The organism is Marinifilum sp. JC120 (genome assembly GCA_004923195.1).
GTDB lineage: Bacteria > Desulfobacterota > Desulfovibrionia > Desulfovibrionales > Desulfovibrionaceae > Maridesulfovibrio.
In genome coordinates, this window is the sequence record RDSB01000007.1 from 1 (window position 1) to 223,367 (window position 223,367).

At 47.5% G+C, this 223,367-nt stretch carries 180 protein-coding genes, 2 tRNA genes and 1 pseudogene; 102 read left to right on the plus strand and 81 right to left on the minus strand.

Going from position 1 to position 223,367, the window contains the following annotated elements:
- Positions 1 to 294 precede the first annotated feature (294 nt).
- From D0S45_08445 to D0S45_08460, 4 genes are all read left to right on the plus strand, one after another.
- A complete protein-coding gene (locus D0S45_08445) occupies positions 295 to 2,172 on the plus strand; it encodes a methyl-accepting chemotaxis protein (protein TIH16436.1) in 1,878 nt (625 codons plus the stop codon).
- Positions 2,173 to 2,606: 434 nt separating this feature from the next.
- Positions 2,607 to 3,380: an ABC transporter gene (locus D0S45_08450; protein ID TIH16437.1), complete on the plus strand. Its 774-nt coding sequence runs from the start codon at positions 2,607 to 2,609 to the stop codon at positions 3,378 to 3,380.
- A complete protein-coding gene (locus D0S45_08455) occupies positions 3,370 to 3,993 on the plus strand; it encodes a hypothetical protein (GenBank protein ID TIH16438.1) in 624 nt (207 codons plus the stop codon). Before D0S45_08450 ends, D0S45_08455 begins: the two co-directional genes overlap by 11 nt.
- 156 nt (positions 3,994 to 4,149) lie before the next feature.
- A complete protein-coding gene (locus D0S45_08460) occupies positions 4,150 to 5,301 on the plus strand; it encodes a GGDEF domain-containing protein (protein ID TIH16439.1) in 1,152 nt (383 codons plus the stop codon).
- Between the two features lie 43 nt (positions 5,302 to 5,344).
- Here D0S45_08460 and ettA read toward each other — a convergent pair whose 3' ends face one another.
- A complete protein-coding gene (gene ettA / locus D0S45_08465; protein ID TIH16440.1) occupies positions 5,345 to 7,027 on the minus strand; it encodes an energy-dependent translational throttle protein EttA in 1,683 nt (560 codons plus the stop codon).
- A 240-nt stretch (positions 7,028 to 7,267) separates the two neighbouring features.
- Between ettA and D0S45_08470 the strand changes: the two genes are divergently transcribed.
- The 6 genes from D0S45_08470 to D0S45_08495 all read left to right on the plus strand — a co-directional run bounded on the left by D0S45_08470 (position 7,268) and on the right by D0S45_08495 (position 14,325).
- The gene (locus tag D0S45_08470) at positions 7,268 to 9,589 is read left to right on the plus strand and encodes a PAS domain-containing protein (protein TIH16441.1); all 2,322 of its coding nucleotides are present in this window, start codon (positions 7,268 to 7,270) and stop codon (positions 9,587 to 9,589) included.
- A gap of 120 nt (positions 9,590 to 9,709) precedes the next feature.
- Complete coding sequence (locus tag D0S45_08475) at positions 9,710 to 10,057, plus strand: TraR/DksA family transcriptional regulator (protein ID TIH16442.1); 348 nt, start codon at positions 9,710 to 9,712, stop codon at positions 10,055 to 10,057.
- Positions 10,058 to 10,059: 2 nt separating this feature from the next.
- Positions 10,060 to 12,042 carry a portal protein gene (locus D0S45_08480; protein ID TIH16443.1) on the plus strand — a complete coding sequence of 661 codons (1,983 nt, stop codon included), beginning with the start codon at positions 10,060 to 10,062 and terminating at the stop codon, positions 12,040 to 12,042.
- Between the two features lie 2 nt (positions 12,043 to 12,044).
- The gene (locus D0S45_08485; GenBank protein ID TIH16444.1) at positions 12,045 to 12,848 is read left to right on the plus strand and encodes a hypothetical protein; all 804 of its coding nucleotides are present in this window, start codon (positions 12,045 to 12,047) and stop codon (positions 12,846 to 12,848) included.
- 9 nt (positions 12,849 to 12,857) lie between these two features.
- On the plus strand, positions 12,858 to 13,694 hold the full coding sequence (gene zupT / locus D0S45_08490; GenBank protein TIH16445.1) for a zinc transporter ZupT: 837 nt from the start codon (positions 12,858 to 12,860) through the stop codon (positions 13,692 to 13,694).
- A 70-nt stretch (positions 13,695 to 13,764) separates the two neighbouring features.
- Entirely contained in the window at positions 13,765 to 14,325 is a 561-nt protein-coding gene (locus tag D0S45_08495) for a flavin reductase family protein (protein TIH16446.1), read from the plus strand.
- 35 nt (positions 14,326 to 14,360) lie between these two features.
- Here the strand turns inward: D0S45_08495 and D0S45_08500 are convergent, their stop codons facing one another.
- On the minus strand, positions 14,361 to 16,175 hold the full coding sequence (locus D0S45_08500; GenBank protein ID TIH16447.1) for a hypothetical protein: 1,815 nt from the start codon (positions 16,173 to 16,175) through the stop codon (positions 14,361 to 14,363).
- 371 nt (positions 16,176 to 16,546) lie between these two features.
- Between D0S45_08500 and D0S45_08505 the strand changes: the two genes are divergently transcribed.
- The 9 genes from D0S45_08505 (at position 16,547) to D0S45_08545 (ending at position 28,997) form a co-directional block, all read left to right on the plus strand.
- Positions 16,547 to 19,651 carry a DNA helicase UvrD gene (locus D0S45_08505; GenBank protein ID TIH16448.1) on the plus strand — a complete coding sequence of 1,035 codons (3,105 nt, stop codon included), beginning with the start codon at positions 16,547 to 16,549 and terminating at the stop codon, positions 19,649 to 19,651.
- Positions 19,652 to 19,988: 337 nt separating this feature from the next.
- Positions 19,989 to 20,750 carry a hypothetical protein gene (locus D0S45_08510; protein ID TIH16449.1) on the plus strand — a complete coding sequence of 254 codons (762 nt, stop codon included), beginning with the start codon at positions 19,989 to 19,991 and terminating at the stop codon, positions 20,748 to 20,750.
- Positions 20,751 to 21,001: 251 nt separating this feature from the next.
- A complete protein-coding gene (locus D0S45_08515) occupies positions 21,002 to 21,508 on the plus strand; it encodes a cobalamin biosynthesis protein (GenBank protein TIH16450.1) in 507 nt (168 codons plus the stop codon).
- A gap of 2 nt (positions 21,509 to 21,510) precedes the next feature.
- A complete protein-coding gene (locus D0S45_08520) occupies positions 21,511 to 22,503 on the plus strand; it encodes a phosphoesterase (GenBank protein TIH16451.1) in 993 nt (330 codons plus the stop codon).
- Between the two features lie 49 nt (positions 22,504 to 22,552).
- Complete coding sequence (gene polA, locus D0S45_08525) at positions 22,553 to 25,207, plus strand: DNA polymerase I (protein ID TIH16452.1); 2,655 nt, start codon at positions 22,553 to 22,555, stop codon at positions 25,205 to 25,207.
- A gap of 68 nt (positions 25,208 to 25,275) precedes the next feature.
- Positions 25,276 to 25,578 carry a DUF1844 domain-containing protein gene (locus D0S45_08530; protein ID TIH16453.1) on the plus strand — a complete coding sequence of 101 codons (303 nt, stop codon included), beginning with the start codon at positions 25,276 to 25,278 and terminating at the stop codon, positions 25,576 to 25,578.
- A 120-nt stretch (positions 25,579 to 25,698) separates the two neighbouring features.
- Positions 25,699 to 26,751 (plus strand): N-acetyl-gamma-glutamyl-phosphate reductase, encoded by a 1,053-nt coding sequence (locus D0S45_08535; GenBank protein TIH16454.1) that lies wholly within the window; start codon positions 25,699 to 25,701, stop codon positions 26,749 to 26,751.
- Between the two features lie 106 nt (positions 26,752 to 26,857).
- The gene (locus tag D0S45_08540; protein TIH16455.1) at positions 26,858 to 28,114 is read left to right on the plus strand and encodes an HDOD domain-containing protein; all 1,257 of its coding nucleotides are present in this window, start codon (positions 26,858 to 26,860) and stop codon (positions 28,112 to 28,114) included.
- 94 nt (positions 28,115 to 28,208) lie between these two features.
- A complete protein-coding gene (locus tag D0S45_08545; protein ID TIH16608.1) occupies positions 28,209 to 28,997 on the plus strand; it encodes a protein-glutamate O-methyltransferase CheR in 789 nt (262 codons plus the stop codon).
- Positions 28,998 to 29,050: 53 nt separating this feature from the next.
- On the opposite strand, the gene D0S45_08550 is transcribed toward D0S45_08545, so the two are convergent.
- The 3 genes from D0S45_08550 to D0S45_08560 all read right to left on the minus strand — a co-directional run bounded on the left by D0S45_08550 (position 29,051) and on the right by D0S45_08560 (position 32,307).
- Positions 29,051 to 29,428 (minus strand): response regulator, encoded by a 378-nt coding sequence (locus tag D0S45_08550; protein TIH16456.1) that lies wholly within the window; start codon positions 29,426 to 29,428, stop codon positions 29,051 to 29,053.
- A gap of 199 nt (positions 29,429 to 29,627) precedes the next feature.
- Positions 29,628 to 31,679: a ribonucleoside triphosphate reductase gene (locus tag D0S45_08555; protein TIH16457.1), complete on the minus strand. Its 2,052-nt coding sequence runs from the start codon at positions 31,677 to 31,679 to the stop codon at positions 29,628 to 29,630.
- Positions 31,627 to 32,307, minus strand: a complete 681-nt coding sequence (locus tag D0S45_08560) for an anaerobic ribonucleoside-triphosphate reductase activating protein (protein ID TIH16458.1) — start codon at positions 32,305 to 32,307, stop codon at positions 31,627 to 31,629. Before D0S45_08560 ends, D0S45_08555 begins: the two co-directional genes overlap by 53 nt.
- Before the next feature lie 590 nt (positions 32,308 to 32,897).
- Here D0S45_08560 and D0S45_08565 point away from each other — a divergent pair.
- Positions 32,898 to 33,350, plus strand: a complete 453-nt coding sequence (locus D0S45_08565; protein TIH16459.1) for a hypothetical protein — start codon at positions 32,898 to 32,900, stop codon at positions 33,348 to 33,350.
- Here the strand turns inward: D0S45_08565 and D0S45_08570 are convergent.
- The gene (locus tag D0S45_08570; protein ID TIH16460.1) at positions 33,316 to 33,618 is read right to left on the minus strand and encodes a zinc-ribbon domain-containing protein; all 303 of its coding nucleotides are present in this window, start codon (positions 33,616 to 33,618) and stop codon (positions 33,316 to 33,318) included. The two genes, D0S45_08565 and D0S45_08570, sit on opposite strands and share 35 nt — an antisense overlap.
- 289 nt (positions 33,619 to 33,907) lie before the next feature.
- Here D0S45_08570 and D0S45_08575 point away from each other — a divergent pair, with 289 nt between their 5' ends.
- Positions 33,908 to 35,491 (plus strand): hypothetical protein, encoded by a 1,584-nt coding sequence (locus D0S45_08575; protein ID TIH16461.1) that lies wholly within the window; start codon positions 33,908 to 33,910, stop codon positions 35,489 to 35,491.
- Positions 35,492 to 35,632: 141 nt separating this feature from the next.
- On the opposite strand, the gene purU is transcribed toward D0S45_08575, so the two are convergent.
- Positions 35,633 to 36,502: a formyltetrahydrofolate deformylase gene (gene purU / locus D0S45_08580; protein ID TIH16462.1), complete on the minus strand. Its 870-nt coding sequence runs from the start codon at positions 36,500 to 36,502 to the stop codon at positions 35,633 to 35,635.
- Positions 36,503 to 36,763: 261 nt separating this feature from the next.
- Here purU and D0S45_08585 point away from each other — a divergent pair, with 261 nt between their 5' ends.
- Both D0S45_08585 and D0S45_08590 read left to right on the plus strand, forming a co-directional pair.
- Positions 36,764 to 37,459, plus strand: coding sequence for a trimeric intracellular cation channel family protein (locus tag D0S45_08585; protein TIH16463.1), 696 nt, complete (start codon positions 36,764 to 36,766; stop codon positions 37,457 to 37,459).
- Positions 37,434 to 37,901 (plus strand): pyridoxamine 5'-phosphate oxidase family protein, encoded by a 468-nt coding sequence (locus D0S45_08590; GenBank protein TIH16464.1) that lies wholly within the window; start codon positions 37,434 to 37,436, stop codon positions 37,899 to 37,901. The genes D0S45_08585 and D0S45_08590 overlap by 26 nt, the downstream gene beginning before the upstream one ends.
- A 184-nt stretch (positions 37,902 to 38,085) precedes the next feature.
- Here D0S45_08590 and D0S45_08595 read toward each other — a convergent pair whose 3' ends face one another.
- The 8 genes from D0S45_08595 to D0S45_08630 form a co-directional block, all read right to left on the minus strand.
- Entirely contained in the window at positions 38,086 to 38,820 is a 735-nt protein-coding gene (locus D0S45_08595; protein ID TIH16465.1) for an ABC transporter ATP-binding protein, read from the minus strand.
- Positions 38,820 to 39,587 carry an ABC transporter ATP-binding protein gene (locus D0S45_08600; protein TIH16466.1) on the minus strand — a complete coding sequence of 256 codons (768 nt, stop codon included), beginning with the start codon at positions 39,585 to 39,587 and terminating at the stop codon, positions 38,820 to 38,822. The genes D0S45_08595 and D0S45_08600 overlap by 1 nt, the downstream gene beginning before the upstream one ends.
- A gap of 26 nt (positions 39,588 to 39,613) precedes the next feature.
- On the minus strand, positions 39,614 to 40,690 hold the full coding sequence (locus tag D0S45_08605; protein ID TIH16467.1) for a branched-chain amino acid ABC transporter permease: 1,077 nt from the start codon (positions 40,688 to 40,690) through the stop codon (positions 39,614 to 39,616).
- A 15-nt stretch (positions 40,691 to 40,705) separates the two neighbouring features.
- Positions 40,706 to 41,614 carry a branched-chain amino acid ABC transporter permease gene (locus tag D0S45_08610; protein TIH16468.1) on the minus strand — a complete coding sequence of 303 codons (909 nt, stop codon included), beginning with the start codon at positions 41,612 to 41,614 and terminating at the stop codon, positions 40,706 to 40,708.
- 51 nt (positions 41,615 to 41,665) lie between these two features.
- Complete coding sequence (locus D0S45_08615) at positions 41,666 to 42,847, minus strand: ABC transporter substrate-binding protein (GenBank protein TIH16469.1); 1,182 nt, start codon at positions 42,845 to 42,847, stop codon at positions 41,666 to 41,668.
- A gap of 189 nt (positions 42,848 to 43,036) precedes the next feature.
- Positions 43,037 to 45,103, minus strand: coding sequence for a HAMP domain-containing protein (locus D0S45_08620; protein ID TIH16470.1), 2,067 nt, complete (start codon positions 45,101 to 45,103; stop codon positions 43,037 to 43,039).
- Positions 45,104 to 45,240: 137 nt separating this feature from the next.
- Positions 45,241 to 45,558: a hypothetical protein gene (locus D0S45_08625; GenBank protein TIH16471.1), complete on the minus strand. Its 318-nt coding sequence runs from the start codon at positions 45,556 to 45,558 to the stop codon at positions 45,241 to 45,243.
- A 16-nt stretch (positions 45,559 to 45,574) separates the two neighbouring features.
- Positions 45,575 to 47,191 (minus strand): aminotransferase class I/II-fold pyridoxal phosphate-dependent enzyme, encoded by a 1,617-nt coding sequence (locus tag D0S45_08630; GenBank protein TIH16472.1) that lies wholly within the window; start codon positions 47,189 to 47,191, stop codon positions 45,575 to 45,577.
- Between the two features lie 318 nt (positions 47,192 to 47,509).
- Between D0S45_08630 and D0S45_08635 the strand changes: the two genes are divergently transcribed.
- Positions 47,510 to 47,983, plus strand: coding sequence for a rubrerythrin (locus D0S45_08635; protein TIH16473.1), 474 nt, complete (start codon positions 47,510 to 47,512; stop codon positions 47,981 to 47,983).
- Between the two features lie 79 nt (positions 47,984 to 48,062).
- On the opposite strand, the gene D0S45_08640 is transcribed toward D0S45_08635, so the two are convergent.
- The 4 genes from D0S45_08640 to hslV form a co-directional block, all read right to left on the minus strand.
- Positions 48,063 to 49,649, minus strand: coding sequence for a flagellar hook-basal body complex protein (locus D0S45_08640; GenBank protein TIH16474.1), 1,587 nt, complete (start codon positions 49,647 to 49,649; stop codon positions 48,063 to 48,065).
- A gap of 258 nt (positions 49,650 to 49,907) precedes the next feature.
- Positions 49,908 to 50,654 (minus strand): tetratricopeptide repeat protein, encoded by a 747-nt coding sequence (locus D0S45_08645; GenBank protein TIH16475.1) that lies wholly within the window; start codon positions 50,652 to 50,654, stop codon positions 49,908 to 49,910.
- A gap of 183 nt (positions 50,655 to 50,837) precedes the next feature.
- Positions 50,838 to 52,214: an ATP-dependent protease ATPase subunit HslU gene (gene hslU / locus D0S45_08650; protein TIH16476.1), complete on the minus strand. Its 1,377-nt coding sequence runs from the start codon at positions 52,212 to 52,214 to the stop codon at positions 50,838 to 50,840.
- Positions 52,215 to 52,234: 20 nt separating this feature from the next.
- Complete coding sequence (hslV, locus tag D0S45_08655) at positions 52,235 to 52,774, minus strand: ATP-dependent protease subunit HslV (GenBank protein ID TIH16477.1); 540 nt, start codon at positions 52,772 to 52,774, stop codon at positions 52,235 to 52,237.
- Between the two features lie 262 nt (positions 52,775 to 53,036).
- Here hslV and D0S45_08660 point away from each other — a divergent pair, with 262 nt between their 5' ends.
- Positions 53,037 to 53,822 carry a hypothetical protein gene (locus D0S45_08660; GenBank protein ID TIH16478.1) on the plus strand — a complete coding sequence of 262 codons (786 nt, stop codon included), beginning with the start codon at positions 53,037 to 53,039 and terminating at the stop codon, positions 53,820 to 53,822.
- A 174-nt stretch (positions 53,823 to 53,996) separates the two neighbouring features.
- Positions 53,997 to 54,305, plus strand: coding sequence for a hypothetical protein (locus D0S45_08665; GenBank protein ID TIH16479.1), 309 nt, complete (start codon positions 53,997 to 53,999; stop codon positions 54,303 to 54,305).
- Between the two features lie 326 nt (positions 54,306 to 54,631).
- Here the strand turns inward: D0S45_08665 and D0S45_08670 are convergent, their stop codons facing one another.
- The 11 genes from D0S45_08670 to D0S45_08720 all read right to left on the minus strand — a co-directional run bounded on the left by D0S45_08670 (position 54,632) and on the right by D0S45_08720 (position 66,330).
- Entirely contained in the window at positions 54,632 to 56,449 is a 1,818-nt protein-coding gene (locus tag D0S45_08670) for a chloride channel protein (protein ID TIH16480.1), read from the minus strand.
- Entirely contained in the window at positions 56,449 to 57,432 is a 984-nt protein-coding gene (locus D0S45_08675; protein TIH16481.1) for a bifunctional riboflavin kinase/FAD synthetase, read from the minus strand. The genes D0S45_08670 and D0S45_08675 overlap by 1 nt, the downstream gene beginning before the upstream one ends.
- A 66-nt stretch (positions 57,433 to 57,498) precedes the next feature.
- Positions 57,499 to 58,893: a peptidase M48 Ste24p gene (locus tag D0S45_08680; GenBank protein ID TIH16609.1), complete on the minus strand. Its 1,395-nt coding sequence runs from the start codon at positions 58,891 to 58,893 to the stop codon at positions 57,499 to 57,501.
- Between the two features lie 222 nt (positions 58,894 to 59,115).
- Entirely contained in the window at positions 59,116 to 60,390 is a 1,275-nt protein-coding gene (locus D0S45_08685) for a transcription termination factor Rho (GenBank protein ID TIH16482.1), read from the minus strand.
- Between the two features lie 335 nt (positions 60,391 to 60,725).
- Positions 60,726 to 61,241 carry a CarD family transcriptional regulator gene (locus tag D0S45_08690; GenBank protein ID TIH16483.1) on the minus strand — a complete coding sequence of 172 codons (516 nt, stop codon included), beginning with the start codon at positions 61,239 to 61,241 and terminating at the stop codon, positions 60,726 to 60,728.
- 216 nt (positions 61,242 to 61,457) lie between these two features.
- The gene (locus D0S45_08695; protein ID TIH16484.1) at positions 61,458 to 62,075 is read right to left on the minus strand and encodes an aminoacyl-tRNA hydrolase; all 618 of its coding nucleotides are present in this window, start codon (positions 62,073 to 62,075) and stop codon (positions 61,458 to 61,460) included.
- Positions 62,076 to 62,150: 75 nt separating this feature from the next.
- Positions 62,151 to 62,756, minus strand: a complete 606-nt coding sequence (locus D0S45_08700; protein ID TIH16485.1) for a 50S ribosomal protein L25 — start codon at positions 62,754 to 62,756, stop codon at positions 62,151 to 62,153.
- Positions 62,757 to 62,822: 66 nt separating this feature from the next.
- On the minus strand, positions 62,823 to 63,767 hold the full coding sequence (locus D0S45_08705) for a ribose-phosphate pyrophosphokinase (GenBank protein TIH16486.1): 945 nt from the start codon (positions 63,765 to 63,767) through the stop codon (positions 62,823 to 62,825).
- Between the two features lie 40 nt (positions 63,768 to 63,807).
- Positions 63,808 to 63,883, minus strand: a tRNA-Gln gene (locus D0S45_08710).
- 35 nt (positions 63,884 to 63,918) lie between these two features.
- Positions 63,919 to 64,791, minus strand: a complete 873-nt coding sequence (locus tag D0S45_08715; protein ID TIH16487.1) for a 4-(cytidine 5'-diphospho)-2-C-methyl-D-erythritol kinase — start codon at positions 64,789 to 64,791, stop codon at positions 63,919 to 63,921.
- Between the two features lie 96 nt (positions 64,792 to 64,887).
- Positions 64,888 to 66,330 carry a DegQ family serine endoprotease gene (locus D0S45_08720; protein TIH16488.1) on the minus strand — a complete coding sequence of 481 codons (1,443 nt, stop codon included), beginning with the start codon at positions 66,328 to 66,330 and terminating at the stop codon, positions 64,888 to 64,890.
- A gap of 213 nt (positions 66,331 to 66,543) precedes the next feature.
- On the opposite strand from D0S45_08720, the gene D0S45_08725 reads away from it, so the two are divergent.
- Positions 66,544 to 68,535: a DUF3365 domain-containing protein gene (locus D0S45_08725; protein ID TIH16489.1), complete on the plus strand. Its 1,992-nt coding sequence runs from the start codon at positions 66,544 to 66,546 to the stop codon at positions 68,533 to 68,535.
- Positions 68,536 to 68,539: 4 nt separating this feature from the next.
- Here D0S45_08725 and D0S45_08730 read toward each other — a convergent pair whose 3' ends face one another.
- From D0S45_08730 to D0S45_08740, 3 genes are all read right to left on the minus strand, one after another.
- Positions 68,540 to 69,184, minus strand: coding sequence for a class I SAM-dependent methyltransferase (locus D0S45_08730; GenBank protein TIH16490.1), 645 nt, complete (start codon positions 69,182 to 69,184; stop codon positions 68,540 to 68,542).
- 121 nt (positions 69,185 to 69,305) lie between these two features.
- Complete coding sequence (nagA, locus tag D0S45_08735; protein ID TIH16491.1) at positions 69,306 to 70,445, minus strand: N-acetylglucosamine-6-phosphate deacetylase; 1,140 nt, start codon at positions 70,443 to 70,445, stop codon at positions 69,306 to 69,308.
- An 8-nt stretch (positions 70,446 to 70,453) separates the two neighbouring features.
- Complete coding sequence (locus tag D0S45_08740; protein ID TIH16492.1) at positions 70,454 to 71,251, minus strand: glucosamine-6-phosphate deaminase; 798 nt, start codon at positions 71,249 to 71,251, stop codon at positions 70,454 to 70,456.
- A gap of 231 nt (positions 71,252 to 71,482) precedes the next feature.
- On the opposite strand from D0S45_08740, the gene D0S45_08745 reads away from it, so the two are divergent.
- From D0S45_08745 to ptsP, 3 genes are all read left to right on the plus strand, one after another.
- On the plus strand, positions 71,483 to 73,342 hold the full coding sequence (locus D0S45_08745) for a PTS glucose transporter subunit IIA (GenBank protein TIH16493.1): 1,860 nt from the start codon (positions 71,483 to 71,485) through the stop codon (positions 73,340 to 73,342).
- A gap of 65 nt (positions 73,343 to 73,407) precedes the next feature.
- Positions 73,408 to 73,665 carry an HPr family phosphocarrier protein gene (locus tag D0S45_08750; GenBank protein TIH16494.1) on the plus strand — a complete coding sequence of 86 codons (258 nt, stop codon included), beginning with the start codon at positions 73,408 to 73,410 and terminating at the stop codon, positions 73,663 to 73,665.
- Between the two features lie 36 nt (positions 73,666 to 73,701).
- Positions 73,702 to 75,414 carry a phosphoenolpyruvate--protein phosphotransferase gene (gene ptsP, locus D0S45_08755; protein TIH16495.1) on the plus strand — a complete coding sequence of 571 codons (1,713 nt, stop codon included), beginning with the start codon at positions 73,702 to 73,704 and terminating at the stop codon, positions 75,412 to 75,414.
- A gap of 8 nt (positions 75,415 to 75,422) precedes the next feature.
- On the opposite strand, the gene D0S45_08760 is transcribed toward ptsP, so the two are convergent.
- Positions 75,423 to 76,640, minus strand: coding sequence for an ROK family transcriptional regulator (locus tag D0S45_08760; GenBank protein TIH16496.1), 1,218 nt, complete (start codon positions 76,638 to 76,640; stop codon positions 75,423 to 75,425).
- A gap of 139 nt (positions 76,641 to 76,779) precedes the next feature.
- On the opposite strand from D0S45_08760, the gene D0S45_08765 reads away from it, so the two are divergent.
- A complete protein-coding gene (locus tag D0S45_08765) occupies positions 76,780 to 77,154 on the plus strand; it encodes a hypothetical protein (GenBank protein ID TIH16497.1) in 375 nt (124 codons plus the stop codon).
- A gap of 90 nt (positions 77,155 to 77,244) precedes the next feature.
- Here D0S45_08765 and D0S45_08770 read toward each other — a convergent pair whose 3' ends face one another.
- Positions 77,245 to 77,958, minus strand: coding sequence for a GntR family transcriptional regulator (locus tag D0S45_08770; protein TIH16498.1), 714 nt, complete (start codon positions 77,956 to 77,958; stop codon positions 77,245 to 77,247).
- Between the two features lie 298 nt (positions 77,959 to 78,256).
- Between D0S45_08770 and D0S45_08775 the strand changes: the two genes are divergently transcribed.
- The 5 genes from D0S45_08775 (at position 78,257) to D0S45_08795 (ending at position 83,694) form a co-directional block, all read left to right on the plus strand.
- Complete coding sequence (locus D0S45_08775; protein ID TIH16499.1) at positions 78,257 to 79,267, plus strand: amino acid ABC transporter substrate-binding protein; 1,011 nt, start codon at positions 78,257 to 78,259, stop codon at positions 79,265 to 79,267.
- A 175-nt stretch (positions 79,268 to 79,442) separates the two neighbouring features.
- Positions 79,443 to 80,822 (plus strand): ABC transporter permease subunit, encoded by a 1,380-nt coding sequence (locus D0S45_08780; GenBank protein ID TIH16500.1) that lies wholly within the window; start codon positions 79,443 to 79,445, stop codon positions 80,820 to 80,822.
- 3 nt (positions 80,823 to 80,825) lie between these two features.
- Entirely contained in the window at positions 80,826 to 81,929 is a 1,104-nt protein-coding gene (locus D0S45_08785; GenBank protein TIH16501.1) for an amino acid ABC transporter permease, read from the plus strand.
- A 14-nt stretch (positions 81,930 to 81,943) separates the two neighbouring features.
- Positions 81,944 to 82,723, plus strand: a complete 780-nt coding sequence (locus D0S45_08790; GenBank protein TIH16502.1) for an amino acid ABC transporter ATP-binding protein — start codon at positions 81,944 to 81,946, stop codon at positions 82,721 to 82,723.
- Positions 82,724 to 82,866: 143 nt separating this feature from the next.
- Entirely contained in the window at positions 82,867 to 83,694 is an 828-nt protein-coding gene (locus D0S45_08795; GenBank protein TIH16503.1) for a glycerophosphodiester phosphodiesterase, read from the plus strand.
- Between the two features lie 79 nt (positions 83,695 to 83,773).
- Here D0S45_08795 and D0S45_08800 read toward each other — a convergent pair whose 3' ends face one another.
- Positions 83,774 to 85,060, minus strand: coding sequence for a dicarboxylate/amino acid:cation symporter (locus D0S45_08800; protein TIH16504.1), 1,287 nt, complete (start codon positions 85,058 to 85,060; stop codon positions 83,774 to 83,776).
- A 353-nt stretch (positions 85,061 to 85,413) separates the two neighbouring features.
- Between D0S45_08800 and D0S45_08805 the strand changes: the two genes are divergently transcribed.
- The 3 genes from D0S45_08805 to D0S45_08815 all read left to right on the plus strand — a co-directional run bounded on the left by D0S45_08805 (position 85,414) and on the right by D0S45_08815 (position 88,594).
- Positions 85,414 to 86,595 carry a mechanosensitive ion channel family protein gene (locus D0S45_08805; protein TIH16505.1) on the plus strand — a complete coding sequence of 394 codons (1,182 nt, stop codon included), beginning with the start codon at positions 85,414 to 85,416 and terminating at the stop codon, positions 86,593 to 86,595.
- 9 nt (positions 86,596 to 86,604) lie between these two features.
- Positions 86,605 to 87,405, plus strand: coding sequence for a DUF3108 domain-containing protein (locus tag D0S45_08810; protein ID TIH16506.1), 801 nt, complete (start codon positions 86,605 to 86,607; stop codon positions 87,403 to 87,405).
- A 61-nt stretch (positions 87,406 to 87,466) separates the two neighbouring features.
- The gene (locus D0S45_08815; GenBank protein TIH16507.1) at positions 87,467 to 88,594 is read left to right on the plus strand and encodes a hypothetical protein; all 1,128 of its coding nucleotides are present in this window, start codon (positions 87,467 to 87,469) and stop codon (positions 88,592 to 88,594) included.
- Between the two features lie 108 nt (positions 88,595 to 88,702).
- Here the strand turns inward: D0S45_08815 and D0S45_08820 are convergent, their stop codons facing one another.
- From D0S45_08820 to D0S45_08830, 3 genes are all read right to left on the minus strand, one after another.
- On the minus strand, positions 88,703 to 89,668 hold the full coding sequence (locus tag D0S45_08820; GenBank protein ID TIH16508.1) for a DUF2860 domain-containing protein: 966 nt from the start codon (positions 89,666 to 89,668) through the stop codon (positions 88,703 to 88,705).
- Between the two features lie 32 nt (positions 89,669 to 89,700).
- The gene (locus D0S45_08825) at positions 89,701 to 90,342 is read right to left on the minus strand and encodes a TetR/AcrR family transcriptional regulator (protein TIH16509.1); all 642 of its coding nucleotides are present in this window, start codon (positions 90,340 to 90,342) and stop codon (positions 89,701 to 89,703) included.
- Between the two features lie 568 nt (positions 90,343 to 90,910).
- Positions 90,911 to 94,546 carry a hypothetical protein gene (locus D0S45_08830; GenBank protein ID TIH16510.1) on the minus strand — a complete coding sequence of 1,212 codons (3,636 nt, stop codon included), beginning with the start codon at positions 94,544 to 94,546 and terminating at the stop codon, positions 90,911 to 90,913.
- A gap of 162 nt (positions 94,547 to 94,708) precedes the next feature.
- On the opposite strand from D0S45_08830, the gene D0S45_08835 reads away from it, so the two are divergent.
- Positions 94,709 to 96,382: a hypothetical protein gene (locus tag D0S45_08835; GenBank protein TIH16511.1), complete on the plus strand. Its 1,674-nt coding sequence runs from the start codon at positions 94,709 to 94,711 to the stop codon at positions 96,380 to 96,382.
- Between the two features lie 5 nt (positions 96,383 to 96,387).
- Here D0S45_08835 and D0S45_08840 read toward each other — a convergent pair whose 3' ends face one another.
- The 3 genes from D0S45_08840 to D0S45_08850 are packed head-to-tail and all read right to left on the minus strand — an operon-like array spanning position 96,388 to position 100,856.
- A complete protein-coding gene (locus tag D0S45_08840) occupies positions 96,388 to 97,119 on the minus strand; it encodes a serine/threonine-protein phosphatase (protein ID TIH16512.1) in 732 nt (243 codons plus the stop codon).
- A 25-nt stretch (positions 97,120 to 97,144) separates the two neighbouring features.
- Positions 97,145 to 97,738, minus strand: a complete 594-nt coding sequence (locus tag D0S45_08845; protein TIH16513.1) for a hypothetical protein — start codon at positions 97,736 to 97,738, stop codon at positions 97,145 to 97,147.
- A gap of 1 nt (position 97,739) precedes the next feature.
- Complete coding sequence (locus D0S45_08850; protein TIH16514.1) at positions 97,740 to 100,856, minus strand: hypothetical protein; 3,117 nt, start codon at positions 100,854 to 100,856, stop codon at positions 97,740 to 97,742.
- Between the two features lie 152 nt (positions 100,857 to 101,008).
- Here D0S45_08850 and D0S45_08855 point away from each other — a divergent pair.
- Positions 101,009 to 101,204, plus strand: a pseudogene (locus tag D0S45_08855) (IS481 family transposase).
- 225 nt (positions 101,205 to 101,429) lie between these two features.
- Here the strand turns inward: D0S45_08855 and D0S45_08860 are convergent.
- The 5 genes from D0S45_08860 to D0S45_08880 form a co-directional block, all read right to left on the minus strand.
- Positions 101,430 to 101,873: a hypothetical protein gene (locus D0S45_08860; protein ID TIH16515.1), complete on the minus strand. Its 444-nt coding sequence runs from the start codon at positions 101,871 to 101,873 to the stop codon at positions 101,430 to 101,432.
- Positions 101,848 to 103,098, minus strand: coding sequence for an HD-GYP domain-containing protein (locus D0S45_08865; protein ID TIH16516.1), 1,251 nt, complete (start codon positions 103,096 to 103,098; stop codon positions 101,848 to 101,850). Before D0S45_08865 ends, D0S45_08860 begins: the two co-directional genes overlap by 26 nt.
- Positions 103,079 to 104,302: a hypothetical protein gene (locus D0S45_08870; protein ID TIH16517.1), complete on the minus strand. Its 1,224-nt coding sequence runs from the start codon at positions 104,300 to 104,302 to the stop codon at positions 103,079 to 103,081. Before D0S45_08870 ends, D0S45_08865 begins: the two co-directional genes overlap by 20 nt.
- A gap of 279 nt (positions 104,303 to 104,581) precedes the next feature.
- A complete protein-coding gene (locus D0S45_08875) occupies positions 104,582 to 104,776 on the minus strand; it encodes a hypothetical protein (GenBank protein TIH16518.1) in 195 nt (64 codons plus the stop codon).
- A 109-nt stretch (positions 104,777 to 104,885) separates the two neighbouring features.
- Positions 104,886 to 104,960: transfer RNA gene (locus D0S45_08880), tRNA-Val, on the minus strand.
- A gap of 249 nt (positions 104,961 to 105,209) precedes the next feature.
- Between D0S45_08880 and D0S45_08885 the strand changes: the two genes are divergently transcribed.
- Positions 105,210 to 105,614: a MerR family transcriptional regulator gene (locus D0S45_08885; protein TIH16519.1), complete on the plus strand. Its 405-nt coding sequence runs from the start codon at positions 105,210 to 105,212 to the stop codon at positions 105,612 to 105,614.
- 79 nt (positions 105,615 to 105,693) lie between these two features.
- On the opposite strand, the gene D0S45_08890 is transcribed toward D0S45_08885, so the two are convergent.
- Complete coding sequence (locus D0S45_08890; GenBank protein TIH16610.1) at positions 105,694 to 106,482, minus strand: hypothetical protein; 789 nt, start codon at positions 106,480 to 106,482, stop codon at positions 105,694 to 105,696.
- Positions 106,483 to 106,714: 232 nt separating this feature from the next.
- Between D0S45_08890 and D0S45_08895 the strand changes: the two genes are divergently transcribed.
- Both D0S45_08895 and D0S45_08900 read left to right on the plus strand, forming a co-directional pair.
- Positions 106,715 to 108,898: an AsmA family protein gene (locus D0S45_08895; GenBank protein TIH16520.1), complete on the plus strand. Its 2,184-nt coding sequence runs from the start codon at positions 106,715 to 106,717 to the stop codon at positions 108,896 to 108,898.
- A 141-nt stretch (positions 108,899 to 109,039) separates the two neighbouring features.
- Positions 109,040 to 109,309 (plus strand): hypothetical protein, encoded by a 270-nt coding sequence (locus tag D0S45_08900; protein TIH16521.1) that lies wholly within the window; start codon positions 109,040 to 109,042, stop codon positions 109,307 to 109,309.
- A gap of 80 nt (positions 109,310 to 109,389) precedes the next feature.
- On the opposite strand, the gene D0S45_08905 is transcribed toward D0S45_08900, so the two are convergent.
- Complete coding sequence (locus tag D0S45_08905) at positions 109,390 to 110,418, minus strand: L-threonine 3-dehydrogenase (GenBank protein TIH16611.1); 1,029 nt, start codon at positions 110,416 to 110,418, stop codon at positions 109,390 to 109,392.
- A 24-nt stretch (positions 110,419 to 110,442) separates the two neighbouring features.
- Positions 110,443 to 111,633: a glycine C-acetyltransferase gene (locus D0S45_08910; protein ID TIH16522.1), complete on the minus strand. Its 1,191-nt coding sequence runs from the start codon at positions 111,631 to 111,633 to the stop codon at positions 110,443 to 110,445.
- 231 nt (positions 111,634 to 111,864) lie between these two features.
- Here D0S45_08910 and D0S45_08915 point away from each other — a divergent pair, with 231 nt between their 5' ends.
- Positions 111,865 to 112,326, plus strand: a complete 462-nt coding sequence (locus D0S45_08915) for an Lrp/AsnC family transcriptional regulator (protein TIH16523.1) — start codon at positions 111,865 to 111,867, stop codon at positions 112,324 to 112,326.
- Positions 112,327 to 112,342: 16 nt separating this feature from the next.
- On the opposite strand, the gene D0S45_08920 is transcribed toward D0S45_08915, so the two are convergent.
- Positions 112,343 to 113,425 carry a hypothetical protein gene (locus D0S45_08920; GenBank protein TIH16524.1) on the minus strand — a complete coding sequence of 361 codons (1,083 nt, stop codon included), beginning with the start codon at positions 113,423 to 113,425 and terminating at the stop codon, positions 112,343 to 112,345.
- A 167-nt stretch (positions 113,426 to 113,592) separates the two neighbouring features.
- Here D0S45_08920 and D0S45_08925 point away from each other — a divergent pair, with 167 nt between their 5' ends.
- The 3 genes from D0S45_08925 (at position 113,593) to D0S45_08935 (ending at position 119,217) form a co-directional block, all read left to right on the plus strand.
- Positions 113,593 to 115,875, plus strand: coding sequence for a PAS domain S-box protein (locus D0S45_08925; GenBank protein TIH16525.1), 2,283 nt, complete (start codon positions 113,593 to 113,595; stop codon positions 115,873 to 115,875).
- A 191-nt stretch (positions 115,876 to 116,066) separates the two neighbouring features.
- The gene (locus D0S45_08930) at positions 116,067 to 118,157 is read left to right on the plus strand and encodes a methyl-accepting chemotaxis protein (GenBank protein TIH16526.1); all 2,091 of its coding nucleotides are present in this window, start codon (positions 116,067 to 116,069) and stop codon (positions 118,155 to 118,157) included.
- Between the two features lie 430 nt (positions 118,158 to 118,587).
- The gene (locus tag D0S45_08935; GenBank protein TIH16527.1) at positions 118,588 to 119,217 is read left to right on the plus strand and encodes a GntR family transcriptional regulator; all 630 of its coding nucleotides are present in this window, start codon (positions 118,588 to 118,590) and stop codon (positions 119,215 to 119,217) included.
- 23 nt (positions 119,218 to 119,240) lie between these two features.
- Here the strand turns inward: D0S45_08935 and D0S45_08940 are convergent, their stop codons facing one another.
- Both D0S45_08940 and D0S45_08945 read right to left on the minus strand, forming a co-directional pair.
- Entirely contained in the window at positions 119,241 to 119,804 is a 564-nt protein-coding gene (locus tag D0S45_08940; protein TIH16612.1) for a BON domain-containing protein, read from the minus strand.
- 169 nt (positions 119,805 to 119,973) lie between these two features.
- Positions 119,974 to 121,455 (minus strand): hypothetical protein, encoded by a 1,482-nt coding sequence (locus D0S45_08945; protein TIH16528.1) that lies wholly within the window; start codon positions 121,453 to 121,455, stop codon positions 119,974 to 119,976.
- 109 nt (positions 121,456 to 121,564) lie between these two features.
- Here D0S45_08945 and D0S45_08950 point away from each other — a divergent pair, with 109 nt between their 5' ends.
- The 6 genes from D0S45_08950 to D0S45_08975 all read left to right on the plus strand — a co-directional run bounded on the left by D0S45_08950 (position 121,565) and on the right by D0S45_08975 (position 126,785).
- Entirely contained in the window at positions 121,565 to 122,170 is a 606-nt protein-coding gene (locus D0S45_08950) for an RlmE family RNA methyltransferase (GenBank protein TIH16529.1), read from the plus strand.
- A gap of 219 nt (positions 122,171 to 122,389) precedes the next feature.
- Positions 122,390 to 123,136, plus strand: a complete 747-nt coding sequence (locus D0S45_08955; protein TIH16530.1) for a YebC/PmpR family DNA-binding transcriptional regulator — start codon at positions 122,390 to 122,392, stop codon at positions 123,134 to 123,136.
- The gene (gene ruvC / locus D0S45_08960; GenBank protein TIH16531.1) at positions 123,137 to 123,643 is read left to right on the plus strand and encodes a crossover junction endodeoxyribonuclease RuvC; all 507 of its coding nucleotides are present in this window, start codon (positions 123,137 to 123,139) and stop codon (positions 123,641 to 123,643) included.
- Entirely contained in the window at positions 123,640 to 124,251 is a 612-nt protein-coding gene (gene ruvA, locus D0S45_08965) for a Holliday junction branch migration protein RuvA (GenBank protein TIH16532.1), read from the plus strand. The genes ruvC and ruvA overlap by 4 nt, the downstream gene beginning before the upstream one ends.
- 27 nt (positions 124,252 to 124,278) lie before the next feature.
- Complete coding sequence (gene ruvB / locus D0S45_08970) at positions 124,279 to 125,262, plus strand: Holliday junction branch migration DNA helicase RuvB (GenBank protein TIH16533.1); 984 nt, start codon at positions 124,279 to 124,281, stop codon at positions 125,260 to 125,262.
- Positions 125,263 to 125,333: 71 nt separating this feature from the next.
- The gene (locus tag D0S45_08975; protein TIH16534.1) at positions 125,334 to 126,785 is read left to right on the plus strand and encodes a GGDEF domain-containing protein; all 1,452 of its coding nucleotides are present in this window, start codon (positions 125,334 to 125,336) and stop codon (positions 126,783 to 126,785) included.
- A 74-nt stretch (positions 126,786 to 126,859) separates the two neighbouring features.
- Here the strand turns inward: D0S45_08975 and D0S45_08980 are convergent, their stop codons facing one another.
- The 5 genes from D0S45_08980 to fdhD form a co-directional block, all read right to left on the minus strand.
- Positions 126,860 to 127,267: a hypothetical protein gene (locus D0S45_08980; GenBank protein TIH16535.1), complete on the minus strand. Its 408-nt coding sequence runs from the start codon at positions 127,265 to 127,267 to the stop codon at positions 126,860 to 126,862.
- Between the two features lie 112 nt (positions 127,268 to 127,379).
- Complete coding sequence (locus tag D0S45_08985) at positions 127,380 to 128,264, minus strand: transposase (protein TIH16613.1); 885 nt, start codon at positions 128,262 to 128,264, stop codon at positions 127,380 to 127,382.
- Between the two features lie 11 nt (positions 128,265 to 128,275).
- On the minus strand, positions 128,276 to 129,268 hold the full coding sequence (gene moaA / locus D0S45_08990; protein ID TIH16536.1) for a GTP 3',8-cyclase MoaA: 993 nt from the start codon (positions 129,266 to 129,268) through the stop codon (positions 128,276 to 128,278).
- Between the two features lies 1 nt (position 129,269).
- Positions 129,270 to 130,211, minus strand: a complete 942-nt coding sequence (gene fdhE / locus D0S45_08995) for a formate dehydrogenase accessory protein FdhE (protein ID TIH16537.1) — start codon at positions 130,209 to 130,211, stop codon at positions 129,270 to 129,272.
- A gap of 194 nt (positions 130,212 to 130,405) precedes the next feature.
- Positions 130,406 to 131,194: a formate dehydrogenase accessory sulfurtransferase FdhD gene (gene fdhD / locus D0S45_09000; GenBank protein TIH16538.1), complete on the minus strand. Its 789-nt coding sequence runs from the start codon at positions 131,192 to 131,194 to the stop codon at positions 130,406 to 130,408.
- Positions 131,195 to 131,443: 249 nt separating this feature from the next.
- Here fdhD and D0S45_09005 point away from each other — a divergent pair, with 249 nt between their 5' ends.
- From D0S45_09005 to D0S45_09015, 3 genes are all read left to right on the plus strand, one after another.
- Complete coding sequence (locus D0S45_09005; GenBank protein ID TIH16539.1) at positions 131,444 to 132,268, plus strand: tungsten ABC transporter substrate-binding protein; 825 nt, start codon at positions 131,444 to 131,446, stop codon at positions 132,266 to 132,268.
- A gap of 140 nt (positions 132,269 to 132,408) precedes the next feature.
- Positions 132,409 to 133,104: an ABC transporter permease subunit gene (locus D0S45_09010; GenBank protein TIH16540.1), complete on the plus strand. Its 696-nt coding sequence runs from the start codon at positions 132,409 to 132,411 to the stop codon at positions 133,102 to 133,104.
- Positions 133,104 to 133,751 (plus strand): ABC transporter ATP-binding protein, encoded by a 648-nt coding sequence (locus tag D0S45_09015; GenBank protein TIH16541.1) that lies wholly within the window; start codon positions 133,104 to 133,106, stop codon positions 133,749 to 133,751. Before D0S45_09010 ends, D0S45_09015 begins: the two co-directional genes overlap by 1 nt.
- Here D0S45_09015 and D0S45_09020 read toward each other — a convergent pair.
- Complete coding sequence (locus tag D0S45_09020; protein TIH16542.1) at positions 133,736 to 135,328, minus strand: DUF4301 family protein; 1,593 nt, start codon at positions 135,326 to 135,328, stop codon at positions 133,736 to 133,738. The two genes, D0S45_09015 and D0S45_09020, sit on opposite strands and share 16 nt — an antisense overlap.
- A 214-nt stretch (positions 135,329 to 135,542) precedes the next feature.
- Between D0S45_09020 and D0S45_09025 the strand changes: the two genes are divergently transcribed.
- On the plus strand, positions 135,543 to 138,008 hold the full coding sequence (locus D0S45_09025; protein TIH16543.1) for a glycogen/starch/alpha-glucan phosphorylase: 2,466 nt from the start codon (positions 135,543 to 135,545) through the stop codon (positions 138,006 to 138,008).
- Between the two features lie 62 nt (positions 138,009 to 138,070).
- Here the strand turns inward: D0S45_09025 and D0S45_09030 are convergent, their stop codons facing one another.
- A complete protein-coding gene (locus D0S45_09030) occupies positions 138,071 to 138,421 on the minus strand; it encodes a hypothetical protein (protein ID TIH16544.1) in 351 nt (116 codons plus the stop codon).
- A 104-nt stretch (positions 138,422 to 138,525) separates the two neighbouring features.
- On the minus strand, positions 138,526 to 141,297 hold the full coding sequence (locus D0S45_09035) for a sensor histidine kinase (protein TIH16545.1): 2,772 nt from the start codon (positions 141,295 to 141,297) through the stop codon (positions 138,526 to 138,528).
- A gap of 201 nt (positions 141,298 to 141,498) precedes the next feature.
- Between D0S45_09035 and D0S45_09040 the strand changes: the two genes are divergently transcribed.
- The gene (locus tag D0S45_09040) at positions 141,499 to 143,148 is read left to right on the plus strand and encodes an NAD+ synthase (protein ID TIH16546.1); all 1,650 of its coding nucleotides are present in this window, start codon (positions 141,499 to 141,501) and stop codon (positions 143,146 to 143,148) included.
- 79 nt (positions 143,149 to 143,227) lie between these two features.
- Here the strand turns inward: D0S45_09040 and D0S45_09045 are convergent, their stop codons facing one another.
- From D0S45_09045 to D0S45_09060, 4 genes are all read right to left on the minus strand, one after another.
- Complete coding sequence (locus D0S45_09045) at positions 143,228 to 144,448, minus strand: HDOD domain-containing protein (GenBank protein ID TIH16547.1); 1,221 nt, start codon at positions 144,446 to 144,448, stop codon at positions 143,228 to 143,230.
- A 151-nt stretch (positions 144,449 to 144,599) separates the two neighbouring features.
- Positions 144,600 to 146,237, minus strand: a complete 1,638-nt coding sequence (locus D0S45_09050; GenBank protein TIH16548.1) for a glycosyl transferase — start codon at positions 146,235 to 146,237, stop codon at positions 144,600 to 144,602.
- A gap of 3 nt (positions 146,238 to 146,240) precedes the next feature.
- Entirely contained in the window at positions 146,241 to 146,867 is a 627-nt protein-coding gene (locus tag D0S45_09055; protein TIH16549.1) for a phosphatase PAP2 family protein, read from the minus strand.
- A gap of 4 nt (positions 146,868 to 146,871) precedes the next feature.
- Positions 146,872 to 147,111, minus strand: a complete 240-nt coding sequence (locus D0S45_09060) for a hypothetical protein (GenBank protein ID TIH16550.1) — start codon at positions 147,109 to 147,111, stop codon at positions 146,872 to 146,874.
- A 182-nt stretch (positions 147,112 to 147,293) separates the two neighbouring features.
- Here D0S45_09060 and D0S45_09065 point away from each other — a divergent pair, with 182 nt between their 5' ends.
- On the plus strand, positions 147,294 to 148,589 hold the full coding sequence (locus D0S45_09065) for a hypothetical protein (protein TIH16551.1): 1,296 nt from the start codon (positions 147,294 to 147,296) through the stop codon (positions 148,587 to 148,589).
- A gap of 108 nt (positions 148,590 to 148,697) precedes the next feature.
- On the opposite strand, the gene D0S45_09070 is transcribed toward D0S45_09065, so the two are convergent.
- The gene (locus D0S45_09070; GenBank protein ID TIH16552.1) at positions 148,698 to 150,461 is read right to left on the minus strand and encodes a DUF115 domain-containing protein; all 1,764 of its coding nucleotides are present in this window, start codon (positions 150,459 to 150,461) and stop codon (positions 148,698 to 148,700) included.
- Between the two features lie 183 nt (positions 150,462 to 150,644).
- Here D0S45_09070 and D0S45_09075 point away from each other — a divergent pair, with 183 nt between their 5' ends.
- Both D0S45_09075 and D0S45_09080 read left to right on the plus strand, forming a co-directional pair.
- Entirely contained in the window at positions 150,645 to 152,942 is a 2,298-nt protein-coding gene (locus D0S45_09075; GenBank protein ID TIH16553.1) for a cysteine synthase, read from the plus strand.
- Between the two features lie 333 nt (positions 152,943 to 153,275).
- Entirely contained in the window at positions 153,276 to 156,164 is a 2,889-nt protein-coding gene (locus D0S45_09080; GenBank protein TIH16554.1) for an ATP-binding protein, read from the plus strand.
- A 15-nt stretch (positions 156,165 to 156,179) separates the two neighbouring features.
- Here the strand turns inward: D0S45_09080 and D0S45_09085 are convergent, their stop codons facing one another.
- Complete coding sequence (locus D0S45_09085) at positions 156,180 to 158,537, minus strand: adenylate/guanylate cyclase domain-containing protein (protein ID TIH16555.1); 2,358 nt, start codon at positions 158,535 to 158,537, stop codon at positions 156,180 to 156,182.
- 222 nt (positions 158,538 to 158,759) lie between these two features.
- On the opposite strand from D0S45_09085, the gene D0S45_09090 reads away from it, so the two are divergent.
- The 5 genes from D0S45_09090 to D0S45_09110 all read left to right on the plus strand — a co-directional run bounded on the left by D0S45_09090 (position 158,760) and on the right by D0S45_09110 (position 165,691).
- A complete protein-coding gene (locus D0S45_09090) occupies positions 158,760 to 160,058 on the plus strand; it encodes a TolC family protein (GenBank protein TIH16556.1) in 1,299 nt (432 codons plus the stop codon).
- 111 nt (positions 160,059 to 160,169) lie between these two features.
- Positions 160,170 to 161,870, plus strand: coding sequence for an ATP-binding cassette domain-containing protein (locus D0S45_09095; GenBank protein ID TIH16557.1), 1,701 nt, complete (start codon positions 160,170 to 160,172; stop codon positions 161,868 to 161,870).
- Positions 161,867 to 163,159: an HlyD family type I secretion periplasmic adaptor subunit gene (locus D0S45_09100; protein ID TIH16558.1), complete on the plus strand. Its 1,293-nt coding sequence runs from the start codon at positions 161,867 to 161,869 to the stop codon at positions 163,157 to 163,159. The genes D0S45_09095 and D0S45_09100 overlap by 4 nt, the downstream gene beginning before the upstream one ends.
- Positions 163,156 to 164,565, plus strand: coding sequence for a glycosyltransferase family 41 protein (locus D0S45_09105; GenBank protein ID TIH16559.1), 1,410 nt, complete (start codon positions 163,156 to 163,158; stop codon positions 164,563 to 164,565). Before D0S45_09100 ends, D0S45_09105 begins: the two co-directional genes overlap by 4 nt.
- Positions 164,566 to 164,686: 121 nt before the next feature.
- Positions 164,687 to 165,691, plus strand: a complete 1,005-nt coding sequence (locus D0S45_09110; protein TIH16560.1) for a chemotaxis signal transduction protein CheV — start codon at positions 164,687 to 164,689, stop codon at positions 165,689 to 165,691.
- On the opposite strand, the gene D0S45_09115 is transcribed toward D0S45_09110, so the two are convergent.
- Entirely contained in the window at positions 165,688 to 166,368 is a 681-nt protein-coding gene (locus tag D0S45_09115; GenBank protein TIH16561.1) for a Crp/Fnr family transcriptional regulator, read from the minus strand. The genes D0S45_09110 and D0S45_09115 overlap by 4 nt on opposite strands.
- Before the next feature lie 110 nt (positions 166,369 to 166,478).
- On the opposite strand from D0S45_09115, the gene D0S45_09120 reads away from it, so the two are divergent.
- The 5 genes from D0S45_09120 (at position 166,479) to D0S45_09140 (ending at position 171,824) form a co-directional block, all read left to right on the plus strand.
- Positions 166,479 to 167,099 carry a 4Fe-4S dicluster domain-containing protein gene (locus tag D0S45_09120; protein TIH16562.1) on the plus strand — a complete coding sequence of 207 codons (621 nt, stop codon included), beginning with the start codon at positions 166,479 to 166,481 and terminating at the stop codon, positions 167,097 to 167,099.
- A gap of 17 nt (positions 167,100 to 167,116) precedes the next feature.
- The gene (locus D0S45_09125; protein TIH16563.1) at positions 167,117 to 168,424 is read left to right on the plus strand and encodes a 4Fe-4S binding protein; all 1,308 of its coding nucleotides are present in this window, start codon (positions 167,117 to 167,119) and stop codon (positions 168,422 to 168,424) included.
- Positions 168,425 to 168,586: 162 nt separating this feature from the next.
- Positions 168,587 to 168,778, plus strand: coding sequence for a ferredoxin (locus tag D0S45_09130; protein ID TIH16564.1), 192 nt, complete (start codon positions 168,587 to 168,589; stop codon positions 168,776 to 168,778).
- Between the two features lie 256 nt (positions 168,779 to 169,034).
- Positions 169,035 to 170,636 carry a hydroxylamine reductase gene (locus D0S45_09135; protein ID TIH16614.1) on the plus strand — a complete coding sequence of 534 codons (1,602 nt, stop codon included), beginning with the start codon at positions 169,035 to 169,037 and terminating at the stop codon, positions 170,634 to 170,636.
- A gap of 378 nt (positions 170,637 to 171,014) precedes the next feature.
- Entirely contained in the window at positions 171,015 to 171,824 is an 810-nt protein-coding gene (locus tag D0S45_09140) for a 4Fe-4S ferredoxin (GenBank protein ID TIH16565.1), read from the plus strand.
- Between the two features lie 227 nt (positions 171,825 to 172,051).
- On the opposite strand, the gene D0S45_09145 is transcribed toward D0S45_09140, so the two are convergent.
- Positions 172,052 to 172,732, minus strand: coding sequence for a hypothetical protein (locus D0S45_09145; GenBank protein ID TIH16566.1), 681 nt, complete (start codon positions 172,730 to 172,732; stop codon positions 172,052 to 172,054).
- A gap of 183 nt (positions 172,733 to 172,915) precedes the next feature.
- Complete coding sequence (locus tag D0S45_09150) at positions 172,916 to 173,743, minus strand: purine-nucleoside phosphorylase (protein TIH16567.1); 828 nt, start codon at positions 173,741 to 173,743, stop codon at positions 172,916 to 172,918.
- Between the two features lie 109 nt (positions 173,744 to 173,852).
- Between D0S45_09150 and D0S45_09155 the strand changes: the two genes are divergently transcribed.
- The 9 genes from D0S45_09155 to D0S45_09195 all read left to right on the plus strand — a co-directional run bounded on the left by D0S45_09155 (position 173,853) and on the right by D0S45_09195 (position 181,883).
- The gene (locus D0S45_09155; GenBank protein ID TIH16568.1) at positions 173,853 to 174,605 is read left to right on the plus strand and encodes a motility protein A; all 753 of its coding nucleotides are present in this window, start codon (positions 173,853 to 173,855) and stop codon (positions 174,603 to 174,605) included.
- Positions 174,606 to 174,608: 3 nt separating this feature from the next.
- Positions 174,609 to 175,358, plus strand: a complete 750-nt coding sequence (locus tag D0S45_09160; protein ID TIH16569.1) for a flagellar motor protein MotB — start codon at positions 174,609 to 174,611, stop codon at positions 175,356 to 175,358.
- 134 nt (positions 175,359 to 175,492) lie between these two features.
- Entirely contained in the window at positions 175,493 to 175,858 is a 366-nt protein-coding gene (locus tag D0S45_09165; protein TIH16570.1) for a PilZ domain-containing protein, read from the plus strand.
- A gap of 18 nt (positions 175,859 to 175,876) precedes the next feature.
- Positions 175,877 to 177,295 carry an acetyl-CoA carboxylase biotin carboxylase subunit gene (locus tag D0S45_09170; protein ID TIH16571.1) on the plus strand — a complete coding sequence of 473 codons (1,419 nt, stop codon included), beginning with the start codon at positions 175,877 to 175,879 and terminating at the stop codon, positions 177,293 to 177,295.
- A gap of 30 nt (positions 177,296 to 177,325) precedes the next feature.
- The gene (locus D0S45_09175) at positions 177,326 to 179,578 is read left to right on the plus strand and encodes an acetyl-CoA carboxylase carboxyl transferase subunit alpha/beta (protein TIH16572.1); all 2,253 of its coding nucleotides are present in this window, start codon (positions 177,326 to 177,328) and stop codon (positions 179,576 to 179,578) included.
- A 302-nt stretch (positions 179,579 to 179,880) separates the two neighbouring features.
- On the plus strand, positions 179,881 to 180,531 hold the full coding sequence (locus tag D0S45_09180) for a biotin attachment protein (GenBank protein ID TIH16573.1): 651 nt from the start codon (positions 179,881 to 179,883) through the stop codon (positions 180,529 to 180,531).
- Positions 180,532 to 180,603: 72 nt separating this feature from the next.
- Positions 180,604 to 180,957, plus strand: coding sequence for a hypothetical protein (locus D0S45_09185; GenBank protein TIH16574.1), 354 nt, complete (start codon positions 180,604 to 180,606; stop codon positions 180,955 to 180,957).
- A gap of 12 nt (positions 180,958 to 180,969) precedes the next feature.
- The gene (locus D0S45_09190; protein ID TIH16575.1) at positions 180,970 to 181,548 is read left to right on the plus strand and encodes a single-stranded DNA-binding protein; all 579 of its coding nucleotides are present in this window, start codon (positions 180,970 to 180,972) and stop codon (positions 181,546 to 181,548) included.
- A gap of 152 nt (positions 181,549 to 181,700) precedes the next feature.
- Positions 181,701 to 181,883 (plus strand): DUF3304 domain-containing protein, encoded by a 183-nt coding sequence (locus D0S45_09195; GenBank protein TIH16576.1) that lies wholly within the window; start codon positions 181,701 to 181,703, stop codon positions 181,881 to 181,883.
- Between the two features lie 364 nt (positions 181,884 to 182,247).
- Here the strand turns inward: D0S45_09195 and D0S45_09200 are convergent, their stop codons facing one another.
- The 3 genes from D0S45_09200 to D0S45_09210 all read right to left on the minus strand — a co-directional run bounded on the left by D0S45_09200 (position 182,248) and on the right by D0S45_09210 (position 186,745).
- Positions 182,248 to 182,892 (minus strand): PilZ domain-containing protein, encoded by a 645-nt coding sequence (locus tag D0S45_09200; protein ID TIH16577.1) that lies wholly within the window; start codon positions 182,890 to 182,892, stop codon positions 182,248 to 182,250.
- 163 nt (positions 182,893 to 183,055) lie between these two features.
- Positions 183,056 to 183,358, minus strand: coding sequence for a hypothetical protein (locus D0S45_09205; protein TIH16578.1), 303 nt, complete (start codon positions 183,356 to 183,358; stop codon positions 183,056 to 183,058).
- Positions 183,359 to 183,535: 177 nt separating this feature from the next.
- On the minus strand, positions 183,536 to 186,745 hold the full coding sequence (locus D0S45_09210; protein TIH16579.1) for an ATP-dependent helicase: 3,210 nt from the start codon (positions 186,743 to 186,745) through the stop codon (positions 183,536 to 183,538).
- A gap of 243 nt (positions 186,746 to 186,988) precedes the next feature.
- Between D0S45_09210 and D0S45_09215 the strand changes: the two genes are divergently transcribed.
- Together D0S45_09215 and D0S45_09220 are read left to right on the plus strand one after the other, a co-directional pair.
- The gene (locus D0S45_09215) at positions 186,989 to 188,653 is read left to right on the plus strand and encodes a peptide-binding protein (protein ID TIH16580.1); all 1,665 of its coding nucleotides are present in this window, start codon (positions 186,989 to 186,991) and stop codon (positions 188,651 to 188,653) included.
- 2 nt (positions 188,654 to 188,655) lie between these two features.
- Entirely contained in the window at positions 188,656 to 190,824 is a 2,169-nt protein-coding gene (locus D0S45_09220; protein TIH16581.1) for a bifunctional (p)ppGpp synthetase/guanosine-3',5'-bis(diphosphate) 3'-pyrophosphohydrolase, read from the plus strand.
- Between the two features lie 61 nt (positions 190,825 to 190,885).
- Here the strand turns inward: D0S45_09220 and D0S45_09225 are convergent, their stop codons facing one another.
- Positions 190,886 to 191,416, minus strand: a complete 531-nt coding sequence (locus tag D0S45_09225; protein TIH16582.1) for a cysteine hydrolase — start codon at positions 191,414 to 191,416, stop codon at positions 190,886 to 190,888.
- A 229-nt stretch (positions 191,417 to 191,645) separates the two neighbouring features.
- Here D0S45_09225 and D0S45_09230 point away from each other — a divergent pair, with 229 nt between their 5' ends.
- From D0S45_09230 to D0S45_09240, 3 genes are read left to right on the plus strand one after another with little or no spacing between them, the layout of a single operon-like run.
- A complete protein-coding gene (locus D0S45_09230) occupies positions 191,646 to 192,320 on the plus strand; it encodes a DUF1956 domain-containing protein (protein TIH16583.1) in 675 nt (224 codons plus the stop codon).
- A gap of 2 nt (positions 192,321 to 192,322) precedes the next feature.
- A complete protein-coding gene (locus D0S45_09235) occupies positions 192,323 to 193,402 on the plus strand; it encodes an efflux RND transporter periplasmic adaptor subunit (GenBank protein ID TIH16584.1) in 1,080 nt (359 codons plus the stop codon).
- The gene (locus tag D0S45_09240) at positions 193,399 to 196,482 is read left to right on the plus strand and encodes an efflux RND transporter permease subunit (protein ID TIH16585.1); all 3,084 of its coding nucleotides are present in this window, start codon (positions 193,399 to 193,401) and stop codon (positions 196,480 to 196,482) included. Before D0S45_09235 ends, D0S45_09240 begins: the two co-directional genes overlap by 4 nt.
- Before the next feature lie 78 nt (positions 196,483 to 196,560).
- Here D0S45_09240 and ispH read toward each other — a convergent pair whose 3' ends face one another.
- The gene (gene ispH / locus D0S45_09245) at positions 196,561 to 197,409 is read right to left on the minus strand and encodes a 4-hydroxy-3-methylbut-2-enyl diphosphate reductase (GenBank protein ID TIH16586.1); all 849 of its coding nucleotides are present in this window, start codon (positions 197,407 to 197,409) and stop codon (positions 196,561 to 196,563) included.
- A gap of 207 nt (positions 197,410 to 197,616) precedes the next feature.
- Here ispH and D0S45_09250 point away from each other — a divergent pair, with 207 nt between their 5' ends.
- From D0S45_09250 to hpnH, 5 genes are all read left to right on the plus strand, one after another.
- Positions 197,617 to 198,999 carry an aspartate aminotransferase family protein gene (locus D0S45_09250; protein ID TIH16587.1) on the plus strand — a complete coding sequence of 461 codons (1,383 nt, stop codon included), beginning with the start codon at positions 197,617 to 197,619 and terminating at the stop codon, positions 198,997 to 198,999.
- A gap of 145 nt (positions 199,000 to 199,144) precedes the next feature.
- Positions 199,145 to 201,829 carry an RND transporter gene (locus D0S45_09255; protein ID TIH16588.1) on the plus strand — a complete coding sequence of 895 codons (2,685 nt, stop codon included), beginning with the start codon at positions 199,145 to 199,147 and terminating at the stop codon, positions 201,827 to 201,829.
- Between the two features lie 3 nt (positions 201,830 to 201,832).
- Entirely contained in the window at positions 201,833 to 202,612 is a 780-nt protein-coding gene (locus D0S45_09260; protein TIH16589.1) for a hypothetical protein, read from the plus strand.
- Complete coding sequence (locus D0S45_09265; protein TIH16590.1) at positions 202,612 to 203,331, plus strand: hypothetical protein; 720 nt, start codon at positions 202,612 to 202,614, stop codon at positions 203,329 to 203,331. Before D0S45_09260 ends, D0S45_09265 begins: the two co-directional genes overlap by 1 nt.
- A gap of 39 nt (positions 203,332 to 203,370) precedes the next feature.
- Complete coding sequence (gene hpnH / locus D0S45_09270; protein ID TIH16591.1) at positions 203,371 to 204,387, plus strand: adenosyl-hopene transferase HpnH; 1,017 nt, start codon at positions 203,371 to 203,373, stop codon at positions 204,385 to 204,387.
- A 73-nt stretch (positions 204,388 to 204,460) separates the two neighbouring features.
- Here hpnH and D0S45_09275 read toward each other — a convergent pair whose 3' ends face one another.
- Complete coding sequence (locus D0S45_09275) at positions 204,461 to 205,117, minus strand: hypothetical protein (GenBank protein TIH16592.1); 657 nt, start codon at positions 205,115 to 205,117, stop codon at positions 204,461 to 204,463.
- Positions 205,118 to 205,241: 124 nt separating this feature from the next.
- On the minus strand, positions 205,242 to 205,961 hold the full coding sequence (locus tag D0S45_09280; GenBank protein ID TIH16593.1) for a phosphorylase: 720 nt from the start codon (positions 205,959 to 205,961) through the stop codon (positions 205,242 to 205,244).
- Positions 205,962 to 206,210: 249 nt separating this feature from the next.
- On the opposite strand from D0S45_09280, the gene D0S45_09285 reads away from it, so the two are divergent.
- From D0S45_09285 to D0S45_09295, 3 genes are all read left to right on the plus strand, one after another.
- Positions 206,211 to 208,352: a methyl-accepting chemotaxis protein gene (locus tag D0S45_09285; protein ID TIH16615.1), complete on the plus strand. Its 2,142-nt coding sequence runs from the start codon at positions 206,211 to 206,213 to the stop codon at positions 208,350 to 208,352.
- A gap of 159 nt (positions 208,353 to 208,511) precedes the next feature.
- On the plus strand, positions 208,512 to 209,618 hold the full coding sequence (locus D0S45_09290; GenBank protein TIH16594.1) for a hypothetical protein: 1,107 nt from the start codon (positions 208,512 to 208,514) through the stop codon (positions 209,616 to 209,618).
- A gap of 184 nt (positions 209,619 to 209,802) precedes the next feature.
- Positions 209,803 to 211,968, plus strand: coding sequence for a methyl-accepting chemotaxis protein (locus tag D0S45_09295; protein TIH16595.1), 2,166 nt, complete (start codon positions 209,803 to 209,805; stop codon positions 211,966 to 211,968).
- A 105-nt stretch (positions 211,969 to 212,073) separates the two neighbouring features.
- Here D0S45_09295 and D0S45_09300 read toward each other — a convergent pair whose 3' ends face one another.
- From D0S45_09300 to D0S45_09310, 3 genes are read right to left on the minus strand one after another with little or no spacing between them, the layout of a single operon-like run.
- Entirely contained in the window at positions 212,074 to 214,569 is a 2,496-nt protein-coding gene (locus D0S45_09300; GenBank protein TIH16596.1) for an ATP-dependent protease, read from the minus strand.
- Between the two features lie 14 nt (positions 214,570 to 214,583).
- Entirely contained in the window at positions 214,584 to 215,006 is a 423-nt protein-coding gene (locus tag D0S45_09305; GenBank protein ID TIH16597.1) for an Hsp20/alpha crystallin family protein, read from the minus strand.
- A gap of 47 nt (positions 215,007 to 215,053) precedes the next feature.
- Positions 215,054 to 215,242, minus strand: a complete 189-nt coding sequence (locus D0S45_09310; GenBank protein TIH16598.1) for a hypothetical protein — start codon at positions 215,240 to 215,242, stop codon at positions 215,054 to 215,056.
- 116 nt (positions 215,243 to 215,358) lie between these two features.
- On the opposite strand from D0S45_09310, the gene D0S45_09315 reads away from it, so the two are divergent.
- From D0S45_09315 to D0S45_09350, 8 genes are all read left to right on the plus strand, one after another.
- Positions 215,359 to 216,150 carry an amino acid ABC transporter substrate-binding protein gene (locus D0S45_09315; GenBank protein TIH16599.1) on the plus strand — a complete coding sequence of 264 codons (792 nt, stop codon included), beginning with the start codon at positions 215,359 to 215,361 and terminating at the stop codon, positions 216,148 to 216,150.
- Positions 216,151 to 216,153: 3 nt separating this feature from the next.
- On the plus strand, positions 216,154 to 217,188 hold the full coding sequence (locus D0S45_09320) for an ABC transporter permease subunit (protein TIH16600.1): 1,035 nt from the start codon (positions 216,154 to 216,156) through the stop codon (positions 217,186 to 217,188).
- Positions 217,189 to 217,953, plus strand: coding sequence for an amino acid ABC transporter ATP-binding protein (locus D0S45_09325; protein ID TIH16601.1), 765 nt, complete (start codon positions 217,189 to 217,191; stop codon positions 217,951 to 217,953).
- Between the two features lie 126 nt (positions 217,954 to 218,079).
- Positions 218,080 to 218,601 (plus strand): type 1 glutamine amidotransferase, encoded by a 522-nt coding sequence (locus tag D0S45_09330; protein ID TIH16602.1) that lies wholly within the window; start codon positions 218,080 to 218,082, stop codon positions 218,599 to 218,601.
- Positions 218,602 to 218,803: 202 nt separating this feature from the next.
- Positions 218,804 to 219,910, plus strand: a complete 1,107-nt coding sequence (locus tag D0S45_09335) for a hypothetical protein (GenBank protein ID TIH16603.1) — start codon at positions 218,804 to 218,806, stop codon at positions 219,908 to 219,910.
- Positions 219,858 to 220,991, plus strand: coding sequence for a hypothetical protein (locus D0S45_09340; protein TIH16604.1), 1,134 nt, complete (start codon positions 219,858 to 219,860; stop codon positions 220,989 to 220,991). Before D0S45_09335 ends, D0S45_09340 begins: the two co-directional genes overlap by 53 nt.
- 62 nt (positions 220,992 to 221,053) lie before the next feature.
- Positions 221,054 to 222,166, plus strand: a complete 1,113-nt coding sequence (locus D0S45_09345) for an AI-2E family transporter (GenBank protein ID TIH16605.1) — start codon at positions 221,054 to 221,056, stop codon at positions 222,164 to 222,166.
- Complete coding sequence (locus tag D0S45_09350) at positions 222,166 to 222,789, plus strand: hypothetical protein (protein TIH16606.1); 624 nt, start codon at positions 222,166 to 222,168, stop codon at positions 222,787 to 222,789. The genes D0S45_09345 and D0S45_09350 overlap by 1 nt, the downstream gene beginning before the upstream one ends.
- Before the next feature lie 110 nt (positions 222,790 to 222,899).
- On the opposite strand, the gene D0S45_09355 is transcribed toward D0S45_09350, so the two are convergent.
- The gene (locus D0S45_09355) at positions 222,900 to 223,148 is read right to left on the minus strand and encodes a hypothetical protein (protein TIH16607.1); all 249 of its coding nucleotides are present in this window, start codon (positions 223,146 to 223,148) and stop codon (positions 222,900 to 222,902) included.
- Positions 223,149 to 223,367: the final 219 nt, after the last annotated feature.

A 223,367-nucleotide genomic window follows, 5' to 3' on the forward strand; every position in this document is an offset into this window, starting at 1 on the left:
TCCTACGAAAAAACGTTGCCCGAGAAATGCTTCCACAAACCTGCCAACTGATGATATTGTCATTTTAGCCATGTCAGCCTCCTGCTAGTTTCACTTTTACTGGTATACTACCAGATTAAACAGGGGAGTGCTGACATGGTATTTTTTGACATTGATTAGTGGGGAAAAGATAATAGATACAGGGCTTTTTTGTGTTGGACGAGAGTGGGCAGTTAAGTTAGAGTCGACGTTAATTATTTTGTAACTCAGTGTGAGTAGTCATTTCTTTTTTGTAATTTAAAAGGGGGCATTAACATGAGTTGGGTATCGAGAAGTTTATTGAGGGTAATCCTGGTACCAATTATCATACCAATTTTGGCTGGAATAGGGGGGCTTGTCTTTTATGTCCAGAATTCATCCTATGAAATGGTACTTGATAATTCAATGGAGTCTGCCGTCAGTCAGGCTTCCATTATAGCTGCTTCCCTTGATCTTTTTGTTACCGATACAGTGGCGGTGGTGAAAAGTATTTCCGGTCAGGAGGCTGTACGGAATATTTTTAAAGATGACAATTCTTCCGCCGAAAAATTATTCAAAGAAGCCATGAGCGATAATGCAGTCATTTGGGCTGTGCTGATTTTTGACCGAAATGGAAAGGTTTTGGCTGGGCGGAATAGTCAGGGTGGGGTTCTGGATGGTCTGGATATCAGTTCCCGTGATTACGTGAAAGCTATTCTAAAAGGCAAAGATACTTATATTACCGAGTCTGTGTTCAGGTCCAAAACTGATGACAGCCTGCTTTTTGGAGCCAGTGCCCCGGTGAAGGATGCGCGGGGTCAGTTGCTTGGCGGTATCGCGGTTTTTGGTGATTGGATGAAATTTTCCAACCGTTTTGTGAAGCCTGTTGTGGTCGGTACGGAAGGGTATGGAGTCGTAACAGATAAATCCGGTAAGGTTCTTTATCATCCTTCTGACAAATTGATTTTAAAAGACCTAAGTAAGTATGGTTTCATGCAACGAGCTCTTGCCGCTGGTAGTGGAGAAGAGTTTTATGACTGGCAGGGCCGCAGCAAGGCTATGATTTTCAAGACCGATCCTAAAACCGGTTGGCTGATAATGCTTACCGCTTATGAGAGTGATTTGGCATCGGCTGCGGTTATGCAGCGCAATGTGCTGACAATTGTAGGTGCTCTTATTGTTTTGGTGGTTTGCGGTATTGTATATTTTTCCGTGCGTAGGTTGGTCATTGTCCCTGTCAGCGAAGGAATGCAGGTGGCCGGAAAAATGGCTTCCGGCGATCTTACTAAGTCTGTTACCAGTGACTCTCCCAATGAAATCGGGAGCCTCATGCGCTCACTGGGAAGTATGATCTCATCTTTGCGCGGGGTTGTTGTCGGCGTTAAGTCTGCTGCTGAGCAGGTGGCTGCCGGTAGTGAAGAGGTTTCCGCATCTGCCCAGCACCTTTCCGCGGGGGCAACTGAGCAGGCCGCTTCAGTGGAAGAAGTCTCCGCTTCCATCACTCAGATGACCGGAAATATATCCAAGAATACTGAGCTTGCTGAAGAAACTCGTGAGATAGCGGTAAAGACTGCCCGTGAAGCTGAGAATGGTGGAGATGCCGTTTCTCAGACTGTGGACGCCATGCAAGATATTGCTGAGAAAACCTCCATTATTGAAGAAATTGCACGTCAGACCAACCTGTTGGCCTTGAATGCCGCAATTGAGGCTGCAAGGGCCGGGGAGCACGGCAAGGGATTTGCTGTGGTTGCTTCCGAAGTACGCAAGCTAGCTGAAAGGAGCGGGGTTGCCGCCGGAGAAATCAGGGAATTGACGGGGTCAAGCCTTCAGGTTGCTGAAAGGGCTAAACAGGTTCTTGGTGCGATGATTAAAGATATTAATCGTAACGAGGAGCTTGTTGCCGAAGTAGCTGCGGCCAGCCGTGAACAATTCGAAGGCGGCCAGCAGATTTCAAAGGCTGTCACTCAGCTTGACGAGGTTATCCAGCGTAATGCGGCTTTTGCAGAAGAGCTATCTTCCACTTCGGAGGAATTATCTGCTCAGGCTGTTAAGTTGCAGGAAACAATGCAGTTTTTTACTGTTCCTAATGATGGGCCGCAATTTTCAGCTGTCATACACAGGAAAAAAAATGCTGTCCCGGCATTGGAACCGGGGGATGATTTTGAGCGTCTGTGAGGCTGACAAAACAAGAAAAAGACTTATCTTATAATAAAGGCATCATTTTTGATGAGTTAACCGGGAGGAGAAATCAGGGCATGTCTTGACATGCCCGTGTGGCTGCAATCCTGTTTTCCGATTTGACGGAAAAGCTGTTGTCATGACCGATATAGGTCGGCAAAAGCAATTATCAGGTTGTCCAATCTGTCTGTAGTACTTGGAGCGCAGGAGTTGCTGTTGGTAAGCCGGTAGATAATCCGGGGTTAACAGTGAACTGTAGCAGAAGTTCTTTCGTGAGGTGGAAAGTAGCTGGAAATCTCCTCCTGTTCATATAAATCTCCGGTTGTGGTTAGAGTGAAGTGCGGTACATAGTGCCGCACTTCTTCTTTTTTGATCTTGCTTAGCTAGCTGAAAAGGTACATATTTATGCAAATTAAAGTTGGAGTTCATCAATGCTTGTCAGGTACTTCAAAATTTACACCACTATAACATTGCTTTTACTTGGGCTGGGTGTTGGATGTGCCAATGCCGATAATGTTGTCTATCTCAGTTCCCTTGAGTGGCCTCCTTATGTGGGGCAGCAGCTTCCTGAAAAAGGAACCAGTGCCCAAATTATAGGCAGGGCCTTTGCGGCCATGGGCTATGAATTGAAGATTCTTTTTATGCCTTGGAAAAGATCAATGCGTATGATGGAAACTGACTCTCAGGTTATTGGTTACTTTCCGGAATATTATTCCAGCGAAAGGGATGAAAAGTATATTTTTTCAAAGAGTTACGGATGTAGCCCGGTAAGTCTTCTGGAACGCAGGAAGAGTCCTGTCAACTGGAGCACCGTTGATGACCTTGCCGGACTCCGTTTGGGCTTTGTGGCCGGATATGTGAACACTTCGGAGTTGGATGCAGCTGTTGCCAACGGCACCATCAAGGCTGACTTTGCTCCCTCTGACAAAAGCAATATTATGAAAGTGATCAAGGGCAGGATTGATGGTGCAGTGGTGGACCCGATGGTTTACAGTTATCTTGCCGTTACTGATCCTGAAGTTGAAAAGCATAGTGAGACCGTTCAAATTAAGGCTAGGGCTTTTGGCGTGAATGAGCTGTTTGTCGCATTCCGCAAAGATGAACAGGGCCGTTTTTTTGCCCGGATATTGAATGAGGGATTAATAAAAATAGGTATTATAGGTTCTTGTAAACAACACGATGAGAGAGGCTCGGATGTCCGCTGATGAAATTCCTACCTATTGTTTTGAAAAACCATCGCTTTATCTCTTAGCTTTACTGCTCGGGCCGCAGAATGAAACTTCGAGCATGGTTGTTCCGTCCGATTTTGGTCCGCTTACCTTTAAAAGTATGGATCTTTTGCAGCAGCGGGGGCAGATCCCCAAGCTGGAGCTTTCTTATGAGCTTGAAAGGGGGACTTTCCGGGCTGTTTATTTCGGACATGTGTCACCGTTTAAGCTTGGAGCGGTAGAACTGCTCCGGGAAGGGGAGGCAGAAATAAATCTCGTTTTTTCTGAGGCCGGAAAAGTCCACATTCCCATGCATGCAGCTTCTCAGGTTGCGGACCTTCCTCCGGGGTTTGATTGGAAAATATTGGCCGGAAGCCTTTGCTTGTGGCGGGCCTGTACTGGACTTCCAAACGGCTGTGATCCTTCACTTGGTAAATATTTTAATAAAATGAAGTCTGTATCTCGTTATCAGTGGAACAATGTCAGCTATGAGATTCAAGGAAATGATATTCTTGAAGAATGGTCTTCGTCTTTTTCTGATGCAGAAAATGGTGAAATGAAGATTTCTTTTTTTGTGAAGAATGGATTGCTTGCCAGTTTAAAGTATTAAATGTTCATTTTTTTTGAATAGTATATGATGTCGATATTTTGCGATATTGTTTTTAGCTTGCTTGAAGCATGCTTTTACTTCCATAAGCAGGCCCGGACTTGACTTAAAAAAAACCCACAGTTACACCTTGCCCTCGTTTTTAGCTCGGGGGGGGCTGTGGATAAATTAAATTTTATGGGTGGATTTAAAGATCCTACCCTTGAAGAGTCGTTTCAAAAAGAGAAATGGCCTTCAGTCAGGTTTAGACTTCTTTTTCTTTATTTCGTCACTGTAGTTACATATTTTGCAGGTGGATACAGCGATTACATTGATCTTGGTCTTGGCTCTGAATTCCATACCATTTTACTGGGAAGAATTGGCGCGTGCCTGCTCGGCAGCGCGGCTTTTTGTTTGCTTCTGGTCGATAAAAACAGGCTCAGGATGCAGTATGCGTTCATGTCTTTGTGTATGTTTTCTGTTTTGGGGGCGGAATCGCTGGAGTTGGTCATAAAGTCTTCAGATATCGGTTCTCTCAGTGTGCCCACCGCAGTTTTTATTGTTCTCGCCTACTATGTGCTTTTGTCACCACGTATTCTTCCGCCTTTTATCGCTGCTGTTTCCGGGTCAATTCTTTATCTTTTTACTTTGTCGACAATTGTTCCTGTTCATTCTGGAACATTTATGAATTCATTGAGTTACTTTTTTCTTGCCAATATGTTCGGAATCTTTTTCCTCTATACTTTCGGCAGGTCGTTGCGCCGGGAGTATGCGGCCATGGAAGACCTGAAAAAACTGGTGGAATTTGATGAACTCACCGGGGTGTGCAGCCGGCGCAAGGTTCTTGAAGCCGGGAATTGTCTTTTTAGGTCTGCACGCCGTTTTGAGAGTAAGTTGGCTGTATTAATGGTGGATATTGATCATTTTAAGAAGGTCAACGATGATTATGGTCATTGTGTCGGTGATGAGGTTCTCAAGGAAGCAGCCAGAAGGTGCGGCAATGCTCTGCGGGAAGTAGATCATTTCGGGCGTTTGGGTGGCGAGGAATTTTTGATAATCCTGCCCCATTCAAGTTTGCATGACGGGATCAATATTGCTGAGCGGCTGAGAGTAAGGGTCAGAGAGAAAATGTTTAATGTTGATGAAGCCTATCTGCCTATTTCTGTCAGCATAGGCGTTGCTGAATTGAAGGATCATGATGATTTCAAGTCCCTGATTCAGGATGCAGACGAGCAACTCTACCGGGCTAAGAAGTGTGGTCGAAATCAAGTCTGTCCGGCAATGTTCGGGGTTGTTAAGCAGATTCAACCGACCGAAGCTTATGTAGAATAAGAAAGATGGGGAAGAAGTTTTAAAACTTCTTCCCCATTTTATTTTATCTGGTGAGTTTTCTGTATTTGATGCGGTGAGGCTGGTCAGCGTCTTTGCCCAGTCTCTTTTTGCGGTCTTCTTCGTACTCAGAATATGAACCTTCGTACCAATAAGCTGAAGAGTCGCCTTCAAAGGCAAGGATGTGGGTGGCAATGCGGTCGAGGAACCAGCGGTCATGCGAAATAACCAGTACGCAGCCGCCGAAGTTGTTGAGGCCTTCCTCCAGCGCACGCATGGTGTTTACGTCAAGATCGTTGGTCGGTTCATCAAGAAGCAGCACGTTGCCGCCTTCCTGAAGCATGAGTGCGAGATGTACTCTGTTGCGCTCACCACCGGAAAGAACCTTGCATTTTTTCTGTTGTTCAGAACCGGTCAGATTGAACTTGCCTACGTAAGCACGCGCATTGATTTCGCGGTCGCCCAGTTTGACGAATTCATTGCCGCCGGAAATGACTTCATACACGGATTTTTCAGGATCAAGAGCGTCGCGGTGCTGGTCAACATGGGTTACCTGAACGGTTTCACCCACAATGACTTCACCTTCGTCGGGATTTTCCTGTCCGCTGATCATTTTGAACATGGTGGTTTTACCTGCACCGTTGGGGCCGATAATACCGACGATGGCTCCGGCGGGGATTATGAAGCTGGTATCTTCAAGAAGCAGCTTGTCCCCGGCCTGTTTGCGCACACCTTTCAGTTCAATAACCTGTTTACCGAGGCGTGGTCCCGGCGGAATGTAGAGCTCCAACTCGCGTGAGTATTCATCGCTCTGCTGGTTGGCAAGGGATTCGTACGCGCTGATACGGGCTTTGCTTTTGGAGCGTCTGCCCTTGGGGGACATACGGATCCATTCCAGTTCGCGGGCAAGGGTCTTGCGCCTTTTATCATCGGATTTGGCTTCGTTGGCCAGACGTTTTTCTTTCTGTTCTAGCCAGGAAGAATAGTTGCCTTTCCAGGGGATGCCCCGGCCGCGGTCCAGTTCCAGAATCCATCCGGCTACGTTGTCGAGGAAGTAGCGGTCATGGGTTACGGCGATAATGGTTCCGGCGTAGTTCTGGAGATGTCTTTCCAGCCATGATACGGATTCCGCGTCAAGGTGGTTGGTGGGTTCATCAAGAAGCAGGATGTCCGGTTCCTGAAGCAGCAGGCGGCAAAGGGCCACGCGGCGTTTTTCACCACCGGATATGACGGAAACAGGAGTGTCTCCGGGAGGGCAGCGCAGGGCGTCCATGGCCATTTCAAGTCGGGAATCGAGATCCCATGCCCCGCAATTGTCCATTTCTTCCTGAACTTTGGCCTGACGTTCAAGCAGCGCGTCCATTTCTTCCGGTTCCATAGGCTCGGCAAACTGGGCGTTGATCTCGTTGAATTCATTAACGAGAGCAACTACGTTTGCTGCACCTTCTTCAACCACTTCACGGACAGTGCGGGTTTCATCAACCAGCGGCTCCTGCTCAAGGTAGCCGATGGTGTAGCCGGGGGAAATGTGGGTTTCACCTTCAAAGCTATCATCCACACCGGCCAGAACTTTCAGAAGCGAACTTTTACCGGAGCCGTTCAGGCCCAGCACGCCGATTTTTGCTCCATAGAAATATGAAAGGGAGATATCTTTAAGAATGGGTTTCTTGTCGTAAAACTTACTTACCCGGACCATGGAATATATGATCTTATCAGGTTCGTTGCTCATATTTATTACCTCGTTAGTTACTATTTGCTATTGCGTTTTCCCCTTGTGGCAGAAAAAACGTTATCAGGCAATGTTGGAATTTGGAGAGTAAACTATCCCGGTCTTTGTCCGATAAATTAACTGTATCAATTTTCTAATTTATTGCCGATTGTCTTATTCGCTGTCTTTATGCTATGAATAGTATGGGTTAGTAAGTGCTGGTGGTCGGTTTAATAACTATTAAAAATGGGAAGACTGCGTATGAGGGTTAAAAGTATAAATTCAGTTGTTGCTGTGATTGTTTTTGTCCTTATTGCCTTGACTATCTCTATCGGGGTTTGGTGGGTCGCTGATAGCACCTACAAAGCTGTGTTTAAGGAGCAGAAGAATGCCATGCAAAGCATGGTGGATCAGTCTGAAAAAGCCCTGGAACTTTATATGGGGCAGACTTCCGATGTAGTACGGATCATGGCCAAAGGTGATCCCGCTCGTGAAGCTCTTGAACTTGGCAACGTTGGCCCCATCGATGGTTTGCTTAAATCGCTGATAAATTCTTCTGATGATTATTGGGCTGCTTTTCTTTTTAATAAAGACGGTAAGGCTATTGCCGGTTACAACGCCAAAGGCAGTAGTATGGCCGGGGCGGACCGTTCTTCCCGTGGCTATGTGAAAAAAATTCTCTCCGGCACCGAGTTTTATATTCAGGACAACATCCTTATTTCTAAAAGCGGCGGCGGAATTATGATTTTCGCCATTGCCCATGCTGTGCGTGATAGTAGTGGTAATATTATCGGCGGCATCGGTGTTTTTCCCAAGTGGGAAAGATATACCAAGAGCTTCATTGATCCTTTCCGGATAGGTAAGGACGGCTACAGCTTTATGTTTGATAACAAGGGGCGTATTATCGCTCATGCTATGGATAAAAGTTTATATCTTAAGGATCTTTCCAAGTTTGGTTTTACCCAGACCATTCTTTCTGAGAAGAATGGCGGCACTACCTATGAATGGAAGGGTAGAAAAAAATATATGGTGTTTAAAACCATGCCCGGAACAGGTTGGGCGATTGGAGTCAGTGCTTATGAGGATGACCTGACTGCGGCGGCAACCCACCAGCGAAATGTTCTGCTTTCTGGCGGGGCGATAATCGTTCTGCTTTTTAGCGGGGTGATGGTATTTATTCTTAGAAAGTTGGTTCTGCATCCGGTTGAGAATATTCTTGAATTTTCAACTGAAATTGCCAATGGAAATCTCAAGGCCGAGTTAAAGGGAACTTATAAATATGAGTTTGAAAATCTTGCTGAAAAGATTAACACCATGGTTGGTGAACTTAAAAACAAGCTCGGTTTTTCCGAAGGCGTGCTTAACGGACTGACCGTTCCCTGCGCCATTGTTGATCCTGATAACAATATTCTATGGGTCAATCAGGAAATGTGTGACTTGACTGAAAATAGCCGAGCTCCGGCTGAGTCTAGTGGTGTTCATGCCGGTGAGTATTTCTTTAACGATCCCAGAAGAGATACAATGTCTCATGCGGCTATTGAACAAAACAGCAAATTTGAAAAAGAAATTATTTATACTTCCCACAAAGGAAATGAGAAACATTTATTTGTTTCAGCGACCCCGTTTCACGACATGGATGGGAATATGCTCGGGGCGTTGACTGTAATTGTTGATATGACCGAGATCAGGCAGCAGGGGATTGAAATCGAGAAGCAGAATGAGCGCATTACCCATGCAGCAGCTGATGCTGAGCAGATTTCGCAGTCACTTTCCAGTGCAGCTGAAGAGCTTTCCGCTCAGATTGAGCAGTCTAACCGGGGTGCGCAGGAACAGCGGGATCGAGTAGCTGAAACTTCCACTGCCATGGAAGAAATGAATGCCACCGTCCTTGAAGTGGCCCAGAATGCCGGGCTTGCAGCTGAAGACGCTGACTCTGCCCGTGACAAGGCCGAAAACGGCTCTAAGTTGGTGCAGCAGATGATTGAATCAGCTGACGGTGTGCGTTCTCAGGCAGATGCCTTGAAAGAATCCATGGAACAGCTTGGAGTGGAAGCAAAAGAAATCGGCAATGTGCTTGGTGTCATTAACGATATTGCTGATCAGACCAACCTGCTGGCCCTTAATGCCGCTATTGAAGCTGCAAGAGCCGGGGAGGCCGGGCGCGGGTTTGCGGTTGTTGCTGATGAAGTTCGCAAGTTGGCTGAAAATACCATGTCTGCCACCGGGGAAGTCGGTAATGCCATCTCCAAGATTCAGAATATGACCAAGCAAAACATCTCCGCCACTGAAGATGCTGCTGATTCTGCGCAGCGCAGTAGTGACCTGGCCAATGAATCCGGCCAGACTTTAAGTGAGATTGTTAAGCTGGTCATTAATGCTTCGGATCAGGTCCGGGCCATTGCCACTGCGGCAGAGCAGCAGTCCGCCACCAGTGAGGAAATTAACAGGGCCACTGAGGATATCAGCAGGATTTCCCTTGAGACTTCACAGGTCATGGGCGAGTCCGCCAACGCGATTCAGGAGGTTGCCGGAATGGCTTCAAGCCTGAATACTGTTATTGAGGATATTCAGCCCGATAAATAAGACGTAGCAAGAATAGCTAGAAGCCCCCTTTGTGGTATGCAGAGGGGGCTACTTTTTTGGGGATTCATCTTGCAAGCTGAACTGGGCGGGGGTAAGCTTGTGAGCTTAAGGGAGATAAGCATGAATGATAAACAAAAAGAAGAACTTAAGAATAAGATAAAAACTGAAATTGAAAATCTAACCAAACAGGTAAAGAATCTGGAAGGAACCGTGGATCCGGTCAAGCCGGATGCGGCCATCGGCAGGTTGTCCCGGCTTGATACCATGCTCAATCAGGGCATTAACAAGTCTTCCATTTCTCTGTCCCGTCAACGGATTTTGAATCTTGAAGATGCACTTAACCGTTTGGAAAACGATCCGTTTTTCGGGGAATGCGAGGAGTGCGGCGATGATATTCTCCATGCACGGCTGCTGGCTATTCCAGAAAGCCGGTTCTGTGTGCACTGTGCAGAACAACATAAGGAGTAGTTTTGGGAATCGCTTCTGATCTTGTTATCCTTATCGTTGCAGGTATGCTGGGCGGTTTTGTGGCCCGTATGTTTCGTCAGCCGCTTTTGCTGGGCTACATTGTCGCCGGGGTGCTGGTCGGTCCTTATACCGGGGGTATCACTATTTCCAGCGTGCATGATGTTGAATTGCTTGCGGAAATAGGGGTAGCACTACTTTTATTCACCCTTGGTATTGAGTTTTCCATCAAGGAACTTAAACCGGTGCGCCATGTGGCCTTGATCGGGACACCGCTGCAAATCATCCTGACTATGGCTTTCGGTTGGGGAACCGGACAGATCATGGGCTGGGATTCACATCTTTCCATATGGTTCGGGGCCTTTATTTCCCTCTCCAGTACCATGGTAGTCCTGAAGACTTTGGAGAGTCACGGGCTGGTGGGCACTTTGTCCAGCCGGGTCATGCTCGGTATGCTGGTGGTGCAGGATATCGTCATCGTACCCATGCTGATTATTATGCCCCAGCTTGGTTCTGATTCCTTTGGGTTACAGCAGTTGGGCATGGCCGGGATCAAGACTGTGCTCTTCCTGGCTTCCATGTTTGTGCTCGGGTCACGCATCATTCCACGTTTCATGAAGATTGTTGCCGGTTGGAATTCGCGGGAAATGTTTATGCTTTCCTGTAGTGCCATCGGGCTGGGAATCGGCTACCTTACACATTCCCTTGGTTTGTCATTTGCTTTCGGGGCATTTGTGGCCGGGATGGTGCTCAGTGAATCTCGCTATGCCTATCAGGCCTTAAGTGACATCCTGCCCTTACGCGATATTTTCAGTCTTATTTTCTTTGCTTCTGTGGGTATGCTCATTAATCCGTTTTACGTTTGGGAGCATATCGGAACCATTCTGGCTCTGGCTTTTGCCATCCTTGTGGGCAAAGGGTTCATTTTTGGTTCCATGGCCTGTATTTTTCGTTACCGCAACGTTATTCCCTTAGCCTTGGGGCTGGGGATGTTTCAAGTGGGTGAGCTTTCCTTTCTGCTGTTGCAGCAGGGGGCTGAATCCGGTTCTTTTCCCAAGGAATATTTCCCGCTTTTTATGGGCGTGGGAATAGTAACCATGCTCATCACTCCAATCATGGCGTCCTGCACCGGACCGCTTTATTCCATGCTGCAAAGTCGCCGCAAGACCAATCCCTTGCAGACCATGAACCTGCCGGAAAGTGAGCTTGACGGACATGTGGTTATCCTTGGTTACGGGCGTTTCGGAGCATATGTTGCCGATTCTCTGCATGATATCGATATCCCGCACGTTATTGTGGATCTTGACGCCAATAAGGTTGAGCTGGCATCTGATGCCGGACGAGCGGTTATTTACGGTGATGCCGGGCAGGAAATCGTGCTTGAGGCGGCCCGTGTATCCCATGCACGCATGGTGCTTATGACTATTCCGTCTGTACGCGGATCTAATTCTGTACTGGAGAAAGTTAACCTTCTTGCACCGCAATGTCAGGTGGTGGCTCTTTCCCGTAACCCGGAACATCTGGAGATGCTTAATGAATTGGGCGTGCATCATATCATTATGCCTGAGTTCGAGACCGGTTTGGAAATGATCCGTCAGACTTTGTTCAATTTCTGTCTTCCTGCCGTAGAGATTCAAAATGTAATGGATTCCATGCGCCGGGAGAGGTATACCTCTGATGTAGAACGCAATTACCCCAAGGCCGCCCAGTTTTTCCGGCTAAGCAAGGCTGCGGAGTCTATCAATTTGAATTGGGTTGAGGTGAATGATGAAGCCGAGATAGTCGGTAGGTCCCTTGCCGGGAGTAAGATCCGCACGGTGACCGGTGTTTCCGTAGTCGGTGTGCTTCGGAGTGATCATTTTATCCAGAATCCGGACGGATCTTTTCAGTTTGCTGATGGAGATATTGTAGGCGTGCTTGGCGGGCGCAAAAATATTGAACGGTTCAGGCGTCTTGCCTCACAACCGGAAGAGGAAAAAGAGGTTTAAAAATGTTCAGTAATAGAGTTCATACATTGTTCTTCGTACTGCTTCTTTCGCTGATGGCCGGGTGTGCCAAGACCAGTATCCCTGATCCAAGGGGGCTTGGACCCGCTCCCTTGAAGTGCTCAAATCCAGTGGATGTACTCGGTTATTTCGAGGGCACTCCCTACCGGGGTGATGCGGCTGTTAACCGTTTTGGCGAGTTCACTTTATTTGCAGAGCCGGACGTTTATCTGAAGGAACCGGGGTTAAATTGCAGTGGTTTTACCGTGGCCGCTTCGCGCTATTATTTTGCTCGCAACTTCAACCTTGCCGACACCACTCTTGATCGTCTTGCCGATAGCGGACCCGACTCTCCCTACGGCGAGGATTGGGATTTTGGTTACGACCTTATTCTCAACGTTACCGAGGGGCTTAAGCGAAAACCCGTACTCCCTTTTGGCCAGACCGCAGTAATTGAAGATAATAACGGCATGAGCCTGCGTGGTTTCGAACTCAGTGACCGGGCGGCATGGGCGGATGTCATCAAGCAGGTGACACCGGGGCATGTGTATCTATTTTCCATGAGTAAGCCCATTAAATTCAAGAATTACAAACTCCTTCATTACCATGTGGGTTTGATAGTTCCAGATGACGAAGGACATATCTGGCTTTGTCATGCCACAAGGAACAGCGGGGTGAACAAGGTTGATATTTCCAATCCGGCTAATCTTGAACCGATCATAAAAGCCAACCCGGATTCCAAGCTTGGACCGCGTAAAATTCTGATAATTGAAGCTCCTTTGCTCTGCCGTCTGAACCTAAAAAAATAAGGAGGGCTTATGTTTGCAGATAATGTGCTCTTCGCTTTTGGTTTGACCGCTTTTGCCGGGCTTTCCACCGGAATCGGCTCTGCATTGGCTTTTTTCGCCAAACGGACCAACCCAAAATTTTTATCAGTGTCACTGGGATTTTCCGCCGGGGTTATGATCTATGTTTCTTTCATGGAAATTATGGTCAAAGCCAAGGATGCCCTACAGGCCGATATGGGGGAAGTTGCCGGGACATGGGCTGCGGTCATGGCCTTTTTTGGCGGTATTGCTCTTATTGCACTGATTGATAAGATGGTTCCTTCTTACGAAAACCCGCACGAAATGCACCGCATTGAGGATATGAATCCTGAAAATCTTGAAGATGGTGAGGGGCTGGAAAGTGAGCAGGGTAAGCGTAAACTTTTTCGTATGGGCACCATGGCCGCGCTGGCAATTGGTATACACAACTTTCCCGAAGGGCTTGCTACATTCACCGCCGCGCTGAGTGATCCTAGTCTCGGTATAGCTATTGCCGTAGCCATCGCTATTCACAACATTCCTGAAGGTATCGCGGTTTCCGTGCCTATTTATTACGCTACCGGGGATAAGAAGAAGGCATTCAAATATTCTTTTCTGTCCGGTCTGGCTGAACCCATCGGGGCTATGGTCGGCTATCTGCTGCTAATGCCGTTTCTGTCCGAAACCGTGTTCGGCATAATCTTCGCCGGGGTGGCCGGGATTATGGTTTTTATTTCTCTCGACGAACTGTTGCCCGCAGCCGAGGAGTACGGGGAGCATCATCTTTCCATCTACGGTCTGGTCAGCGGCATGGCGGTCATGGCTTTATCGTTGCTGATGTTTTTGTAAAATACGGTGGCATTCGTTTAGTATTTATGGAATTGTTAAGCCTAGTTGATTTTTTTACACAGGAGTTCAAATGGCTAAGAAAAATATAGGAGTTCAGGGCTTTACCCTGCCAATGCCTCAGACAATTTTGGGGTCAAGATTTGAGGGCCGTGATAATTTTATGGCTTTGGCTTGGGTCTCACGGGTTAATTACAACCCGTCCCTGATGATGATTTCCGTGGGCAAGCGGCATTTTTCCAACATGGCAATCAAGGCCAGCGGTGAATTCAGCGTGAATGTCCCCTCAGTGGATATGGTTGAGGTTACCGATTTTGTGGGCCTTGTTTCCGGTTCCAAGCTTGATAAGTCCGGCCTTTTTGATGTTGAGCCGGGTGTTCTGGAGAATGCCCCGGTGATCAGCAAATGCCCGGTCGTCATTGAGTGCAAGGTCTTTGATTCCATGGAATTGCCTAACGATACTCTTTTCGTTGGCGAGGTGGTCGCTACATGGTGCGATGAGGACGTTTTGTCTGATGATGTACCGGATATCAAGAAGGTAAATCCTTTCACCTTGACCATGCCCGATAATCGCTACTGGGATGTCGGCGAGTGCGTGGGTCGTGCTTGGCACGACGGGAAGAAATTGAAGTAAAAAAGAGAGGGGGTGCTAAGCACCCCCTCTCTTTTTTAGTCTTTCATATAATGCTTGTAACAAGCAATGGCGTTCATGGCGAAGAGCGAAGTTGTTACCTCACTGCCGACGATGATTCTTGTGGGATGGCGGACCATGGTCCATTCGTAGGCTTTGTAGGGATGCCTGAAGAAACCCTCGCCTAGGTGATCGTGTAAAACTTTTATGCCCCGTTCGATGAGCCCGTCACCGCGATTGGGGTAGCGCAGCAGGCAGAGTGTTGCCACTGCCAGTGATGCATCAAATGGATTGAGGGTCGCGCCGAGCATGTCGTACTTGCAGTAATCCATGGCTGCGGTCCTGATCTGTTCAACTTTACCGTCGGGATCGATAAGTTGCCGTTCATCTTCGGGGATGGTCAGCCAAGTGTCGTAAAGACGTCCGGCATAGCTGACGTAGATTTCCGGCAGATAGAAACGCACTGCGCTGTCCTGCTTGAAGTTCCCGCTTATGAATGCATTGTGATGAAAAGTCAGGAAACGTTGCAGGGTTTCTAGATTTTCACCCTCAAGGGCCTTCCATTGTTTGCGGTTGGCGAGGATGGCTTCAAAAATATCCATGTTATGACCGGGGCAAATTTCATTGCCCAGAGTCTCGCGTACAATGCGCCCGTCTTCCTTGTCTTTTTTAAAAGGCTTATCGAACCAGAGCGGCACCGCGCCGAAGTAATCCAGCGGACGGGTCATGGTGATGGTCGGTGGGTTAGTCTTGTTGCAGGAACCGACCTGATATTCGTTGATGATTTCCACCCATGGAAAATCAAGAAAAACTTCGGCCGCTCGCAGCAGTTCTTGATTCACTTGCAGATTTTTTTCAGCCGCAAGGTCCAGCCATTTGCGGCTCATTGCCAAGGCTAGGAAGGTGGTATCCACATCAGGCACGTAGTCGTCAAAGCCTAGTTCTTTTTTGGCTTTCCAGTCGCGGGGCTTGAGGTTGCATAGCGGATGTCCATTTCCATCCTTGGGCAGGCAGGTGATTGCCGGATGCTTGATGCCGGAACTGGGAGCCACCAGCCATTCCATACTGGTCACAATCAGGAAATGGAGGATCGATTCCAGCATTTCCTTAAGTTTTTCTTGCTCGGCATGGGGCAGTTCTTCTAAAATATAAAGGTTGTAAATTTGTTCCCAGAAAATATCGTCATAAAATCCAGTTCGGTGGGTGATCCATGAAACGCGCATGGAAAGCGGTTCGGCGATGCCCTTCCACGGGCGGCGGAATATTTTCAGGGCCAGCGGATTGGCATGCAGGAAGCAGCGCATTAGTCCGAAGAGCAGGTTAATGTTCTGGAATTCGTATGAGCCAAGACCGGTCATGATGTTCATGAAATTTTCACCGTCGCAGATGGAATCTCCGGGCATGACGACCTGTGCAGATACCGGAAAATACGGGTCTTTGGGATTTTTATCCCAGACCCGGATGATGTCGGAAAGTACCGCATCCAGCACTTCGGTGACTTCTTTTTCTCTAACGCGCGGGGGCTGAGTGTCCGCTTTTTCGCGAATGCGCCACTGCGGGTCCTGAACCCGGTCCAGCAGTTTTGCAAGCGGGGCAAAGGTTGTCTCAATCCATTCTTTATCCTGCCAGTTTTCATAACTGGCCTGCATGGCCGCTTTCATCATCTCCTGATAGGAGCCGACCTTGCTCTGGAAAATGGCCGGGTGCGAGCACCAGCGCAGGACAAAATGCTTGAAAAGCGGATTGCCGAAAAGTTTTTTATACAGCTTACGCAGGTTTTCGCCCGGTACACTGGGGTTTTCACATCTAAAGATTGGTTCATCACAAATGTCATATATAGTCGCGTTTCTCACAGAGGCTCCATTGTATGCTGTTTTATCAAGGCTTTGCCGAGTAATTTATTCGAGAGTTGTTTTAGCGCGCTAAGTGCGAAGCATACTAAAAGGTTTTGAAAGGGATGGGGTCTGGGGAAGGGAAAACTTTTGCAAAAGTTTTCCCTTCCCCAGCCGCCGGAGGCATTCTTAATTTTTCAGTTAAAATTTCCCTATCAAAGGGGGGCGTGTCTTGCAATATATTGAGGCTGCATGTAGTGTCCCTTGTAAGCCTTAAAAGGGTTGTGATGATTCGATGATGATATGATAACATCCAGCTTTTACAGTTGGTTATGCTGTTTAAAATGATAAGTTGATCAATAAGTGATCACGACGGGGAAGAACGGTAGACCATGGAAAGATTTATAGCCGACCTGCATATTCATTCCAGATTTTCACGTGCCACCAGCAAAGCCTTGAACCCGCGCCTTCTGGCTGCGTGGGCGAGGGTAAAGGGGATCGATGTCATCGGCACCGGGGACTTTACTCACCCCGAATGGGTGGCCGAGATAGAAGAACAGTTAGTGGAGGACGGCTCCGGGCTTCTTTCCCTGCGCGAACCTAAAGGGCTGGAAGAATCCATCGATTGGGTGGATGGCCCCTTTGCCGGGCAGACCCGATTCATGCTTCAGACCGAAATCAGCTCCATCTACAAAAAATACGGCAAAACCCGCAAAGTTCACAACCTAGTCTACATGCCCGACCTTGAGTCGGTGAAGAAGTTCAACGCCAAGCTGGACACCATCGGCAATCTTAATTCGGACGGCAGGCCTATCCTCGGGCTGGACAGCAAAGATCTCCTCGAAATAGTCCTTGAAACCCACGATAAAGCTTTTCTTATTCCCGCCCACATCTGGACTCCGTGGTTCTCGCTCTTCGGTGCCAAGTCCGGCTTTGATACGGTTGAAGAGTGCTATGGCGATCTTGCTTCTGAAATTTTTGCCATGGAAACCGGACTTTCCTCGGACCCGGAAATGAATTGGTTTATCTCCGCCTTGGATAAATACCGCATGGTTTCCAACTCCGACGCCCACTCCGGTGAAAATCTCGGACGCGAGGCAAATATTTTCAGTGGCGATATGTCCTACGAGGGCATTTACCGCGCCTTGCGTGGCGAAGGGCTGGGGCATAAATTCATGGGCACACTCGAATTTTTCCCGGAAGAAGGCAAATACTACATGGATGGGCACCGCAAGTGCGGAATCATGCTTGATCCCCATGAATCTAAGATTCGTGGCGGGGTCTGCCCGGTTTGCGGCAAGCCTTTGACCATGGGTGTTTATTCAAGGGTCATGGAACTTGCTGACCGTGAGGAAGCGCAGCAGCCCAAGGGACAGCCCGGATTCGATTCATTGGTTCCGCTCAAGGAAATTATTTCTGAAGTTGTGGGCACCGGTCCCAAGACCAAGAAAGTGCTTGGCGTTTATGCTCCGCTTATTAAGGAATTCGGCTCAGAATTTTCTATTCTGCAACAGGTCCCGGTTGAGGACCTTAAGCGGCATAATGTCCATCTTGCCAAGGGCATCCGGCGTATGCGTGAGGGGCAGGTTATCCGTAATCCCGGTTTTGACGGTCAATATGGAACCATCTCTGTTTTTTCCGCGCAGGAACGTGATGAGATTGTTAACGGCGTGAAGCTGATCGTGGTCCGTAAACCCAAGGGCGACCTTGACGATGCCAAGCCTGAAGCTGAGGTTCGTAAAACTTCCGAACCTCAGCAGGATTCCGGGGTGGTCCGTTTTAATGAGGCCCAGAAAAACGCAGTGGAAGCCGGTCCTGAACCCGTGTTGGTCATTGCCGGACCGGGGACGGGTAAAACTCAGACCCTCATGGGCCGTATTAAGCATCTGCTGGAAAGGGGAACTCGTGCGCGGCGTATTCTTTCGTTGACTTTCACTCGCAAGGCCGCCGAGGAAATGAATGAGCGCATGAAAAGCATGCTCGGCGAGGATGAAGTTTTGCCTCGTGCTGACACCTTGCATGCCCTTGCCCTTGAATACTGGGCCAGTGCTTTTGATCAGGCCCCGATTATTCTTAATGAAGAAACCGCACGTCGTGTCTTTGCCCGCGCTAACCCGGAAATTACCGGGGCCAAGCTTAAATCCGCATGGGAATCCATCAACCTTGCCCGTGAGACCATGGCTCCTTTGAGTGAAGGGGTTGCTGAAATTTTAGCCAATTACACTCGCCAGAAAGACCATTATAATCTGGTGGATTATACCGATCTGCTGGAATTTTGGCACTCGGAACTTAAATCCGATAAATATGTGCGCACATTCACCCACGTGCTGGTGGATGAAGTGCAGGACCTTTCCCCTTTGCAACTGGCAATAGTTCAGCGTCTTGTGGGAGATGACGGAGAAGGGTTGTTTGCCATCGGCGACCCGGACCAGTCCATTTATGGATTTCGCGGTGCCTCTGGTAATGTTGCCAATAGGTTCCGTGCTTTCTGGGAAAATCTGATTCAGATAACTCTTGAGGATAATTATCGTTCGGCGCAGGGTGTGCTGGAATCTTCCGCCTCGGTGCTGGAGAATCTTCCGCAATTAAAAGCTCATAAAAATTATGAAGCAGAGATTCAACTTTTTTCCGCGCCGGACAGCAATCGTGAGGCCTCGTGGATCGGGGAGCGGGTCAAGCAGCTTATCGGAGCCACCAGCCACACTCTGGTGGATGCCGGAGAAGTCGGCTCCTTAAGTCCCGGTGATATTGCGGTGCTGGTTCGTTTCAAGGCATTGATCGGCCCTATCGAAGCAATGCTCAAACGGCAGGGCATCCCTTGCAGCGTGCCGGAAACAGAGACATTCTGGCATGATCCGCGAGTAGAAGTGCTTTTGGTTGCTGCACGCAGGATGCTTGGATTTGCCGAGGAAGCGGACGATGAAGTGCCGGAGGTGCCGGAGAAGATTATTGCTCGGGGGCCGCTGGGTCTTTCCGCTTATCTGACCGACATGCCACCCTTTGATCAGCTTTTTTGGGAAAGCAAACCTTTCCGGGATATGGTCAGGGGATATAAGGAACACGGGGGGTGGTCCGGCCTGCTTAACTGGATTCATATGCAGAATGACCTTGATCAAGTGCGCAATAAAGCTGAAAAGGTGCGCATTATGTCCATGCATGCCGCAAAAGGTCTGGAATTCGAAGCGGTATTTCTGGCAGGTCTTGATGACGGTATTGTGCCCTTTGCAGGGCCGGATATTCTAACCGGTAAGATTTCCGGGGACGGTCCGTTGGTGCAGGGGGATACCGAAGAAGAACGCAGGCTGCTTTACGTAGGTATGACCCGGGCCAAGAGACATCTTTACCTGTCCCATGCGGCCAGAAGGCCTTTGTATGGACGGACCCTGATGCTGCCTGTTTCGCGTTTTTTGAAGAACCTTCCTGAAGGTGTGAAAAAGTCGGCGATGGTTGCACGAAAGGTTCAGAAGGAAAAGAAGATCAGCCTGCTTGATGTGTAGGCGGTCCTCTTCGTTCCGTGCTGATGAACAAGGATAGAAGAAGGTTTTGTAATTACAATAGAAAAACCTTGTATACTACCTTTTCATAAACCATTGACATTCTTCTTGCTGCCAACGCGCTCAAACCTGCGCCTCTGAGTCTACAGAAGATGTGCAACGGGTTGAAGTGGTGTTGGAAAAAGTTCCTGACCCGTTTCATTTTTTTTCTCCCGACATAGTTGAATATGTTTTTATTTAAGCAATACTTATGCCGTGCATAAAAAGGACTTGCTCTTCGGTGTATTGTGAAAATGAGCGGAGCATAAATTATAGATTTAACAGATGCAGGGCGGCAAAAATGTCCAATTTTTTGAATAAGATCGATTCTCCTTTTCAATTAGCAGCCCCTTCATGGGTCATTCCCGGAACGGTAGCTGATAACTGCCGTTTTCTGGCAGGTAAGGTAGATGAAGTCGCATTGCTTTTTTTTGAAACAAAGTCTTGCCTTGCTTATACTGAGGCTGACCTGCCGCTTGATCTGGCGGATAGCGGGCTGTCCTTTCATATTCATCATCCGCTGGATCTCCCGTGGCACGAAGGCGGAAAACGGGTAGCGGAGATTGTGCTGGATCTCAATGATAAGGCTGGGCATTTAAGTCCTACTGCCCATGTTGTTCATCCGCCGCCAGCAGGTTCTGAAGCAGCAGAATTAATTCGGGATTTCGCGGCAGTTATCCACTTGAGTCCCATAGAATCAGACACGATCCTTTTTGAGAATATCAAGGAAAATTCATTATTAGGATTGACCGGAATCATAACCGATTGTGGAATGAAAATATGCCTTGATCTAGGGCACATACTGGCTTACGCACAGGATGATCTTTTGCGTGAACCAGGTCTTGAGGCGCAGATTGCCATGTTGCATCTCAATGCACCGGGTAAAGGCGGAAAGCATCTGGGGCTTGAACATCTGGATAGTAACGGATTGGAAACTTTAGGTCTTCTACTTGATTTACTTGGAGAAGACGGTGTTGTTACTGTTGAGGTCTTTGAGGAAAAATCCTTTTTTGAGTCGCTGCAATTGTTGAGTGATTATTGTAATCCAATGAAAAACATTTAAGACTTAAGTGTTTATTAAGTAAAATGCGTCAGACGACTTAGAAAGTGCCAGATGCAAGGCGCAAGAAAAAGACTGGAATGAAGCGTATTAACATACGTAAGTTTCAGTGTTTTTTGCAGCAACGCCGCAGGTGGTGCTTTATAAGTTGTCTGACCTTGTGAAATTTTTCTTGTGGTTGCAGTCTTTGCTGGAAATAGAGTACGTAAAGATAGTTTTCCCGTTCTTATGTATTCATGTACCAAGGAGAAAGCTTGATTACATTTGTGCTGGGGGGCAATAAGTCGGGAAAATCAGACTACGCCCTTGACCTGTTTGCAGAATATTCTGGCCGAAAATGTTTCATTGCCACCGGAAAAGCCCGTGACATGGCTTTCCGGCAGCAGATTATGGATCATCGGCTGGAGCGTGACCCGTCCATCCCGGTTCTTGAGGCCGGAGCGGACTTGCGTCAGGTTCTGATCAGGGCTAGAGAAGAATACGACCACCTGCTGGTGGACAGTCTGGATTTTTGGCTGTTTTCCTGTTCCGAAATTGCGGACGGAGAGCAGTCTATCGGGGAGGTTGTCCGGCTTTTATCTGAATGGAAAGGGCCGGATGTTGTTTTAGTGTCATGTGAGGTGGGGCTCGGCCCGGTGGCAATGACACGTGAAGTCCGCAGTTTTGTTCGCAGGCTCGGATCACTCAACCGTACAATGGCCGCAATTGCAGATGAAGTTTATCTTGTGGCCGCAGGGTTGCCCCTGACCCTGAAGAAGTAACTATGGCTTATTTTAAACAGCTTGAAGATCAGCTTCAGGATTTGCTCGCCCTTTGTAAAAAGGAAGAGCGTTGGCTTGTGGTGGTCAATGCCGACCCGGATTCTCTTGGTTCGGCAATGGCTTTTAAACGCATAATCGGACGCAGGGTTGCTGAAGTGGGTATTGCTCACATCAACGAAGTCAAGCGTCTTGATAACCTTGCCATGATGCATTACCTGCGTATCCCGGCCCAGAGGATGATTCCGACCCTTGTGGCCCAATATGACAGGTTTGCAATTTTGGATTCCCAGCCGCACCATCATCCCGATTTTGAGGGATTGAAATTTTCCGTGATCATCGATCATCATCCTCTGCCGGAGGAGCCATACCCCCATGCGGAGTATGTGGACATCCGTCCTAAGTATGCAGCCAACTGCACCATGATGACCGAGTATCTCTACAATTTGAATATCCGTCCGGCCAAACTGCTGGCCACCGCACTTCTGTATGGTATCAAAACCGATACCCAGAGTTTTGAGCGTCCCTTTATTGATGACGACGTCAAGGCTTTCAGATACTTGACTAAATATGCGGATATGGATCTCATCAAGCGCATCACCCGCAGTGAAATTCATCCTGATTGGTTGCGCTACTTTTCCCGTGCGTTCTACAATCTGCGCCGCATCGGTCCCGGACTTTTCTCTCATATCGGCAAAGTAGAAAACCCGGACACATTGGTCATCCTTGCTGATTTCCTCATGCGTGTTCACGGAGTTTCGTGGGATGTTGTTTCCGGCATCTACGAAGATACCCTTGTGGTGATTTTTCGTGGTGACGGCATGCGCAAAGATATGGGCAAAATGGCCGCCAAGCTTTTTAATGATATCGGTTCCGCTGGTGGGCACAAAGCTGCCGCAAGGGCAGAGATTAAGCTGAAAGCTCTTGAAGATGCCGATCCCGAGTCCTTTGTGCTTAAGAAATTGACCAAGGGCAAAAAAACCGTAAAGCGCATCTGATCTTTTTCCTATCCAAAACAATCGCAGGGTCTGACCCCGAAGGCATATAATGGCACTTAGAGATAAATTGAATTTTGACGGCGACCCCCTGTACCTGATTGACGGTTCAGCTTTTTTTTACCGTGGTTTTCATGCTTACCCGGATCTTAAACGTTCTGACGGGGTGCCCACCAATGCCTTATTCTTTGTGCTGCGGACTCTGCTTAAGGTTATAAAAGAGGAAAAGCCCAAGTATCTGGTTTTCATGCTCGATGGAAAAGGCAAAAACTTTCGTCACGAGCTTTATGACCAGTACAAGGCTCAGCGCCCGCCTATGCCGGATGATTTGCGCTTCCAGATAGAACCGCTCAAAGAAGCCCTGAATGTGCTCGGAGTGCCGCTTATTGTTTCCGAGGGTGAAGAGGCTGACGATTGCATTGCTTCCCTTGCCGCTCGTTACAAATCCGAACGTCCGGTGGTTATTCTTGGCGCGGATAAAGATCTCAAACAGTGCCTTGATGAAAATGTTTTCATGTGGGACCCGGTAGGACGTAAAGAAAAGATTACCTCGCTCGCTGATTTCCGTGAAGATACCAAGCTGGAACCGGATCAGTGGGCGGATTTTCAGGCTCTGGTTGGCGACTCCGCTGATAACATTCCCGGTGTGCCGGGCGTGGGTAAGGTTACCGCCACCAAGATCATGGCCGAATACCCCACTCTTGAGGATATTCGCGACAACTACGAGAATCTTAAACCGGCCATCCAGAAGAAGATGAAGGATGAGCTGGAAAATATTTTTGTTTATCGCCAGTTGACCCGCATGCGCATGGACAGTTGTTCCAATTACGACATCAGTCAGTGCAAGCTTCGTGATGTGGATCAGGACCGTGCCGCGCAGTTCATGACCACCTACGAATTCCGTTCTCTGGAACGCGATGTGAAAGCTTTATTTCCCGCTACCGCAGGCTCATCATCTGTGACTCCAGCCCCGGCTGCCAAGCCTAAGACATCTGCTTCCGGGCAGTTTTCCCTGTTCGGGGAAGAAACTCCGGCTCCGGCGGCACCTGAGAATCGTCTTGAACTTCAGAAAGTTTCTTCTGCTGCTGAATTACCTGATTTTGCAGACAAGGAAGTCGGTCTGGTTCGTGAAGGAAATGTTTTTTTCATTGGTCTGGGTGGTCAGGAGTGGATGTGCAAGGTTACTGCGGCTGAACTGGTCGCCGGATTGCAATCCGCTAAGACCATTGTTGTGGCTGATGTGAAATCTTTTTTGAGGGCTGATGAAGCATGGGCTGAGATTCCGCTTTCTCGCTGGTTTGATTTGAGCCTTGCCGCTTACCTGCTCAACCCTGAAGAACGCAATTACGGCTGGGAACGTATGCGGGCTATGCTTTTTGCCGGAGATGAACTGCCTGACGCAGTGGATGAAGTTCATCCCGATGCACAGGGGCTGGCCGCACTGGCACTCATGCATGTGCTTGGTCCGCGCGTAAAATCCGCAGGGCTTGATGAACTTACCGCAAATCTTGAAATACCGCTGATCCCTGTGCTTGCTGATATGGAAAAGGCCGGGATTACCATCGATCTTGCCGCATTTGCTGATTTTCTTACCGAAGTCAACGAACGTATCAATGAGCTTACTCGTACTATCCACGAACGGGCAGAGGAGCCATTCAACATCCGCTCCAGCCAGCAGATGGCGACGGTTCTGTTCGATTCTCTCGGTCTCAAACCCGGAGGTAAGACCCCCAAGGGTGCGCTTTCAACTGCAAACTCTGTGCTTGAAAAACTTTCCGGGCAGCATGAGATCATCACCGATATTCTTGAATACCGGAAGATGGAGAAGTTGCGCTCCACCTATCTTGAACCTATGCCCAAGCTGGTTAATTCCGACGGGCGGATTCATACAAATTTCAATCAGCTGGCAACCGCCACCGGGCGTCTGTCCAGTTCCGGTCCCAACTTGCAGAACATCCCCATTCGCGGGGATCAGGGCAAGCGCATGCGGGCCTGTTTTACAGCCGGGGAAGGTTTGCGCTTAGCAGCAGCGGATTATTCGCAGGTAGAGCTGCGCGTACTGGCTCATTTTTCCAGTGATCCGGCCCTTGTTTCCGCTTTTGAACAGGATGAGGATATTCACTCCCGTACAGCTGCCTTGCTTTTTGACCGTGATCCGGCGGATGTTACCTCTGATGAGAGACGCAATGCCAAGACTATTAACTTCGGTCTGATTTACGGCATGGGACCGCAGAAGCTTTCTCGCGAACTTGGCATCAAAATTAACGAGGCCAAGGAATTTATCGCCAAATATTTTGAAAAGCTGGATGTACTCAAAGACTTTTACGATTCTGTTGTGGAGCAGGGGCGTGAGAAAGGTTATGTTACTACCCTTTCCGGGCGTAGACGTCTTCTGCCTGAACTGCATTCCACCAGTCAGCAGGTTCTTTCGCAGGCCCGCAGGCAGGCCATCAACACTGTTATTCAGGGCAGTGCTGCCGACATCATCAAAATGGCTATGATCAAAGTAGCTGATAATGCAGAGATCAAGCATCTCGGCGGCAGGTTGATCCTGCAAATTCATGATGAACTTTTAGTAGAAGGCCCGGAAGAGAATATCGAAGAAATAGGTAAGCTCCTGCAACATGACATGCAGACCGTAACGACTTTAGCTGTGCCGCTCAAAGTAGATCTCGGTTTAGGGCGCAACTGGGCTCAGGCGCATTAATTTTTTAAATACTTGAATCTTGCGGATAATGTTTTTAGAATCCGGCAGATTATTTAAGGAGTTTAGTTATGTCTGACGATAAAAAATGTGGTTGCGGCAGCGAATATGCTAAGGATATGCCTATCCCAGAGGTTAATTTTTCTACTTTTGTCATGTCTATGAGTTCTTCAGCTATGGTTCATCTCGGTGAAGTGGCTGATCCTTCCAGTGGCAGAGTTGAGTTTTCCCCGATACTTGCCAAACAGTCCATCGACGTGCTCGCTGTGCTTGAAGACAAAATCAAGAACGGTATGACCGAAGATGAAGAACGACTCCTTTGCGAATTGCTTTACAATCTGCGAATGAAATACGTGCAGAAGACCCAGAAATAGCCAGTCTTTTTTTACATTTCTTTTTTATGCCTTTGATCGGGTATATCTTTTAATTCTGATTTTTCCGGGCGCGATTAGCTGCGCCCTTTTGTTAAATATTTATTGCAAGGATGGATAGTTATGAGTGCCGTGCCAGTAGGTCTTGTGGGAGTAACCGGATATACCGGAATGGAACTTACCCGTATTTTGAGCAATCATGACGGCATGAAGCTTGTCCGCGTAACCTCTCGTGCCGAGGCTGGAAAAAAGCTCGCTGATATTTATCCTTTCCTCAATGGCATGGAACTGGGTGGGCTGGAAATTACCGCACCGGACGTTGATGATCTGGCTGATGCCTGTGATCTGGTTTTTCTTGCCGTGCCCCACAAGACCGCCATGAATATTGGCGGACAGCTTTACGATAAGAATATCAAAGTGGTGGACCTCAGTGCCGATTTCAGGATTCGTGACCGCGAGACTTATGAAGAGTGGTACAAGGTGGATCACACACGCGAAGACCTTCTGCCGGAGGCTGTGTACGGGCTACCTGAATTCTATCGCGATCAGGTCAAAGGAGCCAAGCTCGTTGCTAACCCCGGTTGCTATCCTACTTCCGTAATTGTCGGTCTGACCCCGGCTTTGCGTGAAGGGCTGGTGGAGACAACCGATATTGTCATTGATTCCAAATCCGGTACCAGCGGAGCTGGGCGCAAGGCTGCTGTGGGAACCCTCTTTTGTGAAGTTGCTGATTCTTTTCGCGCCTACGGACTGACCACTCATCGCCATACCCCGGAAATCGAGCAGGAACTTGCTGTTGCTTCCGGCGAGGATATGACTGTTTCCTTTAATACTCATCTGCTGCCCATTGATCGTGGAATTCTTTCCACCATCTACACTAAGTTGAAGCCGGGCGTGACTGCTGAAGAAATCCGTGCTGTTTATGAAAAGGCTTACGGAAATGAGAAGATGATCCGTTTCCTGCCTGAAGGACAGTTGCCGGAAACTCGCTGGGTACGCGGAACCATGTTTTGTGATGTTGCTGTTGTTCCGGATAACAGGAGTGGAAGACTGATCATCGTTTCCGCCATAGACAACCTTTGCCGTGGCGCATCCGGGCAGGCTGTCGCCAATGCCAACCTCATGCTTGGTTTTGAGGAAACAAGAGGGCTGTCTCTTGCCCCGATGATGCCTTAAATCGAAGTTTTATAGTTTACGTTGATTGATATTAATATCTCGGTGGGATATGTTGTGTTCTGACTTACTGTAGACTTTATAAACCGACTTCGGGGAACGTGATCTCATGGTTGAATGTAGTGATGCTTTTCTGGATTCTTTCTTTGTTGCCAGACAGCCTGTTTTCGACGTGGAGAAAGGCGTCTGGGGTTATGAATTGCTTTTTCGTAGTTCCTCGGGAAGCAACGTTGCTGATATCGGTGATGAGGACGCAGCGACTTCTCAAGTGATTGCAGACGGGTTCGGCTTGATTCAGGAAGATATCGAAGAAGGACAGCGACTGCTAGTCAACTTCCCCCGTAATATGCTGCTGGAAGGGGCTGCTGATTTTTTGCCCCCCGAAGTCTGTGTGGTTGAAATTCTGGAGCATGTTCAGCCTGAACCTGATGTTCTCGAAGCACTTAAGGAGCTGAAAGAACGGGGTTATGTACTGGCCCTTGATGACTACATCGGACAGGAGGGCTTTGAGCCTTTTATTGAGTTGGCGGATATAGTCAAAGTCGATTGTCTTGATTTGAAACCTGATGAACTTGTCAATGTTGTCGGCAATCTCAAACAGTTAGGCGTAATGCTTCTGGCTGAAAAAGTTGAAGACAATGAGATGTTTCATCGTTGTTTGGAGCTGGGCTTTGATCTTTTTCAGGGCTTTTTCTTCAGTCGTCCGGAGATTATACCCGGAAAGAAAGTTTCTAGCAGCAATCTTAACCGCATGCAGCTCTTGAGTTCCATTAGTGGTGACGATTTTGATGTTGATGATTTGACTGAGGCCATCAACTCCGATGTGTCGATCAGCTATCGCCTGTTGAAGTTTATGAATTCACCTACCTTTGGGTTGCCCAACGAAATTAATTCCATCAAACAGGCCATTGCTTTGATCGGATACAGGAAATTGGCAGGTTGGCTGCGTATGATTCTGCTCTCGGATATGAGTTCAGGTCCGGCAGGTAACGAGCTTGCTTTTCTTTCCATAAAAAGGGCTAAGTTTTTGGAGCTGTTATGCTTGGAAATTAAGCATTGTCCGCTTTCATCTGAATCAATGTTTATGCTGGGGCTGTTTTCCCTGCTTGATGTCCTGTTGGGCAGACCTATGGCAGAGCTAATGGAAGAACTACCAGTGGAAAAAGAGCTTATACAGGCTTTGGTAGGTAAAAAAAATACAGCTTCGTTATATCTTGATTTGGTCAAATTTCTTGAGAAGGCGGAATGGGATGAATTAGGTGGTTTGATCATGGGTAATAATCTTTCTTCTCTTGCAGTGGCAAGAAGCCATCTAGCTGCCATGCAGTGGGCCAATGAGGTTATCCTGATGGGCCGGGACAATTAATCTGATCAAGATCGGGTAAGGGAATATTGTGAGCAGCGAAGATTTAAAGCTGGATAAAAATGATTTTGAGTTGTTGCGCAAGCAGATTTATCGCATGTGTGGATTGACCATCTCTGAGGGCAAGGAATATCTGATTCAGCATCGTTTCAAATCATTGTACAAAGCCCGCAACTGTCGTTCTTGGGGTGAGTTTTACAAACTTTTAGTTTCCGGTGACACTCGTTTCAAGGAAGAAGCAGTCTCAGCTATCAGTACTCACGAAACCAGTTTTTTTCGTGACAATCATCCCTTTGCTTCCATAAGAAATAAGGTTCTGCCTGAGCTTTTGAAGAGCCGCAGACCTGGGGCAAAAATTAAAATCTGGTGTGCAGCCTCATCCACCGGGCAAGAGCCGTACTCCCTTTCCATGCTTATTCATGAGTGGACCAGAGCAGCCGGTGGCGGAAAGATTTCCCCTGTGGATTTTTCAATTCTGGCTACAGACATTTCCGGAGCAGTGGTTGATCGGGCCAAAGAAGGACTTTTCAGCAATCATGAAAAATCAAGGGGATTGCCGTCCGGTTATGATAAGTATTTTGAGAAGAAGGGTGGTCGCTGGCAAGTAGATTCTTCAGTGAAGTCCCTTGTTACTTTTAAGAAGTTTAACTTGCTTGATTCATTTCGGTCTTTGGGACAATTTGATTTTGTCATGTGCCGCAACGTGTTGATATATTTTGATGACCGCACAAAAATTGATATTGTTCACCGCATTCACGATATGCTGCCTGATAAAGGCTACCTCATGCTAGGATCCACTGAAACTCTGGCCGGGCACACGGACCGCTATACCACCGAGCACATGGGGCCGGTGATCCTTTACCGCAAGATGCGTGGGATAAAATAAAACCGCCGACTTCCATAGGAAATTGGCGGTAATTTTTTTAAGGAAATAGTCCGTTAGATGTCGTACTTGGTTCCGAACAGGGTTCTGATCTTCTGAATGAACATATCCATGTCCGCAACAGGTTTAAGCAAAACGTTGTCCGAAGAAATTCCGTAAGCTCGGACATCCGGCGGAACTGCGTAGTCCACAGATCCGGTATGGATGATAAAATCCATGTCCGGGTGCAGTTCTTTCAGGTGAATGATGAGGTCGTTGCCGTGCATTACCGGAAGACGCATGTCTACGATGGCGATATCGGCATGTTCGGTTTTCATCAGGGTCAGGGCTTCTTCGGCACTTCCCACCGAGATTACATCCAGACCTTCGTCTTCAAGGTAATCAACAAGGTTCTCTCTGACCATCTGCTCATCATCTACAACCAGAATTTGCATATACTCTCCATCTCATCTGTGCTTGTTTGAGCATTAAGTCCAATAAAATCAAACTCAGACTTATCTCAGTTTCATTGTTAAGCATAATGCAATGTATTTTTCTTGGCAACGAAAATGAACGTAAAGTTAAGCTTCTTTTGAAAATAAAAAAGGAGGCCTTTTGAAAGACCTCCTCTTGGTTCTAATGTGTTGCAAAGTGTTAGCAACAGAAGGTGTTGTAAACCTGCCTGTCTTTGTATTCTGCTTTCTTGCCTTTATTCCACTGTTTGACCGGGCGATAGTAGCCTACAATGCGGGTGTAGACTTCAGCTTCAGAGCCGCATTCGGGGCAGGTATGATGTTCGCCCTGAATGTAACCGTGTTCCTTGCATATGGAAAAGGTCGGGGTGATAGAGAGATAAGGAATCTTGGTGTTACGGAAAGCTTTGATGATAAAGCTCTTCAGGGCATCAATGTCGGCTGTTGATTCGCCAAGGAATGTGTGGAAAACAGAGCCGCCAGTGTACAGGGGCTGCAATTTGTTCTGATGCGAGAGAGCGAGAACCACATCTTCAGAAACACCTACGGGCAGGGTTGTAGAGTTCGTGTAGTAGGGGGTTCCGTTGCCTGAAGTCTGGATATCCGCATAAAGGGCTTTGTCGATCTTTGCCAGACGGTAGCTGGTTCCTTCGGCCGGAGTAGCTTCAAGGTTGTAGAGGCTGCCTGTTTCTTCCTGAAATTGGGATGTCAGATCACGCAGATGGTTGAGTACCCGAGTCATGAGTCTTACGCCGGAAGGGGTTTCAATCCCCTTGCCCAGCAGGTTCAGGCAGGCTTCGTGTCCGCCCAGCAGTCCGATGGTGGAGAAGTGTCCTTTGTAACCGTTTTTTAGGTAACGGCGGGACCATGGGAACATGCCGTTATCAAGGTTGGTCTGGATCAGTTTCCGTTTGAACTCGAGTGAGTTTTTGGCCTGAATAGCGTATTCTTCAATGAGATCAAGGAAATCTTCTTCGCCCTGAGCAAGATAAGCCAACTTGGGCAGGTTGAGAGTTACCACGCCTATGGATCCGGTCAGGTCGCCTGCTCCGAACAGTCCGCCGACCTTGTTGCGCAGTTCGCGCAGATCCATTTGCAGACGGCAGCACATGGAGCGCACATCTTCGGGGTTGAGGTCTGAATTAATGAAATTCTGGAAGTAAGGTACGCCGTATTTGGCGGTCAGGTCGAGCAGGGTTTTGCCGATCTGGGAATCCCAAGGGAAATCTTCGGTTACATTGTAAGTGGGGATGGGGAATGAGAAAATGCGGTTATGCTGGTCCCCGTTGACCATTACTTCAAGGAAGGAGCGGTTGATCATCTCCATTTCTTCGGCATATTCGCCGTAGGTGGTGTCCTGAAGCTTGCCACCAATTATTACCGCTTCCTTGGCAATATGTTTGGGCGGAACAAGGTCGAATGAAAGATTAGTGAATGGACTCTGGCCGCCCCAGCGGGAAGTTGTGTTCAGGTTGAACACGAATTTCTGCATTGCCTGACGCACTTCCTCGTAGGTAAGACCGTCATGGCGGATAAATGGTGCGAGATAGGTGTCGACATTGTTGAAAGCCTGTGCACCTGCCCATTCATTTTGCAGAGTGCCGAGAAAGTTGACCATTTGACCGAGGGCAGCGTCAAAGTGTCTTGCCGGTCCGGCACAGGAGCGTCCTTCAAGGTTAAAACCTTCGAGCAACAGGTCGCGCAGGGACCATCCGGCGCAGTAGCCAGCCAGTCCGTAGGAAAGATCATGAATATGAAAATAGCCGTGTTCGTGGGCCAGTCTGATTTCTTCAGGGTATTTTTCAAGGGCGTAACGGGCCTGAATCGTTCCGGAGAGATGAAGCATGAGCCCCTGAAAGGAGTGAGTCATGTTGGCATTTTCAGCCACACGCCAGTCGCTCTTTTCAAGATATTCATCAATGGTTTCTTTGATGTCGAGATAGGCGTCTTTCTGGTTTCTTAGTCGGCGGCGGTTGTCGCGGTAGAGAATGAATTTTTTGGCCACAGAGTGCAACCGGGAATCCATAAGCGCTTCTTCGACCATATTCTGAACATGTTCCTGTTCAGGAATATCGACTCCGTCGAGCTTTTGTTCCACTTTTCTGGCCATGCGTTTGGCCATGAGCGGATCTTTAATTCCATTGGCGCCTAATGCTTTAAAAATGGCCTGTGCAATGCGCTCAGTCGACCAGGTCTCCAACCGGCCGTCTCTCTTCATTATCTGCGTGGGCATGATCTCTCCTTGGAGGAATGTAGTTCTGGATGGTCAGGTTAAAGCCATCCGGAATGTATCCTTTGGCGGTTTCGACATCTTCATCTGTAAGGATAGGCATCTTGGTCAGACGAAAATAGAAGGCTTTGGGGTTGGCTTCGGCAAGCTCAAAAATCCTCTCAAGGTTTTTCTGCGCAGCTTCAGCGGTAACGGCCTGCCCGGTCAGGGCAGGATACTTTTCATACGGTCCTTTAACGTCAACGGCGAACATGTCCGCCAATCCCTGCTGAAGAATATCTTCCAGAACTTCAGGAAGCATTCCGTTGCTGTCCATCTTGATAGGCAGCTTGGATACTTGTTTGATTTCATAGAGGATTTCTCCGAGGTTAGGTACCGTTGTAGGCTCGCCACCAGTGATTGTGACCCCGTCAAGCCATTTTGCTCGGTTCCTTAGGAAAGATTTCATGTCCTCTCTGGATAGAAGCGGCAGCCTCTCCATGTTCCACGCCATGTCGAAGTTGTGACAGGTAGGGCAGTTCAAGTTGCATCCGCCAAGGAAGAATACACAGCTGGTCCGGCCCGGCCAGTCGCAAAGGCTGAGCGGTTCAATACCGCGAAGATGATTCCATCCAGAAGAGAGTTCGTTCATAGTTTTATTTTGATGAATGTATGTTGTTTTACAGAGATCTTTTTCTTAGATTCAGTCTCATGCCCCGTAAATCAGGGGCTGAAACAGGTACGGGAAGAATACTAACTCAGGGTATGAGTTTTGTACAGGGGGGTGAGTGAAAAATTGTTGTTACATTGTCATATTTAGCGATTATTGGTGGTAATTGGGAAATGTTTGAAAAACGAAAAAGTTTTCCACAGGTTCGTAACCTTAAAAGAGGTCGAAAAAACAGGACTTTTTCTAAACAAAGTTTAGAAAAAAAGTTGTTTTCAAAGTAAGGAATTGGTTTTTGACAAGGAGTGGAAAATAGTAAGGAAGGTTGTGCGGTTGCACAAAATGATCAGTTCTTTTAGCATAGCAGTATGTGATTTGAAAAGAAATTTTCCAGTGAAATTTAAAATTATTGCGCGTGCTGAGTCCCTTCCAAGGGTAAAGCTGACCGGCTTTTCGGTCGAAAAGTTATATATCTGAAAACATAACCTTTCTTGCGAGGTTTTATGAGAAGTCTTTTGTTTATGCTCGTATTATTCGTTCTCAGTCATGTGCCTTCGCCTGCTCAGGCCAGAAGCATGGAGGAGGAGCGGGCCATGTGTCTGACCAGAAGTGCTCTTGCCCGGTCCCAGTGCAAGGACGAGCACGAGTTCAGCTATGTGGGGAAACAAAGAGGGAATATTTATATTTTCAATTCTTTCTATGCAGCTAAATATACTGATTTTTTCTGCAAGATAGAGAATGGGGATATAACCATCATATCTCGGAATAAGAAATTCCGGCGCAGTGTGAAGTTCTATATTGATGAAAATGAGTGCGGGGTTATTGAATATTTCCCGGCATCATGCACTCGACGTTCTGTTATCAAGTGTTGTTTTCCCAAGTCTAAGAAGGAATTGAAGGCCGATAAGGAGTTGGAATTTTGGCAACGCTCCGTTCCTGATCTGTTGAAAGAGGATCAGGAAAAAGCCATTAAGGAATTGCAGAACCGGACAACTAAATCTTCCGAAACCAAGCCAGAAGGGCAATAGCGGGAGTCAGTCCGTAGAGGGGCCAGTAGATTTGATTGTAGGTGAAAAAAATAACAGCACCGAGCAAAAAAAGGGCGTAAACCCAAGCCTCTCCATGTTTGGAGAAACGGCGCTCCTTTTCCATTTTCAGGCGGAACATGTCCCCTCGTTCCTGTTGGGCGATATTGGATTCCAGTCGTTTGTGACCGGATTGTAGTTTGTGTCCACACTTGGAACATATTTTTGCCGCGTTATTGTTTTTTTTGCCGCATTTGGTACACGTTATCATTAAACTTAAGTTCCTTTAATAGTTGCCTATTTATGGCTCGATAGCTTGATTGTAGGATGTCTGTTTTTTGACTTCATCAATATTTTATTTGTTTATCTGATTTTAGCAAGAAAAGTACCATTATTTTCAGATGTTTCTTTTTTATAGGCTGACTTTTGGAGACAAAGAGGGCATTCTGCCAAGTGCGCAATAGAAGCGGTTAAGGCTTATAATTCTAAACTTCTTGACTATTGTGGCTGAATTGAGACATTTTTATGCAAATAATTAAGAAATTGTGGATGGAGTGTTCATGAGTGACGTGTCCCAGGAAAGCCCGCAGGTTCCTGATAAAGATAAGCGGATTGATTTTTACCTGAAAGTCTTGGCTCGCCTTAAGGAGCGCAGTACCCTGCGCGAAGTACTTGAGCGCGAGGTGTTCCTTGAATTTATCAAGTATAATAACAATCGCATTAATGAATTTCCCCTGCTTGAAAAACAGCAGAGTGGAATTATTGCCTTGCTATGTCACCGCTCCACCGATCTCCCCGCCCATGAGTTCATCAAGAAAATTTTAAGTGAATTTATCCTGATGATCGGCCGTTACAGCAAACTCAAAGACGGCAAGGATAAAGAGGCACTGGACAGCATCCGCTCTCGGTTAATCAATGCTGAAACCCTGCTGATCAAGACCGTTCAGGGGGTTGTTTACGCTTCCTGTCTTATTTCTGATAATTTCGAAGAAGTAACCCTGCGTCATCTTGGTGAACCTGCCCTCAAAAAGTACAATGCCCTGCTTGAGCAGTATGAGCTGGATAAGGATTTCTGGCAGGCCCTGATCAATCAGTTTATCACTCAAGATGTGGAGTCTTCACTTACCGACATCATTACCAATGAGCGCTATGTCCTAACTAGGGATAAGAATTATGTTATCCTGCGTTTTCCTTTTGATGATGTCACTGGACGTTTTTCTTCCGAAATTCCCGCCATTGATAAAACCCGTATCCAGACTGCATTTGAACAGGTCGGAGCGGATGAGGAGTCCGCAGGGACCCTGAAGATGACTTACAATTCCCTATTGGAAAGCGGGGTACTTGTTCAGGGTGATGAACCAATAAGCAATGATGTTGTCGAACGTATTGCCCGTATTGTCTGTATTGATCCTGCTACAACCAAGTTCAAACATGATTATGACAGTGCCATGGAGGCCCTGCGTGAGACGGCTTATTCTGCTGATAGTGCTGAGAAAGAAGCTGAAATGGCTCGTAAAATGCAATTTTCGCAGGATCAGATAGGGGCCTGTGCCATCGGAGTCAGTATCACTCTCGATATTGTTGTCCGTGAATTTTTGCTGGGCCTGAAAAATTTTACCCAGCGTGATGAAAAGGTACTTACCATATACCTGCGCAGGTTCGGGGTGGATGCCTTGGACAAACTTTTTATCTATCTTACCGAGGCGAAGTTTTCCTCTTTGCTTAAGAACAAGATGCAGGGCGAAGAAAGTAAGATGCAACTGCGGGTGCTTAAGCGCAGGCGTGCATCGACCAAGGACGTGCAGGCTCTGCATGAAATTGGGATGACCCGCATCCGCATGGCAAGGTTGTGGCTCAAGGATTCCTCAAACGCAAACTGGCTGATTTTCAAGCAGAACACTCCTCAAGAATTGATCAAGGAAATGCAGTTGCTGGCTCTTGAAAAAGAATTGGCGACCGCAATTTTGAGATTGTTCGAAAAAGGCGATTTCAAGATCGAATTTCTTGTCTTCATCAGTTTGCAGGCTGTAGCCAAGGCCACCAAGGATGTGCGTGGCAAACTCAATGATCTTTTTATGCGTTTCGGCATTGGTGAGCAGAGTGACGAGCAGCTTGCCAAGAAATTGTCCGCTCCGGTAAAGTAAAGAATGCTTCCAGCGGCCAAACCTTTTCGTAAGGTTTCGCCTCGTTGACGGCTATGTGTCGTGTTATTTTGAAATCCAAAAGAAAAACGCTCTCTCGGAAATTTCCGAGAGAGCGTTTTTTTGTCGTTGTTTGAAAATCTACTAGACAAATACAACAGTTTTGTTGCCGTCCACAAGTACTCTTTCAGTAAGGTGCCATTTTACGGCTCTGCTCAGGACCTGACGTTCAATATCGCGGCCCAGCACTTTGAGTTCTTCATAGTCGTGGCGGTGGGAAACGCGGATAACGTCCTGTTCGATGATGGGCCCCTGATCCAGCTCCTCGGTAACGTAGTGGGCGGTAGCTCCGATGAGCTTAACCCCGCGTTCTCCTGCCCTGCGGTAGGGATCGGCTCCCACGAATGCAGGCAGGAAGGAGTGGTGGATGTTGATGATTCTGCTCGGGTAGGCATCAATCAGTTTGGGTGTCAGAATCTGCATGTAGCGGGCGAGGATTACCAGATCGGCATTGCCTTCCAGCAGTTCAAGAATTTTATCCTCAGATTCTTCTTTTTTGTCTTTTTCCACTGAAACGTGGTGGAAAGGCACACCAAACGATTCAACCGCTTCACGCAGGTCTTCGTGGTTGCTGATGACCATGGTGATCTCGGTATGGAGTTCGTCGCGCTTGGCTCTCCAGAGCAGGTCCATAAGTGCATGGTCGAATTTTGAGACGAGAATGGCTGTCTTTTTCTTGATCCATGCCGGATTAATATTCCAATCCATTTCGAATTTAGCAGCAACTGTTTCGGCAAATTCCTGTCTGAATTCTTCAAGGCTGTCCTCAATTCCATTCATATGAAATTTCATTCTGAGGAAAAAACGTCCGCCTACCGGGTCACTTGAATGCTGGTCGGAATGGATGATGTTTGCATTCTTTGAAAAAAGGAATCCGGAAACCGCAGAAACGATACCGGGTCTGTCCTTACAGGATACAGTCAAATATGCTGTGGATGCTCTTGATGATGTCATTTTTTATCTCGATAAAATATAAATTTGTTCCAAAAAAGGGAGTACTTTTAACAACTCAATCCATGGCAGGCAAGCTAAAGCAGCAAGTCTGAATCTTTGGCTTGCGGTTGTGGTTTTAAGAATAAGTGTTATAATTTTCGAAATTATGAAAAAATGTCTTTACAATTATTAAATCTGAAATTATCTCAGGCTCGATTTTCGTTTTCATAAAAAGAAGATGTTTAGAAAATAAATGCAGGCAGTCTGCTTTCGAGGTTGAATATGAGTGTTTTGAACGGAGAAGTGGTTTACTCCGCTATCCATGGATTCATGTATTTCGGGGATATTGTCTTTGCGGTAAGTGGCGCGCTGGCTGCCGGCAGGCGCAGGATGGATATCGTCGGCTATGTCCTGATCGGGACAATTACCGGGCTTGGTGGCGGTTCGTTGCGTGATGTGCTTCTGGATCATCCGGTCTGGTGGACCCATGAGCCGGTGGAGCTTTATCTGTGCATCATGGCTACCTTGTTTACCTATTTCTGCCGTCTGGAGATCAAGGACCGCTACAAGGCGACATCATGGTTTGATGCCCTCGGGCTTAGTGCATTTGCTGTTACCGGGAGTTCCGTTGCATTTTTGCAGTCTCAGGTTCCATGGACTGTGGCTGTATTCATGGGGGTTATGACCGCTACCGGGGGAGGGGTCATCCGTGATCTTTTGACCGGTAATCGGCCTATGATTCTTTGCGGGGAGCTTTACGCTGTGGCCGCGCTGACCGGGGCATTTGTCAACGTTGGTTTAATGAAACTGCATGTGCAGCCCGAAGTTGCCATGGCTGCCGGGTTTCTCAGCACATTGACCCTGCGTGGATTTGCCGTTATTTTTGATATTCGGTTGGGCCCTCCCGGAGAGTTCGTAAGGGTGGGAGGTCGAAATCATAGGAGAAACCATCATGTTCAGAGAGATTCAGAATACTAAAAAGATTTTGCCTGAAGGTTCGGTAGAAGACATTTTGCAGGCCGGGGAAGAGGGCGTATTGGCGACAATTGGTGAGGACGGTTATCCTTATGCGACTCCGCTTAGTTACGTTTACCATAACGGAGCTATCTATTTTCATTGCGCATTGACCGGGCATAAGCTGGATAATATCGCGTTTAATCCCAAAGTATCTTTCTGTGTCTATGTTGAGACAGAACTGCTGCCTTCAAAATTCAGCATAAAATTCAAGTCGGTTATTGCTTTCGGCAAAGCCGAAAAAGTTTCCGGGGATGAGAAAAAAGAGGCTCTGCTTGCGCTGATACACAGGCTTTCACCGGATTATATTCCCGCAGGCGAGAAGTATATAAAAAATGATATGGATAAGGCCGCGGTTATCAAAATTAATATTGAACATGCCACGGCTAAAGGCCGGAAGTCGTAATTATTTCACTACATGAATAGTAAAACGGCTGGTTTGACGAAAAGTCAAAACAGCCGTTTTTAATTTTTAAAGCACACTATATTATACGAAGCGGCGAAGCCAAACTAAAAAAGTTTGGGATTCTTAAACCCTTTTCAAAGGGTTTGAGCCCCCGGAGGGACCGTCGGTAGACCCGCCGGAGGCATCACCCGCCCAAATACGCCTTCTTTACTTCAGGGTCATCCATAAGCTGTGCAGACGAACCTTGGGCCACTATTTCCCCGGTATCGAGCACATAGCCGCGATGGGCGAATTTTAGCGCAAGATTTGCGTTCTGCTCGATTAAAAGGATGGTCAACCCTTGTTCATTCAGTTCCTTGAGGGTGCGGAACATGTCGTACATGAGCAGCGGCGCCAGACCCATGGAAGGTTCATCGAGCATGATGAAATTGCACTTGGACATGAGCGCACGGCCCACGGCCAACATCTGCTGTTCGCCTCCTGATAGTGACTCGCTGCGTTGCTTGCGGCGTTCGGCCAGACGTGGGAACAGGGCAAAGACGCGGTCATAATCGCTGTGAATATCCTTGACCGAATCTTTGCGGGCATAGGTTGCCAGCTTGAGGTTTTCTTCCACGGTGAGGTTACCGAAAATATGGCGTCCTTCCGGGACAAGGGCCAAGTGCAGGTCGGAGATTACCTTGTGCGGCGGCATGTCGAGAATGGAATTGCCTTCCCAGCAGATATCACCGGAGAGGACCTTGGGTGCTTCCGGCGGGGGTAACCGGCTGATGGAGAGTAAAGTGGTGGTCTTACCTGCACCGTTGGCACCGATGAGGGTGACGATTTCACCTTCATTTACATTGAACGAGATCCCGTGCAGGGCCTCAATATTACCGTATTTGACGCGGAGATCTTTGATTTCAAGTAGAGTATTCATCAGATTGAATCATCTCCCAGATAGGCTTTGATAACAGTCTCACTGGACTGGATATCTTCAGGTGTTCCTTCGGCGATGGTGGCGCCGAAATCAATACATTTGATCCATTGGCAGAGGCTCATGACCACTTTCATCTGGTGTTCGATCATGAGAATGGTGATGTCGAACTCATCATGAATCCATTTGATGAGTTTGATTAGTCCTTCAACGTCTGAGGAGTTAAGCCCTGCTGCGGGTTCATCAAGCAGCAGCAGCTTGGGCTGGATGGACATGGCCCGGGCGATCTCAACCCGCCGCTGCAAACCGTATGGCAGGTTGGTGGGTAATTCTTCGGCATATTCCTTCAGGTCCATGAATTCGAGCAACTCGGTGGAGATGCGGTCAATTTCCTTTTCTCTTAGATAGTAATTTTTCGTACGCATGACGGCATCAAAAAAGCCGTAGCCCATGCGGTAATGCTGAGCAATGCGGATGTTGTCCATCACGGTCATGTCATGCCAGAGGCGGATGTTCTGGAATGTGCGGGCCACGCCCAGTGCGGTTACCTTATGCGGTTTAAGCCCGCGTGTGGGAGTTCCGCCGAAAGTGATGGCTCCTTCGGTGGGCTGATAGAATCCTGAAATGAGGTTGAAGATAGTGGTCTTACCCGCACCGTTTGGGCCGATCAGTCCGGTGAGGGAGCCTTCTTCAAGCTCGATATTGAAATCGGATACAGCCTGAAGGCCCCCGAATCTTTGTGTGAGTCCGTCTATACTTAAAAGTGACATTTTATCTCCTTTTCTCGCGGGGTTGCCTACTTGAATTTGTAGAATTTCTTAAGCCGCGGGAATAGGTCGGGCAGTTCCTTGTTGCCCATGATTCCTTCGGGCCTGAACTGCATGAGCAGGATCAGGGTCAGCGGGATGAGCACCCATTTCCAGACCTGACTGAGATGATAACTGTCCGGGAGCAGGTTCAGGAAATGCAGTCCGGTGTCGATTGCCGGGATAATGAAACGCAGCAGTTCGAGCATTACAGTGAAGAAGATCGCGGAGAGGATTGAACCGCCCAGCGATCCCATGCCGCCGAGGTAAACCATGACTAAGCACTCGGTGGATTTCATAATGTTGAAAGATTGCGGGTTAACGTAACCGAGAACATGGGCGAAAAGTGCGCCCGCTACCCCGGCAAGGCCGGAGGAAAGCATAAAGGCGGCCATTTTCATTTTGTTGGTATTTACACTCATGATTTCAGCTGCGACTTCATCCTGACAAATAGACATGATGCCCTTACCGTAAGTTGAAGAAACAAAGCGGCGAATCATCCAGATGCTGGCAAATGTTCCGAGGATCACCCAGATCATCATCCACGGGATATCGACCACGTCTTCCATGGCGTTGAGTACCCGTTTCATACCCATGAATCCGCGCGGACCACCGATGATATCCATGTTTTCAATGGCTGAAATGACCATATAGTTGGCGGCAATGGTAATGATTGCCAGATAGTCGCCCCTTGTCTTGAAGGAAGGGACTGCCACGATGAGTCCGGCTACAGCGGAAACAAGACCTGCAATAATTATTATGATGGGAAATCCTAGCGGTGCCAGTTCCGGGGGCAGGATGGGGGCACCGAATATCTTGTCTTGAGCAAAAAACATTACGCTCAGAACGGAAGAGACATAGGCCCCGATACACATGAAACCAGCATGTCCGCAGGAAAATTCCCCCATGTACCCGTTGACCACGTTCAGGCTGGAAGAAAGGATGATGTTGATGCCGATAAACATGATTACTGACTGGATATATAGATCCAGCGCGCCGAACTGGGAAAGGGTCACTACAATGGCGGCCATTGCCCATATTCCGATATTAAAACTGTACTTCTGCATTATGATGATCCCGCCTTAAATCTTGGTCGTTTTGGCAACGCCGAATAGTCCGGTGGGCTTAATCCACAGGATTACCAGCAGGATGGAAAAGGCGAACAGGTCCCGGAAGGTGGAGGGAAAGAGGGCTACAACTCCGACTTCGATGAATCCGAGCAGAAAGCCGCCGATAAAGGCCCCGCGAATGTCCCCGATACCGCCTACAACTGCTGCTATAAAAGCTTTCCAGCCGATGAGCGCACCCATATACGGTTCAAGAATGGGATAGGACATGGCAAAAAGCAGTCCTGCCAGTCCTGCCATGCCGGAACCGAGTACAAAGGTGAATACGATCACGTTATCGATGGGAATTCCCATGAGCGGAATTGCGAATTTGTCGTAGGAAATTCCGCGCATGGCCATGCCGATTTTGGTTTTGGTGACGATGAATTGCAGGAGCAGGAAGACGGCAATAGCAGCGAAAATAACAATGATTTTAAGGTTGGTGACGGAAACGTTACCGAAAGTGTAAATCACTTTATCGAGCAGTTCGGGAAATTTTTTACGGCTGGCACCCAGCAGCGCAAGGTTGCCGTTTTCCAGAATCAGGCCGCACATAAGGGCGGTGATGACCACGTAAAGCCTATGCGCTCCCTTTCGTCTCAAGGGGCGGTAGGCAATACGTTCCAGTGTAACCCCGACTCCGGCGGTGAGAATCATGGTTAGGGGAACGGTTAATGCCAATACCATCCACGGGGCAAAGTCTAAGAAACCGAGAAGGGCGGTGGCCACGAAAAACGCGATGTAGGCCCCGACCATAAATATATCGCCGTGGGCGAAGTTGATCAGGAGCAGTACACCGTAAACAAGGGTGTAGCCCAGCGCAATGAGCGCGTAGAAGCTACCCCATTGCAGGGCATTGAGCAGATTCTGAATGAGGATATCCACTTTTCTCTCCCAGTCGGCGGGCCTGAATCCCGCCGACTGTTTTTGATAGGACTAAGGGCAGACGGATTCGGCGAATACGAAGTTGCCGTTTTCATCGATGCGTACAACAACAGCGCATTTGATGGGGTCACCCTGACTGTCGAATTTCATGGAACCGGTGATTCCTGCGAATTCCTTGATGGAGCTTAGGGCATCACGGATGGCCTTACGTTCGGTTTTCAAGTCGGAACTGTAGGAGCCCGCATCCTGAATGGCCTGAAGTACGAGGCGGGTTGCGTCCCAAGTGAGGGCGGCTACATCGTCAGGAGTTTCGCCGTATTTTGCTTCGTAGCGGTCGATGAATTCCTTGGTTGCACCCTTGGCTCCGGCTGCGGCGTAGTGGGTGGAGAAGAACTGGCCTTTGCAGTCATCGCCGCAAAGCTTCATCAGTTCTGCGGAACCCCATGCGTCAGAACCCATGAATGGACCTTTGTAGCCGAGGTCGCGGGCCTGTTTAACGATAAGGGCAACTTGATTGTAGTTATCGGGGACAAAGATGAAATCAGGATTGGAGTTGATGATCTTGGTCAGCTGTGCGGAGAAGTCCTGATCCTTGGTTCCGTGGGATTCAAAGGCCACAATGGATTTTTTGCCGTTTTTCTTTTCAAATACTTCCTTGAAAATTTCAGCAAGGCCTTTGGAATAGTCGTTGGAAATGTCGAAGAGAACCGCAGAGGTCTTGGCTTTGAACTGCTTGGTGGCGAAGTTCACAGCTACAGGACCCTGAAAGGGGTCGAGGAATGCCGCACGGAAAACCCAGGGGCGATTTTTGGTGGTATCCGGGTTGGTTGACCATGGAGAGACCATGGGGGTGCGGTTATCGTTGCAGGTACCGCCTGCGGGAACAGCCTGCTTGGAGGAGTTAGGGCCGATGATAGCGACTACGCCGTCCTGTTCAATCAGCTTGAGAGCTACGTTAACAGCTGATTCAGCTTTTGATTCGTTGTCTTCATAAAAGAATTCAAGAGGTACTTTTTTGCCTCCTACTTCAAGGCCACCCTGCGCGTTGATATCAGCAAGGAGCATTTCTGCTGCATTTTTGGAGGCCTCCCCTACTTTAGGAATATCTCCGGTGAGCGGGATGTTGAAACCGATCTTGATTTTTTCTTCTTTTTTAGAACAGCCGCTGACAATAATCAGGGCCAGCCCAAGTACCATGAGGGCCAGAAGTGACCTGATAATCATTTTCTTCATTCTTACCTCCTGAGATGTTCATTGGGGATATGCTTGAGTCTTAGAGATAGTTGAAAATATCGTAAAATAAGGGTTTTCAAAAGGTTTTTTTTAAAAAGGAGGGTGAAGAATGATTTCGCAAAAAGAGAGGCCCTCCTGATGAAATTCGTCAGGAGGGCCTTAATATTTTGCGTATGGAGTAGTGAAGGATCAGAGCTTGAATCTGTCCATCATGTCCTTGAGGGAGCGGGCCTGCTGGTCGAGGTCCTTAACCGCTTCTTCGAGTTGGCGTGAACTTTCAAGGTTCTGTTCCCCGGCCTGTTTGATGGAACCGAGAGCCACAGCAACCTGATCAAGCCCGGCCAGCTGTTCCTGACTTGAAGCAGCGATCTGGGCGGAAGACTGGGCCGATTGGTTTATTACCGTACTCAGATTGAGGATTGCTTCCCCGGTTTGAAAGGAAAGGTTCGCGCCTGTTTCTACAGCCTTACCACCCTGTTCGGTGATCATGACTGCGGAGCTGGTTGCCTTCTGGATATCAGCAAGGATAGATTGTATCTGGGCTACTGATTGTTTGGACTGGTCTGAGAGATTTCTGATTTCTCTTGCAACCACAGTGAAGCCGCGTCCTTCTTCTCCGGCTTTTGAAGCTTCAATGGAAGCGTTCACAGCCAGAATGTTAGATTGATCAGCCAGATCATTTACTACATATATAATATCGCCGATGTGCTGGGACTGTTCAGACAGTTTTACGATGGACTGGGCAATGGTGTCCATCTGGGTGCGGATATCCTTCATTCCTGAAGAAGCATCTTCAGCAGCTCTTTTGCCCTGCTGGGACGTGGAAACCGCTTTGCGGGCCACGTCGGCTACCTGCCTTGATTTCTCATTGGAGAGGTGGGCCGTCTGCTTTACTTCTTCAACAGTTGCATTTGTTTCAGCTACTGCGCTGGCAGTTTCAGCCGCGCTGGCAGTCAGTTCCGCAGAGGCCGCTGAAATCTGGCTCAGTGAGGATGAAAGTGTACGTACTGTTTCGTGAATTTGCTGGTTGTCACCTTTTAGTGTCTCAACCATGGTCGCTAGAGCTTTGCCGATGGTGTCGTTTTCAGAGCGGGGCTTTGCTTCCACCGTGAGGTCTGAGTTTGCAACCCTTTCCATGGCTCCGGCCATATTATTGAGCGAACTAGTCATTTTGTTGAATGCCCGGGCCAGTGAACCCAGTTCGTCCTTGCGGTCAGTGCCTTTGATTTCTTTGCTCATGTCGCCTTCGGCAATGCGGTAGGCGGCTTCAACAACTTTGCGCAGGGGTAGGGTTATGTCTCGCCCGACCAGCAAAACCGCAACAACACCCAGAGCAAAGGCGATGATCCCGAAAATATAAGTGTTTAAAATGGCCCTGTCGTTACGAGCCTGCAAGGAGGGGCCCAGTTTTTCCTGATCGGAAATAATGGATGATTTGGCCTGTTCGATCAGGGTAGCCATCTTGGGACCCATTATATCCAGTTCCGTATTGAGTAACTTGTCGCGGGTTGCCGTCTGCGAAAATAGTTCACTCAGTCCCCGCGTGTAGGCTATCGTCGCCTCTTTGATTTCTTTAAGCAGAATTTGGTTCTGCCCCTTTAAAAGAGAGCTGAGCTGAAGAAGTTCGGCATTGACTTCATCCATCTCGGCAAGAGCTCTTTCTTTGTGTTTTTCTGAGCTTTTATCAATAAATTTAGTTGTATATAGCCTGCAAAGGACAAGGTGACGCACTCCTTTGGCGCAATGATAAAGGGCTGGAGCGTTTGTTGTTGATTTGCCCAGGTTGTTGATAATGTGTTCAAAATTTTGTTCCATGAGATCCCCGGCGGGAACCAGAACGGTGTTTGCCTGCATGTCTCTTTCTTTTTGCGCCTTAGCTACTTCGGCGAAGGTTGCATCGTAATCCGTAAGTAGCGTCTTGATCTCTTTTATGATCATGACTCGGTTTTCTGATGCGAGTTCATTTTCAGCTTGTATAACTAAGGGAAATATTGTTTTTACATTTTCAGAGTATTTACGGCTGTATTTATCGTCGCCTGTAATAATATAATCTTTGACGTAGGTACGCCCTTGAAGAATTCTGGCCTGAATTTTCCCGATCAGGTTTGAATCCTTGGCAAAGTCGCGATAATCAGTGAACCCGGTGGAGGATTTTTGCAGTGCCAGCATTGATTCCATGCTCACAATTCCAAAAAGGATAAAAACAACAATAAAGCTACAGAATATTTTTTGTCCGACGGTAAACCTTTTTAGCATGGCGCAAAAAATCCTTTAGTTTGGTTAATATTAATCAGAGGCAGTGCTTCTTTTAAAAGAAGCACTGCCTGTATATTTGATTAGCTATTACGCCAGAGAGTTCTGACTTGCAAGGTGCACGGAAATTTGGCCGGGCACTATTTGTAATTTGAATTACAGAATTCGTTGCATTTTCCTTCGACGTTTCTGATAAGTTGCAGGCATTCCTGTTGCTCAGGATGACGGTTCAACTTCATGCGCACATTTTCGCAGCTCATGCGGCACTCTTTGGCTGAATTGTAAGGGCTTAGCATTATTTCGGAATATTTAGCACATATGGAATCCTGAGTATCGCAAAACTCTTCCGTGGAAAGTGATCGGCAGAAGGAGGTTACATCCTGCATGCTGGTGGTGTGACCGGAACATCCTGCCAGTAAAAGAAGCAGTATGGTGCTTAAAAATATTTTTTTCAGCATTGATTTCTCCAAAGGTTTATAAAATGTTTTTCAAGGCAGCGAGAAATTTGCGATTGCGGGAGTTGTTGCCGATGGACACGGTGAGCAGATCCGTGAGACCGAAATCATTTAGTGTCCTCAGTTTAAATCCGTGATCAAGCATTTTCCCATGAAGTTCCTTTGCCGGCATCGGAGTACTGAACATGATGAAGTTGCTCTGACTGGGATAGACGGTGCAGCCCAGTTCTTCCAATCCTTTGCTGACCCGCTCCCTGCCCCTGATGATCAGGGCTATGGTGGAGTAATAGAACTCATTGTGGTTCAGGGCTGCGAGTCCCGCACCTACGTTCAGGGGACTGATGGGCGTCGGAAGTCTGGATTCTTCGAACTGTTGTGCTTTGGTGCTGTTCATGAGCGCGTATCCAAGCCGCACTCCCCTGAGTCCGAAAGACCATGAGAAACTGCGCAGGATGACAAGGTTGGGAGCCTTTTCCAGAAAATTAACCATTGAGTAGTCATCTTCCGGCCATGAAAATTCAACAGATCTTTCATCTACAATGAGCAAGGTCCGTTTCGGCAGTAAGTTGGACATGGTGGCCAGTTCTTCGGCCGGAAGTCCATAGCCGGAGGGCACATCCGGGTTGGTGATGATTACTGCGGCGGTGTTCTCATTGGCTGTTGTTACAAGCTGGTCCAGCGGCGGTGTAAAGTTTCTCCCTCTGGGCAGGCGCAGAAGTTCCACCCCGCAAAGAGCTGCAACGCTGCTGTATTCCGGCATGCCATGTTCGTAGCTGAGGACATGGTCGCTACCGGGCATGGCGGATAGACGCAAGGCCAGGTCAAGTATTTCAACTGCTCCTCCGGCTATGAGTACATTTTCTTCCGGCACATCATGACGTTTTGCAAGGCCGAATCTCAGGCTGTCTGTGGAGCCGTTTTCAAAAGCGCAACAGTTGCTAGCCATGTTGATGATGGCGTTGGATACTGCTTTTGAAACTCCCAGCGGGTTGGCGTTGCTGGCAAGGTCCATGTCTTTTTTTATTCCGTATTTTTTGCGGAATGCAGCCGGGCTGAGCCTTTTACCGGATTTTTCTGAGGCCGCGGGCTGTTCGTCTTTCTGCGGTTCCTCTTCCTGTAAAGCCTCTGTCTCGGCTACAGGAATCGGGGCAGGTTCAGGGGTTGGTTCGGGTTGCGACGCCGGTTCTGGTTCTGCAACTGGTTGTGTTGTTTTTTTTGGTTCGTTTTTTGGGGCCGCAGGTGCTGCTCCGGGTTTGGAGTACATTTCAAGGGGCAGGGTGATGATGCGTATGTCGTAGCCTTCGCTCAGGGTCGCGTTACTGACGATCTCATTGAGTTTGTCAAATGAGTCGATAATGATGTTCAGCAGATCGTTGCTGAGTTCAATCTCATTTTTAAAGACTTGATCAAGTACTTGGCCTATTTTTCCGGCAATTGTGCTGATGTTAGTCAGTTCCAGCAATGATGCACTTTCTTTCAAGGAAACCAGTATCCCGTAGACCTGCGCAACCGAAGCAGGGGAAGGGGAGGACGTTTTTTCCATTTCTATCAGCACATTTTCAATCTGGTCCAGCTTGTCCAGTGATAGTTCCACAAAATGTTGCAGTGCTACATCTTCTTGTAAATCATCGGTCATTTTTTTCCCCTTGGGCGGATGTCTTTAAATATGATTTGTTTGCAGAAAAACATTATTTACGTAAACCGTAGTTTGTCGGTTAAAGTTTATTTGTGCATTTTTTAAAGCAGAAATCCATTATCTTTTTATATTATCGAATTAAAAAAATGGCAAAGGTTGATCATTAAAAATATAACTTATTACGGTTGCGCTTTTGAAAACTCTGGTTAATATTAATAATCAATGACCATCTGTTTGCAGAGATTAGGCTGATTTGTCTAAGATAAATCATGATAAATTGATTTCCACAGGAAGTTTTTTAATTAACGAGGTGTACATATGGTTACCTTTTTCAGTGCCAATGAAGTGGCAGAACTTGCAATGCGTATTGAGCAGAAAGGGCAGGCTTTTTACCTGCTGGCTGCTGATGAGGCAAAAGACCCCGCAGCAAAGGAATTCTTTGAATTTTTTGCAGAAGAAGAATCCCGCCATGAGCTTTTTTTCAGGGATATGCGTGACCGCATCGGTTCCATCGAAATTCCTCCGGGAAGCGATTATGAAGAATATACTCAGTATGTAATGGCACTTGTGGATTCCCACGATGTGTTCAATTTTGATTACACTGCGGCATTTAAGGATGAGGATTTCAATTTTGAGCAGGCTGTACGCGCGGCCATGCGTTTTGAGAAGGACACCATCCTTCTTTTTACCGAATTGAAAAGAATGGTTCCCGATACTGAGCGTAAATTCGTTGAAGAATGTATTGACGAAGAACGCAAACATCTGCGCATGCTGGCTGAAAAACTTAGTTAGGTCGCGGGATAAAGACATGAAGAAGCCCCTTTCAGCTTGCTGGAAGGGGCTTTGTTTTTTTGCTGTTAAATTTTCTGGATTATTTCTTGATTCCAAGTGCGGTGTTGATCAGCGAATCCGTGGTGGTGATCCCTTTGGAGTTGGCCTGAAAACCGCGCTGGGTCAGGATCATATAGGCAAATTCTTCCGCCAGATCGACGTTTGATGTTTCAAGGCTGCTACTAACCACTGAACCGAGCCCTTCTTTTCGGGCAACACCTTGAATGGCGTCTCCTGAATCTTTTGTGGCGGAGAAGTAGTTGGAGCCTTCCCTGCGCAGCCCGTATTCATTTTTAAAATTGTAGAGGTTGACCTGATAAAGGTCTGTACTCATCCCGTTGGAAAACAGGGCACTCATGATGCCATCGGAATTGAAGGCCACATTCTGGAGGTAGCCCTCCCCGAATCCATCCTGAGATTGGCTGATGGTTGAGGATGAACCGTAGTAATCAGTGGTGGCAAGGGCATTGATCTTCCCGTCGTTCATACCCGGAAGAGATGTTGCGTTACTACCCACATCAGCTGCGGTCATACCTGTGGTAGTCCATGTATCTGTGCCGGAAGTGATACCCATATCAACCGAGATTGTCTGGGCGGCTGCCGCTCCACTTGCACCTGAGAGGGTTACGTTAAACGTAGGTGCTCCGTTACTGTTCAGCGAAGCCTGCTCCCAGTTGTTGAGGTCCTTGCCGTCAGTCGCACCCGCGGCGAGAGTGAAGGCACTTTGGTTGAGCAGGGTTCCGTCGCCGGAAAAAGTAAGTGTCCCGGCCATGACCAGTCCTGCGCCGGAAGTGCCGTTCAACGAACCTGCATCGCTCCCCGGAGGTACGGTTACGACATATTCCCAGTGTCTTTTGTCGGAGCTGTCGCCATCGTTCACAACCTTATCGTAGTATACTACCAGATCGTGCTTGTTACCGTTGTCGTCATAAATTTGTATGGAGCTATTGTATTCATATTTATCAGCAGTAAGCGGCGTATCACTTGTGCCGTCCCATTCGCTGAGCAGAGAGAAGAATGGGGCTTCCGCATTTTCGCTGTTATCCACAGCCCCGGAGTCAAGGTTGGTGCGCATATTCACTGTATCAGTGCCCTTGGGGTCTGACTTTACAACCATGACCTTCTTGCCTGTGGCGTCAGTCTCTTCCTTCATGGGCAGGGCTATGTTTTGCGAAGCTGTGCCTATGTTACCGTCCGCGTCTATTTTGTAACCCTGAAGAACGTTGTTATGGGTATCAACGAGTTGGCCGGTCTTATCAAAATGGAAACTGCCTGCGCGGGTGTAATGGCTGGTATTTGAGCCTGGTTCGGCCACACGGAAAAATCCCTGACCGCCGATAGCAAGATCAGTACTTGAATTAGTGCTCTCGAAAGCACCTTCCTTGAAATTTATTCTGGTGCTCGCAACCCTTGTTCCCAGCCCGATCTGTCCGGCGGTATTGCTGCCCCCGGATACGATTCCGGAATTGGCTTTGGCTGAACTATAGCTGCCAAGTGTTTCAAGAAATGTGTCGCCGCTCTTGTAGGCAGTGGTATTGACGTTGGCAAGGTTGGCACCGATCTGCTGTAGCAGCGTTCCATGTGCCTTTACGCCCGTCGCGGCTGTGTACATTGAGCTGAAACCCATGAGTAAACTCCTTAGATAGGCGCGGCATTAATATTTGTGACTCCGCCTGCACCTGTTTAACCTGTGGCCCGGAATAAAAATCCGGTCACCAGTACTTTAGCAAGGGGCGTGCCTAAAGTTTGTATTAAGCAATATCAAGGGTTTATATATTGTGAGTGGGGTCAGAAGAGGAAAAAAAGTCCTTCTTAATGTTCAATTAAGAAGGACTCTGGTTATCGATAAAGCATCATCTGCTGATTGCTTTATGGAAAAATTGGATCAGCCGGAAATTTTCTTTTTCAAATAATTTTTAAGCTTAGCGGCCGGAGTTGATTTAGGGTTGATCTCGAGACATTTTTCAGCGTTTTCCAAAGCCTCTTTGCGGTCACCTTTTTCGTATTGGCAGCGGGCTATATTAAAATAAAGGTTCTCGTCATCATCGGTTAGCCCAACTGCTCTGGAATAAAAATTAACCGCTTTGTCAAACATCTTGTTTTTACGCAGAGATATGCCGAAATCATTAAAGAGGTGTTTATGTTCACTTTCAAAGGCGGCATCCAGATCGATCAATCTGCTGAAAATGTCTGTAGCTTTATCAGCTTCGTTGCGGTCAAGGTAGCAGAGGCCGATGCCGAAGTTGGCCCGGATATTATCCTCATCAATATTCAAGGCCTTGCCGTATTCCATCTCAGCTGTGAAAGTGTTGCCCTCTTTGCGTTGGCGGTCGGCCTTGGCAAGGGATTTATTTAGCTTCTGGATGGCTGGAAATACTGTGGTCGTATAAAGTTCAACTTCCGGGGTGAATGATTCCAGCAATTCTTCTTTGCTGATAATCTGCTCCTCACCGGTAGGAACGTTGTTTTCATTGAGCACGCGTAAGCCAACTTCTCCATTGTCTTTTTCCTCCGCAAAGTACAGAAAAGACTGGATGACCTTTCGCTTGGTCGTTCCGGTCCCGATTTCCTGTATTAGCTTCGTGGAAAAAGTGCCCTTTATTTTAGGCATGGGAGTTTTGCTATTAGTCATGCTTTTCGTTTTAGTCCTGTTGCTGGTATCTGTTAGAATATATTAATTAAATTGTATTGTCTTAATGTGCATTGGACATATAGCATATATCCGTCCGGTCCTCAATTTTAAAAAATATAAAAAAGCGGGACAATGCTACAATTGCCCCGCTTTACAGTTAATTCAGTGTAAATATAGTGTGTTTTACAGAATGTAACGGGAAAGATCCCTGTCTTCTGTTACATCTTGCAGTTGTTCCTGTACATATTCCTTATCAATAACAATTGAATCACCAGAACGGTCAGGAGCTTCAAAGGAAAGGTCGGACAGAATCTTTTCCATGATGGTGTAAAGTCTTCTGGCTCCGATATTCTCTGTTTCCTCATTGAATTTCTGAGCATTGAAGGCCACTTCTTCAAGAGCTTCGCGGCTGAAATCGATGCTCAGGTTTTCTGTTTCCAGCAGGGCCTTGTACTGAACTGTCAGGGCATTCTGCGGTTCGGTAAGGATGCGGTAGAAGTCATCTTTATCAAGGGAGGTCAGTTCCACGCGCAGAGGGAAACGGCCCTGAAGTTCGGGGATCAGGTCCGATGGTTTGGCGTAGCTGAATGCACCTGCGGAGATGAACAGGATATGGTCAGTGTTAACCATGCCGTATTTAGTGTTAACTACGCAGCCTTCAACCACAGGCAGCAGGTCGCGCTGTACGCCTTCGCGGGATACATTTGCAGAGCCGCCGCCTTCCTTGTTTCCGGCAACTTTGTCAATTTCATCAAGAAAGAGGATACCGCTTTGTTCAACACGTTCACGGGCCAGTTCAGCCACGTTGTCCATATCGATTAGTTTATCGGATTCCTGCTGGATGAGGATATCGTATGCTTCGCGAATGTTGACTTTGCGCGTTTTAGTTTTGTCAGGAAACATTTTGCCGATCATGTCATTGACCTGCATACCCATGCCTTCCATGCCGGGCATGGACATGATTTCCACGCCGCCGCCCTGTACGGAAACTTCAAGCTCCACTTCACGCTCATCGAGCTTGCCTTCACGCCACATCTTACGGAATTTTTCACGGGTGGAAGACTGGTCTACAGCAGGTTGTTCCTGCTGCTGTTCTTCTGGCGCTGCGGGATTGAAGAATCCCATACCCGGCTGTTTGGGCTTGGATGAGGGCAGGAGCAGGTCGAGCAGGGCGTCTTCAGCGTGCTTTTCAGCCTTAACTTTGACCTTCTCCATTTCTTCCTTGCGCACAAGGTTGATGCCGATTTCCATCAGGTCGCGGACCATGGATTCAACATCGCGGCCCACATAACCGACCTCGGTAAATTTAGTAGCTTCGACTTTAAAGAAAGGGCATTTGGCAAGCTTAGCCAGACGGCGGGCGATTTCGGTTTTACCAACGCCGGTAGGCCCCATCATGATGATGTTCTTAGGTGCGATTTCGTCGCGCAGTTCCGGTGGAAGCTGCTGACGGCGCCAGCGGTTACGCATGGCAATGGCGACCATTCTTTTTGCATCGGACTGGCCGATGATAAATTTGTCCAGTTCAGAAACGATTTCTCTAGGTGTAAGATTGCTCATTTTATTAAGACTCGCGACTTTTATTTTTCAAGGGTTTTGAGAACAAAGTGGTCGTTGGTGTAAACGCAGATTTCACTGGCTATTTCCATGGATTTCTGCGCAATTTCAGCAGCAGGCATCTCAGTGTTGCGCATGAGCGCACGGGCTGCGGAAAGGGCGTAGGAACCGCCGGAACCGATGGCTGCGACACCGTCGTCAGGTTCGATAACATCGCCGTTACCGCTGATGATGAGGATGTGCTCGGCATCAGCAACCATGATCATGGCTTCCAGTTTGCGCAGGAATTTATCTGTACGCCAGTCAGTTGCCATTTCAACGGCGGAACGCACAAGGTTGCCGGAGTAGGTTTTGAGTTTCTTTTCAAAGCGTTCGAAAAGGGTAAATGCATCAGCTGTTGCCCCGGCGAATCCGGCGATAACCTGATCATTGTAAAGGGTACGGACTTTGACCGCGGAATGTTTCATCACCACAGCCTGTCCCATAGTGACCTGACCGTCACCGATCATGGCAGTGCCTTTATCGTCCTTAACGGCCAGAATGGTTGTTCCTCTCATTTCCATATTCATCTCCTGATTCATCTATTTCAATATGACGGATTGAGTTCAATTTGCTTATGAATTCAATAATTACGCCGTGGGATATTCATTGATAGCGGCGTGAAATTTTGCGTTACCAGAACATAATACTTGTGGGGGGGATGGCAAGGGGGGCGAAAAAAAACTTCTTCCTCCAACCTAAAGAAATGTTGGTTTATGTCGAAAATAATATTGATACGCAATTAACTTAATATTTTAAATTTCAATATTACAATCGAGGCCAGCCATGAGAATTAATGAATCTTCGGGCTTTAAATTTAATGTTTTCAATATGAAGCAGGAAGTTGTTGAAGAGGAAAACTCAACTCATCAGCAACCGGTTTCACAGGAACCGCAGGGGCATTCATCTTCCACAGGCAATATGATGTCGAGGAATTTCTTCCAGCATGGCCGGGAAGAGTCCCGTTACATCAACGGTCTGATGACTTCTTATGCCGTAGCGGATCAGTTCCGTTCCAGCATGCAGAGCGTGGTTGATATCTATCAAGCCGAAGCTAATATTGCTTCTGCAGCTTCACCGGAGAATTATGCAGCAATGATGCTCGTCGGTATGAAGGCTGAAGAAGCAGCGGAAGAGAAGGCTGAGGATTACGCTGGCGAAAAGATGGAAGATAAATTGGAGCAGGATCGCAAAGAAGAGGAAAAAGAGCAGGACCAGAAGGTCGAGGAAAAGATCGAAGAAAAGCTTATGCCCGAGGGTGCCAAGAAGGTTCTGGATGCTGACACCGATCCCGAAGAGCTTACCGAGGAAATCGCGGAAAAGTCTGAAGAGGTTACGGAAGCCAAGGGTGATAAGATATTAAAAGGTAACGAAGCGGATGAGGGACAGACTGTTGCCGGAAATGTTCAGGCTGCTGAACAGGTCGGTGCGGTTGCCGCTGCTAGTGTCACTCAGCCGGAAGCTGATAAGAAAGTCGAGCTTAACGGAGGTAGCACTCAGACAGTGGAGGACGGAAGCTCTTCCGTGGGGGCAGTTCCGCCGCCGGGTACCTATGTTGATGAAGTTGTTTAGGATTTGAAATTAAGGCTAAAAGTAAATCTCCCTCCGGCATAATGCGAGAGGGAGATTTTCTTATCTATTAAATATTTTAGTTTGAACTTAAGTAAATACAGGTTTATGCCAAATATCATATTGTTGTACTGAGAGACCTACTCTCATTTAATGCTGACTTTTAAAGGAGAAAACATGAAACGTTTATTGTTGTTGCCTGTAATGCTTATTTTCTTATTGAGTGGAACCGCCTTTGCGGAGAATACTTTTAATGCTCAGGGAAGTGTTCTTGTTCCAAATCTTCACGTTTGGTTTATGAGTTCTAATAATTGGGCGTATCCAGGGATGACATTGACCAATATATCTAGTGTCCCTGTGCAGTGCCGTGTGACTTATTATGATCATGACGGAAATGAGCTTACTTATTTAGAGGAGACCTATACTGGCGGAACTGATTTCGTTAAAGTTGCAACCGGCCGTGATTTTGAGATTCCTGCAAAATAGACCCGTTTTAATATGTTAAGGCGACCAAGCAGCCGTATGGTTGCCTATGCACATGCTGTTGTAGAGTGGAAATCTGCTGCTGATCCACTTCTTAGAAAAGCCTTGGTTGGAGGGGCAGAAATACAGCGTTTATATGGAACCTCTAATGGGCCGGCTCTTAGTCAACCTAGATTTCTAATTAATAATGGGGAACCTTTTTAGTTCTTGAAATTCCTTTAGTTAGCTCCGCTACTGGGCATTTTTGCTCATTTATTAAAATTAAAATCTCCCTCCCGCATAAGGCGAGAGGGAGATTTTTTCTGTCTTACTAATAGAGATTCCAATTCTTACTCCGCAGCTTCCCTCAACTCCTTAACTGCCTTGGCATAAGCACGGAACACATTCTCTCTGTTGATGATCCCGATGATCTTGTTGGGATCCTCCTCACTTACAACCGGAATCTGCCCGTAGTCGGTGTCTACGAACTTGAGCAGGGCGGTGTAGAGATCGTCACCAGCTTTTAGGGTGGCGGGCTTGGTGGCCAGATCCTTGGTGAGGATAAGGTCAAAGAGGTCCGGATTGAAGAGATGGTTCCTGACATTCTGGATGGTCAGGATTCCGGTGATAATTCCATCGTCATTTTTGACCGGGAAGTATAGCTCGTTGGTGTTGGCGATGATATCGGTCAATGCCTTGAGCGTGGTTCCTTCTTCAAGGGTGGTTACGCGGCCCGGTTTGTAATGGGTATCCACGTGTAAGCCTTCAAGGATATTGATGGTTTTATCTTCGATATGGGCCGGGGAATCGAATTTACTTTCCACCTGATGCTCATAGAGGGAGAAACTGCGTCCCAGCACGATGCACAGCGCGGAGGCGAGCATGAGCGGAGCCAGCAGTCCGTAACCCTGTGTCAGTTCGCAGACCATGATTAGAGGTCCGATGGGGGCTTTTGCCACCCCGGCAAAGAATGCTGCCATGCCCACCAGTACGTAACCACCGGGCTGGGTGACGATATCCGGGTAATATTTCCCGGCAATCTGGCCCACTATACCGCCGGACATGCCGCCTACGAAAAGCGCGGGCGCGAACATACCGCCGGACATCCCTGAACCGATGGTCATGGAGGTGGCAAGGGTTTTTCCGATGACGATAGCGATCATCATCATGAGCGGAATTTCACCCATGATGGCCATTTCCAGCCATCCGTATCCTCCGGTCAGTACCTGCGGGAAAAACATACCCATGAGTCCCATCATCAATCCACCGAGAGCTGTGGCCCACATGAGGCCGACCCGGTCCCTGATCTGGTTGAATACTGAGTATTTGACGAACCGGAAGGTGCGGATGTACATCCAGCCTGCAAAAGTACAGGCAAAGGCCAGCGCGATGTAGAAGATCAGTTCCCGCGGATCGTGGAAAACAAAGCGCGGAATACCGAAGATCGGCTCTGTGCCGTAGAAAAGTGTGAACAGGGAATAGGATACCACTGAAGAGATGACCGACGGCAGGATAGCCTCGGATTCAAAATCCTCGCGATAGATTACTTCGATGGCGGTCAGCGCGCCGCCCAGCGGGGCACGGAAGATCGCGCCCAGACCACCGGCAGCACCGGAAAGGAGCAGGATTCTACGTTCTTTTGTGGAAAGTTTCAGCTTTTGAGCCAGCCAAGAACCGACCCCGGCTCCCATCTGGGTGATGGGACCTTCGCGGCCAGCACTACCACCACAGGAGATGGTGAATACAGAGCTGATCCCTTTGATGATCGGGACGATGGGCCGCATGAGTCCGCTACCCTGATGGAAACATTTGATGGTCGCGTCAGTGCCGTCAGTGCCGCCGGAAATGGTTTCAGGGATATATTTGTTGACCAGCCACCCGGTAATCAGCCCGACAATAGTCAGGCAGATGGGGATGGTCCAGGTGCGCAAATGTTCGCCGGGAGGGCCGTGGAAAAGCTCTTCCCCTTCGGGGGCGGGCAGGGAAAGTCCTGCCAGTTGGTTCATGAAAAAATGTTTACCCAGTTCTACCGCGCCGAAAAAAAGCACGGCTACGATGCCGGAAAGAATACCGACCACTACACCGAGAACAAGCCAGCGGAAGTGGCTGACCTTGCGGTAGGAGCGGACGAGATCTTTCCACATATGCACATTGAGAAAAGGGCTCATTAATCTGCTCCTGATTCTGACTCGCTCAGATGCAGGCCGGGGCGAACCTGAGATTCGGGGTAGGAAAGGATTTCGCGGGCAAGGTCGATATCAATGCCGATACGTTCCTTGAGTTCATCCAGACCGTTGAATTTCTTTTCAGAACGGATACGCTGGATGAAGTGGACGCGAATGTCCTTGCCGTAAATATCTTCAGAAAAATCGAGAATGTGGGCTTCCACGGAAAGGGCTTCATTGCCGAAGGTGGGATTCTTACCGATGTTGGCAACACCGGGCAGGACCTTACCTTCGACTTCCACGCGGATGGCATAGACCCCTTTCTTGGGGAAAAGCTCATCTTCGAGCTTGATGTTGGCAGTGGGGAACCCGAGCAGCCTGCCGCCCCTGTTCATGCCGTGCACAACTTCACCACGCACCTGATAAAAACGTCCCAGCAGTGGACGTACATCCCAGACATTACCTTCGCTGACTAAGTCGCGGATACGCGAAGAACTTACCACAGCATCGTTGATGATGACCGGGTCGAGCCGTTCAATGCCGTATTCATATTTTTGGCCCAGTTCCAAGAGGGTTTCGTAGTTGCCGCTACGGCCTTTGCCCAGAGCGTAGTCGTAGCCTACAACCATCTCTTTCATACCCAGTGGAGTGATGAGATATTGTTTGATGAATTCTTCAGGAGATAGGGCAGCCATTTCCTTGTTGAAATTCAAGGCCAGAATGATGTCCGGCTTATGTAGGCTTATCAGCTCAAGTTTTTGCGAGGTCAGAGTGATGAAGGGCGGGGTTTTACTGTTTACCAGTACCCGCAGGGGGTGGGGATCAAAGGTTACAACAACGCTGGCAAGGCCGTTGGCCCGAGCCTTTTTGCAGGTGCTGCTGATAAGCTTCTGGTGGCCTTTGTGGACCCCGTCGAAGTTTCCGATAGTTACGCATGCGCCTTTTTCAGGCTTGATTATTTCATCTATTGATTTTGCGATGATCATATTCGCTTCACTTTATATTTAAGGATAGAATTTTGGAAACGAAAACCGTTACCCCAAAAGTCCGCATCATTCAAGCTTTCCCTTGCCCTCTTCCTCGGGCGGTTTCGGGTTGATTGTTTCTTGTAGTATCTTTAGTTCTGCACGTTGTTTTTTTGTTTTTGCCAATCCTTCGGCCTTTTTAAGGTGAAACTGAGCCTGTTTCATATCATGATCGTATAAGGCTGCGTATGCCAACTGGGCGTGTGCTTGAAAATAGTGTCCGGATTCCCCGAGCATTCGTCCGAGATGGTAGTGGATTTCCTGATCATAGGGGACCATTTCCGCGACCCTGCGCATGGTCAGGATGGCCTGTTTGTAATTTTTTCTTACACCCTCAATGCGGGCGATGAAGAACAGAGCCATAACATCGCGAGGATCTCGTAAGTATGCTTCGCGCAGCAGCGGTGATGCCTTATCCATCTTGCCGATAGTAAAGTAAAAGCGGCCTTGCTCTCTTAAGATCAAAGTATCGTCGGGGCAGAGGGCGCGTGCTTTGTTAAATTCCTGTTCCGCAAATTTGTATTTCTTCATGCGGGAGTAAACAATTCCCAAGCCAAGATGGTCTAAGCAGGTCCTTTTATTCTCGGGTATTGCCAGATAATGGGCAAGGGCTACGTCCGGGGAGGTCAACCTTGACCGGATCAAAGTCTGAACTTTGAAGAATGCAGCATCATCATTTTCGCGCTTAAAATAATTCGGTGGCATGCGCTTGAAGCGGTCCTCCAGATAGCCGATACGGGCATCAAGGCCGGGGTGAGTGGAAAGGTAGGTCGGGATATTGGTGTTGCTGATATGCCATTGGCGTTGTTTCATTACTTTGAAGCCATCAACCATGCTTTTGGGATTATAGCCTGCGGCAATAAGGTAGTTCATGCCTAAGTGGTCTGCTTCACGTTCATTCTCTTGAGTGTAGTTCAGGTATGCGCTTTTAGCGCCGCCCATGGAACCCATAGCAATAGCTGAGCCAAGGTTGCCCATATTGCTGCCGCCCCCGGCAATGCCGACCAGCATTCCGGCAAGTGTGCCGAGCATGCTGGCAAAGTTGACCATTTTCATTTTTTCCATGCGTCGGGCCACATGGCGCAGGGATACGTGGGCAAGTTCGTGACCGATTACCGCTGCAAGCTCTGCCTCATGCTTCATGTTCAGGATCAGTCCGGTGTAAACATATACATATCCGCCCGGAACAGCGAAGGCGTTCATGGCATTGTTGCGGATAACTGTGGCTTTGATGGGAAACGGCTGGGGCGGAATATGCTTGGCGATGCGATCCACAAGGTTTTTCACATAGCCCTCAATTTGGGGATCAAGAATAACCGGAAGCCTGCTGCGAACCATCTTATCGAATTCTCGACCGAGCCTGATTTCGTCGGAGACCGTAAAATCGCCAAAAAGCGAGTTTGCCGTGGCCTGCGGAGTCATCCAGAAACTGAAAAAAAAGATCAGTATTAATGAAGTGGCCTGAAGGATTATTTTGTTTCTGATAGGCATACTAAAATATATTTGATTTAGAGATGATGTTGATTATTTTGATTTATGAGGAAGAGAGTAAGTTTTGAATGGATGGTTGTAAAGAAAGGAAGCAAAAAGAAAACCCCGCAGAAAAAATCTGCGGGGTTAATAATTCTTTATGGGATGGACTGATTATTTGCCCATCATATCGAAGAATTCTTCGTTGTTTTTTGTGCCCTTCATCTTATCCAGCAGGAATTCCATGGAATCGATGGAGTTCATGGGTGCAAGCAGTTTACGCAGGATCCAGACCTTGTTGAGTACGCCGTCGTCAAGAAGGAGTTCTTCTTTACGTGTGCCGGAACGATTGATGTCGATAGCCGGGAATACACGTTTTTCAGAGAGCTTGCGGTCAAGGTAGAGATCCATGTTACCGGTACCTTTAAACTCTTCAAAGATGACTTCATCCATGCGGGATCCGGTATCGATGAGTGCGGTGGCAATGATGGTCAGGCTGCCGCCTTCTTCGATGTTACGGGCTGCGCCGAAGAATCTTTTGGGGCGCTGCATGGCGTTAGCGTCCAGACCACCGGAAAGAACCCTGCCGGAGGAAGGGGTTACGGCGTTGTACGCGCGTCCGAGACGGGTGATGGAGTCGAGCAGGATGACAACGTCACGTTTACGCTCAACAAGGCGTTTTGCCTTTTCAAGGACCATCTCGGTAACCTGCACATGGCGCTGCGGAGGCTCGTCAAAAGTGGAGCTGACCACTTCGGCCTTAACAGTTCTGGCCATGTCGGTAACTTCTTCGGGGCGTTCGTCGATGAGCAGCACAATGAGATCAACGTCAGGATGATTGGCGTTGATGGAGTTTGCGATGTTCTGCAACATCATGGTCTTACCTGTACGGGGCGGTGCAACGAGCAGTGCGCGCTGGCCGCGTCCGATGGGGGAAAGAATATCGATTACCCGGGAACTGAAATTTTTGGGACCGTTTTCCATTTTAAAACGGTTGTCCGGATACACGGGGGTGAGGTTGTCGAAAAGTACCAGATTTCTGGAATGTTCCGGAGCCTCAAGCCCGATTTCATTTACCCTGAGCAGGGCAAAGTAGCGTTCGCCTTCTTTAGGAGGACGGATCTGGCCGGATATGATGTCACCCTTACGCAGACCGAATCTTCTGATCTGGGAAGGTGAAACGTAAATATCGTCCGGTCCGGGCATGTAGCTGTAGGTCGGGGAACGCAGGAAACCGAAACCGTCGGGAAGGACTTCCAGAACACCTTCGCCGTAAATCTGGCCATTCTGGGAAGCGCAGCCCTGAAGCAGGGCGAAGATCAGTTCCTGCTTGCGCATGCCGCTGGGGTTTTCAACTTTGAATTTAGCTGCCAGATCCATAAGATCAGACATCTTCTTCTGTTTCAGTTCAGTCAGGTTCAGGTTTTCTATTTTTTTATCTTGGCCCATACTGTATAACCGGATTTAAAAGTTAAAAAATATTATTAAGCTAATGGAAAGCAACAGCAATGCATACTTTAGATGATCATGCACTTACCTGAATGCTTTACCTTTAACTGGATGATGAAAATTATATTGGATTTTCCTGAGTGAGGGGCTGTTCTTCTGTTCGAATACAACGATTCTAAGTCGTCTTTGATTCTTGCTCCACCCTAGTCGCAGTGTTTCTTTATAGAGATGCTACACAGGTTTCCCCTGAAGGGGAATAAAGCAACTCCAAAACGTGCAACTCATAGGGCATTAACTGAAAGAATCGTTTATGACAAGTCGTTTGAACAGGATTTTCAGGATTCATCTTCCTGTTTTTCCAGAACGTCAACAAAAAGTGCATTGATCTTTTCCTTGATTTCTTCTTGATCAACACCGAGAGCGAAAGAAAGTTCCATTGAAACCAGGCCCATAGCCTGTTCCAGAAGTCTGCGCTCACCAAAAGAGAGTTCTTTGTCCCGTCCGATCAGGAAGAGCTCCTTGAGTACATATGCTACATCATGAAGATCGCCGCTTTTAAGCTTTTCAGAATACTCACGGTAGCGTCTGTTCCAGTTCTGTCCGGTGTATCCGGTGAAATCAGATCTATCCTTGAGGCTTTCGAAAATCTCCATGCCCGCGTCTTTATCACAAACTGAGCGCAAACCTACGTTGTGCGCGTTCATGACCGGAACCATGAGCGTAACATTGTTACTTAAAATGCGGACAATATAAAACTCGGCAGTTGATCCGCCGATTTCCTGACTTTCAATACGTTCTACTTTGCCTACTCCCTGCGAAGGGTAGACTACCAACTGCTCTAGCTCAAACACTCATGGCTCCTTGGACTTACTAAAGAAATGTTTGGAAGGGTCAATGCGAATTCCGGGAATACTCCGGTATGGTGATGGCGCGATTACGTGTACTTCAGGATTAGCTGAAAACGGGTTTACAGGCCCTTCCAATTTCTTTTACCCTCTTATTGATGTCTATCTTCTATAGAGGGAATTGCTACGAAAAATTATTATAACTGAATTGTGAAAAATAGTCTATGGTTCGGTTTCAGGAACATCGGGCGTGAAACTGTTCATGAACTGAGTTGCCGTTCCTTGGCCCCGCCTGAAATGCAGGTTCAGTCCCTTGATGGCTGCTTGAGACATTTGTCCTGCGACTTCAAGTTCCTGAGAGTTAAACTCTTCAAGGACATAGTCTTTCACTTGTGAGGAAAATTCCGGGCGGCCTATGCCGACCCTGATCCTGAAGAAATTAGGTGAGCCCATTTTCTCCTGAATTGATTCCAAGCCCCGGTGTCCGTTATTACCGCCGCCTTTTTTGAACTTCATCCTTCCGCAAGGGAGATCCAGTTCATCATGGATGACGAATATATTTGATACCGGAATGGAGAACTTTCCGCATATGGCCGCAACTGCTTTGCCGCTCAGGTTCATGTAGGTGAGCGGCTTTGTAACCAGCACATTGCTCCCGGCCATGTTCACGCTGAACAGTTCGAAATCGCCGGATATACCCATTTCTTTGTAGCGCATGTTTTTGCGGGATGCGGACATTTCAGCCAAAGCATCAATAGCCATAAACCCGATATTGTGTCTGGTTTTGGCATATTCGGGGCCGGGGTTACCCAGTCCTGCGATAAGTGCTTTGTATTCCATGATTGTATCCCTGCTTAACAAACGGCAAAGGCCCCGGATAAACCGGGGCCCGAAAATGAATATATTGCTTTAGGCTTATTCGTCAGCTGCTTCTGCTGAATCTTCGCCTTCCTCTTCTTCAGAAGAACCGCGTCCTGCGGCACAACGAACGAGTGCAAAGTTGCTGTCGTGCTGTACGGTTGCGCCACCATCCAGTTCGATTTCGTTTACGAATACGGTGTCGCCAACGTTCATGGTGTCGATGTTTACAACGATTTCAGCAGGAATGGTTGCTGCGGTACAAGCTACGGTCAGCTTTTCGCGGTAGATAGCCATGCGACCACCGAGTTTAACACCGGGTGCAGTACCTTCAGTCACAACGGGAACGTCGATCTTGAGGGGACGGTCAGCGGAAACGCCGAGCAGGTCGATGTGGTTGGGACGGGGACGAACGGGGTCCATCTGGATTTTCCAGATCAGAGTGTCGTAGGTCTTACCATCAACTTCAAGGCTGAAGACACGGGTAGTGCCGATCTGGCGATACAGTTTAACGAATTCAATTTCGTTAACGGAAAGGATCAGGTTTTCGCCGTCCTGAGAATAGAAGACAACGGGAACCATACCCTGATTGCGAAGCTGACGGTTTGCGGATTTACCTGTTTTGGTACGCACATCAGCTTTGAAGGTTACTTTTTCAGACATTATGTTCTCCTTATGGTTAACCTGCTGTCGCTCGAAATGACCGACAGAGGGTGGGAATAGGCGTAATTAAACGAAGAGTACGCTTACAGAAGACTCGGTGTGCACGTTGTGGATACACTTGGCGAGGATTCCGGCAACGGATTTCACTTTGATCTTGCCGCCGCTCTTAGCGATTTTTTCTTCGGGGACAGGCAGGGTGTTGGTTACAATCACCTCGGAAAAAGGTGCTGCGGCCAGCCTGTCGATAGCCGGTCCGGAAAGAACCGGGTGGGTTGCGCAGGCGATTACGTCTTTTGCACCATGGTCTATAAGAACCTTGGCTGCCTGACACATGGTGCCTGCGGTATCGATCATGTCGTCCATGACCACGCAGACTTTATCTTTTACTTCGCCGATGACGTGCATTGCTTTGGCCTGGTTGGGAGCATCGCGACGTTTGTCCACAATTGCCAGTCCGGCATTGAGGCGTTTGGCGTATGCTCTTGCGCGTTCGGTTCCTCCTGCATCAGGGGAAACCATGACCATGTCATCGTCACGGGTGCGCAGTTCGTCCAGAAGGACGGGCGCTGCATAAATATTGTCTACCGGGAGGTTGAAAAAGCCTTGGATCTGGCCTGCGTGCAGGTCGATAGTGACCAGACGCTGCATACCGGCAACGGTCAGGCAGTCGGCACAGAGTTTTGCACTGATTGGTGCACGGGGAGAAACCTTGCGGTCCTGTCTGGCGTAACCGTAATAGGGAACAACTGCGGTTACTCGGCGGGCACTTGCTCTTTTAAGTGCGTCCAGCATGAGGCAAAGTTCCATGAAGTGAAAGTTCACCGGATCACAGGTGGACTGGACTATGAAAACATCACAGCCGCGGACATTGTCCTGAATCTCAATGCGAATTTCACCATCACTGAATTTTTCACGCAGGCAAGGAGTAAGTTTGCTGCCGAGATGGTCACAGATTGCTTCTGAAAGCGCCAGATTTGACGAGCCGCTGATAATCTTAAGTTCACCGTTCATGTCGGTCTCCAACTTGACCTCTCGGAAAGAGAAATAAATTTGGCAGGGATGGAAGGACTTGAACCCTCGAATGCGTGGACCAAAACCACGTGCCTTACCAACTTGGCGACATCCCTGCACATATTATATGGAAATATGTACTATATTAAAATTAAGAAAACGTGTGAAGAACAGATTCGACTTTCATCGATTTTAAGCCTGATGCAGCTTTTTTTGCTGCGCCTCTTTCCCTAAAGAATGAGATCACGCTGGCTCCGCTTCCGCTCATTACAGCTCCGCAGGCTCCGTTTTTCAGTAAGTATTCTTTTGTCTCCCTGATTTTGGGAAACTCTGGAAGAACAACCTCTTCAAAGTCATTGAACAAAGTTACCTTCGTTTGGGAGGCCGTTCTATTATTACCGCTGGCTGACGTTGTCAAGTCAAAGGCGTCACTTTTTTTCAAATTAGTGGATTGATCTCGGTTGGACCATGCCTTGTATGCCCACACGGTATTTACGTGCACATCCGGGCAGGCTAATAACGCGGTCAGGCCGGAAAGGTCAACCTCTACGGGGAATAAAATTTCACCAATTCCTTTCGCCCATGCCGGACCGTCCAGCAAAAAGAAGGGCACATCCGCGCCAAGCCCCGCAGCCAGTGCGTTTAGCTTGTCGTGCGCAAGACCCGGACTTTTCGGGTGGTTATTTAAGAAACGGAGCATGGAAGCCGCATCGGAGCTGCCGCCGCCAAGTCCTGCACCGGTGGGGGTGCGTTTGGTCAATTCTATATGCAGGCCAGGACGGAATCCGGTGGCTTCGCTGTATTTATCCCAAGCCTTGTAAATAAGATTATCTTCCGCAGGAAGGTCGAATTCTGCACAATGAATGGTACATCCTTCTCCGGTTTCCGTTACCTCCAAAGTGTCGGCCAGTGCCGGGAAGGGATGAAATAGGGTCTCCAGCTCATGATAACCGTCTTCCCTTTTGCCAACAATTTTTAGGTAAAGGTTGACCTTAGCCGGTGCGGTAAGAATTATTTTCGTCATGGGCAGTCTAATAACGTAAAGAGCTTGAATTAGGAAGCCCGTCCTGAGCAGTTTCAGGACGGGCTGTTTGTTGGAGAGCTAGCAACAGTCGGGAGACTATTTGTCTTTCAATTCTATGGTGCGGAATATGTTATGACCCTGACGTTTCAGGAGCAGCATTACCAGTCCGCGCTTTTTGCCTTCGGTGTTGATTATCTTCTGGAGATCTTTGATGGAATTAACCTTGTGTTGATTGGCTTCCAGAATCACATCCCCTACAGCGATAGCGGCTTCTTCGGCAGGAGTTTCCTGCATAACTTCTATGACCAGCAGCCCTTCAGGTCTTTCAAGACCGAGGGATTGGGCTTCGGCTTTACGGTTGACCCTGCGGACTACCAGCCCGAGGTCATCAAGGTTTTCTTCAGCAGCCTTGGGGGATATCTTTTCAGCTTCGGCTACAACATTCTTGCCGTTGCGTTCGCCAAGCACGATGCGCAGGTTCTTTTCGCGTCCCTTGCGCCATACTTTAATACTTACGGCTTTGCCCGGGGGCAGTGCTGCCACGGTTCGCAGCAGGTCGTTGGTGTCGTCGATTTTTTCACCACTAACCTTGAGGATGACGTCGCCGACTTTCATGCCGCCCTTATCCGCGGGATCGCCGGGGTTGACGGAGTTGACCAATGCGCCGGTTTCTTCTTTGAGACCGAGGGCTTTTGCGGTCTTTGCGTCAGCGTCCTGAATGGTTACGCCGAGCCAGCCGCGGCTGACTTTATGATCAGTCTTGAGCTGAGAGATAATATTTTCAGCCATATTACTGGGGATGGCAAAGCCGATTCCCTGACCGCTGGCGATGATGGCCGTATTGATACCGATGACACGTCCCTTGAGATCGATGAGCGGACCGCCGGAGTTTCCGGGGTTGATGCTGGCATCAGTCTGGATGAAATTGTCAAAGGGCCCTGCGCCGATGATACGGCCCTTGGCACTGATAATTCCCTTGGTCACGGTGTGTCCCAGACCGAAGGGGTTACCGATAGCCAGTACCCATTCCCCTACTTCGGCTTTTTCCGAATTGGCGAAATCAAGGAAGGGCAGGTCTTTTTTTACTTCTATTTTTAAGAGGGCAAGGTCGGTTTCTTTGTCACGGCCGATGATTTTTGCCGGGTATTCGTGCCCGTCATTCTGTAGTTTTACCGTGATTTCATCCGCAGAGGCGACCACGTGGTTGTTGGTGACTACGTAACCATCTTTGGAAATGATAAAACCTGAACCCAGCGAACCGGTTTTGCGTTTCTGCTTGGGCTGTTTGCCGTTTCCGCGATTATTGAACTGTTTGAAGAAGTCTTCAAAAGGGTTGTTTTTGCCTTTGCCGTGGAATTTGAAAAAGTCTTCCATGGGATTTCCCACTTCGACCATTTTCACGGTGTTAATGTTGACCACGGCAGGACCGCATTTCTTTGCCAGATCGACAAAGGAAGGCAGCCCATCTGCCTGAGCGTATACGGGCAGGATGAGTACAATGATGAGAGCGAGTAATCCAATGTAGCGTTTTAATTTCATGTAACCTCCTCATAATACCGCCCGGAAAACGGGATAGGCGGCACTCCTGAGTATAGTCTTGTTTTTTTAAATGTAAATAGTGTGGTGGAGATTATAAAACGGTGTTTATCTCGTTCGGTTCTGGACATTACTCAAAAAAATCGAGTAATGTTATTAATAGAAAACTTTTTCAAATGAACAGTATTCGGCTAATTAATCAGGGGTGGCTGTTTCATGAAATCATTACGAAATTTTCGATCTGCTTTATCCGACAAAAAGAAATTTTTGAAGGTCGCAGTCCTTTTTTTGCTGATTATCATGACTGTGTGGGTCGTCCTTTTTTATGTGGCGCGACAATATATCGTCACTCAGGCGGAGGACAAGATCAAGGAGATTCTGTTGGTCCACAAAGGGATGCACCATTATGTGCAGGAAATTATGCACCCGGCATTATACAAGTATAAGGATGGTAAAAAGATAACAGAAGATTTTTACGCGCCGGAGCTTTTTTCCTCTTCTTTCATAATCAGGAATCTGCACGGATTTTATAATCAGGAAAAAAGTGCTGCCGGAGATGATGAAGTCTATTACAAGATGGCGGCCAACAACCCTCGCAATAAAGTTAACAAGGCAGATCCACTTGAATGTGATTTGATTGAGATGTTCAATAAGAACCGGGATATGAATGAATACCGGGATATTGTCAGTGTCAATGGAACACAATATTTGTACGTAGCAATTCCTTTTCTTGAGAACACTAAGGGGTGCCTTGTCTGCCATGGTAAGCGCGAAGATGCCCCGGCTCAGTTGCGTGAAATATATAAGGGGGCCGGGGGGTATGACGAGGAACTAGGAATTGTCAGGGCAGTAATCTCAATCAGGGCTCCTTTGAATAAAGAACTCCTTGATATGTACATCGTCGGTGTAGCTCTGTTTTCCGGGGTGGCGGTTCTTGTGGGATCGCTTCTTTTCAGTAACAAGCTAAGGGGAGTGGTTAACAGGCGGACCGCCAAGTTAAAGCAGGAAATTGAAGTGCGTACACAGGCGGAGCAGGAAGTGGAAAAGCTGCGCAATTATCTTTCCAACATTATTGATTCAATGCCCTCGCTAATAATCGGGGTTACCCCTGACGGGATTGTTACCCAATGGAACATTAAAGCGGGCCGCGATTTCGGGGTATTAAAAGAAGAAGCTCTTGGCAAGCCGTTAGGGCTTGTCGCCCCTCGTTTAGCGGATGAAATGGACAGGGTGCGTAAGGCCGTGCAATCCCGCACTGTGCAATGTGAATCCAAGCATGTGCGTAGGGAAAACGGGGATGTTCAGTACGAGGATATTACTATTTATCCTTTGCTCGCCAACGGTGTTGAAAGTGCCGTTATCCGTATTGATAATGTGACGGAGCGAGTGAATCTGGAGCAGGTCTTGGTCCAGTCTGAGAAAATGATGTCTGTGGGCGGGCTTGCCGCGGGAATGGCTCATGAAATTAATAATCCGCTGGCTGGGATACTCGGTAGTGCATACAACATAAAGAAGCGGGTCTTTGCCGACCTAAAAGCCAACCGGAACGCGGCCGATGAGTGCGGGGTCCACCTTGAACTTGTTCAGGAATACTTGAAGATGAGAAAGGTTGACCGGATGCTTGAATCAATTCAGGAGAGCGGCAAACGTGCGGCTTCAATTGTTGAGAATATGCTCAGCTTCAGCCGTAAGACTGACAGGAAGATGGATTTGTTTGACCTCTCTACTCTTATAGATAAAACACTTGATCTGGCAGCCAATGACTATAATTTAAAAAAACTGTACGATTTTAGACATATAAAAATAGTGCGCGAATTTAAGCCGGGAATGAACCGGGTTTTGTGCGACGGTAATGAAATGCAGCAGGTCTTTTTAAATTTGTTCAAGAATGGTGCAGAAGCCATGACCGAAAAAAACTACGGTGACGACAAACCCTGTTTTCATTGCAGAGTCTTCGAGGAAGACGGGCTGGCCGTTGTGGAGGTTGAAGATAATGGTCCAGGAATAGACGAAGCTACCCGTCTACGGATTTTTGAACCGTTTTACACCACTAAGTCTGTGGGCAAGGGGACCGGACTGGGGCTTTCTGTTTCCTATTTTATCATTGCCGATCAGCACAATGGCAGTATGACCGTTGAGTCGAAACTCGGAGAAGGAACTAAGTTTATTATCAGACTTCCTTTTGATGACGAGACCGACAAAGCTTAGTTGCTTATTTTTTTCGCACAACGCAGGCCCGGTAGGTTCTTTTCTGCCTGCCGATTGATGATGCTGTAAAGTTCAAGAAGTTGAGTTGTTCAAATCCGTGACTCAGATACAGTTTGTCCAGAGCATCTTGTGAATGGCGGTGGAATTTTATTTTTGGATTTTGTTCTTTCTGGCAGCTCAAGGCATATCCGTCCGGTTCATCTGCGTTTGCATCTGCCACTACAAAGGCAAAAATCCCATCTTTAATCAGCACACGGTTTACTTCTGAGAAAAGAACCCCAAGATCACTGAAAAGATGGGTCAATCCGGTGCAAACAGCATGATTTATTGATTCCTTTTCCAGCGGATACGGAGCAATGCTGATGTCATGTTTTGCAAGGCTGCTTGCAAATGCTTTGTCTGCGCAGACCTCAAGCATTTCATTCGAAAAATCAAGGCCGTGGACTTCAAGTCCGGCTTGATGAAAAAGAATTGATGACAGACCTGTGCCGATACCAACATCAAGGATACTTTCGCCCGGAGTTACATAGCGGAAAGCAAGGCCGAATACGATGTCCGGGTCCAGCCAGTTGGCTTTTAGAGATTTCTGGTCATACTGCTGTACATGATCCCCGGTGAATGCTTTTCTTACCGTGGTTTTGCTTTTCATTTTTTACTCATATTTTGGATTCTAGGTTTAAATGAAAAGAGCTTAGTTGTGTGGTTGTGTGATTTCTACCCTGAAAGCAAATTTTTTCGCCCGAATTATGATGTATCGTGATGTGAGCTTACTACAGGTCCAGTGGTTCCCCGTTTTTGAACACCGCACGCACTTCCAGTGAATTTGTTTCCAAGGCCACCAGATCAGCCCTATATCCCTTTGCTATCCGTCCGAATTCATGATCGATACCGATAGCTTGGGCTGGATACAGGGAGGTCATGCGTAAGGTTTCATCCAGTTCAATGCCCACATGGTGAACGCAATTGTAAACCGCTTTGTCCATGGTCAGCATGGAGCCTCCGATGGTGCCGTCAGCTGCTGCGCATTTGCCATCCTTAACATAAACAGTCTGGTTGCCGAGCACGAATTCGGTCTGTTCGGAAACAATTGCGGATGTAGCGTCGGTGATACAGAAAAGTTTGTTGCCCACGATATTTTTGGCAAGCTCCACATTATCCCATGAAACATGCACTCCATCCACGATGATCCCGGTCCACGGTTTTTCAAGGTAAACGGCCCCGACAAGGCTTGGTTCGCGGCCCTGAAGCGGTTCCATACCGTTGAAAAGATGGGTGGCCATACTTATGCCGGCCCGGAACATTTCCCGTGCCCGGGGGCAGGGTGCAGCACTGTGTCCGGCGGAAACCCTGATTCCGGTATCTTCAAGCATGCTTACCTGTTCTGGTGAAACCACTTCCGGGGCCATAGTGCACATTCTGGTTACTTCCGGCCCGAGTTCCACAATGCGTAAAAGAACTTTTTCATCCGGGGATTTGATCATCTCCGGGTTGTGGATGCCTTTGCGTTTGCGGCTAAGGTATGGACCTTCCAGATGCAGTCCGAGCACTATGTCCGGTGAATTTAACCGATATTCTCGGACCACTTCCATGGCCTTGAGCATGTCTTCTTCCGGCGCGCTGACCAGTGTGGGCAGGAAGGAGGTACAGCCTGTAGAGATAATCGCGCCGGACATACGCTCCAGCGTTTCTCCTGAAATGTCGTCATTGAAAAATACGCCTCCGCAGCCGTTGAGCTGGAGGTCTATGAATCCGGGGGCAAGGATTGCCCCTTCAAGATCTATCCGTTTTGTTTTAGCTGGTATGTCTTCCGGTTCAACCACTGCGCTGATGCGCTTTCCGTTGATTAGCACTGCTGAATTATTCAGTACTTCATTGCCCGTATATATTTTGCAATTTACAAGTGCGTACATGTTGCCGCCTATTTGGGTTCTTGCAGGTTGTCTGCTTCTATCTGCTTAAAATATTTCAGCGTCTTTACTTTCAGTTCCATGGTGGCATTTTCGTCACAGACAAGGATGCCTTTGCGGTGCAGTTGCAGGGCCGAGACGGTCCAGAGGTGGTTTACACCGTGTTCTACCGCATATGATACGGCCAGAGCTTTGTTCAGGCCGGAAGCAAGGATGATAACTTCTCTTGAGTCGAGCAGGGTCCCGACCCCTACGGTGAGAGCGTATTTAGGCACGGTCTCCATGTTGTCATCGAAAAAACGGGAGTTGGCCGTACGGGTTTCAACGGTTAGAGTCTTGATACGGGTACGGGAGGAAAGTGAAGAGGCCGGTTCGTTGAAGGCTATATGTCCGTCGGTTCCCACGCCGCCGACGAAAATATTAACTCCGCCGTAATTCTTTATTTTCTGTTCATAAGCTTCACATTCCGCTTCCGGGTCGGGGGCATTGCCATCCAGCAAATTTATGTTGTTTTTTGGGATATCTACATGGTTGAAAAAGTTATCATACATGTAATAGTGATAGCTTTGGGGATGGTCTTCGGGTAGGCCGACATATTCATCCATATTAAATGTTATGACATGCTCGAAGCTGACCTTTCCGGCTCGATGCAGGTTTATCAGTTCGTTGTACATGCTTATGGGGGTCCCCCCGGTGGGCAGTCCCAGCACAAAGGGTTTTTCTTTGCTGGGGGAAAAGTTTTTGATTTTTCCTGCTACATAATGGGCGGCCCACCAGCCCGGATTGTTTATAACTGGAATGAGTCTCATGCTTTCCTCCATGTACTAAAAAACATTCCTTTGATGCTAAAAGTATTCATCGTGAGGGGAATAAATCAACTTATTATACTTTTTTTTATGATTAAAAAAAATAAATAAAGTTGAGGTGGTCGGTACGAGCTAGTATTGTCCAAATCAGTACTCAAATATTAGAGGGCTGGCGGACATGGATGAAAGGGAAACCGTGTCCGGGGTAATCAACAATTTGCCAGGAGTGATGTTATGAGGATTTTGGAAGGATTGCAGAAACTGGGTCGTTCATTAATGCTACCCATCGCTGTGCTGCCGGTGGCGGCCTTGATGCTGCGTCTGGGGGCCGGAGACCTGCTTGATATTCCATTTGTTTTTCAGGCCGGGAATGCAATTTTCTCCAATCTGCCGCTGATATTCGCCATCGGTGTGGCTGTAGGTCTTTCCAAAGATAATGCAGGTGCTTCGGCTCTGGCTGGGGGGATCGGCTACCTTGTTTTTACCGCCGCCATCGGCAGTTTGAATAAAGATATTAATATGGGGGTTCTTTCCGGGATCATCATGGGTATTTGCGCCGGACTGCTTTACAACCGCTTTTACAATATAAAACTGGTGGAGTGGCTGGCTTTCTTCGGTGGACGAAGATTTGTCCCGATTGCTACTTCCGGTTGTGCACTGGTCTTGGCATATCTTTTCAGTTTCGCCTGGCCTCCCATTCAGGGCGTGATCGACGCTGTCGCTAACTGGGTTATCGGTTCCGGTCCTGTGGGAACTTTTGTTTATGGTACCCTGAATAGGCTGCTCATCCCCACCGGATTGCATCACATTATGAACAACATTGTCTGGTTCCAGTTTGGTGATTTCACTAATGCCGCCGGGCAGGTTGTGCACGGTGACCTGCATAGATTTTTTGCCAGTGACCCCACTGCCGGTGGATTTATGTCCGGTTTTTTCCCGATTATGATGTTCGGTCTTCCCGCTGCTGCACTGGCTATTTACCGGACCGCCAAGCCTGAAAACCGGGCCATGATCGGTGGTATCCTTTTTTCCGTAGCCTTTACCGCTTTTCTTACCGGTGTGACTGAACCCATCGAATACATGTTCATGTTCATTGCTCCGGCTCTTTATGCTGTACATGCATTGTTGACCGGGGTGTCACTGGCCTTGTGTTCCATCTTTAACATTAAGCTGGGATTCGGTTTTTCAGCTGGTGCCATCGACTATGTGCTGAACTATGGACTGGCCACCAATCCCCTGATGGGACTGGCTCTGGGCGGCGTATTTTTTGTGGTTTATTATTTCCTTTTTACTTTTGCCATTAAGTTTTTTGATCTTAAGACTCCCGGTCGTGAAGAGGATGATACCCTTGTTCCGGTCGATATTTCCGATGAAGATACCCTTAATCTGGCTCAGTCCTGCATCCGTGAACTTGGTGGGCCTGCAAACCTTGTTAATATTGATTCATGTATCACCAGACTTCGTTTGGAAGTGAAGGACCCGTCTGCTGTAAACGAAGACGGCCTCAAGCGTTGCGGAGCCAAAGGTGTTGTCCGCGTCGGTGAAAAGGGTGTTCAGGTTATTCTGGGTACTCAGGCTGAACTGGTCGCCATGGCCATGGGCGGCATGCAGCGCGAAGAGAGTGAGCTTGCAGCAGAAGGCAGCATCGCTCTTTATGCTCCCATCGAAGGTGAGATCGTGTCCATCGAAGACGTGCCTGATCCGGTTTTCGCGGATAAGGTCGTGGGTGACGGCGTGGCGATTATTCCTTCCGGTGACACCATGTGTGCCCCTGCGGACGGTGTGATTGGAAAGATTTTCAAGGCTAACCATGCCTTCAGCATGGAAACTGAAGATGGAGTTGAACTTTTTGTTCATTTCGGTATTGATACCGTTGCGCTCAAAGGAGAAGGCTTCACCCGTGTGGCTGAAGAAGGTGCATCCGTTAAGAAGGGCGATCCGGTGATCCGCTACGATCTCGCTCTGCTGCGTGAAAAGGTAAGTTCTGTGGTAACTCCTGTTGTTGTAAGCAATGTTGATGATTATGCTGCAATAACCAAGATGACCGGCAAGGTCGTGATTGGAAGCCCGATCCTGACTCTCAAGAAAAAATAGCAGTTAAAATATTCCGGTCCCGTCATATGGCGGGGTCGGATTAAATAAGAAAAAAGGATGTGAATATGGCTGAAAAGAAAATTACCATCACTGCGGAAGACGGCCTGCACGTCAGGCCTGCATCTGAGTTCGTCAAACTTGCCAAGGGTTATGAAGCCGACATCAAGGTCACTGTTGGCGGCAAATCTGCCAATGCCAAAAGTCTTTTCAAGCTGCAACTGCTGGAGCTGGTCAAAGGTGCGGAGCTGCACCTTGAGGCTTCCGGTAGTGATGAACAGGAAGCAGTGGACAGTCTTGCTGAATTTTTAAGCTCGATCAAATAACCGCGAAATAATCTGAAAAGGTTTGCGGAGGATTTTATGGTTTGCGGAATTGCTGTTTCCCCCGGTGTGGCTCTTGCTACTGCTTTGGTGGTGATGAAAGATGATGTAAGTTTTGATAGGTCGCCTGTGGCTCCCAGAGCTATCGATAAGGAAGTGGAAAGGTTCAAGCTTGCTGTGGAGGAATCCGCAAAACAGTTGACCCAAATTGCGGCACAGGTGGAGAAGAAGCTTGGCGCCGATAAGGCCGCAATCTTTGAGGGACACCTGATGTTGGTGGAAGATGAGGAATTTTCCGAAGCGGTTATCGAGAAGATCCGCGAACAGCGTTTTCCCGCTCCGGCTGCGGTTGAAGACGTCGTCAGCGAACACGCCGCAGCCATGGAAGAACTGGAAGATGAATATCTGCGTGCTCGTGCCGCTGATATTCGTGATCTCGGGCACCGTTTGTTGCTGAATTGTCTGGGTATCTCCCCGCAGGGACTGGAGCTGATTGATGAGGAAGTAATCATCGTTGCTGAGGACCTGACTCCTTCTCAGACTGCCGTTCTTGATACAGCCAAGGTCAGGGGGATCATTACCGAGAAGGGCAACCGCACTTCGCATACTGCCATCATGGCCGCGTCCATGGAAATCCCGGCCATTGTAGCAGCTGAGAATGCCACCTCACTGATTAAGGATGGCGATATGGTAGGTCTCGACGCCGAACATAACCGTATTCTGGTTAATCCCACTTCATCCCAGCTTGATCAGATCAGATATCAACAGGAACAATACCAGATTGAGCGTAAGCAGCTTGAGGAACTCCGTGACCAGCCCGCAATGACCACAGATGGCGTGCAGATCAAGCTGGCAGCGAATATCGGTTCTCCTTCTGAAAGCGGACCTGCTGTTTCCAAAGGTGCTGAAGGCGTGGGGTTGTACCGGGTTGAATTTCTGTTCATGGAAAAGAGTGAATCCCCGGATGAGGAAGAGCAGTATCAGGCTTTTAAGTCCGTGGTGGATGATATGCAGGGCAGGCCTGTGGTTATCCGCACTCTTGATGTGGGCGGGGATAAGGATCTGCCTTATCTGGCCCTGCCGGAAGAGGCCAATCCTTTTCTTGGCTGCCGGGGTATACGGCTTTGTTTTGAGCGTCCCGGATTATTGGTCAAGCAGTTGCGGGCCTTATTGCGGGTCGGAGTGCATGGTGATGTGCGCATCCTGATTCCCATGATTTCAGCTCTTGATGAAGTTCGTAGATTCAAGGAATTTCTGGCTGAAGCTAAGACCTCCCTTGAACATGACGGAATTCCTCACGCGGAAACACTGCCTGTAGGAGTGATGATCGAGACTCCGGCAGCGGTATTCCTTGCTCCGCACCTGATTCGCGAAACCGATTTTTTCAGTATCGGAACTAATGATCTAACTCAGTACACCCTTGCGGTGGACCGCCAGAATGAACGTATTGCCGATTTGTTTGAGCAGCTTTCACCTGCGGTGCTTATGTCCATCAAACAGGCCACTGACGCCGCCCGTGAAGAGGGCAAATCCGTATGCGTTTGCGGGCAGATGGCCGGGGATGTGCTTTCATCGCTGCTGTTGATCGGTCTTGGGGTGGAAGAACTGAGCATGAGCCCGGTTCATATCCCACGGGTAAAGAGTGCCATTCGCAAGCACAGCCGTGCAGAACTGCGTGAGCTTGCGCGCAAGGTTCTGGGGCTGGCTACGGCAGGCGAGGTCCGGGCCAAGCTGGAAAAATATTTGAGATAATAGAATAGTTAAAAATCTTCGGGGATAGCGCAGCTCTGGTGCAGTTTTTCCAGCACCAGTGCTCCTGCCCCGCGGGCGTAATTTTCTTCCTTCCACGGGCGGATTATCAGTTCCGGTATTTGCCCGAAGACCTCGCAGGATCGGCTTTCCATTGCTTTATTCAGCGGCGCGAAAAGCATGTCTTTTGCCAGATAGCTTTTACCGGTGATGATGACTTTTTCCGGGTCCAGCACTCGGGTCAGGTCAGAAATTCGCTTTCCGAGTATGGTTCCGGCCTGATTAAATATTTCTTGTAATTTGGGATTGCCTTTTTTCGCTGCGTCAATGACGTCTTCTATTTTTATATTTTCAGGATTCGCAGGTAGCCATATTTCTTCTTTTGCCAACTGCTTTGCATCCCGCAGGATAGAGAAATTTGAGCCGACAGCTTCAAGGCATCCGGTCAGTCCACACCTGCACGGCTGTTCGTTCTGGTAGCAGCTTACATGGCCCAGTTCCCCGGCCATACCTTTCCAGCCGCGCACCAGCCTGCCGTTAACGATCAGTCCCAGTCCGATGCCGTGTTCAAGGGTGACCACAAAGAAATTTTCACAGCCGCGTGCATCTCCGAACCACTGCTCATAGATGGCGAGGGTGTTGGAGCTGTTCTCAATAAATGTCTGGAATCCTGTTTCCTGTTCCACAAGGCTGCTGAAGGGCACATCTTCCCAACCTGCTCCACGGTTGAAACCGGGATGAAAGTGGATAAGCCCTTCCCGGTGGTTGACCAGTCCGGGAATTCCCAGACCCAGCCCGACGATGTCATCGGGGATGAACCCTTTGTCTAGACGGCAGGTCTTTATGGCCTTAGCCAGCAGTTCGATTATTTCTTCCGGGGAATTGATGCCGGGGCTTAGCCGAACAAAGTGCGACCCGACAACTTTGGCTTCGAGGTTGATTATGACCACGTTGATTTTTTCAGCTGAGATGTAGGCCCCGGCTACAAAAGCACCGTCGGGGTTTAGGGCCAGCAATACCGGAGGTCTGCCTGATGCAGAGGAGACAGCCTCTTTTTCATAGACTATTCCTTCCTTGATGAATTCTGCGGTGATGCTTGTAACCGTGGCGAGGCTCAGCCCGGTCTGGGCAGCAATATCCTTTCTGGAAATGCTGACTCCCATCCTGATGGTCCTGAGAATATTGCAGCGGTTGATGGCCCGCATCATGTCCCTGTTGGCAGCTCGCATTTTTGGCTCCGGTGTTGTGTCTGTTTTATTTCAGCTACCGGATATGTATGTTTTCAGCAAGATAAGCCTGAAACTTGACGTTTGAAAGAACCGTTAATAGTTTTAGTGTTCATTCTAAAAATAAATTTCCGGAGAATAAATGGACCAGTCAGCAAAATTGAGAGCGGAGTACGAAAGTAAACTTGAAGAATATGAGAAAAGTGGTGATTCCAAAGGAAAAGCCGCAACTCTTTACGAGATGGCGAAACTTGAAATCAGTGAAGGTAATCAGGAGCAGGCATTACTCATGCTGATGGAAGCATATTCGCGATTCCAGAAGCTGGGTGAGTCTCGTGGGCATTGTTTTGCCGGGGAGCTGCTTGGGCAATTGCTTTTTGTTTCCGGTAACCGCGAGGACGGTCTTGCTGTTGTGCGTGAGGCTTTCCGGGGATTCACGGAGATGGGGATGTCCGATGAGGCTGAGAAAACAGGGCAGTTGCTTGCTGTAATGGAAGAGCATGCTGCTGGAGAGTAATTGAAATTTTAAATATTTTTTTGTTGTATTTAAACGCAAACAGGCCCGCAATTTTTTAAAAATTGCGGGCCTGTTTGCGTTTGCTGAAAATTATGTCTGATCCACGCGTAGTTCGATGGCGTCAAAACGCCAGTACTCATGTTCCACAGTCAGCACGGTGTCTTTGCCGTCTGTCTTGATTCGCCTAACGTAGATCCCCGGAGAGCCGTGCGGGATACCCAGATTTGAGGTCACGTCCCGTGGCAGCAGCAGCGGTCTGATCAGCAGATTTCGCTGTTTGAGACTTATTCCGTAATCTTCTTCTACGACTTGGGTCATGGCTCGGTCGGTAGTCTTGGGGATAATTCCTTCAAGTTTGTCCGCATTTAGATAGTTTAGCGTCCGGGCAACTTGCTGACCATCTATGAAAAAAGTGTTCTCCATGGAATAAACTTCGGTTCCGGCAGCGAACCCTTCATCTGTATATGTATCCATTTCTTCTTCAATGGTGATGATGCCGTTGTCTTCAGTACTCCATTCCGCCTTGCGCCCCTGCGACGCGGCCAGTTGGGCGAAGTTCACGTGGTCTGCCGGGTTGTAGACCATGCGGATGGGATTCACGTACCAGCCTTTTCGTTCCAGTCTGAAAATTTTTCCGTCCCGTTGCAGCTTTAGCAATGCGTGGCGGATTGTATTTCTGTTTAGAGAAAGCTCAGCGCAGAGAGTTCTTTCGGAGGGCAGTTTATCGCCCGGACTGAGTTCTCCGGATGCGAGACGTTTCAGAATTAGGTCGCGGACTATCTGGTAATAACGTATTTTTTCCATGATTCGATTGGTGTTAGATGTTTCGGCAGTTAAATTGGCACATGATTTATACAGAGTCACCACGTATTTGAAACTTTTTTTGTAAAATCTGGTTTAAACCAGTTGAGGTGTTTTTGGCAACAGTGTACTAGGGGAATATACAGTGAGTTACTAGGATGACTGACTCCGACCGCGGGAGTTGATATTTCCGTGTCTGGGGTCAGCAATATCTATGCAGCGCAAAGCCGTATTATTTGTTATACGGACTGGAATCCCCTCACAATGTTGCGTTGTGAAGTTTGAGGGTGGAGGTAGTCAAATGGCTTTTTTTCGTACTTATTTCATTTGTCTGTTGATTGTGGCAATGGCATCTATTGCTCAGGCCGGAACTTTGGAAAACGTCAAGAAAGACGGTTTTCTCAAAGCCGGGACACACATTGAAAACCCCGGTTTTTCCGCTCTGGACAGCAATGGTAAACGTATCGGCTTTGATGTTGATTTCATCCGTGCTGTTGCCGCAGCTGTTGATGTTCCTGAAGTCAAATATACCCCGCTCACTTCCAAAGAGCGTCTGCCTGCTTTGCAGTCCGGTGAAATTGATCTTCTCTCCCGCACCACTACCCACACTATGAGCCGCGACGTTAAGCTCGGCCTCGATTTTACCGTGACCACCCTTTATGATGGTCAGGGTATGATGGTTCGTAAAGAGCTCGGTATCACAGATGCTAAAGATCTGGACGGCGCAACCGTCTGTTTGCAGACCGGTTCTACCACCGAACTGAACATTTCCGACTTTTTCCGTAAAAACGGTATGAGCTTCACTCCTGTTGTTTTTGATAAGCAGCCTGATGTGCGTAAAGCTTATGACACCGGACGTTGTGACGTTCACACCACCGATGTTTCCGGTCTTGCAGCTCAGCGTTCCTTGATGGAAAAGCCTGGAGATCACGTAATTCTTTCCGAAGTTATTTCCAAGGAACCCCTCGGTCCTGTTGTTCGCCACGGTGACAACCAGTGGTCTGACATTGTCCGCTGGACTATCTGGCTGACCATGGCCGCAGAGGAAAAAGGAATTACTCAGGCTAACGTTGATAAAATGTATGCCAAGAGCAAAGACCCCGAAGTTCAGCGTATGCTGGGCAAAACCGGAACCCTCTGGACTGACCTCGGTCTTGATAAAGGTGCTCCCGTACGCATCATCAAGTCCGTCGGTAACTACGGTGAAATCTTTGACCGTAACCTCGGTCCCAAAACTCCCCTGCGCATGGAGCGTGGACTCAACCAGCAGTGGAACAAAGGTGGTCTCATCTACGCACCGCCTTTCCGCTAAGCCGTTAAAATTGTAAAATTCGCGCCGGGATTTTTCCCGGCGCGTTTTTTATTATGATGCGCTACGCGTTTTTGATGGGTGATTTCGCCTCCGGCGGGCAGAAGGGCTAAGCCCCTCTGCACTCCCTAGTTGTGGGGATTGTATCTTTCCAATTTTTAAAAGGTTTAAATTAGTTATGTCCGAACGTTTAGCACCGCAGGAGAAGGTTCCTTTCTGGCGTAGTCCGCAAGGAAGGGCCTGGACATTCCAGCTCTGCATGGTCGGGGCTTTCCTTTGGCTGGCTGTTTCTGTTTACAGTAATACGCTGGCCAATTTGAAGACTCGCGGAATCAGCTCCGGTTTCGGTTTCCTTGGTAATGAAGCCGGGTTCCGCATTGGTGAAGTGACCGGTATTCCTCTGCCGCAGGGTGGATTGCTTTGGTTTCTGGTCAGTCTTGTTGCCGGACTTGCTGTTTCTCAGCTTATTTCGCGCCATCTGAAAAGTAAGTCAGATCGGCCCATGAACAGTAAGTGGCTCTCGGTATGTCTGCTTTTCAGTATCGGTCTGCCCATGCTGACGCTTTATATTTTCCGGGACAGCGTTGAAATCGCGCACTACACCGAATCTTCGAGCTATTTCATGGCCCTGCTTACCGGGCTGGGCAATACTTTGAAGGTAACAGTTATCGGCTGTGTGGCCTCAACAATACTCGGCTTGCTGGTGGCGCTCGGACGTCTTTCTCCAAACTGGCTGCTTTCCAATCTCAGCCGCTGGTATGTGGAGATTAACCGTAACCTGCCTGTCCTGCTGCAATTGTTCTTCTGGTATTTCATCGTCTTGCAGCAATTGCCCAATGTGCGTCAGTCCATAGATGTGGGCGGCTGGCTGATCCTCAACAAGCGTGGTTTGTACCTGCCTTCACTTGTTCCCCAGCAGGGGGCATGGATTTTTTGCGCTGCGATTGTAATTTCCATTGCCGCAATCTGGGTCATCCGCAGACGGGCAAGACGAATTCTTGATGAAACAGGCGTGCCCGTTAAAATCCTTTTTCCCTCACTTGCAGTTCTGATCGGGTTGCCCGCGCTGGCGTGGCTGCTGGGCGGACAACCTTTCACTCTGGATTTTCCCGTTCTCAAGGGATTTAACTTCAAGGGTGGAACCGGGATGACCCCGGAATTTACTGCGCTGGTGCTCGGACTGACTGTATATGTTTCCGCATTCAATGCTGAGATTATCCGTTCCGGTATCGAAGCTGTTTCCAAGGGGCAGCGGGAAGCCGCACGTGCTTTGGCAATGAATGAGCGTCAGGTTATGCGCATTGTTATTTTGCCGCAGGCCATGCGGGTTATCGTGCCGCCCATGACCAGTGAGTATCTGGCTATCGCCAAGAACAGTTCTCTGGCCGTGGCCATCGGGTATCCCGAATTTGTAAGTGTCGGGGGGACCATTTTGAACCAGTCCGGTCAGGCGGTTGAGATTGTCGGTATCTGGATGGGGGTTTACCTGTGCATTTCACTGCTGATTTCTTTTGGAATGAATATATATAACAGCAAAGTCGCGCTGGTGGAGAGGTAGGTCATGGCCCAAGATATTCCAGACAAAAATATTCCTGACAGACAGCCTCCGGTATCGCAGGTAGGCGTAATCGGCTGGATGTGTAAGAATCTTCTGTGCCCGTGGTACAATGCGGTTTTGACCCTTGTCTCCTGCTGGGCCATCTGGGCTGCCGTGGCTCCCTTTTGGGAGTGGGCGGTAACCAATGCCTCTATCACCCTTGATCCGGCAGCAGCCAAGGAGCACACCGGTGCCGCTTGGGGGTTCATTCGCGATATGTGGCCTGTGTTCATGACCGGGGTTTACCCGGCTGAAGAACGCTGGAGACCATTGATTGCTCTATGTATTGTTGTGATTCTGGTCAGTCTGAGCCTTGTCTCGTCGTTCCGGCGCAGCAAATGGATCAGGGTGCTCTGGTTTGCCTCACCCATTGTTGTTTTCGCGCTGGTTTACGGTGGAGGAATCACCGGTTTGCCCGTGGTGGGAACCCATTACTGGGGCGGCTTGATGTTGACCATCATGCTTTCCATTATCGCCATGCTGGCAGCTTTTCCCATCAGTGTGCTTCTGGCATTGGGACGAACCTCGGATATGCCTATCGCCAAGCCTTTTTGTGTGGCCTATATTGAGCTTATTCGCGGAGTGCCTTTGATTACACTCCTGTTCATGGCCTCGGTTGTTCTGCCGTTGTTTCTGCCTTCAGGTATGGAACTGGATAAAGTTTTGCGTGCAATTGTGGGGATCACCATGTTCTTTTCCGCATATCTGGCGGAGAACATTCGCGGTGGTTTGCAGGGTATCAGCAAAGGTCAGTATGAGGCTGCGGATGCGCTGGGCATGGGCTATTGGAAAAAGACTCTTGTGGTCATCCTGCCGCAGGCTTTGCGTATTGTTATTCCGCCAATGGTCAACAACTTCATCGGAATCCTGAAAGATACTTCCCTCGTGGGCATCGTGGGGCTGGTGGATCTTTTGCAGATTGCATTTGCCACCACATCCAACCCCAAATGGTTCGGCAGGCTGGAGGAAGCATATGTTTTCATCGCCTTCTGGTACTGGATTCTCTGCTACGCCCTTTCCAGCTACAGCCAATACCTTGAACGAAAGATGCCTTCCGCAAGTAAATAGAGGAGATACATATAATGACATCCACACATATAAATACAGCTACCCATCTGGGAGACAGCCCGGTTGTAATCGATATACAGGGCTTGAATAAATGGTACGGACAGTTTCACGTACTTAAGGAAATTAATTTACAGATCCGCCAGCAGGAGAAAGTGGTTATCTGTGGTCCATCCGGGTCGGGTAAATCAACCCTCATCCGGACCATCAACAGACTTGAAGAGCATCAGGAAGGTGCCATCGTCGTTGACGGTGCTCCGTTGACCAATGATGTGAAGCAGATTGAAAGAGTGCGCCGCGAAGTGGGCATGGTTTTTCAGCAGTTCAATCTTTTTCCGCATATGAGTATTCTTGATAACGTGATTTCAGGTCCTATCCATGTACGCAATATGCCCCGCAAACAGGCTTTAGATCTTGCTCATTCATATCTTGAGCGTGTGGGAATTGCCGAGCAGGCCAACAAATTTCCCGGTCAGCTTTCCGGCGGACAGCAGCAGCGTGTAGCCATTGCCCGCGCATTAGCCATGCAGCCCAAGATCATGCTTTTTGACGAACCAACTTCAGCCCTTGACCCGGAAATGATCAAGGAAGTTCTTGATGTTATGCGTGAGCTGGCAGATCAGGGTATGACCATGATCTGTGTAACCCATGAGATGGGGTTTGCCCGCGAGGTCGCCGATACCATGGTCTTCATGGATAAAGGTCAGATTGTGGAATACGCCCCGGTGAAGGAATTCTTTACCGCGCCTAAAGAAGAACGCAGCCGTATGTTCTTGGAGCAGATTTTGAATCATTAGAAATATATGCCTCCGGCGGCCCTGCCGGGGGCCTTAAACCCTTTTGGAAAAAGGGTTTAAGAATCCCAAAACTTTTTAATAAGCTTCGCTGTTTTATTTTAGCAGATTGTTTTTTTATTTGTCTGTGCCGGAGGCACGTTTCAATGTCTTTATCCTTAATAAATAGTCGTCCCTTGATTTGGGCGCACCGCGGGGGACGCTCCCTTGCACCTGAAAATACACTTGCGGCTGTGCGCAAGGCCAAAGAGGCCGGGGCGGATGGTTGGGAACTGGATGTTCAGGTCACCAAGGATGGGGAAATTATCCTCCTCCATGACTTGAACTTGCTCCGCTCCACCAATGCGAGTATCCATCCTTTGTTTGTCGGTAATTCTCCTGCTCTGCCGTGGCGGTTTACTCTTGACGAGATCAAACAGCTCAGCGCGGATATCTTTCCGCGCCGTTTTTGCCCGCCCAAATATATTGGGCAGCCGTGGCGGGAATTACCGGAAAATTTGCCAGCTGAATTGCGTATCCCCACTCTGGTTGAGGCCCTGAAACTCAGCAGGGAGCTGGAAATGTGGATCAATGTTGAGATCAAGGATCTTAGTAAAGCGGTTCCCGGTTCTCTGGGCGGCGATGTTGTGGGAAAGGTTCTCGAAATAATTCAGGCTCAGGGTATGGATGATCAGGTTGTGGTTTCTTCATTCAACCACGACTATGTGCGTAAGAGTAAAGACCTTGCCCCGCATATTCTGACCGGAGTTCTGACTGAACATAAATTCTCCGCAGATCCTCTTGAAGCAGCCCGTAAAGCCGGAGCCGATGCGTGGCATCCGGGATTCCGTTTCCTTACAGAAGAGAAGGTTAAAGCTGCACGAGAAGCAGGACTGGCCGTTAATCCGTATACAGTAAACGAAGTGGAAGATATGCAGCGGCTCACCAAGTGGGGCGTGACCGGGTTGGTCACTGACTACCCGCAGAATATTTAAGTTATTGCAATTGAAATCAAAAAGAAGGCCGATTCCAGATGGAGTCGGCCTTCTTTTTTTTGATATATGTAATATTTCTTTACTGCTGTGCAGCCTTACTGGGTTCCCAGTATTCTTGATCAAGTTCATTTTCGCTGTTGGCGACTGCACATGTTACGGCAAGGTCACCGGTAACGTTGGTACAGGTGCGGCCCATGTCGAGCAGGGCGTCAATGCCGAAGATCATGGCATAGGCCAGCGCGGTGGGTGATCCGGCTGTAACTTCCAGACCTACGGAGTTGAGCACGATCATGAGCATGATTGCGCCTGCTCCGGGAATACCGGCAGTACCCAGCGACGCCAGAACAGTGGTTCCGATGACGGTTATCTGCTGGCTTGCGGTCAGGGGCTCGCCGATGGCGTAACCGATGAACAGGGCACATACACCCTGATAAATAGCGGTACCATCCATGTTGATGGTCGCGCCCAGCGGCAGGGAGAAAGAGTAGATACTTTTGTCTACGCCAAGTTCTTTATCAGCTGTTTCCATGCTGATGGGCAGTACGCCGCTGCTTGATCTGGTGACAAATGCGGCAATGGAAGCGGTCTTTACCTTTTTGAAAAAACTCATGGGCTTTACGCCGAAGAGCAGAAGTCCGCCGCCGTAAACAAAGAAAATGTGGCAGGCAAAAGCAAGGTAGGTAGCGATAACAACCACACCCAGAGGACCGAAAGCCTTGGCTCCCTGAGCTCCGAATACCACGGCGATCAGCGCGAATACACCGATGGGAACATATTGCAGTACCCAGTCGATGATGATGTACATGACTTCAGCAAGACCTTCGAAAAGGTGGAAGAGGGAATCCCCGGCATTTTTGATGCGTGCGTCTTCGCTGTGACGCAGGATGGAAATGGCAATACCGGTGATGATACAGAAAAAGATGGTGGAAAGAACATCACCGGTAGTAATGGCAGCAAAGGGGTTTTTGGGAATGATGTTGATCAGGATATCTAGGAAGGAAGTTGCCTTGGGCGCGGCTACTTTCAGGGTCGCGCCTTCAGCGGCCAGTTCAAGGCCGTTGCCGGGCTGGAGGATGTTTCCGAAAAAAAGGCCGATGGCGACTGCGAATCCGGTGGTCAGCATGTAAAAGCCCATACACTTGGCTCCGACTTTACCGAGCTGGCTGGGTTTTACACTCCCGGCACCAACAATGATGGTAGAGACGATCACGGGCATTACGATCATTTTTAAAGAGCGAACCAAGATATCTCCCAGCGGAGACAGAACCTTTGCTTCGGGGCCTAATATAAGTCCCGCAATGGCTCCTAATACCAAGCCTATAATAATTCGAACTAACAGGTTACTTTTGAAGTACCAAGAAAACATCTTCCCTCCTGATATAAATTAAGAGTGTGCTCAAAAAGAATTTTCTAATCAATGAAATTTCATTAATCGAAAAAATATATGGTGTTTTAAGCGAAATACGAAATGTTGAGTGTGTTTAGCAGCTCTTGGTGTTCTTCGCAAGTTTGGGGTGATCGGTCTTTCATTTGACTGGGGATTTTCGTTTTGATGGCGGAATGTATTGCTAATTTTATTATGCACAATGGCCTAGAATTACAGTCTTCATGGAAGTAGATAGTTTTTAAGTTGTATTGACAGTTGCTTCAGCTTTGTTAAAGTCCGAATACTTATAGTTGGGTTTTAGTCTGCACTAGTTATCAAGATAGGAGCGGTTTATGGATAATGCTACTCAAGTTGTTGAAACTGATCATGCAACCTTGTTCGACTGGTTTGATCATATCAAAGAATTGGCTCTAGGAGTCTGGCAGAATGGTATTCCGGGGATAAGTCTGATCAATATTGGGCAGGCCGTGGGTGTTTTTCTATTCTTCATAATCCTGCGCCGCTTTCTCACAAAATTCACCATGAACCGTTTGCAGAATATTTTAGAAAAACATGAGACCCAAGCCGGGGGCAGTGTCCTTAAAGCTCTTGCAGAACCTGTCCGTTTTATTCCGGTTGTGCTGGGTTTGTTTTTTGCTGATCAATGTCTGAATTTCCCGCCTCCCGTGGAAACACTCACGAATACTATCATTAAGGCATTAATTCTGTTCGTCATTTTCTGGTCAGCTTTCAATCTTGTCGGCGTAGCTACCAAGGTTTTTCGCAAACTGGAAAAGGTGCTGACCCCGTCACTTGTGGACTGGCTGATCAAGCTGGTTAAGTTTCTCGTTGTCCTGATGGGTGTGGCGAGCATTCTTGAGCTTTTCGGCATCGATATTGGTCCGATCCTTACTGGGCTTGGTCTATTCAGTGTGGCTGTAGCTCTGGGGGCCAAGGATCTTTTTCAGAATATTATTGCCGGAATTTCGATCATTGCCGAAAGCCGCTTTGATGTGGGGGATTGGGTTACTGTTGACGGCAAGGTGGATGGGACAGTTGAATTTATCGGATTCCGCTCTACGCGTATACGTCGATTCGATAAGGCTCCTGTGTATGTCCCGAACTCAACTCTTTCTGATAACTGCCTTATTAATTTTACCAAGATGACCCACAGGCGGATTCTTTGGACCATCGGCGTGGAGTACCGGACAACGACGAAGGAGTTGAAGCTTATACAAGAGCGGGTCATGGAGTATATTCTGGGTAATGATGATTTTGCTCATCCGCCGGATGTCTCAACGTTTATGCGTGTGGTTCAATTCGGAGATTCTTCTATAGATTTCCAGCTTTATGCATTTACCAAAACCACTAATTGGCTGGATTGGTTGAAGATAAGAGAGGATCTGGCTTATTATATCAAACAGGTAGTTGAAGTTGAGGCCGGAACCGGGTTCGCATTTCCCTCACAGTCTATCTACGTTGAGTCTGTTCCCGGGGGAGTTCCTGAGAATTTTGTGCCGCCTGAAGATGAGTAGATTAAAGTTATGAAAGAATATTCTTACAAATACATGCTCAAATATTTGTTTGTCACCTTGGTCTTAGGTGTCAGCTTTACTTGTCTCATTTCCGGTTTAGCATTTGCGGAATCCAAGCTTCCGTTTCGTCCCGGAGAAAAAATAGAATATAACCTTTACTGGACCGTGATTCATGCCGGATATGCAGAATTAACCACATCCAAGGGCAATGGAACATCCGGTCCGATATTCAATGCAACAGCCCGCACAAATGATTTTGTAGATATGTTTTACAAGGTGAGGAATCGTATTGATTCTATTACGACTCCAGAAATGGATTCTGCGCTTTATTATTTCAAGAAACAACGCGAAGGAGATTATCATAGGGATATAACTTTGCGTTTTGACTGGAATACTTTTTCGGTCACCAGATATGGTTCTGACGGGACGTTTCGCCAGAAGCTACCGATCTACCCCGGAGGGTTTGACCCTCTATCAATCCTATTCTCATTTCGAACCCACCCCTTGGAACAAGGCTACGAATTCTTCTGCCCGATAACAGATGGTAAAAAATCTGTTATCGGCAGGGCCATGGTCACGGGAAGAGAAATCATCAAAGTTGGAGGTAAAGAATACGATACTTTTGTGGTTGAACCAGAACTCAAAGATCTAGGCGGTGTTTTCAAGAAAAGCCCGGACGCAACACTTAAGATCTGGTTTACAACTGATGAACTATGCATCCCGGTCAAGGTCAAAAGTGAAGTTTCAGTAGGCCATTTCTCCATAGAACTTGCCAAATATACTCCCGGCGATCCAGGTGCAAAATATTAGAAATTAATACTGTACTATATGGATTAAGGACATATTTTGACCGAATCTTTTATTTTAAAAAATGAGAATAAAACAACATAAGCTTTCTTCGTTTTTATCCATTTTTAAACATTGTAGAAAAAATATTCTCCATGTTTTTTTATTATTATGTTGTGCTGTTTTGCCCGCTCAGGCTCAGCAGCCTAAAATCCAAGATACTGCAAAGGAGTCTAATTCTACTTCGGTTACAACACCTGAGTTTTCGGATGAACTTATCGAAAAGACATTAGAAGAGAATGATGCAGATTTGCTGGATACCATTCAAGTTCAATTAAGCAAACCACTTATGGCATCAGCTAAGTGGATGGATTCTTTTTTGGCAGATGATGAGTATACTGCGGAGGTTAACAACACTTTTCTCCGGCTTCGCTTGGGGCTATATACCGAATTAGAAAATTCCAAACCGAAGTCACGGTCTGATCTGTCACTTTTCCTGAATTTACCCAATACCGAAGACCGGATGCAGCTTGTCGTCACAAGTATGCTTGACTCCGATGACGATGGGCTTACCGGGGTAGACAAAGCAGTTCGTGATTTTGAAACCCAGAATAAAGCGGAAAATACGGTAGGGCTGCGTTATTTTCTGGTCCAAGGAGTTCAAAATAACCTCGGCCTTCATGCGGGGATATCCTTTCGGGATGATAACCTCGAACTCATGGGACAAATCCGCTATCGTTATAAATTTGATATTACCGATGATTGGGCAAGCAGGTTTTCAGTTCGTTATAGACAATACACTGCCAGAGGATTTGAAACCAAAGCTGCGTTGAGTTTCGAACGACAGGTAGGGCATCTTTTTTTTACTACAGACTTTGAAAATTATTACGAAGACCAAAACAGTCAATTTAACAGCAACATAAATTTGCGGTTATTTCAGCCTTTGAATGAAGATCAGGCTCTTGAGTATGCGCTAGCTAATGGATTTGAACACAACAACGATTTCAGCAGCTATGAATCCATAAAATTATCAACCAAATTTCGAAGCAGATTCCTTAAAGACTGGTTGTTTTGTGAAATTGTCCCTCAAGTATCTTGGGAAAAAGAGTATGACTGGCGTACAAATCCCGGCATCATGTTTCGCTTTGAAATGAAGTTCGGTCAGAAAGCAATGGATGAGACTTTGAATAGACTGGTTAACTCCCAAAAATGAAAAAAGGACTTAAAAATTTCTTCTTAAGTCCTTGAATTTTTTGGTAGGTACGAGCCGCAGTTGAATTCCTGTCTCTGCGATGGAGTCTTGCCGTTCTCTTGTCATGTTTTAGAAATGGTAGTTCAACATCCCCCCGAAGGTTAGGGATCTTGTGTCATAAAATTTGATATTTGACTTTCCTTTACTCATGGAAAATAAACCGCTTACCGACCAATCTTCCCAGCTGAAGGGAGCCTTGTAGTCGGTCATCAGGCTGATTCCGTAGCTGTTCATATTTCTCGTTTTGTCAAACATAGGATCTGTTTCATCATAGTCGCTATGGCTGTAGTGTATGCGCGGAATGATCGTCAGCGAGCCAGTTCTATATCTGGTTTCTAAGTCAATTTTGTATTTCATAAATGAATTGGCTTCACCATCGTAAACACCTTTACGAATACTCAAGCGCGGGCGTAATTCCAGATTTTCACTGATATAGTATGAATAGTTCATGTTGAGAGAGTATACAGAACCGTCTCTTGCCAGTTTCGGAATCAGCTGGCCTATAACATCGTTGTCGACATCGTCGTTAAGATATACAAATTGGACTCGGAGACCTGACCCCATGATTCGGTTCATCCCTATTCTGAAACCATATTTGGAGGTATCTGTTTCTTCCCGGTCAGTACCAGTCAGGTAAGGGTTTTTCCAAGCTTTCTCAAAAGGCGTAAAAAAGGCTGCAACATCAATGATTCCTGCTTCGGCGAACTGGTAGGACGCGCCTAAATTAGCAGCAAATCCTCCCGCTTCATCTATTGGCGGATCGGTTGTAAGGTAGAGTTTCATTCCTTCCTTTTCCCCTACATCCCAGGTAATCTCAGGCAAAAGCACAGGTAGGAAGGAGGCTTTGCTGTCAGCACTATCACTCAGACTATCCAGTCTTTTGCTTGATGCGTCAGGATTAAGATTGTTGGCACTGTCAATAAACATCACGCCAACTCTCACTGACCCGCTAAATGAATTTGTCGCATCCGCAGACGCTAAACTTGATACAGTGATCAAGGCTAGGGCCACCAAGTAAACAAGTCCTTTTTTCATCAAAATGCTCCCTACCGTATATTTTGTTATTTCTACTGATTGTCGAGCTTACCTCCTGTTAAGAAGGAGAATGAGCCCTCTGGTGCTTTCAGTTGGTTTTCAATCAGTTGTGGAAACGCCTGCCATCTTCTTTGAAGTTCTTCCTGTTTCCATGGGTATATTCCCATATCGGTCAAGAACTGGATGCCGGAAAGCAAGAATTCTGCGCATTCAAGCGGATAGTTTGTATCAAATAATCCTTCATCGACTCCCTGACTGAACAGTTCCGCATAAAGCGGTGCCTGTTTTGTTAAAACTTTAGCCAAGAGTCTGATGTGCATACCTGCATTGGCTGTCTTGTGCAGATCTCCGATTAGTTTTTCGTGACCATCTTCACCATGCGGAGTGGCACTGTTTGTAATCAGGTATTGCAACCGTTCAAGAGCGTTACCTTCAACATTCTTAAGTTTTTCTTTAAGACGCTGCATTTCATCTTCAGCCACGCTGTCAATGACGGCTTCCAGTAGCAGCTCCTTTGATCTGAAATAGTGGTAGATCGTCCCTTTTGCGATCTGTAGATGCTGCATTACATCCCGCATTGTCGTGCTGTCGTACCCTTTAGTTAAAAAAAGCTGACAGGCTGCGGCTATAATTTCATTTCTTCTTTCTTCCGGTTTTTTTACTACTCTGACCATACCATCTCCCAAAATTCACCAAATGACTGGAAATATAAAAAATATATTTCCCCTGTGCAGTATTTTAGGGTGAGTGGCAAGCATTGTATTGGCAAATCATTTTTACTTATGTGATTTGCAAGCTGTTTTCATGATCAGTTAATGAACATATAAGCTCCTTCTCGAAGGTGATTTCGGGTTTGCCGTTAAGGATGCATCAGTCTCTCGGATGTCCCACGGCCTGAATCAATGAAGTCAAACTAGCCTATTGACCGACGGTCGGTCAATAGGCCGAGTTAAAAAAATAAGCAAAATTTATAAATCAATGTCAAGGTGCTGAAGTTCACCTTTTCTATTAATGTCTGTAAACAGTAAGTTTGCGTGGTGTATGTCGGAAAACTTGAAAAGGAGAACATTATAACAGAAAAATTTGAATTCAGAAGAAATGACGTGAACGCATAATAATTGGGCTGGTTGTGTACGCTGAAAACAGACCGTCTGAACTGCACATCGAACATCCTGAGATGTATTAATCAAAAAAACACCCCCTCCGCGATCATTCGCAAAGGGGGCGGTTTTAGTTCTTCAATTATATTCTTTGGGCTCTCTGCCTGATCAATGTGATTAGAGGTATAAAGAGTACCAGCATCCATTCCAGACTGAAGTCCTGCGCAGGGTTGAAAGTGCACCCTGTGGAACCTGAGCCGGAGCCTGAGCCCAGTACGAGCGGATCTTCGATCACTCCGGGAGCAGGGTTCGTGTCGTAATCTCCGTTATCCTTAATACCGAAGTTTACGGTATACACGGTATTGGCATTCAGGGTCTCACCTGAAATCTTGATCCTGTTGGCCTGATCAGTGACCCAGAATACCCCGTCCGTAGGAGCGGACGGCACTGCGTTCACACGGGTATACGGTTTACTACTGCTGGTCGAAGCATACAGCTTATACAGTTCCAGAGTGTTAACCTCAACGTCGCTGACCGGAGTAACGGTAAAGTTGAAGTTATGTGTTGCATCCGCAGCAATCGGCTTTGACTTGAAGGATTTCTTGTCGCCCACAACAGTCATTTCCGGAGTATTGTATGTGCTCTTTAACGCAGCGGGAGTAACTGTGACAGAAGAAGCTTGCACAACCAGATCCGCATCCTCGCCGCTTCCGGGGCAGACGTCGGTCTCGGTTTCACCGCCCGATGCACAAATCGTTGTTCTTGCAAAAATTCCGTCCTGTCCTGCGGTGACAAGGAATTTACCTTTTACAGAGCCGGTAACCGCCTTGAGATCTTTGCCTGTTTCTACAGTGGTGGAAGTCCATGACTTTGTCTCAGTGTTATATTCATGAACCTGTCCCTTGGAATCCGCGACATATACATGGGTGCCGTAAGCCCAGATCGAATTCAATGTTGAGGCGAAAAGCTGGTTATTATAACCATGAAGGTTTGTCATGCGGCCATCATACTCTGCCACATATCCTTTATCGCCTACGATCCAGACACTATCATCTGACAGAATGAACACATCAGACTTTGGAACCAGACCTGTTGTACGACTGGTCACGTACACGTTGCTGACAGTCCAATTATCCCCGACAGGATCGCTTAACTTGAAAGCATACTCTCCGGAACCGACCGCATAAATGGTCTGCCCGCCCGCACTGACATCAAGGGCATTCAGAGCTGTAAGAGTCCCGTCTCCCCCAGCCTTACCCTGCTCCGTCGGGGTGAACGTAGTTCCGTCATAAGTAAACTTATAAAGATAAGGAGCATTGACGGATGTTGCGTAAATTGTAGTGTCGTTTATGGCACTTATGTCTGTAAGAGGGGCTCCGGCAAGACCGCTGACATCTTTGACATCCCAGTTGGTTCCATCAAATAGGGCCAGATCTTTACCATCATTTATGAGGGCAACAACCTGATCTCCAAAACCGGTCAGCCTGTTCACTGTCTTGGAACCGATAGAGCCTTCACTGATTCGGGTCCAACTAAAGGAGCCGGAATTGTAAACGCCCTTGTAGAGCAGACCGTTGTCACCGCCTACATAAACGACAGATTTGGTCGCGTTGTAAATGGTATTTATGGTGTTGCCCACGTCCGGCTGGGTTGCTGGGGCAGCGATAGTAAACTCCGGCCCGCTTGAATAAGCGATACCCCTGTTTGTAGAAGTAGTATCCGCATCAATGGCCAGCACGCCGGCTCCTTTTGAAACAATACCGCTTATATTGTTCATTACGGAAATCTCTTCACTGAGACTGCCATATTTCTCCCATCCTGCGGCGGGAGTGTAACGCCAGACATCCGTGGCAGTGGCGACAGTAAGGTCGGTAGAACTGCCGGAGACAGAAACAACCGGATCAGTGGCCGGACAATCCAGAGGCTTTGCTCCAGCAAGGGAAATCTCGGTAGCGTCACTATCGTCGATTATAAATATTGAGTCACGATCATTAACAACGACGACTTTATTATCGGAAGTCTGAAATAGTTTTGCGGCAGTTCCGACAACACCATTTAATGAATTTACTTCCGTCCAAACATTGTTAGTATCAGGGACAGTGGTCCATGTGGCAGTAGAAGCGGCCGCGGCCATAGCTTTTACAGTGTCAGCTTCAATGATATACAATCCCTTAGAGGATGCAGCCAGTCCGCTTACAGTTCCGGGAACAGTCCTTGCGGCCTGGGCGCTAGTCGCTTCTCGGCCGACTCCTGTTGTGGCTATATCAATAAACTGGACATCCTTGTTCGCAGCGGTTCCAGTAAAATAAAGGTTTGTAGTTTCTCCGTCTTTAAGCGTCGCAAGAAATTCAGCAGATGACGGCGAAGTCACTTCATCGGGAGGGGTCACCATTACGAAACCTCCACTTAGGCACCAGATCCCGACCCTGCCATAAGTAGCAGGACTTACTTGAGCAGCAAGATAGCCTTTACCTGAAGCATAACCTGTAGCACTATTCCCCGCTACAACATCCGCATCCGCAGGGCTGGAATCTCCAGTAAACCAAGAATCAGTAGGCGCAGTTGCGAAGTAAGGACGATTATCCCCACCATTAACGACACAGTAAAAAGAGGCCAGTCGACCTACTACTTTTGGGTCATCCGGGGCAGTGCGAACGGCTTTGCTCTCTCCGCTCAAAACCGGAGTCCAGAAGGTTTCCCCGCCGTAAAATGAAGTGCCGTCGTCACCGACTACGAAAGCACGCCTCAGTGTTCCTGAGGTAACCAGCGACACTCCGCGAAGACTCTCTCTTGATGCGCTCGAATGCTTGTAGGTCACGGTCTCATCAATAACATGGAAAACCTCCCCACCAGCACCGACGGCATAGCCGAAGCCATTTGTAAAGTCGTAATCAATGGCATAAAGGTTTGGATTGGTCCCGCCGGAGGGAACTATTGCGGCGGCATTCTCTGTTCCCGAGAGTGTAAGATCGAGAGTCCCTTTGACGACTTTTCCATTGTCTCCAACAACATACCATGAGGTTGGGGAAGATCCAATGCAAAGGTCATTAATACTTAGACAATTTGTGATATAAAAATATGCAGTCCCACTGCTAGTTATCCTATAGAGGCTGGCTTCTCTTTTATCTTCAGCTGCACCAAAAATCATGAAAGTTTCAGCAGATCCGGGAAGAGCTTTGACACCTCTAATATTATTCTTTTTAGCTACAGCCTCACTTTTAAAGAAAGATATAGAACTCCACTTTGCATCGGCGGCATCACTGTCATACTTAATGATGGCACCATCGGTAGTAACTATGACAACATCGTGAGGTGCACCACCATCTTCGGGGCAGGCAATACCGACAACCGCTTTGCCTTCGAACTCTGTACCGGCCCCGGCAGTATCAATGGCAGTACGGGCGTCAGCGTCATCTATAGACTGAACAGACCAACCAACACCGTCTGCACTATTGACGATAGTTCCGTTGTTTGTAACCGCCCAGAATTTTTCACCGTCATGGGCAACTCCTACGAAATTCGTAGAGGCAGGCGGAAAAACTTGAGTCCACGCAACATCAGTTGCAGTAGGGCTCTTCATTTTATCTGCAGCCATATGATAGGCCTTACCGTCATCACCTACGGCAACCAGCCCATCTGTAGCATCCTGTGCTATCGCCGTGATATTGGTCCCCAGCTTGGTTGGCACATCAGGAATCCACTCAGCGCGACTCGTCTCCACAAATGTAAATGCAAATAAACAAAAGAAAAAAGCAAAAAATGCAAGCCTATTAATCATGAAATAGTACCCCTCTTACTAAAAAATGAATCCGTGTGATATCATGGTAAATTTTTCTGCACAACAAAAACCGGACTGAGGCTTTTCGCCCCAGTTCGGTTTATAAATATGCTGCATTTACATATTTTTAAGGTATAATGGAATAGCCATAAATGAAGGGGGGTGATTGTGCTTGAATCCAGAGATATTATCTTCAAGGATTATATAAAAAAGCAGGTCCTTGGTGCCGGTGGTTACGGAACTGTTTATTTGGTTGAAAATGACAAGGGTATTCAATTTGCCCTGAAAGTTTTGCATAAGGACGTGACCCTTTTTGAACGGGAAGCTCGGGAGACCCTGGGCATTAACGATTCCAGATTGGTAAAAGTGATAGATTACGGGGAAACCGTGGAAGGTCAGCCTTGTATTCTTATGGAATATGTTCCGGAAAATCTGGAAAACGCTCTCGATTGGGAAAATATTTCTGAGGAAAAGGCTGTGGAACTGTTCCGTGAGATTCTGCACGGTCTACAGACTCTTGAGAATCATGGGCTTTTGCATCGGGATATAAAACCGGAGAATCTGTTTTTGACCGGAAATGTTGTCAAGATCGGCGATTTTGGTTCATCAAAGATCACTAGCGGGGAAAGTGTCTCCATGTCCCAGAATGCGGCCATGACTATCCATTATTCCTCGCCCGAACGGTTCGATACGCATTACGGCTTTGAGGTGGATCGCTGGGCTGCTGCGGTTGTTTTTTGCCGTATGCTTGGCGGGGATGTTCCCTTTGGTGCCCAGTCTACCGATCTTCAGTCCATAATGAAGTCCATTATTCTGGAACCGCCGGATTTGACCCGGCTGCCGGATCGCTTCAAGCTGTTTTTAGAAAAAGCCTTTGAGAAGAACCCTGAAGAAAGGCATGGCGATGTGCAGGAGATGCGTGAGCATTTTGAGGAATGCTGCCGTATGGAGTTTGAATTTTCAACTTATGATGAAGAGTTGGAAAGCTCTGCTGCACAGGTATATTCCGAAGAGGTGGAAGATAACGACGATGATATCGAAGACTCTTACGATTCTGATGACGAGAGTTATGAATACGCTCTTGAGGTGAATTGGGAGGATGAACCTGAAGAGGGAGAACTTATAGATGATCTTGATTTAGGTCAGTATATTTGGATCTGGGTGGAGCCCGGAACCGGAATTGAATTCGTATGGGTCTTTCCCGGACAATTTGATATGGGGGATGACGACGGTTACGATGATGAACAGCCTATCCATCTTGTTGAGTTGGATGGTTTTTGGATCAGCCGTTATCCTATCACCCAGAAGCAGTGGACTATTCTTATGGGGAAAAACCCTTCGTATTTCGAGGGCGACGATCACCCTGTGGAAACGGTTTCGTGGTATGATACCCAGCAGTTCATCCGTAAACTGTCTTCTGCAACGGATGGGATATATACATTTTCCCTCCCCACTGAGGCTCAGTGGGAGTATGCGGCACGAGGCTGCGGTATGTTTGACAAGTATTCCGGTTCGCAAAATGTGAACCGGGTGGCCTGGTACAGCGTCAACAGCGGAGAGCAGACTCATCCGGTCGGACTGATGAACCCGAATGGAATAGGATGTTACGACATGTCCGGTAATGTCTGGGAGTGGTGCGAGGACTGGTTCAGCCCGGATGCCTATGCCTCACATGCCCGTAAGAATCCTATTCATACCGAATACGGCGAGGAACGCAGCCTACGGGGAGGAAGCTGGGGGCATGACGAAGAGCATGCCAGAGCAGTCAACAGATTCGGCCTTGATCCCGAAAGCAAGTTCAGCGATCTGGGGTTTCGTTTGATCAGGGAACGCTGATATAATTATGTGATCTGGAGGCATATCCAGCTGACATTGTCTTCAGACCTGTCAGGAAGGACCGTCTCTTTCAGGTGTTGCAGGATATATTGATATGGATCATTCTGCTGCAACGCTTCTCTGCCCAGTTTTTCCACGTTCTTAAGTTGTAGGAATTGGTTCAATCCGTCCGAACAGAGTAGAAATATGTCCCCCTGGGCTGTTCTTCCTTCAAAGCCCAGCAGTTTCATGTTTTTTCCTATACCCACAAATGAAAGCAATCTGTTATGTCCGCCGCCGCTGAGATATTCTTCGTAAGTCTTGCGGCCCATTGAATACATTGTGAAAGCTATGTTCTGGTCTTCGGTGAGCAGTCCGGTTTTGTTGCTGTTGATGCTGAATATGCGTGTGTCTCCGGCGTGGGCTATGAAGTATCTGTCTTTTTCCAGCCACAGGGCAGAACAGGTAGCTCCCCGGCGGGACTGTTTTGATTCATTTATCCTGACGTTGGCCCTTTGCAGGACATTCTGGAGTTCTTTCAGACGGTTCGGGGAATCCATGATATCGGTATAAGCCATTTTTAGAGAGTTATTGACCTCCTGAGCAGTTTCAGCTCCGTCAGATAGTCCTCCCATGCCGTCCACGACTGCGAAAAGAGCACAGCTGGAACCGTTTTCATCCCGGTTGATGCAAAGCAACCGGTCCTGATTTTCATTTCTGGTCCCCTGATGGGTAAACTCTGTGTATCGGATTTCCATTTCACGCCCTTCCTGCCGGAAACAATTACAGCAAATAATAAATTATAGCTGCACTGAACGCCACAAAGACAATGACTTTCAGGGTTGTCCGTGCCGTTTTCGGTAGGTCCAGTTTGTAGCCTGCCGAGGGGATAATATAAAAAAACAGTATCAGGAATAATCCGGCCAGAAGGCCGAAAAGCCAGTTGTTCAGCAGACTGAAATCGCGCAGTTTAGGTGACCATACTTGATCACTCCAGACTACGCGACCCTTCTGGTCTGTTGCTTTGAGAAATATTTTTATGCGTACATGAGGCTGCTTGAAAAATCCGCTCTTGTGAATGCTGGATTTAACGTGGAGAGTGCGGGTTCCGTTTGCTGAAAAGTCGTATCTGTTGGAAGAATCGGCCATGTTTGCCAGCAGAATTGATTCCAGTTCCGGGAAAGGACCGGATACCTTTAGACGGATATCCTCATTGCCGAGCAGGAAGATACTTTCCGTATTTATGACCATAACTGCTGACTGAGCGGCCTCTTCAAGAAGTTTAGAGCTGCGGACATCGAGCTTGGATGCGGCCGAAGTGGGCAGGGCACACAGAATCATCAGGATGATGAGTATCTTAAATAATTTTTCGTTCATTTTATCTCACCGCGCTGTTGAAGGTGAACGATACGTTGCTTTCCTGAAGGGTGAGTTCTGCGCCGGGCTTTATTTCTCTGTTTCCGTCTTTGCTTATTAATTGTAAGGTTTTATCAGAGCGGAACAGTTCGAACTGGTGGTGCAGTTGCGGAATTTTTATATGTCCCGAATTGTCTGCGGAGAAAAGCAGTCGGCGGTTGACCAGAACGATGGACTTTATCTGTGATGCGGATGCAATTTGGGATGCAACATGCGGTGTAAGTACAAGGGCATTGCTGTCTGCGGCGTCAACTCTACATTTGAAGTTCAGCCCGAGTTTCAATTCATCACCTTTGTTCAGGCGCAGCCTGTCGCATTTTTCTCCGTTGACCGTTAATTCACCTTCAATTGATTCCAGTACGGGAGCATCATCAATAAAGGTCAGCTTGGCATGTTTTTCTTTGATCATCGGTGCAGTCAGTGCAATGGCATTGGGGTCTTCAGCTGCCTTGCGGTTTCCGAAATAGGATTCATCCATGAGTATCAAATATCCTCCCCTGTTGACGATATGCAGCAGCATTCTTCCCTTGATTCCTGTTTGTTCGGTGATCATATGTCGGTAGTCGGAGATGGATCCATATTTCAGGTCAAGTAGCCTCAGATTGCCGTCTGCCGGAAGGAGGCGTGCAGCCCGGTCTAGTTCGGCGGATAGTTCTGCAAGCTGTGTGTCAGACATGTTGGCCGGAGGATCGAAATTGCGGTCCACTCTGAGCATAATATCCCGACCTTCAGCGATTCTTTCTCGCATATCCATGGCTGAGAGGAGTTGAGGCTGGTCAGAGCATATGGCTGAAGCTTTTTCTATATATGCAGCTCCCTCCGGGAGACGCAATTTTTCCAGTTCCATAACAGCGAAGCGGGCCTGTTGTCCGGCTTCTTCGAGATCACGTTCCAGTCTGGATACGTGCAGCGGGTCGTTTTCGGTAAAGCTCAGATAGTCCCTTTTGAACGCATCAGCGGGCAGTTTTTGGAATTTTCTGTACAGGCTGTGGGCCCCGTGCAGTTCTTTGTTTTCCGCTTTTGTAATATATGAATCTTGTATGGATGATGCCAATAGATTGATTTCCTTTGACATATGTGGATGAGCGCCGTGCTTTTCAAATGATTCAAGTACTACATCCTGATCCAGCAGGGCAGTTATATTGTGACCGTATTCCTGCCGTAGTTCCGAAATGGTCAGGATCTTGTTGCGGATGGATCGTTCCATTTTCACCATTTCCAGCCGTTCTTCTATTATTGGTGAATCCCTGAATGATTCATTCAGCAGTGAGAGACTTTCCCGCATAGTTGAAAGATCCGCATCTGTTGCTTCAGCCAGCGGGTATGTGGTTGTATGATCAAATCCCGGTATAATTTTCCGAGCCTGATTGTTGTATAACTCTGCATCGGAGCGTGCTTGTTTCAGAAGCTGCGCTGCTTCTGAACTGAGGTTGATATCGGTAACAGCGGCTAGGGAAGATATCGCTTTGTTCAGCTGGTGGTCAGAAAGTTCTTGTTTACCTCTTTCAAAGGTTTGATTCTGGGTCTGGTATTCATTTCTTACCGAGGACAATCGTCTTGCTGAATCAGTATCATTAGGGTGCAGGGCCAGTAGTTGGAGCAGGCATTGCTGCTCGCGGTGCAGGTCCTGATCCATGCGAGCCCTTGAGGCTTCAATACGAAGCTTTTCAGTCTGTAGGTATTTGATTTTGTTTTCGGCTTTCTGTCCAACTCTGCCATCGTCAGCCTTACTGATTGTTTTCAATTCGGAAATAGTATTCGCAAGGTCCGGGGAGGACAGATCATGGTAGGGGGCATTGATGACGGTCAGCATGGCGGCCAGTTTGTTACCACGATCAGTGCGCTGTTCCGAAAGGGGGGACCCTTCATATGCATCAACTGCAATGCATAGTTCATCGAGCAACTCTTTTTCGTTCTGGATGTCCCGTGTGCTGTCCCTTAATCTTTCTATCCAGTCGTGCAGTTTTGATCTGCGTCCGGCTTCTTCCAGTGAATAAAGTGAGCAGGTCCGGTGGTCGAAGCGGCTTAGTTCCGCAAGGGTATCGTCCAGGAGCAGGGCAGTGGTTTTTGTTTTGATTTTTTTTAGGCTTGATTCAAAGCAGCTTCGAAACACGGCTTTAAGTTCAGGGTATTCAGACAGGTTGGTAAAACTTGAGGCAAAATTTGATGTCAGCACGTATTCGGTGAACCATTTAACTGCTTCACCCGGCCCTAAAGTTTCGTTTATGTGCAGGGTCTTGTTGAGCAGGTATTCCTTGGCTTTGCTCAGGAATTCCTGTTCCAGCCTGCGGGCAGCCAGCATCTCCGGGTTAAGTTTTACAAATTCAAACAGGTCACTCCTTAGAGTTTCCAGTTCTTCAAGACTTAAATATGAGGTTGCTGCGCTTAATTGTTTAACCCGCTGTTGCAGTGATTTTCCGTCAAGCAGGATTCTTTTTCTTTCATTTTCGATTTTGAGTTTAAGTAGGGCTATTTCCGATGAAAGGTTTTTGAGGCTTTCTATTTCGCTGCCGTAGGTCGTGATAATATCCTTCAGAACAGATTCTGCTTCATCGTAGTTTTCATTATTGATCAGGAACTCTATCAGTTCTTTCTTTTTCAGAATAAGATCATCCCGCCTGCTCCTGATCTCTTGATACTCCTGAAGGATTCTCTCCATTCTTTCCTTGAGATCCAAGTTTGCATCCAGATATTTCAGTTCCTGTTGCAGGCGACTCACAGCCAGCCCCGAACGTCCGGTGTTGGACAGGTCGTCCAGAATATCACTGACTTGGGCGCAAAACTGTTCTTCAAGTTTCAGTTTATCCTTATGGCCTATGTAATTCCAGACATTGCTACCGAAGATAGTACATGCTTCAGCTATGGAGCCTTGTTTCGCATCAAGAATATCTCTTACACGGTCCATGGAGTACAAAATTGCCGGAAGCTCCACTTCAGCTGCCCGGTTGGCTTTTTGGAATCTTAAGTTTAACCATTGCGGGCTTCCGACCAGTTCATTGATAGCATCGTAGTTGTCGTGACTCAGATGCTTCTTGAACTGTTCGAAAAGTTCTCTGAAGTGATCTTTTTCTGCAAACATTTTGACTTTCCTGATTTTTTTTGGGCGGTCTTCCACTTAAATCAAGTATATATCTTTATTAAGGGCGGGTAAACGGGAAAGGGAGAATGTGGGTAGTGGTGAGGTGGTGTTGTAAACTTGCGGGCTTTGGTTCTCTGGTAGTCCTCTGGAATTACGCAACCGACTTCCCTGCTCATGGACAAACTAAATAGAGCCAGTAATGAGCTAAGAAAGTTGGGTGTTTTTGTCTCGCCGTCCGGCATTAGATCCATCTGGTTACGGCACGATCTTCATAATTTCAAGCTCCGCCTGAAGGCGTTGGAAAAAATCTCAGCCGATCAAGGAATAGTCCTTACTGAAGCGCAGGTTCAGGTATTTTCCTTCGAAACTTTACTCGCCCAAAAAGGACACAACGTAGCAAGCCAGATGAATTTGACAGTCGCGTATCAGTTTTTAAAACAAATTTCGCAAAATTTACCCGTCTCGCACACCTCAATTTTTATATGGTATGTCCCGACCATTCTTAATCAATAATTTAACGATGGGTTAGGAGACTAAAACACCTTCATCCATTTAAGCCGTCTCAATCCAGCTTTATTTCCGGAAGTCGGCAACAGATTTAGGGTAATTTCGAAAATCACCATCTTTTTGAATTACGTGTTGAGCAACCCATGAAAAAACGAACTTATCGATTGCATCACTCTCAACCTCATTTTTATTATAAAGATGAACTGTGAGCTTCTCTACTGCAGCAGTAATACTCTTATGCTCGAGGACATGCTCCTTAACAAAGGGATAATTTATTTCATACATAAACTCTTCTTCTGTCTTAAAATGTATTTGGCAATACGCAAGCATCTCCCTCGCTAATGCCAAATATTTAAGCGGAGAATCACTTTTTTCTGATATACACTGATTCATCATCTCAAAAAGTTGCATATGTTGGCGATCTATTTCTTCGTTTCCGATTGAGTACTTGTCATCCCAACTAATTCTCTCCATGACATCCCCCTTATCTCTCTTGTTTTGAGTCAGCATAATACCCAAGCTTAGTCTTTGGTGATAAATATTTAAGTTGATCTGGAGTTAAATCCTTGCATGATATTATACGCTCCACTTTAGAATTTATATCAGTTCCAAGTTTAAGGATCATGGCTTTATTTTTTGGAATATGAGGATCATACACAATAACATTAGGTAAAAGAGGATGGTCGCCGGTACTGGTAACCATAGCGACCTCACCTGTATTAAGTTCACACATTGAGCCCGGAGGATAAATTCCAAGCATTCTTATAAAGTGCGACAAAATATTTTCATCCAATTTTTGCGGCTTATCCCTATACATGCTCGCAAGAGCCTCATGTGGAGTTAAAGACTTTTCGCAATCCCTCTTATTAATCAAATTGTCGTACAGATCTGCCACAGCTACAATCTTAGGCAATATATTTACAGATTTAAATTCTATACTAGAAGGATACCCTCCGCTCACATTGTAAACGTGATGATGGTATATTATCTTCATGACCTCTTTATCTACAGATCGCACCCCTGAAAGAATCTCTACTCCATATAGCGGATGCATTTGAAATAATTTCAACTCAGCCTTAGTCATTTCAGAACGTTTATGAATTATTTTTTTAGGAATTTTAGATTTCCCGATATCATGCATTAACGCCCCAAAAGCTAAGCTATACATTTCATCATCACTGATGCCTAGTTCAGCCCCAAGCATGCAAGAGAGTATAGAGACATTCAGTGGATGATAATATAAAAATTCATCATCTGAAGCTGAAAAGTTGATAAGGTTCAAGGTTATTTGAACATCATCGAGGAAAATATTTGCAAATTCATGAGCCAGTTGCATTGCTTCATCACAGAAAGCAATTCTACCATCCAGCACTCCCTGCATAATCTTATCTGCTTTCTTAGCCGAAGAATGGAATTGCTTCTCAGTTTTTAAGTAAGCATCCTTGCGCCTCTTCAACTCGGAAGCTTTAATTTTCTTTACAACAGAGCTCTCCTTTTGGAACACTACAGGCTTGACCTTTGCATCCTCTTTTAACGGATCACAATCACTTCTTTGAGGATCATAATAAACATAATCGCAGTCAAGACCCTGTATTTCGTTTATTTGAGAGCGGTCTTTAATTTTAAAATTTGATCTAAAAAACTGATGCTTAAACCAAGGAATATCTTTTAGATAGATATGCAACCCAACCCTAAGCCTTTTTACTGATACTTTTTTAAGCATTGCATTCCTCATACAGAACAATACTTTCACGAATCTTTACAGGCTCAGTTATATCAAAGATATCCTGCGCGTGTCGTTGGATATAATATGCTTTTTGTTCACTCAAAGTCTGCCCATCCTTAATGAGCACAACTTCTTTGCCATCAATAGTTACATATAAATCTTGGGCCATCACCATACCTGCCAGTAAACCCAATGGAAAAATCTCACGACAATAAGAGGTCGCTTCCTCCCCCAGAGCCATTTGAAATTTCACCAGAATATCACGGTCATACCAGCCTAAACGCATACTTAAAATATAAACAGATTCTCCAATACTCTTTCCTGTCTCCTGTAAATAATGGAAATCAAATAACAACCGCAAAACTCTTGCAGCAAAAGGCAAACGATCTCCTGCGATATTATCCTCAGGCAACCCTTCTCCATTAAATTTCTTATTAATGTAAATCATATCAGTAAGTGGAGTGGTATCGAAATGATTTAGCCGTGCTTGAGCAGAGCTTTTTACTTTTTCAATTTGATCGACAAGTAATGGTATAACCCTTTTTTCCGTATGTTCCCCCGACAATTGGTTAGTGATTAAATGTTCGTCCAAAGTAGCTATGATAGAGAGGTAGTATGCCAAAAGTTCATGAACATACTCAAAATCAAAAGAAAAATAACAACTCATTCTATGGATAGCATCACTTACTCTACTATAGCACCTATACAAAACAACATTTTTACCCTCATACGCCTCAAGAATTGGATACATAATTCTTCTGTCTATTTTGGGCTTTTGAATAGATAGATCATTTGAAGAATCACTAATGCTTTTCTTAATGCATGACTTTTCAAACATAGATTCAAATTGCATGTGTTTTTTTTTGTTGTTATTTAAAGAATTAACAATATCACTTTTACTACATGGCTTTGTAAATATAGAATCTGTTTGTATTTTTAATTTTATATCGACTCTGTCTTCTGTGCTTAAAACAGAACAAACAACTACAATATCAGCCTCATAAAAACTCTTTTTTAGCTTACCTAAAACATCCTTTACTGCACTATACTCATGAAATTCAAATATAACTTTATCTGGGGTGTTATTATTGGTCGTTGCCAAAATACTATCAAGGTCACATTTAGCTGTAAGGACACAATAATCATGCTGAAAAAGAACACTCAAAGAACGAACAGCTTTAGGATTATCTGAAACAATAAGAAGTTTTTCCAAGTGAATATCCTCATATATAGAATCAACAGCAAAGAACGGCTGGTAAATATAAAAACAGAGATCCTCCTCATTAGGAGATCCCGAAGTGAAGCTTATGCAAAACAAATATACTAAGACTAGAACCAATTAAACAACTCGACAAATACACTTACATAAGAAATGCGCTTAAAGATTGTGTATTTATTAAATTATTGAGATTATGTTAGAGTCAAAAAAAGAAAACAACAAAAGATACAATGATAAGGCCAGCTTTGACGTCTTCCCAATAAGCTGGGTCATTTATAAATAGATATTTTTAAAGAGATGTGAGGACCTATCTTGTTTAGGGCCTCGGTTCGCTACTTTTAGGAAAATAAAGAAAGCAATCCCGTCCCCCTTGATTACAAGGAAACCAGACCGCCAAACATAGCAACAAGAGCTAATATTACAATCAGAAAAGAAATCGGAGTCAGAGTCTTCGAACCATAGTGTCATAGACTTACTCCGTAATGTCAGATTCGGGTGGAGAATCGCAGATGTTTCCCGGCTGGTCACCCAAACGAAAAAAGGACTTAAGAATTACTTCTTAAGTCCTTGAATCTTCTGGTAGGAACGAGCAGCTTTGAACTGCTGACCCCTTGCATGTCAAGCAAGTGCTCTACCCCTGAGCTACGCTCCTACTTTTTTGTGCCGACTCGCTGTCGACGAAGAAGGTTCTACGTAAGAGGGGCTTCACTGTCAAGCAGGTTTTTTATGTTTTTGCGTGATTCTGTTTCTTTTTCATAATAATCAAATGGTTGGAGTCTGGTTGTTTGCTGGATCTGTGCAGTATTAAGTCAATTTTTGAATTAAAAATTTATTATTATCAGGAAGATATTTGCCTGTTTAGGCTTTTCTAAGGGTTTGCTCTCTGGTAGTAAGTTTTCTTATGAGTGTGCAGAGTGAAGAAAAAATTTACAAGATCGGGCAGGCGGCCAAGCTTGTTGGACTGAAATCGTATGTGTTGCGGTTTTGGGAAGGCGAGTTTGAACAGCTGGAGCCGATCCGTACCCCGTCCGGGCAGCGATTATACAATGAAGCGCATATTTCGTTGATCAGCCGGATCAAGAGCCTTCTGCACGATGAGGGGCTGACCATTGAAGGTGCCCGCAAGCGGCTTGATTCCCCGGATGATGAGTCTGTGGAAAATTTGCAGGAAATTGATGGCCCTGGCTCTGCTTCGGTGGCGCAATTGCCACTGTTCAGCCATGAGAATCCGCAGTCTGGACAAGACAATGAGCTTTTAAGGGAAATTCGTACGGAATTGCTGGTGATCAAGGATCTGCTGGGCTGAATATAATTTTTTCAAAATAAAAGGGGGAAGAATCAATATGTTGATTCTTCCCCCTTTTTGTTTTTAAATTTGGTGATCGCTATTGCATTGGAAATTTCCGGGTATCCCTTGAATGCAGGTAGAGGCAAAAGGCTACGAATGATGCAATGAAACCGGGCAGCATGGGTTCCCACGGTATTTTATGGAAAACCGGGATGACCATGGATGCTCCGTAAAGGGTGGCAAAGCAGGCTATGAATGAGAGGTAAAATGATCTCGAAAGTGCCCCGGCTGCGGCAATGGCGATTCCGGTCCAGAATATTTCTTCCGGCACAATGTGCGGGTTCATTGTGTACACTTTCCATGAAATGAGCATGGTTCCACCTGCGATGAGGGCTTCAAGGATGGGGGAGTATTTATTCTGGTCCAGCAGGTACATGATTGAGCGTGGCAGCAGGAAGCAGGAATAGACACATAATCCCAGCGAAAGGGGAAAAATATAAAAGAAAGCCTCGGTCATATAGGCCGGATTGGGGTTCGGATTAAGCATATTGGGCAGAAAGCCCTGATAATGAGCGTAAAAAAGAAAGGCCCCGATGAGTACGGCTATGCTTGGCCAAAGTATGGATGCGGGTACCTTGCGGTGCGGCTTGAGGTCGAATTTTTTTGCGATGACAAGCGGGATTATAGCTCCGAATATCGCCATGTGCCCAAGGCAAAAATAGAGCAGGGGGGTGTCGCTCATTTTGCGGGCAAATCTGTATCCCACCATTTTGGGCCAGTTCGAATCTATTAGGCTGTCCAGTAATCCCGGTAGCTTGACCATTGTCACTAAATATAATGCATAGGCGGCTAAACTCGCCAAAAGAAGAGACCACTTATTTTTCATGAGCATTTTTTGCCTCATTCTTAGGCTCTTGGCAAATCATAATTGAAATGCTGTTTTTGCGAGAATGGATATTGCCAGTCTAAATGGAATAGCCTTTTTATATTTTATAGTTTGATTTTATCAGGGGAGCAGCTATATTTGAGGGGTGTATTTAATGATAATTGTTTTTCCGGGTCTGAATGACTTTTTTAATAAACGCCGTCCATGGCAACGCTAAACGGAGAGTTTGATTATGAGTAAGGCAGTAAAAATTATCGTAGCGTCAGTTTCAGCTTTGGTTCTGATCGTGGGCGTAGCCATGGTGTTGGCCGTGGTTCTGATTAATCCTAATGATTACAAAGGTGAGATAGCTGATGCTGTGCGTGATAAAACCGGGCGTGAGCTTGTTTTTGACGGAAATTTAGAACTTTCTGTTTTTCCGTGGATCGGGGTTAAGACCGGAGGGCTTGCTCTTTCCAATGCGGCCGGATTTTCCGAAAAGAATATGTTTAGCCTTAAATCTGCCGATGTGAGTTTGAAACTTCTCCCGCTTATTTTTGGTAAAGTTGAGCTTAAGAATGTTGATGTTGTAGATTTGCAGCTGGTTTTGATGCGCAACAAGGATGGAGTCAGTAACTGGGATGACCTCACCGGGGACAAAAAAAGCGAAAAGAAAAAGGATGCACCTTCCTCTTCCGGCAAGTCGGAATTGAATCTTTCCGTGGGTGGGGTCAATATCCAGAATGCCCGCGTGGTCTGGGATGATCGTAAGGAAAATGTCCGGCAGGCTGTTGATGACTGCGATATCGTTGTCGAAGGTTTTGCACCGGGTGATCCTTTCAAGTTTAATGTCCATGTTGCTCTTTCCTCCACTAAGCCTGAAGTCAATGCGGATATTAACACGTCCGGAGAGGCTTCAATTTCCGCAGATTTCAAACAATTGAGCGTGAAAGGTTTGAATGTTGTGGTGGATGCCAATGGTAAGGCTGTTCCCGGTGGAAAGGGGCAGGTTAAGCTTTCCGGCGATGCCGCAGTTGATATGATTAAAGGTGCTGCCGATGTGGCCGGGTTGGTGCTGGAAGCCTACGGCATGAAGGCACAGGGTTCGCTTTCTGCTGCCGGACTCAATTCAAAAGCCATGAGTTTTTCCGGGGATATGAGCATTCCAGGATTCAACTTGAAGGATACGCTTGATAAAATGGGCATGGGTCTGAAAACCGCAGACAGCAAGGCCCTGACCTCAGTGGGAATGAATTTTAACTATGCAGGCAGCAGCAAGGGCGTCGAAATAAAAGACTTACAGGTTAATCTTGATGAAACTATCATCAAGGGATTGTTTTCATTTGCTAATCCGGAAAGTCCAAATATCGTGGCCCAACTGGGCATTGATAAAATTAATGTGGACAGCTACCTGCCTCCTGCGGAGGAAAAAAAGGCTGAAACAAAAGACGAAAAGGCTGCTGAAAAGAAACCAGCCGAGGTCAAACAGGAACTTATCCCTGTTGATATGCTGCGTAAACTGACTCTTAAGGCAGACCTGAATATAAAGCAGCTCATAGCCAAAAAAGCCAACATCACCGATGTGGTGGTTCGCGTCCGGGCCAAGGATGGAGTGCTGACTGTAAAGCCGGCATCGTTTAATCTTGCCAAGGGAGCATTTACTTCTTCGGCAGTTGTAGATGTGCGTGGCAAGACCCCGCTCATGTCCGTGACTGCGGGATTGACCGGGCTTGATGGCGAGGATCTCTCGCAGCAGATGACCGGTGAAGATAAATTCTCCGGGCAGATGAGTTTCAACACCGGACTTAAGACCCAGGGGAATGACATGAAAACCGTGTACGCCAATCTCAACGGCAAGCTCGGATTCAAGGTCCTGAACGGTTATGTGTCCGGTTTTGACCTTCTTTATCTTGCCGGGGACGCCTTTTCCGTGCTGACCGGGGGAGCTTTCGGTCATCGGGACAGTAAGCGTACTGAATTCGGTGAGGTTTCCGCTACCGCAGTCATCAAAAATGGTGTGGCTGATAACCGCGACCTGCTGATGAAATCTCCGCTGCTCAGAGCTGGCGGGGCCGGTAAGGTCGACCTGAATACCATGAAGATAGATTATGGTCTTGATACTAAGATCGTCGGGACTCTGGAAGGGCAGGGCGGCAAGGGTATGGAGGATCTTATTGGTTTAACTGTTCCGGTTACGATCACAGGTGACGTAACTGATCCTTCAATTATGGTTGATTTACCTCGTTTTGCGGCCGTTTTGGCAAAGTCTGGTTTCAAGGTAGTAGGAAGCGTGATTGAAGGTGTCGGTGATGTGCTTGAAGGAATAGGTAATACTTTCAGTGGAAAGAAAAAGGTCGGTTCCGGTGAGGAATTCAATGAGGACTCCAAGAAAAATCCGGTTCAGGAGATTGGTGGGGCGATTAAAAAGTTATTTTAAATTAGAACCATATCTAGTTTTTACGAGGCCGTCTTTGTATGAAGACGGCCTTTTTTTGCGTGCTGACAAACGCTGCCAGAAACTGTCTTTTTTATCATATAGTCTATATCTTGTTTTGAATATATATATGGAGTTTTATAGATGAGAGAAAATGTACTCTATGATGTTCTAGTCCGCGAGATGAATGATGTCAAATCCGGTATGAAATGTCCGGAAAAAGCAGCTCTTTGCGTAATGAGCGAGTTTGCGCATGAAAGCGTTTATGTCTCGACCAGATTTTTGAAGCATGCCGGGTTGGCCGTAAAGGTGGCCCAGCTTAAGGATTACGGTGTGGAAACCTGTGACATTTCCGAACGGCTGGGAATCAGCAAGCGGCATGTGCGCAGGCTTTACGCCTCAATGAAAAACTGATTGGAATAGTTCTAAAAAGGAGGGGAGTGGAGAAAAGGCGGGCGGTATTTAATACCCCCCGCCTTTAGTTTGATTAATATTTATTTGGTCCAGTCGAGGATAACCTTGCCGGACTGACCGCTGCGCATCACATCAAAACCTTTCTGGAAATCGTCGATTTTGAAGTGGTGGGTGATTGCGGGGTTCACATCAAGGCTGGACTGGAGCATGGAAGCCATTTTGTACCATGTCTCAAACATTTCACGTCCATAAATACCTTTGAGCTTCAAACCTTTGAAGACAACCTGATTCCAGTCAATGGCTGTGTTGTCGGGGAGGATACCCAGCAGGGCGATGTTGCCGCCGTGATTCATTTTATCCAGCATTTCACCGAATGCAATGGGGCTGCCTGACATTTCAAGACCCACATCAAAGCCTTCGGTCATGCCCAGTTCGGCCATGACGTCTTCCAGCTTCTCCTTGGTTACGTTTACGGTGCGTGTGGCACCCATGCGTCCTGCAATTTCAAGGCGGTAGTCGTTGAGGTCGGTGATGACCACGTGTCTTGCACCAGCGTGGCGGGCGATGGCTACGGCCATCATACCGATGGGACCTGCTCCGGTAATGAGCACGTCTTCACCAACGAGGTCAAAGGAAAGGGCTGTGTGGGCTGCATTACCAAGGGGATCGAGTATTGAAGCCACGTCGTCGGTGATTGCGTCATTCAGTTTGAACACATTGGCCGCAGGTACGCAGACGTACTCGGCAAAACAACCGGGGCGGTTAACTCCCACGCCGATGGTGTTGCGGCAGAGGTGGCGTTTACCTGCGCGACAGTTACGGCAATGTCCACAGGTCACGTGTCCTTCTGCGGAAACACGATCACCGAGAGCCAGTCCTTGAACTTCGCCGCCCATTTTTTCAATGGTGCCTACAAATTCATGACCTACGACCATGGGTACGGGGATGGTCTGCTGTGCCCAGCTGTCCCAGTTGTAAATGTGTATATCAGTGCCGCAGATGGCGGTCTTTTTGACTTTGATCAGGACATCGTTATGACCGCATTCAGGAACCGGGACTTCTTCCATCCAGATGCCTTCTTCGGCTTTGCTTTTCACGAGGGCTTTCATTGTGCTCATTATATTGCGCCTTTCCTATTTGATTATCTCAAGTTCCCGGCCGACTTTAATAAATGCGTCGACCGCTTTGTTTACCTGTTCCGGAGTATGTGCGGCGGACATTTGGGTTCTGATGCGGGCCTGTCCGCGCGGAACAACCGGGAAGCTGAATCCGATTACGTAGATACCTTCTTTAAGCAGTCCTGCGGCCACTTTCTGGGCCAGAACCGCATCGCCCAGCATAACCGGGATAATCGGGTGGTTACCGGGCACGAGGTCGAATCCGGCCTCTTCCATGCGGGTGCGGAAGATTCTGCTGTTTTCGTTGAGTCTTTCGCGCAGTTCTGGTTTTTCTGCAATCATGTCCAGAACGGCGATGGAAGTGGAAGCGATAACCGGAGCCAGAGTGTTGGAAAAAAGGTAGGGGCGAGATCTTTGGCGCAGCCATTCGATTATTTCTTTGCGTCCTGAAGTGTAGCCGCCGGAAGCACCGCCAAGGGCCTTGCCGAGAGTACCGGTGATGATGTCCACACGGTCGAGTACACCACAGTATTCAGGGGTGCCGCGACCGTTTTCGCCGATGAAGCCAACAGCATGGGAATCATCGACCATGACCAGTGCACCATAATTGTCAGCCAGATCACAGACGGATTTGAGGTCTGCAATTATGCCGTCCATGGAAAACACGCCGTCGGTGACGATCAGTTTGTGGCGGCAACCTTCTGCAGCTTTAAGCTGTTCTTCAAGGTCGGCCATGTCGTTGTTTTTGTAGCGGAAACGCTGGGCCTTGCAGAGACGCACGCCGTCAATGATGGAAGCATGGTTGAGCGCGTCACTGATGACAGCATCTTCTTTGCTGAGGATGGTTTCGAAAAGACCGCCGTTGGCGTCAAAGCAGGAGCTGTAAAGAATGGTGTCTTCGGTTTTAAGAAAATCGCTGATTTTCTCTTCCAGTTCTTTGTGGACATCCTGCGTTCCGCAAATGAAACGTACTGAAGAAAGTCCGAATCCGTATTTATCGAGAGCTTTTTTGCCTGTCTCGATGAGATCGGGGTTGTTAGCCAGTCCCAGATAGTTGTTAGCGCAGAAATTAAGCACTTCCTGACCGCCCTTTACCGAAATAAGAGCTTGTTGCTGGGATGTTATGATTCTTTCATCTTTGTAAAGGCCGTTTGCTTTCAGCTCTTCGGTCTGCTCTGAAAGCGCCTGAAGTAAATTATTTTTCATCTACGTTTCTCCCGTCCGGAAATAGTGTTGTTTCGTTTTATTTAAAAAACAACCCAATAAATTATGTCAAGCAAAATTTTAAGAATAAATTTTATGTAAAAGATAAAAAACAGCCTGTTTTGATTAAAGCTTGTCTTTGAAAACAGATATTGACGGATTTGTTATTTTCCTCCTATGTATGTTTCGTTAAAAGATAAAAAATGAATTTATTTTAAGAAAAGGAGATTCCGCGTGAAAGAGCGTCCTTTGGTTCTCGACGAGGTAGACCGTAAGATTATTGAAGAATTGCAGCGTAATGGGCGTGAGTCATACAAAAATATCGCCCGTAAACTTGGTGTTTCCGATGGAACAGTAAGGCTGCGCACAGAGCGAATGATTAAGAATGACTATTTGAGAATTACTGCTTCTGTAAATCCCCTCTATTTTGAGAACAGCCTTATCGCCATGGTCGGTATTAACCTTGAAGAGAGGGCTAATCCCGAAGTTATGGAAAAGATGGCTAATGTCCCCGGTGTTCAGTCTGTAATGAACGTGTCCGGAAGATTTGATCTCCTTGTTGAAGTTTTTGTTTCCTCCCGAAATGCTTTTCGCCAGTTTCTGGTTGATGACCTGTCCAGTGTCGGTGGTGTAAAGTCTACCGAAACTTTCATGTTTCTTGAAGCTGTCAACAAATGGGCAGAGCATAAGGAGTAGCACCGGCTGCTCCTTATTACGGTTTGAGAAATCTTATATTGCCTTTTTTGTAAGGATCAATCTTCAATTGCCCGTCCGGGCATATTCCACGAAATGCAGGATCGCTACAGTCTATCTTTTGGGATGGTCTGTAACGGCGTTGCTGTATCAACATAATTTTACGTCTGCGTTTGCGGCGGATCATCTCGTCAACATCCTGAATGTGTTCAGTCCAACGTTTGTAGGCTCTGTAGGTCTTGCTGAGTTTCTCGTAATCCACTGTTTCGTCTTTACGTTTGATCCCCAGAAGATTGAGCATTCTGCGCGCAAAAGTTTCCTTGGGTTTTATTTTTATTTTTACCTGTGCGGCTTTGAGCTTTTGTCCGTGTGTGTCGGTATCTTCCCCCTCTTTCCGCTCTTCTTTGGCCTTGATGGCAGTAATGGTCAGTTGCAGGTCTTTGATGCGGCGAGACCTTAATTCGTCAGTGCTTTTCCCATTCTTTGAGAGAGTTTGATAGTCAAGCGACAAGAAGACATCTTTTCCGGTCTGTAGAAAGACCAGATCGTAGATGGAAGCCATGTTCATTTCAGAATAGGGCTGGTGGTAAAAAAGCTCCTCTTCCACTTCCCGGATGTCGCGCCTGGTATAGTCCAGACTGCCGTTGCGATAAGCCGCAAGAACCGCTTTCAGGGCTGGAGACGGCTGGACATCCTCCGCCTTAACAGTTTTGCCGCCTGATTTGATGATGGCAAGGTCTTCGTCGCTGACCGAATAATCGAGCTTTGTTGCGGTTCTATTGGCATATGTCGGCATGGTCCCGTTTTTTACCTTTTCTATGATTTCCTTTAGTTCCGAAGACGGTTTTACTTCATCTGCTTTTTGTGGTTTTACCCCTTCCCTGTCCGGGATAGGTGTTAGCCTGGGCAGCAGGATGTTAGCGCCTGTGGGCTCCTTTTCTGCACGATTGATGTGGGCTGATTTGTTTTCGGTGCGGTATGAGGACAGTGCCGCTTCCGTGTTAAATATGTTTATCAACAGCAGTACAATAAGCAGTACCCGCATCCGCAATGTCATTCTTGCAGAATTTGAAGGTCCGGGTGCGAATTGCTGTAGGGCCATATTATAATCCTTAATGCGAGTTGCTGTTCATCCTGAGCCGAATTTAATTCTTTTATTACAAAAGAATCTTTTATCCTTTAGCAATTTATGTCAATATACGCTAAAGAGTACGGGTGTAGAAATCATTTTCATTTTTTACTTTAGGGATACTTGTTCCGGTGGAGAATATGGCCAAATTTTTCAGAATACGAAAAGGACAGGTCCTTCCATACAGACTTCTTGTATATATTTTGATTTGTAGTTCCTTTTTTACAATTCTCGGCACCAGCGTTCAGCTTTATATGGAATACCGCAGTGATGTCAGTGAGATTCAGAAAGGGTTCGGACAGATTGAAAACAGTTACGTAAATACAATTGCGGCCAGCCTTTGGGATATTAATATTGACCATGTGAAGATACAGCTTGAGGGAGCCATGAAACTGCCCGGGATGCGTTATCTTGAGGTGGTGGAAATGTCTTTCGGCTCGGTTGATCCGGTGGCTTTCATCGGTAAAGTACCCGATAGTACTAATGTAATTGAGGAAACTTTTCCGCTGATCCATGTTATTGACGGGAAAAGTGTGGAAGTAGGGCAGCTACGGGCTGTCGCTGATTTGGATAACGTTTTTAAACGTTTGCAGCTGAGGGTCTTCGTGGTTCTGCTCACGCAGGCTGTGAAGACGTTTTTGGTGGCTCTTTTTATTCTCATGATTATTCATTACATGGTCACCCGTCATTTGCAGACTATGGCCGAATACGTGCAGGAAATGGACCTGAATACCCTTGATCGGGAATTGGTTCTTAATCGGCGTAAAAAAAGCTCCAGACCGGATGAAATTGACCGGGTTGCTGAAGCTTTTAATGAAATGCGGCTTAATTTGATCAGGGATATTTCCGAGCGTAAAAAAGCCGAGGAAGCTCTGCGCCAGTCCAATATGATTGTTGAAAAAAGTCCAATGGTCCTTTTTAAATGGAAGAATGAGCCTGATTGGCCTGTAGAGCTTGTCTCCCAGAATGTAAGTCAGTTGGGATTCAGTGCGGACGATTTTATGTCCGGAAAAATTAAATATGGTCAAGTTGTTCATCCCGATGACATTGAAAGGGTCGAGGATGAAGTTAAAGAATATGTTGAGTCCGGTGTGGATCATTTTAACCATGAGTACAGAATCGTAGACCCGACAGGACGAGCTTACTGGATTGCCGACAGTACTGTGATTGTCAGGGACAGCGATGGGAAAGCCACTTCATATCTTGGAATTGCTTACGATTTTACTGAGAAAAAGGTTGCGGAAAATGAACTTGCCCGGTTGCGTAACCTGCTTAAGAATACCATTGATTCCATGCCTACCATGCTGGTCGGCGTCGACGAATCTTTGCGCATCAACCAGTGGAACAGGTCTGCTGAAGAGGAAACCGATTTGACCTATGAGCAGGTCCGGGGAACGCAGCTTATGGATGTATTTCCTCAGCTGAAGGATGAGCGGGATTTGATAATGGATTCGGTAGAAAAGCTTGAAGTCCGTGAAAAGAATAAAATTCCTTTTAATTCAGACGGGCATGTCCAGTATAAAAATATTAAAATTTATCCGCTGCTGGAAAGTGAGTCCGGGCGCGGTGCCGTTGTCCTCATTGATGATGTGACCATGAAGTCCAGGCTTGAAGACATGATGATTCAGACAGAGAAGATGATGTCTGTAGGCGGACTGGCTGCGGGAATGGCCCATGAGATTAACAATCCGCTGGGAGCAGTTCTATCAGGAGTGCAGGGAACCGAAAGACGGTTTTCTCCATCCCTGAAGAAGAATATAGAAGTCTCTTCCGAGTTGGGAGTGGATTTGGTTAAGGTCCAACAATATATGGATAGACGGGGAATTCTTGGTTATCTGCGCGGCATAAGTGACGCCGGGCGCAGAGCAGCTTCAATTGTCCGCAATATGCTTGAGTTTAGCCGCAAAAGTGAATCTTCCCGTATGCAGGTTCAAGTGAAAGTCATTCTTGAAAAAGCCCTTAGTCTTGCGGAAAATGATTATGACCTTAAGAAAAAGTATGATTTTAAGGTTATTGAAATCCGCAGGGACTATGAACAGAATCTGCCAACTGTAAGTATCACTGAAACTGAGATTGAGCAGGTCTTTTTGAATATATTTAAGAATGCGGCCCAGGCCATGGCTGATAAAGAGTTTGGTGATGAACGTCCTACTCTGACCCTCAGAACCCGCAAGGACGGTGAGTTTGTGCGGGTTGAAGTGGAAGACAATGGTCCGGGAATGGATGAAGACGTACGTAAGAGGGTTTTTGAACCTTTCTACACCACGAAGCACGTAGGACTTGGGACCGGGCTTGGACTTTCAGTTTCCTATTTTATCATTACCCGGAACCATGAAGGGGAGTTTCTTGTGGAGTCTGAAAAGGGTAAAGGATCAAAATTCATAATCAGGATACCTATAGGGGGCATGTCTGAAAGTGAATAGGAATGTAATACTTGTTTTTTAAGAACGAGTTTTTCTTTATTTGTTGAAGGGGTATTTTTTCTAAATGTATTATTTCTATATGCTTAATAATTCATTCTTTCTCGTAAATGCCTTAAGAAATTAAAATTGGGAACGATATATTATAGGTGGTGCTTACATTTATTTAGATGGAAACTATGGGAGGTTTCTAAATGAGGTTGAACATCAAGAATAAGCTTATTCTGCTTATCTTAACAGCTGTACTGCTCTGTGCAGGCGGTATGGCTTCGATTTCTTTCGTGAAAATGACTGATATGGCGGAGACTGCTTTTGAGGAGTCTTCACTTAGTGAATTGCAGCAAATAGATATGTTTATATCTGAATTCATGCATGAGGCCGAGCTTAACGCGAAGTTTCTGGCTGGCGAACCTGCTGTGATTGACTCTTTGGGATCGAACCCAAATTTTGTTCAGGATTCATCCCTTGATGCGGTCAACCGGGAGCTGATGGATGATAAGGGGAAAGCGGCTTTCGATTTGATGAAAAGGATCGTAAAAAGTCATGATGCGTATGACTTTGCTTTTTATGGAATGGAAGACGGTGGATTCAACATGTACCCCGAGGATGGAATGCCCAGTGGTTATGACCCAAGGTCAAGACCATGGTATTCTGCGGCTCTTTCTGCATCCAAGGATACTTCAGTCAGTAAAGCTTACAAGTCCACGACCGGAATGGCTGTCAGTTCCGTTACCTCGAAAATTCGGGATAATGGTAGGGTTATCGGTGTAGTCGGTTTTGATATCAACCTTTCTACTCTTACCGATGTTGTTTCAGCTATTAAGATTGGGAAGACTGGGTACATTATTCTGATGGAAGGTGACAATACCATTCTGTCTGATCCTGTGAACAAGGATTATGCTTTCAAGAAAGCTGAAGAAGTCGGTGATTCAGGAATGGATGTATTAGCAACCATGAAGAATGATTTCGCTCAGGTTAATCTCGGGGGTGAGGATAAATTTGTGCGAGTATACACTTCCCCTGCTCTTGACTGGAAGCTGGCACTGTTGCTTGATAAGTCCGAGATAATGGAAGGTGCCTACGATACTGTTAAGGATACTTTGCTCATGGGGCTTGGTATCGCATTTGTTCTCTGTCTTTTCGGCTGGTTTGTGGCCAAGTCTATTGCTACTCCTGTTCAGATGCTTGTTGGGGCAGCGCAGGCTGTTTCAAAGGGTGATTTTGATGCCATTCCTGATGAATCCCGTTTTTCCGGGGAACTGCTCACCTTGCAGCAGGCCTTGAAGGGAATGGTTGTTGATCTTGGCAAGTTGCTTAAATCTACAGAAGAGAAAGGACTTGAAGCCGAAGAGCAGACCAAGTTGGCCAAGGAAGCTCTGGCGGATGCCGAAGAAGCACGCAGTGCTGCCGAAAGTGCCAAGCGCGAAGGTATGCTGCATGCTGCCGAGCAGTTGGAGCAGATTGTAGATCAGGTTACCAGTGCTTCGCAGGAACTTTCTGCCCAGATTGAGCAGTCCAGAACCGGGGCTGAGATTCAGCGGGAACGTTCTGCTGAGGCTGCAACAGCCATGGAAGAGATGAACGCTTCTGTTTTTGAAGTTGCTCAGAATGCTTCGCAGGCTGCCGAGAGTGCCGATGATGCCCGCAAGCAGGCTGAAGGTGGTGGTGGGATCGTCGATAATGTGATCAGCAGTATCGGTGAAGTTGATAAGGCTACCGGACAGATGTCGGACGGTCTTCACACTCTTGGGGAACGTGCAGAGGGAATTGGGAAGGTTATGAACGTGATTACCGATATTGCGGATCAGACTAACCTGCTGGCACTTAACGCCGCCATCGAAGCAGCCCGTGCTGGTGATGCCGGACGAGGTTTTGCCGTTGTTGCGGATGAAGTTCGCAAACTGGCTGAAAAAACCATGGACGCCACCAAGGAAGTAGGGGATGCGGTTTCGGCTATCCAGTCAGGAACCCGCAACAGTATCAGCGATATGGAGAAGGCTTCCGGTATCGTTGAAAGAAGTACCGGCTATGCATCTGAGGCCGGAGAATCTCTGTCATCTATCGTGGGGATTGTAGAATCTACTGCGGATCAGGTAAGGGCTATTGCAACTGCTTCCGAAGAGCAGTCTGCCGCTTCCGAAGAAATCAACCGCAATACTGACGAAGTAAACCGTATTGCAGCTGAAACTTCACAAGCCATGGAGCAGTCCACTCAAGCAGTCCATGAGTTGTCTCGCCTTTCTGAAGATCTCAAAAACGTCATTGATGATTTGAAAAAAGTATAGATCATTAAATTCAGAATTGACTTAATAGCCGCTCCCTGTCCGGGGGGCGGCTTTTTTATTTGCTTATTTCAGCATTGAAGCAGGGGCTTGTGTTATATCTTGAACTCGAAATTGCTGGAAAAATATAGTGTTACATGTTTGTAATATGGCGATATGGCAGGTGTTTAAGTCTTAATGAAACTGTTGTATTAGGTGATATGTTGTATAAAGCTACGCAGTGTTATCTTGGGGGTGTCGCTTTTGTAATTAATGGGGTTGTTTTTGTTGCGATTAGTATGTTTTTGAGGTCTTAATGTTGAATAATATATTGTTAAGGTGTGTGTTTCCTCTCTTGATATTGTTTTAAAAAGTGGTTAGGTTCCGCTCTCAAAGATAGTGCATTTTTGAGGGGGAGTGCATAAATCCGGCCTTTACTTGAGGGGGAAAATCTATGGTAGCCAGTGTTGGACTGAAAAGACGAGTTTTGCGTGATGATGTTGTAGAACACATTGTTGGCAGCATTTTGAAAGGATTCCTTAAGCCCGGGGATAAGATTATTGAGACTAGGATCTCACGGGAGTTGCAGGTCAGTCAGGGGGCTGTACGTGAGGCGATCAGGGATTTGACCGCCAGAGGTTTTGTTGAGACTGAGCCATACAAGGGGTCTCGGGTAAAGGTTCTCTCTTCGGGTGAACTTTATGAGTACTATGCTGTCCGGGGTGAGCTGGAACCATTGGCTCTGGGATGGGGTTTTGAACTTAACAGGATTGATGCTGAAGCCTTGATGTCTTCTGTTGAGAGTATGGTCGCCGGAGTTGAGCTTAAGGATATGGCTGCTGTCGGGCAGGCCGATCTTGATTTTCACCGAACCATTATGGAATGTTCCGGAAACGGTTCACTCGTACGTTCATGGGAAGCTCTCGCTAATGATTATTGGATGTTTACTCTTGCCAAGCAGCATATTGAGAATGGTGTGGACCTTAGCGTGCACGCACAGGAGCACAAAGAAATTGTGGATGCTGTCAATGCCGGGGATCTTGAGCTGATGAAAGATCGGTTGAAGAACCATTTTTCACTTTAAGTTTCTGTACGTTTCTTTTGTACTCAGCGCATGGCAGCGGCTATTCTTTGCTGTTGTCTCAGATATTTGTTCTGTCGGGTGGAGCGGATGAAAGATTTTACTCCCTTCACCCCGTCTATGTTCGCGGCTATCTGCTTGGCATCGATGGCTTCGTTGATGCTGGCAACTCTGCCCATAAGTACCACATTGCATTGTACTGATTTTACGGCGACGTTGGCTCCCCATACGGAATCATCATTGAGCAGTGCGCTCTTTACAGCCATCTGGATTACGTAATCATTGGTCTTGTCACATGAATTTTCTTTTTCAGCGAAAAGGTAGGTCGTGAGTGAGTTTACCTTCCTGTTTTTTTTGACGATTCTGCGGATAAGCTGAAAATCTTCCTTTTCATCATATTCACCCACAACATATACGTGCCCGTTGTATGAATACGTGCTCAAATCCATTATATTGAGTTTTTTTTCATTGAGGATATCCGATTGGATGCTTGTTTCAAGCATCTCGTCTTCAACGATGGTCTGGAAGCCGCGTTCATCCGTGCTGATGGCATAGGCCGTGTAGATCGACCCTACTGAAGATGGAATCATCAGCGGTCCGGGCAGCGGGGGAATAAGCACTGAAGCGGAGCAACCGCTCATGCAGACTAAGGCTAATAGGACAAGGTAAATCATTAGTTTCCGCATCTCGTCATCATCCTTGATTAGAGTTTCTGAGAGCAGAAAAAGCAAAAGCTGTGCCGTTTTGTTTTAAACGAGATTAGTTTATAAAGTTCAGTATGTTGTTGAGTCTGTTTTTATACGAGTGTTGATTCATTATAAGTTCCTGCCATTTTTTTGAAAGTTCTTTTTTGAGCTGAGGATGGCTTTTAATGAAGTCTATTTTTTCCGGTAGTTCAGCAGGAACTTTGAAGGTACAATGTTCAAGTAATTCTTGTGGGAAGATAGATAAGCCCGGTGTGTAGTCGCTGAGCAGAAATCCCCCGGAAGCCCAGATATCAAAATTGCGCTGGGTGAGGCCGCAGGGCAGGAGCGGGCTGGTCATGTTCAGGCTGATTTCAGCTCCAGCGTAGATTGATGGCAGGGTGGTGAAATAATCCACTGGTGGACGCAGGTCCGCGTCAGTCAAATATTGCTTCCAGCCGTCATCGCCGAAGACCGTGAGTTTCTCCCCGGCATTTTGTAATGAAAGAATCCGCCAGAGCAGACCTGATTGTTCGGCCTTGAACCCTGTTGCTCGTACTTTCCGTCCGGGCCAGAACTTATCTAACCCATCTTTTTCTGCCCACCATTCAAAGTCCGGTTTGATGCTGTTTTCGATGGCTTGCAGGGCTGCTTTTTCGTCTTCAATGCTAAAGCTACAACCTGAGAAGAAATTGTCCTTGGCCGGGAAGCTGGAGCGACCTACAAATACCGTGCGTTCATCAAGCTGTGGATAAGGGGTGAGCTCTGTATTAAAGACTGCCGGGTCAGTGGCGAGGGGCAGGTGAGCTACTTTTTTTGCTCCGTGTTTTTCCAAGGCGGAAATGAACCAGTGATCGGTGACCAGCAGCGGTACATCCTGCCAGTAATTTGATTTAATGCCGGAAATGATATGGAAAGGATTATCCACCATCCACACGGCAACTTTAACCCCGGCCTCGCGGAGCATGAAAAAAGTTTCGCCCGCATTATCCAGTCCGCTGAAATTTATACTAAGGACCAGTTTCGGCAGTTCACTGCTCAGCAGATTAAGCAGGTCTTTGCGCATTGCGTCCGGCTCGATAACCTTGTAAGAGAAGCCCTCGGCTTTGAAGGATCGGCAGAGTTCCGGCACCAGTAATGAATTGTCGTCGCCGGGAATCCATACGCTTTTACTGCGGTTTCTGCTCCTGATTCCGGCGCGCTCCACAGTAAGTTTGGAGAGCAGCGGTTCCCAGAAAGAGGGGAATAAGCGTTTGCCGGGAGTGTAAAGAATTATTCTGAATCCTGAGAGGTCACCCGCTTCATCTGCGCTGATTTGCGTTAATCCAGCCGGGATTGTATACCCTTCGGGCAGTTGCGCCGAAAGTTCGGTACATTCGATGTAAAGTAATTTTTTTGCCTGCGGGAACAATTCAGCAGTCAACGCCGGATTCGGGCCAAGGCCGAGGAACAGGATTTCTCCCTCGCCGCCGAGGTCCTGAAAATATCTTTCGCCTTCGGGCAGGGATTGCAGCTGGCCGGATTCGTTTCTTATGCGGATTCTTTCGGGGCGTTGCATTGCTATCGATACTTGGCTTGCGGGCCGTAATAAGTTAATTTCCAGACACCTTATAACGCAGTCGGTCTTAAAAGTCTTTTGCGGATCACTGCGAAACTAAAATCAGATTATGAAACAATATCGCGATCATTATTTCAAAAGAGCCAAAAAGGAAAACTATCCTGCCCGTTCCGTATACAAGCTTCAGGAACTGGACAAGCGTTTCAAGGTTTTCGCAAAAGGCCAGAATGTTATGGATCTCGGGGCTGCTCCCGGTTCATGGACCCTTTTTGCTGCCAAGAAGGTTGGGGACGCCGGACGTGTGCTTGCAGTAGATATTCAGTCCACTGATACCGTCTTTCCTGATAACGCCACCTTTTTGCAGGCCGATGTATTTGAGGATTCCCCGGAACTTTTGGCTGCAATGGATAAGCAGTTGCCCTATGACCTGATCATCAGTGACATGGCGCCAAAGACAACCGGGGTAAAGTTTGCCGATCAGGCTAATTCTCTTGAGCTTTGCGAACGTGCGCGTGACATCGTGCCCAGCAGGCTTAAAGAGGGCGGGCATTTTATAGTTAAAATTTTCGATGGACCCGACGTTAAAGGGTATACTGATTCTCTGCGCAAGATGTTTTCTAAGGTAAAAAGATTCAAGCCGAAGAGTTGCAGAGAGGAAAGCAAAGAGTTCTTTATAGTAGGACTTGGCTTTCGCGGCATCGCAGACAGCCGATAAAGCACCATCTGCTTTGTTGCTGCGGAAAAGACTGAAACTCACGTATTACTTATACGCTTCGTTCCAGTCTTTTTCTTGCGCCTCGCATCTGGCACTTTCTCGACAGTCTGCGAGATTTTACTTTGAAGACAAACTCAGTTAGTAGTGCCTACATTATATATAAATACTGTCCCGCCAAATTTAAGAGCGACGGGACTTTGATATTCTCAGGAGGAAAAAATGGCCGGACATAGTAAATGGGCTAATATTCAGCACAGAAAAGGTAGACAGGACGCCAAGCGCGGTAAGATTTTCACCAAAATGGCAAAGGATATTATCCTTGCAGCCAAGGGCGGAGGCGATCCGGCCATGAACGCTTCTCTGCGTCTTGCCATCTCCAAGGCTAAAGCTGTGAACATGCCTAACGATAAGATCGATACTGCGGTCAAAAAAGGTACCGGCGAACTGGCCGGTGGCGATATTTCTGAAGTCATGTACGAAGGTTACGGTCCCGGCGGTGTAGCTATTCTTGTTGAAGCTGCAACCGATAACAAGAACCGTACTGTTGCTGAAGTGCGTCACGCACTTGGCAAAGCAGGCGGTTCCATGGGTGAAGCTGGTTGCGTTGCATGGATGTTCGATAAGAAAGGCGTCATGGTTTTTGATGCTGAAAAGTACACCGAAGACCAGCTGCTTGAAATCGGCCTTGAAGGCGGCGCCGAGGATGTAATCGCTGAAGATGATTCCCTCGAAGTTCACTGCATGCCCGAAGATTTCACCGAAGTTCAGAAGGCTTTTGAAGCTGCTGAGTGCGAAGCAAAAAGCTCCGACCTCGCTTTCGTGCCCAAGAACCTCGTAGAAGTTGATGTTTCCAACGCCAAGAAGCTTATGAACCTCATGGAAAAGCTGGAAGACAACGATGATGTACAGAACGTGCACGTTAACGCTGACTTCCCCGATGAGCTCATGGCTGAAATGGAAGGTTAGATGGGAGATTCCGGTATTGTAATCATCGGCATTGACCCCGGAACCCGCGTAACCGGATACGGAATTGTACGCGAACTTTCCGGGCAGGTTTCCCTTGTGGATGCCGGGACAATCCGGACCAATACCAAGAAGCCCATGTGCTCAAGGCTGGGAGAAATCTACTCCCGTATTGCCGAGCTTATAAAAGACCATTCACCGGATGAGGCGGCAATCGAAAATGCGTTTGTCGCCTCTAATCCGGCTTCGGCCCTTAAGCTGGGACAGGCCCGCGGTGCGGCTATGGCTGCCTGTGCTGTCTCAGGTCTGGTTGTTTCCGGGTATGAGCCTACCAAGGTTAAACGTAATCTTGTGGGTAGCGGACGGGCTGACAAATCACAGGTCGCCTTCATGGTGGAGCGCATCCTTGGTGTAAAAAATACCAAGTGGGCTAACGATACCACCGATGCATTGGGCATTGCGATCTGTCATCTCAATGAACGAAGATTCGCAAAGGTGGCTGGAAAATGATCGCCTATATTCACGGTAAGCTTCTCGAAGCTACAGATAAATCCTGCATTATCCTCACCTCCGGCGGGGTCGGCTACGAATTAGCCTTGACCCTTTCCGCTATTTCCACCCTGCCTGAATCAGGTTCGGAAATCGCTTTTTACGTTCATTCTGTGGTCCGCGAGGATGCCTTTGATCTTTATGGTTTCCCCTGCTTTGATGACCGCGAAGTTTTCCGCACCCTTATTTCTATTGACCGCTTAGGCCCCAAAAAGGCATTGGCGATCCTTTCCCAGTTCGGTCCCAAGGAATTGCAGGACATTGTTTTCCGCGAGGACGTGAAGACCATGTCCATTGTGCCGGGCATCGGACCCAAGTCCGCGCGTCAGATTCTGTGGTCTTTGAAGGACAAGATGGAGACTCTTAAGTCCGCCACTGTGCGTAGCGGTGCCTGTCCGGTGGAAGGTGACCGCAGTGAATTCCTTGATGCTCTTTCCGGCCTACGCAATCTCGGTTACGCTGACGATGAAGTGCGCGAAATCCTCAAGGAAATCTTCGAAGCGGAAGCTGATCTTGACGCTGGCGGAGCTATCCGCGTAGCTTTGAAAAAGATTTCCCAGAACAAGTAAATTTTCAGTAGGCAGTACCGGAATATGATGGAAAGCAACGGTTCAGACGATCACATCAGACCGCAACGGCTGGCCGATTTTATCGGACAGGATGATCTGCGCGACAACCTCGATGTCTTCATTCAAGCTGCGCGTGGGCGCGGCAATGCCATGGACCATTCCCTTTTCTACGGCAACCCCGGTTTGGGAAAAACAACTCTTGCCCGGATTATTGCTTCTGAGCTCGGGGTCAATCTCATTACCACATCCGGTCCTGTAATAGAACGCAGCGGCGATCTTGCTGCCATCCTGACCAATCTATCCCGCAACGACATACTTTTCATCGATGAAATCCACCGCGTGCCTGCCAATGTAGAGGAAGTGCTTTATCCGGCCATGGAGGATTTCAATATCGACCTCATCATCGGGCAGGGACCTGCCGCCCGTACCGTGAAGATCGACCTTGAACCGTTTACTCTAGTAGGTGCCACAACCCGTTTGGGGCTGCTGACATCACCTTTGCGTGACCGTTTCGGCTGTATTTTTCGCTTGGAATTCTATTCTCCCGAAGAGCTGGCCCGTATCGTTACCCGCGCGGCCCGTATTTTCGACCTCAAGGTAACGGACGAAGGCGCGCTGATCATCGGCAAGCGTTCGCGCGGCACTCCGCGTATTGCCAACCGCCTTCTGCGCAGAGTTCGAGATTTTGCCACTGTGCATGGTGATGGGGTCGTAACTGGTGAACTCGCCGATATGGCGTTGAACAAGCTGGATGTTGACCCGCTTGGACTCGATTACATGGACCGCAAGATTCTTTCTATTTTGATAGATCAGTTCGGTGGCGGTCCTGTAGGTGTAAAGACCATCGCCGTGGCCTGTTCCGAAGAAGTGCGCACCATTGAGGATATTTACGAACCGTATCTCATTCAGTGCGGTTTTTTGAAACGCACATCCCGCGGACGTGTTGCTACCGCTAGAGCTTACCAGCATCTTCAGAAGGTTGCTTCCGGGGGGCAGGGTAGTTTGTTTTAAGGGATAGTGGTGGATAAACTTATAGTTAATAGCAGCAAAGGCCGTTAGGCCTTTTTTTTCGCGGAGAATAAATGTCCATACGAGTTAAACTGATAATGGCAGTGACCGCTATTCTGGTTGGCGCATTTGTTCTCATCAGTCTTTTCAACTATAATGTTTCCCGTAAAAATATTCATGATGAAATAGTATATTCCGCCTTACCGCTGACCCGCGACAATATATATTCAGAAATTCAGTCCGGGCTGATGCGTCCTATCTTTGTGTCATCGCTCATGGCAAACGATACTTTCCTTCAGGATTGGACCGCTTACGGAGAGACTGATCCAAATGCCATCACGCGTTATCTGAGCGAGATTCAAGACAAGTATGGATTTTTCAGTGTTTTTTTTGTCTCAGCGAGCACCAGAAAATATTATTACCCCGGTGGGGTTTTAAAAAAGGTTTCCGAACAGGACAGGCACGATGTTTGGTATTATGATTTTGTAAAATCCGGTGAGGGATTTGATCTTGATGTTGATACCAACGAGGCGGCGAGTAATATTCTGACCATTTTTATTAATCACCGAGTTGAGGATAATGATGGAAAGTTTCTTGGAGTTGCCGGTGTTGGTCTTAAGATGGATAAAGTTTCAAAGCTTTTAGCAAGTTTTTCTGAAAAGTATTCCAAGCAAATATTTTTAGTAGATTTGTCCGGTGTGGTGCAGGCGCATAGCAATGTGAATTTAATAGGAAAGGTAAATATCAAGAATTTACCGGGCCTGACGACAGTGGCAGAACAGATGCTCAGTCCTAACAGCGATCCCGCGATATTTGAATTTTCTGCCGGCGGTGAAAAGGAATATTTAACCACTCGTTATATTCCTGAATTTGAATGGGTACTTGTGGTGCAGCAAAGTGAGAAAGGTTCTCTCGGCGCAGCGCGAGATAATTTATCAAGAACTATTTTGGTTGGTGGCGGCACAACTCTGTTAATTGTTTTTTTGAGTATTCTGGCTATTAATCATTTTCAAATACGGCTGGAGAAACAGGCCGGGACAGACGCTCTCACCGGGTTAGCCAACCGTCGTTCATTTGAGAATCGCTTTGAAGCAGCCATGAATAATTATTTCCGTAATGGAAATGATTTTTCAATAATTCTGCTGGATGTTGACGGTTTTAAGCGCGTGAATGATTTATGTGGGCACTTGCAAGGGGATATCCTAATTAAGGATATTTCATCCAAAGTATGCTCAGCAATTAGAAATGATGATTTTTGTGCCCGTTGGGGCGGCGATGAATTTATTATTCTGGTTTCCGGTAATGTGGATATAGCCATGAGCGTGGCAGAGCGCATTCGTTCATCTGCGTGTTGCAACTGTAAGTGTGATGATGAGGTTTCTGAGGGTGAAGAAGTCAGGATCACAGTCAGTTGCGGTGTAGCCGGATTTAATGCTGATGATTCCCTTGATTCCTTGGCCCAGCGTGCTGACAAGGCTATGTACGAATCGAAAGTGCTGGGGAAGGATCGGGTTGTTAAGGGTTGAGATTAGTTTTTTTTGATATTTTATGGGAAAGCCCCTTGCAGCGTTGGCTGTGAGGGGCTTTTGATGCTTTTGAACTAATTGTTATTTTCTTCGTAGCTGATGAAAGTGACTAGTACAAACAAAGCAAGTGCAGTTATTCCTGCAAAGTAAGAGGCGTTGAATATGAGCATTATTAGTCCCGATGCAACGTTTATATAACCAAGCATAATTAAGAAATATGCAATCTTGTAGTATTCACGCCGGAACGTTTTCCGGTCAAAGTCAACTTCTCTGAAAAATAAGACATATGACAGAGGTCCAAAAATACCCACAGCTATGGCAAACATGTATGTTGCAGCACTTATGTAGAAGTTATTTGTTTCAAGGGCCATGCCTGTTATGACTAAGAAAAATGTTGCTGAAAATAGAGTTAGCGAAGGCAATAGGTACTTTTCTTCTGATAAGTGTTTAACTACTTTTTGTTTTTTGGTTTCGTTGTCCATAATCAACTCCTTTTGTCTTTTATAGTTAACCCAAAAAACTCCCCCGCCTGCAAAAGCAAGCGGGGGAGTTCCATTTCCTACCAATTACAAATCGAAAAAATCAATAAAAATCCTAATCTACGTCCGGCACAATCTTACAAATATAACTAGTCAATAAATCAAACAAATCTTTCGAACGATTGTTAAACCTGAATTCCAATTCTTTCAAATACAAAGGAAAACGATGCGGGGATATTCCTTTGTAACGCTTGAAACGCTGCCGGGCGAATTGCCAGAATTCCCCGCCGGAAATTTCTATGTGCGGGGTGATATCCGGGTATTTGCGGATATAATCCAGCGGTAGGGAATCATCTCCGCAGAGGATCAGGGAATCGTACTTCTGGTAGCGGTCGGTGTGGATTAAACTGCCGTGGCGGACCAGCTTTAGGTGGAAGTTGTGGTTGAAGTGAAAGACTGACTCGGCAGTGATATTCTGCATTAAGTCGATGAACACCCAACCGTTCTTTTCCATTATTCCGAATACGGGGATGGTCCCGGTGGATTTCTTGGAAGGCACCCCGGTCAATTTTTTGTTCTTGAGATGCTTGTGCAGACCCGTTTCAGCACTCAGCAGCTGCTGGGCATCAATGGCCTGCGCCAGGATTGCGAACCTTAATGCAGTGATGGCCTTATAGGTTGCGTTGTAGGAAAGTTCTAAGTCGATGGAGATTGCATGCGCGGTGTGATCCTCTGAGAACATCTGGATCAGGCGCACCCATTCGCGGCAGGAGAGACCGCCGTTGTTGATCCAGCGTCCGCTGAAATCCTGAAAGGTATACTTGCAGGAAGAGCAGCGGTAGCGGTCACCATTGAGATTGTAGAGCTTATGCTCCCGGCAGCGCGGGCAGAAAGGTTTGCGGTCCCCCAAGGCTTTGTGCAGCAGGAAATTTCTGGCTTCCTCCTCGGAGGATATCAGACGTTCAAGCAATTCATCCCTGCTTTCGGAAACAGCCTCCAGAGCCATTTCTTCTATCCGCCTATTGCCGACATCTGTGTTTCGCATACACCTTCACATCCTGATCTTTGTTCTAAGAGATGGTATCCCAGCGGCTTGTCGCGGGTAGCAGCGGCTATAACCCGACGCAGTGTTTCATCATCGAGGTTGGGATTCCTTAAAATATTACGCAGCTTGTAGGTCCGGTCGGAAAAAAGGCAGGTGCGCAGTTTACCGTCGGAGGTAATGCGCAGCCTGTTGCAGGTGGCACAGAAGTGGGAGCTGACCGGGGAAATAAGACCCAGCCTACCCTCGCTGCCTTCTATTGAGTACATGCGCGCCGGACCGTGATTTTCCGGCCTGGCCTTTTCTCTTTTCAGCACTGCATACTGCTGAGCTTGTTCAAGGATATCATCCGCAGACCAGAATTTGCTGTCAGACTTGGTGTCGTCTCCCATGGGCATGAATTCAATGAAGCGCATGTCAATGGGATTCTCCCGTGCAAAATCAATGAAGGAACCTAGTTCCTTATCATTGATGCCTTTCATGGCTACTGCGTTGACCTTAACTCGTATTCCGGCTGAAAGGCAGGTTGAGATTGCGTCAAGTACGTCATTCAGGTGATCGCGTCCGGTGACTTCCTTGAAGGTTTCCCGATCAAGGGTATCAAGCGATATATTCAGCCTGCTGACTCCGATTTTTTTAAGCTCCGGCACCAGTGGTTCAATGAGTGTCCCGTTGGTGGTGATGCGCAGGTCCATTTCCGGGTGGCTGGTCATGACTGCTGAAATAAAATCCATGAAACCACGGCGGGCGAAGGGTTCGCCTCCGGTGAGTCTCAGCTTGGAAATATTCATGGAAGCAGCTAAATCCACCAGCCGCAGCATTTCCTCGTAACGCAGGATATCCGGGTGGGGGATGTGCTTGAAATCCTTGGTCACGCAATACATGCAGCGCAGATTACAGCGGTCAGTGACACTCAGCCGCAGGTAATTGACTGTGCGGCCTATCTTGTCGGTAAGTACCATTTTAGAACCCCCAGACAGATAGAGTGCCCCGGTTGTACCCTTCTTCCACAGCCACGAAATCAAGGGGCAGGGATTCAAGGTCATTGAGAGCTGGGACGGATGTTTTGTCAATTTCCCTGAAATCAGTGGTTTTTATGTAGGTCTTGCAGGAACCGCAGACATCGACCCGGTAGCCCGGAGCTTCTTCTACAGTGAAAAATTTGAGGTTGTCCGCGTTTGATTCATCGCAATAAGCACAAGCCATCCTGCGCACACGGTACTCGGTGTGGCAGAAGGAACAGTTGGCATAGCGAAAGCCTTGCTGGTGATGCAGGGTGTGCATGAACGGCACGGAGCCACAGATGGGACAGTGTCCGTGGTTGCGCGGTGCAGGCTGCTCCAGCTCGAAATCAAGCTCGTCATTGTCGGACCGTTCGGATATGTCAACCTTTTGATGGGGGAGTTTTTCTTCCAGTGCAGCGGCAACTGTCTTTATGGAAGGAGTCAGTGCGGACTGGATGAGGAAACTGAGGGTACGCGGAGCTTCGGGCATTTTTTCTGCCCAGCCCATGAAAAAGTCATCATTTGTTTCAAGGTATGCCTTGAAAGCCTGTTTCAGGTCTAATTCACCGGATTTGATGCTTTCGGTGATGAGTCCCGATGCTTCGGCAATGGCACCTTCTTCTTTACCCACCAGTTCGGCAAACTCATCGACAAGCTTGCATGCCTGTTCGTAATCATAAGTAAAATCTTCGCGTGCAAGCAGGGGGCGTCCTTGCAGGTTTGCATCGTCAGAAGCAAGATTTGTCGGTATGGTTGGAGAGGAGTGCTGCTGTGCTTCCAGCTGGATTGCGGCAACATTTGAAATTAAATTAACAAGCTCTTCCGGGAGGAAAGGCTTTTCCCGCAGCTCAGATACTTTTTTATCCAGCTGATCCTTGGCACTGTTGTAATCAAAATTCATTATAAAAAACACTCCTTAAGGGAACCCGGCTGTAGGGTGAGCCGAGTTTGTTTCATTCCTGTTAAAAAAAGCATATGCCTAATCTGAGGCAGCTGCATAGGAGTGTTAATTAGTCTTGTTTTGACACAAAGTCTAATCGATTATTTCAAGAAAATATTATGGTTATGTTGATATAATTTAAGTGCCCGGAAAAATTACAACCCGCTAATGCGGCCCTGATCGTTGTAAACCCAGAATCCGGTCTTGGATATATTGCCGATGAGGGTGATACCTATTTTGCGGGCCAGTTCCACTGAAAAACTGGTTGCAACGGCTGTTGAAGCCAATACAGGAACCCCGATGCGAACAGTCTTGAGCAGGATCTCAGATGCCACCCGTCCGGTGGAAACGATCATTTTCCCGTCTGTTGGCACATTTTCAAGGAAACATTGGCCCACGATCATGTCGATGGCGTTGTGGCGGCCGATATCTTCGCGGAAGTAGAGCATTTCTTCGGGGGTGCACAGAGATGAGTTATGGCAACCGCGGGTCTTGGTATAAAGAGTAGAGCGGGAATGCAGCTCATTGGCATGTTTCAGAATCTGTTCCGGGGTGACCGTCAGTTGTGAGCTGATATTCCGTTTAGAAATGGTGGAAACATTGCGCCCGAAATTGGTGCCCTTGCCGCAACCGGATGTTATGGAATATTCGAGGACTCTTCCTTTCCACGGATCATGACTGGTACTGATGTCCGCGATGATGCGGTCTTCATATTCAGTTATTTTCAGGTCGGTAACCTGATCACGGGAGGAAATATAGGCATCCGATTTCAAGAAACCTATGGCGAGGTAATCCGGGTAGCGGGCCGTGGTCAGCAGGGTCACTACTTCACGTCCATTAAGATTGATAGTCAAAGGAATTTCAAGGATGCTGCTGATCTCTTTTTCCTTGAATTCGCCACCTGAATATTCTTTTACTGTATAGCTGAAACTCTCTTTCATCATGCTCCGCCTGATATATTTAAGTCAGCATAGGGGGAACAGGCTTTGCGGGCAAGATCTTCTTTTTTGCGCCTGTTTCTGCACATTCTTGGTGCGAAAACGGGTTAAGACTAAGAGTATAATTGTGCCTGTATTGACATAGAGCACTCTTTCTGATCTAAATTTATGCTGGCTCGCCTATTATTAGTAGTGGCCTATTCTGCGGATGATCTGTAATCACGAATTTTAAACTGAGTTCTCTTTGGAGGAAAAATGAAAAAACTTAAAGTACTTCTGCTTGCTCTCGCTCTCGTTTCCCTGCTCGTTGCTCCGGGATTGGTCAAGGCTGAAACCCTGATGATGGCTACCACCACCAGTACAGACAATACCGGCCTGCTGGATGATCTGGCTCCTATGTTTAAAAAGGATACCGGTATTGAATTGAAGTGGACTGCTGTCGGAACCGGTAAAGCTCTCAAAATGGGCCAGAACTGCGATGTTGACGTGCTCATGGTACATGCTCCCGCTGCTGAGCAGAAATATGTTGATATGGGCGCGCTCAAAGATCGCCGCGAAGTAATGTACAACGACTTCGTCATTATCGGTCCTGATTCCGATCCCGCAGGCGTTAAAGGCCTTCCCGTTGTGGAGGCCATGAAAGCTATTGCCGATTCCAAGGCTGCTTTTGTAAGTCGTGGCGACAATTCCGGTACCAACAAAAAAGAAATTTCCCTCTGGAAAGTTGCAGGAATGGCTGTTCCCGATAAAGCCAAATGGTACATCCAGACCGGACAGGGCATGATCAAAAGTATCACCGTTGCTGAAGAACGTGATGCCTACATTATGACTGACCGCGGTACCTACATTAAATACAGTGCTAACAAGAACGGTTCCCCTGAACTGAAAGTTCTGGTGGAAGGCGACAAGTCTCTCTTCAACCAGTACAGCGTATTGGCTGTTGATCCTGCGAACTGCAAGAACGCTAAGTACGAACTGGCTACCAAGTTCTCCGAGTGGATGGCTTCTCCCAAGACCCAGAAAGCAATCGGCAACTTTAAACTGCTCGGTAAAAAACTCTTCATTCCTAACGCAAAATAAGTCGTAATTTTTTATGAGTGGAGCTTAATATAAGCTCCACTCATAAAAATCACCCTCTTTTATAATAAGCTTCACTCTTGTTATCGGAAGCCTCGTTTGGTATTATTAGGATTGCTGTAAAAGAGAGGGTTTAATATTATATGGATTTTATTTTTAACGGTTTCTGGCAGGCGTTTGTGCTTCTGTTTTCCGCTGACCCGGAAACCTATTCCGCTATCTATACCACCATCTGTGTGACTACCATTTCCATCAGCGCAACCCTGATTTTCGGTGCGCCGTTGGGATTTCTTCTTGGCTATCATGAATTTCCCGGTAAAAGGGTTATACGCCTTATTACCGATACCCTGCTTTCTTTTCCCACTGTTGTTATCGGGCTGCTGGTTTACGCTATGCTTTCCCGCAGGGGGCCTATGGGCGAGATGGAGCTTCTTTTTAGTATTCCCGGCATCGCTGTAGGGCAGACTTTGCTTGGATTGCCTATTGTCATTGCCATGATGGCTACGGCGGTGGAGAATCTTGATCTGCGCCTCAAGCAGACTCTGCTGACCCTTGGAGCTTCGCACGGGCAGATTTTACGCACTACTCTCTGGGAGGCCCGCTACAGCCTCATGCTTGCTGCCGCCGCCGCTTACGGACGCATTGTTTCCGAAATCGGTATTTCCATGATGGTCGGGGGTAACATCAAGTGGCATACCCGGACCATAACCACCGCCATCGCCCTCGAAACAGGCAAGGGAGAATTCGCCATGGGCATTGCTTTGGGGCTGGTGCTTATGATTATTGCTTTTGCGGTTAATTATTCCATGTCCGGAGTCAGAAAAAGGGCGGGCCAGTAATGAAGGATTTGTTCAGGCTCGAAAATGTCTGTCAGCGTTATAACGGCCGGCAGGTGCTCGCCCTTAAGGAATTTTCAGTTGGCGAAGGGGCAATTGTCGGCTTGGCCGGGCATAACGGCAGCGGCAAGAGTACCCTGATGCGTATGCTTGCTTTTCTGGAAAGTCCGGATTCAGGTAAAATTTTCTATGATGGCAGGGAAGTTGAGGAACCGGAGTTGGGTTTACGTCGTGAAGTTACCATGCTTACGCAGGAGCCCTACCTGCTCACGAGGTCGGTAGAAGCAAATGTTGCTTACGGACTTGAACTGCGTGGTGAAAAGAATATTCACGACAGGGTTTGCGATTCCCTGATTCAGGTTGGATTGGACCCGGATAAATTCATGCATCGTAACTGGTTTGAGCTTTCCGGCGGAGAAGCGCAGAGGGTTGCCCTTGCCGCACGTCTGGTTTTGAATCCACGGGTGTTGCTCCTTGATGAACCCACAGCCAGTCTTGACTTTGAATCGACGCAACTGATCCATGAGGCTTCGGTCTCTGCCCGTGAAGAGCATGGCACCACCCTTGTTATTGTCAGCCATGATCACCTTTGGTTGGAAGAGGTTTCCGATACCATTTATCGTCTGGAAAGCGGTCAGCTGGCCGGTTGATGCTCAGGTTCCAGCAGGTCGTTCACGGTTTTTACCGGCGAAAAAGTGCTTAATGGCACTTCAACAAAAATTGTAGTCCAGTCGGCCATGGCTCCGTTCCATAGTCCGGGCAGTTCCATTGCTTTCAATTCTTTTCCATCTTTTGATTTTACTGAAATAAATCCGGAATCCTTATCAATTCTTTCGAGCAGGTTGAAAGGTTTGCCTTCGCAATCACGCAGTCCGCAGACAATGTCTACCGGGTTGAAGTGCGTTGCGCTGCTTAAGCATTCTGCCTGATTCGGATCATCAAGATCTACCTGATTTTTTTCCACAATCTGCCTTGCCGGAATACCGTCCGGTCCAGCTACCCAGAATGGTCCGCCACCGGGTTCTCCCGTATTTTCAACCATCCCGCAAACCCTGATTGGGCGGTTGAGCTTGGAGAGCAGCCACTTGGACTTATCTTCTTTCGACATTGAGCCGTATGAGTCAGGCAGCGGTATGGAGAGGCGGTCAATGATGAATTTTTCTATGGCGTTTAGCCCGTCTTTTTCAAGGGTTTCTTGTTTGATGCTATGGACGTGGCTGAAAATTTTATTTTGCAACTCTACCAATAACCCGCCGATAATTTGCTTGTACTCGATGGTGTCGGACTTCAGATGATCCGGAGCAACGTTGTCGATGTTTTTCAGGAAGACTATGTCACCCTGTAAGTCGTTCAGATTCACCAGCAGGGCCCCATGTCCGGCAGGTCTGAAAAGCAGCCGGTCGTCGTTTGTACGGAACCCTTCTCCCCTGAGGTCAACGGCGATGGTATTGGTCTGTTTGCTTTGTTTTGAGTATGAAATTTGGAAGTCCATTTCCGGGTAGCGCATTAAAATTTTGGAGATGTGCTTTTCAATTCTTTCCCTATGTTCTGGGGGGACAGTGAAATGAGCACGGACTCTGTTCTTTTCATCTCGGGCATATTCCATAGCTTCGATAATATGTTCTGCAAAAGGGGTTCGGGAATGGTCGGAATAACTGTGGAACGGGATTAATCCTTTGGGCAAACCTCCGTAGTTCAATCCTTCCGGGCTGAGGACGTAGTGCAGGATGGTCCTGAAATCCATGGTCCGGCATGCGTTGTCCAAGTCTACTCCATTATCGGCCATTAGTCTTTCCAGCTCATCATGGAATGCAAATTTTTGCAGTGAAGCAATAAAAGTGCGGCAAAAGGTGACGTTTTCATCGCTGCTTTCGAGAGTGGGGATTTCGTCTTCAGTGGAATTGTAGACGGCGAGCAGGGATTTGAACATGCGTGTGGCTGCTCCTGATGCCGGTACAAATTTGGATACCCGTCCTTTTTTTAGAGCCTGTTTGAAAAAATCTACCAGTTCTCGTCGTTCACGGTCATTTACGATGCTTATTCCGTCATCGGGCGTGCACGGTCTGATTAGCGGGGTGCTCGGAAAGCCTGCACGGAATCTTTGTATCTGTTCTACTATCTTGTCTTCAGCTACACCGCTGTTAATTACCTGTTGGATAACTTTTTCAGCTTCCTTAAGTAATGTTTCCAGAGTTTTGGTACTGTTTTTATGGTCTGAAGATTTCATCCGGATATCTCCTGCAATAGAATGAGTTTATTTCGTTTGATGTCTTTTTATCATAAATTTATTTTGATTATAGTGTTTATAGCATTTTGTGCTGAAGGGCGCCACAACAGTACTTCAAAATGTACTTTCTTTTTCTGTTCGCAATGATTTCAAGTGGATTTAGCCCCCTCAAGCTGTTATCCTATGCATAATTCCCGTAGCAGCAGGAGGAGTCATGAAAAAAAGCAGCTTCAAGGTCCAAAAAAAGAATGATCGCAAGAGCCTTACCGAGGATATCAGGGACCATGTTATTTATTCCCTGAGCAAGGAAGTAAAGGACGCCAGTGAATGGGATGCGGGCAAGGCCCTTGCTCTGGCTTTACGTGACCGGCTGGTGGAGCGGATGATCGGGACCCGTGACCGCTATCGCAGGGTGAAAGCCAAGCGCATGTATTATTTTTCCATTGAATATTTGCTGGGTCGTTGTCTTGGTAACTCACTGTGCAATATGGAACTGCTTGATCTGTGCGAGGATATTTTCAAGGATCTCGGTTACGATTTGGATGAGGTCAGGGCCAGTGAGCGGGACCCGGCCCTTGGCAACGGCGGACTCGGCAGATTGGCGGCTTGTTTTCTTGATTCTCTGGCAACCCTTGACCTGCCCGGCTGCGGTTACGGAATTCATTACGAATACGGTCTGTTCCGGCAAGCGATCCATAACGGGTATCAGAAAGAACTTGCTGACTACTGGATGAAAGAAGGTATGCCGCTTCAGATTGCCCGTCCTGACCAATCAGTTATAGTTCCTCTTTACGGAAGGGTGGAGAATGCAGTTACTCCCAGCGGTGACTATTTGCCCATGTGGGTGGATTGGGATGATCTTATCGGTGTTCCGTACGATATTCCGATTGTAGGGTACGGTGGAAAGACTGTTAATTATTTGCGTTTGTTTGCTGCAAGGGCGTCTGAGAATTTCGATATGGGTATCTTTAACCACGGAGATTACATCAGGGCTGTGCAGCGCAAGATTGAGTCCGAGATGGTTTCCAAGGTGTTGTATCCTACAGAGTCAGTTTCTTTTGGTAAGGAGTTACGGCTGGTTCAGGAATATTTTCTTGTGGCTTGCGGCTTGCGTGATATAACGCGCAGGTTTATGGCTCAGAATAAAAACTTTGAAGAATTTGCAAATTACGTTGCCATTCAGCTTAACGATACCCATCCGGCCCTGACTGTTGTTGAACTGATGCGCTATCTGGTGGATGAGCGGCGAATTGAATGGGAGAAAGCATGGGAGATTACCCGTGCCACCTGTGCCTACACTAACCATACCTTGCTGCCGGAAGCTCTTGAATTGTGGTCCGTTTCCCTGATGGAAAAAGTCCTGCCGCGCCACTTGCAGATTATCTATGAGATTAACAGCCGTTTTTTGGAAAAGGTTGAGGGTAAATATCCCGACGACACTGAAAAAATGCGGCGTATGTCTCTGATTTGTGAAGATGGGGTGAAGAAGGTGCGCATGGCCAATCTGGCAGTGGTTGGTTCACATTCGGTGAACGGTGTATCCGAACTCCATTCAGAATTAGTCAAAACCCGTTTGTTCCCAGATTTTTACGAGCTTGAGCCTAAGAAGTTTAACAACAAAACCAACGGGGTTACCCCGCGACGCTGGATGCTTAAGGCCAATCCTCCGCTTTCCGCGCTGCTGACCGAGACCCTTGGAGATGGTTGGATTACAGATTTGAATCAGCTGCGCAAATTGGAAGGCCATGTTAATGAAAGTGAATTCTGTAAGCAATTCATGGCGGCCAAACGGACCAATAAGGTCAGGCTGGGTAATTTTATCAACGCTACGTTGGACATCAATATTTCTCCGGATGCAATTTTTGATATTCAGGCCAAGCGTATCCATGAATACAAACGACAGCTACTGAATGTTCTTCATATCATGCATCTCTATCTTGAACTGGTGGATAACCAAGTAGAGCCTTCATGCGCTCGCGTATTTGTCTTTGCGGGTAAGGCCGCTCCGGGGTACTGGGAGGCCAAGCAGATTATCAAACTGGTTCATTCTGTGGCGGATGTGGTTAATAATGATCTTCGCGTTAAAGGTTTGCTCAAGGTGGCTTTTGTGCCTGATTACCGGGTTTCCCTTGCAGAGAAGATCGTTCCGGCCTGTGATGTGAGTGAGCAGATTTCAACCGCCGGGACCGAGGCTTCGGGAACCGGAAATATGAAGTTTGCCATGAACGGGGGCTTGACCATAGGTACTTATGATGGGGCAAATATTGAGATGCTGGAAGAGGTGGGAGATGATAATTTCTATCTTTTCGGGCTGAAGCAGGAAGAGGTGGAAAAATCCCTGCGTGAAGGCAGTTACCATCCCCGTGAAATATACAATCATAGCCCGGAAATCAGGCAGGTCTTTACTGCTTTGCTCGAGAATAGATTCTCTCCCCATGAGCCTGATCTGTTCCGCTGGATAGTTGATAAACTGCTCACTGATAATGAGCAGTATATGCATCTGGCTGATTTTAAATCATATTCCGATGCCCAAAAAAGAATTGATAAGGATTATGCCGACAGGGAGCTTTGGGCTGGAAAGGCTATTCTAAATACCGCACGTATGGGTAAGTTTTCAACCGACCGGACCATGCGCGAGTATGCGGAAGACATCTGGAAAATTAAATCGGTAAAAGGGTAATCATAGATCAGGTAAAAAAAAGGGCAGGGATCGTTCGTGTAAACGATCCCTGCCTATTCTTTTTATTTAGGCTGCTTGATTTTTTTGAGTCGTACGGCTGTTCCGTAGCAGGAGTAAAATTTATCTCCTTCAGGATGGAATGAAACAGATTCCCTGTAACATACAATCGCATCCGCATTGGCGTCTATTGCCTGTGCGATGAGGCCGTAGAAGGCATTGTCAAAGTTGTAGCTTCGGCAGACAATCAGACCGAATGTTCCCAGAACTTCTCTGTTGGGAACCTCTTCAGTCGTCACTATTTTTACGTTTCCGCCCAGATAAAGGTTGCGGGCCATATCAAGACGCTGGTCTTTTTTGGCATCCTCAATGGTCCTGCTAGTCTTGCGATTGGGGCTTCCGAACATTAACGCCATATTTGAAATCCTTTTTTACGGTCAAGTTTGATTGCTGATTTCTGCCTCAAATATAAATTTATTTCAACTAAATGAAAGTGCAGAACCTTAATAATTGAGAAAAATCAGGCAAAATCTTTTTCCAGCAACGAAATATCTTTATAGAGTAAGTTCAGCCTTTCAGTTGTATTTTTAAGGGCCAGTTCAGCCTCCTTCTTCAAGTCCGACTTGCAGGCTTTTTCCAGATCAAGGGCTGCCATGGCAAGTTGCCCGGCGGATATGTTCGCGGCTGAGCCTTTCAGGGTGTGAGCTTTATCTCCAGCTTCCTTGAGTTGGTCGGCTTGTAGAAGTTTTTGCACATCTGTACTGAATTCAGTGTTGTAATCCCTAAAGTTGCGCAGAATGCTGACTAGAATTCCCATGTCTCCGCCGATGCGTTCCAGAACATCAGAGATGTCTATCTCATGACATCTTATATCATCTGAATCAGTGTTTGGCGGTGTTTGTGGTGCTTCTAATGCCGCGGGCTGAGCAAGTCTTTTTTGCTGTTTGAGATGGGTACGGATGGTGCTGAACATCTGCTCTTTATCAATGGGCTTAGGAATATAGTCGTCCATGCCGGAGGCAAGGCATTTTTCTTTATCGCCGCGCATGGCATGGGCGGTCATGGCGATGATGGGCAGATCTTTCATGCTGAGAGCATTGCGGATTATTTCAGTTGCTTCATAACCGTCCATTTCCGGCATTTGGATATCCATAAGAACAATGTCGTAGCCTGATTCCTGTACCATTTTTACTGCTTCAGCTCCGTTGGGCGCAGACACAATTTCAATTCCAGTGGGTTCGAGTATCTGTTCGGCTACCTGCTGGTTGATGGGATTATCTTCCACAAGTAGCATCCTGAAGCCTTTGAATTCATTTTCAATGGGTTGAGACGGTTCGGTGAAATCTTTTTTGGGAGCCTTGTAACCGAAGATTTCCATTATGGAGTTGAACAAAGATGCCTGTTTGAGTGGTTTACTCATCATCCTGTTAATTTGCGCATTCTGTGCTTTGGCAATAGCTGTATTCATCTCAGTGGCGGTGATCATCATTATGGGCAGTTCTTTTGTGTCATATGTTTTGCGGATTTCAATGCTTGCTTCATCTCCGCTTATGCCGGGGAGTTTCAGGTCGATGATAACCAGTTTGAATTGATTGTCTTTATTTTCTTCAATGAGTTTCAGAGCCTGTTCCGCGTCCGGGACGCTGGTAGGTTGAAAACCGAATTGTTTGAGATATCGCACAAGTACACTGCGGACTGCAAAGTTGTCGTCCACCACCAGAATCGGTGTGTTTTTAAGTTTCTGTGGTACTTCAAAGTCTACAGAGGATGGTTCAACTGCTACATCGGGAGTAATGGTGAAAAAGAAAGTACTGCCTTCTTCCGCTCTGCTGCGGAACCAGATATTTCCACCCATGAGATCGACAATGCGTTTTGAGATGGAAAGTCCCAGTCCAGTTCCTCCGTATTTACGGGTTGTGGAGCCATCCGCCTGTTTGAAGGCTTCAAACAGATAGGGCTGCACTTCTTTGGGAATACCTATTCCCGTATCTTTGATGGCAAATACAATTTCAGCCTTGTTGGCGTTAATCTGGTCGGCGGAGACAGTGATGATGATTTCACCTTTGTTTGTGAATTTAAATGCGTTCGCTGTGATATTAACCAGCACCTGACGCAAACGCAGGGGGTCTCCGATAATTCGCTGAGGAACATCCGGGCGGATATCAATCACCAGTTCTGTTTGTGAGGCAACCATCTGCTCTACAAAAAGATCGCTGATGTCGTGGATGAGCTGGTGAAGATTGAAATTTACTTCTTCGAGGCTGAGTTTTCCGGCTTCGATCTTTGAAAAGTCGAGAATATCGTTTATTAGTCGCAGCAGAACTTTTCCTGAGCTGATGATAATTTTTAGAAATTCCCGTTGTTTGCCCGAAAGACTGGTCTCCATAGTCAGATCGGCCATACCTATGATGGCGTTCATGGGGGTGCGGATTTCATGACTTACATTAGCCATGAATTCACTTTTGGATTTTGATGCGGCTTCTGCATCGTCCTTGGCTATTTCAAGTTCCTGGTTGATGATTTTTAGTTCTCGGTTACTGTTTTCAAGATTTTTGTTGCTCTGGTGTATTTTTTTCTGCAACTGGCCACTGTACTGCTTGAGCTTCAAATCCTGTTCTTCAATTTGTTGCAGCATGTTATTGAAGTTTTTAATAAGGCTTTCCATTTCCCCTTTGCATTGGATTTTGACCCGGGCACTATAGTTCTTATCCAGCGAAATTTGCCGTGCTGTCTGGCTTAATTTGGTGATGGGCGAAATGAGGATTCTGCGCATGGTTACAAAAAGCGCGAGGTTGATCAGGATAACCAGAAGCATGGTCCGGAGCAGGGAACTCAGCAGGGATTGGTATAACTCATCCTCAATGAATTTGGGAGAAAGAAAGATTTCTACGGCGCCGATAGGCTGGTTCATTATAGAAATTTCAGCTTTGCGTTTTACGAATTTGCCGGTGGGCCAGGTCGCGAAATTAATTATACTCCATGTTTCATCCCGGATCTTTCCAGCAAAAACATTACTGCCGTTGTCTTCGGTAACCAGAATGGCCTTGATGCGTTTGTCATTCATTTCTGAGAGCAGGATACGGTTGATGGCGGCTTGATCAACGTTCCAAAGCGGAGTAATCAGGGATTCGGAAAGTCTTTCAACCAGCCCGTCAGCTTTTTGGTTCAGCTCTTTCAGCATGTTACTACGCATGGAGCTGTAGTCGTACGCACCTGAAACAAAGAATGAAATCAGGGAGATGAAAACAATCAGAACTCCGATTCTGGTTTGTACTTTGTCGATTTTTAACAATTTTAATCCATTGGTTGACTAATTGGCCCAAATTTTAGCGTTACGGTTATATAGATAGACAACTGTTTAGCATTCCAGCATATTCAGTGCAAGGTAAAGAGTCTTGACGGGGGATAATTATTTGCCCTTCGGCAATGGACAAGCAGTCTTTCAAACGATAGAAACTCTCCATTCCAAATATTTAAGGACGGATATGAAGCAATGAAAATAGCTCTGTTACAGCTCAACCTGACAGTTGGCGATCTTGAAGGGAACGTGGAACTTATCCTTGATGGAATTAAAAGGGCTGCTGAGTGCGGCGCAAGGCTCTGCCTTACCTCCGAGCTTGCCCTGACCGGATACCCTCCGCGGGATCTGCTGCTGAATGCGGATTTTGTCTGCCGGTGCCGTGAAGCTGTTTCCGAAATTTCCCGGCGTATGCCCGAAGGTATGGCTCTGCTGGCCGGAGGAGTGGACCTTAATCATGAGGGAGTCGGCAACCCTTTGCGCAATAGTGCATGGCTGATCGAGCATGGGGCCGTGCCCAAGGTTTTTTATAAATGGCTGCTGCCAACCTATGATGTCTTTGACGAGCAGCGTTATTTCGAGCCTGCGGAAAACATAAATTTCTTTGAATTTGACGGTTTGAAAATCGGGGTGACCATCTGTGAGGATGTCTGGAATGACCGTGAGATCCGTAACGGAAGGCGTTACGGTTGTAATCCCATTCCGCAGATTATGGATATGAATCCGGATGTGCTGGTCAATCTTTCTGCTTCACCATTCAATATCGGTAAGCAGAAGATTCGTGAAAAGCTTCTCGGCGATATTGCTTCCAAATATAAAGTTCCGGTTTTTTATGCCAATCAGGTCGGCGGTAATGATGATCTGGTTTTTGACGGGCGCAGTTGTGCTTTCAGCACAGAGGGTAATCTACTTGCGCGCGGTCACAGCTTCAAAGAAGATGTCGTCATTGTTGAATCCGATTGTTCGGCAGGGCGTATTGAGGAAGATGATTTTTGTGAGGAAGCCGAGGCTTGGCAGGCTATGGTGCTCGGGCTGCGGGATTATCTGGGTAAGACCGGGTTCACTAAAGTGGTGCTGGGACTTTCCGGCGGTATTGATTCAGCCTTGACCGCAGCAGTCGCTGCTGAGGCCCTTGGAGCCGAGAATGTAACCGGGGTGCTCATGCCGTCGCCTTATTCCAGTAAGGGCAGTGTTGATGATTCGCTTGATCTGGTAAAAAATATCGGTATCAACTGTACCACCATTCCCATCGACAAACTCATGGGTCAATTTGAGGAAGCTCTTGCTCCTACTTTTGAAGGGTTACCCGCCAACGTGACGGAAGAGAATATCCAGTCTCGTATTCGGGGTAATCTTGTTATGGCTATTTCAAATAAGCTGGGTGCGTTGCTGGTCACCACCGGAAACAAGAGTGAACTGGCAGTTGGCTATTGCACCATTTATGGGGATATGGCCGGGGGACTGGCTGTTATTTCAGACCTCTACAAGACCCTTGTTTTCCGGGTCTGCCGTTGGCTCAACGAGCAGGGCAGGGGCGAAATCATCCCGGTGGCGATTATTGAGAAACCGCCGTCTGCGGAACTGCGTCCGGGCCAGAAGGATGAGGATTCATTGCCCTCTTACGATGTGCTAGACCGCATTATCGAGCTTCGGGTCGAGGGCCATAAAGCAGAGAGTGAAATCATTACTGAAACAGGATTCGACCCGGAAACTGTCCAGTATGTCCTGCGGCTGATCAGGATTTCAGAATTTAAGCGTAAACAGGCTGCACCGGGACTAAAGATTACGTCCAGAGCCTTTGGCACAGGATGGCGCATGCCGATAGCTTGCAGGTTTACCGGGTAGGTGTATCTGCGCTGAAAAAGTTTTGTGACGGATATATTTTGCCCATCAAGTCCTTTTGCGTGGATTTGATGGGCATTTTTTATATTTTCCCGGTCTCGTCTTCCATAAGCTCAGCGCAGATTTGCAGCCATTCAGGAAGTTTGTGGCTGAATTCGTTTTGTTCCAGCCATTCGGCGGAAAGCAGGTGAGGCGCATAATCACTGTTTTTGACCCGTAATTCGTGGTCAAATGAGTTGGCTACATGGATGGCTACGGCGGGACTCAAATCCACGCTGCCCAGCCGCTGCGGTTCGTGGTGGCAGTATATGGCTTCGATAATGTCTTCATCAAATCCCCAGATGGCCAGCAGGTAGGCTCCAACTTCCGCGTGGGTGAATCCGAGGATATCCTTTTCCGCCTCCTGAACCGGGAGATTGTCTTCGCGTACTATACTCAGGATGGTTCCGTATTCCTCCGGATAGGAAGTGGCAAGTACCAACTTACCTATATCGTGAAGGAATCCGGCAAGAAATGTGTGTTCGGCAAGTTCGTTGCTGCCGCCTTCTGCTTTAACTATGGCACGGGCCATGAGAGCCGTGTACTGGCAATGCTTACCCAGTTCTTCAATGGAAAAATCTATTTTGTCAGATCCCTTTGAATTAAACAGGTGTATTCCAAGCACCAGACCCTTGAGGTTATCCAGTCCCAGCAGGGTCACGGCTTGTTCCGGTTTTGTTACCTTGGAATAAAGCCCGAAAAACGGAGAGTTGACCAGCTTGAGCAATCCGGCGGTCATGCTCATGTCTTCGCCTATCATTTTACCGATATTGCTGATCAGCACATCATCTTTGCCGAGTTCCCTTTCAAGCTTCATGAAAAGGTCGGGCATGGAAGGAAGATCTTCTATGGAGGCAATAGCTTTGGCGGCTCTCTCATTAAGGAATATATTTTTCAAGCGTAGGCTTTTCTTGATTTTTGCGATCAGTTCAGAGCCAACATAAGGCTTTGTAATGAATTGGTGGGCGTAACCGATATATTGCAGGCAGTTTTCGGAATTAATCGATTCGGAGATTATGAAGCGTATACTTCCGGGTTGTCTGTTTTTGATCTCTTCAAGCAGTTCATGCCCTTGAAAACCATCAACGCAGAAATCAGAAGCAATAACATCGAAAGGGCAGGTACGCAGAAAGTCCATTGCTTCTTCTGCTGTAGATGCGAACTGTATATTCCATCTTTTTTTCATGGTAGACAGGTTTTTCTCAAGATACTCGAGTTGTGATTTGTCTGCGTCAATAAAGAGAATGTTTTTTGAGCGGCTCATAGTTATCTCCGAAAATCTGAAATGTATTGGATGTATAGTCGGTTGTACCTTTTTTTACTGATATACGATAGCACGGTCTATGGATTTTGGAAAATAAAAAACCCCGCTTCGGGTTGTCCAAAGCGGGGTCGGTCGTATCTGAAGTTGGCAGTTATTTCTTTATCAGCAGATAAGGCCGGTCGGAGATGAATTGTTCATTGATTACCGAGATCCCTTCAGGAGGATTCTCCCAACGGTCATAGTATTTTTTCTGCATGACTAGAATGACATTATCCTTTTCTGCGAGAACCTTTTCAATCTCTTCAATATCGCTGGTTTCGTGAATATTGGTCCCGGCGTAGAAGGAGAATATACCGGAATAGATCTTATGGGCCAGCGGATAACTGCCTTCTTCGACGTATTCCTTCATGATTTCACCCGTCTGGCGGGGACTCATGAGCGGATCAAGTGAGGGCAGGGTCTGCAATGCCAGCGGCTGGAGCCAGATGACCATGGCGGCGGTCATAACCAGAAGTCCTTTGTACGCCCCGGATTCCTTGATTTTGAGCAATGCAAGTCCGGCAAGTCCCATGATCAGCACGGTAAAGGAAAGTCCGTTCAGGGTGACATCAAAGGGAATGAGCACTTCTGCAAAAGGGGTCGCTACAGCAAGAAGCAGGTAGAACCCGGCTATAGCAGTCCAGAGTTTTTTGGAATTGATGACCGGTTTCTGTCCATCCTCACCGAGCAGTCCGCGTGCGGTCAGCATGGCTAGAGGAGCGAAAAGGGGCAGGATGTAGATCAGTACCTTGATGCTCAAGCAGGTAAGCATAATGAAGCCACTGATGAACATGATCCAACCCCAGTCCCGTCCGTCATTGGAGTTATTTTTGCGGTCGGCAGTGACTTTTACCCAGTGATCGACGCTGAAGATCTTTTTCAGCGGTACTGCGAAGATAGCCAGAGTCCACGGCAGCCATGCCAGCGGGAAGGCGATCAGGTAGTACTGGAAAGGCTCTTCGTGATGGAACGAACTTACCGCGCGTTGGTAAATCTGTTTGTAAAAGATATTATGGATAAAGGAAGACCCGTCCACGAGGATAGCACCAACAATCCATGCCAGCAGGATTGCCAGCAGGATGCCCAGCCCTTTGAGTAGTCCTTTGTCGCGCAGAAGCTTGATTTTGCCTTTCCAGATCAGGAAGCAAGTTGCGGTGAGCAGAGGAAAAATAAGTCCCAAGGGACCTTTGGTCAGGGTTGCTATACCCATGAAAGCGAAGGCCCAGATGAAGTACCTGCCGGAATCGCGGTTCTGAAATCCTTTGAATAGACAGATGTTGGCCCAGAGAATGAAGCCTCCGAAGAGCAGGTCCATCCTTGAATAGTGGGCAATGCCGATGAAGAAAATGTTGCTCAGCAGCACCAGTCCGGTGGCAAGGGATGTTTTGCGCCCGCAGCCCAGAGTGCGGGCAAAGCTGACAGTGGAAATCAGGAAGAATGCCGCAGAAAGTGCCGAACCGAGGAAGAAGACACTGGTGCCGTCTGCCGGGGTCAAAGTGTCGATGAGTGACAGGAACCAGAAGTATACTGGTGGTTTATCCGGGTAGGCAACGCCGTTCAGATACATTACAAGCCAGTGTCCGGCGTCCTTCATCTGGTGGTAAACGTCGGCGTAGCGGACTTCATCGGAAAACCACAGGGAACGGTAGTCCATGGTGAAGATGGATTGCAGGAAGAGTATGAACAGGACACTGAGCCATGGATTGGCTTCCATGATGTCCCAGATGAATGGTCTTTTTTCATAGCGCATGGGCTAGTCCTCTTTGGAAAAAAGGTGAATGGCGAATCCGGCCACTGATCCAAGCATCCAACCGCAGAAAACATCGCTGGGGTGGTGCCAGTTCAGGTAGATGCGGCTGAAAGCCACGGCTGCGGCAAAAGTGCCCAGCCCCAAGGTCAGCAGCAGGTTCCGGTAGCGTAGAATCAAGGGCAGGCTTGCCCCGTAAATTTCACATGTATGGCCCGAAGGCATGGAGTGGTAAGCCCCCCGTGTTGACATAGGCTCGAAGAACGTACCTTCGCCGGGGCGGGGCTTGCCGATGGCGATTTTTAGAAAGCGCACGGCGATCAGGCTAACAGCCAGCTGTACGCCGATAAATACAAGTGCGAAACGTAGCCGCGATTTATCGGTCTTGCGCTGCTTAATGCCCGTGATCAGAAACCAGAGGTAGATGGGGTAAAAGCAGGCGTTACCCCAGTTGGTAACTATTTTGGCAAAGGATTTCATATCCGGGTGGGCCTGCGCATGAGCATCAAAAAATGCCAGCACTTCCGCTTCGTTGCCGAAGTTAAAATAAAGGGCTGCAAAAATAAGCAGCAGGGGGAGGGAACCCAGAAAATAGTGGCAGAGGGTCAGGTTTCTATGAATGAAAGAATTCAATTACCTACTCCCCGCAGTCCTTGGACTCCTCCGCGGATTCTTCCTTGGCAGGAACATCTTCCGGGTGCTTGTCCGTGGTGAATTTATACCATGTATCCTTGTCCGTGTGCAGGTCTTCGAGTACTTCGGAAAGTTTTTTGCCTTCCTTTTTCCAGTACTTGTAACTGTGGTCCGGGCAGGAGAACGGAATAACCAGTGTGCCGTCTTCCATGAGATAGGGCATGTCTTGCTTAGTGTCACTCATGGGCACGGTTTACACTTTGACGGGAGAGGATTCAAGGGAATCTTTAAAGGAGGTGTTATTTGAAAATTGTGAACAAAGCTGAGGCCTGTTGCCATGAACATATGATTCAGGTAGTTGTTTTATTTTAAAATAAAGACATAGCTGCTACTTACTGTATAAGGCAGTTCCTGTGGAGAAATATTTTGAAATACGATTTGATTAAATGTCTAGATGATATTGAATATGGAGCGGTTCTTCTGATTTACGGAACCGGAGAAACCGGGCAGGAATTGTTTGCTGTATTAAAGAAAAAGAGACCGGACGTTACGGTTAAATGTTTTATGGACAGTTATAAAGATTCCGGCGGAATTCGGTCTATTCCGATAGTAAATGTTTCTGAGATAGGCCGTTTCAGTGTAAGCAATGTTGTCATAGCTTCCATGTTTTATGAAGAAATTGCGAAAGAGCTTGAGGATCGCGGCTGTCTAGATTTTTCCGTTTTTTTGAAAAAGGATAATTCCATCAATATATATAATGATTTGGTTTCTATAGATATGGATAGGATGTTTATGCTTGATGAACCCCCAAGCGTGTTTATGGAGGATGTTTATTATATATTCAATCTTGGTTCTGGGCTGGACGCTGAGAAAAGGTTGCTTAATATCATTGATTGTAAAGATCTGTCAGGTGCCAAACATTCCTTTTTAACAGTGCTTGATTATGATTATGAGGCAATTTTCAGTAGCAAAATTGATCATCAAGGATGTGATGAATTTTGCATAATTGATTACGATGGCAGAAGGTCGCAGCTTATCGGGATGGCAGAATATATAACGAATTCTTTGGGTAAACAGGTTTCAATTTATAAACGACCATATCCTCTGAGGAATTTTTCAGTTGTTGAAGGAAAAAAAATATTATTTCATGAAATATGTAAAAATGCTCTTTCCAGCACGGTTGAGATTATTAAACAGGTAGCTACAAAGCATCAGGAGCATCGTGTGCGCTTCAAGGAGCAACGTAATTTTGGTGATATATGTGATCCCTTCTTTGAAGAGTATACTCGATTTGCAATAGTTCGAAATCCTTACGAAAGATTAGCCTCTATATACTCACATATAATGCGGGAAGCGCCAGATGCTTTTCTTTATCCCGTTTTAAAAAAAAATATTCCGAATTTTAATTTTGAATCCTTTTGCAAGTTTATCGCGGAATGTCCGGATGAATTTTCCGATGTACATTTTATGTCCCAGACCGCCCACCTAACGTTGGCGGGAGGGTTGAGGAAAGATTTAACCTTGTTGCGAATGGAAAATTACGCTGAAGATGTTACGGATTTTTTTGCTAGCATCGGGGAGGATATAGAAGTTCCTCATAAGAATGTATCCCGCCCGAACGAAGTTGACTACATTAAAGACTATTACACTCCAGAGTTAATCAAACTAGTCAATGAACGATATAAAGATGATTTTATTAATTTCGGGTATGAGTTTTTGTAAGTTTTTAAATAGGCTTTAAAAGCGAAAGTCCCTTGCAGCGGGCAGGTGCTGCAAGGGACTTTCTTATGATGAATTAACTTACTGGACGTTGTTGTCAGACTGACCCTTTCAGGCCGCCTTGCGGTTTGCGGACACATTCATGGCCCGGTCCATGTGGCGGACTTTGGTCAGAATTTTTTTGACGATCCGCTTGTAGTGAGGCAGATCCTTGGGCACGTAGCGCGACTTGGCCCTTGCCAGCCCTGCCATATCAAGAATTTCGTTATACAGGTAGGGCATGTAGAGCAGGTCCTGCCTGATGAAGAAATATACCTCATGGAGAGTCTTGTGGATTTCTTCCTGATTCTTGCCATGCTTGCGGAAAAGCTTTTCCAGCCGCTTGGTGACGTGATTCAGTGATGAGGTCCACTTGGGGCTGCGCGGGTCAAATGTCGGCATATTGCGTGGGGTGGCGGTCATGTTCATGGCGGTCTTGAAATGGTCCATGCTTCCCGGCACTGCGGAGAGCAGCCCTTCCATGTTGACCGCATGCATATCAACATTGCGGGTGCCTTCGATAACTGCACAGCCGCCGTAAAGGTTGAAGAACGGTGTGCGTAAATTTTTTATATCTTCTTCCATTTCACGCTTGGAAGTCATGTACTGGATAGTGGAGGTCAGTTTTTCGCCGTCTGCATTTTCCAGTTCCACCAGCATAGCCGAATTGTACTGGGCACCGGAGTTCTGGTGACCTGATGCGTGGGATACCTGACCTTTCCATGCGAAATCCTGTCCAACCATCAGGATATGGTTGAAGCCGCACCAGTCTAGAAATCTTGCCAGAGTGATACTGACGTTACTACCCGCATCGAAAACTTCCTCATGGTTGTTCAGAGCGAATGTTCCCAGTCCGCCGACGGTCCACATGGGGATGGTCGGTCCGGGATATGCGGCAAGCACTTCATGATCCAGCTTGGTGGAGTAGATGAGTGGGATATCCTTAGCCCATTCATGGTCCAGTTGATCATAAACTCTGCTCATGGAAGCGTTGTAGTCAATACCGATACAGAAGTGGGGCTTGATTCCGGTTTTCTGCACAGCGGGAAGACCCTGCAAAGAGGTGGTGAATATTGCTTGTCCCGGATTCTTAGCCAGTTCCGGTCCGAACTGAGTCAGAGAGGGACCGGCACCAAGAACTACCGCGCCCATGCCGCGTCCGGCTCCCTTGAGCGGGGTGATACTGCCGTCTTCAAGGATGCGTGAAAAGTTGTCCAGTTCGTTGCCGACCATGACGTCCTGTTTGAGACGCAGGGTGGTCATTTCCACGGTGAAGGATTCCATCTTGTTGCGGATGGTGGCGGACCAGCGTGCGTATTCCGGGCCGAGCTGCTGGCTGGCCATGTCCAGTCGCAGATAAATTTTACCGTATACGAATTGAAGGTCGAGGTCTTTAATGATACTCATCAAACTGTTTTCATCGACTGGGCAAAAATGGAGTTTTCCGGCTTCCATAAAAGGACGGTAGTCGGTCTGTCCCAGACAGGCGAGTATCATTTCGGGATTAGGGTCGGTAACAATGACTTTGTGGGTGTCGGGTGTGCTCATAAGTACCTGATTGAGTCCGTAGCCTACATTGCATCCGACAATGAAAGTTGCACTGGTTTCGGGCTTATCTTCGGCCTTCCAGCTTTTGTAGATCATGTTGGGCGTGACGGATTCAAACATCCCGATGCCGTTTTCCATTTTCCAGTCGAGAATGTCCCACTTATTCTGGAAGAGCGATTCATGTAATTTCTCTTCGTCAATATCCTGACTGCTCAGCCAGGCATAAAAGGGCGGGTTGTATGTTTGAAGAGCTTCGATGTTGTCTTTAAGAAAAGGATAGGCTGACATTTGTTCCGTCCTTGGCGACTGTTTTTATTAGCTGTAGCTTGTACCGGGTTCATTCCTTACCCCGGTTTACCAACCAGATTGATGATCTTCTGCTTTGTATTTGCAAAATGATTGCCAGAAATAAAAGGACGTGGCCTCTTTTTTTGTTTTCTTAAAGATAAATAGCTGAAAGGATTAAATAAAATGTTTGCGCGTGATATTCTTGAACTGGTCGGCGGAACCCCGCTTGTTGAAATGCGGGTGCTGAATCCCAATAAAAATGTCAAGATTCTGGCTAAGCTGGAAGCCATGAATCCCGGCGGTTCCATCAAGGACCGTGCAGCCGGGGCTATGATCCGTAAGGCTGAGAAGAGCGGGGAGCTGACCCCGGATAAAATCATCATCGAAGCTACTTCCGGCAATACCGGAATCGGGCTGGCCATGGCCTGTGCCGTGCGCGGTTACAAGCTGATGCTGATAATGCCCGAGACCGCTTCCGAAGAACGCAAGATGATTATGCGCGCCTACGGGGCCGAGATTATGCTCACCCCCGGCCACCTTGCCACGGACGGGGCCATTGAACAGGCTTATCGTTTTTACCGTGAGGAGCCGGGAAAGTACTTGCTCATGGATCAGTACAATAATGAAGCCTCCATCGAGGCTCATTATGATGGAACCGGGCAGGAAATCTGGGATCAAACCGACGGGAAAGTTACCCACGTTGTTGTTTGCCTCGGTACCACCGGAACGGTCATGGGCATCACCAAGCGACTCAAAGAGTTGAATAAAGATATCCAGATGATCGCGGTGGAACCCGAGCCGGGACACAAGATTCAGGGCCTTAAAAATATGCAGGAATCTTATCCTCCCGGCATTTACGATAAGCAGAAGCTTGATCGTATTATCCGGGTGCAGGATAACGACGCATTTGATGCCTGCCGCCGTCTTGCCAAAGAAGAAGGGGTGTTTGTAGGCATGAGTTCCGGTGCTGCCATGGCCGGGGCTGCTTTGATTTCTTCCGAACTTGAAGACGGGCTGGTGGTGACCATTTTTCCTGATGGCGGTGAGCGTTATCTTTCTACCCCTCTGTTTCGTCCGCAGGTACTCAAGGGACCGAAACTTTTTGACCAGAGCAGCGGCGAGGACCGGGTACTTTCCATCTCCGAGGCCGAAACCGGGCTTTTCACTATGGGACCGTCCTTTGATAATCCCTACGATCCTGAAGTGTTCCGGCGCGTAGTCCTGCTGGATGTGCTGGCCCGTCATCTTGAACGTGAGGGTGCCAAGGTTTCCGCGCTGGTGGGCCTTGCCGATCTTGAGGATCAGACTTTAGCTGCTTCCCGTGAACGGGGTGTGGACCGGGAATCTTTTTCCACTGAGGTTGCTACAGCCGTGCGCAAGGCCGCTCATCTGCTGGGTGTGCGCAAGTCTATGCGTTTTGAACGTGCTTCCGAATCCGTGGACCGCACAGTGGAGCTTTGTCGTGCTTTGTTGGCCCACGGTTTGGCTTACGAGAAGCTGCGTTCTGTATATTTCGACATCTCCCGTGACAAGGGCTACGGTCAGATGTCCAACATGGATATCGATAAGGTCAGTCTCGGCAAGACTGTAGATATGGATGATTATGTAAAAGAGAATCCGCGTGATTTCACTCTGCTCAAGCGTGCAACATTGCAAGACCTTAAACTCGGCGACATCATCGAGACCGAGTGGGGCAATGTGCGTCCCAGCTGGTTTATGCAGCAGGCCGTGACCGCTCTTGAAGGATTGCCCGGAGTAAGTCTCATGCTGGCCGGGGAAATTCACCGCTTTCCGCATCTGGATAACCTGCGCGCCATCTGGGCTGGAGCCGGGGTTTCCCCGCAGGCATGGATGGTGGCCCAGCCGGTACTTCCCGGCGGTCCGGTGCTGCCCTGTGTGGATGAACTTATCGAGCAGTCCGGACAGCCCATAGCTGTACGTATGTGGATGCTCTCATCTTCCTACAAGAAGCCGCTGGTTTGCAGTGAGCAGTCCATTTCCATGTGGGTCAAGAATCAGCAGAAATTGCAGGATTTAGCCGCAGGTCTGAGCATACATGCCGGGGATTCCGGTGAGGTGTCCGAAGATATTGATCAGGAGGTCTTTACCCTTAAGTCCGGTCTTTCGCAGGCCCTGAACGACAACCTCAAGCTGCATCGTTTCTGGCCCATCCTATTCAGCTTCACCAAGACTATTAATTCCCAGCTGGGCAGCGCAAAGCTCTCAGCCAAGGAAGCTAAATTCTGCCTCGATCAGCTTCTCGAAGTTGACGACATCCTAGGCATCCTCGATCACGAAGCCATGCCCGTACCGTTCGTCTCCCTACCCGAAGAAGCAAAGGATCTGCTGGAGCAACGCGAGCTTGCCCGCGCAAATAAGGATTTTGCCACTGCCGACGGCTTGCGCGACAAGCTGCTGGAGCATGGCTTTAATGTTGAGGACAGTTCCGAGGGGGCGCGGGTTTTCCGGGTGAAGAATTAGTTGATGCGCTTCGCGTTTTTGATAGATGATTTCGCCTCCGGCGGCCAAAGGGAATAATCCCCTTTGGAATCCCTATTAGGGGGAGGTGTTAGTCATGGAAAAGTTTCATTGTATTGAATGCGGAACGGATATTTCCGACCTGCCAGCCAGATGTCCGAAATGTGGACATGGATATACTTATGAGGTGAAGCGGGGGCGGCGGAAGTGGGTTCTCAGACCTACGTTGTTGTTCTGGTTTTTGTTGCCTTGGATATTGTTATTTGTTCTGCCGAATTTGTTTTGATTTAAACTCCCCTTGTCGTCTGGTGCGGCAGGGGGAGTTGTTTTTTTAGAGTGGTACTTGAAAAGAATTTTGTGTTCGAATACTGGATAACTATGCCTGATAAAAATGATTCTGAAATATTTGATGTTGAAGAACACCTTAAGTCTCTTGCTGAGTCGGATGATCTCACTAAGTGGCTTTCTGATGTTGATGTTTCAAAGCACATCGCCGATTGGCTGGAAGAAGAGGGCTTCAAACGTTGGCAAGTCCGTTTGGGCTTGAGAATTGTCACGCCCGTGCTTTTGTCCTGTGGAAAATGTGCTGGAAAGCTCATGGCTGATACGATGAAGCAGAGGCTCATCAGCAGAATCAAGCGTTTTGATTGGATCAAGGATTTTCTGGAAAGGCTTGAAGACTTACAGAAGAAGACAGACCAGCAAATTGAGGGCGAGAATATCTTAAAATCGCGGCTTGAGAGTAGAATTGATCGTTCTGCGGGGGATATTGAGTATAGAAAAGCCTTGTCGTTGGATTTGCAGGCTCATTTATCCCAGATGGATATGCTTGAGGAGATGAAAGGATACCTTGATTGTATCAAGGGACTACTTATGCCTCAGCCACAATTCAAACGTGTTTTTGCCAGTGCAGATGAGCGTGACCGTTTTATTTATCGTTCCCAATACATTCCTTTTGTGGGTAGGGAAAAGGAACTAAATTTTCTGCACGACTTTTTGTATGACGAAAAACGGGTCTGCTGGCAGGCAATCATTGGTCCCGGCGGAATAGGTAAAAGCAGGCTGGGGCTTGAGTTTTGTTTACGCAACGGTGGTGCTTACCGGGCAGGCATCCTGCATAATCTGAATTTTGAATTTGAAAAGTGGATTCCCAGCCAGCCGACATTGCTTGTTATTGACTACGCCACACAGAACGAAGAACGTTTAAAGCAGATTCTCGATCATCTTAGCAATCAGGAAGATGTCTTTGAATACAATGTCAGAGTCCTGATTCTTGATAGGGATAATGCCGATTCCAAGCTTAAAGATTTATATACCGATTCGTATATCAGATGTTCTCGTCATTCAGACGAACCATATCTTCTGAACCAATCAGGCGTGGATGTAGCAGAGGCTATTTTTGATTTTTTCTATGTAGCTGAAGGCGAGGAAGTCCCTGAAGGTTGGGAAGATCATATCGTGAAGTTAAAAGAGATTGATCCGGTTATGCGTCCTCTTTTTGCTGCATATTTTGCTGAAGCAACAGCAAAAGGTGGGTGTGGTAGGGAGTGCAGTCGAGAATCTCTTTTGTTGGATGTGATCAAACGCGAAGAAGAGAAGTTCTGGAAGCCCTATGGGGTTACCGAGGCTGATAAGGCTTTGTTGGCGTTGGCTACTATTGTTGGGGGGATATCTACTGAATACGATTTTGACTCACCAGAGTGTGTAACTTCGCTAGGGGAGTTAGTCTACGAGAAAGACCGTTTTAAAGTTCTGAATTGTGAAGCTCACGGGAAAGATGATGTGACTCATCTGATTCCGCCTTGGGAACCGGATTTGGTCGGTGAGCTTTTTGTGCTTGAATTTTTGAAAGATGATGAAGACATAGGAGTGAATAGGTATCGTAATGATATTTTGAATGTGGCGTGGATTCATCGGCCTAATGAAACGGCCTTTTTTATTGATAAAGTAAGGAAGGATTATTTTGAACATCCTTCAGTTGGCATTTTGTTTAGTTTGCCTAGAAATATTACTGAATTAGGAGCTGCTTATTGGGCGATTGCTGCTGTAAATTTTATTATTGATTACGTTAAAAATGGAAAATTGAAATTAGCCCTTGAGTATTATCATTACATGACAGGTTTGTGTTCTATATATAAAAGTAATATAAGAGTCTATGATGAAAGATGTAAGGGGTTATTTGAATTAAGCGCATACCTTAAATTTGGAGCAAATCCTGAATTTGCTGAATTCTGCTATTCAGAGTTTTGTCTTTTGTTTAGCAAGCAGGATATTGGGAATAAAGGGATTGAGAATTTATTTCGTTGTGCAGTTAATCTTGTAAATTACCTTGCTGAGAGCAAAAAGTACAAGGAATCGTTAGGTATTTATAAAATTGTGTCTGAACGTATTGCTAGCATTGAAAATGAAGAGGTTTTGCTACTGTTTCTTGAGCTAACTGTAAATATTATCAATGTGTATACTGCATTAGGTGAAGTTAGAAATGCTCTCTGTGCATATAAAAAGATACGGTCCTATTCTTTCGTAGGTAACCAACTGAAAAGAGCTTCATTGGCTAAGATTCAAGCTGTTGGTAACTTAATAGAAGGGTGTGTTGAGAATAATTTTAGAATAAATATTGCTGAGCCTTATGGTGATGCAGAAAATGTTTATCTAGCCAATAAATCTGAATGTATTGCAGTTAAAAAAACGTTATTGGACGCTTTTCTTTTATGCAGATTTGTTGAAACAGGAGATCTCAACAAGGTTCGCTATTTTTGGTCTCAAATAAAAAATGCTGAATCATGTTATGCTCAAAATGAAGATATAGCTATAGCCAAAGCTAGGAGTGCAGTTAACTTAATGAGCAAACTTAGGGGGGATGATTCTTTTGGTGCTGGAGATGCGATAAAGAGAGAAGTTTCTTTATTGATTTCCAATTTTCCTAAAAGCAAGAATCTACATTTACAATATATAAAGTTGTTAGTTAATCTTGTTGCTTGTTATGTTGATATCGGTCACTCAGACGCTGCGTACGATGTGTACGGTGAATTAAAAGATATAAATGTCAAAAAAAACGATAATGATACAGCATATTATCAAGCTGCAGCAGCTTTTAGCCTAGCTCACTATTATAGTGATAACGAGATGGAATCCAATCTAGATGAGATTAGAGAGGATATGTTGCTATTGCAAGATTATTGCACAAGTGAAAAAGTAGCAAAACTAGTAGCAAAATTTCCTTAATGGAAATGCCTCCCCCTACTTCTTAGTCATCCGATAAACCCCATCCCAAATTTCTCCTTCTGGTACCGGGGGATTGAGCCTATGCTCTTCGGCGCGCTTGATGAACACATCTGAGGGTGTGAATTTGGTGTCGTCGTAGAGTTCGTATTTGTTGGCTTCCTTGTATAATTCAATGGCCTTGTCCCAGTTTTGGGCTACGTATTCCTCGCGGGCTTTGTTGAAGAGATCAAAGAGGATTTCTTCGTTATCGGTCAGGCCGCCTTTCATGGCTACCAGTTCGTAGATGCGGACCGGTTCGTTTTTACCGACCACCTGAATGTTATCGATGAGACGTGCTTCCACCAGATCAAGTAGCTTGTGGGTTTCGCCGTCAACTTCCACTTCCAGATCAAGGGTGAAATGGGATACTGCGGTAAAGATACCGAACTGTTTCGCCCCTTCTTCCAGACGGGCGGCGAGGTTAACCGCGTCACCCATCATGGTGTAGTTCATGCGCATAGATGAACCCATGTTTCCGACCACGATTTCACCGGAGTTGACCCCGATCCTTGTACGCATGTTGTGCACAACTCTAGGCCACTTTTCGCCCTTGGCCCATTGCTCTTCAGGGAAATTCTTGGTGTTGCGGTCCGGTTCATCAGGAAGCTGCTCTTCCTTGGCCCATTTGTCGCGCAATTTAAGCCCGGCCTGTTGCATTTTTACCGCTACCCGGCAGGCGCGCAGGGCGTGATCCGGTACATCCATGGGCGCACCGAAAAAGGCGATGATCGCATCACCTTCGTATTTATCGAGGGTTCCTTTTTCCTCAATGAGGATATCAGTCATGACCGAAAGATATTCGTTGAGCAATTCAACCAGCTGCGGCGCGGTCAGCTTTTCCGAGAAAGTGGAGAAGCTTTGGATGTCGGTAAAGTAGGCGGTAACCTGCCTTGCTTCGCCGCCCAGTTCCGGCATTTCGCGGTTGGAGAACATTTCGTCGATGAGCTCCGGGGCCAGATAGGATGAGAAGGTTGCTTGTAGGAATTTCTTTTGCCCTTCCTCTCGCCAGAATTTGATCAGGGTCAGCAGGGTGAAGTTTGTGCCCAGTGCAATGAGTGCGTACATGGGCGTGAAATATGCGTTGTAACTCTGGAAAATATATAGTGATCCGTAGAAAATTCCAGTACCCATGGCCGCGATGGGCAGGATCATCCACATGGAGCGGGACCAGGTAAGCAGGATCATGGAGATTATACCCGCCGCCAGTACCAGCAGCAGTTCCAGACCCGGCACCCAATCCGGTTTGAGGATGAAATCGCGGGTCAGGATGTTGTCTACAATTGTGGCATGGACTTCCACGCCGGGATAATCCGATGCAAAGGGAGTAACCCTTAAATCGCGCAGTCCTGCGGCGGACGTGCCCATGAAGACTATTTTGCCCTTGAGTTCCTTTTCCCCGACTTTGCCGCTGAGAATATCCTTGGCACTATAGTAGGGGAATTCTTCCATGCCGCCTCGGTAACGGACCATCATCTGGCCTTTGGCGTCCACGGGGATGGTGGTTTTGCCTACGCGGATAGATTCAATGCCGATGGGGCTGCTTTTGGCGATAATGTTCTTGCGGCCCAGAGCTTTCATTAATGTCGCAAGGGCGAGGCTGGGATATTGCTTGCCGTCCATGGTGATAATCAGCGGAACACGGCGCACTACTCCGTCATAGTCGGTAATGGAGTTGTAGAAACCGCACAAAGGGGATGCTTTTGCCAGTACGGGAAGCGGGCAGATGGCACCCAGAGCATTTAGGGTCAGGTCCTTGAGCTGAGGGGCGCCTTTGGCTCTGATCTGGGCGATGGGTACTGGTTTGGCAAAGCAGGGCTGGTCATCTACTGACGGAGTTTGTCCTTCCAGAAAATCAAAATAAAAACCTAACACATAACGACCTTGCTTAAGGACATCAGCCAGTACCAGATCATTATCCATCAAACCTTGAGGCAGACCTTTGAAGCTGACAGCAACTCCCAGTTCTTCACGCAGACTTTTCTTGATGGTAGCCGGGGAAGTGCGGTCTGGTTCCCCGATGAGAATATCAAGCCCGGTGGAAAGTGCCCCGGCCTGCTGGATCTTGGCCAGCAGCAGGGCCATGCGGTAGCGGGGCCACGGCCACTGCCCGAGTTCGGCAAGGCTTTCGTCGTCAATATCAATAATTACCGGGATGCTTGTTTTTTTTCCAACCGGACTGGAGCGCATGAATTGATCGTAGATTTTGTAATCCACAAACTGGAGGATGGGAGGTTGGAAAATATAAAGAGATGCGACCAGAATGGAGACCGCCAGCCCGGTGAGGAGCAGGAAAAAGGAATCGGACCCGGTTATTTTTTTTAATATGTTCAGCATTTTTTTTGGTATGGGCTTGATTTTGTGTTAAAAGGTATTTGTAAATACTATTTATATATGTATGAATCGTCTGGATTTTTCAATTAATATTATATATATACTGGAAGTATAAAGAATAGATTAAGATGAAATTACACTGCAATTATTTAATATAGTTAGGTCTTTTGGGAGGGATGTGTTGTGAAATTAGTACGAATTTTTATTCTGGGGCTGGCGGTCTGTATGCTGTTCGGTGCGTTCAGCGTTGCCTTTGCGCAGCAGGAAATGTCCCCGATGAACCCAAAACAATCTGACGGAAAGCCCTATCTTAGAGCTATTCTCAACGATCTTCTCTCCACTCATGACCGTATCAAGGCTGCGGAAGCACGTGTGGAATCTGCTGAGCACCTTGTCTCTCAGAGCTGGTCCGGCTGGACTCCTTCCATTGATGTTTCGGTTGAAGGTGGACGCGAGGAGATTGACAAGCCCGGCGGCGGTACCAACAAATACCGCAATGAACAACGCATTGAAGCCACCCAGATGCTGTATGATTTCGGCGGGGTGAATAGTAATATAGACAGCACAAATGCGCTGCTGAATGAATATAAAGCGGTCCTTGAGCAGACCCGTCAGGAATTGATGATTCAGGGTGTTCAGGCCTATCTGGAACTTATCCGGGCACGGGAAACCCTCAAGTATGCTATCCAGTCCGAAGAGAGTATGAAGCGTCTTTCCGGTATGGAAGAAACTCTGGTTAAGCGCGGTGCAGGACTTTCCTACAAGGAACTCCAGATCAAGGCCCAGCTTGCCGGGGCGACTTCATACAGGGTTACTGTTGAGCGTTCTGTACAGACTGCGCGCAACCGTTTCAAGGCTGTTTACGGTTTTCCTGTTACCATGGATGAAATCGATAAAATGGTTCCGGTTGAAATGCCCTCCAGCTACATGCCTGCATCACTTGATGACGCCATCACTCAGGCCCAGTCCCAGAACCCCATGCTGTTGCAACTTAAATTTTCCAAGGAAAGGCTTTCCCACGATGTTGATGTGCAGGAAGCAACCCTTTTCCCCAAATTTGAGTTCGTAGCCGAAGGCAAAAGAAGGGAGCAGGATCAGGGTGCAAGTGGTGTCAGAATGGAGAATAAGGCCACATTTCAGGTCAGTTATACCGGTTTTTCCGGTCTTTATGAATACGAGGCTACTCAGGCTGCTAAAGCCAATTTGCGCGAAATCCGCAAAATGACTTTGGACGTGAGACGCGATGTTGAGGAGAAAGTCCGCAACGCATGGCTTGAGCTGATGACCCTGCGCAAAAACGCTGAACTGTACAGAACTCAGGCTAACATCACCGCGGAATTCCTTGAGCTGATCAAGAAAAAGAGAGCCACCGGTGAACAGGTGGAACTGCTCGATATTCTTGTTGGTGAAAGGGATTACTCCACAGCGACCAGTGCCAGCGTTACCGCTGATATTGATAACATTATCTTCGCCTACAAGCTTCTGTACGAAATGGGTATGATGAGCATCAACGTTTTCAAATAAGCTACAGGCGTAATTTAGAAGTTTACTGAAAATTCCATGTGTGCATGCTCATGGAATTTTCTTTTTTCGGATACTTTTTGATTTTCTTACCTTGGACAGGGGATCGGTCACATGAGAGAGTTGTTGAGGAGATTGTCGTTACATCCATTCCTGGCCTTTGAGATCTGCCTTGCTTCTTTTTTTATCAATATATTATCCCTTGCTTCTCCCATTTTCGTCATTCAGGTCCTGAACCGTTATGTCGGGTACGGCTTTGACGGAACCCTGATCACCCTGACCACCGGGATGCTTATAGCAGGTGTTTTGAACCATGCTTTTACTTTGGTCCGGGGGCGTCTGGCTTCCGCAGTCAATGTGGGGCCGGACCGCATGCTTTCCGAAACCGTTCTGGGCTGCCTTGCAAGAGCCAAGATGAACACTCTGGGCAGAATTCCCCCGGCCCGTATTCATGAACTCATGAGCGGAATACAGGTCGTGCAGTCCGGGTATGATGCATCAGTTATCTGTTCTGTTTTGGATATGCCTTTCTTTATCCTTTTCGTAGGGGCAACCTTTTTCCTCAGTCCGGTACTGGCCCTGATTACCTTGCTGGCTATCGCTTGTTCCATGCTGGCAGGCTGGCTGAACATGAGGCGCGGTAAGCGGATGACCGACGTCATGCGTAATGAGTCCGTGGTGCACCGGGGCAATCTTGCAAATGCTATCAGCGGAGCCGATACTGTCCGTGCTTTTGGCGGACGCGGATTTTTGAGCGGAGTATTTCAGGAACAGATGGATAAATTGCAGCAGATCAAGCGGGATATGGTTCAAAGCGGTACTCGCGGTCAGGCTGTTTTGCAGAGCATAGCCATGCTGTTGCGGGTTATGGTTTATGCCGTGGGAGCGCGTGAGGTCGTTGCCGGATCAATGAGCACCGGCGGACTGATCGGGGCTTCCATACTTTCCGGTAAAGCTCTGGCTGTTTCAGCATCTTTCATGAAATCACGGGCAATGATCGCGCAGGCCGGGCAGATGATGCAGTCTTTGCAGGAATTTGTGCGCCAGCCCCTTGAATCTGAAACAGGAACAGAACTTAAGAATTACAGGGGCGGCATAGAGATTAAGGATCTCGGTTTTGCCTATCCCGGTTCAACCGGACCTCTTTTCGAAGGTCTGGAGGTAAATATTGAACCGGGCAATATTGTGATTATTACCGGGCATAACGGAGCCGGGAAAACGTCCCTTGTACGCTTGCTGTTGGGGCTTATCGATCCCGGACGGGGGCAGATTCTTGTGGGGGGAGTGGATGTGCGCCAGCTTTCCGCTCCATGGTGGCGTAAGCAGGTCATGTATTTGCCCCAAGAGCCGACTTTTCTTAATGCCACCATCAGGGAAAATATCTGTTTGAATAATCCGAATATGGATGCTGAACGGGTCAACCGTGTTGTGGAAATTTCCGGGCTCAAGAAGTATCTTGATACCAGTGTTCAAGGACTTGAGGCACAGGTGGTAAACGGCGGAGCTGAACTTGCAGTGGGTATCCGGCGCAGGCTTGCCCTTGCCCGGGCTCTGTCTGTTCAGGGAGCGGTTGCAGTGCTTGATGAACCCGCCGAGGGATTTGATATTGAAGGGTTGCGGGCCATGGACATGATTATTCAGAGCATGGCTAAAGCAAAAAAGACCATGGTGATGGTTTCACAGGATATGCGGCTCATGCAGCGCGCAGATATAATTATCGATCTTGGCAATAAACCGAAGCCGAACGTGCTTTTCCCGAAAAGGGACGCAGAACCGGATAAAGCTGAACCGTCCAAAAGCGGGAGTGTGCAATGACCGGCATGACCCCGGAATATTCCGGCGAAGTAAAGGGCGCCAGCCATTTTTTTCTTTTCCTGTGCATTGCCATGTGTCTGGGATTTTTAGGCTGGGCCTGTTTTTTCCAATTGGATATTGTCAGCCAGGCGGAAGGGGAAGTTATCCCCAGTTCACGGGTCAAGCCCGTGCAGCACCTTGAGGGCGGCATCATTATGAAGATTAATGTCCGCGAAGGGGAGAGCGTGGCAAAAGGGCAGGAGCTGGTCGTTCTGGAAGCTACTGCCAGCGATTCTACCGTGGATGAGCTTGAAGTCCGGGTAACTTCCCTGCGGGTCAATATCGCTCGTCTTTCTGCTGAGGATAAGGGACTTGATGCTCCTGATTATCCCAAGGATATTTATAAAAAATTTCCCGCTTTGATTGAACGATCCCTGAAATTATTCCAGACCCGCAAGGCCCGTGTTGAGAGTGATTTGCTTTCAGAACGGGAAAAGATCAAGCAGCGTGTGCAGGATATCAAACAGATTACTTCCCGGCAGCGTAATTCCCGCAACAGCTTGAAACTCTTGCGTGAGCAGATTCAAATCAGTGCCGGACTCTTGGAGGATGGCCTGACTTCCCGCTACAAACATCTCGGATTTCTTAAGGAAGAATCTAAGCTTAAGAGTGCCATTGAGGAGGATTCCGCAAAGCTAGGTAAGGCCCGCTCCGTATTGGCGCAGGCCAAGGCTGATATCGGGGAGATCAGGAATTCTTATCTGGCATCGGTACGTGAGGAGTTGCAGGAGGACCGCAGAGAATTTGATGAGCTTTCACAGCGGCTCAGGAAATTTGCGGATAATCTTAGCCGTACAGTCATTCGTTCACCGGTGGATGGCGTGGTCAAGACTTTTTACGTGGTCAGTGTCGGTGAGGTTGTGCGGCCCGGTATGACTATTATGGATATTGTTCCGGCTGGGGACAAGCTTGTTATTGAAGCGCGGCTGCCTATCAGTGATATCGGTTATGTTAAAGACGGACAGAAGGCGGTGGTCAAGCTGGCTTCAAGCGATGCTTCCCGTTTCGGCAATCTTGATGGCAAAGTCGTGAATATCAGCCCTGATGCGGACTCCACTGACAGGGGACTGACTTTTTACCGGGTGCGCATTGTGACTGATAAGGATTTTTTTGAGCACGATGGAAATCATTATAAGCTTTTTCCCGGCATCCGCGTGATCGCCGGAATCCACATCGGGACCCGTTCAGTTATGGAATATCTTCTTGAGCCGTTTATGGGGTCCATCAGTTATGCCATGAGGGAACGATGAGCAGTAAAGGAGCAGCTTCGGGGCAACCGGAGGAGAAGCAGCTGGACTGGATCGATACGGTTACGCCTCGGGTAAAGGAAATTTTTATTAATGCGGTAAAAGCGCATTCCGCAGGTAATTATGACGAGGCCGTTGCCCTTTACTCCGTTGCCTTGAATCAACTGCCTGACGATCCGGTATTGCTCGGTAATCTTGGAGTGGCCTTGCGTGCGCAGGATAAGTTCAAGGCTGCTGAAGCATGCTATCGCAGGTCCATTGCAGTTAAGCCGGATAACTCCGGTACATGGAGTAATCTGGGTAATGTTCTGCGCAGGCAGGGAAGGCTCAAAGAATCTGTAGCCTGCCATCGCCGGGCAATTGAACTGGATCGCAAATTTATCGATGCCTACTACAATCTCGGATTGGTTTTGCAGGATATCGGTAAGTTGGATGAGGCTATCCGTTTTTTTAACCATTGCCTGAAATTCAAACCCGATGATGACAGGATTAATTGGGATAAATCTCTGGCGCTGCTTGCAAAAGGTGATTTTATCAACGGTTTTGAGCTCTATGAATATCGCTGGAAGCGTGAAGAGCTCGTGAACCGTCATTTTCGCCAGCCGCTCTGGGACGGTTCTCCCTTGAACGGGAAAAGAATTTTTGTTTATGCGGAACAAGGGTTCGGGGACACTCTCAACTTCTGCCGTTATATTCCCCTTGTGGCCGAGGCCGGGGGGAAAGTTTTTTTCGAGTGCCAGCCGGAGCTGGTTTCCCTGCTGGAAGGAATGGATGGAATTGAGGAAATTTTCAGTGATGGAGGTACGTTGCCGGAATTTGATGTGCAGACTCCGCTCATCAGTCTGCCGAGAATTTTGAAACATGATATGCAGTCCATCCCTCGGGAATGCCCTTATCTTAAACCTCCTGCTCAGGCTGGATTTCCGGTTCATGTCCCGGAAGGAACTAAATTCAAGATCGGGATTGTCTGGGCCGGTAAGCCTACCCATAAAAATGATCATAACCGCTCGGTAAGTCTCGAGAATTTCTTGCCCTTTGCAGGTCTCCCCGGGGTGACTCTCTATTCGTTGCAAAAAGGCCCTGAAACTAAGCAGCGTGATGAATTTGGGTGCGGGATGCTGGTGCGCGATCTTGGTAACGGCTGTGAGGATTTTGCGGATACAGCCAAGGTCATGGGGCAACTGGACTTGATTATTACTGTGGATACATCGGTTGCCCATTTGGCTGGAGCATTAAATGTTCCTGTCTGGGTAGCGATTCCTTACAATCCTGATTGGCGTTGGATGCGTAAGCGCAAGGATTCGCCATGGTATCCGAGTATGACTCTTTTTCGTCAGAAAAAGGCCGGAGACTGGAATTCTGTTTTCAGCGGCATGCTTGCGGCTTTAAAACAGAAGCTTGGAAGTTAAGTTCATATCAATTCTTTGCTTTTTGTTACGGGGACTGGACTGAAAGGTTCAGCTGGGGTAACTACTTAATTGAGTTTGAAAAATATTGTGATGCTAAAGCGAATTGAGGGGATAGCCAGTAATGACGGGGAATAAAATTCTGCTTGAATCCGGAACCAATGAGGTTGAGCTTCTGGAACTTTACCTTGATGAGGGGAACGGCGATGCTTATAAACGTTGGTCCTTCGGCCTGAATGTTGCCAAAGTTAAAAAAATTGTCAGGGAAGTGGATCTTAAAAATTTTTCCGGTCGCAAGCAGAATGGCAGCATTTCCAGAGCTTCCTCCTCAGTTGATACAAAGAGTCCATTAGTGCTGGGTATGTTCGAGTTCATGGGGACAGTTATCCCGCTCATTGATCTTAGCGGATGGCTGCACATGGAGCCGGTTACTAATGAACGGCGCATGGTGCTGGTCACTGAATTTAATGAAGTTGTCAGTGCTTTTCTTGTCTCCGGTGTGAATAGAATTCACCGCATAAGCTGGCAGGACCTTGAATCTTTGCAAGGCAATATGGCCAAATATGCCGAAGGGACCATCATCGGCACGGTAAAGCTTACTGATCCAGACCGCATCCTTCAGGTTCTTGACCTTGAACAGGCCATGGAAGACCTTAACCCTGCACGGGATAAAGCTGCTATTGAAGAGGTGGAAGAATCGCTTGAATGTGTATATCAGGCTTTGTGCGCTGACGATTCCCGTGCCATGCGTAATCTGGTTAAAATGTCCCTTGAGCGGGGCGGATTTGAGGTTACAGCCTATCAGAACGGGCTGGAAATTTGGAAGGCCCTCGAAGAAATTTCAAATAAGGTCAAGCAGACCGGAATTCACGTTTCCGAATTTGTCCAAATTGTGGTCTCGGATATTGAAATGCCGGGAATGGACGGACATGCTTTGACCAAGCGGATCAAAGAAGACCCCTATCTGCGGGATCTGACCGTTTATCTTTTTTCATCTTTGATTACTGATGAGCTGCTGCACAAAGGTGAAGCCGTAGGTGCCAACCGCCAGTATTCCAAGCCGCAGATTGCGACGTTGGTTAAGCAGGCCAGAGCGGATCTTGACGAACTTTATAAGTGTAGACCTTAAAGTTGTTCTTCACCGCTGGCAATCAGTTCAAGTGATGCCTCGTCAATAATTTCGACTGTTTTCCGCTCCACCTTGATCAAACCTTGTTCGCTCATTTTCTTGAAGACGCGGGATAGTGTTTCCTGAATGGTGCCCAGATATGAGGCGATCAGCCCTTTGGGCAGGTCTAGTTCCAGTTTGTTGGAATTCTGGGTGGATTTGAGCAGAAGCAGGTAACTGGCCAGTCTTGCCGGGACTTCGCTCAAACTCAATGCCGCCACTTGGTTGACCAGCTGGCGTAACCTTCCTGAGAGCAGGGCCAGCATGGACATAGCAAGGTCCGGGTCTTCGCGGATGACCTTTTCGAAGCGGTCACGCGGGAAATAGAGCAGGGTGGATTTCGCTAGAGTTACTGCACTGGCTGGATAGCAGGCCCCCTGAAAAACAGGCACTTCCCCGAAAATCTCTCCTGCCCCGAAAATATGAATAATCTGTTCTTTTCCAGCCAATGATTCCCGGTAAATTTTTACTTTTCCGGACTCGATTGAATAAAAGCCCGTGGCATCGCTTCCAGCAATAAAAATCTGTTCACCCTTTTTTAATTCACGCGGGATGATGATTTGTGAGATTTTTTCCAGTTCTTCGCTGTTAAGGCCAGCAAAAAGGCTGATTTTTTCGAGATTATGTGTCTTTTTCATTACATCTTTCTTTTATAATTAATGGTACCCGGTAAATGACTTAAGTCAGGGCTTGTACCCAATTTGTATTCTATGGTTAACTAACTGATAAAACGATGAAAGGAAACAGTATGGATAAAACCTCTGTAATTAATGCCTGCCGGGGAACTGCCGGAGGATGCCGTTTTGCCTTGTTTATTGATGAAGATTTTTCTGGACGAATTGAGAGTGTAATTGAGGACACTGGCTGGCCTCAATTTCTTGATCAAAAGTTTGGCGGAAAAATAAGTAGGCATAAAATGGCCAGTGTAAACGTTGCAGCATGCCCCAACGGTTGTTCACGTCCGCACATTGCCGATATTGGTCTGATCAGGGCTTGTGTTCCGGTTATAGATCATGAGGGGTGTATCGGCTGTGAAGAGTGTGTACGTAATTGTTCTGACCAGGCAATGACCATGGTGGATGATAAAGTTGTTATAGCTCGCGAGAAATGTCTGGTCTGCGGTTATTGCACCAATGTCTGCCCCACTGAGGTTATTTCATGTGGCCGCAGTGGTTGGCGTTTTCTGGTGGGCGGTAGATTGGGGCGTCATCCGAGACTTGGAACAGAGCTTCCCGGCGTTTATACCAGTGATGAAGTGCTGGATCTGATTGCCAGATGCATGAAAATCTGGATGGATAATTATGTGGATGGTAAACGTTTCGGCTGGGTCATGGAACGGGTCGGACATGATAAACTCCTTCTGGAGTAGAAAGATAGGAAGGTAAGGTGGCTGGCTTCATTTTCATTTCCCTCTCATATCTGTTGCTGGCAGCTCATGCATTGCGTGGCGGCGATAACGGTCTGGTCCTTTTTTTGATCGGTTCCGCAGGGCTTGCTTTCAGCAGGCAACGCTGGGCCGGGAATGTTACGGGTCTTTTGCTCGGCTGTGCATCTTTTCTCTGGCTGAATAAAGGTGCTGGACTGATAAGTCTCCGTATTTATACCGGAGGGGAGTGGACCCGTCTGGCCTTAATAATGGGCGCGCTCTTTGCTCTGACCGTATTTTCTGCCGCTTATTGTTTCTCTCCAGCCGGGAGAGAGCGTTTCTGCCGAACTAAAGAACAGGGCTGGTTTAAAGCTTCCATTTTTCTGCTGACTGCAATTCTACTCGAAATTACCCGAAGCAAGGTTTCCTTTCCCATTCTGCTTGCTGACCGCTTTTTCCCCGGATGGGGCAGGGCGGAGATTTTTTTGCTGGCTCTCTATGCTTCATGGCTTGGTGGCAGAATGTTCAGCCCGGAAGGAGCTAAAGCCATGCGTCCGCGTATCTGGGCTTTGTTCTCCTTGGTCTTTTTCGGGCAACTAGCCCTTGGTTTAGCCGGGATTGAACAGTTTCTGATGAGCGGAAAACTTCACCTTCCCGTGCCCGCCCTTATCGCCGCCGGGCCTGTTTTTCGCGGTTCCGGTTTCTTTATGCCTATTCTTTTTACTGTCTCAGTATTTCTGGTCGGTCCGGCGTGGTGCAGTCATCTCTGCTACATCGGGGCATGGGATGATCAGTGCAGCCGCATTGGTCATCTTAAACCGTCGAAGAATTTTAAATCCCGGCTCATTTGGCTGCGACTTGCTTTGCTGGTACTTGTTATCGGTGCGGCGTGGGCTATGCGCGCGGCAGGAGTTTCAACTGTGATTGCGGTCTGGTGCGCGGCTCTATTCGGCTTGCTGGGGATTATGATTATGCTCTGGTTTTCCCGGCGTATGGGCATGATGGTCCATTGCACGGCTTTTTGCCCCATGGGAATTGTTTCCAATCTGCTGGGCCGTATTTCGCCTTGGCGGATGAAGATTTCAGCAGATTGCTGCAAATGCATGAAGTGCAGCAAAAGTTGTCGATACAATGCCTTGAAGCCTGAAGACATCGAGGCAGGGCGTCCCGGAATTTCGTGCACCTTTTGCGGGGATTGTGTTTCCAGTTGCTCTTCAGCAAGTATCGGTTATCGGTTGCCGTTCATGGCTCCGGATGCTTCCCGCAAAATATTCCTTGTTCTGGTCATTTCTTTGCATGCTCTATTTTTGGGAGTGGCCCGTATCTGATTTTCCTTTAAAAATAAGTTTATACTTTACAAAGCACTATTAGGAACTATTCTTAATAGTGCTTTGTTATTAAGTAGCAAAATATGTTTCGCAAGTTTTGCGTGTGTGTTAATTTCAAACTTGGATTGTCTGATTAGTCCTATTTTCAGGAGGAGGCAAAATATGAGTCGCACAGTAGCTGTTGATGTTGATGAATGTGTTGGTTGTGAAGCTTGTGTTGAAGTGTGCCCCGGTATGTTTGTAATGGGTGTCTGTGATCTGGCGCAAGTCCAGAATCCCGAAGGGGCCGGTGAGTCTGAGGTGGAAGCTGCAATGGAGCTTTGTCCTACCAATTGTATTCACTGGGAAGATTAAAATTAAAAAAATATGTTCCCTTTGACCTGAATCAAATACTTTTAAAGCTCTTTTTTCTAGTTTGAACTCAACGAATGAGAAATCAACCCTGAGAGCTGGGTAGGCACATAGTTGAAATTTCATCAGGGTAATCTTTAAAACAGCATTCAACGTAAGGGAGAAAGTCATGGCTTTTGATCTGAATCAAATACTTAAAAAAGTTGTTTCTATATTTGGTAGTGAAGAAGAAAACCAATTACCTTCAAAGGAGTTAAGAATGTTTTGTAATCAGTGTGAACAGACTGCTAAGGGTCAGGGCTGCACCGTTAAAGGTGTTTGCGGCAAGAGTAATGAAGTCTCTGCCATTCAGGATCTTCTTGTTCAGCTTTGTGTCGAGCTTGGTACAGCAGCTACCGCAGCACGTAAAGAAGGTGTTGCCGTTTCAGCTGAAACCAACCGCCTTACCGCTGAAGCCGTTTTCTCTACTCTTACTAACGTCAATTTTGACGATGAAAGATTTGTTCCGGTCATTAAGAATGTTGCTGCCGCTCGTGACGAACTGACCGGTAAGGTCAGCGCGGACTGTGGTCCTGTAACCAAGGTTGCTGCTACTGCTGCTGAACTGAGCAAGCAGGGCGAAGCATTCCCCGTAACCTCCTTTGATGAAAATGAAGATCTGCGCTCCCTGAAGCAGATTCTTGTCTACGGCCTCAAGGGTGTCGCTGCTTACGTTGACCACGCAGCCATTCTTGGTCAGGAAGACGATGAACTTTATGCCCAGATTCACGAAGCTCTTTCCGTAGTTCCGCAGCAGCTCGGTATGGAAGAGCTGGTAGGCTGGGCAATGAAGTGTGGTGAAATGAACCTCAAGGCCATGGAACTTCTCGATGCAGGTAACACCGGTGCTTACGGTCATCCCGTACCCACCGAAGTTCCCCTCGGTGCCAAGGCCGGTAAGGCTATCCTCGTTTCCGGTCATGATCTTAAGGATCTGCGCCAACTCCTCGAGCAGACCGAAGGAACCGGAATCAATATTTACACCCACGGTGAAATGCTGCCCTGTCACGGCTATCCTGAACTGAAGAAGTTCGACCATTTTTATGGACATTACGGTACTGCATGGCAGAATCAGGCAAAAGAATTTGCCGCATTCCCCGGTGCTATCCTCATGACCACCAACTGCATTCAGAAGCCTGTTGAAAGCTACAAAGGTGATATTTTCACCACCGGTCTTGTGGGCTGGCCCGGAGTTACCCATGTTGCCAACGGTGATTTCGCAGCAGTAATTGCAAAAGCAAAAGAACTGCCCGGTTTTGCAGCTGATACCGACAACGGTGCCGTTCTTTGCGGTTTCGCACGCAACGCAGTGCTCGGCGTAGCTGACAAGGTAATCGAAGGCGTGAAGGCCGGTGCCATCAAGCACTTCTTCCTCGTCGGCGGTTGCGACGGTGCCAAGCCCGGACGTAACTACTACACTGATTTCGTAGAGCAGGCTCCCAAGGATACCGTTATCCTGACCCTCGCTTGCGGTAAGTTTCGCTTCTTTGACAAGCAGCTCGGCGACATCGGCGGTATCCCCCGTCTGCTGGATATCGGACAGTGCAACGATGCTTACTCCGCAATCCAGATTGCAGTTGCTCTTGCTGGCGCATTCGAATGCGACGTGAACGAGCTTCCCCTGTCCATGATCCTGTCATGGTACGAGCAGAAGGCAGTATCCATCCTGCTGACCCTGCTGCACCTCGGCATCAAGGACATCCGCCTCGGGCCCAGTCTTCCCGCTTTCATCACACCTAACGTGCTGAACTTCCTCGTTGAAAACTTCAACATTATGCCTATCAGCACACCTGAAGAAGATCTCAAGGCAATTCTCGGTTAATTGCCTCCGGCGGCTGGGGAAGGAGAACTTTTGGGAAAAGTTCCCCTTCTCCAGACCCCAACCCCTCAAAACTTTTTAATTAGCTGTCGCTCTGTTTTGCCGGAAGACTCTATTAACTCTTAAAATTTATTTTTACCCGGCAGAGCGTCGTTGAAAGATTTAATAAAAATTTCCGTCTTAGGTTGATACCTAAGGCACAATTAGCAAAGCTAATATTGCCTAAAACTACTAAAACGTTTTGGGATTCTTAAACCCTTTTGGAAAAGGGTTTAAGGCCTCCGGCAGGAATCGCCGAAGGCATCTTAGAAAAAAAGCGCGATAGCGCATCAAATCCCAACCGCCGGAGGCCAGTAAGGTACGGCGTAGGAGGATAATAAAATGAAAGTATTACGTAAGATGATCAGTATAGATGAAGAACTCTGTGACGGCTGTGGCCAGTGTGTACCGGGCTGTGAAGAGGGTGCATTGCAGATTATTGACGGCAAGGCCAAGCTTGTGGCTGAAAAGTACTGTGACGGTCTAGGTGCCTGTCTGGGCGAATGTCCCACTGGTGCACTGAAGGTTATTGAAGTTGAAGCTGATGACTTTGACCCTGAAGCAGTTAAAGAGCTGCTGACCGAGCAAGGCCGTGAAGTGCCGAACCATATGCCTGCCCCTGAGAGCCTGCGCCTGAATAATGCCAAGCCAGCATCCGGCGGTTGCGGTTGTGCAGGCTCCAAGCTTGAAGCTTTTGCTCCTGCCGCTTCTCCCTGCCAGCAGGCAAATGTACCTACTGATTCAGAGGCCGGACCCTCGCAGCTGACCCACTGGCCGATCCAGATTCGTCTGGTGCCTGCGGATGCTCCTTTTCTGAAAGGCGCGGATCTGTTGCTCACTGCTGACTGTGTGGCGGTTTCGCTTCCGGGCTACCATGAAAGGTTTTTACCCGGTAAGAAGGTGCTCATGGGCTGCCCCAAGTTTGATGATGTGCAGATGTATGTGCAGCGTCTGACCGAAATTTTCAGCGTGAGCGGTCTTAAGTCTATTACTGTGCTGGAAATGGAAGTTCCCTGTTGTTCCAATTTCAGCAAGATTGTTGCTGCGGCACTTAAGCAGGCCGGAGCGGACATTCCCGCGGAAAAGATTATTGTAAAGCGTACCGGGGAAATTAAGGCCAAGACTACACTTGATCAGCCTGTACCACTCTAAGTTTTAAAAAGAAGGATTCATCTACCTCCTTTGACTATATAAGCTGAAACGGGGCATCTCCGAGTTGATCGGAGATGCCCCGTTTCTATGAATAAAATTACTATTTATAGTTTTAGGTAGCGAAGCTTATTGAAAGTTTTTGAAGAGTCCAGAGAAACTTTTTCCAAAAAGTTTCTTTGGCCGCCGGAGGCGAAATACTTCAACAAAAAGCGCGTTAGCGTATCAAATTAATTCATAATATCTTGCTCAAAACCGGGCTGGTTGTGAAACTGATCCGGCACGTAACGCGGTTGTGATGCAGATTGTGCGGGAACTTTCTTTTCCAGCGGTCCGGATGTGTTGACCATGGGGTAGATATCCGGGTTTTCCTTGATGGGCAGCAGAGATTTTGTCTTGGAATTGAGCGGTACAGTCCAGTCCCATGAACCGAGAATTTCCCCGTCTGCAATGGTTGAAACTGCGGCAGTGACGAAAATTTGTTTTTTACCTACTGAATAAGCTCCGGCAAGCACACATTTTTCCGGCGGTGCCAGATCTTCGTCAAGAGCGGTTGTGGGAAAGCGGGAACTGTCAGCAACAATGGCGTAACCTTTTTGCGCAATACGTGAGGCAATCTGTTCGGTGAGAACTTTGGCAAAGTCGGTTTGCAGGGTACTGCCGCGCAGCCGGAACATGCTCACGGTGATAGGTGATCCCGGAGGAAGTCTTTCTTCAAGCTGATTGGATATCTGGTCCCCTGCTTTGTAGTTCAATTCTACCATAGGGGTATTATCTTCCTTAAAAAACGGTCCGGTAGTAGGCCGTTCGCCGAGGTAATCCAAGGTCCGTTCTTTGTAGCCTGCTGAGCATGCGCAAAGTGCCAGAAGCGCGGTAAGTGCCATTATTAAGCTGATTGTTCTGCCTTTCATGAAAGTTCCCTGTTTTTAAATATGAGCAACATTGCAAGGGTTTGCTGACGCTAAATTGTTTGCAATGAAAATGCCACGGAAGAAAAGATCCGCTTATACAGACTCTTGACCCCGTGGCATTCTATTAACATTGGCAAAACTGGGCAAATAGAGCCGGAAAAATGGCTTCCGTGTCAGTCAGAATCAATCCAGCCGGGAAATAATTTCTCTGATCAATGCGGACATGGCGGCTGAAGATTTAGCTGCCTGTTCAATTACTGCTTCGTGGGTTGTTTCAGCCATGCAGTCTGGCAGATTTTTGTTGGTCAAACAGGCTATGCCCATTACTTTGATGCCCATGTGCACTGCGGCAATGGCTTCGATAGCGGTGGACATGCCCACGGCATCGGCACCCAGTCTTTTAAACATGCGCGTTTCGGCTGGGGTTTCGAGATTGGGTCCGCTTACTTGAACGTAGACTCCGCGTTCAAGGCGGATTCCCTTCTCCTTGGCGGACTGAACGGCTATTGCGCGTAATTTGTCGCAGTAAACCCTGCTCATGTCCGGGAAACGGACTCCCCAATTATCGTTGTTATGTCCGGTCAGCGGAGAGTGTCCGGTAAAATTGATCTGATCAGTGATCAGCATCAGGTCCCCGGCATCAAATTGCGGATTGAGTGCTCCGGCGGCATTGGTGATGAAAATTCTTTTTATGCCCAGCTCACCCATGACCCGTACCGGAGTGCAGGCTTCGGCTGCGCTGTATCCTTCGTAAATGTGGAACCGCCCGCTGAATACAAGTACCGGTTTTTCTTCCATGAAACCGTAAATGAGGCTGCCACTGTGCCCTTTGACTGTGGACTGCGGGATGCCGGGGATTTCCGAGTAGGGAATTTCGATTGCCTTTTCCAGCCGGGTTATGGCCTCGCCAAGCCCTGAACCAAGAATAATTCCGGTGGTCCCGACTTGAAAATTATCTATCTTTTCTAGTATATGCCTGCTAATAGTGTATATAGATTCCGGGGAGGTCATAGGTTTTTTACTCGTAGTTTCGGGTTTAATGTACGGATGGAGCAGTTGACTGTTCCTTGCTTCTCTAACTATCCGTCTTAACTAGTAACTTAAAAGAGAACGGGTTTCTATGGATTTTTCCACTTTAATCGGGATGCTGGTCGGGCTTTCCCTTGTTGTCGGTGCTATTTTTATCGGTGGGGCGGTAGACGTCTTTGTCAATGTTCCCGGTATGATGATTGTTATCGGCGGTACTCTGGCTTCCATTTGCGTTGCTTTTCCTTTTGAGGAAGTGATTCAGGCCATGATTGCAGGATTCAAAGCTTTTTCCTCCAGAAAGGTTAAGGTTAACGAAGTTGTGAGCATCATGGTCAAGGTTGCTGAAATCAGCCGTCGCGAAGGTCTGATTGCCCTTGAAAATGTTCAGACCGAGAACGTGGTCCTGCGCAAATCATGTCAGCTTATTGCAGATAATGCTGATCCTGAACTTATCCGCGCGACTTTGCAGATTGAAATTTCGGCTATGAAGAGACGCCACAAGATCGCTCAGGACGTGTATAAACGCCTTGCAGGCCTTGCTCCTGCGTTCGGTATGCTCGGTACTCTGATCGGTCTGGTTCAGATGTTGTCCAACCTTTCGGACCCCGCAGCCATCGGCCCGGCCATGGCAGTTGCTATTTTGACCACATTTTATGGTTCATTGCTGGCGACACTGCTTTTTATCCCCATCGGAGCAAAACTTAGGGCGAGGACTCTTCAGGAGCAGCTTCATCTTGAGATTATTTTTGAGGGTGCAAAGTCCATCCTTGAGAATAACAACCCCCGACTGGTTTATGAGAAGCTTTCTTCATTTCAGGCTCCCAGAGACAGGACCGGAGATTAAGCCATGGATGATGAACTCCTGAAAGGTGGACTGGTAGTCGAAGACGAGGCTGACGAGGATGAGCCTAATGAGTGGATAACTACTTTTGCTGACTTATCCATGTTGCTGCTGGTTTTCTTTATTTTGCTTTATTCCATGTCCGAGATCGACGCTAAAAAGTTTGATATGACTTTTCAGTCGGTCAGCAAATCCATCAGTGGTAAATTGCAGAAGATCGCCACCAGCAAGGTTTCCCGTGAGGAGGCCGGGGCTATCCTCAATCAGGTTGTCACCCGCAGGCAGATAATCAAAGCCCAGCGCAAAGTCTTTGAAGATGTGAAATATCTCCAGACCACCAAGGGTGTGGAAGGGATTATGAGTGCCAACTTTGAGGACGGCAAGATAACCATTAAACTGCCCTCGGATGTGCTTTTTAATCCCGGAAAGGTTCAGCTTAGTAAAAAAGGGCGTGCTGCGGTAAAAGCCCTTAAGAATTTTTTTATCAGCCACTCCGACCAGTATATCAATATCAAAGGGTACACTGATGATACCCAGCCAAGCAGTAAAAGCAGATTGAAGGATAACTGGGAAATTTCATCTTTACGTGCAGTAAATGTTCTGCGCTACCTTATGAAATTGGGAATTAAGCCGAATAGGCTTACCGCAACAGGGCTAGGGGAAATGGACCCCCTTGTACCCAATAATTCGAAGCGGAACCGCCAGCGCAACCGGCGGGTTGAATTTGTATTGGATAAAATTATGACCGGGCCTTAGGCCTGGGATTATAAAAAAGTAGCAAAATTTAAATTCCGCTCTTAAAATATATGTGATTATATTTGTGGGTGTGATGTTTAGACCTGAGAGTAGTATCAACGGTGTTAACCGTGTGAACATGATTGGAGAGAAGAATGGATATTTCATTCGATAGTAATACGGCTAGAGGTGCTTTCCGGACCAGTCTTCCCGGACTTGCGCTCAAAATTGAAGGTTACCCTTCCCCTTACAGCGTTAAAGATTTCAGTGTTAACGGTCTGGCTTTTTCTGCCGGGAAGGATACTTTTGAGGTGGACCAGCAGTTCAAGGTAGACTTCGTTCTCGGTAAAAAAGAGCTTTTAACCGGGATTGAAATCAAGGTGGTGCGCGATATCGGTAAAGGGCTGATGGGCTGTATTTATGTTGATCTGGACAAGTATCAGGAAGCGCGCCTTGATAAGCTCGTTCTTGAAGTCCAGAAGCGCATGATTCTGTTGCGCAAGAAAAAAGGCATGTCTTGATCTTGCCGGTGCTGAGAAGTGTATAAAGGAGAACACAAGGTCCTGATCGCGAATCGTGGCGAGATCGCTATCAGGATTGCTAAAGCCTGTCTGGAACTTAACCAGAATTTCGTCTGCGTCTATACCATGGCGGACAGCGAAAGTGGTCATGTTCGTTTTGCGCGGGAAAACGGTGGTGAGGATAGTCTCTTTTGCATTAGTTCTTACCGGGATGCTAATGAAATCTTCAGTGTCGCGGACCGCAGCGGAGCCTCGGCCATTCATCCGGGGTACGGTTTTTTTGCTGAGGATTTTCGGTTTGCACGCCGGGTGGTGAAACGGGAAAAACCGCTTATTTTTATCGGGCCTTCGTGGCGGGTGATTCAAGAGCTGGGTGACAAGATTAATACAAAGCGTCTTGCGCGTAGTCTCGAGGTTCCCACTGTTCCGGGGTCCGACAGTCCTATTTATGATGAACTGGAGGCTGTCGAGCTTGCCGACAGCCTTTTCGCATTTCAAAGGGAGCAGGGATTTCAGGTCCCGGCTATCATGGTCAAGGCTTCCGCCGGAGGCGGGGGCATGGGCATTGAGGAAGTTAGTGATCCCGATGAATTCCGTTCCGTTTATCGACGTATTCGCAATTATGCCAAGCGTCAGTTCAATGACGAAGGCGTACTCATTGAGCAGCGTATTTACGGTTTTAATCACCTTGAAGTTCAGGTTGTTTGTGAGAAGAGCGGGGGAAAACACGTCCATTTCGGAACCCGTAACTGCTCGGTGCAGAGTAGCGGCAACCAGAAGAGAATTGAAGTTGCTCCCGGTTTTGCTCCTGATGAAATTCATTATATTTTTAATGCTTCCGGAGTTCTGGACAGCATTACTGAGCATTCCCTGTCCATGGCCCGTGCTGTAAACTACGACAATGTGGGTACATGGGAATGGATCGTCACACCGCGCGGTGAACCTTTTCTGATGGAAGTTAACACCCGCATTCAGGTGGAGAACGGCGTTTCTGCGGCCATTTCAGCCATCAAAGGTGAGCGTAATGTAAATATTGTGCGCGAGCAGATCCGGCTTGGTCTGGGCGATCCAATCAATTATGGTCAGGATGATGTAGAGCTTTCCGGGGTTGCTATTGAGTACCGTATTATTGCTGAAAACCCGGAAAATGATTTTGCCCCTTGGGTAGGCACAATTGAAAAATTTCACTGGCAGGAACAGCCTTGGCTGGAGGTTTATACGCAGGTGCCCACCGACCGTGCTTATGAAATTCCCACTGAATTTGATCCTAACCTTGCACTGGCCATTGTGCGCGGGGAAAATCTGGAGCAGGCCAAGCAACGTGGGGTTGAGTTTTTGAACGGTCTGATTTTGCAAGGACAGGACCGGACTGGCAGAAAGCTTGAATCCAATGTTTCTTATTTGATTGATAAGAATTTCGGTTTGCTGGAATTTTAGTATCTTGTTCTGAAATAATTCAGGATTTATATGAATATTGATAAGCGCATCGACGCCTTAGCGGGGCGGCTCACCTACATTAAGGACATTTTCGGTAATCTTGAAAATGCCAATATTTCCATGCTCAGTTCCGAGTTGGAGGAATTCCGTGGTTTGCGGGGGACTATTACCACCAAGGATTCCCTGCGTAAACTTGACCGCCTTGAAGATTTGTTTGCCTTCCTTGAATCCAAGCTTGAAAAAGAACTGACTTCCATGGACCGGGTGCGCATTGTGCGCCATCCGCAGCGCATCTGCCTGACCGATATTCTGGAAAATGTGTATGACAACTACACTGAACTGGGCGGGCTTGGAGAATTCAGTATTGACCCTTCCATGCTCATTGCGCAGGCCTACATTACCAGACGTGTGGGACAGAAGGTTGTTCACCAGCCGGTCATGGTTATTGGGCAGGAAAAGGGGCATGGGCAGGAATTTCGTAACGGTGGCTCAGCCAAGCCGTGGGGGAACGCCAAGGCACTGCATTACATGAAGGTTGCGCAGGCCGAAGGGATTCCCATACATACTTACATCTTCACCCCCGGTTCCTATCCGGTGGAGGATTACCCCGGCGCAGCGCAGCAGATTGCCAAGAATATTTATGAGATGGGCAAAATTGATGTGCCTATCATTTCCATTACTTCCGAAGGCGGGTCCGGCGGCGCTGAGGCTATCGGTCTTGCCGATCGCAGGCTCATGCTCTCCCACGGTTACTATTCAGTAATTTCCCCGGAAGGTGCGGCTGCAATCGAGGCCAACCTTCGTGACGGTAAAAGGGTTGATGAATCCTTGATTGCTAATTGTGCGCGCAAGCTCGGCATTACCGCTGAGGATAATATCGAGATGGGCTACATTGATCGTGTGGTTCAGGAGCCTCATCTCGGGGCCAAGCCTAATAGTTATGATTTTTTTCGCAACCTGCGTTCTGAGGTTATCCGGGCCACCAATGAGGTTTGTATTTCCGTAAAAGGACTCAAGCTTTTTCGGGCCATGGCTCTTAAGCAGAAAGGATCAGAAGAAGACGAAGATGTTTTCATGCGTTGGGCCTTAAGTTCCCGTGCTCGCGCAAGGCTGGTTGAAAAACGGTATGAGAAGTTTCGTGCTCTTTCCACTTCGGCGTATATGGACCAGCGGTCCGTCTTTGTTAAGATGGGTGCGGCTGTGCAGGGCATGGCTTGGGCTACAAAGTCGCTCTTTGTCTACAATCTTGTGGGCCGTACCGTGCGCGCTGCCAAACAGGGTATGGAAGAGATTCAAGCCGAGGCCCATCTAGTCAAGGAACGCACCGCCCGTCTTTTGAAAAAGAATGCTGCGGATAAAGGTTCCAATGTAAAAATTACAAATGATGTACGTGACAAGCTGCTTTGTCTGTCAACTTCTGACCAGTCGCCGTGCTACGAAGAGGGACGGTGGAACTATAGCAGCCCCAAGTGTCAGGATGACCGTACTTTTAGCTGTCCAAACTCAGCTACTGAAGGCTGTCTGGATCTTTGGGCACCGGATTTATTTGGTGATTTTGCCGGTGTGTGTAGTAATTGCGGGCATCATTTTCCCATGGAATACCAATGGTATTTATACAATGTTTTTCATTATGCCGAAGGTTTTGAATTCAATTCCGGCATAGAGTCAGCCAATCCGCTGAAGTACGAAGGTTTTGACCTCAAGCTGGATGAAGCCCGCAAAAAGACCGGATTGCGTTCATCCTGCATTACTTTCGAGACCCGTATGGACGGGATCAATTCCGTGGTGATTTGTCTTGCGGCTCCGTTTCGGGGCGGTTCCGTGGGGGCCGCTGAAGGTGAGAAGATTATCCGGGCCGCAGAAAGAGCGCAGCGTAAACAGCTGCCACTTATTTTTTATGCCCACGGAACCGCCGGAATCCGCATTCAGGAAGGAACAAACGGTGTGCTCCAGATGCCGCGTTGCACCATGGCCCTGCGTCGTTACGTAGATGCCGGGGGGCTGTATCTGGTGATCTACGATACCAATTCCTACGGCGGATCAGTGGCTAGTTTTCTGGGCTGCTCACCTTATCAATTCGCTGTCCGGTCTTCAAAGATCGGATTTGCCGGACCGAGGGTTATTACCGAGACAACCGGGATTGCCATTCCGCCTGACTACCACAATGCATGGAATGCCCTTGCCCGTGGACATATTCAAGGGATCTGGGATCGCCGTGAAATGGGTCGCAATATCGGGCAGTCGCTGATGACCATGGGCGGACGGAATTTATATTATAGGTAGAAATGCCTTCGGTGACCCTGCCGGGGGCCTTAAACCCTTTGGAAAGGGTTTAAGAATCCCAAACTTTTTTAGTAGGCTTTGCCGTTTTGTCTGGAAAATCGTAGGTTGGGACGTTTTTACCTTCGTTTGTGTAGGTTCTTATCTTCTCTGCTTTTCTGTGTTAGGGAGTTTCGCAGCAGGTTGACTTTGCCTGATAATATCTGCAAATTGCCCGGACCGGATGCTGTCCGAAATTAAGTGTATAATCAATGACCGTTCGCAGAAACGGTATATAAGTTTAAAGTAATTCAGAGGTTAATATAATGTTGAATATTAAAGAGCTTCTTGAAGAGATCAAGGCTTCCCCTTACGATGAAATTGAGATTTCCGTACCCCATACCGGAAATGTAGAGTTTACCGGACTTAAGGTTGGTGATAAAGTTAGCGGACCGTCCGGCGAGTGGAAGGAAAAGCCCGGAACCGTGCTTGCCAAGCTTACCCGTGAACGTAATACCAAGAATATTACCGCCCCTGAAAAAGGTGAAATTGTCTCCATCCGTCAGGATCTGGAAGGCCAGTTTGTTGAAGCCGGTGAAGTGCTGATCAAGATTCGCCACTTCCTTTCCAAGGAAGAGGTCATTCAGTTGATTCTGAAAAAAGCACTTTTTCTGTTCAATGCTCCGGAAAAAGCAAAATACTACTTCACTCCTGAAGTTGATGCCAAGATTAAAGGCTCCGGTGAGCGTTCAGTCAAAGTTACTGAGGGAATGGAGCTGTTCATTGTTTCTCGTATGAAAAGGGAAACCCCGCTTAACTACAGCGGTCCCGAAGGACTCATTTATTCCGTATATTTTCACAACGGTGACAACGTTGACGCAGCTCAGCCTCTGATCGGTGTCTGCCCCGCTGATCAGCTCAAGCAGATTCAGGAAGTTGTCAACCGTGTTCAGAGTGAATGGGAAGAGGTTGATTAATAAGAGCTTTTTACTTTTGCAATGTTGCCATTGACGGACTCTTTTTTTCCGTATTAATAAAGGATTTTTCGCATGGGAAATGTGCTCCAAATCAGGGTTATGGCCCACACATATGACGAAGCCGAAGTTGAGAAGAGCTGGCCTTATCTGGTTAAGACCGCATGGGAAGAGCCGCAGGTCGAGGGGCGTCCGCACGGGGTTATCGAACTTATCGAGGACCTTAAGGATCGTCTTGAGCTGGGCATGATCCCGGAAGATAAGGCCGAAGCCATGGCTGAATCCATCCGTAAAGCGTATGATTTAAAGCTGCGTATGGAGAAGGCTCTTGGTGATTGGAAAGCTTCGGAAGCAAATACCATCAGCTACGATCTTGAAGATGAGTTGAGTGTTGCGGAAAAAATAGCTTCAAATAGAAAATTCAGATAAATGGGGGCCTAGATGGCAGGAAGCATGAACAAAGTAATTTTAATAGGACGTCTCGGACAGGATCCGAAACTTTCATACACAACCTCCGGTCAGGCCTTTGCCAACATTTCTGTGGCTACAGATGAAGGCTACAAGGATCGCAATACCGGGCAGAAGGTTGATAAGACCGAATGGCACCGTGTTACCGCTTGGAGACACACTGCTGAATTTGTGGGTAAATACCTGACCAAAGGCCGCCTGGTTATGGTTGAGGGTAAATTGCAGACCCGTAAATGGCAGGACCAGAACGGTCAGGACCGCTACACCACTGAGATTGTCGCCAGCAACATTCAGGGGCTCGACAGTCGTCAGGACGGTGGATATCAGGGCCAGCAGCAGGGTGGTTACCAGCAGCAGAGTGGAGGTCAGTACAATAACAATCAGCAGCAGGGTGGTGGCTATCAGGGCCAGTCTCAGCAGCAGAATGGCGGTCAGTACAACAATAACCAGCAGCCCCAGCAGCAACAGCAGGGTGGCGCTTTTCAGGAAGATGAGGACCTCGGTCCCGCATTTCCTTCCGAAGCAAGCGGAATGGACGAAGTACCGTTCTAAGCAAGCTTTCGAATTGCCAAAAATTAATCCCCAATCTCACCGAGATTGGGGATTTTTTTTAGCAAAATTTTTAATACAAAGCGGCGAAGCGCTCTCACCTAGGCATATCAGGAAACATCTCCTTTACGATAGCCGAAGCTTCCTGCGTAGACATGATGGCCCCGAATTCGCTGGTAAAAGGCTTCAGCTCGTCGATTAGCCGGGGAAGCTGCTCTATGCAGGCCCGTGCCGGGGTGAACGGAAGTGGGGCTGGTTTTTGTTGCGTGGCGTTGCCTGCGGGCTGGGATGGCGGTTCTTCCGTTACTGTTGGCGTCTGCGGGGCTGGGGAAATCTGATAGATGTGGCAGGAGAGCTTCCAGGCCACTTGTAAGTCCCGGTAGGCATAGCGGTATTCTTTCAGCGATGTATATGCCTCTCCCCGGAGCATGAAGGCTTGCGCTTTCTCTTCTTCGGAAGTGTCCGAATCGATAATGTCAGTCAATTCATCAACTGCTGCGTCGTATCGTTGCTGGAGTGCATATTGCTGCGCTTGTTCAATGGGTTTGTAAAAGAATGAGCAGCCCGATATAGCAATAAGGACCGCAAACGCCAGAACAGTGGTCAGGCTGGAAAATTTATGCACGAGATTATTCGTCATAAACTGAACTATCGCACAGCCTGCCGCTGTCTGTCCATTTATTCGCTGCTCATTGATTGCACCTAGTTGATCGCATTTTCGTGGAAAGCCTTTATTTCATCCCGCTGGTCATCTTTTATGTCCAGAAATTTGACTTCATAGCCGCATGAGCAGTTCGCTGCGTTTTGTTCTCTGTAAACTCCGCTTAAAATCGGAAGTTTATTGTTCAAGGAGAATATCTTCAAATATAGGTATGAGTTGTCGGCAAGATTTGCATTTGTGTGGAAAGTGCAGCCATCCTCAGAGATATGGTGGATGGTTCCAGTTATACTTTGCGCCATTGCCGGATCATCTTCTAGGCTGACTTCAACTGGAATCTGAACATTTACCGGGCAGGAATAACCTGAACCATTGCATTTTCGGGTTAGGCAGTCACAAATAAAGTTTTCATGGTCGTCAAGAAATAAAGGCTGACTTTCTTTTTCAAGGGTTCGTATTGTGGGAACCCCGGAAGATATCGACAGTATTCTGTTACGGTCACAGCAAGGAGTACGCATAACCTTGTTTACATTGAGGATTATTCCGGAATAGTGTCTCTCTACAAGTGCTTTGCAGAATTTATCCGGGCAGGAGCAACATTCCACTTTTACATAAGAGGATAAATCTGATTCTATATATTTTTCAGGATTATCTGTATAAATAATGACCGGATTAGTCTGTTCCGACATTTCAGTTTCCCCACCGTAGATGATAGCTTGTTAGTGTTTAATAATCACGGGAGGAATCTGTTCACCCGCAGGCCGGAGCGGGTGCCGGAGACGGACTTCCCTCACACGATCAAGTGGAAAGTCTGGTCAGATTCCCTCCCGCGAAAGATATGGTTAGTTTTGTTTAACCTATAAAATCAAAATGGTTGGGCGGAATTGATATATGCATATCCGCGTCAATTTCCGGTACATGGAAAAGGAAGTAGAGATGCTTTGAAGGTGGGGCTATGTATAAGTTGCCCTTCATGTGTTCTTTGATGATTCCTTCAGGCAGGCCGTGTTTTGCGGCTAGTTTTTTTATTCCCATGCCGATCAGGATCATGGCTTTCTGGTTGAAGTTAACCTCAAACAGGGAAATCCTTACAGCTTCCCGGTTGTTGAGCTTTGTTTCTGCTGAGCATCCGCACATTGATTCAGGTATAAACATTCCATCCTCCGAGAATTTGTTTTGCGAAGTTGATTTTCATTTTCAATTAACGTTTAGGGTTCACTTAAGTCAACCTCTAAATGAAGTTAATGTTTAAATTTGATTTTTGTTTTAAAAATAGAAAGCCCGGAATCATGATGTGATTCCGGGCTAGTTCATTTTTATTGTTAGCAGAAATTAAATTTCAAAGAGCATTTCAAGGTCGTCACGGGTGAGCGACTTGAGCGCAGACTGACCGGGAATAATGGCGTCCGCAACGCTTTTTTTCATTTCCTGCAAGCCGAGGATTTTTTCCTCAACAGTATTTTGGCAGATCATCTTGTAGGCGAATACCTGACGTTTCTGGCCGATACGGTGAGTTCGGTCAGTGGCCTGATTTTCTACAGCCGGGTTCCACCACGGATCGTAGTGGATAACGTAGTCGGCTGAGGTCAGGTTCAGTCCGGTACCGCCAGCCTTCAGCGAGATCAGGAAGATGGGGATATCCGGGCTGTCGTTGAATTTGTCCACCTGCTCGAAGCGGTCCTTACTGGAGCCGTCGAGGTAGGTAAAAGGGATATCCTTAATGGTCAGCCAGGAACGTATCACATGCAGCATCTGTACGAACTGGGAGAAGACCAGAACCTTGTGTCCGCCTTCGACAATATCAAAGATGAGATCTTTGAAGGCGTCGAATTTACCTGAAGGCAGGTTGGTGGACAGGCCGGGCATATCCAGTTTGAGCAGACGTGGGTGACAGCAAATCTGGCGCAACTTGAGCAGCGCATCGAGGATGGACATCTGGCTTTTGGCCATGCCTTTTTCATCCACATCTCTGAGCACCTGATCTTTAAGCCGCTTGGCAAGGGCTGTGTACAGTTCCCGCTGCTCTTCGATGAGCTCGCAATAGTGAACTGTCTCGATCTTGGGCGGCAGATCCTTGGCCACTTCAGATTTTGTACGGCGCAGGATGAACGGTTTCACCCTTGTGCGCAGGTAGTTAAGGGTCTCTTCGTCGCCATCCTTGATGGGTTTGACGATTCCCCTCTGAAATGCATGCTGTGAACTGAGGAAACCGGGCATGAGGAACTCGAACAGGGACCAAAGCTCAAAGAGGTTGTTCTCAATGGGCGTACCGGAGAGGCAGAGGCGCATGTCGCTCTTGAGCTTGCGCACTGACTTGGCGGTGATGGTGTTCGGGTTCTTGATGTTCTGGGCTTCATCAAGAATAACGGAAGTATAATCATGCTTGAGCAGCTCTTCAAGGTCGCGGCGCAGCAATGCGTAAGTGGTGATTACGATTGTGGAATCCGGGATTTTCTTGAACAGGTCCTCGCGTCTTGATCCGTAAATGGTCAACACCGGCAGGTGCGGGCAGAATTTCTGTGCCTCACGCTCCCAGTTGGGCATGACCGAAGTGGGCACGATAATTAAGTTCGGCCCGGTAATGCCCCGCTCATGCAGGGAGAGGATAAAGGACAGGGTCTGAATGGTTTTACCGAGACCCATTTCATCCGCAAGGATACCGCCGAATTTATAGTCGCGCAGGAAGTTAAGGTAACTGAGTCCCTGAACCTGATAGGGGCGCAGGGTAGCGTTCAGTGCCTTGGGCTGGTCAAGCATTTTGATTTCGTCGAAGTTGTGGATTTTTTCACGCAACTTAACGAATTGTTCATCGGTCTTGGTGTCCGGGAGATCTTCGATGATCTTATCCAGCACAGGGGTTTCATACTGCTCGAACTGCTGGCGCGGAGGCTGTTCGGGATCGTATCCCAGAGCCTTGAGCTTGTGGCTGAGTTTTTTGAGCCACGATTCGGGCAGGCTTGTGTATGAACCGTCCTTGAGCTGTACGTAACGTTTGCCCTGACTCCATGCTTCCCAGATTTTATCAATGGGAACACGCTGGTCATCGTACTCAACATTAATGTCGAGATTGAACCATTTGTTGTCTTCGTCGGTTTCAACTTCAGCAACAATCTGCGGAGAAGTGAGCCTTACCTTGTAACGGGTCAGGTTCTTTTCACCGTAAATTCTGTATGCTTCAACCAGCTGAGGATAGTGGTCCAGCAGGAAGGTGATGGCAGCTTCCTGTTCCATGAACCAGATGGAGTTATTACGCGGCTGGAAACCCATGTCGCGAAGCTCGGCGAAAAGCTGGGCTTCTTCGTCCTGTGCGCGGCGTACAAGGTAGGATTTTTCTCCGTCCTTGTAGCTTCCGGTTTGCAGGTCGGGGTTGGGTTCTCCCATGGAGATTTCCCCGTGCTCGGTATCGTAAGTATTGTCGACCCTGATGGTCAGGAGTGATCCTTCCTCATTGAGGTAAAGCTTGGGATTGAAGGTGGCCGGAACAAAGAACGGCTGCATCTTCTCAAGAAATTCCTCATGGTCGTGCAGATCGGAAACAGGAATCTGGGTCCATACACGATCGAGGAATTCCGGAATATCCGCAGGCGGGATAATCGGATTCTGGATACGCATTTCCTGTACCAGTTTGGGCGCAAGTGTAGTTTGAACCGGGTAAAAACCCTGTTTCCAGTATACCCACAGCGGTAGTCTTCCGTAGAAAAATACTTCATCGTCATCCATGATGGAGAATGGCGGTTTGCCTTCATCCGAGAGCAGGATGTCGAAACGCAAACCTTCCTCGGAAAGTTCCGGGGAGAGTCTGAGCTGCATGGTTCTGCTTTCGATGCGGATAGGAATATCCGTCTCGCGCAGGAACATGTAATATTCGTCTTTGATTGCAGTAAAGAACCACGCATGCAGCCCGGCTGGAATTTCCACCCGGTGTCCGCGGTAATCGAGATAATGCCCGATCTGTTCTGCAACATGCGGTAAGCTGGGGGAGGTTTCGCTCCATTCCGGCTTTTCAATTATATTTTGCAGTTCTATTTCGTTCTGCACCTGTGAAAGGCCGGATTTGTTTTGCCGGGCCCGAAAAAAGGCCACCTGCAATCTTTCCGGTTCAGGGTACATGCGGTAGAGTATATAGTGTTTTCCCGCTTCCGGTTCCAGTTCAGTAGCAAAGAAGGACCGGAAATTTTGGCGCCAGTCTGCCTGCTTCTGGCTTTCGGCTTTCTCTTCTTCAGAATCAAGAGAAAGGAGCAGTTTTAATGCAGCAGCGGCCACGTGTTTGCAAACGCCGGAAAAAGATTCCGGGCAATTGCAATAATGGTTAATGCTTTCCTCTGCCAGGTTAAGACCCAGCTCGGAAGAGTAAATTTGAAAATCATCGCCTTGAATAGAGGCGTCAATATCCCAGTATCTTTCGCGTTTTTTTAGGTCGAGCTTCTGGACCCCGTCAGAGCTGACAATATTGCGTGCACCGTCAAGGATGTATTCCGGGACGGTCCCTGAAACAAAGGATTTAAGAATTGATTTTACTACAGCTTCATCATTTTGAGACATGATTATGTTTTCCCCAGAACTGTAACTTTCCTTAGTTAATTATATCTTATATTGAAAAGAGTGTCTTGTTATACAAAATAATTAGCGTTAAATCGCTTTCGCTGAATCCGTAAAGTAAAAAGCGATTTCGGTCAATCAGTAACAGTCAGTTGCTTGGCTTTTATTCAACAATAGTCCATACTGAATATATTATCAATGTAGTCGGCTTAATGGAAGATTTTTATTCTAAAAAATAAGGTTAACATGAACAGATTGATTTATGTCTTTGTTGTAATGTCATTTCTGGCCTTGCTCCCGGCCTGCGGTCCGGAAGAGGGGGCTGACAATGCAAAGCAGATTGCGGCTGCTGTGCCAGTTAAAGAGGTTTCCGAATCCAAGCCGGTTCATGGAGGAAGATTCAGGGAACCTTACCTTGCCGAACCCATGTGTCTTATTTCAACTTTGTCTACAGACTCCGCGAGTCACGCGGCCGCCAGCAAGATATTCGTTTCTCCGCTTAAATACAACAAAGATATTGAGCTTGTTCCATACGCGGCTGAATCTTTCGAGGTGCTTGAGGGCGGTAAACTGTTTAAATTCAAGCTGCGTGAGGATATCAAGTGGTTTGACGGTCAGCCCCTGACGGCTGAAGATGTTGAATTTACATATAATTTGATGATTGATCCAGACACTCCTACCGCTTATGCCGGGGATTTTAAAAATATAATGGAATTTAAAAGGACTGGAAAATATACCTTTGAGGTTCGCTATGATAAAGTTTTTGCCCGCTCATTGATTACATGGGCCTCGCATATCCTGCCTAAACACGTTCTTGAAGGCGAAGATCTGAACACCACCAAGTACAGGCGTAATCCTATAGGGGCTGGTCCTTACAAACTCAAGGAGTGGGTGTCCGGTCGCAGGCTGGTGCTTGAAGCCAATGAGGATTATTTTGAAGGGCGCCCCTACATTGACGAATTGGTTTACCGGATCATTCCTGATCTTTCCACTCAGTTCATGGAGCTCAAGAGCGGCAGTCTTGATGATATGAGTTTGACCCCGCAGCAGTACTCTTTTCAGACTAAAGGTGGAAATTGGGAACGTGATTTTCAGAAATTCAAGTATCTTTCCTTTTCCTACACCTATCTCGGGTTTAATATGGAAAGTCCTTTTTTTAGTGATGTGCGGGTCCGTAGGGCGATTAATTATGCGGTGGATAAAGAGGAGATAGTAAAAGGCGTGCTGCTTGGAATGGGCTATCCGGCCATGGGGCCTTACAAGCCGGGGACATGGGTGTTCAACGATAAGCTCAAACCCTACGGTTACCAACCGGAGAAAGCAAAAGCCCTTCTCAAGGAAGCTGGGTGGTCGGATAGTGATGGCGATGGACTCCTTGATCGTGAAGGTAGGCCGTTTTCATTTACTATTCTTACTAATCAGGGAAATTCCTTGCGTATTAAGGCTGCAACAATTATTCAAAATCGTTTGAAGGGGATCGGAATCGAAGTTAAGATCAGGACAGTGGAGTGGGCGGCTTTTCTTAAGGATTTTATTTTAAAAGGCCGTTTTGACGCGACTATTCTCAGTTGGAACATCTTGCAGGATCCTGATAGTTATACTGTCTGGCATTCATCCAAAGCCGCAAACGGCGGACTGAATTTCATCAAGTACAAGAATAGTGAGCTTGACGAGTTGCTTGAAAAGGGGCGTTCCACTCTGGATCAGAAGGAACGTAAGGTCATTTATGACCGCATTCAGGAAATAATGCATGAAGAGCAGCCTTATTGTTTTCTTTATGTTCCTATGTCCCTGCCTATTTTCAGCAGCAGAATCAAGGGATTGAAGGTGGAACCCGCAGGGTTGGACTATAATGCCAACGAGTGGTGGATTCCTGCACCGTTACAGACGAAACAGAGTTTACAGCAGTAATTATGATACGCATTAACGAAATCACTGACGTTGTCAGTTCCTATATTGATGATCCTGATCTGGACTTGATCCAGAGGGCTTATGTATTTTCCGCACGGGCTCACGAGGGACAGGTGCGCCTTTCCGGCGAGCCTTACCTTGCTCATCCGTTGCATGTAGCCAAGATTTTGGCTGACATGCGTCTTGATGAACCCACAGTGGCCGCAGGGCTTTTGCATGATACTGTCGAAGATACCGACACCACCATCGATGAGATCGCTGATCTTTTCGGGGAAGAGGTGGCTGATATTGTTGACGGTGTGACCAAGATCAGCATGATGGACTTTGAATCCAAGGCCATCGCCAAGGCTGAGAATATCCGTAAGATGATTCTTGCCATGGCTGAGGATATCCGTGTGCTCATGGTTAAGCTGGCCGACCGTCTGCACAACATGCGCACCCTCGATTTTCAGAAGAATTACAAGCAGTTGCTTATCGCACAGGAAACCATGGATATTTACTCCCCCCTTGCCAACAGGCTGGGGCTGTACATGGTTAAGCGCGATCTTGAGGATCTCTGTCTTTTTTATCTCAAGCCGGATGTTTATCAGGATATTACCGACGGATTGGAACGCCAGCACACCATTGGTAAAGAATATGTGGATAACGTCATCGGGCTGCTGAACGGGATACTTGATAACAATGAGCTTAAAGGAACCATTTACGGGCGTACCAAGCATAAATACAGCATCCACAAGAAGATGCAGCGGCAGAATCTGAGTCTTGATCAGGTTCATGATATCATTGCTTTCCGGGTAATTGTCGACTCTGTGAAGGACTGTTATTCCGTGCTTGGTCTGGTCCATTCCATGTGGAAGCCCGTATCCGGTAAGTTCAAGGATTATATTTCCATTCCCAAGGCCAACATGTACCAGTCCCTGCACACCACGGTCATCGGCCCGGAAGGTGAGCGCATCGAGATCCAGATCAGGACCGAAGAGATGCAGCAGGTTGCGGAGTATGGTGTTGCCGCCCACTGGCAGTACAAAGAATCCGGTAAAAGCGACGCTAAACAGAATCGCGATGCTGAACGTTTTTCATGGCTTAGGCAGATCATGGATTGGCAGCGTGAGCTTGAAGATCCCCGCGAATTCATGGCTTCGCTCCGTTTCGACCTTTTCAATGACGAAGTTTACGTTTTCACTCCAGGCGGAGAAATTAAAGAGCTTCCCGATGGGGCAACTCCGGTGGATTTCGCTTATTCCATTCATACTGAGGTTGGTAACCACTGTACCGGAGCCAAGGTTAACGGGCGGCTGGTTACGCTTAACTCAGTACTTAAGAATGGTGATACCATTGAGGTTATTACTGACAAGAACCGCAAGCCCAGTCGCGATTGGCTTAAGTTTGTAAAAACCGCCAAGGCCCGGACCCGTATTAAGCATTACATCCGCACTGAAGAGAGGACCCGTTCCATCATCCTTGCCAAGGAAATGCTTGAGAAGGAAGGCCGCCGCATGAATCTTAATGTGGCCAAGGCTATGAAAGACGGTTATTTCGTCATGCTCGCCGATGAATTTAATTTCGGTCATGTGGACGATCTGCTTTCCAATATTGGTTATTCAAGGATTACCCCGCGCAAGGTTCTGGGTCGCCTTTATGCTGTTATCAATGAGATTGAAGGCACTGAGGAAGAGCAAAAGCCTGATCCGCACCATGAGAGTGCCGAGGATAAGGCCAAAGGGGCCGCAGCCAGCTCTATTGATATTGAGGGCGTAGATAATGTTCTGATTCGCTTTGCGGGCTGCTGTACCCCGCTTCCGGGTGAGCCGATTATCGGTTACATCAGCCGCGGGCGTGGGGTGGTTATCCATTCCGCAACCTGCCCCAATATCAAGAGTCTTGAAGAAGAAAGGCTGCTCAATGTTTCATGGACCGGAGGTCAGGAAGAATCACAGCACCCGGCTCAGATTCGTATCCGTTGTCGCAACAGCAAAGGTATGCTTGCAAAGATTAGTACCGTGCTTACGGAGATGGATGTGAATATCGATTCCGGTGAATTCAAGTCTGATCTTGACGGAAGTTCCGTGCTGGAATTCACCGTGGAAGTCACCGATCTCGGACATCTGCACCGTTCTTTGAACAAGCTTAAGACCATTGAGAATGTGTTGGAGGCTACTAGACTTAGCTAGTACGCTTCGCGTTACACAGTAAATAGCTCCCGCTGAACTTGGTTCGGCGGGAGTTTTTCGTTTAAATATCGGTAAGAATCATTTCTGTGGGTATAACCTCAATCAGGTGCGGGCTGTATAATTCCGACCAGACGAAGTTGTGGTGCTTAATGATTGTTTTTGCATCAAGATAAGGCTTGTCTGCTGTTGTGTGTGCGTCGGAAGCTACTATCACTTTGTAGCCCATACTTGCGGCTTGCCTGACGGTGGAGTCGATGCAGAAATCCGTGCAGCATCCGGTGAGGATCAATTCGTCTACATGCGCATCATTCAGTTTTTCTGCAAGATCAGTATTGCAGAATGAATCGCAGCAGGTCTTTTCTATAGTTATATCATCGGACCTGAAATCCAGCTCATCCAGTATTTGCCATCCTTCGGTGTTTATCGAAAGGGCATCTTCATCACTATTGTGGCGGATAAATATTAACGGAAGTTTTTCCGCTCGTGCTTTTTCTATAAGCAAATTGATTCTGCTGATTGCTCCGTCAGCATCATAGCGATTCCCCGCTGCAAACAATGATTTTTGCATATCTATGATCAGTAGTGCTTTCATGTTTATTCCTGCCGCTTTGCTGGTTTTAAAACTGAGTTCATGTGATTTTTAGTTTATTTTTAAGGAGATGGGAAGCTCTGTGTACCGTTGCGCTTTAAGGCTTTCCGGTAAAAAAATGAACATACGAAAGTTTTAAACGACTAATTTAAACAAACGTTTGACTTTGTGCAGGGCTGTGTATATTTTTAGCTTCGTAAAGAATGAAAAATCTCAGTTGAGAGGTATAAATATGACACAACATCCCAAGGGAAAGACAAATAAGGCGCGCGGTGAAGAGACCCGTCAGAAGCTTATTGAAGTTGGCTTGCGCCTTTTCGCCATGAACGGTTTCAACGGTGTGAGCATGCGCAACCTTGCTGCTGAGGCTGAAGTTAATCTGGCTACGGTGGGCTATCATTTCGGGGGTAAGCAGGGGCTTTATGAAGCTGTGCTTTCTGAAATTATTTCAGTTCGCGATGAGGTTATGCCCGGTCTGGATGCCGTTTGTAAGCAGGTGGATAACCATAGCAATGGAAAGCTCAGCAAGTCCGAGTTAGTTTCATGGTACTTCAGGGAGGCAATGATCGGAATGATCGGTAATCCGGCTTCGGTCTGGGGAGCGATGTTGATCAACCGTGAACTGGCCGCTCCCAGTGAATCATATGCTCTTCTTGAGAAAGAATTTTTTTCTCCCAGCTGGGATTCCATGGAAGCCCTGCTTAAATGTGTGATGCCTGAAGACACTTCGCAGACAGAAATTCTGCTTACAGGACTTTCTCTGATAGGGATTGTATTGAAATTTGTTCATCCGAAAGCTTTTCTGGACAGAATGGGCTGGGATGAAATTACTCCTGAACGTTTGGATCAAATTACTGAAATTTTATGCAAAAGGGTTGTCGATTTTGTCGGCTGCCGTGAGGAATAGCGATGAAAAAAATAATATTAGTTACTATATTGGTCCTCGGTTTTGCTTTGATCGGCTGCAAGGAAAAGCCTGTTCCGGTGCAGGAAATTCTGCGTCCGGTAAAGACCATGAAGGTGGGTGAAGGAGCTTCCGGCAGGCAGTGGGTTTTTTCAGGTACTGCTGAGGATGCTTTACAGTCCGACCTTTCTTTCCGCGTGGGCGGAAAGATTGTTTCTTTTCCCGGAGACCAGATTGGCCGCAAATTCCGGTCCGGTGAGATTCTTGCCCGTTTGGACCCTGCCGATTACGAGCTTGAGGTTCGCCAGGCTGAGTCTAATCTGGAGCAGGTCCGCGCAAATTACGTACGTGCCAAGGCAGACGTAAAGCGTGTCAGCCAGCTTTTCGAACGCAAGGTTGTTTCCAAGTCTGAGCTTGATCAGTCGGATGCGGATTTTAAATCCTATCAGGCTCAGCTTAATGCTTCAGCTAAGAAACTTGATATTGCCCGCAAGCGTTTGCGTTACACTACGCTCAAGGCTCCTTTTGACGGCTGGGTCGGTACGGTTGCTGTGAATGTGCACCAAAACGTGCAGTCCGGTCAGAAAGTAATAGGTTTTAATGCCGGGAAGCAGATGAAGATGTATATCTCCCTGCCCGACACGCTCATTTCTTCAGTCAGCGAAGGTGAGAAAGTTCAGGTCACCTTTGATGCTTTGCCCGGGAAAGTCATGAAGGGCGTAATCATGGAAGTGGGGATTGGAACAAATGAAGGTTCTTCCTATCCGGTAAAAGTATATCTTGATAATTCCGATCAGATTGTCCGCAGCGGCATGTCCGGTAATGTAAGATTTTCCGGACGTTCTATCAGTTCAAACGTTTTTGTGGCTCCCTCAGCCATTGTCGGCAATCCTGATGGCAGCAATCATGTCTGGATTGTTGAAGAAGGTTCAGTGGTCAAGCGTCGTGATGTTGAGGTTGGCTCCATTTCTTCCAAGGGTGTCTTGATAAAGAGCGGTCTTAAGTCCGGCGAAACTGTAGTCACTCGTGGTGTGCACTCACTTAAAAATGGTTTGAGGGTACGCAATGTCGGGGGGCTGTCGTGAATCTTGCCAGATGGTGCATAGAAAATAACAGGACTTCCATTGCGCTCTTTGTGCTGATTGCTTTTGCAGGTGTCTCCACCTTTTTCAGCATTGCAAAATCTGAAGATCCTGATTTTACAATCCGTACCGCTGTTATCAGCACGGTTTTTCCCGGTGCCTCACCGCAAAGGGTGGAGGAACTGGTTACTGATAAGCTGGAAGAAAAAATCAGGGAAATTGACGTTATCAAAACCGTCAAATCCCAATCCATGACCGGGTTGTCCATCATTGAGGTCGAATTTCAGGATAACCAGAAAAACATGACCCCTATCTGGCAACGTCTGCGCAACAAGGTGCTTGATGCCAAGAAGACTCTGCCAGCCGAAGCTTACGAGCCTGTGGTTAACGATGAATTCGGGGATGTTTTCGGCATTGTGGTCGCCCTGACCGGGGATGGATTCAGCTACCGCGAATTAAAAGACGTTGCCGACTATACTCGCGATGAATTGCTTTCTATCCCCAGCGTAGGCAAGGTTGACCGTTGGGGATTGCAGGATGAGCGGGTTTTTGTTGATTTTTCCAATTCGCGCATGGCTGCGGCGGGGATTACTCCCTTTGCACTGGCCCAGATGCTCAGTCAGCAGAATATGATCCGCCCCAGTGGGTCGGCTAAGGTCGGACCGGAGCGTATTTATATTGAGCCTACCGGGGAATTCAAGTCTGTTGACGATATCCGAGATATGTCTCTGCGTATTGAGGGTATGAAATCCTCACTCAAACTTTCCGATGTGACCAAGATCACCCGCGGCTTTGCCGATCCTCCGGGAGTCATGGCCCGTTATGATGGTGAGCCATGCCTCATGCTGGCTATTTCCATGGCAGACGGCAACAACATCATGGAAGTGGGCGAACTGGTTTCCGCCAAGTTGGAAAAACTTTCCAAAGATCTTTACCACGGCATGGAATACAACGTGGTTGTCTATCAGCCGGATTATGTTGATACAGCAGTTACTGATTTTATGATCAACCTGCTTGAATCATTTATATTTGTAGTTTTTGTTATTTTGATCTTCGCAGGATTCAAAACCGGACTTGTCGCTGGTTCGCTTGTGCCTATGGCCATGCTTGCCTGCCTCGGTTTGATGCCCCTTTTTGATGTGGATTTGCAACGAATCTCCATTGCTTCGCTGATTATCGCGCTGGGTATTCTGGTTGATAACGGGGTAGTTGTTTCAGAGGCTATTCTTGTTCGACTTGCCTCCGGGGAGGAGCGTTTAAAGGCTGTTGTGGGAGCGGTTTCAGAATTGTGGATGCCTCTTTTGGCTGCATCTCTGACTACCGTATTCGCTTTTTTGCCTATCCCTCTTGCAGAGAATACTACCGGGGAATACTGCTTTTCTTTGTTTGTTGTGGTCAGTCTGACCCTGCTTTGTTCATGGGGATTGTCCATGTCCATGGTGCCTATGCTCTGCTACTACGTGCTTAAGCCCAAGGTCGTGATCCAGACTTTTTCCAGCCGCATGTACCGTATTTATCGCTCTATGCTGCTCTTTTGCCTGCGGCATCGTCCTAGTTTCCTTGCGGTGGTGCTTATCGGCTGCATGGCCGCTTTCTGGGGATTCCAGTTTGTGCCCAAGATGTTCTTTCCACCTAACGAGCGTGCCCAGTTCACCATTGATTTCTGGCAGCCCTTCGGAACCGATATCACTTCCACTGCTGATGAAGTCGGCAAGCTTGAGCAGTTTCTGCTCGCTGACAAAGGCGTGGAGAGTGTGGGAACATTTATCGGTCACGGCGGGCCGCGCTGGTATCTGCCGCTCAACCTTGAGCAGCGTAATGACAACCTCGCCACTTTTGTAGTTAATACCGAAAGCGTTGAAGCTACCGATGAAGTTATTGAACGTACCCGTAATGAACTCAAGGCCGAGTTTCCCGGTGCCGATTTCAGTCTTAAAAAGTTGATGAATGGTCCCCCGGTAGGTGCTCCGGTACAGATCCGTATTTCCGGTCCGGACCAGAAAACTCTTTATCATCTGCGTGATAAGGTTGTCGCTTTGTTGGACAAGACGCCCGGCGTAGCCCGGGTCTGGGATGACTGGGGGCAGTGGACCAAGAAAATGGAAGTGAACGTGGATCAGGACAAGGCCCGTCAGGCCGGACTGACCAGTTCCGATGTGGCACTCAGCCTGCAATCAAGTATGAGTGGTTATCAGGCTTCCACTTACCGCGACGGGGATACCAATATTCCCATCATGTTGCGGACCGAGGGAGATTTTCGTGACCGTCTGGACAAGCTGGAAAGTCTGAATGTCTATTCCTATCAGGCTCAGAAAAATGTTCCGCTGAGTCAGATCGCATCATCTGAACTGGTCTGGCAGCCCTCTGACATCCGCCGCAGGGACCAGACCCGGACTATGACAGTTAAAGCCGATCTCTTTGGCGGCTACTTTGCTATGCAGACTCTTGATGCGGTGCGTCCTGAAATTAATAAAATGATGCAGTCAGACAATTGGCCGGTGGGTTATTCCGTGGCCTATGGCGGTGAGTTTGAAAAGAGTCAGGAAAGTCAGGATGCCATTAATGCCAACATGCCCCTTGCTATGGGACTTTTGGTGTTGGTCCTAATCTTCCAATTCAACTCCTTCAGGCGTCCGCTGATCATTTTGCTGACCTTGCCGCCCATGATGTGCGGTATTACGCCGGGAATGATCCTGACCAATTCGCCTTTCGGGTTCATGCCCATGCTGGGAATGATCAGTCTGCTGGGGATTATCGTCAACAACGCCATTATGCTCATTGACCGCATTGAAATCCTGCGCGGGCGGGGACTGACTCTGGATAATTCCATTGTATTGGCCTCCCTTGAACGAGCAAGACCGATCATCATGACCGCAACCACAACCATCATCGGTATGGTTCCACTCTCATTGCAGGGCGGGGAAATGTGGCGGCCCATGGCTAACTGCATTATGTCCGGCCTCATGTTCGCCACCGTGTTGACCTTGATCCTTTGCCCGGTCCTCTATTCACTTTTTTTTAAACAGAATTTTAAGAAATATGAATGGAATCAGGATGTGGTTAAGCAGGGTAGTGATGTGTAAGAAATAAGAAAATATGAATTAAAAGTCCCGCAACTCCTGAACGAGTTGCGGGACTTTTCTTTTGGGATCAGAATAATTTTACAGATCTTCCAGAATCTTCTGGATAGCGTCCACCAGATGTTTGGGGGTAGAGGCTCCGGCGGTGAGGCCTATTTTGTTCAAAGATTTTAGCTCGGTAAGGGGAAGCTCATCGGCGATTTCAACGTGGGTACACTTAGTGCCAGCGGTTTCAACAACCTGCACGAGGCGGCGGGTGTTGCCGGAGATACGGCCACCTACAACGATCATGTGATCCACTTTTTCAGAAAGGGAAATTGCTTCGTCCTGACGCTGACGAGTAGCATCGCAAATGGTTTTAAGGGTTACAAAGTCAATCCCTTTGCTTTCAAGGTAGTTGATACAATCTTCGTATATGACGCGGTCCTGTGTGGTCTGGGCCGCAAGACAATATTTTTGGTTCGGGTCCAAATCAATGGCCTGAAGTTCCTCAAGGGAGTCAAAAAGGTGCGGTCCTGCGGGGCCGTAGCTGAGCAGCCCTTTTACTTCCGGGTGGCTGTCTTCACCGTAAAGGAGCAGCACGCGGTCATCTTCGGTGTTGCGCTGGATAAGCAACTGGGCTTTCTTGACTTTGGGGCAGGTGGCGTCAATGACGTTCACTCCGCGTTGGCGCAGGTCTTCTTCCACTGCCTTGGGTATGCCATGGGCACGGATTACAACGTATGCGCCATCAGGAACGTCTTCCGGGGTCTTGGCGGTGACTACGCCTTGTTTTTCATAATCTTCAAGGACCTGTGGATTGTGGATGATCGGTCCTAAAATGTATATTTTCCTATCTTCGTCTTTTTCAATGAGGGAATCCAGTTTGTTAAGGGCAAGGTCTACGCCCATGCAGAAACCGGCTGTCTCAGCCCTGATAACTTCAACCATTTACGGCCTCCATATATTTTGCGGCGCAGGCCGCATATTTTGTGATTTGGTATAATTTGAAGATATTACATTTCATCATCTGCTTTGGCAATGCGCATGTTCAAGCTGAATTTGGATAAGATATTGACCACAGAGGGGAAGGGGGGTATTTTCCGACAAAAAAAATATCTCGACCGTTAAAATCGGAATGAATTGGAGCAGACTAGAATGAGTTCTGAGATTGTAAAAGAATATAGAAATAGAAAAGCTGAAGCTTACGAATTGCATCGTAAATATGTGAATCCCCAGTTTGTGCGGGTTCTTGAAGTTATCGGATATGACCGCAATTATGTCTCTTCCGAGGGAGCTTACCTCACCGATGCCAAGGGTGTTAAGGTGCTCGATTTTCTGTCTGGATTCGGGGTGTACAATATCGGTCGCAACCATCCATATGTTGCCGATGTACTTAAGGAAGTAATGGGCGAAAAAACTGCCAGCATCGTACAGATGGACCTTGGGGTTATGTCCGGCATGCTGGCTGAAAAGCTTGCTAAGCTTGCTCCCGGTAACCTCGAGGCTGTTTTTTTCACTAATTCCGGTACCGAAGGAGTTGAAGGGGCATTGAAGTTTGCCCGTCAGGCCAGCGGTAAGCATAAGCTGGTCCATTGCCATCACGCTTTTCACGGGCTGACTCTCGGTTCACTGTCTGTAAATGCCAACCGGGAATTCAGGGATCGCAACGAGCCGCTTTTGCCCGACTGTGTACCTGTGCCTTTCAATGATCTTGAGGCTTTGGAAGAAGCCCTCAAGGGCGGTGATGTGGGCGCATTTATTTTTGAAACCGTGCAGGGCAAGGGTGTTTTCGTGCCCGATGACGGTTATCTTGAAGGTGTGCGTGAGCTTTGCGACAAATACGGAACTTACATGGTCGCTGATGAAGTTCAGTGTGGTATGGGCCGGACCGGGAAAATGTTTGCTGTTGACCATTGGGGTGTGCAGCCTGACATTCTGGTTATTTCCAAGGCCCTTTCCGGCGGTTACATTCCTGTTGGAGCAGTCATCACCACCCGTGAGATTCATGGTAAGATTTTTGATTCCATGGAACGTTGTTTTGCCCATTCCAACACCTTCGGCCAGAATGATTTGGCCATGGCAGCCGGACTGGCAACCATTGAGATTCTTGAGAAAGAGAATCTGGCTGAAAATGCAGCCAGAATGGGGCAGCGGATTGAAGAAGGGATGCAGAAGCTTGCCGATAAGTACGAAATGCTGACCGAAGTCCGTGCCAAAGGACTGATGATCGGTATGCAGTTCGGCGAGCCTAAATCCATGGCTCTTAAGGCCAGCTGGAAGCTGCTGCATAAGATGAATGACGATCTTTTTTGCCAGATGATCACCATGCCGCTGCTGGAAAAACACAACATCCTTAGTCAGGTGGCCGGGCATGGTCTTGATACTGTGAAAATTCTGCCTCCGCTGATGATCAACGATGAGGATGTGGATAAATTCCTCGCCGCCATGGATGATGTGCTCAAAGAAGCGCACAAGATTACCGGGTCCGCCTGGAAAACCGTGAAGGACCTCGGAATCCGTACTGCTAAGACTTCATAGCCGGATTTCCTTCCCAAGATGGAAGGCCGAAAATCGTGGCAATTATGGGAGGCAAACTGTACTATGTATGATGGTTTGCCTCCTTTAATTATCTGTCACTAAAAAAAAGACCCCTGCCGTTATTTCCGCAGCGGGCAGAGCTTAAGTGAATATTTTTTACAATGTTTTAGAGAAAGTCATCCGCTCCGTTTGGGGGCTGGTCCGTAAGGCTCCTGTAGCCATTGTCATCTGCGCCGTTTTGCTGGCTGCTGCCTGCGCTGTTTCTTCCGCCCTTTGGCTTAAGTTGGACAGCGATCAGGATAACCTCATTTCCCACGATCTTCCTTTTCAGAAACGTAATATCGAGCAGATTAAAAATTTCGGTGATCAGGAATATATGTTTGTGGTCATCAAGACCGGGGGCAGTGAAGCTGGTAAGCAGAAAGCTGCAAAGTTTGCAGGTACACTTGCCACAAAGCTGAAAAAACGTCCTGATCTGGTCAAGGAAGTTCATTACGCCATGTCCGCCCGTGACATGGGGCCGGGGGTGCTCATGTTTGCTTCTCCGGACGAGCTGCGCCAGTTCGTGACCCTTGCCCGTGATTTCGGTCCGTTGGGCCGGGAATGGTTTGAGGCTCCGGGTTTGTCCCGTTTTCTGGACATGACCGCAGGGCTACTTTCCGGTGAAAATGGCGGCGGTGCTGATCCGGAAATGTTCGGTCCGTTCATGGGTGCAGTGGATAATCTTGTGAGCGAGATGCAGGCCTCTCTTGTTTCCGGTCCGGCTCTTGAAACTTTGAACGCTCCGGTGTTCGATCTGGACAAGGCCGGAATTCAGTATTTCTTCACTCGCAACGGCAAGCTTTTGATCATGCGCATTCTGCCCAAAAAGGATTTCCGGGTTATGGATGTGATCGGGCCTTCGCTGAATTTTGTGCGTTCTTCGCTTGAAACAGTACGTACCGAATTCCCGGAAGTAGAGGCTGGACTCACCGGACGTCCGGTTCTTTCCGCTGATGAGATGCACACTACGGATCAGGATATGACCATCGCCGCCATCATTTCAGTGGTAGTGGTGGGACTTATGTTCATGTTTATCCTGCACGGCTGGCTGCGGCCCATGCTGGTTATGGGCTCGCTTTTTTGCGCCATGGCCTGGACCTTCGGGTTTACGCTGGTGACGCTGGGCAGTCTGAATCTGCTCTCCATTGTTTTCGCCCTTGTGCTGGTTGGTATCGGAGTGGACTTCGGTATCCATATTGTTATGCGTTATGTTGAGGCCTCCGCTTCAGGCCTGTCCCCGGACGAGGCCGTGGAGAAAGCTCTGATGCATACCGGTCCCGGAGTTTTGCTGGGCGGTATTACTTCGGTATGTGCTTTTTACGCTGTACTCGGACAGGAATTTGTGGGCTTAGCCGAGCTTGGTCTTGTGGGCGGAACGGGTATTATTTTTTGCTTGATCTCCATGCTTACCGTGCTGCCGTCAATGATGCTTATCGCAGGACGACGCAACTGGTTTCCGTCCTCCCAACCGCGTATGGCGACCATGCCGTTCATGGAAAAAATTATTTCCCGTCCGGTGACTGTGCTGCTTGTTTTCGGTGCGTTAACTGCGTTGGCTTTTTCGGGATTCCAGAAAGCCGGATTCAATTACAATCTGTTGGATTTACAAGCTGAAGGTCTTGAATCCGTTGAGTACGAACATGTGTTGATCAACGATTCCGATGAATCCACATGGTTTGCGGTCATGACCCGGCCGGACCTTGAATCAGTGAAATCTCTGATCGCAGAACTTAAACAGGTTCCGTCGGTGGGGCGTATTGAGTCCATTCTTGATTTCCTTCCCGAAGGACAGCAGGAAAAAGCTGAAATTTTGCGCGGCGAGGCTGAGGCTTTGCAAGGAATTAATCTTGAAGCCCGCAATTCCTATCTTGTACCCTCAGAAGTGACGGCTTCCCTTGAGAATCTGATTGAATCTCTTGAGGGTCTTGAGGAAAAGCTTTTTTCTGCCGGGGCCAAAAAAGAATTACAGCAGGTTACGGACATTATTGACCGTGCGGATTCTTGTCTTGAAATATTAGAGAAGAACCCTGCGGATGCGGTTAATCTGACCCCGCTTCAGGCACGGTTGGTCAGTGAGCTTTCAAGCTCCTTTGCGTGGCTTAAAGAGATTATGGAAGTGCAGTCCGTTACCCCGGATGACCTGCCCGAGCATTTACGCTCCCTTTACGTAGGCAAGGACGGCAGTTTCATGGTCAAGATTTCCGCGGTGGAAAATGTCTGGGATTTTGACAAACTGACCGAATTCGTGGCCGACCTGCGCAAGATTGATCCCAATGTGACCGGAGTTCCGGTGGTGGTCCTTGAATCTTCTCTGCTCATGCGTGAGACATTTCTTGAGGCTGCCGGACTGACTATCATTCTGGTTTCAATAATTCTGTTCCTCAGCTCTTTCAGTATTGCTTATGTGCTTTTGACCCTTGTTCCTCTTTTTGCCGGGATATTCTGGCTGCTGGAGGTTATGGGAATTACCGGACTGAGCTTTAATTTAGCCAATTTCTTTGCTATTCCTGTACTTATCGCCATCGGTGTTGACGGCGGAGTTCATTTTCTGGCCCGTTGGAAAGAGCTTTCCCCAGGGGAGCGTCTCTACCATACCAGCACCCCGGTGGCTGTGGGACTTAGTTTTTGCACCACCATGATCGGGTTCGGCGGATTGCTGTTGGCTCACCATCGCGGTCTTGCCTCGCTGGGTGGGATTATGGTTACCGGTTCTGCTACCTGCCTTGTGGGTTGCATGGTGGTCCTGCCCGCCGTGTTCAGACTGATTGAAAGGATTAAAGGAAAATAGTTTATGTTCAGAAAAGTTATTTTATTTGCGTTTGTTCTTGTCCTTACCCTGAGTTCTGTTGCCTTGGCCGGAAGATTTGATTTTGCCATCATCCAACCCGGACAGCCAGGGACCACTGCTGAAGCGCAGCCAGTCATGGACGAATTGGCTAAGTATCTATCTGCTAAACTGGGTGAGGAAGTGAATGGAGTTTACTACAATGATTTGAACGCAGCCCTCGCTTATCTCGGTAAAAACAAGTCCGCATGGGCTATCTGCGGGCTGACCTTTTTCAAATCATATTCCACTAAATTCCTCATGACTCCTGTGGCTTCGACCATGCCACAGGGTATGGAAAAGGATGTCTGGCGTTTAATCGTTCCTGCATCCGGTCCTGATTCCCCGGAAAATGTAACCGGAACTGTTTATGGTTCCATGCTTTACGCTCCGCAGGCCATGGAAATTCTTTTTAATGGGAAAAAAAGTGCTGATTTTACACTGGAAGGTACGCATAAGGCCTTGCGTATGCTCCGCAAGGTTAACAAAGGCAAAGTTTCCGGCGTGGTGCTTGATGCGGTGCAGTATTCAGTGATCAAGGATTCAGATCGTTATTCCGGGACCAAAGTTATTTACACTACTCCCGAGCTCCCCAACAGCCCGGTGGTCTGGTTCGGCAAGACAACTGATGACGCTTTCCGGCTTCAGGCTGTGTTGCTGGATATGGATAAGGAGCCGGTTGCAAAGGATTTGCTTAAGCTGTTACAGACTTCCGGTTTTATGCCCGCTGATAAGGATTTGCGCTAATGGCTGTTTTGCGGGTTTTTCCCCTGCTGGCTGTTCTACTTATTTGCGGCTGTTCTGCGCAATACAACCTTCCCCTTTATGAATATGAAGCGGACGGGGTGGTGCTATGGAAGCCCTGCTCGCGGGCGCAGGCGGAAGTTCTTTTCAGTTCTTCTAAAGATAAGGATGTCTTGCAGGGAGCGGCCTGTTCTGCATGGTTGCTTGAGAGCGGGGCGGTTAAGACTGCTGATTACGCGAGAGCTTCTCAGGAAAAGCTGAACAAATATCTGACTAAAAATACTCAATCCGGTCTGGCCCACTATCTTTTGGCTTATTTAATTGCTAAAGAGGCTCAGTTTGCTCCCATGAAGGGTCTTGACCTTGTGGGCCGGATGGAGCAAGAAGCACTCGCAGCGTCCAGACTTTCCCCGGAGGTTGATCACGGAGGCCCGGATCGTTTTCTGGGTGAGCTTTATTTGAAAGCACCGTCTCCGCCAATCAGCATCGGGGATATGGATAATGCTTTGGATTATTACGAAAAGGCCGTTAAAATCGCACCGGATTTTGCCATGAATCGTCTTGGTCTTGCAACTGCATTACTGGAAGATGATGAAGTGGAGGAAGCCTGTGCTCATTATGACAAGGCCCTGCAAAGCAATTGTTTTGATGCAAAATTATTAAAAGTTGATTCCTGTAAAAAGCTGGTCAAAGCCTGTGAGGGCAAAAAGGCCGCTGAATAACAAAACCCGCCCCCATGCGGCGGAAATGAGGTTAAGACCTTGGCAATTCCTGCAATTCAAGTAGCTAGACTCGGTAAATATATTCTCACTCAGACCTTGAAGGGTAACAAACATTACCCGCTGGTACTCATGCTCGAACCCCTTTTTCAGTGCAACTTGCGCTGCAAGGGTTGCGGTAAGGTCAACCAGCCGCCTGAAATTCTCAATAAGCGTCTTTCCGTACAGGAATGCATTGATGCTGTGGAAGAATGCGGTGCGCCTATAGTTTCCATTCCCGGTGGTGAGCCGCTGCTGCATCCAGAAATTCCGACCATCGTCAGCGAATTGGTTAAGCGTAAGAAATTCGTTTACCTCTGCACCAATGGTATTCTCATGCCCGAGCGTATCCACGAGTTCAAACCCAGCCCTTACTTGACTTTCAACCTCCATTTGGACGGTCCCGCAGAGATTCACGATAAGGTTGTATGCAAACAGGGTGTTTTTGATTCTGCGGTCAGGACCATCAAGTTGCTCAAGTCCAAGGGATTCCGGGTAAACACCAATACCACCCTTTTCGGCGGTCAGACTGCTGAAAAGGCTGCTGATTTTTTTGATTTCCTCATGGATCTCAAGGTTGACGGTATGACCCTTTCCTCTGCTTTCAGCTATGAAGCAGCTGAAGATCAGGATGCTTTCCTGACCCGTCCGCAGAGCGAAAAGCTTTTCCGTGAAATTTTCACCATCGGCAAAGGCAAGAACTGGGATTTTAGCCACAGCAGCTTTTATCTCGATTTTCTCGCCGGAAACCAGCCCGATTACAAATGCTCCCCGTGGGGCAACCCCTGCCGTTCCGTGCATGGCTGGCAGCGTCCCTGCTACCTGCTGGAAGACGGTTTTGTTTCTTCCTACAAAGAGCTTATGGAAGATACTGATTGGGATAAGTTCGGCGTGGGTAACGATCCCCGCTGCGCAAACTGCATGGTCCATTGCGGTTTCGAACCCACAGCAGTTGCTGATTCCGTAAAGCGTCCCATCAAAGGTGCTATGCTGGCGTTGAAAGGTGTAAGCGTAAAGTAGTAGGTATAAATTGATAATTGAAAAAGCCCGCTGAAGTTAGCTTCAGCGGGCTTTTTTTGTATCTTGATATAAATTATTGCAGGTCGCTTTCTTGGAACTTTTTGACGTTAATTTCTGATGACAGTTCTTTGTCTACATCTTTAAAATAATGAATCTGCTCACTAGTCAATGCGTCAGGGTCAAAACTGTCGTAAGTAAAGGCATTATCGAATTTTGATAAGTCAGCTTTACGCATATAAGCAAAGAGAGCTTTTTTTGTATCAGATATCTTTTTTGTGCAGACCATGACATCAATTGCTTCAGGTAAAATTATTTTTTGATTTTCATAAAAATCCGCATAATAACCGATATCTGAGTTGGTTACGAATGTTCTGCAATAATAGTTTTCTCCATCTACATTTTTAGTATAGATGTTAGTGTATGGCCCTGATCCTGTCGGTAAATATTTTGGTTCCCAATAATACCTTGGCGGAATTGATTGTATTTCGAAAAAACTTAGTCTATCAGCACCATGTGTTTTTTCTTTTCCTGCGTAGTAGTATCTCTTGTGGTGTATTTTATTTACTGTTTGTGATTCTTCGCCAATGAATTGTACGTTTTCAGGGAATGTTATTGTTAATGATGGGGACTGAGTTGAGTAAAAAGCGTTTTGAGTGGCGATTTTTTTCTCAACACAGCCTGTGCAAGCGATTGCAAGTAGAAGTAGAATTAGAAACAGTGCCTTATTCATATGATACCCCTTTTTTTGTTTTAATTGGTGTATCTATGTAGTATGTGTATGTCAATATAATTAGATAGATTAATTGGTTCGCTAAGCCGAAAAGCAGAGTTTACTATGCTCTGCATTAAAAAAATTAATTCAATATCTTCCCCAAAGCTTTTAAAGCTTTTGAGTAATCCCGCCCCATGGGGATCAATTCAAATATTAGAGTGGGCCGTTTCATGATGGCTTTGAGAATGGGGCCGAGTTGCGTTTTGCCTGATTCATCAACGCCAGCCAGAGATTCTTGAGGGATGCCCCGTTTTGAATCGTCGCTGATTGCCCGGATACAGCCGAAAGGGATTCCCGCTTGTTTTGCAGCTTGAGCTACGGAGATGGATTCCATATCCACAGCCAAAGCCCCGGTCCGTTCATGAGTGAACAGTTTATCTTGCGGCGTGAGTAGAGGTTCTCCGGCAGTTATCAGTTTGCCGCATTGGATTTCGCCGCAGGAGGGGATCAGTTCACTACGCATGAGTGCATCTTCCTCTCCCTCAAACCAAGAATCAAATCCCGCTATATCCGAATGAATGGTGGTGGCCGCAACAAGGGTTCCGGCTTCCAGCCCGGCTGCCAATCCCCCGGAAACACCAATACTTAGAATTAAATCCGGCTTTTCTGCGCAAAGTAGTTCCGCTGCCTCGGCTGCCCGCGTAGTTCCGATCCCGGAAATTATGCATCGGTAACTAACTTTGTTTTTAAGCGTGCCGGAAAGAATTTGATATTTGCCGAGTGTCTCATGCTGCGGGGCGGGGCAGATGGCCTGTGCTTCCTGTTCCATGGCCGCGATTATGGCGAGTTTTTTTAATTTCATTGTTTGTCCTTAAATTGATCTTGTGTCGAGGATAGATCAGATATGGAGATGGGTAAAGTTTGCGATTTGTTGCAAACTTGTTGTTTATTATGTTGAAAGTGTACTTTTGGGGTGATTTTTTACCTGTTTGCAACAGATGTTGACACATAGCGAAAATGAAAATAACTAGCGCGACAGGGTTATAGTGAGGGGATCATTTATAACTTTAATTAAGGTGGTGTCTAGATGAAGTGGTTTAAAAACTTAAGAATGATGTACAAGATTATGCTGCCGGTGGGAGCTTTGCTTCTGTTGACTTTGGGCAGCATGCAATATTTTGCGAATGACAGTAGTTCAAAAGCTATTGAAAAGGTTGCAAGAAAAGAAATTTCCGCCCTTGCCGGAGAATATAGTGGGCAGATCCTAAACTATATGACCCATGCACAGGGACAGGCTCAAGGGCTTGCCAGCACCTTTGCCCAGTTCAGGCACGAGAATATCGCGCTTAGCAGGCAGGATGCTATTTCCATGCTTGTCGGGCTCATCAAAGGTGACGATAACTTTATCGGCGGTAGTAACGCTTGGGAGCCAAATGCCTTTGACGGTCGCGACGCTGAATTTGCCAATACTGAACTGCATGACAAAACCGGACGCCACATTCCCTATGCTTACAGGGCCGGAGGGGGAATCGAGGTTGTGCCTCTTGCAGAATATTTTGTGCCCGGCGACGGCGACTATTACTTGAAGCCTATTGAAAGGCGCAAGCCCTACATCACTCCTCCTTATCCTTACGATGTTGACGGTAAACGTCTTATGCTGACCACTGTCGGTGCTCCGATCATGCTTGATGGGCGTGCTCTCGGTGTTGTTTGCGTGGATATGCCGATTACCAACATCAGTGATCTGGTTTCACAGATCCGTCCTTACGGAACAGGTTATGCGTGGCTGATGATGCCCAATGGTGATTACATCTACCATCCCACTGACAATCTTATTGGCAAGAATATTTTTGATACTGCCGAGTTTGACGATGAAGCCGGACTCAGAAGAGCCATGGATGACGGTGTGCCTTTCTTTGAAGTACGTATTGCCGCTGCCAACGGTGAGCGGTCCATGGTCCAGTATATTCCCATTGAATTCAAGGACAGCGGCCAGCGCTGGTATCTTGCAGTTAGCGCGCCTATGAATAAAATCCTTGCTGATGCGCACACTCTTACTGTCGATCTGTTGACCATGGGCGCAATTGCTCTCGTGCTGGTGATGATTGCAATTTTCTTTGTGGCTCGCTCTATTTCCAAGCCTATCGGAATTATTGCTGATGCGGCCATGGAAGTTGCCGACGGAAATTATAAAATCAAGCTTGATGAATCCATTTTCGGTGGCGAGCTTAAAGATCTTAATTCTGCAATGACAGCTATGCTGACCGGACTGGTGGAGAATATCTCCAAGTCTGAAAAAATGGCTGATGAGGCTAAAGAGCAGACCGAGAAGGCTCAGATTGCGCTTAAAGAGGCTGACGTGGCCCGCGCTGAAGCTGAAAATGCCAAGCGGGAAGGTATGCTTCATGCCGCTGATCAGCTTGCAGGTATCGTTTCGCAGGTGGCCAGTGCAAGTCAGGAGCTTACTGCTCAGATTGATGAATCCAGTCGCGGTTCTGAGACACAGCGTGAACGTACTGCCGAATCAGCCACTGCCATGGAACAGATGAATGCCAGTGTTCTGGAAGTTGCCCGTAATGCAGCCGAAGCTGCTGACTCAGCGGATAACGCCCGTTCCGAAGCCGAAAATGGCGGAACGATTGTTAATGATGTTGTGGAGCGTATCAACCGGGTTCAGGGCATGACCGTTGAAATGGAAAAGGGTCTCGGCATGCTTGGTGAGCAGGCTGACGGAATCGGCAAGATCATGAGTGTTATCACCGATATCGCTGATCAGACAAACCTGCTGGCTCTGAATGCTGCTATTGAAGCAGCCCGTGCCGGGGACGCAGGACGTGGATTCGCCGTAGTTGCAGACGAAGTACGTAAGCTGGCTGAAAAAACCATGGACGCCACCAAGGAAGTCGGGGATTACATTTCCGCAATCCAGAGCGGTACCCGCGAGAATATTGACGGCATGACCAAGGCTGCTGCTGAGGTTTCTGCAAGCACCGACTCCGCCAACAAGGCCGGTGACGCGCTCAAGGATATTGTGGAGATTGTTGAAGAAACCGCAGGGCAGGTGCGCAGCATCGCTACTGCTTCCGAAGAACAGTCCGCAGCCAGTGAGCAGATTAACCGGAGTATTGAAGAGGTTAACCTCATCGCCAATGACAATGCACAGGCCATGCGTGAATCCTCCACCGCAGTGGAAGAGCTCATGCATCTGGGCGAACAACTTTCCGAGCTTATCGAAGAGTTACGTAGAGCATAGAGCTTAAATAACGAATGTAATTTAAAGGCCGGGGTAATTCCCGGCTTTTTTTATGTCCGCGGGTAAGCGGTTCCCCGGCTGATAATGTTTGACTTGAAATTAACAGGGGAATAATCAAAAGTATTCCATACAATCGTTTAGTTAAGAGGTTTTCCTATTATGAATCAGCGAATGTTCTTTCTCGATAACCTGCGCGCTGTGACTATATTTATGGTGGTGGTTCTACATGTTTCCCTTTGCTACATGAAATTCGCGCCGCAGTGGTGGTTTGTTGTTGATCCGCAGCAGAGCATGTTTTTTACCTATGCTGTTATGCTTATTGATGTACCCATCATGGCGATAATGTTTTTTCTGGCCGGATATTTCGGGCTGCCGTCTTTGCAAAAGCACGGTCTGAGCGGGTTCTGGGCCGGGAAATTCCGCCGGATTGTCATTCCATGGGTTCTGGGAGTCCTGCTTCTTTCTCCCCCCGCCATGTATATGATCCTGCTTTCACGGGGCAAGGCTCCGGGATTCATGGAGTTTTGGTCTGGTCCGTTCTGGACTGCCATGTACAGTCAATCCGTGTTCTGGTTTCTTGGTCTGCTGGTTTTGTTTTATCTGACTCTCAGCGGCTGCTATAATCTTTTTTCCAGCCTGCAAAGTCCGCCGCGAGTCAGCCGCAATCCTTCGTCATTGCTTTTAGTCCTGTTCATCGCGGTTACCAGCGGAATTTTTCTGGGCATGAACCAGTTGTTTCCGGTTGATACATGGATAACCGATTACTATGTGATAGTTTTTCAGCCTCTGCGCCTGTTTGTTTATTTGTTTTATTTCTGGCTTGGTATTCTGGCCTGGAAGCGTAATTGGTTCACCCGTCAGGGCTACAACCCTAAACTGCTGCCGTGGCTGGTTGCTAGTGCTGTTTCAGCTGTTGTTTATCTTACTTTTAAAGGAATGATGGCTACCAGAGGCACCGAACTGCCTATCCAGCTTGGGAATGCTTTGGGCTTCAATGTCTTTGCCTATAGTACTCTCATGACCGGGGTCGCTCTGTTCAAGAGTTTTGTGAACAGCTCCAATCCGTTTTGGAGGTCCTTTTCCGCAAGCTCCTACGGACTTTTTCTCTTCCACTCACTTGCGGTCTACTACGGTGCTTATTATCTGCTTGGTATGGAAGCCTCGCCGTTTATTAAGGCTCCGATACTGCTGATCGGTTCAACCCTTTCATGCTGGGTACTGACTGTGGCACTTAAGAAGGTGAAGGGAGTTTCTTCGGTGTTGTAGGCTGTTTTCAGTGTTTTGATATTCGTTAATTCTTTTTAAGTTATTGCGCCTCGTTCTCTAAGGACGGGGCGTTTTTCTTTTATTTTATAAGCCTTTTGTTGTGACATATAGTTTTATTTGCTGTATCTTCCTTAGTGATGTTCTGACATTTTTTTCAGAGTAAAAGTAATTTCAGGAGGGGCTAATGAGCTTGTTTAAAAATCTTAAAATGCTTTACAAAATTTTATTGCCTGTGGCGGCGCTATTGTTGATTGCGCTTGTAAGCATTGAAGTTGTGGCGACTTATAAAAGCTCCGACGCGATCGAAGATGTTGCTAAGAGGGAGTTGTACGGACTTGCCGGAACCTACGGAGAAAAAGTTCTTGCCTATGTGGCAAAGGGACAGAACCAGGCTGAAGGATTTGTTGAAGCATTTGCCGGAATCAAGGCAGATAATGAAAATATGGACCGCGACACAGTCATCTCCATGCTCAAAGGATTTGTTGCCGGGAATCCGGAATATGTAGGTGCATGCGTAGGCTGGGAACCGAATGCTTTTGACGGGCGTGATGCAGAATTTGCCGGAACTGCGAACCATGATACGAGCGGACGTTTTGTACCCTACGCATATAGAGACGGCGGCGCAATTAAGGTTGATCCCCTTGTGGGATACGATGTTCCCGGGGACGGAGATTACTATTTAAAACCCAAGGAACTTCGCCGGACATTTATTACTGATCCTTATTCATACAATGTTGGCGGCAAGGATGTCAGCATGGTCAGTATTTGCTCTCCTATTATGGTGAATGGTGGTTTTAAGGGTGTTTTCTGTGCTGACCTGCCCATAACCAACATCATGAACCTTGTTGCCAAGATTCGTCCTTATGAAACCGGGTACGCATGGCTCATGACACCCAGTGGAGATTTTATTTATCATCCAAAAGATGATTTTCTGGGTAAGAATCTCTACGATGTTACTACCTTTCAGGATAAAGCAGCCTTAAAAAGGGCCATTGAGGCCGGGGAATCGTATCTGGAATTTCGCAAAGCGGCGGCAACCGGGCTCATGTCTATGGTGCAGTACGTTCCTGTTGAATTTCCCGGAATAGGACAGCGTTGGTACCTTGCGGTCAGTGCACCCATGGATAAAATTCTGGCCAGCTCGCACAGTTTAACTCATGATCTTATTGTTATTGGTGTTGTGGCTTTTGTTCTAGTCTTGTTAGCCATCTTTTTTATTGCCAGATCCATCTCTAAGCCTATCGGGGTTATTACTGAAGCAGCGCAGGATGTTGCTAAGGGTAATTTTGATGTCCGTCTTGACGAATCTATGTTCGGCGGCGAACTGCATGATTTGAATATCTCTTTGCGGGATATGCTTACTTCTCTTATTGATAATATCTCCAAGGCGGAAACAATGGCGAAGGAGGCTCAGGAGCAAACCGACAAGGCTCAGATTGCACTTAGCGAAGCGGACGAGGCTCGTGCAGAGGCTGAAAATGCCAAACGCGAGGGGATGTTGCAGGCCGCTGAAAGGCTTTCCGGCATTGTTGCGCAGGTTTCCAGTGCAACACAGGAATTGACTGCCCAGATTGACGAATCCAATCGTGGCTCTGAGAGTCAACGTGAGCGTACTTCCGAGTCGGCTACTGCAATGGAACAAATGAATGCCAGTGTACTGGAAGTAGCACGTAACGCCGGTGATGCAGCCGAAAGTGCTTTGAATGCGAAAAGCAAGGCTGAAGACGGGGGCGAGATAGTTTCCAACGTTGTCTCAGCTATTTCAGAAGTTAATAGTCACGCAGGGGAAATGGTTGCTGGTCTTGATGTACTTGGCGGACATGCAGATGGTATTTCTCAGGTGATTACCGTTATTACTGATATTGCCGATCAGACTAACCTCTTGGCTTTGAACGCGGCTATTGAGGCGGCGCGAGCCGGTGATGCAGGGCGAGGATTCGCCGTAGTTGCTGACGAGGTCCGCAAGCTTGCAGAAAAGACCATGCAAGCCACACAGGAAGTCGGGCAGGCAATACATTCTATTCAGTCGGAAACTCGTAAAAATATTGACCAGATGGGTAGTGCTGCCGAGATGGTTGAAGCCAGTACTGAGCTGGCGAGTAAGGCCGGTAAGAGTCTTGAGGAAATTGTCGAGATTGTTGAAACCACTGCAGAGCAGGTACGCAGCATTGCAACGGCATCTGAAGAGCAGTCTGCTGCCAGTGAGCAGATTAATCGTGGAATCGAGGAAGTAAACCTCATTGCTACTGATAATGCTCAGGCCATGCGTGAATCGGCCACAGCAGTTGAAGAGCTGATGCGACTAGGCGAGCAGTTGACTCTGCTGATTGAAGAGTTGCGTAACTCGTAGGTTTCAATTCATAATTAAATCAAAAAGAACCCCGGCAGTATCATTCAAGATATTGCCGGGGTTCTTTCTTAGATTATCCTTTAGGTGCTATGTGTTAGGCTTCATCTACTTCCCACACCCGCACGATCCGCCGCTTTCCTTTTTCTTCTCATCCTTCTCGTCATCGTCCCCGCCGAAGTTCTTGAGTCCCTCGGCCAGATCAATGAGTCTTGCGTCTACTTTTCCGTAGATGGATTCTTCGGGATACTTGCCCTCATCGTCTGCTTCGCCTGCTGATATCCCGGTAAGGATTTCGACGCCCTGTTCTATATTTTCCACCGACCAGATGTGGAATTTGCCTTCACGTACAGCTTCAACAACTTCCTTGCGCAGCATGAGGTCCTTAACGTTGGGCTCGGGGATCATGACCCCTTGGTTTCCGGTCAGTCCGGCATGCTTGCAGCAGAGGTAGAATCCTTCAACCTTCTGGTTGACTCCGCCGATGGGTTGCACTTCACCCTTCTGGTTCACCGATCCGGTCACGGCGATGTCCTGCCGGATGGGGACTTCAGCAAGGGATGAAAGCAGGGCATAGAGTTCGGTGGATGAAGCCGAGTCGCCGTCGATACCGCCGTATGATTGTTCAAAGGCGATACTTGCGGTCAGCGAGAGCGGCTTGTCCTGAGCGAACTGGCGGCGCAGGAAACCGGAAAGGATGAATATACCTTTATTATGGGTCGGGCCGGACATGTCGGCCTCGCGTTCAATGTTGATGATGCCGCCCTTGCCCATGGCTGTTACCGCAGTGATTCTTGAGGGCTTGCCGAATGAATAATCGCCCATAGAGTATACGGCCAGACCGTTGACCTGCCCGGTAACCGAACCGTCGGTGTCAACGTAGATGCTGCCGCGGTCGATCATTTCCTGTAGCCTCTCTTCGGCTTGATTCGAACGTTTGCGGTGGGCATCAAGAGCCTGATCCACATGTTTCGCGCCTACGGCGGTGGAACCGTTGCGCGCTGCGTAGTAACTGGCTTCGCCGAGAAGGTCGGCCAGCAGAGGGAAGGCGGTTGTAATCTTTTCCTGCCGCCCGGACATGCGCACGGCCTGTTCGATCATGGCGGCCACACCGCTGCGGTCAAAAGGCATCAGCTCGTCTTTTTCTACCATGCGGCTGATGAAATTGGATACGGAGTTTATGGCGTCCACATCACGGTCCATGGAAGTCTCAAAGTCCGCACGGACCTTGAAAATTTTAGGAACATCATGATCATAATGGCGCAGTAGCTGGTATAAGTATGGTTCACCCAGCACGACTACCTTTACATCCATATCGATGGGTTCAGGCTTCATTCCGGTGGAGGATATAAAGTAGTATGGGTCGAAGGTCTGGATTTCGATCTTTTCGGTTTTCAGGGACCGTTTCAGGGTCGGCCAGACTCCCGGTTCTACAATGGCGTCCATGAGGTTGATGACCAGATATCCACCGTTGGCCTTGATGAACGAACCGGCCTTGATTTTGGTGAAGTCCGTGCGCCAGCCGCCGTGCCTGTCCATGACTCTCTCAATGGAACCGAACAGGTTGCGGTAAGTGGGGTAGGTTTCAAATATTACCGGAGGACTGTCCTGTTCAGTGTTGTCTACCAGCAGGTTTACCTTATAAGGATGCAGAATAGCGTCTGCCTGCGGAGGCATGAACATCATTCCGCCTTCCCCTGCTTGCGGCTTTTTGCCGATCATGCGCAGGGAATCCAGATCATCGCTCATGTTTTCAAGCATGGCGTCAAAGTATTTTAGTATTTTTTTGTCAGTATATTTTTCGCGCAAGGGAACGATCAGATCCTGCGCGAGGGTCATGAACATGAGCTTGTCCACGTCGTCGCTCTTTTTCTTTACTTCCTTCTGGAGCTTGCGGACCTGTGCGAGAATGCTATCAATTTCCTCCTTGAGTTCCTTTTGCTTTTCTTTGAGTCTGTCAAATTCCTCGCGGGGGAAGCGGCCTTTGTCAACTTTTTCCTCCAGCTGGATCATACGGAGAGGCTCCCCGTCCACCAGCGGAACCACATCAGGGCGTTGGTACTGGCCCATCTGCATGTTAACTATAACCAGCCCGGAATCTTTTACTTTTTCTTCGATACCCTGAAAGAATTCGCGCGTCTGCTTCTCATGCTTTTCAATGATTTCATTTTTACGGGCCATGTATTCCTGACTCTCGAAAAGCTGTGGAACCTCACGTTTGATACCTTCCAGGAAGTCGTGGAGGAGTTTTTTGAATGTTCCTCCTTCTCCGGCGGGCATGCGGATCAGGATGGGCGATTCAGTTGATTTGAAATTATTGACGTAAAGTATGTCATCCGGGCTTTTGTCGGACTTTGAAAGCTCGGTGAGCATTTTTTTTACTGTGGCCTGTTTGCCTGTGTTGGCAGGACCGGTCACGAAAATGTTATAACCTTTGAGGCCCATCCCCATACCGAAACGGAAAGCTTCAACCCCCCGGCACTGGCCGATGATTTCATTCTCATGGTCAAGATCTTCAGTAGTGTTGAAGGACAGTTCTTCCGGGTCAAGGGTCCATCTCAGTTTTTCAAGCGGGAGTTCTTTGTTTTTCAGGATGCTGGTCATGGTAGTCTCCGGGACTATTCAGCGGTTATGGAAATAACTTTTTGAGGCTTGATAACGCATTTGTGGAGGACTATTTTAAGTACCCCGTCTTTGAAGGTCGCGGTTACATTGTCTGGGTCCACTCTGCAGGGCAGGGGCATGGTTTTCTTGAAGTGGCTGCTTTGCCTTCCGCCTTCAAAGGTAACATTTTTTTTTCCGGCAATGGTCATGGATGTTTCAGTTACTTTTACTTCAAGGTCTTCTGCGTGAAATCCGGGCATGGTGGTGCTTACCTCTAGCGATTCACCATCTTCGCGCATATTGGTCTGCGGTGTGCAATCAATGATTCCGCATACGGAGGGGATGCCGTAGTCGTGGCAAAGGCTGTTGAAAAGCCTGTCCATGTCGGTTTTTAATCTTTCCAGTTCCCGGCTTCCCCACGAAGTAAGGTTTGGCATGTGCTATCTCCTTGTTAGAACAGGTGGGAATATCAGTTACTTCCAAGTTAACACATGGCTGAAAAGATTAGCAACCGCTTTGCTGTTAGAAAGTACAAAATATGTTGTATTTGTAATAACCGGAATATCCGGCCTTTTAAGGTTTTGTTTTTCGGCATGATCCTCACATTTTTGACAAAAAAGGGGGTGTAAGTTCCGTTTTTGAGGAGATACAGTCTTGCATGTTCCCGCTTCATGAGCTATTCCGTTCATCGCTTCTAGTTTTAAAAGGCAGGATGGAAGCGTTTTCCGCAATGCTTTTTTAAAAATGGTACAGGAGCGGAATTTTACATTTTCTTTTTAGGAGTGACGCATGAAAAGGGTATTAGTAATTCTCATGGTTGCAATGATGCTGGCATTCGCAACCACCGCAATGGCTGGCGACGGTTCCCTCGAAAGAGTACAGAAAGCAGGTAAACTTGTTATCGGTCTTGATGACACTTTCGCTCCCATGGGCTTCCGTCAGGACGATGGTAAACTCGTCGGTTTTGACGTGGACGCAGCTGAAGCAGTCGGTAAACGTCTTGGTTTCAAAATTGTATGGCAGCCCACCGCATGGTCCGGTGTTATCCACTCCCTGAACGCCAAGAAATTTGACTGTATCTGGAACGGCATGACCATCACCCCCGAACGCCAGAAAGCAGTTTCTTTTTCCAAGCCTTACATCATGGATGGTCAGATCGCTGTTATTGCCATGGGCAACAAGTCCATTAAGGCTCACAAAGATCTCGGCGGCAAAGTTGTTGGCGTACAGAAAGGTTCCCCCGCTCTTGAGGCTGCAAAATCCCTCAAGCCCGCACCTAAGGAAATCCGCGAGTACGACACTAACGTTAAAGCTCTGCTCGACCTCGAATCCGGTCGTCTGGACGGCGTTGTTGTAGATAACATCGCAGGCCGTTACTCCATGGCCCAGCGTCCCGGTAAATACGTAGCACTTCCCGGTTACATCACCAGCGAAGCTTTCGGTATCGCTTTCCGTCAGGGCGAAGATTCCCTGCGCGCAGCTGTACAGAAAACCATCGACGCTATGATCGCTGACGGCTCCATGGGTAAAATCTCCCGCAAATGGTTCGGTGAAGATGTCACCAACCCCGCTAAATGGTAAGAAATGATTAGTATTACAAATAAACTCGGAAAGAGCGGGGCATTTGCCTCGCTCTTTCTGCTGTTTGCACTTCTGATTTTTCCGGCTGTTTCATCAGCCACTGTGGATGCTGACGCATTGCTCAAGCAGGCTCGTGACGCTTTGGCCGTGGGCCAGATTGATCAGGCTCAGGTTTTATTCAAGCAGGTGCCCGCTCCCGGCTCAGACGGGGATGACGGGCAGTTTGTTTATTCCCGCATGCAGCTTGCGCGCATCAGCTATTCCATGAAAGATCCGGGCAAGGCCCGCGAATTTGCCGAACAGGTTGTCGCTGTTTATCCCGACAATGTGGAAGCAAAAAATTTCCTGAATTCCCTTGACCGTGAGACCAAGCCGGAATGGGAAAAGGCTCTTGAGGACTGTAAGCGGTTCATGCCCAATCTGCTCAAGGGTGCGTCCATGACGCTCGTGCTGGTTTTCTTTACCATGATTGTATCACCCATCGGCGGTCTATTTATCGCCCTTGGCAAGATCAGCCGCACGCAGCCGTTCACGTTCATCAGCTGGTTTATCATTTGGTTTTTTCGCGGAACCCCGCTTTTGTTGCAGCTTTTTTTCATTTACTACGGGTTGCCGGCAATCGGTATAACTCTTTCTCCGCTGGCTGCGGCACTTATCGGTCTGGGTATTAACTATTCCGCTTATCTTGCCGAAATCATCAGGGCCGGTATCGAGTCCATTGATGATGGTCAGACCGAAGCTGCAAAAGCTATCGGCATGACCTACGGCCAGACCATGCGCCGGGTCATTATCCCGCAGACTTATAAGCGTATTATCCCGCCTATTGCTAATGAATTCATCGCACTGATCAAAGACACCGCACTTGTTTCCACCATCGCTATGGTCGAACTTATGCGCGCTGCGGATCAGATGTTCAATGCATATTTCAATGTGACCGTGCTGGTGATGGCCGCTGTCATTTATCTTATTTTTACCTCCGTATTCACCTTCGTTTTCGAGAAGATCGAGTACAAGGTCGGGGTATACGAGAGGCGTTAAATGGAAACAATTTTAGAACTTAAAAAAGTCGTCAAGCGGTTCGGTGAGCTTACTGCGGTCAATAATATTGATCTCAAAATTAAGCGTAGAGAGAAAGTGGTTATCGTCGGCCCCAGTGGGTCCGGTAAATCCACTCTGCTACGGACCATGAACTTCCTCGAAACCATTGATTCCGGGGAAATTCAGTTCGAAGGCAAGCCCTGCGGGTACATCTATAAAGATGGCAATCCGGTGCTTGACTCCCAGAAGAATCTCTGCGCCCTGCGTTCCGAGATAGGCATGGTCTTTCAGCAGTTCAACCTTTTTCCGCACATGACAGCTCTTCAGAACGTTATGGAAGGGCAGGTTACCGTGCTTGGCAAGTCCAAGGATGAAGCCCGTGAGGTTGCACTCCAGATGCTGGAGAAAGTAGGCCTCTCTGATCGTGCTACCGTTTATCCGGTAACCCTTTCCGGCGGGCAGAAGCAGCGCGTGGCTATTGCCCGTGCTCTGGCTATGAAGCCTAAGATGATGCTTTTTGACGAGCCTACTTCCGCGCTGGATCCGGAACTGGTCGGCGAGGTTTTCGATACCATCCGCTCGCTGGCTGATGACGGCATGACCATGGTTATTGTTACCCATAATATGGGTTTCGCCCGTGAGGTTGCCGATACCGTAATCTTCATGGAGACCGGGGACTTCATAGCCAAAGGTACTCCCAAAGAGTTCTTTTCTGCTGAGACAAGGCATCCCCGAATCAAGGAATTCATGGATAAGTTGTTGTAAGGAAATTTGAAATTTATCTGTTTGGAGACCGTAATATCTTTCATGATATTGCGGTCTTTTTTTATTTTGTTTTGTGGTATTTGATGGGTGTCAGTTTAGATAAACTTGAATCCCAAGGAGCATCAGATGAAACTTACCGGCCAACGTGTTTTAATGTTTATCGACAATGTTTTTGAGGATATGGAACTTCTTTATCCTTACTATCGTTTGATTGAGGAAGGCGCGGAGGTAGTTGTTGCCGGGCCTGAATATGGCGAGATTTATACAGGTAAGAATGGTTACCCCTTTCGTTCAACAGCAGCCATTGAAGACATGAACGCTGCTGATTTTGACCTACTGGTCATTGCTGGAGGTTTTGCTCCGGATAAGCTTCGTCGTGATCCTAATGTGCTCGAGCTTACACGCGAAATCAACGAGGCTGGAAAGGTTGTGGCTCATATCTGTCATGGTGGATGGATCCCTATTTCCGCCAAGATCATGCAGGGCTACAAATGCACCTCCACACCCGGCATCAAGGACGACCTTGAAAACGCTGGTGCCACATGGATAGACGAAGAAGTGGTCGTTGACCGTAATCAGGTTTCATCCCGCAAACCGGATGATCTGCCCGCCTTTTGCCGCGAAATTATCAAACTCGCCGCCAAGTAGTAAAAAATATTACTTTATTATGATGCCTCCCCGCGCTATATGCAAAGCATAATAAAAGAACTGATTCGTCGCATCTAAGTCTCTATTATTCATAAGTGATATTTTTTGGGAACAGCGGCGAAGCCTAATAAAAGTTTTAGGAGAGTCCAGAGAACCCTTTTTCAAAAGGGTTTTCTGGCCCCCGGAGGGCTGCCGGAGGCAAATGCACAAACTAATCTCTGAATTTTACAGAATATTTATCAGGCCGGTTGATCCGGGCCTATTCATTACCAAGTACGCTTCTAAATCTATTTGTGCCTGTCTTGTGGCCTTGTTGCTGGCCTATCTGGTCGGGATGAGCAATAAATTCCTGCAATGGTCCGTGTATGGCTCAATGGTGGTGGTCATCTTCCGTGCCGGTAGCACCCTTGCTAAGCGTAAGGTTGTGGCCCGATGGTTAGTACTTGCGGTGATGTGCCTTGTTCCTGTTTCAACTATGGTCGGTAATTATCCATATTTGCTGGAAATTTATCTTTTTATCTTGGCTTTTGCGGTCTTCTTTGCGCCTGTGCTTGGTGTGGCCGCGGCTACTGCAGCTATCGGGACACTTATCGTCAACTTGCTGGCCCTGACCTCGCCGGAGACATTGCTTATTGGGCTGGAACGATCCGGGGCGGTGCTTTTCGGGGCAACTGTCTCTTACCTTTTCATTTTTTATTTATGGCCCATGAAGCCGGAAAAGGTGCTTACTCGAGCCGGGGCAGTGGCCCTTACCGATATCGGCGATTACTTTCGTGCAGTGGCTTCATCTACAGGTAGCAGTTCTGATTTAAAGGAAATTGCCGAAATTCATGAGCGGTCCGTGGAATCCGTACGTCGATACCGCAGGTTCATGGAAGCTATGAATGTGGACCCGGTTAAGGAGCTGGGAAGCTACGAAGGGCCTTCCGCATTGTATGCGTTGCTGGTGAGGATGATTGAGGCTGTGGTCGGGCTGGCTAACAGTCGCCAGTTTGCCGAGCATAGTTCGGTTTTCAAGGATATGCGCTTCAAATTCAGCGATATTGCCGGGCGTAGTTCCGTGGCTTTTGATGTGCTGGCGGCAAGTCTTTCCACTGGTAAGGGGGAGGTTAATCTTGGCGGTATTGATGAAGGAATAGCTGAGCTGGAAAGCGAACTGCTTCGTCTGGGGGCTTATAAACGTGACGAAGGTTTGCGCGATGAATTTCTTGAAGCCTGGGGCGCAATTTACGGGCTGCGTAATTTGAGTATGGAATTTGCGGAGATGGGCAAGCTTTGCTGCAAAGGAGGAGCCTGTAGTGTTCGCTGATGCCTTTGCTACTCTCAGGAAGGAGTTTCGTTGGGATTCTGTTCCTTTTCGTCATGCTCTCAAGGCTGCGGCGGCTATTACTTTTGCTATCGTCGCTGCCCGTTTTCTGGAGTTGCGCCATGCTGTATGGCTGCCCATCAGTGTGATCGTGATCATGCGTCCGTCAGTGGGCGGGACTTTACGTATCGGATGGAAACGGCTCTGGGGGACTGTCCTCGGAGCGACGTTAGGTGTGGGGATTTTGTTTCTGGAGCCAGCAACTCCGGTCCTTGCCGGGCTGATAATTTTCTCATTTTTCCTAATGATTCTAGTGCGGGTCTTCAGCTATACTTTTTTCTCCGGTTGCCTGACCGTGGGAGTGGTTTTACTGCTGGGAGTTCTCTTTACCGACGGCTGGCAGTTCGGGGTTGAGCGTATTCTGGACACTGTGCTCGGCATTGCCATCGGCATTGCGGCATCGTTCGGTGTCTGGCCCAATATGGCTCGCAAGAATCTGCGGGCGAAGATGGCTAATCTGGTGGAATTGCAGTCCGCACATTTCAAGATTCTCTCCGAATCCTATCTGCGTGGCGGGGTGAGTGAGGCTGAAATTGTTGAGAGCAGAATTCAAGCTTCCACCATGCTTGATGCTTGTGCTGAGTCGTTTCGAGAGGCCGCGGCAGAGCCGGGGTTACAGGGCTGGCAACGTAACGAGTTGACTCGTTTGATTCGGACTTTTACCCGTATGCACAGTCTGCTCATGACCATGGCGACTATCATCCGCAGGGGGTACGGTGGGCCGCTGCCGTCCATTGCTGAGGGAATGGCTGAAATTCTCGGTGCCGCTGCCAGTTATTATGAATGGTTGGAATGCTATTCCCTGACCCCGGAAGATTGTCCTGATGAACCTGATTTTGATAAGGCTATCGATAACTTCATGGCCGCAGTGGGTGATGCCCGTATTCGAGGCGATTTCGAAGATGTTCCGTTAGAGCGGCGTAACAATATTTCTGCATTTATCTGGAATATCCACGCTCTTGGTGAAGAAATTTCAAGGGCCGGGAAAAGAATGCATGACCTGCGCTACGGGCGTGCGAAGTGATGCGCTATTTATTGAATAGATATTGCCTCCGGCAGGGTCGCCGAAGGCATAGGAGATAAAATATGCTAGACGACAAAACCCCATATACTTTTGACCGCGTGGTACGGCTGCTGCTTGCCGCAGGTTCTATCTGGGTAGCAGTAACCCTGCTGGATACCCTAAGTGCGGCTCTGGTTCCCTTTGCCGTGGCCCTGACTCTGGCTTACCTGCTAAACCCGCTGGTGAATTTCACTGCCCGTTTTATCAAGAACCGCACTGCGGCAGTCTTGGCAACTCTTGTGGGCTTGCTGGTTCCGGCAACGTATTTTTTTTGGCGTGCAGTGCGTGCCGTGGGTTTGGAAATGAAACAGACCGGGGTATTGCTGGCAAGTCTGGTCAATGATTCCGCTGTGGCTCAGCGGGCGGCTGAATATATCCCCGAAGATCTCTGGCAGACCATACTCGATCTGGCCAAACAGGAAAATGTGCGCTCATTTCTCACTGAATCCGGTCTTACCGATATGCTCAAGGCTTCGGCTCAGAAGGCCCTGCCTGGAATATGGAATCTGGTCAGTGGATCGGCTCACACTCTTGGTATATTGGCCGGACTGTTTGTAATTATCCTTTATCTTGTCTTTCTGCTTACCGATTACGACAAGCTCGGCAAATGGCGGGAGCAGATCCCTCCCAAGTACCGTGATAAGGTCGCGTCGTTTGTTGACGACTTCACTAATGTGACCAACCGCTATTTCCGTACACAAGCCTTCATAGCCATGATTATCGGAAGCCTGTTTTCATTGGGATTTTTGATCATTAAACTGCCGCTGGCGATTCTGCTGGGTATGCTCATCGGGCTGCTCAATATGGTCCCGTATCTCCAGATAGCGGGACTGATCCCGGCCTTTCTGCTTGCGGCAGTCAATGCGCTGGCAACAGGTGGGAATTTCTGGCTGGCTCTCGGCGGGGTGGGGGCTGTATTTGCGGTAGTGCAGGTGTTGCAAGACGCTGTACTGGTCCCTCGCCTTCAGGGTGAAAGCATGGGCTTATCCCCATGGATGATTTTATTGTCACTTTCCATCTGGGGACAATTACTCGGTTTCCTCGGGTTGGTACTGGCCCTCCCGCTGACCTGTATGGCACTCGCGCTTTATCGACAATGGGTGATGGAGCAGGGGGAAGTTGAGGGTGAAGGGTAATGGATTTGACTAAAGGCTTTGATGTTGATGCGGCGAAAATCTTTTTTAAAACAAATGATAATATGGGGCAGGAATTAACAGCTGAAACTGCTTTATGTTTTGTGAAAAATGCTACTGTTCAGCGCGGCTATGTTTATTCTAAGGATGTCAGCGATAATGCAAAAAAAGCGATGTGGGATGGATATCGAGAGTTTGTATACGGGAAATTGAGTGCTTATGAAGTAGGAGTGTCAGAGAAAACTCATGTCTATAATATTGAACAATTGGTTAAGTTTATGACAGCAGGTTATTCTGATGCACTGGAAAGTAAACGATTTAGATTTGGCTCTGCGCAAAAAATATTCAATCTGACTTTGAAGTATTATTGGGTTATGGATGAGATTGAAGAACCGCCACATGCTCCAATTGATAGTTATATTGCGGAAGCTGTAGGTTGGGGTGGATCGAGTAAAAATGGTGGCTATAAGTGGACTAAAAGCACTTCAGGTGGTGAATACCTTAAAGTGATTGAGAGCTGTAAAAAAGTTTCAAAATTTTATGGGCTTTCGATAGCACAATGGGAGCTATTTTATTGGAATTTTGTCTTATTTTCGTCTTCAATAGGTAATCCTAAGCGAGACTAATCTACGTTTTGTAATGTTTATTTGTGTTAAAAAGGCCCTTGCAATAAAAATTGTTAGGGACTTTCAAGTTTTTATTATCGAGTTCAAGTAATATCCCGAACACTCCAGCTTTATTCCAGCTTCTGATATCGCACAGATAAATTCCCACTACTGGACGGACCGGCATCAATTACTTTCCAGCCGTCTGGGAGCGTATAGATTACCGCTCCGGGAATTCCTCCGATGTTAAAATTGGATCTTAAGGTCGGAGCTGGGGTTCCGAATTTTGGAAAAATCCAGTTGCCAGCAATGATATTTTGTGCAGCCATGCCTAAGCTGAAAGAAATTGAGAGAGTTAAAATAAACAATAATTTACGCATATGATTTCTCCGGGGTCTTGATGTGTTGTTTTTGGGGTAGTTATATCATTAATATCCCTTGTTGGAAAACAGGGCTCTACCTCAAAGAAAGGGGCGATAGACTAATCCGATAAAAAGAAAGGCATACCGAACCGACTCGATATGCCTTATAAGTTGATCAAATTTCCTACCACAGAAAGGAGATCAATTTATGGATCGGATTTTAATCGGTCTGCCCGA

Coding starts and splice junctions, on each gene's coding strand:
- D0S45_08910 (TIH16522.1), bottom strand. CDS start 111,633: ATGAAAAATAATTTACTTCAGGCGCTTTCAGAGCAGACCGAAGAGCTG.
- D0S45_08495 (TIH16446.1), top strand. CDS start 13,765: ATGGCTAAGAAAAATATAGGAGTTCAGGGCTTTACCCTGCCAATGCCT.
- D0S45_09095 (TIH16557.1), top strand. CDS start 160,170: ATGAGAGAGTTGTTGAGGAGATTGTCGTTACATCCATTCCTGGCCTTT.
- D0S45_09005 (TIH16539.1), top strand. CDS start 131,444: ATGAAAAAACTTAAAGTACTTCTGCTTGCTCTCGCTCTCGTTTCCCTG.
- D0S45_08730 (TIH16490.1), bottom strand. CDS start 69,184: ATGAAAAGCAAAACCACGGTAAGAAAAGCATTCACCGGGGATCATGTA.
- D0S45_08955 (TIH16530.1), top strand. CDS start 122,390: ATGGCCGGACATAGTAAATGGGCTAATATTCAGCACAGAAAAGGTAGA.
- D0S45_08595 (TIH16465.1), bottom strand. CDS start 38,820: ATGAATACTCTACTTGAAATCAAAGATCTCCGCGTCAAATACGGTAAT.
- D0S45_09070 (TIH16552.1), bottom strand. CDS start 150,461: ATGTCAGCCTATCCTTTTCTTAAAGACAACATCGAAGCTCTTCAAACA.
- D0S45_08935 (TIH16527.1), top strand. CDS start 118,588: ATGGTAGCCAGTGTTGGACTGAAAAGACGAGTTTTGCGTGATGATGTT.
- D0S45_09015 (TIH16541.1), top strand. CDS start 133,104: ATGAAGGATTTGTTCAGGCTCGAAAATGTCTGTCAGCGTTATAACGGC.
- D0S45_08505 (TIH16448.1), top strand. CDS start 16,547: ATGGAAAGATTTATAGCCGACCTGCATATTCATTCCAGATTTTCACGT.
- D0S45_08575 (TIH16461.1), top strand. CDS start 33,908: ATGAGTGACGTGTCCCAGGAAAGCCCGCAGGTTCCTGATAAAGATAAG.
- D0S45_08900 (TIH16521.1), top strand. CDS start 109,040: ATGAGAGAAAATGTACTCTATGATGTTCTAGTCCGCGAGATGAATGAT.
- D0S45_08535 (TIH16454.1), top strand. CDS start 25,699: ATGAGTGCCGTGCCAGTAGGTCTTGTGGGAGTAACCGGATATACCGGA.
- D0S45_09090 (TIH16556.1), top strand. CDS start 158,760: ATGCTGTTCGGTGCGTTCAGCGTTGCCTTTGCGCAGCAGGAAATGTCC.
- D0S45_09280 (TIH16593.1), bottom strand. CDS start 205,961: ATGAAATTAAAAAAACTCGCCATAATCGCGGCCATGGAACAGGAAGCA.
- D0S45_08860 (TIH16515.1), bottom strand. CDS start 101,873: ATGCTGACTCAAAACAAGAGAGATAAGGGGGATGTCATGGAGAGAATT.
- D0S45_08620 (TIH16470.1), bottom strand. CDS start 45,103: ATGCTAAAAAGGTTTACCGTCGGACAAAAAATATTCTGTAGCTTTATT.
- D0S45_08625 (TIH16471.1), bottom strand. CDS start 45,558: ATGCTGAAAAAAATATTTTTAAGCACCATACTGCTTCTTTTACTGGCA.
- D0S45_09155 (TIH16568.1), top strand. CDS start 173,853: ATGGATTTTTCCACTTTAATCGGGATGCTGGTCGGGCTTTCCCTTGTT.
- D0S45_09330 (TIH16602.1), top strand. CDS start 218,080: ATGAAACTTACCGGCCAACGTGTTTTAATGTTTATCGACAATGTTTTT.
- D0S45_08920 (TIH16524.1), bottom strand. CDS start 113,425: ATGGCCCTACAGCAATTCGCACCCGGACCTTCAAATTCTGCAAGAATG.
- D0S45_09235 (TIH16584.1), top strand. CDS start 192,323: ATGAAAAAAATAATATTAGTTACTATATTGGTCCTCGGTTTTGCTTTG.
- D0S45_08775 (TIH16499.1), top strand. CDS start 78,257: ATGGCTTTTTTTCGTACTTATTTCATTTGTCTGTTGATTGTGGCAATG.
- D0S45_09030 (TIH16544.1), bottom strand. CDS start 138,421: ATGGCGTTAATGTTCGGAAGCCCCAATCGCAAGACTAGCAGGACCATT.
- D0S45_09225 (TIH16582.1), bottom strand. CDS start 191,416: ATGAAAGCACTACTGATCATAGATATGCAAAAATCATTGTTTGCAGCG.
- zupT (TIH16445.1), top strand. CDS start 12,858: ATGTTTGCAGATAATGTGCTCTTCGCTTTTGGTTTGACCGCTTTTGCC.
- D0S45_08800 (TIH16504.1), bottom strand. CDS start 85,060: ATGTTTTCTTGGTACTTCAAAAGTAACCTGTTAGTTCGAATTATTATA.
- D0S45_08815 (TIH16507.1), top strand. CDS start 87,467: ATGAGAATAAAACAACATAAGCTTTCTTCGTTTTTATCCATTTTTAAA.
- D0S45_09205 (TIH16578.1), bottom strand. CDS start 183,358: ATGTTTATACCTGAATCAATGTGCGGATGCTCAGCAGAAACAAAGCTC.
- D0S45_08565 (TIH16459.1), top strand. CDS start 32,898: ATGGAGGAGGAGCGGGCCATGTGTCTGACCAGAAGTGCTCTTGCCCGG.
- purU (TIH16462.1), bottom strand. CDS start 36,502: ATGACATCATCAAGAGCATCCACAGCATATTTGACTGTATCCTGTAAG.
- D0S45_08950 (TIH16529.1), top strand. CDS start 121,565: ATGAAACAATATCGCGATCATTATTTCAAAAGAGCCAAAAAGGAAAAC.
- D0S45_08510 (TIH16449.1), top strand. CDS start 19,989: ATGTCCAATTTTTTGAATAAGATCGATTCTCCTTTTCAATTAGCAGCC.
- D0S45_08450 (TIH16437.1), top strand. CDS start 2,607: ATGCTTGTCAGGTACTTCAAAATTTACACCACTATAACATTGCTTTTA.
- D0S45_08555 (TIH16457.1), bottom strand. CDS start 31,679: ATGCCCACGCAGATAATGAAGAGAGACGGCCGGTTGGAGACCTGGTCG.
- D0S45_08930 (TIH16526.1), top strand. CDS start 116,067: ATGAGGTTGAACATCAAGAATAAGCTTATTCTGCTTATCTTAACAGCT.
- ruvA (TIH16532.1), top strand. CDS start 123,640: ATGATCGCCTATATTCACGGTAAGCTTCTCGAAGCTACAGATAAATCC.
- D0S45_08455 (TIH16438.1), top strand. CDS start 3,370: ATGTCCGCTGATGAAATTCCTACCTATTGTTTTGAAAAACCATCGCTT.
- D0S45_09200 (TIH16577.1), bottom strand. CDS start 182,892: ATGTCGGAACAGACTAATCCGGTCATTATTTATACAGATAATCCTGAA.
- D0S45_08750 (TIH16494.1), top strand. CDS start 73,408: ATGGCTGAAAAGAAAATTACCATCACTGCGGAAGACGGCCTGCACGTC.
- D0S45_09045 (TIH16547.1), bottom strand. CDS start 144,448: ATGAGCCGCTCAAAAAACATTCTCTTTATTGACGCAGACAAATCACAA.
- D0S45_09060 (TIH16550.1), bottom strand. CDS start 147,111: ATGAGTGACACTAAGCAAGACATGCCCTATCTCATGGAAGACGGCACA.
- D0S45_08810 (TIH16506.1), top strand. CDS start 86,605: ATGAAAGAATATTCTTACAAATACATGCTCAAATATTTGTTTGTCACC.
- D0S45_08790 (TIH16502.1), top strand. CDS start 81,944: ATGACATCCACACATATAAATACAGCTACCCATCTGGGAGACAGCCCG.
- D0S45_08875 (TIH16518.1), bottom strand. CDS start 104,776: ATGACACTATGGTTCGAAGACTCTGACTCCGATTTCTTTTCTGATTGT.
- D0S45_08830 (TIH16510.1), bottom strand. CDS start 94,546: ATGATTAATAGGCTTGCATTTTTTGCTTTTTTCTTTTGTTTATTTGCA.
- D0S45_08975 (TIH16534.1), top strand. CDS start 125,334: ATGTCCATACGAGTTAAACTGATAATGGCAGTGACCGCTATTCTGGTT.
- D0S45_08630 (TIH16472.1), bottom strand. CDS start 47,191: ATGACCGATGATTTACAAGAAGATGTAGCACTGCAACATTTTGTGGAA.
- D0S45_08740 (TIH16492.1), bottom strand. CDS start 71,251: ATGAGACTCATTCCAGTTATAAACAATCCGGGCTGGTGGGCCGCCCAT.
- D0S45_08475 (TIH16442.1), top strand. CDS start 9,710: ATGAATGATAAACAAAAAGAAGAACTTAAGAATAAGATAAAAACTGAA.
- D0S45_09075 (TIH16553.1), top strand. CDS start 150,645: ATGTTTGCGCGTGATATTCTTGAACTGGTCGGCGGAACCCCGCTTGTT.
- D0S45_08825 (TIH16509.1), bottom strand. CDS start 90,342: ATGGTCAGAGTAGTAAAAAAACCGGAAGAAAGAAGAAATGAAATTATA.
- D0S45_09215 (TIH16580.1), top strand. CDS start 186,989: ATGAACAGATTGATTTATGTCTTTGTTGTAATGTCATTTCTGGCCTTG.
- D0S45_08770 (TIH16498.1), bottom strand. CDS start 77,958: ATGGAAAAAATACGTTATTACCAGATAGTCCGCGACCTAATTCTGAAA.
- D0S45_08720 (TIH16488.1), bottom strand. CDS start 66,330: ATGAAATTAAAACGCTACATTGGATTACTCGCTCTCATCATTGTACTC.
- D0S45_08550 (TIH16456.1), bottom strand. CDS start 29,428: ATGCAAATTCTGGTTGTAGATGATGAGCAGATGGTCAGAGAGAACCTT.
- D0S45_09110 (TIH16560.1), top strand. CDS start 164,687: ATGACGGGGAATAAAATTCTGCTTGAATCCGGAACCAATGAGGTTGAG.
- D0S45_09130 (TIH16564.1), top strand. CDS start 168,587: ATGAGTCGCACAGTAGCTGTTGATGTTGATGAATGTGTTGGTTGTGAA.
- D0S45_08780 (TIH16500.1), top strand. CDS start 79,443: ATGTCCGAACGTTTAGCACCGCAGGAGAAGGTTCCTTTCTGGCGTAGT.
- D0S45_08845 (TIH16513.1), bottom strand. CDS start 97,738: ATGAACGAAAAATTATTTAAGATACTCATCATCCTGATGATTCTGTGT.
- D0S45_09085 (TIH16555.1), bottom strand. CDS start 158,537: ATGCTGAACATATTAAAAAAAATAACCGGGTCCGATTCCTTTTTCCTG.
- D0S45_08635 (TIH16473.1), top strand. CDS start 47,510: ATGGTTACCTTTTTCAGTGCCAATGAAGTGGCAGAACTTGCAATGCGT.
- ptsP (TIH16495.1), top strand. CDS start 73,702: ATGGTTTGCGGAATTGCTGTTTCCCCCGGTGTGGCTCTTGCTACTGCT.
- D0S45_09020 (TIH16542.1), bottom strand. CDS start 135,328: ATGAAATCTTCAGACCATAAAAACAGTACCAAAACTCTGGAAACATTA.
- D0S45_09210 (TIH16579.1), bottom strand. CDS start 186,745: ATGTCTCAAAATGATGAAGCTGTAGTAAAATCAATTCTTAAATCCTTT.
- fdhD (TIH16538.1), bottom strand. CDS start 131,194: ATGATGAAAGAGAGTTTCAGCTATACAGTAAAAGAATATTCAGGTGGC.
- D0S45_08745 (TIH16493.1), top strand. CDS start 71,483: ATGAGGATTTTGGAAGGATTGCAGAAACTGGGTCGTTCATTAATGCTA.
- D0S45_09230 (TIH16583.1), top strand. CDS start 191,646: ATGACACAACATCCCAAGGGAAAGACAAATAAGGCGCGCGGTGAAGAG.
- D0S45_09040 (TIH16546.1), top strand. CDS start 141,499: ATGAAAATAGCTCTGTTACAGCTCAACCTGACAGTTGGCGATCTTGAA.
- D0S45_08840 (TIH16512.1), bottom strand. CDS start 97,119: ATGGAAATCCGATACACAGAGTTTACCCATCAGGGGACCAGAAATGAA.
- D0S45_08765 (TIH16497.1), top strand. CDS start 76,780: ATGGACCAGTCAGCAAAATTGAGAGCGGAGTACGAAAGTAAACTTGAA.
- D0S45_09320 (TIH16600.1), top strand. CDS start 216,154: ATGATTAGTATTACAAATAAACTCGGAAAGAGCGGGGCATTTGCCTCG.
- D0S45_09105 (TIH16559.1), top strand. CDS start 163,156: ATGAGCAGTAAAGGAGCAGCTTCGGGGCAACCGGAGGAGAAGCAGCTG.
- D0S45_09275 (TIH16592.1), bottom strand. CDS start 205,117: ATGAATAAGGCACTGTTTCTAATTCTACTTCTACTTGCAATCGCTTGC.
- D0S45_09140 (TIH16565.1), top strand. CDS start 171,015: ATGAAAGTATTACGTAAGATGATCAGTATAGATGAAGAACTCTGTGAC.
- D0S45_08445 (TIH16436.1), top strand. CDS start 295: ATGAGTTGGGTATCGAGAAGTTTATTGAGGGTAATCCTGGTACCAATT.
- D0S45_08940 (TIH16612.1), bottom strand. CDS start 119,804: ATGATTCCATCTTCAGTAGGGTCGATCTACACGGCCTATGCCATCAGC.
- D0S45_08895 (TIH16520.1), top strand. CDS start 106,715: ATGAGTAAGGCAGTAAAAATTATCGTAGCGTCAGTTTCAGCTTTGGTT.
- D0S45_08890 (TIH16610.1), bottom strand. CDS start 106,482: ATGAAAAATAAGTGGTCTCTTCTTTTGGCGAGTTTAGCCGCCTATGCA.
- D0S45_08795 (TIH16503.1), top strand. CDS start 82,867: ATGTCTTTATCCTTAATAAATAGTCGTCCCTTGATTTGGGCGCACCGC.
- D0S45_08945 (TIH16528.1), bottom strand. CDS start 121,455: ATGCAACGCCCCGAAAGAATCCGCATAAGAAACGAATCCGGCCAGCTG.
- D0S45_08705 (TIH16486.1), bottom strand. CDS start 63,767: ATGAACGGTGAACTTAAGATTATCAGCGGCTCGTCAAATCTGGCGCTT.
- D0S45_09165 (TIH16570.1), top strand. CDS start 175,493: ATGGATATTTCATTCGATAGTAATACGGCTAGAGGTGCTTTCCGGACC.
- D0S45_08805 (TIH16505.1), top strand. CDS start 85,414: ATGGATAATGCTACTCAAGTTGTTGAAACTGATCATGCAACCTTGTTC.
- D0S45_09355 (TIH16607.1), bottom strand. CDS start 223,148: ATGCGTAAATTATTGTTTATTTTAACTCTCTCAATTTCTTTCAGCTTA.
- D0S45_08570 (TIH16460.1), bottom strand. CDS start 33,618: ATGATAACGTGTACCAAATGCGGCAAAAAAAACAATAACGCGGCAAAA.
- D0S45_09100 (TIH16558.1), top strand. CDS start 161,867: ATGACCGGCATGACCCCGGAATATTCCGGCGAAGTAAAGGGCGCCAGC.
- D0S45_09310 (TIH16598.1), bottom strand. CDS start 215,242: ATGAAGCGGGAACATGCAAGACTGTATCTCCTCAAAAACGGAACTTAC.
- D0S45_09010 (TIH16540.1), top strand. CDS start 132,409: ATGGATTTTATTTTTAACGGTTTCTGGCAGGCGTTTGTGCTTCTGTTT.
- D0S45_09115 (TIH16561.1), bottom strand. CDS start 166,368: ATGAAAAAGACACATAATCTCGAAAAAATCAGCCTTTTTGCTGGCCTT.
- D0S45_08760 (TIH16496.1), bottom strand. CDS start 76,640: ATGCGAGCTGCCAACAGGGACATGATGCGGGCCATCAACCGCTGCAAT.
- D0S45_08695 (TIH16484.1), bottom strand. CDS start 62,075: ATGGAATACAAAGCACTTATCGCAGGACTGGGTAACCCCGGCCCCGAA.
- D0S45_09135 (TIH16614.1), top strand. CDS start 169,035: ATGTTTTGTAATCAGTGTGAACAGACTGCTAAGGGTCAGGGCTGCACC.
- D0S45_08485 (TIH16444.1), top strand. CDS start 12,045: ATGTTCAGTAATAGAGTTCATACATTGTTCTTCGTACTGCTTCTTTCG.
- D0S45_09315 (TIH16599.1), top strand. CDS start 215,359: ATGAAAAGGGTATTAGTAATTCTCATGGTTGCAATGATGCTGGCATTC.
- D0S45_08685 (TIH16482.1), bottom strand. CDS start 60,390: ATGGGCCAAGATAAAAAAATAGAAAACCTGAACCTGACTGAACTGAAA.
- D0S45_08925 (TIH16525.1), top strand. CDS start 113,593: ATGGCCAAATTTTTCAGAATACGAAAAGGACAGGTCCTTCCATACAGA.
- D0S45_08665 (TIH16479.1), top strand. CDS start 53,997: ATGAAACGTTTATTGTTGTTGCCTGTAATGCTTATTTTCTTATTGAGT.
- D0S45_09220 (TIH16581.1), top strand. CDS start 188,656: ATGATACGCATTAACGAAATCACTGACGTTGTCAGTTCCTATATTGAT.
- D0S45_08660 (TIH16478.1), top strand. CDS start 53,037: ATGAGAATTAATGAATCTTCGGGCTTTAAATTTAATGTTTTCAATATG.
- D0S45_09250 (TIH16587.1), top strand. CDS start 197,617: ATGAGTTCTGAGATTGTAAAAGAATATAGAAATAGAAAAGCTGAAGCT.
- D0S45_09290 (TIH16594.1), top strand. CDS start 208,512: ATGAATCAGCGAATGTTCTTTCTCGATAACCTGCGCGCTGTGACTATA.
- D0S45_08645 (TIH16475.1), bottom strand. CDS start 50,654: ATGACTAATAGCAAAACTCCCATGCCTAAAATAAAGGGCACTTTTTCC.
- D0S45_09325 (TIH16601.1), top strand. CDS start 217,189: ATGGAAACAATTTTAGAACTTAAAAAAGTCGTCAAGCGGTTCGGTGAG.
- D0S45_08980 (TIH16535.1), bottom strand. CDS start 127,267: ATGGACAACGAAACCAAAAAACAAAAAGTAGTTAAACACTTATCAGAA.
- D0S45_09160 (TIH16569.1), top strand. CDS start 174,609: ATGGATGATGAACTCCTGAAAGGTGGACTGGTAGTCGAAGACGAGGCT.
- D0S45_09185 (TIH16574.1), top strand. CDS start 180,604: ATGGGAAATGTGCTCCAAATCAGGGTTATGGCCCACACATATGACGAA.
- D0S45_09260 (TIH16589.1), top strand. CDS start 201,833: ATGTTCAGAAAAGTTATTTTATTTGCGTTTGTTCTTGTCCTTACCCTG.
- D0S45_08520 (TIH16451.1), top strand. CDS start 21,511: ATGGCTTATTTTAAACAGCTTGAAGATCAGCTTCAGGATTTGCTCGCC.
- hslV (TIH16477.1), bottom strand. CDS start 52,774: ATGGAAATGAGAGGAACAACCATTCTGGCCGTTAAGGACGATAAAGGC.
- polA (TIH16452.1), top strand. CDS start 22,553: ATGGCACTTAGAGATAAATTGAATTTTGACGGCGACCCCCTGTACCTG.
- D0S45_08615 (TIH16469.1), bottom strand. CDS start 42,847: ATGAAGAAAATGATTATCAGGTCACTTCTGGCCCTCATGGTACTTGGG.
- D0S45_09120 (TIH16562.1), top strand. CDS start 166,479: ATGGATAAAACCTCTGTAATTAATGCCTGCCGGGGAACTGCCGGAGGA.
- D0S45_09305 (TIH16597.1), bottom strand. CDS start 215,006: ATGCCAAACCTTACTTCGTGGGGAAGCCGGGAACTGGAAAGATTAAAA.
- D0S45_09350 (TIH16606.1), top strand. CDS start 222,166: ATGGATTTGACTAAAGGCTTTGATGTTGATGCGGCGAAAATCTTTTTT.
- D0S45_08560 (TIH16458.1), bottom strand. CDS start 32,307: ATGAACGAACTCTCTTCTGGATGGAATCATCTTCGCGGTATTGAACCG.
- D0S45_08885 (TIH16519.1), top strand. CDS start 105,210: ATGAGTGTGCAGAGTGAAGAAAAAATTTACAAGATCGGGCAGGCGGCC.
- D0S45_09295 (TIH16595.1), top strand. CDS start 209,803: ATGAGCTTGTTTAAAAATCTTAAAATGCTTTACAAAATTTTATTGCCT.
- D0S45_09335 (TIH16603.1), top strand. CDS start 218,804: ATGCACAAACTAATCTCTGAATTTTACAGAATATTTATCAGGCCGGTT.
- D0S45_08640 (TIH16474.1), bottom strand. CDS start 49,649: ATGGGTTTCAGCTCAATGTACACAGCCGCGACGGGCGTAAAGGCACAT.
- D0S45_08905 (TIH16611.1), bottom strand. CDS start 110,418: ATGAAAGCCCTCGTGAAAAGCAAAGCCGAAGAAGGCATCTGGATGGAA.
- D0S45_09175 (TIH16572.1), top strand. CDS start 177,326: ATGAATATTGATAAGCGCATCGACGCCTTAGCGGGGCGGCTCACCTAC.
- D0S45_09345 (TIH16605.1), top strand. CDS start 221,054: ATGCTAGACGACAAAACCCCATATACTTTTGACCGCGTGGTACGGCTG.
- nagA (TIH16491.1), bottom strand. CDS start 70,445: ATGTACGCACTTGTAAATTGCAAAATATATACGGGCAATGAAGTACTG.
- D0S45_09150 (TIH16567.1), bottom strand. CDS start 173,743: ATGACCTCCCCGGAATCTATATACACTATTAGCAGGCATATACTAGAA.
- D0S45_09285 (TIH16615.1), top strand. CDS start 206,211: ATGATGTACAAGATTATGCTGCCGGTGGGAGCTTTGCTTCTGTTGACT.
- ruvB (TIH16533.1), top strand. CDS start 124,279: ATGGAAAGCAACGGTTCAGACGATCACATCAGACCGCAACGGCTGGCC.
- D0S45_08850 (TIH16514.1), bottom strand. CDS start 100,856: ATGTTTGCAGAAAAAGATCACTTCAGAGAACTTTTCGAACAGTTCAAG.
- D0S45_09265 (TIH16590.1), top strand. CDS start 202,612: ATGGCTGTTTTGCGGGTTTTTCCCCTGCTGGCTGTTCTACTTATTTGC.
- D0S45_08725 (TIH16489.1), top strand. CDS start 66,544: ATGAAATCATTACGAAATTTTCGATCTGCTTTATCCGACAAAAAGAAA.
- D0S45_09195 (TIH16576.1), top strand. CDS start 181,701: ATGATGGCCCCGAATTCGCTGGTAAAAGGCTTCAGCTCGTCGATTAGC.
- D0S45_08585 (TIH16463.1), top strand. CDS start 36,764: ATGAGTGTTTTGAACGGAGAAGTGGTTTACTCCGCTATCCATGGATTC.
- D0S45_09180 (TIH16573.1), top strand. CDS start 179,881: ATGTTGAATATTAAAGAGCTTCTTGAAGAGATCAAGGCTTCCCCTTAC.
- D0S45_08605 (TIH16467.1), bottom strand. CDS start 40,690: ATGCAGAAGTACAGTTTTAATATCGGAATATGGGCAATGGCCGCCATT.
- D0S45_08820 (TIH16508.1), bottom strand. CDS start 89,668: ATGAAAAAAGGACTTGTTTACTTGGTGGCCCTAGCCTTGATCACTGTA.
- D0S45_08470 (TIH16441.1), top strand. CDS start 7,268: ATGAGGGTTAAAAGTATAAATTCAGTTGTTGCTGTGATTGTTTTTGTC.
- D0S45_08785 (TIH16501.1), top strand. CDS start 80,826: ATGGCCCAAGATATTCCAGACAAAAATATTCCTGACAGACAGCCTCCG.
- D0S45_09145 (TIH16566.1), bottom strand. CDS start 172,732: ATGAAAGGCAGAACAATCAGCTTAATAATGGCACTTACCGCGCTTCTG.
- D0S45_08865 (TIH16516.1), bottom strand. CDS start 103,098: ATGAGGAATGCAATGCTTAAAAAAGTATCAGTAAAAAGGCTTAGGGTT.
- D0S45_08715 (TIH16487.1), bottom strand. CDS start 64,791: ATGACGAAAATAATTCTTACCGCACCGGCTAAGGTCAACCTTTACCTA.
- D0S45_08530 (TIH16453.1), top strand. CDS start 25,276: ATGTCTGACGATAAAAAATGTGGTTGCGGCAGCGAATATGCTAAGGAT.
- D0S45_09025 (TIH16543.1), top strand. CDS start 135,543: ATGAAAAAAAGCAGCTTCAAGGTCCAAAAAAAGAATGATCGCAAGAGC.
- D0S45_08670 (TIH16480.1), bottom strand. CDS start 56,449: ATGAGCCCTTTTCTCAATGTGCATATGTGGAAAGATCTCGTCCGCTCC.
- hslU (TIH16476.1), bottom strand. CDS start 52,214: ATGAGCAATCTTACACCTAGAGAAATCGTTTCTGAACTGGACAAATTT.
- ruvC (TIH16531.1), top strand. CDS start 123,137: ATGGGAGATTCCGGTATTGTAATCATCGGCATTGACCCCGGAACCCGC.
- D0S45_08540 (TIH16455.1), top strand. CDS start 26,858: ATGGTTGAATGTAGTGATGCTTTTCTGGATTCTTTCTTTGTTGCCAGA.
- D0S45_08600 (TIH16466.1), bottom strand. CDS start 39,587: ATGTCACTTTTAAGTATAGACGGACTCACACAAAGATTCGGGGGCCTT.
- D0S45_08675 (TIH16481.1), bottom strand. CDS start 57,432: ATGATCATCGCAAAATCAATAGATGAAATAATCAAGCCTGAAAAAGGC.
- ispH (TIH16586.1), bottom strand. CDS start 197,409: ATGGTTGAAGTTATCAGGGCTGAGACAGCCGGTTTCTGCATGGGCGTA.
- D0S45_08700 (TIH16485.1), bottom strand. CDS start 62,756: ATGTCTGAAAAAGTAACCTTCAAAGCTGATGTGCGTACCAAAACAGGT.
- D0S45_08545 (TIH16608.1), top strand. CDS start 28,209: ATGTGTGGATTGACCATCTCTGAGGGCAAGGAATATCTGATTCAGCAT.
- fdhE (TIH16537.1), bottom strand. CDS start 130,211: ATGAATTTTGATTACAACAGTGCCAAGGATCAGCTGGATAAAAAAGTA.
- D0S45_09300 (TIH16596.1), bottom strand. CDS start 214,569: ATGACCAGCATCCTGAAAAACAAAGAACTCCCGCTTGAAAAACTGAGA.
- D0S45_09050 (TIH16548.1), bottom strand. CDS start 146,237: ATGCGCTATGAAAAAAGACCATTCATCTGGGACATCATGGAAGCCAAT.
- D0S45_08680 (TIH16609.1), bottom strand. CDS start 58,893: ATGACTCCGCAGGCCACGGCAAACTCGCTTTTTGGCGATTTTACGGTC.
- ettA (TIH16440.1), bottom strand. CDS start 7,027: ATGAGCAACGAACCTGATAAGATCATATATTCCATGGTCCGGGTAAGT.
- D0S45_08590 (TIH16464.1), top strand. CDS start 37,434: ATGTTCAGAGAGATTCAGAATACTAAAAAGATTTTGCCTGAAGGTTCG.
- D0S45_09190 (TIH16575.1), top strand. CDS start 180,970: ATGGCAGGAAGCATGAACAAAGTAATTTTAATAGGACGTCTCGGACAG.
- moaA (TIH16536.1), bottom strand. CDS start 129,268: ATGGTACTTACCGACAAGATAGGCCGCACAGTCAATTACCTGCGGCTG.